Genomic DNA, 174703 nt, shown 5'->3' with positions numbered 1-174703 from the left:
GCTAATCCCTGGAATCCTTAAAAAACAGACCACTCTATTAATCTGTGGACATCCGCGTAACCTGTGAGAAAAATCTATCGCTGGCTGGCAATAAGCAGGTTGAGATCGGTGTAACGAAGATCAAACCGCTGGCTTAAATAAAAATTGGTAAGGTATCCTTTAAAAAGATAAATACCATTACGGAGATACAACTGATGCCATATCAGGCGCTCAATGCCGCCCTCATCGCCTGCTTCTATCAGCAAGGGGGTGAGTACATTGCTGATGGCCTGGGATGCAGTACGGGCAAACCCGGAGGGAATATTGGGCACACAATAGTGAATAACTCCATATTTTAAGAAAATAGGACTTTCATGCGAAGTAACTTCCGAAGTTTCAAAGCAACCTCCCCGGTCAATGGTGGCATCAATGACCACCGATCCCTGCCGCATACCGCTCACCATTTCCTCCGTAACCACCAGGGGTGTCCGGCCCGATTCATTAGCCAGCGCCCCAACAGCCACTTCGCAGGTCTTTAACTGTTTAGCCAGCAATTTCGGCTCCAGCACGGAGGTCCACAGGCGGTGACCAATGGCATTTTCCAGCCGTTTTAAACGGGATATATTGCTGTCGAACAGCTTTACGGAGGCCCCCAGCGCCAGTGCGGCCCGGGCGGCGTACTCCCCTACTATACCAGCCCCGATGATCACTACTTTGGTTGGTGCAATACCGGTGATGCCTCCCAGCAATACTCCCTTGCCATGATTTGCCGAGCCCAGGTACTGTGCGGCAATCAGCATTACAGCGCTTCCCGCAATCTCGCTCATGCTGCGTACAATGGGATAGGAGTCACTGTCGTCTTTCAGGTTTTCAAACGAAAGCGCCGTAACTTTTTTTTGCATCATGGCATGCAGCACTTCCCGGCGCAGTACGGAAAGGTGCAGCGGCGATATAATGATCTGGTTGTATTGCAGCAACGGAAGGTCTTCCTCTACCACCGGAGCACTCTTTACAAGGATCGGGGCCTTAAAAACGTCTTCTCTTGAATAAACGATCCTGGCACCGGCCTCGCTGTATTCCGCATCCCGGAAATGAGCAGCATCACCGGCATTGTGCTCCACCATCACAGAATGCCCATTGTTGATGAGCACGGCTACGGCATCCGGTGTAAGCGATACCCTGTTTTCCTGAAAAGCGATTTCTTTGGGGATCCCAATGGTCATGCCACCGCCTTTTATACGAATATCCAACGTTTCCTCCTGGGTTTCGTAGCTGAAGGAGGTACTCACTATGGTTTTTATTTTACTCATAAAAGAAGGGATCAGGGAAAATAGCTTTCAGCAAGGGTTTAAGATGTATGATATGGTTTAAGCAGCAAATTTACTTATTTTTAAGTATTTCTATTTCCCGCCGCTCTTCGTCAACGACGGAAAGCGATACGTAGAGTGTTTCCCCCGGAAAAAGATCGGGCGCCTTCTCCGGCCATTCCACAAAACAATAATGACCACTGTATAAACAATCCTCCACACCCGCCCGCACCGCCTCTTCCTCATCCTGCAGCCGGTACAGGTCCATATGGTAAACCGACGCGGATTGTCCGTTATCCGGAAAGCGGTATTCATTGATAATCGAAAAAGTGGGGCTGCTGACCACATCTTCCACCTGTAACACCTGGCAAACGGTATAGATCAACGTGGTTTTTCCTGCACCCATCTGCCCGTAAAAAGCAATGATCTTTTGGTCTCCCAGCTGCTGCAGCAACCATCCGGCTACCTGCACAATATCGTTCAATGAAAATACCTTTTTCATCCGGCAAAGATATATCCGGTAACGGGTAATTGAAACAGATCTGCAGTAAAAGTAAAAAAGTTGCCGGCATTACGCCAGCAACTTTTACCTATAACTAACAAAACTAAGATCCCTGTCTATTTCTGGCCCGACTGTCCGGGTGCCCCGCCGGAATCGCCGGCACGGTTCTTTTCCTCATCAAGACCAGTCTTACGCTGACGAGCAGCCTTGATCTGGGCGCTTCCAAAGCGATACGTAAAGTTTAGTTTAAACTGGCGGCTTTCCCAGTTGGCGCCCACTCTTGTATATTGATTGGCATAATCCGTGGTACCGCTGAAATGCATGGTTTTGAAAATGTCACTTACAGAGGCTTTTACTGTTCCTTTGCCCTGGAATACGGTCTTTTGTACACCGGCGTCTACAAAGCCCATGGCCTTTCCTTTAAAGGCGCCCTGCCAGATAAACGGCGTTAAGTACAGGGTACTCAGTTCTGCCGTCCAGGTTTTAGCAAACTTCAATGTGCTCTGGGTAAACAGGTTGGCAGAAAAAGCGTCGGTATTAATAGCCCTGCCTCCTCCGCCAAAGTCGGCCTTAAACTTGGAATAGTTAGAGCTGAGGTTTGTAAACAGGCTATACGATTTATAGCTGAAGGGATAGCTGATATTCAAACTGATCACATCCTGTGAAGCCAGGTTCTTTGTTGTCTGGAAAGATTTTGACCCTTCGGTCACATCAATGATCTGTGCAAACATGTCTTTGATATGACTGTAATTCAAAGTAGTATTCAGTTTATATTTATAGGTATGTGTAATACCAAAGCTATTGGTGTACTGAGGTGTCAACTGCGTATTTCCCTTCATATAGGTATAATCATTCAGCGCAAATTCAAAAGGGTTCAATAAGCTGTAGTTGGGGCGATCGATCCTGCGGCTGTAGGTAAAATTCCACTGGCTCATCGGGTTCTTGTTGATGGTAACGGCAGCGCTGGGAAACAGGTCGGTATAGTTTCTCTTCAGTGTTGAATCATATTGCCTGTAAGCGTCTGTACCCGCATCCCATACCAGCCCGGTAGAACGGCCCTGGGAATTGGTATTCTCCAGCCGCAAACCTGCCTGTATCAGGAAGCCCTTGTACTGACGGTTATAATTGAGGTAGCCGGCATTGATATTTTCTTTATAGTCAAACTTGTTGCTGTTATTCAGATCCTGCTGCTCCGATGGCCCGTTGTTATTGAACCGCTGAAAATCGTTGTTGGTATTGACCCATCCCAGTTTAAACCCGTAGCCCAGGGTTCCTTTCAGGAAACGCTGCTGGTAGTCGGTCTTAAGAGAATAAATATCAATTCCTGTAGGCGTATACATCCGGTACAGGTTTTTGCTAAGCACGGTGGTACCATCATTTTCATAATAAATATTGGAAACCCGCTGGTTATTTTTATTATTAAACCGGGCGTAGTCCAGATCCACGTTCAGCTCATGGCCGGAGGTATCTGCATATTTGTAGTTTGCATTCAAGTTATAGTTATCCCTGTTACCGTTTGTGGCAGTATTGGCCTGTAGTATCCGGTCGGCCACACCTGTAGCCTTGGGTATAATGGGCATGGGACCATTGCTATTGAACCCGTCGTCATTTAATGTGGTATTGGCCATAATTCCCACTGTGCTCTTGCTGTTGATATAATAATCGGCTCCGGCCTTTACATTATGACTTTTGCGGTCCATGATCATATTGGTGCGCTGGTCAAACAGGGTATCAGCTACATCCCTGTAAAGGGTAAGTACGTTATTATACAGCCCCTGGCTATAGTTATAATTCCCGTACACATTAAATTTTTTACCCCGGTGGTTAAGGGAGAGGCCGCCATTGTATTTGCCATAAATCCCAATATTGTACCCGGCGGTAACCGTTCCGTTTGTACCGATCGTTTTATCCTTTTTAAGCCGGATATTGATAATTCCGGCATTACCGGCAGCTTCATACTTGGCGGAGGGGTTGGTGATCAGCTCAATGCTTTCAATGCTGCTTGACGGAATTGAACGCAGGTAATTTCCCAGCTCTGTTCCCTTCAGGGGGCTTGGTTTCCCGTCAATATACACTTCCACCCCGTTTTTACCGGCCATGCTGATATTATCATCCTTATCTACCATTACCCCGGGCGACCTTCTTAACAGGTCAATACCGTCATTTCCGGTAGCATTGATCGTACCCTCTACATTTACGATCATTTTATCTGCCTTTACCTCAACCAGTGGTTTTTTTGTTGTAACCACAACCCCCGCCAGCTGTGTGCCAGCTCTTTCCAGGGTCAGATCATCCAGCTTCACATCAGCTCCGCTGTAGTCAAAAACCGCCGAATAAACGGGGCTATATCCTACATTGGTAGCCATTACCAGGTACTTCCCGTTGGCCGCCTCGTTAAACTGATAGCTTCCCCCCGCGTTTGTGGCATTTAATTTTACGATGGAAGAATCCCCCGCGTTTAATAAGGATACCGTTGCTTTCTCAACAGGTTTGCCGGCTTCATCCTTTACCTTACCGGTAATAGTTTGAGCCTGAGTTGTGGTTTGAGCGGCCAAAAACAGAGCCGCGAAAAGTAGTTTCATAAAAGAGTGTTGTTGTCGTTTTTTGAAGCAGCAAACTTATGCCTTAAAAACAAGCTGCGGAACAGGTTGTCGTTTAATGGCAAAAAATCTCCCGTGAATGGTCGTTTTTATAGGGTAAACAGGTTTGGAACCTCCAGCCGGCTTTCAGATTTAAGAATTGAAAAGCCTGCATTAGCAGAAAGCGTTCAATTCTGATGGCCGACGGCTCATTGCTGATGGCTCAAAGGCAGACGGTTAATTGCCGCCACCGCTTTTTACCCGGTTTTGCTCATCGGAAGACCCGCTCCTCCTGTTTCGGACAGGCGCAATATTGTTTTTGCCAAACTTATAGGTGAAGGATACAGAAAACCTGCGGCTGTCCCTGCTGTTCCTGATATAAATATCCACATCGCTATAGCGTGAAACCGCATCAAATACCTGGGTTTTGAAGATATCCCGCACTCCTGCTTTGATTGTTGCCCTTTTATTGAAAAGCTGTTTTGACAGCATGGCATTCAGGGCGCCCATATTCTTAAAGATCACCAGCCCTCCATCGCCGTCTTTGCCCACATACCAGCCGCTCAGCTCCATGCCCCAGGTTTTAAGGAAGGTAAATGAGTTAGTCATATTTGAATTAAACCCTATATAGTCAATGGCGATTGATTCATTTGCTGTTCCGCTATTGTATATTCCTTTGTAATGGTTGCTGGTTGCATTGGCAAATGCATTTAAAGACCACCACTTGGTAAGCTGCTTGTTAAACATCACGGAAATGCCCCATTGCTGCATTGAACTCAGATTCTCCACCGTCTGGTAGGTCCGTTTTTCTTCTGTATGCTGCTTCAGGATCTGGGTGATGATGTCGCTGGTTTTTGTATAGTTGATGGTAGTGGTCAGCATTCTTTTAAAGGTATGGCTCATCTCTATGTTATTGGTGAATTGCGGCATCAGGTAAGGATTTCCCTGGCCATAAGTGAGCGAATCCAGGAAAAAGATAGCCGGGTTCAGCGATTCAAAATCCGGGCGGGTGATCCTCCTGTTATAGTTTAAACTGAGCTGATTGTTATCATTAAGATTAAAGCTGGCGCCTGCTGAGGGGAAAAAATTGGTATAATTCCGCTTAAAGGACGAATCCGAGCGCAGTTCGTGACCTTTGGCAATGGTACTCTCCATTCTTATGCCCGCACTCAGTTCCCATTTCTTTATTTTCTTCGTAAGCGTGGTATAGGCCGCATTGATATTCTCCTTGTAAATAAAATGATTACTGATGGTGTTATCTGCCACCCACCCTGTACCCGCATTCCGTAAATAGTTTGCAGCATTATCTGTGGACGAAAAGCTGCTTTTAAGGCCGGCTTCCAGCTTCAGCTCCCTCTTAAAAGGATGTACATAGTCTGTTTTGGCGCTATAGATCCGGATATTGGAAGGAGCACTTCCCAATAAGGTAGTTGCATCTCCGTTATTGTGGCCCTCCGCATTTTGCGGCTGTGTGATCAGTTTATTATTTCCCGTGCTTTTGTAGTAAGCCTGATCCAGATCAACCGTCCACTCCCGGCCGGAAGAATCAAAACTGTGCTTGTAATTTACATTTGTTGTAATATTATTTCCATTGCCCCCGTTATCGCTCTGGCTTTTGAGTATAGATTCAACCGCACCTGATGTGTTACGCAGATTCGAGAGCAGATCCTGGTTCTGGTTCCAGTTATAAAAATTTCCGTTTACAACCACACCGGCCACATCCTTTTTGGAAAAGTAATAATCCATACCCAGCTTTGCACTATGGTAGTTTCCGTACCCATGACGGTGCGCCAGCTGATCGGATGATCCCGAAAGGGCCCCGTTCTTGTAAAAGTTACGGTCTATGAACTGTTCGGAGGTGTTTTGCCAGCTCCCCCCGTTATACCCCCCAAAAAGATTCACCTTTTCTCCCCGGTAATTAAAATTAACATCTCCAAAAAAGTTGGGCAGGATCCCCTGGTTATAGCCCAGGTTCACCGTTCCGTTACCCCCTTTAACCACTCCCTTCTTGGTTTTGATATTGATGATGCCTGCGTTCCCCGCAGCGTCATATTTTGCCGGCGGGCTGGTCAGGATCTCTATCTGGTCGATACCATTGCTTTGTATACTCTTCAAAAAATTGGCCAGCGTCTGCCCGCTCATATAGGTCTGCTTACCATCGATCAGGATCAGTACGCCCGGCTTCCCTTTTAAACTTACGTTCCCGTCATTGTCTACCGTAACCCCCGGCGATTTTTCCAGCAGCTCCAGCGCATTGAGCCCGGTATTCGATGGCATGGACTCTACATTGAGGACCATCTTGCCGGGTTTTGCCTCAATCATCGGCCGTTTGGCACTAACCACAACTCCGGCAAGCTGCGTGGTTCCTTTTTCAAGTGTAACTGCAGCAATAGTAAGATCTTTGTCTTCCAGGCGAATGGTGTCCGAATAGGCAGGGGTATATCCCACATTGGTAGCCTTTATTAAATACATTCCCGTACCCGGCCTCTCAAAACGGAAGACGCCGCTTTTATCAGCAGCGGTTATCATTTGTACGGATGAATCCTTTGCCTGCAAAAGAACAACAGAAGCCTTTTCCAGAGGCTTACTGTCCGCTCCTGTTATTTTTCCTGAAATACTTTGTGCCTGGGCCACGGCACTCCAAAAGCAAAATCCAATCAAAAAAATCTTTCTCATATCCAACTATATTGTATGTCACAAAACTAAAGTTCCGTTATCCGCCAGTCCAGCAATTACCGGTAAAAGGGGTAAAACACCCGTTAATTGTGACAAAACGCTCCTTAAGCGGAGCGGTGAGCAGGGACCAGTGTTCTCTTCTGAAGGAATCAATCGTATCACAGATAAAAATGTTACACAGGTTCAGCAGCATTTGCAAAAAATTAGCACTCCTTTAAAAATTATCTTCTTAAAAATGGAATATTGACTTCCTTTACTCATATTTGTACTCAAAAATATTGTTATGAGTTATCCAGAAACCCTGCGTTATACCAAAGATCACGAATGGATCAGCCTCGATGGCGATGTAGCTACTATCGGCATTACAGATTTCGCGCAAAGAGAACTGGGCGATATCGTTTATGTAGAGGTAGAAACCATCGGAACCTCGTTAAAAGCTGGTGATGTTTTTGGTACAGTAGAAGCAGTTAAAACAGTTTCCGACCTGTTCCTTCCTGTTGATGGTGAAGTAACAGAATTAAATGAAGCGCTTGCCAATTCCCCGGAACTGGTGAATACCGATCCGTATGGTGAAGGCTGGATGATCAAGATGAAAGTCGCTAACCCGGCCGACGTGGCAACCTTACTGGAGGCCGCTGCGTACGAAGCCCTGGTTGGTTAATGATCTTGATCTGTCAGAAAATAAATTCATTATATATTACATTTGTCTTATAGCCATTCACTGTTCAGTGAATGGTTTTTGTTTACCCAAAAAATACTCATTCTTGAAAACAGGATTGCTCTTTATTGGTGCTTGTGTTTATTTTATCATAACCTTCGTGCTCCTCACATTACCAGGATCGGCATTTCCCAGTGAAGATATTTTTGATAAGATCTATTTTGATAAATGGGTACATATCGGATTGTTCTCCCTCCTGGTATTTCTTTGGAATCTCTGGGTTATGAGAAAAGGAAGGTTGCACAGAAAGATCCGCATTTTTATAATAGTCTCCATCATTGCCTTTCTATATGGTATCATTATGGAATATGTTCAAAAGTGGTATATCCCCAACCGGTCATTTGACCCGGGCGATATCCTAGCGGATGGAGCGGGAGCCATTATGGGCTTGCTGGCAAGTAGCTACCTGTATAAAAAAAATAGACCCCTGTAGAAACAGGGGTCGCAACCAAAACTAACTGCTTATGAGAAAATTGACTATCTTTTTTAAAATTCTTTTACTATTGTTCTTTTTTAAGAAACGCAATATCCTTGCCAATATTACAACCGGGCTGTTAAAATAATGCAAAACCGATTTTACCAACTATCAAATAAAACAAGAACGCACTCCAGTGTCATAAGGTGCAGAAACTATGCCAAAACCGATAGCAATACAGGAAATTTTGTTCCGGCGGACGGCACGCCCGCTCTTTACTGTGCAAGATTGCGCAATGCCCGGAAACGACAGGCCTAAAGTGTATTGATCTTAAGCGAAATAGCATCGTTTCCGGTGAACCCTACAGTACTCCCATCGAGTAAATGCACCTCTGGTTAGCCATAAAAAATAAAGCAGTAAAAGAGATCTTTTACTGCTTCAAAAAGGTAATTTACCGGACTATTTAAAAAATCCTGAAATTAAATTTGCCAATCCGCCCGACTGCTGCGATTGCTGGTGTTGCTGTGCGCTTTGTGTAACCTGGCTGATAATATCCCCTATGTTCACGCCTCCTCCGGTATCCTGCCCACCGGTAACCTGGCTCAATAAACCCTGGAAATCAAATCCCCCGGCCGCTGCACTATTTCCTCCTCCCGTTAAACTGCCGATCAGGCTATTAAGGTTAAAGCCACTATCCCCGGGATCACTGCTTGCTGTTTTGGAGACCATACTGTTGATCACACTCGGGATAATGTTGTTGGCAATACTGTTAGCAGTAGCAGGGCTCAGGTTCATATTCGAAACCAGCCGGTTTGCCAGATGGCCGATCATCATACTAACGATGGAGTTACTCAATATACCTCCGCCGTTGCTCTGGTTTTGACCGCCTGTAAACAGGGAAAGGATACTCTGGAGCCCACCCCCGCTTGCCATATTCTGAAAACCATTGGTAATCGTACTGGCAGCCTCTGCCATTACCTGGTTATTGTACTCATTGGGTACATCTGGGTTATCCACTACGGATTGTTGTCCGTATTGTTTTACGAGGTTCAGGATCTGATCTAGCATTTTGTTTCTGTTTTAGATATAAAAGTTGACTACAAAATAAGATCAATACCGGAAATTCAGGAATTTTTCTTTTCGTTCCGCCACCAGCGGACTCCCAGGAAGACCATCAGCGCCAGTGGCAGAAAGGCCAGGTAAAGAATGCCTGTATTGAACCCCTCTGCAGGCCCATCGCCCATTTGTTGCGTGGTTTTAGTACAAATAGAACATTGGGCAAATGTTTGCACCGTCTGAATAAGCCCCAGGATAAAAACAACTGCAAACAGCACTCTCTTTTTCATTTTGTAAAATTACTTTATTGTTCCCGTTATTTAACACGCGCGGCGCAGAAATAAACTATTTTCCCTGCCGGATACATGTTATTTAAACACCCGCCGCCCGGAATTGTTGTTGCCTGTCCAATACCAGACTGTCGGGCTGCCTTGCCCCGGAAATTGCTTTCAGAATTCGTCCTCCCCGTTAAAACCTGCCTTCTTTGAAAAATAAATCAGGTTTCGGAAAATAAAAAAATATAACTATATTCATAGTTCAAGAAAATTTATGGAAAGCAGAGGCAGGCGGGTCAGGGAAATGTATGTACAGCTTATTTCATGAGCGATAAAGTATACCCGGCAATTTTATCGAGGTATACGGTCTGTGAGGCGGCAATCGGATCTCTTTACTTTCAGATTTAGAACTCCGTATCGGAGCTTTTAAAATGCTTGCGGGTATATAAACCTAAAACAACATATATGAAATCAAAATTTTTGCTGACGGGCCTGCTGACTTTGAGTACCCTCTTTATTTGGGCACAGCACGAAAATCTCCGGTTCACGCCAGCCCAGCCCAAGCCGGGCGATATCATCCGGTTCGAATATGACCCATCCGGCACGCCGCTGGAAAACGCGGAAGCCGTTACACCTGCCGTTTTTCTTTACGACGGAACCATCCGGGCAGTAGAGGTAACTGCTTCCAGAGCTAATGGTAGATGGACGGGCAGCATCCCTACCAATGACACGGCGAAGGCCCTGCTGATCGCTTTTAAACAGGATAACAATATGGATAATAATAAGGAGCAGGGATACTCTTTATTATTAATGCAGGATAATAAACCCGTGAAGAGTGCCGCCATTGCCCTGGCCTCTTTAAATAATTTTGGAAGTTTTATGGTGGATATGAAAGTAAAACCCGAAACAAACCTGGCCCTTTATAACCGGGAGTTTGAAGCCTATCCGGAACTTAAAGCCCTGCATGCCAGCCAATACGCACGTCTTTTAATGGCTTCAGATAAAGAAAACGGAAAGAAAAAAACGGAAGAACTGATTGAAACAGTACGGCAAAAGACAGATAAAACCGAAACCGATTATCTCACCTTACATTATCTCTATCTTGCCCTGAAAGACAATGATCAGGCCGAAAAAATAAAAAAAGAAATTGAAGCCTTGTATCCCAAAGGAGCCGCTGCTAAAAGTGACCGGTTCAATACCCTGTACGGGGAGCAGGATATGGAAAAACGACTCCGGATGCTGGATACCCTGCAAAAAGATTTTCCGGCAACGAATGCGGCTGATGAAAAAAGCTATGCCAATATCCGCAGCAGTACCTATGGCCAGATGGCCTATAATGCCGGCGTGGCTGGAGAATGGGCCGATTTTAATAAGTACATTGCAAAAACAGAAAGCAATACCGCGCTGGCACTGGCTTACAACGAAGCCGCCTGGGAGCTGTCCGGAAAAGGGCTGGATAAAAAAGGCGATAGTTTAAAGTTTGCAAAGACACTATCGGCCAGGGCTCTGGCCAGCATAAAAAAGGAATTGGCAGCGCCCGTTAACAAACCTGATTACCGTACCAAGGCCGATTACCTCAAAAGCCTGGAATATAACCTGGGAAATTACATGGATACCTATGCACTCATTCTCTGGAAACTTAACGAGCGCTCCGCCGCCTACCGGGTACAGGAAGAGGCTGTACAGAAAACCGGTAAAGCCAACACCGAGATCATTGAACGCTACCTCGTGTTCAAAGCCGGTATAAAGGGAAAGGACGCCATAAGGCAGGAACTTGAAGAACTGATAAAACAAGGAAAGGGGACCACAACATTGAAACAGCTCCTGAAAAGCAGCTACCTTTCAAAAAACAAATCTGAAAAAGGATATGCAGATTACCTGGAAAACCTCCTGATGGCATACCGGGTTAAACTAAAAGAGACATTGCGGAAACAGATGATCAATGAGCCCGCTCCAAGATTTGCCTTACAAGATCTTGAAGGAAAAGAAGTTTCACTGGAAGCACTAAGAGGGAAGATCGTTGTGGCCGATTTCTGGGCTACCTGGTGCGGCCCTTGCCGGGCATCCTTTCCAGGTATGCAGATAGCTCAAAATGAGCTTAAGAACGATCCGGACGTGGCATTTCTGTTCGTAAATACACGGGAAGGAGCAAAACCTGAAGAAATGGTTGCCAAAGTAGGAGATTTTATAAAAAAATACCAATACAGCTTTCATGTGCTGCTGGATGCAGACAGCAAGGTAGCCGAGAGTTTTGCGGTCAGCGGCATTCCTACCAAATTCCTGATCGACGGAAGCGGCAACGTTCGTTTTAAAGTAGTAGGTTTCGACGGTGATACCGATAACCTGGTGGAAGAAATGAAGGCAATGATCGAGGTCATGCGAAACTGACCCATAAAATAACTACCGGGCAATAAAGTCTTCGTAGTTGTTCCTGCTCAGGGTATGAAAGGCCGCATCCGGATAGGCTTTTGAAAAGGCCACAGGCCGCTTTGCGGCTGTAGCATTCCACTTCATTTCATATGCAGTAATGCTGCCGGCCTTTTCTTCTATGAGGTCAATTTCCTGCTGATCATAGGTTCGCCAAAAATAGCTGTTCACATGCTCCTGCCGGTAGGCAGTATATTTTATGCGCTCGCTTAACACGTAATTTTCCCAAAGCATACCAGTGTCCTGCCGTATCGCTAATGGCTGAAAGTTATTGAGCAGGGCGTTACGCACGCCGTTGTCGAAAAAATACCAGCGGCTGCTTTTTACAATTTCCTTCCTCAGGTTTTTACTAAAGCCTTGCCGCTTATACAATACAAACGATTTAGCCAGTAACTCCAGGTAACGCTCCACGGTGTTCTTGCTGATCCCTAAATTCCGGCCCAGTTCTTCCAGCGATACTTCTTTACCGATCTGGTGGGCCAGCAATATCAGCAGGCTTTTTATTTTTAGCGGGTTACGGATGTTTTCAAAAGCGAGAATATCTTTCAGCAGATAGGTATTTACCAGCTCCTGCAGGTATTGCTGCTTTTCGGACTGCACTGGTATACCCAATACTTCCGGATAGCCCCCAAAGACCAGGCGGTCGGGAAGGTTTTGCCGGGTTTGTAATATATTTTCAGTAGGCGACAGTTCCATTTGGGCTATGGGATACAGTTGGTTGGTGATCGTGCGACCTACCAGCGGCTCTCCCTCCTTTTGCTGCAGGTCAAAACTGCTGGAGCCCGTAATAATGATATGAAGTGGTTTTATTGCATCAATCATCAGCTTTACCTTACGACCGATATCCGTAATATACTGCGCTTCATCAATGATCAGCAGTTTTTTTTGTTGCAGCAGACGGTTGTAATTGGCCTCTGTCCGTTCTGCCAGCAGGCTGGCGGTATCTTCATCTTCCCCATTCAGCCAAAGACAGTCGTTTTCAAAATGTGCACGTACCTGAAGTAACAGCTCCGTTTTCCCAACCCGTCTTGCTCCCACCAGCAGCGAAACTTTTTGTTTTGCACAGTCATGGATGATCTTTTTTAAAAGAGCACGTTCTATCATGGCACGAAGATATAGAAACTGACAAAATTTATATAAATACAGAACATAAACTGACGGAATTTATATAAATGAAGTACTTAAACTGACGGAATTTATATTTATATCCATAAAAAAACGCCGGGTCATACCTAACCCGGCGTTTCAATATTATTGCCTGTACCTTCTTATACAGCTTCTGCCGCCATTTTCTTTGCGATCTTGTTCCGCTCAATTTCATCCAGCACTACTTTACGCATCCGGATAAAATTAGGCGTTACCTCAATACACTCGTCTTGCTGTATGTACTCCATGCATTCCTCCAGGGTCATCAGCGTTTTTGGCGCAATGCGGGTAGCATCATCACTTCCGCTGGCACGGTGGTTGGTCAGTTTCTTTTCTTCCGTGGCATTTACTACCAGGTCGCCCGGTTTGATGTTTTCCGCGAGGATCTGTCCCGCATATACTTCCTCACCCGGATCTACAAAGAAAGTACCACGATCCTGTAATTTATCGATCGAGTAACCGGTTGTGCGGCCCTGGTTCTTGGAGATCAGTACCCCGTTGTTTCTGCCGGGGATCATGCCCTTCCAGGGTTGGTAGGAAGAGAACCGGTGTGCCATTACCGCTTCACCCGTAGTGGCAGTGAGCATCTGAGTACGCAGCCCGATCAATCCGCGGGAAGGGATCTCAAATTCCAGGTGCTGCATTTCGCCCTTGGTTTCCATTACCAGCATTTCTCCTTTGCGGCGGGTAACCAGGTCAATTACCTTGCTTGCAAATTCTTCCGGAACATCCACCACCAGGGTTTCAAAAGGCTCGTGTTTTTTACCGTCGATATCCTTGGTAATTACCTGGGGCTGCCCCACGGTTAACTCATATCCTTCACGACGCATGGTTTCGATCAGTACTCCCAGGTGCAAAATACCCCGGCCATATACCAGAAAGGCTTCTCCACCTTCGCTTTCTTCCACGCGCAGGGCCAGGTTCTTTTCCGTTTCTTTTTCCAAACGATCACGCAGGTGACGGCTGGTAACAAATTTACCATCCTTACCATAGAACGGAGAGTTGTTGATACCAAACAACATGTTCATGGTTGGCTCATCTACGCTGATCCGCGGTAATGCTTCCGGATTTTCTGCATCGGCAAGAGTATCCCCGATATTAAAATCTTCAATACCTACTACCGCACAAAGATCGCCGGCCTGCACTTCGGTTACTTTCTTTTTACCCATTCCCTCAAACACATACAGCTCTTTTACCCGGGTCTTTTTTACGCCATCTTCCTGCATCAGGGCTACCTGCTGGCCTTCTTTAATAACCCCACGGCCTACTTTACCTACGGCAATACGGCCCAGGAAAGAAGAGTAATCCAGTGAAGTGATCTGCATTTGCAGCGGCCCTTCTGCTACTTTCGGCAGTGGCACATATTTTAAAATGCCATCCAATAAAGGATTGATATTATCGATCGGTGTTAATGAATCATTGAACCAGCCGTTCTTTCCAGAACCATAGAAGGTAGGAAAATCCAGTTGCTCTTCTGTAGCATCCAGGTTAAAGAACAGATCAAATACCGCGTCATGCACTTCATCCGGGCGGCAGTTGGGTTTATCTACCTTATTGATCACCACGATCGGTTTCAATCCCAGCGCCAGTGCTTTTTGCAATACGAAACGGGTCTGCGGCATCGGCCCCTCAAAGGCATCCACCAGCAAAATAACCCCGTCGGCCATTTTCAAAACACGCTCTACCTCTCCTCCAAAATCGGCGTGACCGGGTGTATCAATTACATTAATTTTTGTATCCTTGTAAGTAACGGCTGCATTTTTACTAAAAATGGTAATACCCCGCTCTCTTTCCAGATCGTTGTTATCCATGATCAGTTCACCGGTGGCCTGGTTTTCACGAAAAACAGAAGTAGCGTGTAAAATTTTATCTACTAATGTGGTTTTTCCGTGGTCTACGTGCGCGATGATTGCGATGTTTCTTAAATTCATTTTTAAAATTTGGAGGCGCAAAGGTACGATAATTCTGCGCTATAGCATAATTTTTTGAATTATGCAACAAAAAAGTTACCAAATGATAACAGGTAACACAAACCGCTCATTTCGCTCCCCGAAAATATTCTATTGAGAACGAAACCATTACAGCACTCCCGGTCTTGTTTCTCATTCCCGGCGGTTTTCCCCGCCGGCACCCCGGTTGTCATAAAATAAAACAGGACGCAGATTTATTAAGGAAATTGTTTAGGGTGGCGTGTTTTGTGAGATAGTGCAGCATCGACGCCGTTCAAAACAAGTGAGATCCATTTACTTATGAAATTAGCAAAAAAAAAAGCCAAAACCCTGCTAAAAATATTAGCTTTGTGGTGCTATGATGACAGACTTCCCCTTCAATAAAGAAAAAGCCATCGCTTCAATGCTGCATATTTGCAACTCATTAGGGGGAGTATGGGATAAATACTCCCTGCTTAAAATTTTATACTTCGCAGAACAAAAACACCTGGCAAGATATGCCCGGCCCATTACCGGCGACAATATTATTGCGATGGAATATGGCCCCGTTCCATCAATCTCTTATGATGAGATCAAGTATTCCAAAGTGAACCCGCAGTATTTCAGCATTGAGGACAATGTTGTTGTTGCCAAATCAAAAGCAAACACGGATGTTTTATCCGACTCTGATTTAGAATGCCTGGATGAATCCATAGCCGAGAACAAACACCTTTCATTTGGAGATTTAAAAAAGAAATCCCATGATGCTGCGTATAACTGGACCGTTCAGAACTTTGGGGAAAATCAAACCATTCCTTACACGGAGATCGCTAAAGCAGCCGGTGCTTCTGAAAACATGATCGCGTTTATTAAATCTACATCAGAAAATTTCAACTTTAGTTTTGATGAGTAAGGCTATTGGTGATGCGCTTCCCTATGAACAACGAAAAACGCTTGCAGACCTAAATTTTAGAGCGGGCTCTGTATTTAAGTTTTACGATCCCATTGCAAAAAAAGAAAAGCGGCTTATTTTAATAGGAATCAGATATGACAGGATAATGGTGGCATTTTTGCGTATCAATACAGAAATAAATGCCCATCTTTTTCCGACAGAAGCCCTAAAGAATGAACACCTGATACTGGAATATGATGAAGCACTCCGGCCATTTTTGACGCATACCTCCTATGTAAACTGTTCCATTTTTCTTGAGCAAAAAGCGGATATCCTATACAATACGTTAATAGAAAAACCAGGCATTCATATTGGAGTTCTTGACAACAACGATTTAACGAATATCAAACATAAGGTTGCTACTTCAAGATTATTATCATCCAGTCAAAAGAAAAACTTTGGTTTATTTTTCAGTCCATCAAAAAAATAAGACCGGCCATTTTCCTGCCTCCCCCCTCCTGTTTTGAGCCTAATTCACCCTTTTTCGGATATCATCATTGGCCGAAGACCGGTCTTTTGCCGTTTTTACGCGCTGATTACCAAAACTATAAACCATCCTTAAAGTCACCACTCTTGGGTAAGCATTTGAATATTGCACATGCTCCTTTATTATACTGTTGGCAAACCACTGATACCGGATATTGGAGGATCCGTTATAGAGGTCCGATACCCTGAGATTGATGGCCAGGTCCTTGATCACTTTTTTAACTTCAAGAGCCAACGTAGACCATCCCCCCTTTTGACCGCTGATATTGATGTTGGGGCTGGCATAATTGAAAATTGCAAAAGCCGTCCATTTTTTCTTTTTTGAAATATAAAGCGTGTTATTAATGTAAAGTCCAACGCTATTATTGGTCTTATAAACAGGGGCCTCGCTTACTTTTCCATAATACAGGGTATAATTATAGGATGATGTCCAATAAAAACTCCAGAGATCTTTAATAGCAGTTTGCTGGAAATTAACCGCTGCTGAAAAATTGCGTGCATTGCCATAGTTCAAATAAGTGCTTTGCAATTTGCGTTGCTGATCTTCAACAACCGGAATAATGAATTTTGTATAGTTATTCCTGGTTGCCTGATAAGCAAGGGAAAAAATATACCGGCTTTTGAACATATAGGTAAAATCGAGCCTGTTTATAATCACCGGCTGTAAGAACGGATTATTCTGGGCAAAATATGTATTGGAGATATAAGTTCGGCCGGGGAACAAAAGTTCAATATCCGGCCGGCTGATCTTTTTTGCAAAATTCAGCCCAAACTGATTTTTATTGCCCGGAGAAAAACTGATGCCTGCATCCGGGAATAAGGTTACGTAATTACTATCTGCACGTATGTTTTTCTCAAGCTCTTCCGTCCTGTATTGCATCGCTTCCGCCCTGAGGCCTACCTTGGTATTCCATTTTTTGCCAAAGTTTTTTGATACGCTGCCAAACGCCGCATAGTATTTTTCATTGTACCGGTAGCGGACGTCCTGATCCTTCGCCGGCCCGTTTAACTCGTAATAGGTCTGGTCATTTTTTGTTTCACTGGAGCTGAGCTGGAACCCGGTAATAAGGCTGGCATCCTTTCCGAGGTTTTGCCGGTACTGCAATTTTGCGGAAAGGTTGAGAAACTTTTGGGGCAGTACACTACTGAACTGTGCCCCCCAGGCGTTTTCGCGCTTTTGATAAAAATGATTGTAATCGATATTGGCATCTATGTATTTTTTATCTGACGAATCAATACTCTTATGATAGTTGATGTTGCCAAAGTTGTAAATAAACCGGTCCTGCCCGGAGGTATTGAGTACTTCCGTTGAATCGATAAAGGGCTGGTCCTGTTGTCCGAACTGTGATGTGGCACTGCCATTGGACCTCCCCTTAACGTACGAAAACCAGCCATTGTAGCTTAAGTAGTTTTTTTTATTGATATCGTAATCAATTTTCAGCCCATTCCCCAAGACATTGTATCTTCTGAAAAACCGTGTATTTATATCTGTCCGATCACCATTTGTATAATCAAGGCGCGATTGAGCACTGTAAAAATTATAGTTGCCGGAGGCAGTGGGCATAAGCTGCAGGGTAATCTTTCCTTTGTGATAATTCAGATAGCTGCTCATCCCCGAAAAATTATAGTACCCCTGCTCCGAATAAAGATTAATGCTCCCCAGCCATCCTTCATTCAGCTGTCGTTTTAAATTGATATTGATCACCCCGCCGGTCATATTGGCGGCATATTCGCTGCCCGGGTTCGTGATCAGATCAATGCTTTTAATATTACTGGCGGGCATAGCGCGTAAGATCTCGGCAAGCATGGCAGCAGGAATATCGGTATTGCGGTTATTAATATACACTTTTGTGCCCGGCTTCCCCAATAGTGAAATGGCATTTGTCCGTTCATCATATATTATGAGCGGAACCTGCCGGAGCAGGTCACCCACTGTACTGCCCTCTGTCATCAATTTATCAGGGGTAAATACAAACCGGTCTGCCAGCCGCTCCATTAAGGGCTTTACCGCGGTTATCTTTACTCCCTCCAAAACATTTTTATCCTTCTCTAAAACGATATGCTTCAGTTTGCTGATATCCGGGTAGGTAAAGTTTATTTCTTTGGGTAAAAAGCCTACTGATGAAAGGGCTATACGATACAATGAATCCACGCTCACAGGAAATGTAAATTCGAACCGGCCCTGCTCATTACAGGCCATAATCAGCAGGTCTTTTTTATCCTTTAAAAGCGCCACAGTAGCAAAAGGCACCGGCTGCCTGTTATCATCCATTACCCGGCCTTCTATTTTTGATTGGGCAAAGGCGAGGTTAGCCCCCTGTTTCCGCAACAGCTCGCTTCCAATCACAATTTTATCGTTACCCCGGAGTATATAAAACAGGTTTTGAGGGGGCAGTATGGTTTGCAGTATTTCTGAAGCGGGTCTGCGCACCGCATCTATACTGGCGTGCATGGTATCCTGCACCACTTCATCGCTATATAATATATTATAGCGCGTTTTACGCTGTATTTCATCCAACACTTTTGGCAGCGGGCTGTTCGTGATTTTAAGGGTCAGTTTACGGTCTTGTGCGGCGCCGGCAGCAGCAATAAAAAACAGCATCCCTGTCAGGCATACAAAAAGCAATTTATTCATAGGTCCTTATTCTATTATAACCAGTTTATCTTTTGTTTTAACCTCAAACGGGTAGGAGATCTGTAACGATTCGAGTGCTTCCTGTAGTGTTTCGGTTGTAAACATACCACTGAATCTTTTTTCCTTTAATGCTTCATTCCGTACTTCAATCCTGGTATTGTATTTTTTCTCAAGGCGGGGCACCAGCGTCTCCAGTTTTTCCTTCTTAAAGCTTAATGTATCTGTGCCGGGCTTAGCCGGTACCTGTAACGTGGTAATATCAAACTGCAACGAGCGCTGCGTCGTTTCCGTTACTGATAATTGCTGATTGGGTTTTAGCAATACTTTATCATTCCTGTTCCGCCGGCTGCTTACTTCCACCAGTCCGCGCAGCAAGGCCACTGACATACTTCGGGGTGTTTCCTGGTCTATATAAAAAGCGGTGCCCTTAACCGTAATATTTACCGGGCCTGCCTGAACCACAAGGGGAACCTCCGCATTTTTTGCCACATCAAAAAAGGCATTCCCGTTCAAAATAATATACCGTTGTTTTTTGCCAAATGCATTGTTGTAGACAATGAATGCATAGGCCCCCAATTGCACCTGCGTGCCGTCTTCCAGTGTGGCAGATAAAGGCTGTGCACCGCTGCGGAGCGTATCCATAAGGGCAACAGGCGCTATTGCTGCTTTATTGTTGCTGTTCAATAACCAGAAAGCCAGTCCCAGCATTACAAGCAGGGCCGCTGCAATTTTTAACAGGAAGCGGTACCCCGTTTGCTGCGGGGCCGGCTCTTTTCCTGACAGCTGTGCAAGCTGCGCCCTGGTGATATCCAGTCTATCCTGTACAGATTCGTCTGTAATGCCCGCCAGAGGCGACTCATAGCCCGCTATTTCCCCGGCAATCTGCGCATACTCGGGGGTTTCGGCAATTGCCGTTCCCAGCAGTGAAGTTTCCTTATCAGAAATCTCCCGGCTTATTTTTTTTGCCAACAAGGTTAAAAATAATTCCCTGTTCATTTTACAAACCATTTTTGTTTTACATCAATAAAAGCACTATGGCCCGTCCACCACCGGCCCTGTTTTTTTGCGGGTTATAACCCAGGTGGGAGCTGATTTCTCCGGCCAGTGTTTTTACCGCCTTGTACAGCTGGCTTTCTACTGTACGTACGGAAAGGTTTAGTATCTCAGCGACCTCCCGGCACTTCAGTCCATCTTCTTTCACCAGCATGAAGATCAATCTGCGCTGCAGGGGCAGTGCCTGAACAGCTCTTTGCAGCAACCTTTGCAGCTCCTTCGACTCGGCCGGCTGATGAGCGGCTGCATCCCCGTCTACCCCCGTTATCATTTTAAGTTTATGTGCTCTTTTATAATTCAGGCAGGTATTTTTAACCGCCGTATAGAAGTATGTTTCCGGATAACGGACAGCAGGCAGGTCTTTTCTTTTCTGCCAAAGACGGATAAAGAAAACAGAAACCGCATCTTCCGCGTCCTGCGGCACACTCAGGAACTGCCGGGCAAACTTTAGCAGCCGCCTGTAAAACAGCCGGAAAAGCCGGTCGAAAGCCTCCTGATCATCATTTTTTAAACCTTCCAGCAAAGCACTTATTTCATCTGTTTGCATGCTTCAAATTTGATGCTACCGGTCGTTTTATTCCGGAATTTGCTTGTTAGACACCGTAATTTTCTAAGTTACTTACTGTACGAATATTTTTTTAAGGGGTGCAGGAACCGGTTATTAAAATATTTATCTTGCTACTTACAAGCATTTGTTTTATGAATCGGACAATTATAGCCGGAATTGGCAGCTATGTGCCTGATAATGTGGTTTCCAATGAAGAGCTGACGCAATTTATGGATACCAGCGATCAGTGGATCCAGGAGCGTACCGGCATCCGGGAGCGGCGCTATGTACGCCGCTTTGAACAAACCACGGCCACCATTGGCGCCGAAGCCGCCAAAATAGCAATAGAAAGGGCTGGCATTACGGCGGGGGATATTGACTTTGTGATCTTTGCCACATTAAGCCCGGATTATTTTTTTCCGGGCTGTGGCGTGCTGGTGCAGCGCATGCTGGGGCTTAAAGACGTGGGAGCACTGGATGTAAGAAACCAATGCAGCGGGTTCCTGTACGGGTTAAGCGTTGCCGACCAGTTTATTAAAACCGGTATGTATAAAAATATCCTGCTGATAGGAGCTGAAGTACACTCTTATGCAATGGATTTTTCCACAAGGGGGCGCAACGTATCGGTTATTTTCGGCGATGGGGCCGGAGCAGTGATCTTACAACCATCACCGGATCCGGAACGCGGCATTCTGAGCACCCACCTGCACAGCGATGGTGCAGATGCCGAAGTGCTGAGTATGCCCAACCCGGGATTTCATGCAGGCGCACATCGCCCGGAATGGCGCCCGCCCGTTCCTCCTCAAAAATATGGGGGCGTGTTTATTACGCAGGACCTTTTAGACAGGGAGGACTTTTATCCTTATATGGATGGCCAGGCTGTTTTTAAGAAGGCCGTGGTAAAGCTGCCGGAAGTGATCGGCGAAGCACTCAAGGCCAACCATTATCAGCCCGGAGACCTGGCGCTCCTGATCCCGCATCAGGCCAACCTGCGCATTTCCCAGTTTGTGCAGCAGACACTCCAATTAAGCGATGACCAGGTTTTTAACAATATTCAAAAATATGGAAACACCACAGCCGCTTCCGTTCCCTTAGCTTTGTGTGAGGCCTGGGAAACAGGACGGGTAAAAGAAAAAGACCTGGTGTGCCTGGCAGCATTTGGCAGCGGGTTTACCTGGGGAAGTGCTTTACTAAAATGGTAGACCATTACATGAAAAGAAAAATATGCTATATTATTAATCCGATATCGGGTACAAAATCCAAAGATGCTGTATCCAATATCGCGGCCAGAGAAACACTGAGGGCGGGGATTCCCTTCTCGTTTTTCCCTTCAGTTGCCAATGGCGATTATTCTTACCTGTATGACACCATTACCGGTGAAAAGTACACAGACATTGTGATCATCGGAGGAGATGGAACGGTGAACCAGGTGGTGGACAGCCTGAAGCACCTGCCGGTGCAGTTTGGGATCATTCCCTCCGGATCCGGCAACGGCCTGGCATTTGGGGCCGGTATTCCCAAAACACCGCAAAAAGCACTGGAAATTATCTTCAGGAATAAGAGTATGCCGGTAGACGGGTTTCGCATTAACGGCAAATTTGCCTGTATGCTTTGCGGCCTGGGCTTTGATGCAAAAGTGGCACATGATTTTGCCAACCAGCCCCAGCGGGGATTAATGACCTATGTAAACCAGGTCTTTAAAAACTTTTTGGGGGCCCGGCCTTATTCTTTCAAAATAAAACTGGGGGAAAAGCGTTTTGAAACGGAAGCCTATTTTATCAGTATTGCCAACAGCAACCAGTTTGGGAATCACTTTACTATTGCTCCCAAAGCCAGCCTGAATGATGGTTTACTGGATGTGGTCATTGTAACGGAACAATCCAAAATGGCCATGCTTTATAACACGCTGATACAGGTAGGCGGAATGAACAGGGTTCGATCGGTGGAAGAGGTCCGCAAAAAACGGGGGATCATTTATTTCCAGACAGCATCCATCCGCATCAGCAACTGGAGTGAAGCTCCCATGCATATTGACGGAGAGCCGGTGGACACTGAGAAAAAACTGAATATCGAAATCGAAAAAAACTGTTTCAGGCTATTGGTACAATGACAAAGAAAACACGATCCAATCCACCCCGCCTGCTGCTTGCCTGTCAGCAGGACTTACTGGAAGCGGGCTGTGATGAAGCAGGCCGCGGATGCTATGCAGGACCTGTATTTGCGGCAGCAGTCATTCTTCCGGAAGGCTTTTACCATCCACTGCTGAACGACAGTAAACAGATAAGTGCGGAGATCCGGACGGAGCTGCGCTACTATATTGAAGCCAATGCCCTTACTTATGCCGTAGCCCAGGTAAGCGTGGAGGAAATCGATGCCACCAATATCCTGAAGGCATCCCAACGGGCCATGCACCTGGCACTGGACGCTTTAACCCCTGCTGCGGATTTTATTGCAGTGGATGGCAATTATTTTGTTCCCTACCGCCAGGTGCCCCATACCTGCATTATTAAGGGCGACGGAAAATACGCACATATTGCCGCGGCAAGCATACTGGCCAAAACCTACCGGGACGCTTACATGCAACGGATTCATGAAGAATTTCCTCATTACAACTGGATCTCGAATAAAGGCTATGGTACCATGAAGCACCGGATGGCCATTGAAGAGAACGGGATCTGCAGGCATCACCGGAAAAGTTTTAACATTTTGCCGGGATCCCTGCAGCCATCGGAGGACTAATGGCATTGATTTTGAGTAGGTCATTAAAAGCATAATCCATATTATTATGAAAAAAGTATTCCTTTTGATGATGGTTGCGGTATTTGCGATCTTTAGTTCTTATGCGCAACCGCGTCCGCCAAGGCCACCGCACCCCCGGCCTCATGCGCCCCATCACTACAAGCCCAAGAAGCAGCATCACAAAAAATATTATAAAAAACGGCATACGCACTACCAGCCCGTAAGGCACCGGCGTCCGCAACACCCACCCCGGCCACCGCTGCCGCCCAGACCACCGCTGCCCCCGCACCCATAAAATATACCCGGAATCAGGTATAGAGGGAACACCGGTTTCTCAATAATTTCGGTGACTCTTTTTGAACATTTACTATTTAAAAGAAACATATATATGAAAAAATCCTTTTTTCTTTTGCTGCTTGGACTGGGCTTACTAAGCGTTTCCTATGCGCAGAGTTCCAAAAAGTCCGAGGATAAAAGCGATAAAAAAACAGAAGCCAAAAAATCCGATTCTAAAAAAGCGGAGCAAGGCGAAACTTCCGAAGAACGTAACGAACGTCGTAAAGAGTTCTGGAAAAAAGTAGGTACCGACCAGCGGGATTTCTGGAAAGGAGAACATGAGCGCCATGTAAAAAACAAAGAAGGTAAGGAAGAAAAGAGCGATAAAAAAGAGGCCGCTTCCAAGGAATCAAAGGATTCAAATGCAGATGCTAAAGAAACCAAAGCAGAAAAGGAAGACCGGCGGCCACCCCACCCTTCCAAGCCTCCGAATCCTTTTAAGAAGAAGAAAAAAGACAAGGAAGAGCAGGATAAAACAGAAGTTTCCGAATCCGGATCTTAAACTGCATGCGCGTAAATATATTCCGGCACCGGCACTCAGGCCGGTGCTTTTTTTATCGGCCCAGTATCCCCGGCGGCCTACGGATTAATTTCTCCTGTCGAGCCCCCAGATCAGTTTTGTTTGCAAGGTATGCAGGAAATTATTTTCGCTGAGGCGTACCAATGCGATCGTGAATATCTCTTTTTTTACAGCCAGCGATACATTTTTAGTAACGATCTCCTTACGGGAATCCAGCGCACAGATGATATCATCTGACCGGCTTTCGATATCAAAGGATATGATGCTGTTGTCGTTTACCACCAGCGAGCGCATGTTAAGGTGATGCGGAGCCACCGGTGTAATAACAAAATTCCCGGAATCCGGGAAAACGATGGGGCCACCGCAACTTAAAGAATAGCCGGTTGAGCCGGTGGGCGTTGCCACTACAAGACCATCTGCCCAATATACATTCAGAAATTCGCCATTAATGTAGGTATGGATCTTCAGCATGGAAGCCGTATCTCTTTTATGTATGGCAAATTCATTTAAGCCAAAAGGTTTGTCTCCGAATAAGGGCATGTCTGCATCCAGGTGCACCAGTGTCCGCTGTTCGGTTACATAGGTCCGCAATGCCAGCGATTTTATGGCCAGCCGCAGGTTATCGCGGCCAATACTGGAAAGAAAGCCTAATCTGCCAAAATTAATGCCCATAATGGCAATGGGCTTATCCATGATCAGCGCCACGGTGTCCAGCAGGGTACCATCGCCGCCCAGGCTTACGATGCATTCCACATCCTTGGAGAGATCGGCCGATTGTTCAAATATCCTGGTACCCGGGTCCAGCCCTATAGTGGTCCTGATCTCCTCAAAAAAAGGCCGGAACACGATATAGCTGAGGCCATAGGCTTTCAATTCCTGGAAGAATGTCTTTACATCCTCCAGCTGTAACTGATCAATACCACGGCTGTAAACGGCAATTGTCATTTTAAAAAACGTCCTCCTTCTTCTGTAAATATATACCGTTTTCGCCTAAGTGGTTGTAGGAGAACTCTACTTTTAAAGTAACGTTGTTAATCGTAAAGATATCAAACCCGATACCGCCGCCGATCAGGAGCCTGTTGGGTAACCGGTTGCCGGGTCCGGGATGCGGATTATACACATAGCCCGCATTACCAAATATTTTGCTGTAAATCTTAAGCGGCACTGCTTCCGGAAACTGCCGACGGAGAAAAGGAAGTGAAAAACTGAAATTGGTAAGCCGGGTAGCCAGCGAGGCATTGACAAGACCACCGGCCACGCCGTCCATTACATAGTACTCGTATCCCCGTAAAAACATGTCGCCATAACCCAGCAGCTGCTGGTTATAATAAGGCTGTTTAAACGGCAGTTTCAGGGTACCGCTGGCACCCAGGCTGTAGTAAGAGAGCCTGCCCAACCGCCAGTAGCCCACGCTTTTTACGGTTAGCTGCCAAAGGTTCATGGCATTATTGAATCCCTGCTTGGAAACGAAGATCTCTGCTGCATGCCCCTGGGTGGGATAGGGTGTAAAATCCACATTCTCGTAACGCATCCGGTAAAACAGCTCGCCGTACTTTATTTGCTCGCCGCTGTGGTTGATCACATTAGGATTGAGCCGGAACACCGTATCACCCAGCCGGAGCGAGTGAAAGCCCAAACCAAAATAATGCGTGGTATAGATCTTTTTCCGGTAGGAAAATTCCAGCTTACTGTCGAAAAAGTTTTTCAAAAAGCCGGTATCCTTTATAAATTGCTGCTTGTCGTTGATGGTGTTATACAACACTTCATGGTTCTTGCCAAGATCCACCTTTATATTGAAGCCCCATTTCAGCTTTTTATCGATATAAGGACGCAGATAGCCAAAACTCAGTTGCCGGGTGTAACCTGTAATAAAATAAAACCGCAGCTTATCGTTACCTCCTGTAACATTGTCCCACAGCAGCTTTACCCCATAATCGACCCTTGCGGTACTGGCTCCTTTTTCAAACAGCCATTGATTGAGATTACGGTCTACCGGTTTAAAATATGGAAAGGGCAACAGGTACAATTTCTCCGTCACCTTTATTTTAATATCCACATAAGGTGGGTCAAACAACAATACGGATACATTTCCTTTCTGAAACAGGTTCAGGTTCAGTATCCTTGTTTTTGCCAGTTCAAACAATTCCGGAATTTTCTCCAGCAGAATGGAGTCGCCCCTTTTAAAGGGCAGTTCCCGCAGCAAAATGGTGTCCTGCGTCTTCCTGTTCCCTTCAAATATAATATTCCGGATAATGAATGCCTGGTCTATTAAATGTGGCAGGCTGTCAATTTTAGGATTGTTTTCTGTAACCGGGGAGGCTTTGTTAACTTCCCTGGAACCGGCAGCTGTGGTATCCACCTGGGCCAATAGCGTTGTGCAACACCCCAATAACAGAAGGATAAGAATAAGGGGTCTATTTTTCAGGGTTAAGATTTTCACATCTAAAGATAATTACGGGTACTATATATTCAGGTAGTTCATCAGGTTTTCGTAATTCTCTTTTAGTTCATTTGTGTATAATTCTTCCCCAAAATAATACTTAACAAGATAATCGTATCGCTGAAAACTACTCACAATATCAGAAACTTCCAGTTTATTGATCCGGATCGTAATTTCAAGCGCATTCCGTTCCCTGACAGGCCGGGTATTCAATTGGGTGATCCGTGCATCATTTGCTTCAACGATCTTTGTGATTTCGCCAAAAGAATATTGATTCGAATCAATTTCAAGAACGATCAGTGCTCCCGGGTCCTGGAGTTGCAGAAATCCGGCCACATATTCAGAAAGTGTGCTGGATTCGATCGCACCAACGAAATTGTTGTCCTTGTCAACAACAGGAACTACGGATAAATGATGCGCGCTGGCTAAAGCAAATGCCTTTAAAAAATGTTCGTCTTCCTTTACAGAGTAGTTGCCTAATGGTTGTGGCATTTCCCCAATAGAAAGTTCATCGTCTACATTCAGCAGTGTATTTTCATTGACCAGGCCCGCAAGTTTCCCATCATTGGTCACCGCAAGATCCATTACATGATGCTCCTGCATCATGCTTAACACCTGATAAACCCGGTCCGACAATTTTAATTGTGGCAATGCTTCAAATGATAGATCCTTAACTAACATGATACTGCCTGTCTTTACCGATAAGACAGCCTTCAGGAGACTTTTGTTGCAACAGCTCCCAGTCTTTGTAAAAAATTAAGCAAAATTTTATTAAACTCACCCGGAACTTCCATCATGGGGGCATGCCCGCACTGATCAATAAAATGAAGTTCACTGTTCGGCAGCAGTTTTTTAAACTCCTCTGCCACAAAAGGCGGTGTAATATTGTCGTTCTTTCCCCATATCAAAAGCGCCGGGATCGTGATCCGGCTTAATTCTTCGCCAAGGTTGTTGCGAATGGCGCTTTTGGCCAGTGCAATAATCTTGATCACTTTTAACCGGTTGTTGGTAATATCAAATACTTCATCTACCAGCTCCTCCGTTGCCATAGCAGGGTCATAGAACGTGTATTCGGTTTTCTTCCGGATGTATTCACGGTCACCTCTTTTGGGATAACTGTCCCCCATCCCGTTTTCAAAAAGGCCCGAGCTTCCGGTAAGGATCAGCGATTTTACCACCTGGGGTTCATTCCTTAAAAGATACACAAGACCTACATGGCCTCCCAGTGAATTGCCCAGCAGGTGCACATTGTCATACCCCCTGGCTTCAATAAATTTATTCACATACTTGGCCAGACCGCTCACACTGGTATTCAGGATATCCATTTCGAGCAGCGGCAGCATGGGCACAACCACTTTAACGTGGTTCTTAAAATAATTGATCAGATCACTAAAATTGCTTAAAGCTCCAAACAAACCATGCAACAGCACCAGCGTTTGTCCCTCGCCTTCCTCAATGTATCTAAACTTATCGTGCTGTTTTATTTCGTATTCCATTCCGTAGTAATAGCAATATAGCTGCTAATATATTGATTTTAATAATGAATCAAAATGTTAATTTATATAAAAGTATTAAATTCTATAAAAAAAATATTGTGAAAACAATAGTTAAATTATTAAATTTTCAATTAAAAAACTGTTCCAGCTGCTCAAACAGGTTCTTAAAAGCCGGAATCAGGACCCCTGTAGCATGTATTACCCGCTTTCCAAACTGCTCTATAAAACCAAAAGTAGCAGAACTGCTAACCGCCGGTTCCGGCAATAAACGGAGCTGATTAAGGTAAAACAGCAAAACGGAATACACTGCAATATAGAGCATCGCAAACAGGAGGATCCCTCCAAACCGGTTTACCCACCCCAACATGATCTTTTCTACAGAGAACTGAATAAGCCGGGCCACCCACTTTACCAACAGGATGACTCCCAACAGGACCACCACAAAAGCTACAACCGGCAGCCATTTGTCGGATAACTTTACGATGGTGCCAATTTTACCAGCTACAACAGAGGATAACTTCATTGCCACAGCCAGGCCAATAACAAGCGCCAGGTATGAAAAAAGACCTACGATCAATCCTTTCCGGTATCCTTTAAAAACGGCCAGGCATAAAAGAACTGCAAAGACAAGATCAATGATCATTTGCTGCTCTTTATTGAGCCAGGAGTTCCTTTACCATGGCTGCAATGGTCTTCCCATCTGCTTTGCCGGCCAGCTCCTTTGAGGCCAGTCCCATCACTTTGCCCATATCAGCAGGACCGGAAGCCCCTGTCTTTGTAATCAGATCCGCTATAATGGGTTTCAATTCCTCCATGGTAAGCTGGGCCGGAAGATACCGTTCCAGTACCTCAATTTCTTCCCTTTCCTTTTGTGCCAGATCCGGGCGGTTCTGCTTTTCGAAAATCTCCAGCGAATCTTTCCGCTGCTTCACCAGCTTCTGTACCAGTTTTATCTCGTCGTCCGCAGACAGGCTGTCTTTGGCACCTTCAGCCGTTTTAGCCAGTAAAATAGCGGCTTTGATTGCCCTTAAGCTACGCAATGCTACTTCTTCTTTTGCCAGCATTGCTTTTTTTATATCTTCATTAATGATTTGTTCCAGTGACATATTATTGAGTTTTCAGTGTTCAGTCTTTATTATCAGCTGTTAGCTCTTAGCTGGCACTCAGTATTTACGTCGCTTTCTGCTGCTCCATTTGCTTCTCCTGGAATTTCTTATAAAATTCCTGGGCGAACTCCTTCATCTCATTGACCTGATCATGATACTGGGTTGCACGCCCGTAAGTATCTGCCATGGTCATAAGCGACTGATAAAAAAAATCGGCCATTTCATCTACCATCATTTCTTTGGTCCAGAGATCGATCCGCAGTGCTGCCCGCTCCGCCCCATCCCATAATGATAGCATAACCGCCTTGGCTCTTTTTTCCTTTTCTGCGGTGCTGGCTGTAGCATTCCAGCTTATTTCGGATGGTACTTTATTATCATCCAGTTCAACATTTATTGTAATCGTTGATTTCATCCCTTTGTTGTTTTAAGTTTCCTGAAGCGGGTCCCGTCTCCCCCCCTCAACAGCCGACCCTTACCCGGTTGAAGCGCCTTTTCCCCGGGCACTATGTTTAACATATACCGCCGGCTTCAGAACCGCAAATGTAAGCATTCACCATCAGGCCTGCAACAACCGTTTTTTCAGAAGGCCCAACCCGGTTTCCGGGGTCAGCTTCAGGGGGTGAGCCCCGTATCGCTGTATAAATTGCTGGCGCAGCGCCTCGTTTTTATAGAGTTCCATCAACTGCTGTGCGAGAGACGCTTCCTCTGCCGCATCAAACAGGAAAATATCCGGGTGCAGCGGTTTACTCCCTGTAGCAGCCGCTATCAGCGGTATCTGGCAGGCCAGCGCTTCACCGGCCACAGCCGGAAATCCTTCATCCTGCTGAAAAGTAATGGCCGCATACGCTGCCCCTACTGCTGCTGCGTAGTCCTGTAGCCCGGAGCCCTCAAAAAGGATCACATCATCCCGGTATTTATAGGTATCCAGCACATCAAAAGCGCCGCTGAACCAGGGTCCGGGATGACGCCCTCTCTGGGTAAGCAACAGCTTCCAGCCCGATTGCTGCATTTTTTTGAACCGGGAAAATGCCCTCAGCAGCGTGAGCAACTGCTCCCGGCTCCAATGGGTATCTGCGCAAATAAAAAACTCCCTTCCTGCCGTTACCCGGTCTTTAAAATCAACCAGGGCTGTAAGCTCCAGGGGCTTTAAACACGGCATCAGCACCCCTTCCACAGCTATGATCTTTTCCGGGTCTATGCCGGTTCGCTGAACCAGGGTTTCTTTAAGAAGACCGGAGCTTACCACGATGCCAGCCAGCTTTTGCAGCACCGGAAGGCTTTTGGAGGTATATACTGCCGTATCCTGCACGAACAGGAATTGCGGCACCGGGGTCCTCAGCACATCGCTAATATCCGGCACCAGCAGTGCCCGGATCTTATTTTTCTTTAACAACCGGGGCAACACCCACCTTTTTTCATGCAAGCGGCTTACAAGTCCATCCCCCTTTTTCAAAAAAGATATCCTACATATACCAGGATCCAATTCCGGGAAAACAGGTGCCGGTCCCTTTGAAAAAACAAAGAACTCCGTGCTCCTCAACTCTGAGCACAAGTTATTTATTACCAATATATTAAACGGATCCAAATAGAGATCTCTTCCTGATTTGCTGCTATAAACTGCGATTGACACGTTCCCCCCGGATTTGATGAAATTGCTGTTGAGCGCCGGTTTAAATTTTATACTTTAGCTTTATTACATGATCATCTTTGAGCGCAACAGGGTATCCCGGGCATTTGTAGTTGCCATCCCGGCAAGCCGCCCCGGCGAAAAATTTAACAAAGTTCCAGCCAAAAGAATCATAAGAAAGCCAATAAATCAACTTTAAACAGGCTTTTAATTAAATCGATTTTATCTATCTTTGTAACCAGCTGCAAAGGTATAACGTATCCGGATATTGAACTTACATACATTTGAGCGATCCCAAACATTTTTATGGAATATAATACAACAAGGAATCATCTGATCATACGGGAGTATGGTCGTAATGTGCAGAAGATGGTGGAATATATCCTAACCATTGAAGACCCCGAAAAAAGAAAGAAAAACGCCCATGCTGTTATTGAGCTAATGGGTATCCTGAACCCTTCCCTGAAAAACGTGGAAGACTACAAACATAAATTGTGGGACCATCTTTTCCAGATCTCTGATTTCAACCTGGATGTAGAGGCCCCTTACCCAAAACCCACAAAGGAGGAGCTCAGTGCAAAACCGGAGCCGATCCCTTACCCAACCCGGAGTTCAAAGCTGGCACACCTGGGCTCCAACCTTGAGGCCCTGATCGAAAAGGCGCTCGAAGAAACCGATCCCGATAAAAAGCAGGGCTTTGCCAACAGCATTGCCTATTACATGAAACTGGCGTACAGCAACTGGCATAAGGAGATTGTGCACGACGATGCCATCCAGAGTGAGCTGAGCGACATCACAAACGGGCAGCTGACGTTTACCAATACACCAAGCGTTAAGGCCTTTCGTCCTGACAATGGGCGTGACCGCGATAAAGGTAACTTTAATAAGCGCAACAAGTTCCAGCAACGCAACGGGAACAACAGCAACGGGAACGGGAACCGCCGCAATGGGAACGGAAATGGCAACTTCAAGAAAAAAAGGTTTATCTAAGACATTTATTCCTGACAGGCAGCCCGGTTTTATCCGGGCTTTTTTTATGAGCAGGCTTTTAACAGAATCTTTTCCCCTCTTGCTTTCAAAACAATTATATTCGTCCGAGTATATCTTTATCTAAAAAACATTCAACATGAAAAAACTATTGCTGCTTATGGCAATGGGTGCCGCCATAACCGCCGGCGCTCAAAATGACCTGGCTACAGCAACCATTCCTTCTTCCAGTTTACTTTTGAAAGAGCTGCCATCAAAAAGCGTATTCCAGTCACAAAGTCCTGCCTATTTCAGACGGGAAAAAACCGCTGAACAATGGCAGAAATTAAGGAGAGCCGGTATTGTTTTAACCAGTGGAGGCATTGCCTGTGTCGCAGGCGGTATCGCTTTAATTGCCACGGGGGAAAATCAAAGTAATAACGGGTACAATTATGATATAGACGACACACCGGGCGAAGCAAAAATTATCGTGGGAACTATGGGCATTGCAGGAGGTATTATGGCTCTGGGAGGAGGTATTACCATGTGGGCCATTGGTAATAACCGGCTGAAAAAATATTCAGACAGGGTTTCTTTTGATATGGGTGGCCGGTCGGCTACGCTTGCATATAAGTTCTGAGAGCAACGGGCATTAAATGAAGGTGTATCAAAAGGTTTTTGAAGGCGCTGAGAATCGCGTATTTGACTTCACGCTCCATCACCTTACCGAATAAAAAGAGGCTGTCTCGGACTTTTGAGACAGCCTCATTGCCACTATTCTTTTATTTATTTCATCGACAGCAAAAAGCCGATCGTAAAGTTGGCATCCCAGTCAAATACGAATGTATCACAGTTGGTGACATCCTTGATCGCTTTATAGATGTTAACGCCACTTTTTGTTTTTATCTTATCCGATTTATAAGTATCAGGATCATTCAGTACCGTATACCGTTCTTCACCGTTCCTGATCTCCTTGGCCAGCTCAAACGGTACGCCACCCAGGATAAAACATACGTCCCGCTTATCGGAAGGGATCTTTGCCGCTGCTGTTTTCACCTGACTGTAAACGGCCTCATCTTTCAGATCTTTTTCATAATATTTGGCGCCCGGGGTTTCCACGGCCTGTACATTACCTGCCGCATCTACCCAGGATATTTTTGTATTTCCCGAACCGATATCTGTTACAAATGAGTTATCACGATACGCTTTGGGCAGCACCGACTTTAATGCCAGTTTTCCTTCCTGGTCCGGTGTTACCAGGTTTACCACGTATCCCATCTTCTTTAATTCGGACGCAATGATGGCCGTTTTGGGTTCTTTCTGCGCCCCGGAGCTGATCACAAAATGTACATTTTTGGAGCGTACACCTTTATCAAACATATTCCCAATATATTTTTTAAGACCCGTGCGGATGTCTTCCGTAGTGGCCATTCCTTCATAGGCAAAGGACTGACCGAAATCCTTGGATACAATCTCCCAGCGTTTTTCCGGGTCCATGTTAATGATGAAAGAATTAAATCCTGAGGCGCCTACTTCCACAACACCTTTCAGTTCACCGTTCACCGGTTTTTCCGGCTCATAGTTAAAGGTCCTGCCGGAAACCGCCGCTTTTGATTTTGCATCCGCCGGTTTGGCGCCTTCGTCATTACCTCCATTGGCCGCCGCTGTAGTTTCGGTCTTTACATCGTCATGGCTGTTAAATACGCCGCTTTTATACCCCCAGTAACCGACCAGGAAAATGGGAACAGCAATAATAAAGGCTTTAATAGGCCAGCGCAAACGCGACCAGGTTGATCTTTGTTCCATAATATGTATCTGTGTTTTGTTGTTTGATTAATCCAGCAGGGAAAAACCCCTGTCTACTTTTTCTTCCGGTTTCAGCTCATAGCCGGCGCTGGCCACTTCCGTTACATTGAGCACTTTCAGGTTACGCTCATCTACTTTTTTGATAAAGGCCTCCAGTTCGCTTTGGGAAGGAGTGCCGCCCACGGTAACATTGTTATTCTGATCCAGAAAATCGAGGTTGGAACGGATGGATGCAATGTTCTGACTAATGGCCCCGGTAGCCGCATTCATGGCTTCCTGGAAGGCCCATCCGTCTTTTATGTTAAATACATCCGCAAGTCCTTCTGTAGCACTCTTCATTTTTTGGGTAGCTTCCAGCTTTTTTGCAATAATGGAAATACTGCTGTTAAGGGTGCTTACATAGATACGTGCTGCACTTTCATTATCCTTTAATACTTCCAGGACCTTGCTGAACTGGTTAGCGTACTGCGCATAACTCCGGGCATTCTGTTCTTCCGCCTCGCCTTCCTTGCCCAGCAGGAAGGCCTTGGTGCGGGTTTCCTTTGCATCGCGGGTAAATTCATTGGCTTTCTCGTTATTGCCGCCCGCTGCAGCCTGTTTTGCCTTTTCCTCCAGATCCGCAGCCCCGGTTGTAAAACGCCTTGCATACTGATATTTCTCCTCCGCCGTTTTTTGCGCATTTTCACCGCTGGTGATCATGTCGATACGGACACCATCTACGTTTGCAATCTTATTCTTCACCCGCTTCAACGTATCCTTTGCATCCCGTTCCAGTAATTGCAGTGTTTCTATAGGATTCTTTCTTATAATTTCCTTTTCACCTTTAAAAAGCAATACAGTTCCCAGGCGATGCAGTAACGAAACGATCCTGGGGGCCAGTAACAGGAGCGTGACCAGCAGGATCCCGAAAATAACCAGCAGCACGCTTTGCTGTGCATAGTGCACCAGGTCCGGCAGGTACTTGAAAAACGCAAATGCGCCACCAATAACGAGCGCCCAGAAAAAAATGGAAGAGATCGTTTTTTTCCCCTCCGGTGTCATTACCTGGGCAGGCAATTTATCACCCAGCACCTGGAAAATAGGCAACTGGCTTTTGATTTCTGCGGGGATGTTTATGATTTGTGATTTTTCTGACATATGCTGATTTTAGTTTATATTCTGTTCAATAATAGCAATCGCTTTTTGTATATCGCTGACTACCTCATTTACGGCAACCCTGCCAACGGAAATTTTTTGATCGATATCCTTTAACTGATCTTCATATTTGCTATCCAGCTCTTTGTAGGATTGCTGTTTTGAAGATAATTGATTTTGCAGGTCCCTGATCTTTGTTTCCAGCTCATTCATCTCTTTTTCAAACTGCTGCTTTTCATTGACCAGGTTGCTCTGAACCGTTTGTTTCAGGCCCTGTTTTTGCGCAACATCCTGGTCAATGACTTCCTGTATTTTTGCCGCATATTTCCTTGCGCTGCTCAGCAGCCGGTCCCTGGTAAGCGATTTGTCAACATACCTCAGCGAGGTGAATGCTGCTTTGATAGAAACAGCATCAATGGTCCCCATATCGGCCGCTGCGTTCCAAACCTCAAAGAAGTCGATCCCTTCTTCGTTTAGTTTTTCAAGCAGCTCCAGGACCCGCCCCTTCATTTCCTTAAGATCGCCACCCGGTACTGCGCCGGTGTCAACCGGTTTAGTATATACCGGAACCGATACCGGCTCCGGCTTTTGTGCGGGTAAAACGGGCGGCACAGGAGCAGGTTCGCGGAATTCCTCATGTGATGTTCCTTCGTCTTCAAAAATCAGTCTTTTAATATTCCGGAGAATACCGGAGCTGCTTTTGCCAGGCTTTGTATCCATATTCAATAAATCTAAGCTAAAATACAAAAACTACACAGAAAAAGCGGTATCACGGCGGCGAATGGGATACCGCCGCCGGTGAACTACTGAAAAAGAGGCGCCGGCTCCCCATCCGGCCGGGCAAAAAAAAGCACCCCTTCCGGGGTGCTTTTTACAAGACCTAACAGGTCTAAATGTATTTATCCTAATGCTACCCTTCTGAATTCGGTAACTTTTACATCACCACTTTCTTTCAGGTAGTCAGCAACAGATTTCCCTGCATCTTTTACAAAAGCCTGGGCTGTTAAGGTTTGCTCTTTAAAGAACGCTCCCAGTTTACCCTCGGCAATTTTGGCCAGCATTTCTTCCGGTTTGCCGGCCATTTTCGGATCTTCCTTCATGATGTCCATAATCACAGCTTTTTCACGTGCTACCACGTCGGCAGGAACGCTTGAAGCGTCTACCGCCACCGGGCTCAGCGCCGCTATCTGCATGGCCACATCCTTACCCACTTCTGCCGCTTCTTTATCCAATCCTACCAGCACACCAATACGGTAAGCGCCGTGAATATAGGAAGCTACATAAGGAGCGTCTACTCTTTCAAACTTGGTGATACCGATTTTTTCACCGATAGATGCCAGTTTATCGTTCACCAGGTCTGCGATCTTCGCTCCACCGATCTCTGCAGCGCTCAGTTCCTCTGCGCTCTTAACATCGTTGGCAATGGCTGCATCTGCGATGCTTTTTACAAAGGCTACAAAATCTTCATTCTTGGAAACAAAGTCTGTTTCGCAGCTTACGCATACAACAATACCAGTTTTATTGTCTGCAGTGGTTTGTGCTACCACCACACCTTCTTTTGCCTCACGGTCGCTTCTTTTTGCAGCCACTTTCTGTCCCTGCTTGCGCAGCCAGTCAATAGCGGCTTCAAAATCCCCGTTTGTTTCGGTTAACGCCTTACGGCAATCCATCATGCCGGCGCCGGTTGCCTGGCGCAGCTTATTAATATCCTGTGCGGTTATTGTTACTGTACTCATTGTTTTTGTTTAAAGTTTGAAGTTCAAGGCTTGAAGTTCGGCACTTCAGATCTTAAACCGGACTTATTTATGAAATCTTATTGTTATCAATCCGGCTATACATTTACAGAGCCGGATTAAAGTGAGTAAGGTTTAAGATCCAGGATCTGAATGCTAAGGCCATGCCTTAAATTCAAACATTGAACCTTAAACCTTAAACGTTTATTATCTTCTGGGAGCTCCGCCTCTTGAACCACCACCTCCGGTAGTTGTTCTGCGACGCTGACCCTGACCAGCTCCGGCGCCTGCACCAGTCCCGGTTCCACGTCCGCGGCCGCCACGTCCGGCTTCCGCTTCCGCTTCTGCCTGCATTTTAGCTGCCTGCTTTTCTTTTTCGTCAGCAAAATTATCTTCTACGTCCTCATCTTTTGCTGCTTGTCTTTCACTCAGCCCTTCTGCAATAGCAGCCGTGATGTAGTTTACAACAATAGCAATGGATTTGGTAGCATCATCATTCGCAGGAATGGCGAAGTCTACTTTATTGGGGTCTCCATTGGTATCAACCACACCAAAAGTACCGATGCCCAGGCGTTTTGCTTCGGCCAGCGCAATATGCTCGTGACCGATATCAACGATGAACAAAGCTGCAGGAACACGACCCAGCTGAGCGATCCCTCCCAGTACTTTTTCCATCTTTTCTTTATCACGGGTTAAGGTCAGACGCTCTTTTTTTGTAATGCTGTCGAAAGAGCCATCGCTGAGCATTTTTTCGATGCTCTGCATTTTCTTAACCGATTTGCGTACCGTATTGAAGTTGGTAAGCATACCACCCAACCAACGTTCCGTTACATACGGCATTCCTACCCTTTGTGCGCACTCAGTCACAATATCTTTCGCTTGTTTCTTGGTACCTACAAAAAGTATTTTCTTACCGCTGCGCGCAATCTGCTTCATGGCAGCTGCAGTTTCCTGCAGGCACTCTACGGTTTTGTTTAAGTCGATGATGTGAATGCCTTTTTTCTCAGCAAAAATGTACGGCAACATTTTAGGATTCCATTTCTTTTTCAAGTGACCGAAATGTACACCTGCTTCCAAAAGCTGCTGTTGTAAGGATGTATTATTATTTTCCATCTAACTAATTTGAAAATTTGATAATTTGATAATTTGAAGATACAAGGTTTAACGCTTGCTGAACTGGTAGCTCTTTCTTGCTTTTTTGTGACCAAATTTCTTGCGCTCAACAGAACGGGGATCCCTTCTTAATAACCCTGCTGCTTTTAATGCAGGCCGGAACTCCGCGTTTACCTCTACCAGTGCACGGGCAATACCCAGCATGGCCGCTTCAGCCTGACCTTTTACACCACCGCCGGTAGCAGTGATCTTTACATCAAATTTATCCGCCGCTTCAATGGCTTTCAGCGGACGCTCTACCTGGTTTTGCAGGTAAACCAGGGAAAAATAATTCTTATAGTCTTTATCATTAACGGTAATGGCGCCGGCACCCTTGGATAAGAAAACACGGGTAATGGCTTCTTTACGGCGTCCTACAGCATTTTTTTGCTTTTCCATTTATTTAATTTGAAAATGTGAAAATGTGGGAATGTGAAAGAACCTTTACATTCTACATTTTAGATTTAAAATTTAGAATTTCAGTTCTTTGGGTTGTTGTGCAATATGCGGATGGGTATCGCCGGCATATACAAATAACTTTTTGTACATCTTACGTCCCAGGCGGTTTTTAGGAAGCATCCCTTTTACTGCTCTTTCAATAATTACTTCCGGACGACGTTTTTGCAGATCAGATGCGGCTTCTTCCTTACGTCCACCAGGATAACCACTATAGGTATCATAAACCTTCTGACCCATTTTGTTACCGGAAAGCTTTACCTTTTCGCAGTTGATCACGATGATGTAATCACCGGTATCTACGTGAGGGGTATAAATTGCTTTGTTCTTACCACGTAAAATAGCCGCAATACGGGAACACATACGTCCTACGGTTTGATTAGTACCATCTACAACGTACCAGTTACGCTGCACGGTAGCCTCGTTCGCATGTTTCGTGGTGAAATGTTGTTTACTCATTTTTAATATTATGTTTTTTTAGTGAATCCGGGCTATCCCCCGGCCCTTTCTCCTGATCGCTATCGGGGCTATCAGATTTTAAGGGAGTGCAAAGGTAGATGAGTATTCTATAAAAAACAATGAAAAACGGCAGTATTTTTCAAAGCACCTCCGTAACAAATTGATTTACAGTAAAAATTTTGACTATTATTTTATATTCCATGAAAAACCGGCTGATTTTCAGGACCGGCCGGCAGCCGGGAGCCCTTTTTTATCATGCCGGGTGATTGAAATAATGAGGGGAGCATACCTGTTGCAGGCCCCAGGGCGCCATCTTAACCTGCGGGCCGTGCAGGGATCAGAAACGGAAGCTCAGCAAAAGCCCCGTTCTGATACCGGCCCATGGCCCGTTAAGATCGATCCTTGCACCGGTTGCATCCACGTAAATGGTCTCTTTTGTTAGCGGAATATCTATTTTCTCCAGCTGTTTCCTTAATTCTTCCTGGTTATCCGGCGTAAGGGTGGGAGTGGATACCCCGGCCATCGTTCCTTTGGCCGCTCCCAGGCCGGGACCTGCAATCCACAGGTCCAGTCCCAGGTTTTTACCCAGGAACCATTGGGCCCCAAGCAGCAATCCCCCGGTATGAGCGGTAACTTTTCCCGAAAGATCGATGGTATAGTGGTCGTCGCCTTCATCAAACGACAGGTTGCTCTTAAGCATTTTATACCGGGCAAACCGGTAGTAAGGCCCTATATAAAATCCCCTGCCGTAGCCCTTACGCCCCAAATAAAAGCGCAGTTCCGGGGTAAGCGCATAATTTGAGAACTTCGTCTTATCCACAATATCATCAACCAGCTCAATATCTTCTTTAACGATCCTGTTCTTTATTTCATTTTTGAAAGGCAGGGTGGATGCAGGCATGATCCGGCCCGAGACAGCCACCGACAGGAATTTGTTGATCACCTGTTCGTACTGAACTGCATAGTTTTTTACAATGGGGGCCGTCAGGTTCAGTTTTATAATGGATCGTTGCCGTTCGGCCCGGTCCGGAGAAGAACCATTCTGCGAAGAAACCACCCGGCACATACAGAAAACAGCCAGCAGCGTTGTCAGCAATTTCATAAACCTTAGTTTTTAGCTAAAATAATCTAAAATTCCGGTTCTTATTGCAACAGAAGGGGCAAACGCTGATTTCAGCATTGATCAGCTCCGGAAGGGCATTGTGCGGGAAACACCTTGCTGTAAACACGGGCACTTAACAATGCCTGAAAATATTACGGGTGGCTCTCGTTTCACCCGATCCAGGTGCATTCGCCCTGTTGCGGCAGATCACGCGCAAAAGCGGCACCAGGAAAAAGCCTTATCTTTATCCTATATGCAGTACCTGTAACGCGGAAGCCCGACAATAATAAAATCAATACCCCAACCCATTTTACCAGGAACAATAGGAGATCCACTCAACTGCCTTTCTGATGTTCATCATAAAGTTTCAGTGCCCTATAATGTAAGCGGCCTGCCAGGATCATTATCGGCAGGGATGGCCGGGCGAAGTTCCGAAGCATTGACTTTGAAGGAGATGAACTATTAAAAAAGGAGCTCCCGATAATGGTGGTAACGGCTTCTTTTGGGCATCCCTGTTATATTTTCTGCGGGTCTCCTTAACCCGTAACGGTAACCAGCAGCTCTTCTATAGCCAATGGTTTCTCCTCCGTTTCCCAAACCCGCTTCTGTGCCAGCCGCACATGGGCATTTCCAGGTTGCAGCCCCTTAATGACCACCTCCACTTTAACCGCGCCCCCGATACCGCTTTTCCGGATTGCATCCGGCGTTGCCAATGTATGGAAACGGATAGCCGCTACGGATTCATTATTTTGCTCCACCACCCAGCTATACCCTGCACCGCCCAGGCTATCAAGCTGAAGCGAATATACTGCTCCCGTTTTCAGGTTTATTGTTCTCATATGACTACAAAGCTAAAAAAATAAGACGGCCCGGCATCATTCAGCGAACCGTCTGAAAGCGTCAACTACCATACGTACAACTCGTACACTTTATTATCGGATTCCGTCCTTACGTTTACCAGGCTGTTTTTATCGCGCCCATGCGCACCAATCATCAGCAGTGCCAGCAATGCCTGGGTGTTGCTCTCTTTTATTTTCTTCCATCCCAGACCGGTAATATTGAGCCATGCATTATTATTTTCGGCCTTACCCCAGGTTTGCACGATCCGGGTATTATTATTCCATGCGGTGAGCCCGGCGTCTTCCTGCATGGGCATCAGGACCGGTTCATTTGCTACCCTTGCTTTCTGCCTGATAGTTGAACCCGTTTCGGTCAGGGGTGCGGTAAACTGTTTCCCCGACTTCTTTGCAGCCGTTTTTTTTGCTGCGGTTTTCTTTGTTGCCATAATCTGTTAAATTAAATTGGATAAATAATAAAAAAGGCTTAATTGTAGATCTCATCGATCAGGCCGTTGGTTAAATGGATGCTTACAGCAGTACCCCTGTTCTTGGCCGAAATACATTGGGTAAGCAGGTTCAGGTGGATGTTATCACTTGCATTCGAAATCTTCCGCCAGCCAAAATTCTGGATAAAGGCCCATGCATTGTTAGGTGCATCATTCGACCAGAGTCCGATCACTTTCTGGGCACCGGTCCAGTAGGTTTCCACGATACTGTTGACGCCCTGCATGGAAGAATCGATACCACACTGGCCGTACCCGATCCGGAAATATCCGCCATCTCCCCAGCCCGGTCCCCAGCTGTTTTTGCAGATCCAGCACTGGAGTACGTCATCATATCCAACCACACATACACAATGACCGCCCTCTACATGGTTGTTTGCCCTCCGGTATACACCCGAGCGATAGCTGAAAAAGTCGGTGTACACCGTAAAGCAGCCTACCAACGGTCCCCGGGTACTTAACCACTCTTTCATGGCTGCGGGGTTCGTAAGATTGGTATATCCCGAAATTTTCAATGCCCTGTTTGCCGCATCGCTGCAGGTATTGCAGGGCTGGTTAACCGGCGTATAGGGGAAACAGGCTTCATCCACCAGCCCTTTGTCTCTAAAGGCCTTGAGCGCGTTTTCCGGCCACCACCCGTTCTGGCAATTCCTGCCTTCACTGCGGGCATAGCAGTAAAAAAGCTGCGCTTCTGAAAAATCCACCGCCAGGGAGGCCGATCCCCGCTGTATCCGGAACGCGGTTTCTGCAGTAGCAATGACACCAAAAGCAACACAGGAACCACAGGGGTTCTGATTTTTGATGGCGGTTACATAATTGGCGCCGTTTGCGTTTCTCCAGTCAAAGGAAGTGGGATATCCATAAGCCTTGGGCTTACGGATGCCTTTTCCTGCTGCGCTCAATTTAAAAGCTCGGAACGATCTTAATGCAGCTTCTTCCCTGGCCGCGAGCGACTTTTCATGGGGCCCGGGAACAAAGCCCAGCAGATACTGCCGGTCCTCTTCCGAAAGCGCCGTATACTCATTGCTGGCGGCTTCCCATCCCAGGTTTTCCCGGGCGATAGACAACTGTATGTCCCTTACGTTAATCTTTGACATGTGTTTGTTTTTTGTTTATTAAAAGATGGATTTGAATCATTACGCATATGCCTCCTCCGCAGGTGCCGGCAGACACAGGGATCCCGTTGCGGGTATGGGCACAGAAACCGCCGCAGCAACTTTTTATCCGTAAACCAGTCAGCTATTCAACATCCCGGACCGTCCAGAAATCCTGACAGAATGCCGGGTTAGCAATATAGGCGTAGGGCATCCAGAAATAACCGCCGATACCCCATTTTTTACTCCACGAGTTCCGTACCAGTACCATTTGCTTTACATCGCTATACCCTACAGCCAGTACCGCATGACCGCCAACAAGCGACTCTTTCGCAATATCAGGCAGGGGCATTATACCGCTGTCCGCAACTTCCCGTGTCATGAAACTTTCATACACGCTAAAGCCAAACGAAAACGGGTATCCCTCGGCCAGACAGCCTTTTACAGAGATAAGATTAACGGGTATCCGCCAATAGGAAAGCACCTGGTTCTTTAAGGCGGTCTTATAGCATGCTGCAGGGGGCTTTTGAGCAAATGCCGCTTCATTATACGGCCAATCTGTTTCAGGACAAATGCCTTGTTTATTCAATGATTTGATGCCGTCACGCAAATAAGCGCCGCTATCAGACTGTATTGTATGCATCAGCACCCGCTCGTTATAATAAAGGAACAACCGGGACGGGCGGAACGTTTTTTTGCGTTGTTTCTTTTTTCCAAACTCAAATGCAGCGCCCAGGGCATTGGCGGTACAACTTCCCAGGCTTCCCTGATCATATACCGGCGGACAGGTCTTTCGCAGATCCATCTTTGCCGGCAGTTTCTGCATTACTTTCAGCGGAGCTGCATAAATAAAATCCCGGGCATCGGGAAGATCGGGGATCCAGCCTAAAATGCGACCGGGCAGTTGTTGCGAAGGCTTTGTCATTGTTTTTATTTTTGGGGTTAGTGCGTTCCTAACGATACAATATTACACCACCACGCAGGGGATGTCAATACCTGAATCGGGCGAAAGGGATACTACTGTATGGCAGACCGTATTTTTACGGAAGGAGCCTATTTTATCTCCTGGCGCGCTTTTAACTCCAACCGGAAGGCGCGCGGTGTTGTTTTTTTCTTTCTGAAGAAAACGCGGTTAAAATACGTGATGCTTTCAAAGCCTGTTGCATATGCGATCTGTGCAACAGGCAGGTCTGTTTCCAACAGCAAGGTGCAGGACCGGGCTACACGTATATCATTGACATAATCAGAAAAGGTTTTCCCGGTTATTTTTTTAAAGAACTTACAGAAGGCGCCGGGCGAAAGATGGACCAACCGGGAAAGCTGCTCGATCCGGAACGGCTTTCTATAGTTGCGGTAAATATGCTGAAATACTTTGTTGATCCGTTCCTCAGTTCTGTCTGTTGAAGTATGCACCATGGCCGATGCGCTCACCGGCACGGCATTCATTTTGCTGAGCAGATGCAATATTTCGATGAGGCTCAGCAACTTCTCCACACCTGTTGCAGCCGATAAGCGTTTTATTTTTTCCATAACAATTCCTGCGCCCCTTTTCCTGAAGAATAATCCCCGTTCCGATTGCTGTAAAAGCGCTGCGATACCCCTGCATTCAGGATATTCCAGGACCGGCGCAATAAACACTGCTGAAAACTGGATCACAACGGCCGCAACCCGCTGCCGTACGGGCTCACTTGACCAGGTATGCGGAAGATGCCCCCCAAGCAAAACCAGGTCGCCCGGTAAAAAGTCGGTATAATTGTCGCCGACCAGCCGTTTGCCTGATCCGGACAGGATAAGGGTCAATTCATACTCGGGATGATAATGCCACCTGAACGGGAAATGTGCGGCTTCATAATCATACACTACAAAACTTTCGCCCACCCGCATCCTGTCTACATGCTCAAAACTGGGTTTCATCCGTATAATTTTTTATTTGCGGCTTCGCTGCGATTATTCCGGCCGAATGGAACTCCACATCCTGATCTCTTTGTGTAAGAAAAATAATCATGCTCCATTTCATTGATACAATATTGCTTATGATACAACATAAATTTACGCAAAAGGAAAATATAGTGTATGTTTTGACAATATAGTGAGCAACCTGCGCGCCGGGAGCGCTTAATTTTACTGCTCAAAATCATACGAGGATGGCAATACCTGAAACAATCTTACACGAGTTAACACAGCCTTATACGCTCACAGGGGAGCAGGTTGATTTTTATAACACCAACCGTTTTATCAAATTAAAACAGGTGCTGTCGCCCGAAGCTGTAGCTTATTTCAGCACCGTTATTTCGGAGCAGGTTGCCCGGATGAATACGGTAAAAACAACGATCGGCGAACGGGATACCTATGGCAAAGCCTTCCTTCAGTTGTTTAACCTGTGGCGCGAAAATGATGCCGTGTGTGCGCTGATCTTCAGCAAACGCCTGGGCAAAATTGCGGCCGACCTGATGCAGGTGGAGGGCGTACGCATGTATCACGACCAGGCCCTGTTCAAGGAAGGCGGCGGTGGTATTACTCCCTGGCATGCCGATCAGTACTACTGGCCGTTGGAAACCGATAAGACCATTACCGCCTGGATCCCGTTACAGGAAACCCCCTTGGAAATGGGGCCGCTCGAATTCAGCGCGGGAAGCCACCAGATCATTGAAGGGCGCGAACTGGCCATTGGTGATGAAAGTGAGCAGCTGATCCAGCAGCGCCTGCGGGTAACGGATTTTAAACACGTAATTGAAGCTTTTGACCTGGGTGAGATCAGCTTTCATTCAGGCTGGGTGTTTCACCGGGCAGGGGCCAATACCACCGGCCATATGCGCCGCGTAATGACGATCATCTACATGGACCGCGATATGCGTTTAAAAGCGCCTGAAAATAAGAACCAGCAAAATGACTGGGATACCTGGTGTCCCGGGGCGCAGATAGGGAAAATCATTAACTCACCGATTAATCCTGTGCTATATGAGCCGGCCTGATCAACATCAAGCCCGTATGTAAAATGATTTTTTTTAAAAGGCTGCCCGCGGAATTGCGCTCAGATCAAAAGGGAACTCCTTTGCTCCGCACGGGTTTGCACAAAGAAGTTTCCGCATCCGGGTTAACCGGGCCGGGGACAACCCCAATCATCCATCTATATGCAGTTACATTATATCTGTCCGCATTGGGGACAGGAGCAAACGCCTCCGGAGGCATTCATCAATAAGGTGATCGCTGCGGGCTACGCCGGTATTGAGATCAATGCCGGCGGGCTGGAAAAAGCGCACTGGCTCCCGCTCTTAAAAAGCACCCGGGAAAAACACCCGGAATTCATCGTGGTGGCACAGTATCCTCAATCATCACCGGAAGCAGACCAGCCGGTTTACCATCTGTACAGAAGCGGGGCCCGTTCCTTATATGCCCGTAAACCCGGCCAGCGGTGAACCCCTGGCGGACCAATGGACCATCAATACAAAAATGCTGCAGCATCTCCAGGCGGTCTTTGCAAACCTTTAGTCCCCCAGCCGGTTACCGGTTAAAAGCAGCCTGGCGCAGAATGGTGTTTCCAATGGGGATCAGTGTAATGGTTTCCAGCGCACCGGTATCTTTCTCACGGACCCTTACCTGCAAGTTACCCCTGGTATAAAAAGCTCCGTTATCATCGATATATTTATATTCTTTTTGGGAGCGGGGTGTATACAGGTAATCCTTAAACTGTGGTGTATATACCCTGCCAATGGCCGGCAGGGCCGGGATGGGATGCGCATACACCAGGGGACCATAGGAAAAATAATGTGCCCCGTTTGCATCCTGACGGTCTGCTACCCGTGCATGCCACTTTAAGCGGACCTGCCCGGTCTTTTGAAACCGTTTCCGGATCACGATATAGCCATCTTCCTCTGTATATGGCTGATCCAGTTCAACAGATACAGCCCAATCCGGTTTCCTGATCTTTAACACAAGCCGGGAAGGTGCCTGCTGTGTGATCTTAAAAACCAACCCAAGATCATGGGGGTATTCTGTAACTGAGTGGATCGTTACGGTTGTCCCGTTGAGCTTCGTTCGCACAAGAGAAGGTCCCAGGAGTGCTGCAACCAGCACCGAATCGCCCTGCTTCATCCACATATTTTGTACATAGTAGGGCGTGATCCTCCCGGCATTGGGCACACAGCAAACCGCGGCATCCTTATGTGCAGGGGAGTATTTATAACGCGTCTGCTTCCGATCTCCGTTTGCCCCCCCGTTCTGCGGCCCTGTCATTGCATAGGAGTTATCCGTTTTCAGATAGGCAATGCAGGAATGATCGGGATCACGGGCACCCTGTGCCGCGTTAAAAAAGAGGGTTTCGATCTTATCAGCAAAACGATGATCCCCTGTTTTCTGCAGCAGCCCTGCATAACTGTCCAGCAACTCATGTATCGAACAGTATTCATACCCCGTGCTGGTGGCATTTGCCTTACGCCCGCCGATCCATTCATCACCGATCGGCCCTCCGGTAACTGTTGTCGCTTGCTGTACCCGTTTCAGATAGATCCCAAGTGCCTCTTTGTATTTTGCATCATGGGTGCTAAACGCCGCAACGGTCAACGGCCGCAGGTGTTCATATGTGTGAACACCATGGCCCGACAGTTTATATGCAGGGTCAAAAATACTGCCCCACTGGATGTCTTTTTCAAAGGAAAAATTAGCCGAAAAATTCTCATACAGGAAAAGCGCATATTCTCTGTACCTGCTATTTTTTGTAAGCCGGTACATTTCATCGCAGATATCGGTGAACGTTAATCCATGTGCCACGCCACCGGAGAACTCCTTACCGGCAAAAAAGGGGTTAGACCTGTAAACCGGGTAATGTTTCATTACATCATCCACGGCGCGCATGATACCGTTCCCCGTCTTTTTATCGCCGGTGGCTTCATAGTAAGCCAGCAATCCCCGAAGCAACGTTGTTTTTGCCCAGAGCTCACCGTTCTCCGAAACAAATTTATACCGCAGATCCCGGTCATAGATCCCCAGGTAGCCATCCGGATCCTGTGTAGCCAGTATCCGGTCTATATAGTCTTTTGCTCTTTTTTTATCTGCTGCATTGTCCAGCAGCAGGGCATTCCGGATAAAACCATCCCGCCAGTTGGATTGGGTTTCTGAGTTCCACCACTTGTACTGGTCATCGCCGCCGATATCGCCTTCCTTTAAATTGCCCAGGTCTTTCGCTTTGCTGTGCCTGTGCAGTCGCCCGGAGTAGATAGGGTCATTTACCAGCTCCGGCACAATCTGATCGAGGTTACCGGCAAAGCCCCGCATATCTTTTTCCATCTGCCTTTTGATCCAGCCGGCTGGTTTTACAGCTCCAAAGGGAAGCTTTTCAAATTGCTCTTCCCGGAGCTGAAAGGGAGCCTTTTGCCCCGCTGAGGCCAGCGGCCATAACAGGACCATTAATTTTATAAGTGTCTTCATCCTGCAAATTTATCCGAACATCCTTATGTTTGGTCGGGTATTAATAAACGGTAATTGCCCGATATGGATCATACCGGGCAACTCAGGCCAGTAGCCGTGGCTACTGAATACTGTACGTATATTTCAGAGGATTACTTAAATCCAATGTGATGGTTTTAAGTCCGGCTGTTATGGGTATATTGCTTTTTCCATAGTCCAGGTAAGTTCCCGCTGCTCCCAGGTCTATATCCCAACTGTTATTTGCCCGGAACTTGAATTCACCCGTCGTCATGAGCACCGTTGCCTTCCATTTACCCGTTGCAACTTCATATACCATCGGCGTGGATTTATCCCAGCCTCCCGGCGTAGCGCTGCCAATAAGTCCCCAATCCGTTTTTGTAATGGTCCATGCTTTTGTATTCATATTCACCTTTAGCCGGTAATAGGCCCCCAGCGCCGGCCATTTTAAACTACCGCCCGCAGGATCCAGAACGCCGCCGGTTGCGGTAGAGGAGCCACCGTAATTGGTACCATTCCAATCTGCCTGGGAAGTCATCTTAAACTCACCATTACCCCCGGCAGGCACCCACGCATATCCTTCATAGTTTACACCATCTGAAGAAGCAATTTTGGGTGCGGCGGCAGGGTCCCACCCCTGAAAATCGCCGGCTATATACATATACAAGGTCATTTCAACCGGGGAGATCTTTAATGTTTGAACGGAAGAATAAGACACCTGGCCGGTACCACCCACCACGGCTTTTACCCGCATTTCAACCGCTCCGGTCGTATTTAGGGCAATACCGGAATTGGCAGCCATTTGGTACACCTCCAAACCGGTCAGCGAACGCCGGACCGAATCTGCCGCAATGACTATTTCTTTCGGGGCTGCAAAATTTGTTCCGGCTAATGCATACTGTATTATATAGGAAGCCTTTGAAGATCCGTAATCCGGGGCGTTCCAGGACAACACCGTAAAAATATGATCCTTTGTTGCCACCGTTGGGGTCAAAGGGCCGGCAGCCGATGCATTTAACGTAAACGGCACTGCATAAGCGCTTACCTTTACGTTCAGAACATTGGATATTTTCAAATCGTTGTTATTGGCATAAGATGATTTTACCCGGATCTCCAGGTCCGTTGCAGCACCATAACCAGCCCCCCAGGCGATCAGCATATTATTCAGGTCGGCACCGGGAACACCTATACCATATTGACCGCCATTTACTGTATAACTGAACGGCTTTGCAAAATGGGTGCCGTTGGGCGCTATCTCTACTACAAATTTATAGTTCGCTGTATCCACCGCCAGCCGGGGATCTGTCCAGCTAAGCACCATTACCTTTTGGTCTGCATTTGCTGCCGACAGTACTACCGACGTTGTGGAGGAGTTTAGCGTAACAGCTTCTCCCGGCTGATAATAAGGCAACGCCTTTTCTTTATTACAGGCCACAAAAGCCATCGCAAGCAGCAGGAATATAAGAATATGTTTCTTCATAATAATCGTTTCTATTGGTTTCAGATCTTGGTGACCGTGAATTTCCCTGTTTTAAAATCAACTGTTATTTTGTAGGTACCGGATACCGAAGGCGCGATCATGTCTCCTCCTTCCGGTTTAAAGTTATCCCCGGCCGGGTTATTGCTTCCAGAGTCTCCATCCGCACCATATTTAGCGCCCCAGCTGCCGTTAACAGGAATGAACAGGTAGGACCCTCCTGCGGTAAGCGGAATGGTAATCTCGAAATTCGTTGCATCTGCCAGGGTGAACTGCTGATCAGCCGGTACCGGGTTATTCCATCCCCCCGGTGTAGCATTGCCTACAATAAAGAGTTTTGCCGGCACAGGGTATTTCACATCGGCATAGGGGGTCGTTTTTACCGGTACAACATTCGAGTACAATGCAGCTGTTCCGGATATCGTCGATTTGATCCGGAACTCTACTACCCGCTCCGTTTCCGGCGCCACTCCGAGATCCAGTACCATCTTATTCAGCTCGGCAACCGTCAGGGTGGTTGCCAGGTCGTTGGTCACAGCTCTTTCAGAAACCCGCCCCTTAAATCCCTGGCCTGCTGTATCCACCTGCAGGGTATAGGTTACGTCCTGGGAGCTGATGCCGGTATTAAATTGATAATCAGGGTTCGTCCAGTTAAAACGAATGGCATCATTGGTTTTATTTTCAGAAAGTAATACGATAGCAGATGTTGAGGATGCGGATAATACCGGAGCGGTTCCACCTTCAAAAACAACCTGATGCTCATCTTTTTTACAGGCCGAAAAAAGTGTTAAAAAGGCAACCAAAACTGTCATTAAAAAATATATCTGTTTCATAGCAAATCGTTTAATAGCCATTATTTTGCGATAAATTACTATTAGAGCTTATATTGGCCGCAGGTACCGGGTAAATATTGTACTTGCTGTTCACCGCTGTTCCGCTGGCGACACCTCCTTTCCAGGGCCATAAATAGGTTCCGGTTGTAAGCAGGTTGTAGCGTACCAGGTCCGTTCTGCGGTGCGATTCCCAGTAAAGCTCCCGGCCTCTTTCATCAAGGACAAATTGCAGTGTAAGGTCAGAAAGATTGATGGAGGTGGCTCCGGCCCTGGACCGGATCAGGTTGACGTAGGACCGGGCTGTGGCCAGGTCGCCCCCGGTACCTCCCCGCAATACCGCTTCTGCATAAATAAGGTAAAGCTCCGGAAGCCGGATGATCGGGAAATCAATATCGGCAAACTCAGAATTCGGATCACTTACTTCTCCCCCATCCAGCCGGATGTTCCGGTACTTGTTAACGTGCAGCCCGTTTGTAAAATTCGTAACATCATCGATCTCCGCCTGGTTCAACGTAGCATCAAACTTACTGGTCTTAAACATGGCCCGTTTATCAGTATTACCGGAAAGATCCGGGAACAGCACGGCCAGCCCTTTTGTTGCCCTGTACCCGAACCAGCCCGAGTTGGCCCCGAACTCTTTATTATCGTCACCTGCCGCCGCATGAATGAAAAAAGTAGTATTTCCATAGGCCTTGCCGGTAAGCCCATCGCAGTTGGCCGTAAAAATGAACTCATCCCTGCCATTGATATTATTATCCGCCATAAACAGGCTCCTGTAATTATCCGCAAGCTTATACCCGGCATTGATCACATTCTTTGCATAAGTGATCGCCTCCGTATATTTCGGCGTGCCGGTATATACAACAGCATTCAGATACAGACGCGCCAGCAGCGCATTGGCTGCGCCCTGGTCAACCCTCCCGTACTCAACCGTTTTTGCCGGCGGCAGCTCCGTCAGGGCTGTTTTCAACTCGGTTTCTATATAAGCAAACAGATCCTTCCGCGAGATCTCCCGGGGCAAAAAATACCCGATCGGATCTGCTTCCGTAATAAAGGTCGATTTGCCAAACAGGTCCAGCATTACCCAGTAGTTAAATGCGCGCATAAAGCGGGCTTCGCCCCGTGTTGCCTTAATACCTGCCGCGTCTGCATCCGAAATACCATTGGCCTTCATTGCAGAATCGCTTGTCTGCCGGATGTATTCATTGATCAGCGTAATATTCCATATCGGCCGGGCATACATCCCTTTGAGGAACGGATCGCCGCTGGTAACTTTCAGGTTATGAAAATCCTGGATCGTCTGGTCATTCCAGGCAACTACTGCTTCATCTGTGGGCAGTTCCTGTGCATTAAAAAAAGCCCTGATGAACGGCACCTGCGAGCCTTCATCCAACCCGCCGCCAATATCCGGGTCTCCAGCAGGTCCCTGGTTTCCGGTGCCCGAGAGCGTTGCATAAATTTTTGCAAGAACTCCTTTATAGCCTTCGGTCGTTTTGTAAACCTCCCCGGGGGTCATTGCATTTGTTGGATAGATATCCAGCTTTTTTCCGCAGGAAAAAAGCGTTACCAGGCTAAATAGTGCGACTATATAATGTTTCATTTTTTGCTGAATTTATCGGGTTAAAAATCCAGGTTTGCCCCAAGAGAAAAAATTCTGGGTCTGGGATAGATATTGTTGTCCACGCCACTCGAATTGGCACTCTCCGGATCCGCTCCGGAATACTTCGTAAATACCGCAACATTCTGAACACTGGCATTAACCGACAACCGGAACCGGCTCTGGCTGATTTTTCCAAAGTTGTATCCCATATTGATATTATCAATCCGGAAGAAACTGGCGTTTTCAATATAGTAGTTGGAAAGGTATTGGTTATTTGCAAAGTTTGTTTCAAGGTAATTAGCACCCGTATTGCCAAGGGAGATAACCGGGTTCAGTACATTTCGTAACACCGCTGAATTAGCATTGTAGTTATTATAAAGATAGTTGCCGGCCATTCCATGCCCGGTGATGCCAACGCTCAGCTTTTTATAGGTAACGCCCGTGGCCATGCCAAATAAAAAGTCCGGTGCCGGTTTTTTATAGTAGCTATTATCCGCGTCGCTGATCTTTCCATCCCGGTTCACATCTTCATATAATCCTTCAATCGGTTTGCCCCCGGAGTCATAAACCTGCTGCCGTACAAAAAAGGTATAGGGCGCATAGCCCACTGCATGTATACCTACCTTATTGCCGGTTCCCCCGGTGATACCGCTAACGGGAAATCCTTTATACTCAGGATCCTTTACATTAGAATATAAAGCCTTGATCTCGGATTTGTTGTAGGTAAAGTTGAAATTCAGGTCCCAGGAAAAATCTTCATTTTTATAGGGTACCGTATTGATTGAAAATTCGAACCCGGTATTCTTTAGCTCACCAATATTCCGAAGTTGTGTAATATCAAAATTGGAGCCGGGTGCAATATCAACATAACTCAAAAGGTTTTTGGTCCGTTTGGAATAAACATCCATGGATCCGTTGATCCGGTTTTGTGCAAACGCGAAGTCGATCCCCGCGTTAAATGTACCGGATGTTTCCCATTTCAGGTCTTTGTTAAACGCTGTCGGACGGTAAAGCCTGTAAAACACATCCCCAAACTGGTATTGCGCCGAAGACTGTGACTGGTAGTACAATGGAAGGTAGCTGTTATAGGCGATACCATCCTGCTGACCGGTAATACCCCAGCCCAGGCGTAATTTCAATTCATTGATTGAAGTACTCTGGAAGAATGCCTCCTTCAGCTTCCATGCAAATGCAAAAGAAGGAAAGTAGCCCACCCTGTTTTCCCTGGAAAATTTGGAACTGGCATCTCTTCGCAAGGTAGCCGTAAGCAAATAGTTGCCGGCCATGGTAAAATTCAGCCGCCCCAGGTAGGAGTCGATCCCATACCCGTTCTTTACCACGGGATAATTGATCTCCTGCCCCGGCACTTCTTTTCCTGTCTGGTACAGGTTATAAAAATTATAGTCGGTCGTAAAGAAATCCTGGTACCCATGGCCCAGCAATGCATCGATCTTATATCCGTCCGAAAGGTCTTTCTGGTAGAAGAGCTGTACATCTGCCAACTGGCTTTTTTTGCTTTGCTTATACCGGGAAATATTACCTAATCCTGAAAAATCAGTCACCGAAATGGCCGATGTTGAATCCAGTATTGCGGTTCCGGAACCTGTGCTCTGATCAACACCCAGGTTCACAAGTACATGAAGATCCGGTAAGAAATGCAGCTTATAATCTAACTGAACATTGCCGATAAAACGATCCACTGAGGAGCGGTTATCCTTTAATTCCAAAAGGGCCACCGGGTTTCTTGATGCATTTTTGTTTACATCCCCGTTTGCCTGCACCCATTCATAAAAACCAGAGAAGCGGTTCCAGTCTTTACGAACGCTTTGCGTAGGATCAAACGCAACCGCAGCCCCGATGGCGCCTTCATCTGCAAAAACATTTTTTGTATTGGCATACTTGGCGTTAATATTTATACTCAGATGATCCTGGAAGAATTTCGGGTTAAGATTCAGCGCTGTTGTAAAACGGTCAAAATTATTTGTTTTAAGATTCCCCTGCTGTGTTAAATAACCTGCAGACAGCCGGTAAGGCAGTTTTACAGAAGTACCCAAATCGGCACGGCCCGATACGCTCAGGTTGTTATCAAAGCCGGCAGCAGAGCGATAGATCTCATTTTGCCAGTCGGTATTGGCCGTACCCAGCAATGGTATATAGGTATTGTTACCACTGGCATTTACGATATCCCTTATCTGGTCGCCGGAAAGCACGTCGATCTTTTTGGCAACCACTCCCAGCGATCCTCTTGTGTTGAAATTGAACCGGGGCTTTCCGGAAGCACCTTTCTTTGTGGTTATGATCATAACCCCGTTGGTGGCACGCGACCCATACAACGCGGTAGCAGAGGCATCCTTTAAGATACTGATGCTTTCAATATCATTGGGGTTAATGGTATTTAACAGGTTGGCCGATCCGGATACCGAATTTCCTTCAACCGGTACTCCATCAATAACGATTAACGGATCATTACTGGCATTTAAGGAAGCTGCGCCCCGGATCCGGATTTTACTGCCGCCACCTGCAGCACCGCCCCCGCTGGTTACCTGAAGGCCGGCAACTTTCCCCTGCAATAACTGCTCGGAAGATGCAATATTCCCTTTCTGGAAATCCTTGGCTGTTATCGCTGTTACAGCACCCGTTAAATCTGTTTTGCGACGGGTACCATAAGCAATGACGACCACATTATCCAGGTTGGTAATTTCCGGCACCAGCCTTACATTTAACTGTGCGCCCGCAATGGGCACCCGCTGCTCCGTATACCCGATCGATGAAAAGGTCAGGCGATCTGCCCTGCTATCCACAGCCACCCGGTAAGCCCCGGTCGTATCTGTCAGCGCGGCTATATTGGTTCCCACCACCGTAATGGTTACACCCGCCAGCGGCTGCCCCGTTTTTGAGTCGGTAACAATACCCGTTACGGTCCTGGTCTGTGCATTTAAAACAGCAGGCAACCATAACAGTACAAGAACCTGCATTACTGCAAACAATCTTCTCATGTACATAGACAAACAATTAGGTTAATTCTAAAACAAAAGTGTACTAAATACACATTAAATAAAACAGGCAACAAAAATAGATAATATTATGTGTACAAAGTACACATTTTACAAAAAAAATTTAGCTCCGCCGCAGAAGTTCCACAAAACATTAATATACAGCACTTTGCAACTCAATAAACCTCCTTGTTATCCGCATCTGAAAAAGTATTGAAAAAATTTTATTCCTCTTTTTTTGTAAAATCCCGCTTACATTTGTGTATAAAGTACACATTATGGAATACCATGAACCTTTGGCATTCCATCTGACCAATAAAAATCGTTCCGCCCGGCGGAACAAATAAAAAAATAAACAGATGAAACGATTCCTTTTGCCGTTGCTGATCGCTGTCATATGCCTGGGCTGTAAAAAGAATACTCCATCCGACACACCCGGTACCCTAACGCCTCCTCCGGTACAGGCAGGCATTACCGGGCTGATCACCACGGATAAAGCCTTTCCTGCCGCAGACGAAAATTTTAAGCTGGTGTTTGATCCCGCAAAAGGCAATAAAGCCCTTAGCAGTTTTACCGGCGACGTTTATGTACACGCCGGCGTGATCACTGATAAAAGTACCGGCAACAGCGACTGGAAATACGTGAAAAGCAGTTCGTTCACCACCCCTGACCCTGCTGCCAAGATGACCCGGCAGGCAAACGGAACTTATTCCATTGATATAAAACCCCGGACGTTCTTTAGCGTGCCGGCAGGTGAAAAAATTTTTAAAATAGCTCTGTTATTCAGAAACGGAGATGGCACCCTGGTAACCCGTAATGCGGATGGCAGTGATATATACCTGCCGGTTTATGATCCCAACAACCTGAATGTACGCTTTTCTGCCCCGGAGCTGCAACCCACTTATATCGAAAAACCAGTTATTGAGATCCTGAATACCGGCCAGGAACTCACTGTTACCGCAACGGCATCAAAACCGGCCAATCTTGTGCTGAGTCTCAACGGAACCTCCATTGCCAATGCCTCCAATACTACTTCCATTACCGGCAAAGCAATGCTTACACAGGCTGGCGTACAAACGATCCGCATCAGCGCCAACAACACGGCCGAAGCATCATTTACGATCCAGGTAAAGGGAACGGTACAGATTGCCGCCCTGCCTGCCGGCGCCAGGCAAGGCGTTACCTTTACCAACAACGGCACATCCGCCACCTTTGCATTGTATGCCCCCGGGAAAACATTTGTAACGGTTGCCGGCGATTTTAATAACTGGGCCCCCGATGCCGCTGCATTTATGAAACGTACGCCCGACGGCAATACCTGGTGGACCACTATTGACGGGCTGGATGCCGGCAAAGAATACGCTTATCAATATTGGGTAGATGGTACACTTAAAATAGCAGACCCTTATACGGAAAAGATCCTGGATCCAGTAAATGATCCGCATATCCCTGCCACCAATTACCCGGGCCCCGGTAATTATCCCGCCGGGAAAGCAACCGGCATTGTAAGCACTTTTAAGGGCAACCCCGCCCGCTATAGCTGGCAGTACAACGGGTTTACCCGCCCCGCCAAAAGCAACCTTGTTATTTATGAACTCCTTTTGAGGGATTTTATGACGGCTAACAATTATCAAACACTTGCAGATACCCTTAACTACCTGGGCAACCTGGGAGTAAATGCCATTGAACTGATGCCCGTAACCGAATTTGAAGGCAATGAAAGCTGGGGCTATAACCCCTCCTTTTATTTTGCCCCGGATAAATATTACGGTTCCAAACAGGACCTGCAGCGGTTTATTGACCTCTGCCATGGCCGGGGGATCGCCGTGATCCTGGATATGGTGCTGAACCATTCCTTTGGCCAGTCGCCCATGGTGCAGCTTTACTTTGACGCTACTGCGCAAAAACCTTCGGCCGACAATCCCTGGTTCAATCCTGACCCGAAACACCCTTTTAATGTGGGATACGACTTTAACCATGAATCAGCGGCCACCCAAAGCTTTGTAAAAGATGTACTTCAATTCTGGATGCAGGAATACAAAATAGACGGCTTCCGCTTCGATCTTTCCAAGGGATTTACACAAAAAAACTCCGGTACTTCCGAAGCAAACGTAGCGGCCTGGAGTGTCTATGATGCCGCGCGCATCGCTATCTGGAAGACCTATAATAATTTTATAAAAAGCATCGACACCCATAATTTTTACGTCATCCTGGAGCACTTTGCGGCAGATGAAGAGGAAAGAGAGCTGGCAGCTGCAGGTATGATGCTCTGGAACAACCTGAACTATAATTTTAATGAAGCCAGTATGGGATGGCTTGCCAATTCAAACTTTTCCAGGGCCGATTATAAAACGCATGGATTTGATAAAGCCGATGCACTTGTAACTTATATGGAAAGCCATGATGAAGAACGTATGATGTTCAAAAATACCAGCTATGGCAACGGTTCCGGGACTTACAATATCAAAGATCTTACTACCGCTTTAAAACGGCAGGAGCTCTGTGCCGCCTTTTTATTTTCCATACCCGGGCCCAAGATGTTATGGCAGTTTGGAGAGCTGGGGTATGATATTTCCATTGATCAGAATGGCAGAACCGGTGCCAAACCGGTTTTATGGCAGTATAATACCCAACCTGCCCGCCTGGCATTAAAAAGCAGGTTTGCCAGCATGATACAGCTGAAGAAAAACAACCCGGTTTTTAATACCACAGATTATACCTACAATTTTGCAGGGCCGGTAAAATATATAAAACTGCAGGATGGCACCAATACGGTAGTGGTGGTGGGTAATTTTGATGTAACCCCGCAAACGGCCACCCTGGATATGGGGAGCAGCGGTACCTGGTACGATGCCGCCAGCGGGGGACAGTCTTTCCCTGTTGCCGGCAGCAATTACAACCTGGTACTGACACCCGGGGAATATCATATTTTTTCAAAAAATCCTTTGCAATAATACCGCGAAAGGCGTTTGCCGGAAAGCAGTTTGGCCGCGCAATGCCTCCTCCGGACCAGGGGCCTTATGCCCCTTACCGGATATATTTTTTATTAAACTTATACAACTTCCCGGGACGGTGCGGTACGTTATCCTCCATTTCATTAAGATCTACCAGCCAGTTCTTGAGGGTGATCTTTTTCCGGAAATTCCTGCGATCAAGTGGTGCGTTCAGGATGGCTTCGTACACTTCCTGCAGCTCTCTCAGGGAAAACTTCTCATTGAGCAGGTTGTGCACTACCGGGTGTTCTTCAATTCGCCCACGCAGGTGCTGCAGGCAGGTAGTTAAGATGTCTTTATGATCAAACGCGAGTTTATAAGCCCCCTTTACTGGATGCCAGCGCAGATCATTATTATTGATCTTCAGTTTGTGATTATTGATATTGACCAGCGAATAATAGGCTGTAGAAACAACCCTGCCGGAGGGGTGCCTGTTTACGGCACCAAACGTATGCACCTGCTGTAAGAACACATCATCGAGGTCAGTTCGCTCTTTCAGCACCCGGTAAGATGCTTCATCCAGGTCTTCATCCGGCCTCACCAGGTCGCCCAGCAGCGAATACATACCGGCAAATTCTTTCAGGTCCGATTTGATCAGGAGCACTTTCAGCTCCTTTTCTTCATATCCGAAAATGACGCAATCTACAGATACAGCGATCCTGAAATATTCCAGGTGGCTGCTTTTCTCCAGCGCGGCCGTTTTAAGACTTGAACTTTTACGCATTGTTTTTGTGATGGCTGCAAAAGTACAATTTGCAACATAAAATTTTGAAGTTTACACTTATTTTCAGCAGATCCGTCTCCTTTATAAAATTAACAACCGATCGTTTGTTGATCACAATAAAAAGTTAAAGCCCCTACGACAATGTCGTAACATAAAAATCCGGGGTATCTTTCGCAAAACTTTTTATGAGACGTTTTTTGATCGCTGCCTGTATCCTGCTGCTTAAACTGCCGGCCCTTGCACAGGACCAATCACTGTATATAGTGCCCGAAAGCGCGCTGGGGATAAAGGCTTCCAACCTTTTTTCGGAAATCCGGCTGATCCCGCTGGAAACCACCGGCGGCAGCTACTTTAATAATATGGCCGATTTCCTGGTAACCCCCGACCGCCTGATCTTTACAGACAACGAATCTAACTCCATTCTCGTATTTAACAAGGAGGGAAAGTTTTTATACAAGTACAAAAAGAAAAAATACAAGCTGGGGGGGCTGCAATACAGCTACGCCAAGAATGCGGTGTTCTTTACAAGCTCCAATAAAAATTATACGATCCCCCTTCCCAAGGCCCAGCAAATGACCGAACACCCCGGCAACAGGGATTTTTCGAAGTATAGAAACATAGAGCTCCTGTACCTGGGCGCCAATGAAAATTACCGTATTGAAAAACTGCCGGTCCCTTATTACGCCCTCAGCTCCCTCTACTATATGAACGGCCGGTACCTGACGCAGAACAATCGTTACAATAAATATACAAAAGATACCGTGGCCTATCATTTAAACATTATGGATGGTAATAAAAAAACGGCTGCCTATTTCCCGTTCCTGAATGTGCCCAAGCTGCCACCGGATTTTGACGACATCCGCATCAATATTGACCGCACACAAAACGACAGCACGCTCTATATCAAAAAAGATTACGACAATACCATCTATAAGCTGGTCAACGATTCGCTTACACCGGCCTACCGGTTTGTATTCCCTGCGGCCAACACCATGCCTGCAACATTCTTTACCACTGCTTTCAAAAACAACATCGATTTTACCAACTACAAATCAAAATACGGCAAAGCGGCCCGGTCCTTTTTTAACATCCTTGATCTGCCTTCCGTTCTGTTCTTTGGCATGAATGATAACTCATGGGGATACAAACGTTATGTATTTAATAAAAAAACGTCCTCCTTATACGACCTTTCCAAAACCACCTCGGACAGCAGCACCTACTTCCTGCCCGCAGGTATTTTTTCAAAAATCAGCAATTATGATAACGAATATGTATACACCTTCGTTTCTCCCGGCGATCTGCTGAAAGAAAAAGCTGCGATCCTCGCAAAGTATAACAATACTCCCCCTCCTGTATTAAAGCAATTATTAGAAAGTACCGGTAAATTCAGTAACCCCATCATCATTCAATTAAAAGTTAATCCCGCTGCAAAATGAGACGCCTTATCCTGTTGACCCTGATCCTTATCCCCTCCCTGCTCTTTGCCCAAAAAAGGACCGGCGCCGTAAAGGGAACCCTGTATGACTCTATTAATGATTATGCTTTGCAGGCGGCTTCTGTTTCGGTATATAAGCAAGCCGACTCGAGCATCGTGGAATTCCAGCTCACTAATACGCAGGGCGAATTTGATATAAAAAATATCCCGGCAAAAACGGCGCTCTATTGCATTGTATCCTACACCGGGTACCGCCCCTTTGTCAAAAACTTCCAGCTGGACACTGTAAGCCTGGTTACCAATCTTGGCAAACTGTTTATGACACGCCAGGATAAGGACGAAATGGAGGAAGTCGTTATCAAAGCAGTACAACCGCTGCGCATGAACGGCGATACACTCGAGATCAACCCGGATGCCTTCAAACTGGATTCCAATGCCGTTGTGGAGGACATGCTGCTGCGGGTACCGGGGCTTACCGTATGGGGCGATGGCACCATTACCATGAATGGCCGGAAGCTGGAAAAAGTATACGTGGATGGAAAACCGTTCTTTGGCGGGGCGGCCCAGACCGCTACGCAGAACCTTCCGAAGAATGCGATCGAAAAGATCCAGCTTTACCAGGAGAAAGACGTTTCCAAGCTGACCAATACGGAAGAGAAAACAGACTCGCTTTATTCCATGAACATCAAACTGAAGGCCGACAAGAAAAAAGGCATGTTTGGTAAAGTAGGCGCCGGCTATGGTACCGATGACCGTTATACCGGCGATGGGGTGATCCAGGTTTACGACAAAAAGAACCAGGCCGGAATTGCCATTGGCATCAACAACATCAATAAGGAAGAGGGAACGGGCGAAAATGCCTTTATGGAAAATACCTTCAAGTCGAACTTCCGGTTCTTTTATGGGGGCAGGGGCAATGCCAACGACGGTATTACCCGAAGGACCTATGGCAACCTTAAATGGCAGCACAGTTTCTCCGAATCGGAGAACTCCCAGTTCTACAACCGTTTTACTACCGACTATGGCTTCCTCAATACCTCGAGGAATTATCTTTCCAACAGCAACAGTCTTCAAACCATCGACAATTATAAACTGACCACCCTCAGTAATAACAAAAGCACTAACGACAACACCAGCAATACGGTGAAGTTCCAGTATGAGAACCGGAAAAAATTCGGAAACTTTGTAAACATTAACGCCAGTTATACCAATCAGTACAACACCGGTACTTCCGATGCATTCACCGATGTGTTCCGGAATGACAGCATAGCGGCAAGCCGTACCAAAAGCAACAGCTATTCCCGCTCCAACAACAATAGCTTTAACATGTTTGGATGGGTGCGCTCCAACGATTTTGAGCTGCGCGATGATCCCCGGAAAAACTTTTCCGTCAACTTCGGCGCCAACTACAATGAAGCCATAAGCGACAGGAGCACCGTAAATACCTATGAGTCGCTGGTCGACAGCATTTATACCAATACCATCGACCGTAAATACCATAACTATAACAAAAACTATAATGCCAATATCGGCCTGAACTATGACGGGTTCCGGCAGTTCCTGTTTGGCATCTATAATTTTTTCAATATCAATATGTCGCTGATCAACAACGTCAATTTCTCAAGGAGCGAACAGGATGCGGTAGTCGTGGACCGGGACACCCTTACCCACCAATACGTGGCAAACAGGAACCTTACCAATACGAATACGCTGGATAACTTTTCCTATAACCCGGCACTTAACTTTAATAAGTCCTTCAATAAGTCTGTTTGGGGCAAATATTATTACTGGCTGAACTTTGGAGTGGACCTGCGTTACCAGTTCTTAAACCAGCGGAATGAGTCCAGCATCCACAACCGCAATATCGAACGGTCCTTCAATTCGTTCGTACCCTCACTGAATGCCAATTTCAACTACCAGAAGGAAAATGCGTTCCGCGTCTACTCTTACCTGTGGGCCAATATGAATCTGCAGCCACCTTCTATCGATCAGCTGTACCCTGTCGTGGACAGCACAGAGCGGTACTATGTAGTATCGGGCAACCCACTTTTAAAGGCATCCAACACCAAATACCTGAATTACAATTTTGACATCAGCCGGGCAAAACCCAATAGTAAAAGCAATTATGGAGCAAGGCTGGGCTTCAACTTCAACAGTACCAACAGGGCGGTAGGCGACAGCCTGGTGTACCTGCAGGACTCTTCCGGAAGAAGCATCCGCTACCTCATTAATGTAGACCATCAAAGAAGCATCGGAACCAATCTCAATCTTAATTTTTCGCACAATATCAATAAGATGAGCACCATCGGGCTTACTTACAGCCCTTCCTTCAATTACTCCATCCGCCCGGGATACATCAATCACCAGCTGTCTACCTCCAGGAACCAGACCCTGTCCAACAATTTCAATGTGCTTTATAACCTGATCGACAAGTTCAATATCAGCATTGGCGAAATCATTTCTACCAACCGCAATAACCAGTCGAACAGTACCCAGCAGGCCTCTGTGATCCGGAACTATACCACCACCAGCAATATCAATTATTTTATTACTAAATCCTTTACGCTTAATACCGCCATTAACTATCAAACCAACAAAGCCGCCAACAGGGACGCTGCAAGGGCCACCATCTGGAATGCCAATGCCATTTACCGTTTTATGCAGCAGAAGGCAGAATTAAAACTCTCTGCATTTGACCTGCTGCGGCAAAATAAAAACATCAGCAACTTTTTGGACCGCAACTCCGCTACGACCACCATCACCAACGGGCTGCAGCAATATTTTATGGTTACCTTTTCCTATTACCCCAGGAAATTTGGCGGCGGCAGGGGAAGGGTTCCGCCACCACCGTCGGGGCCAAGAGTCATCATGGTGCAGTAGGCTAGTTAAACGCTAAGGCAGGAAGAATATGCAGGGATATTTTCTCCTGAGTGCCGCCCCCGAAAATCCCTGCCAGCCCTGCGGTTGAAATCGGACCCTTTGCAGTTAGGTTTTTAAATCCGAAATTGCGCCTATGTATACAAAGGAAGAAATACTGGCGCTGCAGGAACAGACCCGTTCCTTTTTAAAAGAAGGAAAACAGCTGCCGGCAACACCGGAAGAACTGGAAGCCCTGCGGAATGTGTTGCGTTTTCATGAGCATCGCTACTATGTACAGGATGACCCGCTGCTGGCCGATACGGAATATGACCTCCTTTATAAAATGCTGGAGGCGGTTGAAAAGGATCAGCCCGACTGGGTTACAAAAGATTCGCCGACCCAGCGGGTTGGCAAAAGCCTGAACGGCAATTTTGTAACGGTACAGCACTTGGTGCCCATGCTTTCGCTGGACAACTCTTATAACAGCGATGATCTTAAAGATTTTGACCGGAAAGTGCTGCAGTTATCCAAGAGGGATAAAATCACTTACTGTGTAGAGCCCAAATTTGACGGCGGAAGTATTTCATTGATCTACGAAAATGACCTGCTGGTAAGAGGTGCTACCCGGGGCAATGGAGTAGAAGGCGATGAGATCACCACCAATGTCAGGCAGATCCGGAGCGTACCGCTTTCTGCGGCATTCGGCAGGTACGGGATCCAGCAGATCGAAATACGGGGTGAAGTACTGATCAATAAGAACAATTTCAAAAAATACAACGAGGAACTTACAGAAAAAGGACTGGCTCCCCTGGCCAATCCCCGCAATGCGGCATCCGGTACACTCCGGATCAAAGACCCTGCGGAAGTACGGCGGCGCAACCTGGAGGCGTTTGTATATCATATCAGCGATTATACATTATTGCCCGGGCAGGCGCTCCCCGAGGCGCTGCAAACGCATGAAGGATCGCTGAAACTGCTGTGGGAGCTGGGTTTCCGAAGCCCTGTAAAAGAGCTGAAGACCTTTGACCGGATCGAAGAGGTTATTGACCACTGCCTCGAATTTGAAACAGAAAGAGACCAGTTACCCTATGAGATCGATGGAATGGTGATCAAGGTCAATACCATCGATGTACAGGAGCAATTGGGCATGACCTCCCATCACCCCCGCTGGGCCATCGCTTTTAAATTTAAAGCCCGGCAGGCTACCAGCAAACTGCTGGAGGTAAAATTCCAGGTAGGCCGCACCGGTTCCATTACACCGGTAGCCAAAATTGAACCCGTTTTTATCGGGGGCGTTACGGTAAGCTCCATATCCCTGTTCAACGAAGAAGTGATCAGGGAAAAGAACCTGATGATCGGCGATACCGTTCTGGTAGAACGCGCCGGGGACGTGATCCCTTATATTGTGAAATCACTGGAAGCGCTGAGAACAGGTGCAGAAACGCCCATTTTGTTTCCAAAGGATTGCCCCATCTGCAGCAGTCCCCTGTTTAAAGAAGAAGGAGAAGCCGTTTGGCGTTGCATCAATATTGAATGCCCCGCACAGGTGGTGGAGCGCATGATCCACTTTGTGAGTAAGGACGCGCTGGACATCCGCGGCTTCGGGGAGGCCAACGTTCGCAAGTTTTATGAACTCGGCTGGCTGAAAGACATTCCGGGTATTTATAAACTGGATTTTGAAAAACTGGGCACACTGGAAGGGTTTGGGAAAAAATCCATTGACAACCTGCAGCAGGCCATTGAAAAAAGTAAGGAACAACCCCTGCACCGTATCCTCTTTGGGCTGGGTATCCGCTTTGTAGGTGAAACCACCGCCAAAGTGCTGGCCAATAAGGTAGGCCACCTGCTGGAGTTAAAAAACTTTTCGCAGGAGGAGCTGCAGGACCTGGAGGATATCGGTCCAAAAGTGGCCGGCAGTATCGTGCATTTCTTCAGCACCAGCTCCAATATTGAAATGATCAAAGAACTGGAGGCCCTGGGCATACAGTTGACCAATACCCATAAACAACTGGCTGCCGCAGGGGCCCTTGCCGGTCAGACCTTTTTATTCACCGGCACACTACCCACTTTAAAACGCAGTGAAGCTGAAGCAATGGCCGAAGCCCAGGGCGGAAAGATCCTCGGCGGGGTCAGCGCTAAACTGAACTACCTGGTGGTTGGGGAGGATGCAGGCAGCAAACTGGAAAAGGCAAAAAAGATCAATACGGTAAAGATCATTTCAGAAGCAGAGTTTTTGAAGATGGTGGAATAGGTAATAGCCACAGAGATCTGCAAACACTGAAGCCTGCTGAGAGCATTCTATGATCAAACGCAGAGATATGGAAATTTGAAGATGTAGATCCCCGACACTGGCATAGCCGTAAAGTTAAAGATAGCGCCGTTTCCATAAAATGTAGCACGCATAAGTCTTATGATAGCAAACAGGCGCCGCACACCGCAAATCTAGTAACAGGAACTTCCGGGGAGCCACAACGTGGCGGGAATCTTTTTGAGGGAGACTTATATTGCCGGTCCGCGGCAGCCTTGCCTTCGGCCACTGAATGCTTACAATCAACCTGACGCATAGGCGAATGTTCAGAACACAAATCTTTTGTATTCCGTCCTTATAGTTATTGTGGAAGAACTACGGGGAGCCATAAAGATTCGATGCCTCAGTGCCTCAACTACCACCCCAAAAAATAAATTTGGCAGATCCGGCTCTAACGTTTTATATTTGCAGTGTACTATTTAATTAATACACTAAAACAGTAGTATGATTGCTTTAAAAGAAGTTTCGTTTACTTACAATAAGACCCGCGTCCTCGAAGGAGTAACGGAGGTCTTTAACCCGGGGCAGATCTATGGCCTGCTGGGCGATAACGGGGTGGGAAAGACCACTTTGCTCAAACTCATGACCGGCCTCCTGTTTCCGCAGGCAGGAACCATAACAGTACAGGGATCAGTGCCGCAATACCGGCACCCTTCCTTTCTCCGGTCCGTTTTCTTTGTTCCGGATACTGCTTTTTTTCCCGGAATCACCATTGCCCAATACGTTGAGGGATATGCCCCCTTTTATCCTCAGTTCAGTAAAAAACAATTCATCCATTGTCTCACTGCTTTCAATATCGGGTACGACAATGATATAGAAGCCCTCAGTTTCGGTCAAAAGAAAAAGCTGCTGCTCAGTTTTGCCCTGGCGGCCAATACGCCTTACCTCTTCCTGGATGAACCCACCAATGGACTGGATATCCTGTCCCGGGCCGCATTTAAAGAACTGCTCCCGGGTTATATTGACGAAACAAAATGTGTCATCATCAGCACCCACCAGGTAAATGACCTCAGCAACCTGCTGGACCATGTTTCGATCCTCCGGAAGGGACGGCTCATTTTTTCGCAATCCATAGAGGCCATTTCCCGGCAGCTTTTGTTTGGCAACGAAGCAGCTCCCGGGGCAGAGATCCTGTTTGCAGAAGACAATCTCCGGGGGCGGGCAACGCTTACGGGCAATAACAGCGGTTACCCTTCAGGAGTCAATCTTGAAATGCTGTATAAGGCCGTAATGACCAATGGAGAAAAGATCAACCAGCTTTTTGCACACACCCAAAATATCGCTATATGAATGAAACATTCAGCACTCAACGCTTTCTTTTACTATTAAAAAAAGAATGGACCGAGAACCGGAGGCAGTACATCCTCAGTGTCATTGCCCTCTTCCTGCTGCTCAACATCATCCTCCTGCTGCAGGTCTACCTGAGAGGGAACCGGGTCTACAGCCCCGACAACTTCCTGCTCATTGCGCTTACCGTTCTTTGCGTTTTGGGCACCACCTATGCTATAACCACTTTTCAGAAATACCGGGCCCGGGAAAGCGCCGTCTTCGAGCTGGGCATACCCGCATCTGCTGCCGAAAAGCTCTTCCTGGAGCTGGTAAAGAATGTACTCGTATTCAACCTCACCCTTATCCTCCTGTTTAAGGCCACTGATGCACTTTACACCTGGATAGCCACCAATCAGCTCGCATCCATTGGTTATGTAGCGCCCGGTAAGGACTACCAGGAAAGACAGCTCGGTCTCTTTGCACCCTTTTTAGCGGTACAGGGCTGGTTCATCTATTGCTCCTTGCAATTCAGGAAACAAACCTACCTGATCGCCATCATTGTTACCGCTGTGACGATCACACTGCTGATGAAATTTGCGAACACGATCCCCACATTCTGGAAGATTCCCAACTGGTCTTTTTCAAATCCTGATTTTCAAAAGACTTATATTTCGATGGCCAGTAAAACGGATCCGTATATAGAGAACAGTTTCCTGATAAACCTGCTGAGAGCCTTCTATATGTTTGGCTGGGGCCCCCTGTTTTACTGGGCCACTTATTTTAAACTAAAAGAAACACAGGCTAAATAACGATCATGAACTTTAATAATAACCAGCCGATATACCTGCAGATCGTGGACTTTATCTGCGAAAAGATCCTGCTTGCTGTATGGAAGCAGGAGGAAAAGATCCCCAGTGTAAGGGAACTGGCCGTGCAGTTATCCGTAAACCCCAATACGGTGGCCCGCAGCTATGATTTTTTACGAAGCCAGGAGATCATTACAGACAAAAGAGGGATCGGTTATTTTATAAGTGCCAATGGCATACAGCAGGCGAAACAATACCGGCGGAACCTGTTTATTGAGCAGGAGCTGCCGCTGCTGGCACGAACCCTTCACATGCTGGATATAGCCCCGGACGAGCTGGATCAATTATTGACCCGATACAAACAAAAATTACAATATGAAAAATAGTGCTAAAATCTTACTGCTGATCCTGGTCCTTTTATTTACTGTGCCGGTATTATTTTATAAAGTGGTGCTGAATAAAGTAAAAGCAGACCGGCCGGATATCTATAAAGCCCTGACCGAAAACAGGCGGGTCATCGATGAGGCCACTGAGGTGCTGAAACACTGAGCTCCCTTTGCTCAGCGCCCGGGGCTGAGCCTCCCTCTTTTCCCCGGATACTCAGGGCACAGGTAGCTCAAAAATTTCCATGTTCCAAACCACCGGAACGCTAAAATACAGAAGCATCCGGGTTTCTGAATTAAAAATGCCGGGTTGTGCGGGGACTTTGTGTAACGAAAGAACAAAAACCGCACTCCTGGATGCCGGTATATGGGAATAAAAAACCAGTGCTTCAGTGGCTCTGTGGCTATTGAAGAAATCGCTTAACTTTATGGCTATGATCCAGAAAGCTACATTAACATTTTTAGAAGCACTCAAATACCATAATAATAAACCCTGGTTTGATGCGCACCGGAAGGAATATGAAGCCGCCCGCGAAGATTTTGCAGGGTTTGTGGATACCCTGATCGCTGCCTTTGGCAAAACCGAACCTTCGATCTTACATCTGAAGGCAAAAGATTGTCTGTTCCGGATCAACCGGGATGTGCGTTTTTCCAAAAACAAAGAACCCTATAAATCCAATTTTGGCGCCTATATCAATGCCGAAGGGAAAAAATCAGTAAAGGCAGGGTATTACTTCCACCTGGAGCCGGGGGCAAGTTTTACCGGGGGCGGCCTCTGGCAGCCGATGTCTGCAGAACTGGCCAGGGTACGGCAGGAGATCGATTATAACCTGCCGGAATTTGAAAAGATCCTCGGGGCAAAAAAATTTAAGGATACATATGGCTCCCTTGCCGTGGAAGAGGGGCAGGTCCTTTCGAGAGTACCCAAAGGGTACGAACCGGATAACCCCGCAGCCACCTACCTGAAGTATAAAAGCTATACGGCCCTGGCCAACCTCCCGGATACCGAACTGGTTGCCAGATCCTTACTAAGCACCACGGTAAAAGCCTTCCAGGCCCTGCAGCCCATGATCGCGTTCCTTAACCGCGGTATTGACGCATAACAAACGTTTCTTAGGGATCCGCACCCAGCCTGCGGCATGGTAAAATAAAGCAACAGGTTAACCTATATTAAGCAATCTTTAAATTTCAAAATCGTAACTTTGCATTTCTTTTTTGTATTGTTATGAGTGATCCCATAAAACATGAATGCGGCCTTGCTTTTATACGGCTCCGCAAGCCTTTTTCCCATTATTTAAAACAGCATGGAACCGTAATGTGGGGGCTGAATAAGCTCTACCTGCTGATGGAAAAACAACATAACCGCGGACAGGACGGAGCAGGTATTGCCAGCATCAAATTAAATGTAGAACCAGGCTATCCCTTTCTGCACCGGATGCGCAGTGCCGAACCACAGGCCATTTCCGGCCTGTTTAAAAACATTGCCGACGAAGTGGATGAACTGTGCCGCTACAACCCGGACGCGCTGAAGCACCCGGGCCTGATGAAGGGCCATATCAAGTTCCTGGGGGAACTGCTGCTGGGTCACCTGCGCTACGGTACGCAGGGAAAAAACAACGCCGATTTCTGTCACCCGTTTATTAAAAGAAACACGGTACCGGGTCGCAACCTGGCCCTCGCAGGCAACTTCAACCTGGTCAATACCAATGAGCTCTTCGAAAAGTTAAATATTATTCCCGGAACCTTTCAAAAACAAAGCGACCTGGCCGCTATGATGGAGATCGTACATCATTACCTGATCGAAGCTGATAAAAAAAGCCCGGGTAATGTGGATATCAAAAGCGTATTGCAGGAAGTGATCCCGATGTTCGACGGAGGATTTGCCGTAGGCGGATTGACCGGGGAAGGCATCGGCTTTGTATTCAGGGACCGGCACGGCATACGCCCCTGCTATTATTATATCGACGATGAGGTGATCGTTGCAGCCTCCGAGCGCTCGGCCATCCGCACCACCTTCAACGTAGGAGAAAACGAAGTAAAAGAACTGATGCCGGGCAACGCACTGATGGTGCAGGCAAACGGCACATATGAAATAGCAGAAGTGGTCACTCCCGGCGAACGCAGGGCCTGCAGCTTTGAACGCATTTATTTCTCCCGTGGCAGCGACGAAAAAATTTACAAGGAACGGAAAGCACTTGGCCTGAACCTGAGCGAGCAGGTTTTGAATGCGATCGACTTTGATCTAAAAAACACCATCTTTTCCTATATACCCAATACCGCGGAAGTAGCTTTTTTGGGTCTGCACAAAGGGATGAACCTGTACCTGAACAAAATAAAAACAGAACGGATCCTTAGCTGGGGCAAAGATTTTGATGAGGAGAAACTGAGCGAAATGGTCAACCGCCGCATCCGGATCGATAAGATTGCGATCAAAGATGTGAAGATGCGCACGTTTATTACCGAAGATGCCAGCCGTAACGAAATGGTACAGCACGTTTATGACATCACCTACGGCACCGTGCGCCCGGGCATCGATACTATAGTGGTCATCGATGACTCGATCGTAAGAGGTACCACGCTCAAAGAAAGCATTATCAAGATGCTTTCGCGGCTAAAACCCAAAAAGATCATCGTGGTTTCCTCCTGTCCGCAGATCCGCTACCCGGACTGCTACGGGATCGACATGAGTAAAATGGGCGATTTTATTGCCTTTAATGCCGCTGTAAATGTGCTGAAGGACCAGGGAAAAGAATCCCTGCTGAATGAGCTGCTGCAACGCTGTAAGGAGCTGAAGGAACAAAACCTCCTCCATACGGAAAACGTGGTGAAGCAGCTCTACAAGAGTAGTACAGTGGATGAGATCACGGAAAAGATCGCTGAAATGATCACGCCGGCCGGTTTGAACATCCCGGTACAGGTGATCTTCCAAAGCATTGAAGACCTTCACAAAGCCTGCCCCGGCAACCTGGGCGACTGGTATTTTACCGGCGATTACCCTACAGAGGGAGGTAACCGTGTAGTGAACCAGGCCTTTATGAATTATATGGAAGGAAAGAATGAACGGGGATATTAAAGACATGAAAAATGGAGCATAAGAAACAATGGCAGGGCTCCGTTTGAAAATTGTAGCGGTTTTAATTGATGAAAACGTTAATATCAATTCTGGCAGTTTTTTTTGTTACTGTAACACCCTTAACCGTTAAATCACAGTTTAAAATTAATAGCGACTCCGCTATCAGAGGTTTTTCGGGTTGTTATTACGCAGGCAATGATGAATACGGCCTTCTTAAGCTAAACCCCGATAGAACATTTACATGGACAAGAGAAAAGACCGCCAGGGGAACCTGGAAAATGAAAAAGGTATTTGGAATACCATTTCCTGCTGAAATTATTATATTAAAATACCCGACAAAGAAAAAAGAGCGGTATGAAATTTCGGAAAAAACAATTTACATTGGTGAAAAACTGTATATGAGTCGGGTTCCGTGTAAATAAGCTCATGAAATATGTGGCTTATGATGGTCCGTTTTACTACTTCCCCGCTGATTCCGGATATATTGCAATCCGGTGCGTCCTGAGGCGATAGGAAATACCGCTTTGCTCCGCGCTGTTATTAAAATCCAGGCTTTTTGATGCCTGCAGCGGCATGTGGCAACTGATACAATCGTTGTTGGCACTGCGCATTGCAACAGCATGATCTGATTTTAAATGGCAGGACATGCAGCGCTGCACAAATACGGCCTGCATATTGCCTTCGTTTTTATGGGTGTCGTGACAACTGGTGCATGTAAGGTTGCTTTGCAGGAAACACTGGCTCTGCATCAGTGACTGCATCTGCATCCCATGGGCATCCGGGTTGGTTGCAGCTCCCGGGTAATACATATAATAGTTCGACAAAGAATCTCCCGGCACAAAAGCAAAGATCGATCTAAGGGTTACCGGGTCCCCGGAATGGCAGGTACCGCAAAGATCCAGCTGCTGCTGCCGGCTCAGGGATCGAATGGCTGTTATAAACTGAGGCCGCTTTTCCTGCGGGTGCTCCTGGTGAAATGCTACGTGTTGCGCAGCAGGACCATGGCAACGCTCACAATCAATTCCGTAAATGACGGAGCCGGCGTCGATCTTTTCGGTATAGCGCATTCCCTGCTCCAGGCTTTTTTTAACCGCGGCATATGAGCTATGGCACTCCATACAACGGCCTACAATAAGCCGCGAATAGTCCGGATGATCTGCAGGCAAACCCGGGCTGTTTGTCCAGCGTTTTAATTCCGACAGGTACGTAAGCGGCAACTGGTGCAGCTGATCCTCCTTCCAATAGCCGAAGGTCCATGCTTTTTCACCGGATCCGAAAGCAACGTCCATTGATTCGCTGGCGGCCTGTTTCCCGTTCAGCATATAAACCTGTGCTGCCTTTTTATCCACAGCCTCCAGGAGCACCAGCTGACCGTTTGGAAAACGGACGGTATCGTTGAGCGATGTGATTACTTTTTTAACCGCATCAACAGCTGTTTCCGAAGACGTTCTAAAATGATTGGCATGTACAAAATCAGCTGCAATTCCCCGGTGGCATTGTCCACAGGTTCCGGAGCCTGCGTATGCCGTGCCCCTGGGGTCATTACCCGAATGGTACAGGCTGGTACAGGTAAACAGGCATATCGAAAGGCCTGCCAGGAAAAGGAGTGCTGTAATTATTTTCAAACGGAGTATTTTATCGTTTTATGTAAACGAATGTACTCTATTTCCCGTGCATCACCGCGGTTGCGGCAATTTGCCGGTACCGGCTGTTTTACCCGATAAAAAGAGGGTGTTCCCGTTTTTTGAAACACCCTCCTGTATCGATTACCCGGTTATCTGCCGTTACTGGTTCTGTTTCAGGATCCCCTGCGCACGGTCGATCTGCTCCTGGGGAATGCGCATTCCCTTATCCCAATCGGGGTAGGAGAACGCTGCCGGCTGAGACGATGCCACATACTGCCTTTCAAAGGTCCTGTAGGATTCCAGCACATCTTTGGCCGTGCCCCAGCGTACCAGGTCATAATACCGGTGCCCTTCCAGGGCCAGCTCCAGCCTTCGTTCAAACCGCACCGCCTTCCGCGCATAATCCTGGCTTCCAAAGGAGGGATAGGTTCCTATTTTATAAACGGCAGCCGGCTGCCCGGAGCCAGTCAACACAGGTGCTAATGCCTTTGCACGTGTACGCACCTGGTTGACCCAGGTTTTTGCAGCATCCAGGTCATTCGTTTCCACGGCGCATTCGGCCGCCATCAGGTACACATCGGACAAACGGATGATATTGATGTTTTGCGCATTGAGGTAATTGGCCCCGTTGGCCACATTGCCGCTGAAATCGGCCTGGTTGATCGACTGTTTAACCGCTACAAAGGGCCCGGCAAATGCCTGGTCACGTATCCAGCCGGGAACCAGTTCACCCCAGTCGCGGTACCGTACCTGTCTCCTTCCTACCGTATAATCCAGCCGGGGATCAAAGACCAGGGTTACATCCAGCTGATAATTATCAAGCTCCGTACCACTCAATCCCTGGTCTGACTTGTAGGGGTTAGTCCTGTAAGTGCCCTCTAAAAAAGGCAACCCGTTCGCATCTACTTTAAACGCATTCACGAGGTCAATAGAGGGCTGAAAAAAGCCGCAGCAGCCACCCGGCGAATTCCCGTAAAGCCCGGCCAGCATATCGCCCACATTGGCATTATCACCGCTGCCGTCCGCATTAATCTTGCTTTGAGACACCAGGATCCCTTCATCCCCGTTCTTTCCTTTAATGTTAAAGTTTGCATTAAAGTCGAGGCCGGTCAGGGCAGGTTTTTTGGTAATGACATCCTTAAACAGCGGCAAGGCATCCGTATACTTTTTCTGGTAGAGGTATAGCTTGCCCAGGTAGGATTCCGCTGCATATTTATCTACGCGACCTACCTCACCCAACGGCTTGGAGTAATCTGCCGGAAGACCGGCCATGGCAGCTTTAAAATCGGCTTCGATCATCGGGAACACATCCTTGTCATTCGTCACCTGCGTAGCCTCCTGGGTGGTCATGTTCTCATCGATATAGGGAACGTTCTTAAACAACCTGGCCAGGAAAAAATAATAGTGCCCCCGCAGCATTTTTGCTTCTGCAGCTATTTGCGTGGCACGCTCATCGGAGAATTTGTCACTACCACCGTTTTGCACTGCAGCAAGGAGCCTGAGCGTGGTATTGCAACGGGTTACCCCTTCGTAATATACCCGCCACATAACAGGCAGGTTATCATTGGACGGGTTCACGTTATGCAGTTCAATATCACTCATGGGCGACTGGTCCGAACTGTTGCTGCCCTTGTGTGCATTGTCGGCAGCTACCTCCCCAAACAGCCACTGGCTGGGGCCGCTGGAATAGTTACCCCAGGTGCCACTGATGTTCCCGTTCATAATGCCATAAGCGCCAATCAGCGCAGCCTCCACTCCCTGGGTGTTCATTAACTGGTCTTCGGAAAGTGCCCCCTGGGGTTTGGCATCCAGGAACCCTTTTCCACAGGAATAGAATATGGCCAGAACCGAAAGGAGCAATATCGATTTATATAGTTTCTTTGTCATACAATACGATTTTTAAAGTCAATGTTTAGAATGTAACGTTTAAACCAACCAGGTACTGACGGGATATTGGATACATTCCCAGGTCTACCCCCGGAGCCGCATAGGTTCCCGGAGAAGAAGTAACTTCAGGATCCAGGCCGCTGTATTTGGTAATGGTAAACAGGTTGGTACCACTTACATATAACCGCAGGTTCCTGATCTTATCTTTCAGCGCGCCATTTATTTTGAAATTATAGCCGATCTGTGCCAATTTTAATTTCAGGTAGCTGCCATCCTGTACAAAATAGCTGTTGGACAGCATTTCGATAGAAGGCCGGCTCCTGTAAGGAGCAGGGATATCACTGTCGGGGTTCTGCGGGCTCCAGGCACTCAGCATCCGGTCGCTCACCGCACCGTCAAACAGGCTGAGGTCTGTGTACAGGCGTGTAAAATCAAAGATCTTGTTACCCTGCGAACCGTTAAATGCAAACGACACGTCAAAATTGCTATAGCTTGCATTCAGGTTCAGACCATAAATAAACTTCGGATGCGGACTGCCGATCATGGTCAGGTCATTATCATCAATGGTACCGCTTCCGTCAACATCTGCATAACGGAACCCGCCCAGGTGAGCGCCTGTCTGTTTTGCAGCGCCGGCAATTTCCTCAGCCGATTTAAAGAGGCCCTCAACCTTGTACCCGTAGAATGCGCCAAAGGGAAGCCCGGCCATGATCACCGAAGGAATTACTGAACGGTTGCTCAGCATGTTCACCTTTTTAATACCCGGCGCCAGTGACACCAGCTTATTGATGTTTCTCGAAACATTTACACCCGCGTCAAAAGTAAAGGGCTTATTGGCGGAACGGCTGGTATGGTGATAGTTCAGGACCAGTTCAAAACCCTTGTTGTTCATTTCACCAATGTTGACAAAGGGCGAAGATCCGCCGCCGATGGCCTGTGCCGGCAGGGCCAGCGGATAAAGCAGATCTACTGTTTTTTTGTTGTACACATCAAAAGATCCGTCCAACGCATGCTTCAGCAACGTAAAGTCGATCCCTACATTTAAGGACTGTGCCTGTTCCCATTTCACATCCGGGTTGGCATAGCCGGAGATCCATACACCGCTGGAAAGACTGCTTCCGTTAATAGGATAATAGGAATTATTGATAGCTGCCTGAAATAATTGCAGGTACTGAAAGTCGGGAATGCTCTGGTTACCGGTAACACCCCAACCGGCACGGAACTTCAGGTCATCTACCCAGGTCACACTTTTCATGAACCCTTCATTAGATACCCTCCAGGCAAAACTGACAGCCGGAAAATTCCCGTATTTATTACTGGGGTTGAACCTTGAAGAACCATCCCGGCGCAGGATCCCGGAGATCAGGTATTTATCCATGAACCCGTAATCCACCCTTCCAAAAACCGAATACAGCGAGCTGGGCTGGCTGATACTTGTACCATTGTTGGCAACGGGGGTAGAAGTTGCCGTATTCATATAATAATAGTTCATATCCCCCATCAGGAAATAACCGTTTGCAGAACCATTCAGATAACGCGCCCGCGCTCTCACGGCCTCCGTACCTACCATGGCGGTAAGATCATGCTTTTCATTAAACCGCTTTTTATAGGTAAGGGTGTTGGACCAGGTCCAATCGGTACCCCAGCCCATATTTTCACTGAAGGTATGGTTGTTATAGCTCCCCTCGGCACGTTCGGGGTTGGGATAGCCTACAGATACACCATTGTACGTTTCATAGCGCACCCCGTAAGTGGTTCTGAGGTGCAGGGCCTCCAGGATCTTAAGATCTCCATACACGCTTCCGAAGAACTGGTTGGAGGTACCCACATTATCCTTGGCGCGGTAAAGTGCCGCCATCGGGTTCTCTGCATTTCCGAGCAGGTTTCCGCGGCTGCCGCCAAAATTGCCCATGATATCATACACCGGGATGATGGTCTGGATCCGGTAGGCCCAGCCCATTGGAGACCCCTCACCCATATAGCTTCCGGCTGTATTTACATTGGTTGAAAAACCCTGGTTCTCGGTGCGGGAATACTGGATATTTTCTCCCAGCTGGAGCCGGTCGCCCAGCACCGTAAAATTACTATTGGAACGAATGGTGTACCGTTTGAACCCGGTGTATCTCACAACACCTTCCTGGTTCATATACCCGCCGCTGATGGCATAATTTGCATTTTGTCCGCCACCACTTACCGTAAGCTGGTAGTTCTGGATGGAGGCATTCTGCGTAATGGTCCGGTACCAGTCTGTACCCTGCTGGTTGGCCTTGGTGATCTGATAGAATGTTTTCCCATCCATGGAATAATTATACAGGGACGGGTTTACCATGGCTGCAGTAATTTTTTGTCCATATGTGCCACCGGCCAGCAAATATTCCGGCAGCGTAGGTTTGTTGGCATCCGTTCCGTAATAGTCGGTTTTCGTAGGATCCAGCCCTGCATTTTTATACCCTGTAAACAGGAATTCTGCAAACTGCTGCGGGTTCAGGTACTTGGGAAACCGGCTCCGGTTGGGGTTCTGGCTTCCATAATACATATCCAGGTTCACCCGGGGTGCCCCCGATTTTCCTTTCCTGGTGGTAACGATCACCACCCCGTTATTGGCACGGGCACCATAAATAGAAGCCGCAGAAGCATCTTTTAATACCTGCATGCTTTCGATATCACTGGAGTTCAGCCAGCTCAGCTTTCCCTGGTACGGCATCCCGTCAATAATATACAGGGGATCATTATTATTAATAGTACTGAAACCACGGATCCTGACCTGGGGAGTGGCACCCGGCGACCCGTCATTCACGATCTGCACCCCCGCGGCCTTACCCTGTAAGGCTTCCAGGGGACTGGCAGCAGGCTGCTGTTTCAGGTCCTTCATATCTACAACGGCCACAGAACCGGTAAGGTCCTTTTTGCGTGCAGTACCATAACCGATAACCACCACATCGGTTAAATTGGCAACGTCCGAGACCATTTGAACGGACATATCAGCGGACGCTTTTACGCTAAGCGTTTTAAACCCGACGCTCGAAAATTCCAGCTCATCGCCGGCTTTGGCAGCAATCAAAAATTTTCCTTCCGCATCCGTAGCAGCTCCCGAAGAGGAGCCCTTTAATACGACGGAAACATTGGGGATCGGTTTACCCTGATCATCTGTAACAGTGCCTGCAATGGTTTTTGTCTGACTAAAACCATTTAGCATAAAACCTGGACAAAAGAGCATGAGTAACAAGCAAAAAACCTTCATTCTTTTCATACAGCTTTTAAGTTTAGAATTTAAAAAAGAGGAGTGTGACCTACTCAAGGTAACATTTCTTTAACAAAAATTTTTTTTTTATTATGTACTAAAAACACGATATTCATTACTACCTGTACCCCATTTATCTACCCCCATCCACTCAAAAAAGAAGATTGTATCAACCATTTTATTTACTTAAACTTGTAGAGAATTTTTAATCACATTTTTGAAAACAGGTGCATGAAAACATTGATCATCATCCGGCATGCTAAAGCTGAGCAGGGCTTTGGAAAGGATATTGAACGAAAACTGACCGACAGGGGGCAGCGCAATGCCGCAAAGATGGCTGCGCTGCTTAAAGAAAAGGGCTACCGTATCGACAGGATCTTTTCCAGCAACTCGGAAAGGACCATGCAAACAACCCGCATCTTTGCTGAGGTACTCCGTATCCCCGGTAGCCATATCCGCTATTTTGAAAGCCTCTACCTCGCCGATGTGCTGGGCATTACAGAAACCATCGAATGGCTGCGGGAAGGCGAGAACATTCAAACGCTGGCCATTGTGGGCCATAACCCGGGCGTAACAAATTTTGTGAATGACCTCACTCATGCCGGGTTAGAGGGGCTGCCTACCTCCGGCGTGGCGGTCATGGAAGTTGTGATGGACGACTGGAGCAATTTTGATGCCGCAGAAAAGCGACTCGTGGAAACCTTTTCACCAAAAGACTGAACCGGCATTTTTCATTTGCATTAACCAGGCTTGCATTCATTTAAAAAACCTTCCACCGCCTGTTCTAAAACCGATCCCCCGTTGCGGTGCGGTAATATACAGTTCCTGTATTTTGCCTCCCCGAGCAATACCTCCATGTTGAACTGTTCCTGGGAACAGATCACAGCATGGTGCTGGCTGCCGAGCAGCTCTGCCAGGTATTCCTGCTCCGTTTGGCCCGGTGTAGGTACCAGTATGGGCCTGGCGCCTACCGCCTGCAGGTCCATCACCGAGCTGTAACCACTCCTGCATATAATATACGCCGCATCGCACATCAGCTGGTTCAGCTTTTGTGCCGGAAGATGGTCATAAACAACCGTAGAGCCGGGTACTGCAAGCGGTGGCCCTCCTCCGTTCGGCAACCCCCGCACCAGCACCGTTCCTGCTTTACAGGATGGCAGCTGCTCACACACGATCTTTTCAAACAGGGAACGCTGGGGTTCGGGACCGGAGAGCAGGATCAGCACCATTTCTTTTGCAACGGCACCTGGCAACAGTTGCATGCGGGATAGCGGGCCAATATACGCACAGGGGATTGCCGGCATTACCGCCGGATGCGAAAGAGCGCCGGCAAGGCCGGGTGCCTCCGGGTAATCCGGGATCCAGCAGCGGGAGAACCGCCCGATCCACCGGTAATTGATCCGCCGGGAAAGCGTTTCCATCATACGCCCTAACGGATTCCTGATCTTTAACTGGTGCGTGATAAAAACCGTTGGAATGCCGGCATGATACAGTCCAAACCGGTTATCGCTGATGACGCCATCAATGCTGTATTCCCTTACGATATCGCGGAGCCACCGGTTCTCGTTCCGGATAGCTTCTAAAATAGCCGGCGCCTGTTGTGCCAGGTTTATAACAAACCGGCTTCTCTTTGCTGTATAATGCACATTATATCCCTCCAGGTACTGGAAATCAATTTGGGAAAATTCCTTTTCCAGCAAACGAAGCTGCACCCGGTTACCGGCAGCCGTTACGCGGGCGCCTTGTTTTAATAGTTCATAAATCACTGGAATACATCTGGTTGTATGACCCAAACCCCAATCAAGCGGGGCTACTAATATGTGTTTTTTATGATGCTCCGGAGCCATGAATTACCGGTTCTTTATCAATCCCTGCAATACAAAAATATTCTTGCACCGGATCGGAAAAAATCTTATTTTTATAAATGTGAATGTCACATTTTTTTTGAAGATGGCAAAATGAACGATTATAGCCGCGATATTATCTTTCTGCTGAAAGAAAACGAATGCACTCCCGAATATATTGATCAGGAAGTACAGTTCGTGCATAAGGTGATCGCCTGTGTGGATACCGATGAAAACTTTTGTATCGCCCACGAACTCGTCAGCCGCAGCCGTATCACCAGCAAAAAAAGAAAGATCCTCCGGGCTATCAACAGGCCCCAGTTAAAAGCCTTCCATTTTTTGATCAATAAGAATTAGAAAGCCTGCTCCATTTCAAAAGCGTTCCATCCGGAACCCCGATTTTCTTTTACCAGCAACAATGAATATAACAACCGGTACTGTATTGGTAAGCACTCCATTAATGGATGATCCTAATTTTTTTAAGGTAGTACTGCTCATTACTGAGCACAACGAAAACGGAGCCATGGGCTTTGTGCTGAATAAACCGTTTCCAAGAACATTGAACGAGCTGGTGGAGTTCCGGCAATGTGCACCATTTAAATTATATGAAGGCGGGCCGGTTGACCAGGAGCATCTTTTTTTTATACACCGCCGCCCGGACCTTATAGAAGAAGGATTACCGGTAAGCCCGTCCGTTTACTCCGGGGGAAATTTTAAACAGGCAGTTATGCATATCAACGGGGATCCGGGATCAGATAAAGACCTGAAATTATTTATCGGCTACTGTGGCTGGGATACCGGCGAACTTGAAACGGAAATAGAAAAGGGTTTCTGGCGGATCAGTCCCGGTTCTGCAAACCTCCTCTTCAGTCCGGCAGAAGGGCTTTGGGAGGCCCTGATACGGTAACGTAAGATTTTGAATGAAAAAGTAAGGAAACCCGCTGGTTGTTCCGCAAACCTTCTTTCAACCCACTCATCACTGCGGCATCCCCTTATTTGTTATTCAATATGCTCCACTCTACATCTTGATCTCTTCTTCGTCGCTGTTAAAAAACCGGTACTCTACCAGCTGGTAGGTGGTGTTCTGTTCCAGCTTTATCTTCTGCCCGAACTTTTTGTTCCATTTTGCGAGCTTGCTGTTAAACCAGAAACCCTTGGTCAGGTACGCATAAACGATGGGGTTCACCACCAGTTTCAGGTCCTTATGTTTATGGGTGATCAGGTAACTGAGATTTTTTTCGATCTCATCTTCAAGGATCAGCGAGGAAGCTATTTTGCCGGTACCGTTACAGGTAGGGCAAATTTCCTGGGTATTGATGTTGACCTCCGGGCGCATCCGCTGCCGGGTGATCTGCATTAGCCCAAATTTTGAAATAGGAAGCACCGAATGCCGCGCGCGGTCCACCTTCATAAACTCCTCCATTTTTTCGTAGAGGGTCCGCTTATTCTCAGCCTGCTTCATGTCGATAAAATCCACCACGATGATACCGCCAATATCACGCAGCCGCAGCTGCCGCGATATTTCCTCAGCCGCCTCCAGGTTGGTCGCCAGCGCATTTTGCTCCTGGTTATTGCTTACATTCTTGTAGCCGCTGTTCACGTCAATTACATGCAGGGCCTCGGTATGTTCAATGATCAGGTAGGCGCCGCTGTTCAGGTTCACCGTTTTTCCAAAAGAAGCTTTTACCTGCTTGGTAATGCCAAACGAATCGAAGATCCCCCCCGGGCTTTGATAAAACGAAACGATCTCCGCCTTTTCCGGTGCAATCTTCTGGATATATTGCTTGGTTTCGGTGAAGATACTTTTCGAGTTCACTATAATGCGGTTAAAATCTGCATTCAGGAGATCTCTCAAAATACTGTTGGTCTTATTCTGCTCGCTCAGGATCTTGGCAGGGGCTACCGCGCCCTTTAGGTTTTGCTCAATGGTTTTCCAGGAGGTCACCAGGTTGGTCAGATCTTCATACAGCTCGGCGGTATTCTTCCCTTCTGCCGCTGTACGAACGATTACCCCAAAGTTTTTGGGTTTTACCGCCTCTACAATTTTTTGCAGCCGTTTCCTTTCCTCGGAGGAATGGATCTTTTTGGAAACCGCCACAATGTTGTTGAACGGGGTAATAACAATATACCGCCCGGGCAATGAAAGCTCACAGCTCAAACGGGGGCCCTTGGCAGCGATGGGCTCTTTTAAGATCTGGACAAGGATATGCGGCTTCCCGCTCAGTACTTCCGTGATCTTGCCGGTTTTTACAATTTCCGGCTCGATCTCAAATTTTGAAAAATCCATTGCCTGCTCGCCGCCCTGGTTCATCGCCAGCTGTGTAAATTTCAGCAGTGATTTTACGTAGGGACTCAGGTCTGTATAATGAAGGAACGCATCCTTCTCGTACCCCAGGTCAATAAATGCTGCGTTTAATCCGGGCATCAGTTTCTTTACCTTTCCCAGGTAAAGATCGCCCACGGCGAAACGGGAATCCGTTTTTTCACTATGCAGCTCTACCAGTTTGTTATCCTCAAGTAGGGCTATGTCCACACCCGTAGGCGTGGCATTAATAATAAGGTCTTTATTCATGAGAAACCACCATGAGTACTCATCTTGAAGTATATAAAGAAACGGTTAGCCAGAATAATGAGGGGGGCAAAATAATATTTTATGGCAGCAAACAGGATGGGTATGCTCTCATCATTATTTAAAAAACCGACCAATAACAAAGCAATAACAGGTAATTTCTATCTCAACAGAATACTACCTGTTATTCCAAATGTCTTAAAAGAAAAACGTTATCCTATTTTCTCTTTTTATGACGATTCTTTCTCAGTCTTTTTTTACGTTTGTGTGTCGCGATTTTATGACGCTTTCTTTTTTTACCACAAGGCATACTCAATAAATTTTTTAAAATGAACTTTTGTTAAATATTTTTATTTCTTCAATGCTTCAATCCGCTTCTCCAGCTCTGTCCTGATATCCGCTCTTTGTACCAGCTTTACAGCTTTTGAATACCACTGTATCGCCTGGTCTTTATTGCCATCCTTTTCGTACAGGTCTCCAAGCATTAAAATTGCCTGGATATTCTGAGGCTGCAGTTTCAGGACTGTTTCCAGCCGTTCCTGCGCTTTCTGCTGCTGACCACTCATAAGGGAAGCCGTGGCCAGGGTCATTTGCGCATAAACGTTGGTACTGTCCTTTTCAACAACAGCTCTGATCTTTCCAATTCCCTCCATCGGGGTACCAATGCCCCCGTAAAGGTATGTTGCTCCCAAACCCACCTGGGCCGAATCATTAGCCGGGTTTACAGACAAAGTCTTCTCAAACAGGTCTTTTGCCTGCTCAGCCATCCAATGACGGGTCGGCTCATTTTCGACCTGGGACAGCTGGTTTAAAAAGATTTGGGCTGCAAAGTTGAGACTTTTTTCGGAATTTTCCAACCGCGCTGATTCTGCCGTAAACCAGGCATAGGGAATAAAGGCTTTTGCAGTGTCTTTCCAGAAATGGGCCAGCTGGTGATATACATCCAGCCTTTGCTTTTTTACATCACCGCGCGTAATGCTTTTCTCAAGCAGATCAAGCCTCAGTGCCTGACCGGCCGGAAGCTCTTTTTTAGACATTGCAAGTACCGTATCAATGGAAAATCCACCGGCGGCATCCTCATGGCCGGCATGGTCATGATCCTGCGTAGTTTCCCCGGCAACCGGTTTAGGTCCAGCCTTCGGGACAGTACGCCCAAAAGCCAGCAAAAGCACTATTGCCACTGCTGCCACAACGATTGTTATTACCTGGGGTTTCTTCAACTGTCCTTAATTGGACGGCAAAGGTAACTGCAATCCGCTACAAAACGAAGTTTTTTTCAGGAATTCTAATCATCCCCATCTTCCCCCGGACCATTATCCGGTTTGGGTTCAACGAGTTTTTTTACCTCGGCGGTAAATTCTTTTGCGGGCTTGAACGCAGGGATATAATGTTCCGGGATATGCACTGCCACATTCTTTTTTATATTCCGGCCGATCTTAGCAGCTCTCTTTTTTGTAATAAAACTGCCAAACCCCCTGATGTAGATATTCTCGCCGGAGGAAAGGGTATCCTTTACTTCTTTGAACATCGTTTCCAAAGTAACAAGCACATCAACCTTTGGAATACCGGTTTTGTCTGAGATCTTATTTACTAAGTCTGCTTTTCGCATAGTTCCTGATATTAAGATAGTTTAATGATTACTGTTACGTAAAGTTACTGCAATAAATGTGCAAAACTTTAATAAATAGTTTACAATCAATTATTAATCCAAATTTTATAAAATTGAAAAATTTTATGGTAATTTACTAAATTTAATTGACAATATCCACTATTTAATACATAAAAAATTGATCCATAACCTTTTTTCGCGTTATTTAATTGAATGGAACCGAACTGAGAACAAAAGAAAAATGCCCTGGAAAGGGATCAAAGATCCCTACAGGATCTGGTTGAGTGAAGTTATATTACAGCAAACACGTGTAGAACAAGGATTAAAGTATTACGAAAATTTTATTCATAATTTTCCTACGGTCCGGGATCTTGCGGCAGCCGATGAAAAAAAAGTATTCAAACTCTGGGAGGGGCTGGGGTATTACTCCCGCTGTAAAAACCTGATACACACTGCCCGGAAGATCAGTACAGAACTAAACAGCCGCTTTCCGGACAGCTATGCGGCCATCCTGCAATTAAAAGGCATTGGTCCTTATACCGCGGCCGCCATTGCTTCCTTTGCCTTTAACCTGCCGCATGCTGTAATTGATGGCAATGTGTTCCGCGTGCTGGCGAGGGTCTTTGGGATCCGCGAGGCCATTGATACCACCGCGGGCAAAAAGATAATTACGGCGCTGGCGGAGCAGTTGCTCGATAAGAAGGAGCCAGGTACCTATAACCAGGCCATTATGGATTTTGGCGCCACCGTTTGCAGGCCCGCAAACCCCGACTGTGCGGACTGCCCTTTCCAAAACCACTGTGTTGCCTTCAGGGAAGACATCGTTGCGCTGTTGCCGGTAAAAACAAAAAAGATCGCGGTACGTACCCGCTATTTTTACTTCTTTCTCCCCATTTACCGGGCTACTGTTCCGGTAAGGGAACGGCTCAGCAAAGACATCTGGCAGCATCTCTACGAATTCCCGCTTATCGAAAAAGCAGCCGAAACCCCAGCCGCGGAGATCATCCGCGCTGCGGTCCGGAAAGGATGGCTCAGACAGGATACCCTCACCGAAATAAGCCCGGTGTATACGCAGAAGCTCAGCCATCAGCTTATAAGATCCGTTTTTATAGCCTGCCGGCCCGCAGCAAAGCCCGCCGGTTTTGAAAACTACCGCTGGGAAAAAATAACGGCCCTAAAAACACTGCCATTTCCCCGGACCATTACGCAGCATCTTGACAATTTCTGAAATCTCGTGCTTAATTTTGTTTATCCGGTCAAAAAAATTAATTTTAGTTAGATTTTACAGGAACCGGCATATTTTTTCAGATGATACCGGAGTTAAAAAACAGGATGTTAACCTTTATAAACAAAAAATAAGGAAAAATCTATATTATGAGAGGCGTTAATAGAGTTATGCTGATTGGAAATTTAGGAAAAGACCCGGATGTTCAATTACTGGAAGGCAATATTGCCGTGGCAAAATTTCCGCTTGCTACCACGGAAACCTTTAAAGACCGCACCGGTAAATTGATTTCGCAAACCGAATGGCACACCGTTGTATTGTGGCGCGGACTGGCAGAGCTGGCGCAGAAGTTCCTGCGAAAAGCGAGCCTCGTTTATATTGAAGGACGGCTGCGTACCCGCAGCTGGGAAGACAAGGATGGCACCAAAAAGTACGTGACGGAAGTCGTAGGCGAAAACCTGATCATGCTTGACAAAAAAACAGAAGGGGTTCCTTCACCCGATGAACATACCGGTGGTCATACAGGCTCCGAAGGATTTGATCTGCACTCCTTCTAAAACAGTTTACAAACGGACCAGCCTGCCGTTTGAGCAATCAGTTTCACGAAAACCCGAACTTTGGAAACCCTATTTGTTTTTTTAGATGTGATACAGGGACAGCTTCCTGTTGGCATACAGAATGCAACATTGCTGGTGGCCGCATTGGTCGTGCTGGTCATCATTTCCTTTTCTATTGCAGGTTCGCAGGCGGCCATTTTTTCGCTGGATGAAAAAGATATTGATGTATTAAAGACCAAGCAGCAGCCCTCCGCAAAAAGGATCCTTAATTTGCTGGAAGAGCCCAAGGAAGTATTTACGTCCATGCTCATCGCAAAAACGCTGGTAAACATCTGTACGATCGTTCTGGCCAATTATCTTATTAACTACTATGTGCCCGCAGAATACCTGGATACCATCTGGGGCATCTTCCTGAAGTTTGCCATTATTGCCTTTGCCATCCTTTTCCTTGTTGAAATTTTTCCGCGCGTTTGGGCTACCCAGAACAACCTGCGCTTTGCATTTGAATGGCCGGTGCTGATCATGATCGTTGAAGCCATTTATCTTTTGCTGAGAAGGATCAGCCGGTGGACGGTGGCCCTGGCCGACAGTTTTGGCCGCACGGTAGGGGCCAACAAGGTAGAGGAAACCAATATCCAGCAAATTGATGAAACCATCGATATTCAAACAGACGAGGTTACTCCGGAAGAAAAGAATATTATGAAGGGGATCGTTAAATTTGGAAAGATCTCCGTTAAAAAAGTTATGCGGAACCGCCTCTACGTAAGTGGTGTAAAATATGATACGCCTTTTGAAGACCTGATCCGGCAGGTAGGTGAGCTGCATTATTCCAGGCTGCCCGTATACAAAAGCAGCCTGGATGAAATTGCCGGGGTGTTAAATATAAAGGACCTGGTTCCCTATCTTGATGACGGTACTGCTATTAAGGACTGGCATACCAGGATCCGTGCGCCGTACTTTGTACCCGAAACAAAACTGATAGAGGACCTCCTGCTGGATTTCCAGAAAAAGCGGATTCATTTCGCCGTGGTAGTAGACGAGTTTGGCGGTACCAGTGGTATCGTTACCATGGAGGACATCATTGAAGAAGTAGTAGGAGAAGTAAAGGATGAATTTGACGACGAGGACCTCCTGATCAACAGGATCGATGACAACAATTATATCTTTGAAGGACGCACCATGCTCCATGACATGTGCAAGGCCTTAAAACTCCCCATTGAGACCTTTGATGAAGTACGGGGCGACAGTGAATCCCTGGGCGGGCTGATCAATGAACTTTCCGGAGAACTGACCCGTGCCGGTGATGTGGTGCGGACCGGCGATTTTGAGTTTACCGTAATGGAAACGGAAAGGAACCGGGTGAAAACCGCGAAAGTGACCATCAGCCAGGGCCCCGGCAATAAGTAAACAGCATTTTACAAATAAATAGCGGCACCCGGCTCCGGGTGCTTAATTTTGCAAAAAAAATAAAGTGATCGTTATTGACAATAAACTCATCAGCGATGATGTGATTGAAAAACAATTTGTGTGCGACCTGTCCAAATGCAAGGGTGGTTGCTGTGAAGATGGCGATGCCGGTGCTCCGCTTGAAGAAGCCGAATTAAAGCTGGTAAACGAATACTATGAGGTAGTAAAGCCCTACCTGACCCAGCCCGCCATAAAAGAAATTGAAAAGAAAGGCAACTATGAATATGACGAAGAATTTGGCTGGGTAACACCTACCCTTCCCAGCGATAACGAGATCTGTGTATATGCCTACCGCGAGCCGGACGGCCTCATCAAATGTGCCTTTGAGCAGGCTTATAACGAAGGAAAGATCCCCTGGAAAAAGCCCATCAGTTGCCACCTTTACCCCATTATTGCCTATAAAGGCAAACATGGCGATTATGAACGGCTGAATTACGAACCGCGGAAAAAAATGTGCAGCCCCGCCTGCAAACTGGGCAAATCATTACAGGTACCCGTGTATAAATTCCTGAAAGAGCCCCTCACCCGGAAATACGGGCAGGAATTTTATGCTGTGCTGGACCAGATCGCAACAAGGAACGATGATAACCCCGCAGAATAAATCAGCGCAAGTATGTTGAACGAAGATGCCCTGCATATAAAAAACCTGGGGTACTGCTATAAGCGGGCAGCACAACCGGTGATCCGCCAGCTTGATCTTGTGGTAAAGGAAGGCAGCCGGTTTGGCCTGTTTGGACCGAATGGTGCGGGTAAGACCACCCTGATGAGTTTAATGACAGGGCTGCTCCCCTACCCGCAAGGCTCCATACGGCTTTTTGGAAAAGAAATAAAAGAGAACAGCAGCTTTGTTAAGAGCACCATCGGGTTTGTACCCCAGGACTTTTCTTTTTATGAAGAACTCACCCCCGCAGAAAACCTGGAATTCTTTGGGGCCTGGTATGGATTAAACAGCCGGCAGATCAGCGATGCCACCACTACCCTGTTAAAAGTAATGGGACTGCAGCATGTAGCCGGCAAGCCGCTGAAAGAGTTTTCTGGCGGAATGAAACGAAGGGTCAATCTTGCCATCGGGGTCATGAACAATCCCCGGATCCTTTTCCTGGACGAGCCCACTGTAGGTGTGGATGTGCAGTCCCGCAATGCCATTATCGGCTACCTTAAAGAGATCAACAGGAACGGGACCACCCTCGTTTACACATCGCATCAGCTAAAAGAAGCGGAAGACCTCTGCACCGAAGTGGCCCTGATGGATGGTGGCAGCATCATCAGCCAGGGAACCCTGGATGAGCTGAAACAGCAGCACCGCCAGGAGGGCCTGGAGGGGTTGTTTTTGCAATTAACCGGAAGAGACTACCGGGATTGATAAAAAAAGGGGCAGTAAGGAATTACGCCCCGTTAACATTCATTGATACTGATTTATCTGAATGTAGCTATTGCCTTCTGTTTACTCTGCTACTGCCTGCACAATTTTGCTGAAAGTCCGGTTACCATCAATATCAACCTGCACCACCCGAACCTGTATACTTCCTGTATTGTTTAGATCAGCAACATCTCTTTTACAACCTGTAAAAAACAGGGTGCCGCCAGCCATCATCACTACGATCAGGAACACTTTTTGCCGGCGGCTGAAACCGAATGCCAGGGCACCAAAAGCCAGAACCCCAATTCCCAAAGCCGCAGCGGCGCCTTGCGCATCCACTTCAAATTTATAATTGATTACTTCCGTCGCATTTCCATTAGGTGCCTGGCTTTTTACAGAGCCGATACGGGTAAAGTGCGTGCCATCGTTTGAAACCTCTATTTCAAAATGATCATTATTTACTTCGCTCATCGTACTCCAGTTCACTACTAATTGCCGGTTTACAATTTTGGCGGAAACAGCACCGAAGGTTACCGGCAGCGCGGTGGGATCGTTACTGATACCAAAGTTAACAGGGGATGTTGAGCCGTTATTCGCCGTCTGATTCAGGTTCGCCAATGTAAATTTCCCGGTACGGTTATTCCTGTTTGCGCTGGCATCTGTGCCGCTATTCGTTCCTGTATACCCATACCCTCCAGCAGGAGTCTCTGCACCGGTCAGCAGGTCGCCATTGCCTTTTGCAGCATTGGTCAGTATGATCGAATAATTGCCGCTTGTTAGGCTGCCTTTATCCACTACGATCTGGAAAGAGCCGTCATCTGCCACTTTCACCGAAGCCACTACCACACCATCAGGGTCTACTAAGTTAGCCCACAAACCATTGGCAATGCCCGGCTCACCCGATGCGGCGGTTTTTGCATCCCCGTTTTTATCATCCCATACCTTACCGGGAATGGTCACCGTGGGGCTGCAGTCAACCACATTAAAGGTTCTGGTTACCGTAGCGGGATTACAGCCACTTATGTTTACCTTATATGTTACCACAACAGTGCCGGTACCGCTAAAGGAAAGTACATTGGTACTTGCGTTCAGGCTGGCAATACTGCCGCCGCTCGTAATGGAAAGTGTTGCTCCTGCAATGTTAGCCGGATAAGGATAGAGGGTAACAGGCTGCTGGCGGCAATAATCGGTAGTATTTACTGAAGTATTAATGCCCGCATCTACCGTTGGGGCGCCACAGATCTGTACGGCAGCGGTGTTGAAAGAAAATGTTTTTTGAGAGCCGCCGGTGGTGCTCCCATCACCCATGCTACCATTGGTTTTGTGCCCCACATAGCCAAAATTATCCTGGCATTGCTGCGCGATCAGGGTGGTATGTCCGCCGGTTTCTACCACGATGATATTGTCGTTAGAAAAACCGGAGGGAAACTGATTCGCCAGACCCGGATCAACAGCGGTGGATCCCCCCGTACTCGACTGTACCCCTCTGCCCAGGTCGTATCCGCTCTCCAGGCCCCAGTTATATAATTTTTTCCCGGTGGTAACCACGTTTATGGAGGGATAATAATTATCATGTTCATTAGGCGATATCCAGGCAATATCGTTCATCTTCTGGCCGCTGGTTGAAGTGTATCGGGGTTGCAGCCAGGCGTTGGAGCTGGTAGTACTCCAGTTTCCCAATTGCCTGCTGGTATTATTGCCTATTGCATAAAGGTTATTGTTTTCATACAATACATAATACGCCGCATTGGCAGTAGTACGGTCCGTGCCGGTAGCGCCGATCATTTTGATATTGCCGCTGCCGCCGGGAAGTATCATAGCCGTTGCTTTACTACGTGCTGAAGGATTTCCTGCATTATCACCATTATACGTGATATCGCCCCAGGTCCACAAACCTCCATTCTGATCCAGGGCAATCAACCCGGTTGGGCAGCCCCGGGTCGCCACAATACCAGTAAGGTCACCTCCTGTTGATTTTTGCACCGTGGCCCACGTAGCAGCACCGGTACCGCCGTCGCCACGCATATTATCGTTTTGAGAAAGAACATATACCCTTCCGCCCTTACTACCGCAGGTAGTAAGCACCAGGGTTTGATAAGTACCGAATATCATTTTTACATCAGCGGCAGTTACACCGGCAGGCAGGCTGAACGACCCCAGGGCCGGCACGCTTCTTACACCGGTACTTACCACTGTACCAGCAGTACCCCATGCCCACAGTTTATTATCACTGGTAAGCAGGATATGTTGAATGCTGGTTTGGCTGCTTCCTACTGCGGCTTTAAGCGGGGTGCCGGTAAGGCCGGGAAAATTGCCAACATTAATAATAGTAGGCTTTGTCCAGTCAGAAGTCCCCGTGCTTTTGGTATACTGACCCCAGATTTTAAAGTTGCCGTCGATATCCCTTACAATGGTAGAGTGAAAGGAGGAAACGAAGTTGTCGTACTCCAGTGTGGCGGCTGTTGAAGAATTAAAGCCAAAATTACTGTAGTCCTGGCAACCCTGGTTGGTGTAGCAGTTTTGAGCACCCGCATTCAATTGCATCAAAAGCGCCAGTAAACAGGCATACAAAGAGGGCGGCAGTATTCGTCTATAAAAGAACGTTGTTTTACCCCGGCTTTTTCCAGGTTTCTTAATTACATAGATGTCTGTCATTTTGGAATATTAAATAGTTAAAAAGGCTGTTTAGGAACTCTAATACACAGATAAATGAATTGTTATAAAGGCTTGGTTGCTGCAGAAATCTACATTTCCACTCCGGTACAAAGAACCCGAAAACGTGTAAAAAGCCCTTTCTGTTACGTGCCTTTTTCTTGCTTATTTGTTTCAACGCCGGTGTGCAGCATCAAAAACAAAGCGTCCATTAATATCCCCGGGAATAGGCCAGCGGTGTTTTGCCAAACCTGCGTTTGAAGTTTTTAGAAAACTGCGAGGGCGAGGAATAGCCGGTCATCATTGCTATTTCACTCATCTGGTACTGGCCTTCCCTTATTAATGCGGCGGCCTTGTTTAACCTGGCCAGGTCAATGATCTCCGCAGGTGTAAGGTCTGATAGTTCATTTATTTTCCGGTAGAGGGTTGTACGGCTCATGTGCAGCCTTGCAGCCAGGTACTCAATATCCAGGAAAGGATCTGCAATATGCTCTTCAATAAGCTCCTGTAAGGCGGTCAGAAAGCGTTCGTCCGTTTTTGTAAATGCCAGGCTGGTAATACCCACAAACGGTTGCCGGGCAAAATGTTCCCTGAGCCGGAACCGGTTTTGCAGGAGGCTAAGCACCTGAGCTTCGAGGTATGCGGGAGAGAACGGCTTTTCTATATAAACATCCGCCCCGTTCTGCAATCCTGCGATCTTATCCTCAAGATCACTCTTTGCCGTTAAGAGGACTACCGGGATATGGCTCAGTTCCACCGTTGTTTTAATCATAGCACAAAGTTCCAACCCATCGATGCCGGGCATCAGGACATCGCTGATAATCAATCCAATGTTCTCCTCTCTTAATATTTTCAGTGCAGTATCCCCATCAAACGATACAAAGACCTTAAATTTAGTCGCAAAAATATCTGTCAGCAACTCAACAAGCGCCCTTTCGTCATCAACTATCAATATTTTTGTTTCTTCCATCAAAATCAATTGCCCTATTCATGTACTTCAGGAAGACAAACAGGTAGTTTTAAAATAAATATATTCAATGTTTCCGCAGATTCCAGGTGAAGGCTGCCGTTATGCGCATTTGCCAGAGCGCGGGCCAATGCAAGCCCGATGCCGGTGCCTGCTACCTGCCGGGTTTCCTTTAACCGGTAAAAAGGTTTGAAGATCTTTTCCCTGTATTCGGGATGGATCTTTAGCCCATCGCTGGCAATGCTTATTTCCAGTACCGGGTCTTTATCCTTGCTGTAATCTGCTTTTACAATCACCTGGTGGTCGCAATATTTAACAGCGTTATCCAACAGGTTGGTGATGATCGTTGTTAAAGCCTCCTTATCTGCCTGAAAAGGTGTAATGGCTTCACTTATTGCCGAATGAAACTTTATGCGGCGCTGTTTGATAACAGGGTTAAAAACAAAATAGATCTCAGCCAGCAGGCTCTCCAATTTTACAGAAGAGCGTTGCAGCCGGAATTGCGCAGACTCCGTTCCCTTTAATTTCAACAGCTGGTTGATGAGCACCGACAGGCGCTGCATATTTTCCTCCATAATAGCAAGGTACCGCTGGGTCCGGGGCAGCTCCCTGCTGTCGGCCATGGCCATTTCCAGGGGGGCTTTCAGCAATGTTACCGGTGTGCGTATTTCATGGATCACTTCCGTAAAAAATGCGGTCTTGGCAGCGTATAACTCTTTTTCCTTTTTGATCTCATACAATTGTGTGTTCCGCTTCTGCTTATCCGATAAGTGCCTTTTGTAGCTGCGCAACCACCAGTAAACAAGTCCCGCCAGTAACAGCAGATAGATCCCATACGCTATATCCGTTTTGTAAAATGGGTTCAGGATCGTGATATTTAACAGCTTTTCATTTTTTTGCCAGAGGCCCCGGCCACTGCCTGAACGGACTCTAAAAACATAGTTGCCCGGCGGCAACCCTGTAAAATTAACCAGCGGATCGCTGTTATCTACCAGGTGCCAGTCCTTATCGATCCCCTCAAGCTTATATTCGTAGCGCAAGCCTCCGGGCGTGGCATAGCTTAACGCGGCAAAACTTATAGAAAACGGGGTTTGCCTGTGTGTTAGTGTAATGGCATCCGTAAGCAAGACAGACTGTTTTAAGGGTCCCTCTTTTTTATTAATAGCAAGAGGAGTGTTAAAAACAGAAATACCAGTGATATAAACGGGCGGAACAAATTTATCCTGCTGCAATAAGTCAGGGTTGATACAGATCACCCCGCCCTGCACACCAATATAAATACGCCCGTTTTTTGATTTGTAGGAAGATACATAGGAGAACTGCCCCCCGGTGAGTCCCTTTGTTTGCGGATAACTGGTTATTATATTCGTTTGAGGGTTCAGCAGGACCACTCCCCCTGTTGTGGTAAGCCACAAACCTCCTGTATTGTCTTCCACCACACCGCTTACAATGTTCGCAGGCAGACCATCGGCATCGGTGTAGATCCTTGCTTTTTTTGTTTGAAGGTCAATATGTATCAGCCCGTTCCCTGTACCCAGCCAAAGGGTACCATCCCGGGCAACGATTACCGAAGAGTTAATACTGGTGGGCAGGATGTCTGTGCCATTCACCATTACCTGAAGCCCTCCGTGTATGTTCTTCTTTGGATTGTAGTAGTATAAACGGTCTGATAAGCCCCATAGCGTTCCATCCGGCGTTTCAAAAATACAGTTGTAGGGTGTTTTCTGTGGAAAATAGCCCGGCATTGTAAACCGGTCGGTGCGTTTGTCATACCGGAAAAGCCCGTCCGCGGTGCCCACCCATATCACATCCTTGCCCGCCACCTGGTAAATACACATGATCCGGTTGCTTTTGAGATCGAACATACCTGCACCGGCAGCAAACCGCTGTACCACCTTCTCTTTTTGAATATCCAGTACGTCAATTCCATGCCGGAATACACCCAGCCACAGACGGGCGCTGTCGCTCATCAGTCCAAGCAGGTCCAGGCCCGTTATCATACGTTTTTTTTCAAAAGGAGAAAAACCGGTGAACCTCCGGGATATGGGATCAAACTTATTAAGCCCGTTATCTCCCGCCATCCAGATATTACCTGCCGGATCTTCTGTAATGGTTGTAATATTACTCCCCCTTATTGCGCCCTCGGCCAGCCCGGGAAAATAAACCTGGAAAGCAGCATTGGCAGAAGCATAATAGCTAACGCCTCCATAATATGTAGCGCACCAGATGCCTCCCTCCCGGTCTTTAAAGATACTTTGAACATCGTCGCCGGAGAGGGAGTTAAGGCTGGCATTATCTTTTTTTATATGGCCCGTTATATGACCTGTCGTATCCAGTACATAAATACCTTTTTTTGTGGCAACCCAAAACTCGTTATTGTTTATTTTAATAAAATCCCTTACCTGCAGATCTGTTTGCAGAACTTCACCGGCAAGCAGCGGTGTAACGGCATGCGTGACCCGGTTAAATGCCCTTGCCCCCTGTCGGGATCCCACCCACAATACACCCGGCTCTTTTTCAAAAATCCGGATGACAGGCCGCACACTCTCCGGCTGTACATCTCCAAACACCGGGTAAAAGGTGAAGCCCTCCCGTTCCGGCTCCCATTTGCCCAGTTCGCCCGTTTCTGTACCCACCCATATTTCTTTATTTTCTGTAGTAATGATGTCTACAAAACGCCTTCCGGAAAAGCCGGTCAGCTTTATTGCGTTCCCGCCTGCCGGGTCACAGATATAGAGTTCCTGGTAAAGAGATACCCAAACCTTCCCAGAAGAGTCTTCCGTCATCCCTGCGACCACGCCCCATGGAATATCTTTTATATGGCGGAAGGTCTCTGTTGACTCATCAAATATAAAGATCCCCTGATTGGTGCCTACCCAAAGGGTTCCGTTGCTGTGCTCCAGTATTTTCCAAACATAACAGGGACCGGTAATGGTGCCGCTTCCGGAGATATACCTGTATGATTTAAACCGGTTGCCGTCAAAACGGTTCAGTCCGTCTGCCGTGCCGATCCATATAAACCCTCTTTTATCCTGTAAAGCACAAAAAGTAGTATTGTTATTCAGGCCTGCTGTAATATCATACCGTACAAAAACATGCTGCTGACTGTTGGCAGGGCTCGGGGTCCACAAAAATGCAACCATACAACAGATCGTTAACAATACATACTCACGGACTCTGCAGACGATATGCTCCAAAAAAGCAGCCATGTATAAAAAGTGCGGAAATGAATAAATACCAAAAATATCATTTTGCCCGTAAACCCGGACATACACCTCAAAAATGAAACAAAAAAGCAATAAAATGATACGGAAAAGCAATTATAGCCAACGTGCCGGTTTAAAAAGAAATAGCAGATTCTTCCCGGACTTTTCTGCACCTGTCTCCGGCGGGGCTTACCGGGGCGAATAAAAGTTTTATGCACCCGTTCTGTTTTTGGCATAGTTATTTGTGTACCTTTATATTAGAACCCGAATTTCAAACCTAAAAGTTAAAATATTATGAATAAGCTCGTTACAGGCTTCGCCCTTGGCCTCATCGTTGGTATTTTATATGCCCCGGATAAAGGAACCGCTACCCGCAGGCGTATTGCAGATAAGGGAAACGATCTTAAAGATCAGTTTGCGGATTTTATTGACAGCGTCGCCAGCCGGTTTGAAGACCGGGCAGATGACCTTGAAGAGTATGTTCATGAGGAAACTGAGAATCTGAAGGCCGAAAGCATTTAATTTCAATAGATTTTTACGGGGCTGCCTTGAAAAGGGCAGCCTCTTTTTTGTTTAGGCCACAGAGGGACTGAGACACTGAGTTTTCTTATTCTCCTGTATCATCACCAACCTATGCGAACCGGGGATGTAACCAAGAGCATCTTTTGTTGAATGCCACAGGCGCAGAAATACCAAGTATTCTTACTTTAATTCACCGCTATCAGGCCTGCTGATATAAAGCGATATATGCGGAATAAAAATCAGTGTTTCTGTGCTTCAGTGGCATCTTCTCTTAAATAAAATCCATCATATTATACCGGGCCTTCAGAATACGGGAGGAATCTGCGGACAACCACTTCTCAAGTATTGTGGCATAAACGCTTTTAAAATCGACATTATATTTCAGATCTCCCTGGTTCAGGTCTTCCAGGTTGGGCATCGCGTTTAAAATCCCCTTCTGTTTCAGGCCGCCGCTGATCAGGAACATATTATTTGCCGTTCCGTGATCGGTTCCGTTGCTGGCGTTCTGAGCCACCCTTCTTCCAAACTCTGAAAAGGTAAACATCAGTACGTCTTCCATCCGGCTGTTCTTTTTCAGGTCATCAGTAAAGGCCTTTATGGCTTCACTCATCTGGGTAAACAGCCTCCCCTGCTGGGCATCCTGCCCTACATGGGTGTCAAAGCTGCCCAGGGAAATATAATACACTTTTGTGTTGATATCTGAAAAAATAAGAGAAGCGATCGTTTTCAGCCCACTCCCTAACTCAGTGTTGGGATAGTTTCCTAATGACGGATGCAGCCGGCTTTGCTTAAAGATATAATCAGCAGAAGACATGGTTTCAGCCAGGGTCTTATACAGGTAATCGACCGGCTTTTCATCATGGTGGTCCTTCCCGTAATTTTTGTTGATATCCCTGAAATATTTTTCGTTGGAAGTGCCAAACAGGCGGCTTGGATCTTTTACTGCCAGCGCATTATTTTGCTCCCCCTTGAGGGCCAGGCTTAGTACATCATCCACTTCAAGCGCCTGCGTGGGTTTATCGCAGCCATGACATTGCGCATCCAGGTAACGGCCGATCCAGCCATTGCTCCAGTATTCGCTGCTCTGGCTGGCAGAATGCCAGATATCCATACTCCGGAAATGCGAACGATCCGGGTTGGGATACCCCACATTATTCAGAATGGCCATATTTCCCTCATCATACAATCCTTTTAATGCAGCAAGAGAAGGGTGCAGTGCTACTTCATCTGTCAGCGACAGGGTTTTATTCTTTTGTATGCCCAAACCCGGACGCAGCTTATAGTAAACATCATTACGCACCGGTATTACGGTATTTAAGCCATCGTTGCCTCCGCTTAACTGCAATACCACCACCACCTTGTTGCCGGCAGGTACAGCCGCATGATTTTCTAATGCTTTTAAAAATTTGGGCATCATCAATGATGCTGTAGCCAGGGATCCCAGCTGTATAAACTCTTTCCGTTTAATGAACACACCCGGACTCATGGATCTTCTATTGAAAAAGGACGCACTTTTTTTGTTCATGACATTCAATTTAACACAATTGATATTCAGGGGTACTCATTAACTGGATGGTCACTGACCGGATGTACGCATCCCTGTTATCACTGTCTATATATTTTGCAGCAACCCTATCCACACGGGAAGCGTTTACCTGGAAAAGGTAATTTGAGATCGTAGGAAAAATAGCATCCCGCTTTACCTTTTCAAATTTGCCTACATACTGGGGCCAGTCGATCTTTGCATTGATCAAGCCTGCTCCGGCTATCGGTTTTACCGGCTTTGCGGTTCGTTTTGCCGGAACATTTGCCATACCATCGGCCTTTTGCCCCATCATGATATCATCATCCTGCTTCGGCTTTACATTCATCAGGTCCTTATCATTAAATAATTGCGGAACCCTCAGCCGCATCATCAGCGTGCTGCTGTCGATCCAGGATTTCCCGCCCGGCCACCCGGCTACATTGGGCGGGTATAATAATTGCTGCCCCAGGATGCGCTGCAGATTCATCAGCGCGTTGTCATTATCCAGCTGCATGGGTACCATCCGCTGGATACCGGCCAGCAGCTCAATGGGCGATTTAATACGCGCGCCGATATTTTGATCTTCATAAAACCAGTCGGCCGTAAAGATGCGTTCCATCAGCCTGCCGATATCATAATCTTTATAAAAAGCATCCGAAAGCGCCTGCACCCGGTCTTTATCGATGGCATCATTTACAAAAAAACGGTAGATCTTTTCGGTAATAAAGGTGGCCGTTTGCCGCTTCTCCAAAATAACATCAAGAACATCGTTACCATCAAAATGGCCCTTTTTCCCTAAAAAGTCTTTTGACCCATCATCATGCTGTTTCTTATTAAATACAAACTTACCCCTGGGATTTGCCGTCCAGCCGGTAAAGGCCCGGGCGCCTTCCCTGATGTCATTTTCGGTATAATGTCCACGGCCCAAAGTAAACAGTTCCATTACTTCCCGTGCAAAATTTTCATTAGGGTGCCCTTTTTTGTTCTGCTGGTTGTTCAGAAAATAAAGCATCGCTGCCGATTGCGATACCTCTTTCAGCAGGGTTCTGAAATTACCCAACGCATTTTTCCGGAGGGTATGTAAAAAAAGCTGGTTGTAAAACAGGTTGCGGTTGCGGCAGGCAAAGTGTCCATGCCAGAAATAGGCCATTTTTTCCCGCAGCTGCCCTGAGCTGGCGATCATTTCCTTCAGCCAATAGAGATTCAGGTTCTTTACTGCCGCCTGTTGCTTCCGGTTCAGCAGCTTGCGGTCATCCGCTGTCAGTCTTCCTCTTTTTCCGGGAGCCAGGTAGGATTCGTAAAGTTGCAGCAGGTCTTCGCTGGCGATATCGATATACGTTGGTTCCCCGGCAGATGCTTTTACCAGGGCCTTATAATATTCCTGTGGTGTATACTTTTCCAGCTCCTGTAATTGTTCTACTGCCGGACCAAACCCCGCGCGCCACAAAAGATGCTGATTTTTTATCTGATTGGAAGCCATCACAACCTGTTTTATTTATTGACCCCTCTCATTTTAAAAGGTTTAAATCCTGTACCAAAAAGATGCCAGAGGAGAATTTGAAAATGTGGAAAATGCGATTTCAGGTAGGAACCCGGTTTGATGCCCGGTATTGAATTTCCCCAATCTGCCCTGTAATAGGGTGCATAAGTTATGCATGAACATTTCACGTCCCACAATAAGCAAGACGAAGGAGCCCGAAGCCATATCAGGCGTTAAACCTGGAACATTATATCTTAGCTTTGTAAAAAGGACCTTTATGAGCTATCAGACGATTTTAACAGCTGTTGAAGATACGATCTTAACCATCACCATCAACCGGCCGGATAAGCTGAACGCATTAAACCAGACCGTGCTGGAAGAACTGGCGATGATCATTGATGAGTTGATTAACAACGCAGAACTAAAGGCCGCGATCATAACGGGCAGCGGTGAAAAGGCCTTTATTGCCGGCGCTGATATTGCTGAATTTTCCGGACTGGATGCCGCGGCCGGTACAGCGCTTGCACAAAAAGGCCAGCAGCTTTTTGCCCGGATCGAAAATGCGCCAAAACCCATCATTGCCGCGGTGAATGGGTTTGCGCTGGGTGGCGGATGCGAGCTGGCCATGGCCTGTCATTTCCGTATAGCCAGTGAAAACGCAAAATTCGGACAGCCGGAAGTGAACCTGGGCTTGCTGCCGGGATATGGCGGAACACAGCGGCTGACACGACTGATCGGTAAGGGAAGGGCCCTGGAACTATTACTGGCAGGCACCATGATCGATGCCGTTACGGCTTTTAATTACGGGCTTGTGAACCGTGTGGTACCCCAGGGTGGCCTGCTGGCCGAAGCAAGGTCCCTACTCGCTGTTATTAATACGAAAGCACCCCTGGCCATTGCTGCCTGTATTGAAGCGGCAAACCTGGCAGCGTTGCCCGGAAATTCCGGTTATGAAAAAGAAGCAGAAAGCTTTGGCCGTTTGATCACTACCAATGATGCCCGGGAAGGGATTGCAGCATTTATGGAAAAACGGAAGGCGGAGTTCAAAGGCAGTTAAGCGGTCAGCAGGCAGGTGTCCGTTCTCAGTATTATCTGACAAAAACCAGGACCCAAGGGTATTACATCGGACAGGAGACAGCATTAACCCGAAACATTAAACATTAGACCAGGAACCAGCCGTTAACGGCTAAAGCTTATCCAAATACCTGCCCACATCAAATTTATTCGGCGCATCCGGGTGGTCTTTAAAATACTGCGCACAGGATTCCAGTTGCTCTTTCAGCCATTGCGTAAAGGGTGTTTTGTCCTTACCATCCCAACCTACCTGAAAATAGTCCCCGGTTAATGTCCGGTAAAAGAGGAAGGGATCCTCTTTATCAAAACGCCCATACCGGTAACCCTGGATCTTGTAATAAGGCGATAAGGCAGAAGGCCGGCCCACGATCTCAAATTGCAGCCGGGCTTCCTTACCGGCAGCTTTCGTAGCCTGATTGGCATTCCAGATCTTTGATACCACTTCCATCGCCCCAATCTCCTCCAGGATCTTTCGCTCTTCCATGGTATATTTAAAAGCATAGGGAAGGAATCCGCCATCCACCGGCAGGTCTTTCTCCGTTTTCCGCTGCTTCATCAACTGAACGCTTTTCCCCTCGCGGTTGATATAAAAAGTTTTAGCGTTTTCCTTATAGGCCAGCGGCGGATGTTCGGCATCCTTACTCCGGTCCCAGTAACAGCCATTGCAGGCAAAGGCATATCCATAGTTGAAGGGCGAAACCCAATCCCACTGCGGGCGGATGGCCACTTTTCCCTGCTCATTTACAAACCCCACTTTCCCTTTTTGCATACAACGGGCCAGGCCCTCCTCAAAATAATCCGGTCCGGCATCATAGGCCAGCGGCCGGTATAAAAAGATCCCGTTGCGATCATACATACTTCCGAAAGAACCAGCGGCCCCCGTATAGTCATTAATAAAATCACCAATAAAGATCAGGGAGTCTGTAATGGGCTCGTTAAGATCCTGCGGCTCATAAATGGGATTGCCCAGGGGAGGGATGATCACCTTTCCTTTATTATCCTTTACCCCGATCAGCGAGTCTTTCGGATCCATAAAATAATAAAGCTGACCCTGTGCCCGGAGCAGCACCGGAAGCAGGAAAATGGTCATAAGGATAAAGGAGCTGAACAGGCGGTTTTTCATGCTTTTCTTTTTTACACGGTTTTCACATTTAAAACGAAGGTGAAGGTAAATAAAGTTTATTTACCAATACCTTTGCGGCAGGCCGGGGTACAACCTGTTAGGTTTAATAAATCTAACAGGTTGTACCCCGGCAACTCAAACTTAAAAAACGAATATGGAGTACAGAATTGAAAAAGACACGATGGGTGAGGTAAAAGTACCGGCAGACGCGCTCTACGGTGCACAAACACAACGCTCGATTGACAATTTTAAGATTGCCGCCGACATTAACCGGATGCCCAAAGAGATCATTAAGGCCTTTGCTTACCTGAAGAAAGCGGCTGCAATCACCAACGCAAAAGCCAAGGTGTTGCCCAAGAAAAAGTCGGATCTGATCGGAAAAGTTTGCAATGAAATACTGGAAGGAAAATTAGACGACAGCTTTCCGCTGGTAGTATGGCAAACCGGAAGTGGTACGCAAAGCAATATGAATGTAAACGAAGTGATCGCCTACCGGGGCCATGTGCTCAATGGCGGCCAGCTTACCGATAAGGAAAAAGCGCTGCACCCCAATGATGATGTAAACAAATCGCAAAGCAGCAATGATACCTTCCCTACGGCCATGCATATTGCCGCCTATAAGATCCTGGTTGAAGTAACCATCCCGGGTATCGAAAAATTAAGGGATACGCTGCAGAAGAAGAGCAAGCAATTTATGAAGGTTGTAAAGATTGGCCGTACCCATTTTATGGATGCCACTCCTTTAACGCTGGGACAGGAACTGAGCGGCTATGTATCGCAATTGAATCATGGTTTGAAAGCCATAAAAAATACGCTTCCGCATTTATCGGAACTGGCATTGGGTGGTACGGCGGTAGGAACCGGTATCAATACGCCTCCCGATTATGCAAAGAATGTAGCTGCAGAAATTGCCAAACTGACCAAACTGCCATTCAAAACAGCAGAGAACAAGTTTGAAGCACTGGCCGCACATGATGCCATTGTGGAATCGCACGGTGCGCTGAAAACAGTAGCCGTAAGCCTGATGAAGATTGCCAATGATATTCGTATGCTATCCTCCGGTCCGCGTAGTGGCATTGGCGAACTGTTCATCCCGGATAATGAGCCGGGCTCTTCTATTATGCCCGGTAAGGTAAACCCTACCCAGTGTGAGGCACTTACCATGATTGCCGCGCAGGTATTGGGCAATGATGTGGCCATTAATATTGGTGGTGCTACCGGTCATTTTGAGCTGAATGTGTTCAAGCCCGTAATGATCTATAATTTCCTGCACAGTGCGCGCCTGATTGGGGACGGATGTGTTTCCTTTAATGATAAATGTGCCGTGGGTCTGAAGCCGATCGAGGAAAATATTAAGAAACACCTGGATAATTCCCTGATGCTGGTAACCGCATTGAATACGAAAATCGGGTACTACAAAGCCGCGGAAATTGCTCAGAAAGCACATAAAGAAAATACCACGCTGAAGGCAATGGCCGTAAAGCTGGGTTATCTTACCGAAAAGGAATTTGACGAGTGGGTGGTACCGGCTAAAATGGTGGGAAAAATATAAAAGTATCTACTGCAGCGAAGTTTCTCACAGGAGGTCGTGACGAAAAGCAGGTTTATTGATTTTTAAAGAGAAAACCGCCCGTGCTTAAAGGCGGTTTTCTCTTGTATATTATCTATCCGTAGGGATTTTTATGACTCTCGAACAATTGAAGATACCCTTCAAAAGCATACAGTTTACCTCTTTGTCCGCCGGTAATTTCTTTTACAATTTTTAATTCCTCCAGCAACTCAATCATTTTATAAGCAGCCTTGGGCTGTTTGCCAATTACAATACCTACTGTTTGTGCATTTACGATCGGCTGCGCGTACATATAATTGACCACCTTATGCGCATCCCCGCTGCGCACGCCTACATCCTTCAATTTTTGATCGATGGCCTTTTGCAATTGCAGAATACCATCAAATGTAGCTACCCCATTTTTTGCCGTTTCGATGATACCGGTAAGAAAGAATTTAAACCATTGATTAATGTCGCTGTGTGTACGTGCCCGCATCAGGTTATCATAATAAAGCATCCGGTTGCGCTCAAAAAAATCAGATAGATATAAGATCGGCTGCTTTAAAATGCCTTTGCTTACCAGGTAAAGCGTAATCAACAGGCGGCCAACTCTTCCGTTTCCATCCAGAAACGGGTGAATGGTTTCAAACTGGTAATGGATCAGGGCAATCTTCAACAGATCGGGCAAAGGATTCAATTCATCATTTGCAAATTTCTCCAGGTCACCCATCAATTCATCGATGGTGTGTTGTGCAGGTGGTACAAAAACCGCATCATTAATGGTAGCGCCACCAATCCAGTTTTGAGACCTTCTGTAATCGCCCGGTTGTTTATGTTTGCCCCTTACTCCTTGTAATAACACCCTATGCGTTTGCCGGATGAGTCGGGAAGAAAATGGCAGGGCATGCAGCAATTTTACCGCTTCGTTCATTGCCGCAATATAATTTTGCACTTCTTCCCAGTCATTCCTCTTTTCATTATCGACCTCCTCTTTGGGCAAAAATGCCTCCTCTATATTTGTTTGAGTTCCTTCTATTTTAGAAGATTGAGTAGCCTCCTTAGCTATATGCATGCGGATGAACAACTCAATATTCACATATTCGGAATACATATCCAGCCGGCCTAATTGCCGGTCCGCCTGAGACAAAAGCTGTAACACCTGCATATCCGCTATTGCCCAATTGCGGTTAATGAAACCCGGCTGAAAGCTTTTGTAGTACCCCTGCTGTACATAATTTCCTGCCTGAAACTGGTGCATAAGTAAAACAAGAAAGGTTCTTATTGTGCAAATATACAATAAAAGGAAAATAACTCATTTCATTATTTTCCTTTTTAACAAAAAAGGAAAATAACCGGATCCCTTATTTTCCTTCTACTGTTAAATGCCTGTCAATAAAAAAACGCCTTACCCAGGCGTTCATACTATAAAATTTTCCGGCCAAACACCGTTTATTTTTTGCGTACTTTCTTCTTTTTGTCCTCCAGCAATTTAAAATAACTGGCCCGGAACCGGCCGTTTACGATCTCGCCCTGTACCTCCGCCTTTCGCACGGCATTGCAAAAGCCATCCTTGGCGTGGGCATCTCCGTGATCGTCGATAGACGTACCATCCACAAAATAGGATTTGCCATCGATCTTTACTGCCAGGTCGCAGCTTTTCCCCTTCATTTCAAACTGGCATTCTCCGCAGGCCGTCTCAACCACCTGTATCCTTTTTGACGAATCCGGCACCTTAGATGTTTTTTGTCCCTGCGCTCCCAGGAATGCCAGGGCAAGGAAAAAAGTAAAAACTACGGTTTTCATGTGTATTGTATTAATCGGCAGACGAAGCTTCAGAAGCCGCATCATTTGTAACAGCATCACCGGATGAGCCGGTTTGCGCTGCTGCATCGTTTACCTTTTTATAGAATCGCTTTTGAAAAACCAGCAGCGCGATCACACCCGTAGAAATGGCCATATCGGCAATATTAAAGATGGGTGCAAAAAACTCAAAGGGCTGTCCGCCTACCCAGGGAAACCAGGAGGGATAGTGGGTTTTTACCATCGGAAAGTATAACATATCCACCACACTCCCGTGCAGGAAAGACGCATAGCCTTTTCCGCCCATTTTGGCAATGCCGTCATATCCTATATAGTCACCAAAAGCCGGGTCAAAATGCAGGCCCTTATCGAAGATCATTCCATAGAACATACTGTCGATCAGGTTACCCAGCGCACCGGCATAAATAAGGGCTACGCAAACCATAAAGCCCCGGGTGTATTTTTCGCGGGCAAACCGCACCAGCAGGAAGGAGCCAAAGATCACCGCAGCCAGCCGGAACAGCGTTAAGGTCACTTTTCCGGCCTCGTTGCCAAATTTCCATCCCCAGGCCATGCCCGAATTTTCAATAAAATGCAGCCGCGCCCAGTTCATTCCAAACATGCGGGTTACCTCTCCAATGGGATAATGCGTTTTTATATAGATCTTTATTACCTGGTCCACCAGTAAGACCAACAGAATGATCCCTATTGCTGTGCTTAATTTTCCTGCTTTCATGCGGAAGCAAATATACGAGACTTTAGGTTTCCTGCTGTTGATTGACGGGCCGCTGCTTTGCGGATTGGTACCAATCTGAAGATCAACGGGTTTCCCTGCTAAAAATAGGCCGTCAGCCGGAGGCCCAGCACCACATAATCCATATGATTGCGCATCCGTACACGGTTACTGAAATCCGGCTCTATGGCAACAATTTTTTCATTAAATGTATATTTGAAGACGGGGTTGGTATAATGATAATCTGCATAGCCTGTAACGCCCAGGCGGCTGTTGAGTTTATAGGTAAGCGCCCCCCCTGTGCCAACACGGAATGTATTAGCGGGCTTATAGGCCGCAATTTCCTCCGTTCCGCCACTGGAACCGGCCGTTTTTACAGATATGGTTCCCCTGGACCCGATGGAATATCCTCCATGCGCCTTCAGCATTAGCTGCCAGCGGTCAGCAAGATGCAGGGCATAATACGGACCGGCGGCTATATTGGCCGTACCGATCGACTGGGTTTCAAACTTCACATTATGGTCCTCCGCATTGGGAGTATAGATCTCCGAAGCGGTGATGGGGAAGCTGGTGAACGACAGATCGCCGCCAATGCCCCAGTTACGGTTAAAAAAATAAGCTCCTTCCAGTCCGGCCTCAAAGCCCAGCTTGGAAGATGCATTGATCTCCAGGTTCTTGGCCAGGTTATGCATGGCGTTGGCATAGCCCCATTTAATGGCCAGGAAGGAAGGATTGGGACTGGTATGTTTATACGCCAGGCTGTTCAGGTTATCACCCTTATTTTTATAGATCCGGTCTATAAAAAAATACCCCAGTTGGGTAGATAAAATACCAATACCCGCCCCCGCAAGAATATCCGGGAACCAGTGGCGGTTGTTCATACCCCGGGCAATACCCGTAAAAGTAGCCGTACCATAACCCGCAATGCTGTAAGAAGGGTTTACCAGACCGTATTCCTTATGCATAAACGTAGCATTGGTAAAGGCCATAGCCGTATGGCCGGACGGAAAGGAGTTTTTAGAGGTTCCATCCGGGCGCTCCACTTTAGCGGTATATTTGATACCATTGACCAGTATGCCCATAATGGCCACGCTGGCCCCATAAGAAAAGGCGCTGCGCAGCAGCTTATTTCTTCCTTTTACCCCGGCAAACTTTAAACCAAAAGTAGTGGCCGCCGGCAGGTATTGGGCATAGTTATCGAAGGTATGTTTAAACCCCGGCAGGTAACGGTTGCGCACTTCGCGTATGCTTTTCTTTTCGCCCCAGGTAACGGCAGATGCCGCTAAAAATAATGCCGGTGCAAAGCCGATCTCCACACCCTGCTTTTCAAAAAACGGTTTCCGTTCGCCAACCCGGAAAGAACTGTCTGTACGAAAAACAGTTTTCTTAATTGCCGGTTGATCCGGCAACAGCATTTCCTGCTGCGCCCTGGCAGCAACAGCACAGCAAAAACAGTATATGAAAACAACAGTCTGTTTCCCAAACAAGTTCATTCACACGGTTTTAAAGCAGGAGCAGGGGTGTTTTACCATTCAATCTTCGTTCCGGCAACACGCATCCTCCGGGCAATTGACGTTTAAGTTCCGGCCTTTGTTTTAAGACCATTACGAAAATAGGGAAAATGATCAAGAGATGATGCGGGGTTTTGGCAGCGGCGTAGGCTATCGCCTTAATCTTATTGTGCCGGCGGTGGTGCTTATGGCGGCGGTCTGGAGCCTGTCCCGCAAAAAGCGGGATCACTCACTTCAGCGCCTCAATACAGGGCGGCTGGTTGCTGTTTGGGGACGGGGCGACCGAGGCGATAAGCGTCAACTGCCGGCATTCTAAAAATCGCTATAAAGGCCCTGTCCCACAAGCCCCACCCGTCCCCTTAACGATGAAAAGTGCACTGCTGCACAAGAGTGCGATCCCGCTTTTAGCGGGGACCGCTGCCACCCGTACCGCAGCCGGGTCAAAAAAACTTAACCATCATTATCCCTCCCCGTAATAAACCCGCTTTACGCGTTGCGAAATGCCGGTCATGATCTCATAGGGAATGGTGCCGATCCATTCGGCCAGTTGCTGCACCGGAACGGGCGCTCCAAAAATGATGACATCATCGCCTTCCTTCACGCCCGGGATATGCGTAATGTCGATCATGGTCATATCCATGCAAACGGTGCCGATCACCGGGGCCAATTGCCCGTTTACCCAAACCTTGCCCACACCATTGCCCAGCCGCCGCGAGTAGCCATCGGCATAGCCGATCCGCAGGGTAGCGATCACCGAATCTTCTTTGGCAACGCCCCTGCGGTTATAACTGACCGTTTCACCTTTTTTGATCTTCTTTATCTGGGAGATGGTGGTTTTTAATGTGGCCACGGTTTGCAGCGGCACCCGCTCCTTGCCGGAGATGCCATAAAGGCCAATGCCCAGCCGCACCATATCCAGCTGCAATTGGGGAAAGCGTAAGATAGCAGAAGTGTTGGCAATATGTTTCAAAAACGGGTAGCCGGTCATGCTTTCCAGCACGCCTACCGCTTCCATCAGGAGTTCGTATTGATGCAAGGTGAACGAATCTTCCACCTGATCCTCACTGGCGGCCAGGTGCGAAAAAACGGATTGCACCCGTATCCATTCATTGTCTTTCAAATGCCCCGCCAGGGCGGCCATATCGCTTACCGCAAAGCCGGTGCGGTTCATACCGGTTTCCACTTCTATATGCACGGGATAATGCTTTAACCCGGCATTTTTTACATGCTGTTCAAAAGCCTGTAATAATTCAAAACTGAAAAGATCCGGCTCCAGGTTATAATCTGTAAGCGCATCAAAGGCATTGGCCTCCGTATTGAGCACCATAACCGGGATGGAGATCCCCGCTTTCCGGAGTTCCACTCCCTCGTCGGCATAGGCCACGCCCAGGTAATCGGCTTTGTGAAACTGCACTACATTGGCGATTTCCGCAGCGCCGCTTCCATAGCCAAAGGCTTTTACCATGGCCATCACCTTTACGCCCGGTTTCAGTTGCTGCTGGATCGTTTTCAGGTTCTGCGCCACGGCATCCAGGTTGATCTCCAGCACCGTTTCATGCACTTTTTGTTCCAGCTGGTTTACAATACGCTCAAAGCCAAATTTACGGGCGCCTTTTACCAGGATGTATTCATCCAGGTACTGCGTGCTGTGAAACTGCTCTAAAAATGCATCCGTAGATACATAAAAGGAGCATTCCGGAACAGCGGTAAACAAATCCGCCTGCGCCTGCATTTTTTCCCCGATGCCGATCAGGCGGTTCACCCCATAGCGTTGCAACAACTCCCGGATGGTATGATACAACTGCAGTGCGTCTCCTTTATTTTCGGGGATATCGGATAGGATCACCGTTTTCCGTTTGCCACGGGCCTGTTGCTGCAGGAACTCCAGGGCCACTGTCAGCGAGTTCAGATCAGCGCTGTAACTATCGTTGATAACAATGCAATTGTTGATCCCCTGTTTAAATTCCATGCGCATATTCACCGGCTGCAACCCTTTCATACCGCTGATGATGGATGCCGGGGCAATGCCCAGCCAAAGCAGTACCGTGGTACAGGTAAGCGCATTTTCGATGGATGCCTGATCGGTGAACGGTATGATTAATTCAATGGGATCACCCTCCCTTTGCTTTACCCGGATCACCGTTTCCTCTTCTTTTACCAGGATATCCAGCACCTGCACTGCGTTGTGCGCCTGTTTGCCCCAGGAGAAAAAAACCGCAGGATAGGGTTTAATACCTTCACCGATCAGCGGATGATCGCCATTGGCAATAATGACCTTCGCTTGTTTGAACAGCTTTAGTTTTTCTGCCAGCTTTTCTGCATCATCGGTAAAGCCCTCGCTATGTGCCGGGCCAATATTGGTCAATATCCCAATGGTGGGGGCAATGATCGCTTCCAGTTTTTCCATCTCACCCGGCCGGCTGATACCGGCTTCAAAAATAGCCAGGTTATTTTCGGCACTCATTTGCCACACGCTCAGCGGCACGCCCAGTTGGGAGTTAAAACTTTTGGGACTTCTTACAATATTCTTATAGGGCTGCAGCAACTGGTACAGCCATTCTTTTACCACGGTCTTCCCATTGCTACCGGTAATACCGATCACATCCATGGCATAATGGTTGCGATGAGCAGCAGCTACCTGTTGCAGGGCCTTTAACGGATCATTTACGTGCAGGAATACTGCCTCCGGATAGGCTGCTTCATCCACCGGCTGCGCCACCACAAAATGACGGACGCCTTTTTTGTACAGCTCCGCAATAAAAAGATGCCCGTTCCGCTGCGGGCCCTCCAGCGCAAAGAATAGAGAGGTGGCAGGAGATACCAGTTTCCGGCTGTCGGTAAGCAGGGTATCTATTATACCGGCAGCAGCCCCGGCCGGAGTTTGCAGCCCCAGTAATCCGGCCATTTCATTTATCGCATATTGTTGGCCAGCCACCATTATAAATTTATACTGCCATCTTCTACCTCATCCGGAACTCCTTTTTTCTTTTTGTAGATCGAAAAAAGGATGCTGCCTACAATGCACAGAACAATAACGCCCAGCGAGATCCCTACCTGCTGCTGCTTGGTAAACCATTGGCTGATCCAATGCTCACAAAGCATTTTTACCCCAATAAATACCAGTACAATGGCGATCCCCTGCTGCAGGTAATCAAATTTATTGACGGCGCCTCTTAACAGGAAGAACAGGGAACGCAATCCCAGCACTGCAAAAATATTGGAGGTATAAATGATCATCGGATGCCGGGAAATACCCATCACCGCCGGGATAGAATCCAGGGCAAATACCAGGTCGATGGCTGCCAGCATCAGCACCACTACGAAAAGCATGGTGTATTTCTTTTTTCCGTTCTCCATTATAGAAAACTTGCCACCCCCATCATGCGGCACCAGGGGGAGCACTTTTTTGATCCATTTGTAAATGGCATAATCATGGGGATCTTTTTCCTCACCCTCACCGGATGAGAACATTTTGATACCCGTATAAAGCAGGAATGCACCAAAAATATAGAGCACGAAGTGAAACCGTTCTACCAACGCCACGCCCACCGTAATAAATATGATACGGAATACAATGGCCATCAGGATCCCGAGTAATAATACCCGGCCAAAATGTTTCTCCTTAACGGCAAAGGATGAAAAAATAAGGATGAACACAAAGATATTATCCACACTCAGGCTCCATTCCATCAGGTAGGCACTGATGTATTCCAGGGCAAGGGTTTTGCCATCTTCAAACCAGACAAATCCAAAAAAACACATAGACAGGCCTACCCAGAAGATGGTCTGGAACAGTGCCTGTTTGATCGTAACTACCTTATTTTTTTTACTCAGCAGCCCCAGGTCAAAGGTCAGAGCCAATACGATGACTATCCCGAAAACCAGGTACGTGATCTGTTCTTGTGTCATTTATTTAATATGTATTTTAAAATGGTAGTTGATCTAAACGGCAAAACTTTCCCCACAGGCGCAGGTCCGGGACGCATTGGGATTATTGAAATAAAACCCTTTTCCGTTCAGTCCGTCAGAAAATTCGAGCGTGGTATCCAGCAGGTAAAGCAAACTTTTCATATCTGTAACCACCTTTACGTCATTGTCTTCAAACACCTGGTCCATTGGCTTTTGCTGATTGTCAAAATCCAGCTTATAGCTCAGGCCGGAGCAACCGCCGCTCACTACACTTACCCGCAAAAAATACGCAGCATCGTTTTCCGCCTGCTTTTCAGCCAGAATCTCGCGGATGCGCATTTTGGCGCTTTCGCTCACGTAAATGTTACCGGGTATTGTATTTTTAGTGTGCTCCGTCATTTTACCTGTTATTTAGAAGTAACAATAACAATTATCCGGTCTGAATGTTTAAACGCCGGCATTACTTCTGCTATTTCTTTGCAAAGATACTTTAGAAAGGGGCTTTTACCAAACAGGGTCTCTGGCCACTTTCTTCCGGAGCCAGCAAAAACAAATTATTTTTACTACTTTTGATAGTATCAAATGATAGTATCAAAAAATTGAAACCGCCCTACGAAATAACCGCCGGAATTTTAAAATCCATCGGAGCCGTTTCCCTGAAAATAGGAGAAGTAAACGCAAAACTTTTGGTGCGACAAAACCCGGAGCTAAGGAAACAAAACCGGATCAAAACCATCCATTCTTCATTGAGTATTGAAGGAAATACGCTTTCGGAAAAACAAATAACCTCCATTATTGAAAATAAAAGAGTTACCGGACCTGAAAAAGACATTAAAGAAGTCGTAAATGCCTTAGAGGTTTACAAGGAACTAAAAAGCTTCAATTGCCATCTGGAGAAAGACTTTTTAAGGGCACATAAGCTTTTAATGAACGGGCTTATTCAAAAACCGGGCAAATACAGGACACAAAGTGTTGGGATCATTAAAGGTTCAAAAGTTGCACATATTGCTCCACCTCATGAACATGTGCGGTTTTTAATGAATGAGCTATTTGAGTACCTGAAAGATAAAACGGAGCTAACCCTGATAAAAAGCTGCGTATTTCACTACGAAATGGAATTTATTCATCCCTTTATGGATGGAAATGGAAGAATGGGAAGATTGTGGCAAACGGCAATCCTGATGCATGAATATCCATTATTTGAGTTCCTGCCATTTGAAACACTCATCTCAAAAAACCAAAGTGACTATTATCACATACTTTCCCTTTCAGATAAAGAAGGAAAATCAACAAGATTTATAGAATTCATGTTAAATATCATTGATCAATCATTGGCCGAGCTTCTTGAAAACACTACAAAAAAGCCCAATGAAACAGAACGGTTAAGCCTGTTCCTGGAACGCTTCACCCAAATGTTTACCCGCAAAGATTATATGAAACAATATCCTGAACTATCAACAGCTACCGCAAGCAGGGACCTGAAAAACGGCGTACATAAAGGGATAATCGAAAAATCCGGCGATAAAAGAACGACACATTACAAAAGAAAAAAATATTAATACCCCACAAACAGTTTACGGCAAAGATCCGAAGCAAACTTCACCAATACCATAAATTAGCGGGTAGTATCGTATTTTTGTACTTTATTTCAACAGTCTATGCAATTACAGGATCTCTATAAGAAAGCAGCAGCGTTTGAGTTTTTAAGTGTGGAGGAAGGTGTTTTTCTTTATCATCATGCTCCCCTTTCCGACCTGATGCTGATCGCAGATGAGCTGCGCAAACAACAGGTACCCCATGGAAAGGTGACCTGGCAGATCGACCGCAATGTAAATACCACCAATGTATGTATCGCCAATTGTAAGTTCTGCAATTTTTTCCGCATTCCCGGGCATCCGGATGCCTATATCACCGATATGTCCACTTACCGGAAAAAAATTGAGGAAACGATCAAATATGGTGGCGATCAATTGCTGTTGCAGGGCGGGCATCACCCGGAACTGGGACTCCAATTTTATGTAGATACGTTCCGGCAGATCAAGGCCGAATTCCCTGATATCCGCCTACATGCCCTTGGTCCTCCCGAGGTAGCCCATATCACCAAGCTGGAGAAAAGCACCCATAAGGAAGTACTGCAGGCATTAAAAGAAGCAGGTTTGGATTCCCTGCCCGGGGCCGGGGCCGAAATACTCATCGACCGGGTCCGGCGCCTGATCAGCAAGGGCAAATGCGGTGCACAGGAATGGCTGGATATCATGCATGAGGCGCACAAGTTAGACATTACCACTTCCGCCACCATGATGTTTGGGCATGTGGAAACCATTGAAGAGCGTTTTGAGCACCTGGTAAAAATACGGGAGGTACAAAGCCGCAAGCCGGAAGGCACCAATGGGTTCCTGGCCTTTATTGCCTGGACCTTCCAGGATGTGGATACCCTGCTCACACGCATACGGGGCGTACACAATCTAACCACTGCAGATGAATACATCAAAATGGTAGCACTGAGCCGCATCATGCTGCCCAATATTAAGAACATACAGGCATCCTGGCTTACTGTAGGAAAGCCTACAGCCCAGGTGTGTCTGCATGCCGGAGCCAATGATTTTGGAAGTATCATGATCGAAGAAAACGTGGTAAGCGCCGCCGGGGCGCCCCACCGGTTCACCTATAAATCCATACAGGAGGCCATCCAAGAAGCCGGGTTTGAGCCGCAGTTGCGCACGCAGAAATACGAATGGCGCAGGATTCCCGAGGCTATCGTGGAGCAGGTGGTGGATTATTAACCGACTTGCAGACCAGTGAGGTTCCCGGTCCGCTGATTAAATACCTCGCCGGTCTTCATTAAAACAAATTCCTATGGATCAATCTAAAAAAGTAGTGATCGTTGGTGGTGGTTTTGCAGGCGTAACCCTGGCCAAGAAACTCAATAATCAGCCGGGTTTTGAGGTCACCCTGGTAGACAGCAACAATTATAACTTCTTTCCCCCGCTCCTGTACCAGGTGGCCACCGGCTTCCTGGAACCCTCCAGTATCAGTTACCCGTTCCGCAAATTTTTAAGAGGCAAGAAGAATATCCGCTTCCGGATGGGTGCTTTAAAAGAAGTACTTCCCGGTGAAAAAAAAATCATCCTGTCAAACGGATCCCTGAACTATGATATCCTGGTGCTGGCAACCGGTGCTACCACTAATTATTTCGGGATGGAGCAGGTGCAGCAGAATGCCATCCCGATGAAAACACTGAGCGATGCACTCGCTATGCGGAATACACTTTTGAACCGGCTGGAAGAAGCATCCCGCGCCACGGACCTCGACTATAAAAGAAAACTGGTGACCTTTGTTGTAGCGGGTGCAGGCCCTACAGGCGTGGAAATCTCCGGCATGTTTGCAGAAATGCGGGCTACGATCATCCGGAAAGACTATCCCGATCTTGTTGGGAGGAACCTGGGGGAAATTTTCCTGGTAGACGGCGGAGATGCTGTATTAAAACCCATGTCGAAAAATGCCCAGCAGTATTCCAAGAAATCGCTGGAGGCCCTGGGCGTACACATAAAACTCAATACCACCGTAAAGGATTTTGTAAATGATACGGTTCTTTTATCAGATGGCAGCATCATTGCAACGAAGAACCTGATCTGGGCAGCGGGTGTGGCAGCAAAAACCTTTGAAGGTATCCCGGCAGCCTGTTACGGGCGTGGTAAGCGCCTGATCGTTGATGCCTATAATAAGGTAGCCGGCGTTGAAGCTATTTATGCCATCGGCGATACCTGTTTACAGACCACTGACGCGGCTTTCCCCAACGGCCATCCCCAGGTGGCACAGGTAGCCCTTCAGCAGGGCGCCAACCTTGCCAAGAATCTGTTGCATCCGCAACGATTGAAGCCTTTTGCCTATGTAGACAAAGGCTCCATGGCCATTATCGGCCGCAATAAGGCCGTGGCGGATCTTACCAAACCCAAAATGCGTTTTGGCGGTTTTTTTGCCTGGCTGATCTGGCTGTTCATCCACGTAATGTCGTTGCTTACGTTGAAGAACCGGCTGCGGACGTTGACGAACTGGATCATTGCCTATTTCAGCAGGGACCAATCCTTCCGGATGATCATCCGGCCGGAAGACCGGGAGGAACAGGTTTAAGGTTTCAGGTTCAATGTTTCACATCAGATCCGTTTTAATGATTAATGGACAGCTGTTCAAGGTACAGGTTCTCATTTCTGGCTCCTCATTTCTAATCCAGGTATTTCATCAGCATACAGGCCACCGAACCGGAACTGTATCTTATATTTCCACATTCCCGAATTTTCAAATTCAAAAAAAGAAATTCCGTATATTAAGGCATGATCGAAAGCCGGCTTTTACTGATCCTGACCATGCTCTTCCTCATTACCCTGCTTACTATGCTGGGTAATAAACTAAAAATTTCTTACCCGATCTTTTTGGTGATGGCCGGGCTCGTCATCAGCATGCTTCCGGGCACACCCGAGATAAAGATCAACCCGGATATCGTTTTTCTGATCTTCCTGCCGCCGGTACTTTTCTCCGCCGCAATGCAGATGCCCTGGGCAGACTTCTGGAAATTAAAACGGCGTATCGCCCTCTTGGGATTTGGTCTGGTATTTTTCACTTCCACTATTATTGCGTTCCTCTCTACCGCATTGATACCGGGTTTTACGCTGGCACTGGGATTCGTATTAGGCGGTATTATTTCTCCACCGGATGCCGTTGCTGCCACTTCTGTATTAAAAGGGCTGAAGGTTCCCCGCAATGTGGTAAACCTGCTGGAAGGCGAAAGCCTGGTAAATGATGCTTCCAGTTTGATCGTTTACCGCTTTGCATTGCTCGCCGTAATCTCCGGTCAGTTCAGTGTATGGACGGCTACAAAAAGTTTTTTTGTGGTTGCAGGAATGGGCATTTGTATCGGTTTGGCTATCGCAGGTATCATTTACCTGATCCTTCGTTTCTTTCCTACCACTTCAGCGATCGATACGGCCTTCACCCTGCTGTCGCCCTACGTGATGTACCTGGTAGCGGAGTATTTTCATTGCTCCGGAGTATTATCGGTGGTTGCGGGCGGATTGTTCCTGAGCTATCATACCCACCGGATGCTGGGATACCAGTCGCGGATCCATATGGCAGGCGTATGGGACACGCTTACGTTTTTACTGAACGGATTTATATTTATTCTTATCGGGTTACAGCTGCCCTTTATTGTTTCCAACTTCACTAAAAACACGGTCAAGGAAGCGCTTGGTTATGGGCTTATTATTAGCGGAGCTGTGATCCTGATCCGTATTGTGTGGGTGTATACTTCCAATTATATCCGCGTACGTATCAAACGCAGATGGGCGCCGGATACCGCGGTTCCTACAAACAAAGAGACCTTCTTGGTAGCCTGGTGCGGCATGCGGGGTGTGGTATCCTTAGCCGCGGCACTGGCCATTCCGTTTTACATAAAAAACAATGTAGAGTTCCCCTACCGGTACCTGATCCTCTTCATTACGTTTGTGGTGATCATTGTAACATTGGTACTACAGGGACTTACAATATCACCGCTGATCCGGTTGCTGAAGATCCGGGATGTTGCCGAAGACAAACGGAAAACAGAGAACCAGCAATTGAAATTGCGGCTGGCAGAGCTGGCGCTGAAATATATTGATGTGCATTACAGGGACGACCTCGAACAAAGCGAGCCTTTTTTACTCACGCGTAACCGGTACAGTCATATGATTGACGCCGCCAAACAAAAGCTGGGACTGAAATCCGGTGATGCCCCTGCGGTGGATGAGTCTATGCCGCGGTTCCGGCAATTACTGCTGGAATTGATCAATGTAAAACGCAATGAACTGATGAAGTTCCGGGTAAACGGAACCTTTAGCGAGGAGCTGATCAAGGAAAAGGAATGGGAACTGGACCTGGAAGAAGCCCGGCTGAGAAGCCGGAAACGACAATAAGTTCCAGGTTTAATGCTCAATGTTTCGGGTTGGGATTCGTTTGTTGCTTGATGCCGGATCTTCGATTCGGGGGTTATTGACGCTGCCGATAGAAATTGATTACTGAAAACTGTCGGCTCATTTCAGAATATCAATTTATTTACCCGATGCGTTTTACTTTTTGCAAGATTGCCTGGGATCACTGTTGAAACCACTAATAAAATCCCATACCCATCATTCAAATTAAAAAAGCACGATCAGGTGTTCGTATACCAAACCCGCTCCGCGCCTACATTCTGGCCGGAATGCGATACTTTTGCAGGTATGGCAATACGCATCTTTATAACCGGTGGCACTTTTGATAAAGAGTACAATATGCTGAATGGGGAGCTTTATTTTAAAGACACGCATTTACATGAATTGCTGGAAAAAGGACGCAACACCGTTCCTGTTGAAATCCGCACCCTGATGATGGTAGACAGCCTGGAAATGACCGATGAAGACCGGGAACTGATCGCTTATCAATGTGAACAAAGCGAAGAAGAACAGATCGTGATCACCCATGGAACGGATACAATGTCTGTAACCGCACAGTTATTAGCCGAACGGGTCAAAAACAAAACGATCGTGCTGACCGGGGCCATGATTCCCATTAAATTTGGAAGCTCCGATGGATTGTTTAACCTGGGCAGCGCCATTGCCTTTGCCCAATCCCTGCCTCATGGCGTTTACGTGGCTATGAACGGACGGTACTTTAAGGCAGATAATGTGCGCAAGAACCGGCAGACAGGTGTGTTTGAAGAGGTAGCGTAAACTGTACGCTGTTTTATTTTCCGGAACCGGGATATACAGCCTTCAAAGCAGAAACCGGCCAGTGCCTGCACATTCCTGGCTGTTACCTTTACCTTGCAAAGGCTAGTACTCTTATTTTGTATCGTTGGCAATCGATAGCTCATTAATTTTGGGCGACTGAACGACATAGGCGACTATTTAGCATCTCCATTTCAAGTTGTTAAGGAACATACTCACAGTAGTATTGGAATAGATTCCATTATTTTACCGTCAACATCGTCCGCAACCGGATATCTGCAGAAGAAGCACCGATCAGCTAGGTTTCCCCGGAGACCGAAAACAAGAGGAAAAAGTGTAAATTTGTAGTATTATGGAATTGATTATTGATTTTGATAAAATCAACGACTCTGCCAAGAAGAAATTTCTTTTGGAAACATTGAGGTTCCTTGGTGTGCCATTCAAAACTGATGGTAATCCACAGACTTTGGAGGAATATAATAACGAGCTGGAGGAAGGAGATACCGAAATTGAAAAAGGCAAATACACTACCATGGAAGGCCTACTAAAGGAAATGGAGCGATGGTGATTGTATGGAACGAGATTGCAAAAAACGAATTAAAGAGCGCCTACGAATACATTCTAAAAGATTCCCATCAAAATGCAATAAAGGTTCGACAGGAGATTATTGATGCGATCCTGAGCTTGACAGACCAACCAGACAAACATCGCGCAGATAAGTACAAAACAAACAATGATGGAACATGGCGTGCTTTTGAAATACACCGCTATCGTGTTTCTTACAGGGTAAAAAACAATCAGATCCGTATTATCCGTCTCAGGCATACACGCAGATCACCCCAGCTTTATTAAATTACACCATTTTGCTTATTCGACAGTTAAAGTCGTCCGCAACCGGATATCCGCAGAAGAAGCACCGATCATAATACTAAAACTTCCAGGCTCTACTATCCATTTCATTTCCTGATTCAGCATCTCCAATAATTCTGGTGTAATCAGAAAATCAAGCTCCTTTGTTTCGCCGGGCTTCAGCCGCACCCGCTGAAATCCTTTTAAGGCCAGTACCGGCTGTGCCAGCGAAGCCAGATCATCGCGGATATAGAGCTGCGGTACTTCTTCTCCGCTTACAGCACCGGTATTCTTAAGGGTGAACCGTACCCGCACCGAATCAGCAATTCCCATACGCTGTTGATCCAACCGGATATTGCTGTATTCAAATGTTGTGTAGCTAAGCCCAAAGCCAAAGGGAAATAATGGCCGGCCCGACAGGTTTTCATAATCATCCCCACGGCCCGTGGGCTTATGGTTGTATACAAGCGGTAGCTGGGCTTCATGCAATGGAAACGTAATGGGCAGGCGGCCGGCTGGATTATAATCGCCCATTAACACCTCCGCTACCGCATTCCCTCCTTCCTCACCGGGATACCAGGCTTGCAGGATCCCTTTTACGCCGGAGATCCAGTTATTCATAGTTATGGCGCTTCCGCCAACAAGTACCACCACAACCGGTTTCCCCGTTTTTGATACCCGCCGGATCAGTTCCTCCTGCATCCCGGGAAGCGCTAACATGGCGCGGTCTCTGAATTCGCCTTCCTCGATGCCTGCGGCAATGACCACCGCATCTGCCTTTTCTGCAACAGCCACCGCTTCCCGGATCTTTGCCTCCCGGTCGTCTGCTCCCTGGATAACCAGCTGCAGTTTTCCGTTCCCCACCGGCTCATAATATTCCACCTTCAGCTTATATACTTTTCCTTTTGTAAAAGAAACCGGGGCAAGCACGGTCCTGAAAGATTCCTTTTTCCAGTTATCAATGACCAGGCGGTCATCAAGATACAAACGGAAACCATCATTGCCGCTCAGTCCTACCTGATAGCGGCCCGAAACATCCGGGCGGATTATACCTTCCCAACGGACCGCATAGAAGTCCTGATTTAACTTTGGTGAAGGACGCGAAAGGGTCCAGAGTTTATTGATCGCTGCATCTACGCCGCTATCCAGCGGTTGCCCCGCGAAATCGATCCGGTCGAAGACACTGAATTGCAACCCTTTTTTTAAAACAGTCCCTTCGTAATGCCACAGGAGGTTCGCCGGCAGGGGAGTCCAGGCTGCATCACCCCGGCCCGGGCCCGGGGCATAGGTGATCGCCGTAGCAGCCCCCATCTTTTCTTTTAATCCCTCCAGCATAGATATCTTATGAATACCGGGGCCGCTGTACCCGCCCAGCCGGGCTTCGGTAGCATCAGTGCCAATTACCGCCAGCCTCCGGATATTTTTTGAAAAGGGAAGGATCCTCTTTTCGTTTTTCAGCAATACAAAAGATTCAAGTGCTGCCTGTTTTGCCACCGGCCGGTGGTTGAATTGCTCCGCCGCTTTTTTTTCATCCACATAGGGATGGTCAAACAATCCCAGTTCGAACTTTGCGCGCAGCACCCGTGCCACCGCATCATCGATCCGCTGCCGGCTGATCCTTCCATCATAAAAATGCGGGTCAAATAATTTATAGTGCTGGTAGTCGGTTTGGAAGATCACATCCAATCCGCCATTGACCGCCTGCGCGCCAGATTCCGGGTAATCTTTTGCAGTATGATGCAAGACCAGCGTTCCTCCTGTTGCCCCCGCATCTGAAATAACAAAGCCGTTAAAACCCCATTCCTTTTTCAGTTTGGTATTCAGCAGCCAGGAATTAGCCGTACAGGCCGTTCCATCCAGTGAATTATAAGCCGTCATAACCGACCGGCTGCCACCTTTCTGAAAACAAGCCTTAAAGGGCAGGAAATGCGTTTCCTCCAGGTAGCGTTCATTCCAGTAAATGGGATAGCTGTCCCGGCCTCCATCACCCACATTCGCCACAAAATGTTTGGGCGTGGTAATGATATTCTTTTTTTCAAAGGAGCTAACAAAAACAACGCCCATTGCGGATGTCAGAAAGGGGTCCTCCCCATAGGTTTCCTCCGTTCTGCCCCAGCGCACATCCGAGGCCAGGTTCACCACGGGTGTAAGGATCTGCCGGATGCCCCGCTGTTTTGTTTCATCCGCAATAGCATTGGCCACCCGGCGCATCATTGCCGTATCAAAGGTAGCTGCCAGACCTATGGATTGGGGAAAGGACGTTGCATCACTGCGCACCAGTCCGTGCAATGCTTCATCAAAAAACAATAACGGAATTCCCAGTCGCGTATTTTCAACAAAATAGCGCTGGATGCTATTGATCTTTTTTGCCAGCGCCAGCGCATTTTCCCCGCTCCGGTTGTAGCTCAGCATTTGCTGTGCCGCCTCTCCCGCACCGGTTGTGGCGGCGCTTACCTGAAAGCCGAACAACCCGTTTTTGTACTGGCCGGGAGCAGCCTTATCCAGGTCGCCCGGAATCATAAACAACTGCCAGAACTTTTCCTCCGGCGTCATGCGCGAAAGAAGATCCTGTACACGGGTTTCGATGGGAAGGGTGGGATCTTTGTAGGCAGGGCCCTGCCCGGAAACCGAACAACATATAACACCGGATAAGAATGTTACAGTCAAATATCTTAATACGAAGGACATTTTCATCACTATTAATAGCGGGTAAGTTACTGATTCCGGTTTAATAAGGAGAACGCGTTGAATAAACCCTTTATTTCGGACGTTCAAAGCAAATAAAAAGAGGCTGTGCTCAATTATGATTACAGCCTCTGATAAAATCAATTGTGTGTATCTAATAATTCTTAATGCCCTCTTCCATTTTCCGACAGGTCATTAAGGGAATTGCCTACCTATAATAACTAACACCTTTCTTAGCAGCCGGTACCCAGAATATAGGGGTTGTATAATTATTATCAGCACCCACTTTTAAGAACTCCTCCTGGTTGGTCTGCAGCTCTGTTGAAGGATATTTAATCCTTTCGGGGCATGGTTTCATAACAACACCATTAAACACAAACGGATCCAACAATGGGTGTCTCGTTCTGCGAAGTTCAGCGAACAATTCATATTGGTTGGATATATTGAGATGAATATACTTTTGCTGCATCAGTACTTCCATTTGGTTTTCGACGCCCGTTTGCGCGACGAATTTTGTTCGCACTTTATTCGAATACGTCTCAATATCACTCGTCGATTTCACCGGATGCAGTGCAGGTTTGTCTGGGCGGAAGGTTCTGTTAAGATCATTGATATTATACCAAAAATTACAGGAATGCACCACCGCGTCTTTTATATAATCTGCTGCCGTTTTATCCGTTGTTGCATACCCTTTAATGGCAACTTCGGCCTTTAGAAGGTCGACCTCGGCAAGCGTGATCATCACCGCCGGGAAATTAGGCGCATTCATAGCAAATGTAACAATGCTATACTCTGATTTTCCATTCATGGAAAGTGCTGCATCAATATTGTCAGCGGCGGTATAATAGGTATCTCCCGCATTATAGTACTTTGCATTAGAGTCTGCGTTCATACTTACAGACCGGTAGTCACCATATTTTGTAGGCATTATCAATACCGGTAAGCGAGGATCATCAACGCCTCCTTCATTATAGGAACTATCTGCAAAGTTCATATTCCTCATCAGCAAGTCCGGCATAAAGTGTACAAAGCTTCTTTCATAAACCCCCCTTAGCCAGGTTCCACCGCCACCGCCATTGTCTGTAGTATAAGTAGGAAACGCTAAATCGGAGGTAGGCAGGTTGCCCAGAGCTTCTGCAATATGAGGTTTTGCGGTAGCCTCGTCCACGCCCGCCAGTTTAATGGCGTACTGTAATCTTAGCGCATTCACATATTGTACCCATTGATCAACATTTCCTTTTAATGCAATATCCTGTTTAACAAAAAGGCTTTTACCATCTGCAGACATTTTGTTATAATTATCCTTCAATGTTGCAGCGATATCCTTAAAATCATTCAGCACCGATATGTATATCTCTTTGGGATCATCATACTTAGGATATAAAACGCCCTGGTTCCCCTTCATCGCATCGAAATAAGGAATCTTATTAAACAGATCCACACATCTGAGCGCCCACACGTCTTTCATTACGGTTGCAAGCTGGAAAAACACCTGCACCTCATCTTTGGCACTTCCAGTCAATTGCTCAATACCATCCCGCATTATAGCCCACTCTTTCATGCGCGTGTAGTGTGCATTAAAATGGCTCATGGCACCGTTGTCCGTAGAGTAAAATCCATTTTCATTTACTAAGTCACCATAATCGCTATACCATGCATATCTTGAAGTAATATACCGATGATTTATCTGAGCATAATTGGAGAGCGTGTTCCCATCATTCTCCCACCAATATTCACCGTAATCTTTTACATAGAGTTTCCACTCGTAAACCATCCCTGTAAACATTCCTGCAAACAAATTCCCGGTTGGAGGATCAACTTTTGAAGGATCTTTAAACTGCTCTGCGAGATCCCGTTCACAAGAAGTGAAACAGACTGCGGCTCCTAATAGTATTATTAATAATCTTTTCATTTTTATCAGAATTTATTTTATTAGAAACTCATATCCAGTTTTAGGCCCACTGAACGCATTTGGGGGAATGGGGAGTATTCAACAAATGAGTTGCTACCCAACGCCGACTCCGGATCGATCTGTTTGATCGTCTTGTATAAGTAAAACAGATTTCTGGCAATTAAAGAAACCGCAATTTTTTGAAACCCTATCCTATTAACAAATGTCTTGGGCAGTGTGTACATCAAAGAAGCTTCCCTGAATTTAATATAATCATTCTTTGTTAACATATCCGGTTGAAACCACTCACTCATATCATGTATAAACTGTCCATAATAATCAGCAGCACTTATCATGACGTCATTGGGTACATAGCTCGTATTTCCACTACCGTCAGTTACTTCTTTTACACCTGGCTGTATAACCCCATCATGATATACCCTTCCTTTGACAGCACCGGCAGGAGCGGGCTGGTTATGTTGCCAGGGAATTTTCTTTCCGCTGGCGTCTATGTAGTAAGCACGGCCTCCGTTAGCCTCGTCCCTGAATTTAAGTGACTCCTCCACAGAACCGTTCCCCAGCAAATAGTAATTAGAATAGGAAAGATAGGTACCGCCAAATTTATAATCAAATCCCAGGTGAAGATTAAAGCTTTTATAATAAAAATCAGTACCAAATCCACCTATGAAATCAGGATTAACATTTGCTACCGTTATCAGCTTTGTTTTATCCGGGCTATAAAGACCTGTGCTGCCAACAATCTTATTTCCGCTGGGATCTCTTAAATAATCAAACGCCTGAACATCACCGATCGGTTTTCCTTCAATTGCCATAATAGAATAGGCCCCGCTTCCTGTAATGGCATACTGTGTCATACCCGGATAGAGTTTTACTACTTTAGACCGCTGGTTGGCGGCATTAAAGGTTACATCCCATCTTAGCTTCTCATTCGATATCGGGCTGTATTTTACAAACAACTCATATCCCCATTTTTTTACATTACCAGCATTCAGCTTAATATTTGAGAATGCAGTGGAGTTAGTGAGGTTTAATGCCATGATCTGATCATATACATTACCAGTGTAGAATGAGAAGTCTACTTCTAACGGCTTTTTCTTAAACCACCTTGTGTTGAAGCCCACTTCATATTCATTGTTCCGCTCGGGCTTGATATCCCCGGCAAACAGCGACGTGGGGCCATAAACCGTAGGAACCTGTGAAGTTCCGGCAACACCTAAACCATAAGATTGATAAGCAAAATAAGGATAAGGAGCACCCCGTCCTACATTAGCCCAGGAAAATCTGAACTTACCATAATTAAGATCCGGCAGTTTCAGGTTATTGCTAAAATTCCATGTAGCGGAAGCACCTGGATAAAAGTAAGAATTGTACTTCGGAGGTAACAGGGAAGACCAGTCATTTCGTGCAGACAACTCCAAATAGTACGTGCTCTTATAGCCCAGGGAAGCAGATCCTAAAACACTATATAAAACCTGGGAAGTACGCTTTGTGCCTCCTGTCTGGCCAAAATCGCCCGATTTCGAAATACCGGCAGTAATATCATACCAGTTAGGGTACAACAACCCTCCAACCGTTTGCTGCGAAACGTCATTATAAGTTGTTTTACTGTACTCCGGCCCAGCAAAAGCAAACAGGTCTAACCCATTGGAAAAGGTTTTATTAAAGTTTAAGAACGAGTTATAATTTAATACATTGTAGTTCTTTCTCTGAAAGGCGTATTTCCCTCCGCTAACAGTTGGAACTGTTTTTGATACGGCATCTTTTGTAATAAAATCCCAATCAGTATAATCGATACCGGCACTGCTGGTTAAGGAAAGCCAGGGGGTAAACTTCAATGTGAATTTAAACGAACTTACCAGGTGGGTCTTATTGTCAATGTTCTTATTTTCATTTTGGTCCCAAAGCATCCCGAAATAGCCGGTATTATCGCCACCTACTGACGCCGGTACTCCCAGTGGATTCATGCTATACTGGTATTGCTGCCCCAGCCTATCTTTGTAGTTATTTGCCAGCGACTGGTAGTCTATATCCCTGTTAAAACCATAAGAAACCAACCGGGCTATATTGGGATAACGGTTCTGGGTTGAAATATTGTACAGGTTGGTGTTTACCTCAAAATTTGCGAACTCTGATACATTCATCTGGCCATGAAAACTTATCGTATTGTCCTTTTGGAAAAAATTATTCATCTGGCCCTTATAATCTTTCCTCGTATAGGAAAGGCGCATACTTCCTTTATCATTGGCTCCGGATATGGCCGCGTTATAAATATTGGTAAACGTGTTTTTGAAAAGGTCATTCCAGTTATTGGGATATGCCTGGTAGGTCCTCATCGTACTGTCATAAAACATAATGGAAGAGCCATCGAACCTGGGACCAAATTGCTGGCGGGCATTGTTCATAATCCTTACCGCATTACCACTCCTGTCTTTACCGTAAACGGTATCAAAAACCGTTGTACCGGATCCGTATTCGTTTTGCCAGTTAATGAAACTAACCGGTGTTTCCATCATTGATTGAAAGGAAAGGTTTACCCCAAACCCTCTTGTTTTTGCCCCCTTCTTTGTAGTGATCATGATCACACCGTTTCCGGCCCTGCTACCATATAATACTGATGCTTTCGCACCTTTCAATATTTCAATGGACTCAATGTCCTCCCCATTAATATCGTTAATGCCCGATCCATAGTCGAAAGAATTCAACGGATCGTATCCTCTGGATTCCATATTGGAGTTCTCATCATAAATAGGCACGCCATCCACAACAATCAACGGTCTTGTTTTAGTGTCGGTTTGTAAACCTGCCGCACCCCGTATTTTAATGTTTACACTCCCCGTAGGGCCTGCAGAACCCACAGAAATGCCTACACCTGCAGCCTGTCCGTAAAGCGCTGTTAACGGGTTGACGGTATTACCAGCCTTCATTAAGTCATCCCCTTTAAGCGAGGTAATGGCATAACCTACAGACTTTTTATCCCGTTTTATCCCCAGCGCCGTTACCACAACTTCTTCCTCCGCTTTTTCTCCCGCACTGGCAAGGGAAATATCAACGGCCCCTTCCCGGGTAACCTTTACTTCCTGGTTTGCAAACCCGATCGAGGAAACTTGCAGAACGGGGTTGCTTGTGCTTACCTCAATAGAATACTTTCCTTCTGTGTCCGTTGACGTTCCGTTAGTAGTGCCTTTTACCGCTACCGTAGCACCCGGAACCGGCTTGCCTTCGCTATCGGTTACAACACCGGTTATCGTACGTTTTGTCTGGGCCAACAGGCTGCCACAACTCAAAAGAAGGGCAAAGAATATCAACAATACGTGTTTCTTCTGCATTTTTCGCTCATTTAATCATTAAAAATTTGTTTGGTTTATAGGCCAATCGTAAACACAACAGTTTGCTAAAAAAATCTTAAAGCAATGTTAATACAAAATTAACGAACTTTTTAAAATAATTAATAAGTAGTTAATCATTTTTTTTGAAAAAATCTTCCGGGTCCTAAAAACCGGGGCTAATGGAGGGGAAAAAGGGGGTTCCCAGACCGGGCGACTGCAGAATATGGGTAAAAAATGCCGCAGGCGATCCGGTAAAACATCGTACCTATTTCCAATGTACGCCGTTCCCGGATCGCCTGCAACATAGTAAAAATGATCAGCGGCGGGTGGTCCGCCCGGGTTTCGGGGCGATTGGCCCTTTTACCAGTCCGGCCCCATAAAACAGGAAAGACTGTCGTTCTCCTGTCCCGCAGTTCCTAAAAAAAGAGTTCCCGGGCCACACCCGGCCCCAATACCAAAGGACCGTTGCTAATTTCCCCCGCCAAAATCCGGTGCTGTTTTATCATACCAGATCCGCTGTGTATTCAGCGTGGGTACATCCTGCGCGTTGGGTGTAAAGCCCTGCGCCGTCATTGCCGCATCCCAGTTTTTCCGGTTCACCTCGCCGGGATCGCTCGTCCACCAGCGACGTGGAATGGTTTGTGTAAACGGCTCACGGGCATAGTAGGCCGATGCCGTTTTGGGGTACCCCGTACGGCGTACGAACACAAAGGCTTCACAGGCATTTCTGTAAAAATTCAGATATGCCTGGGTATAAATACGCTCCAGGTCATTTACCCCGTTAAACTTCACGTTGCTGCCTGCCAGGTAATTATTAATAACCGTGGTGCCATCACCCGTAAATCCGGTTGCAGACTGTGCCGTCACTGCAATACTGTTCATGGTCTTGATGGAGGAGGCCACCCCTTTCTTATACCAGTCTTCGGCGCTTCCCTTTGTATTAACCCCGCTGCCATAACCTTTTTGTATAAACTCAGCCACCTGCAGGCAGGATTCTGCATTGGTTACCATCACATCCGTATAATTCCCTGTGAGGCCATTCATTTTTGGAGAAAAAAATCTCCGGTTAATAGGCGAAATCATAAAATATTTGTTGCTGCCTATTGTTACTGCATTGCTGATGTAGGCCGCCACTGTAGGATTGGTGGTCCAGTCCGCCGGGGCTCCCTGGTACTGGATCAGGGGGTCGTTGATATCCATAAATGCCGGCGGTGTTACACCATTGCCGGTAAACAGGGATTTGCTTACCCCATTGCTTTCAAAATAAACGGGCAGGCGCGGATCATTTGCCTTTTTCAGAAAATTGATGATGGAAGTACTGCCATAGCGTACGCTCCTGTAATTGATATCATTGCCAAAAGGTGAGAAGTTGGGATTGGCATAGGTCAGCTGCGCATTATCATTATCAATGGGCCCAATGGCATCCTGCATCACCTGTTTGAAAATATCCTTCGTTTTTGCCTGGTTCTGGTTTTCGAGCCGGGCAGCGATCCGCAGCTTGAGCGTATTGGCCAGCTTTACCCAATTGGTCCAGCTGCCCTTATAAAAGATATCGGCAGTACCCGGATCTACCTGGTTCGCCAGGCTGGTGTTGGACAAAATACCGATGGACCTGTCCAGCTCGGACAACCAGGTATTAAACAGTGCCTCCTGGCTGTCATACGCGGGGCTGTAATTGCCTTCATACCGGCCCTGCACCGCTTCACTGTAGGGAATGGAGCCGTTCATATCCGTTACTTTAATACCATGCAGTACCTGGATGATATAGGTAATGGCGGCTATTTTCTGGTAATTGTCTTTATCCGCCTTTGTGCTGATCTGCCTCCGGATCTCAAACAGGTTGGGCAATATCTGGCTGTAATAAACACCATAGCGTGCATTTACGTTGTTTGTAATTTCGTAAGGACTGGCGCTCACGTGCTGGGTATAGCGGAACAGCTGCTCCATCCCCTCCCAGATCCATTCACCTCCGTTATAAGTGGCCAATTTATCCTGGGAGTAGGAGAGCAGGTATTTTACATCCGGGGTAGTAACAATGGTTGGGTCTGTATTTAGTTCACCAAAGTTTTTTGTGCAGGAAAAGCCTGTTAAAAGCAATGCGCCTGCAATTATATATCTTGATTTGAGTTGCATCTGAATTGAATTAAAATTGGTGATAAAATTAAAATGCTGCCCTTATAGTAAATACAAAGTTTCTTACCATCGGCAAAAAGCCTTCCTCGCCGGAATACGCCGTATTGTTGGAATTATTCGACTCGGGGTTAAAGTTGTACGGCAATGTATTGTACAGGTACATCAGGTTGCGCCCTACGGCAGAGACAGACAACCCGCGTAATTTCAGCCTCTCATAGATCCGGGGCGATACATTATAAGAAAGGGCTACCTGGCGCATAGAGATCCATGAATTTTTCAGGATCCAGTAATCAGATACACCGGTAGAAGAAGAACCATAACGATAATAAAACTGCGGCAAATGGGAGGGTTCTACCAACCCCTTATCATAAGCTTCCTGGTAGGTCATACCACCTACATCAGCGGTGCCTCCACCGGGCTTATCCACTTTTTGTCCCGGGGCAAACACCCCCTGCGGAATAATTCCGTCGTCATAAGTGCCCCCATCGTTCGCATACTTTGAGGTCCACACAATGCCGCCGTTCTGGGCGTCGCGGCCAGGCAGGGTATTGGGGAAGACGCCCGTATGGGTTCCATACCGGTAGCTGAGGGCTACAAAGTCACCGCCGATCTTTGCATCCAGCAGTACATTCAGACTAAAGTTTTTGTAGGTAAACGTATTATCCCAGCCGCTCCGGAACTTAGCGTTGATATCGCCCACGTCCTGCCAGGTATTGCTGCGGGCCGGGAAAGCCGTCCTGGAATCGCTTCTCCAGGCCAGTATGGGTAATCCATTCCTGGGGTCAGCAACCGGTTTGCCGTTCCCGTCCACGGCCTGGAAAGCAGTTGAGTGAATCTGCGTTCTCAATACGCCATAAGACTTGCCCACAACAGCCCAGGTGCTTATTTCCCCGATATTGGCCTGGAGGTTATATTCCGTTCTCCCGGGATAGAGGTCCACGATCTTATTGCGGTTAACGGCATAGGTTAAGGCCGTATTCCAGGAGAAGTTTTTGCCTTTGACCGGCGTACCGTCTATTGAAACTTCGATACCCTTGTTTTGAATATTACCTGCATTAATAAATATGGTGTTCACACCCGATTCAACCGGTGTGGTGATATCCAGCAACTGGTTCCTGGTATTATCCTGGTACAGGCTTACATCGAATCCCACACGGCTTTTAAGAAAGCGCATTTCCATACCCAGCTCTTTAGCAATTTTCCGCTGGGGTTGAAGATTAGGCTGTAATACAGAACTGCTGCTATAAGTAGATAGTGGCACCGAGTTTCCTCCCGCCGTACTATACCCGCTAAATGCAAACCCGGTATTTATTTTAAAAGGATCTGTATCTCCGCCTAATGCGGCTATATTCGCCCGGAACTTTCCATAGCTGATCCATTCGGGCTTGCTTTCTTTAAGCATTTCTGTAAATATCCACGCCAAGCTAACCGCGGGGTAATTATAAAAATTGTTCCCGGTTCCATCAGTATAAGTAAGCGCGCTGCTCCAGTCGCCGCGCCAGGTTGCCTGCAGGAAAAGCATATTCTTATACGCGATATCGGCACTTGCATACAATGAATTCAACGTTTTACGGTCTCTGATGCCCCCGGATGTTGTAGGCTGAAGCACAGAGTTTGCAAGGAAGTAGTTGCCGGGATAGCTCAACCCGCCATTGGTGGCACTGTTTTCAAAAGTAGTCTTATAACGTTGCGCCTCACCCCCGATATAACCATTAATAGAAAGATCCGGGTTAATATCTTTATTCATCATCAGCATCCATTTCTGCATATTGCTTTCCTTGGTTTTAAAACCCAGCGCGTAGGAACCACCGGTGAAACCGACGCCCTGTCCCAGTTCCTTGGTTTCATTGCGGGTATAGATATTATTGATATTCCCATCCAGCACCAGGCTGGCCCAATCTGTCAGTTTTATCGTAAATGCCACCCGGCCTCTCAGCATTTGCTCTTTCTGGATGTAATTATTTTCAAAGAGGGAGAACCAGAACCGGGTTTCGGGCGCCAGGTTCGTTTCCCCGGGTGTAGCCGGGTTGGGCACCCCGCCAAACTGGCTGGTATAATGTTCTTTTTGCATCCAGTATTTTGTGTCATAGTTACGCGGCAGCATCCAGGAGTACAGCTTACCAAAATTATAGGAGGCAAAGGCATCTGTGCCGCCCAGGCTGGGTGGGTTATAACCCATAAAATCCGAATAGGCAACGCTTACATCCATATCCAGGAAGCTGGTAAATTTATGGGTAGCCCTCAAATCAAAGGCATTTTTGGAAAGACGATTGTTACTTACCACCCCCTCCGTCTGGTTGTGGTTATAAGAAAACCTGAATGTGGACCTGTCTGTACCCCCATCAATGGCTACATTAGTATTATTGCCGATCCCTTTCTGGAACACATCCAGGAAGTTATTGGGCTGCGGCAAATATTTCGTCATAGTGCCATCGTAATTGATAACGTCCTGCCCCAGCATGCGGGGGCCCCAGTTTTCCAGCTCACGGCCAATACCCCTGTCAATATAAGGTTTACCGGTTACGGGGTCGGTTGGAAATACTTTTGTCGTCCACCGCTCTGTTGATTTATAATTCGGGTCTCTTGCGTCTGTGAAAAAGTCGCCAACAGTACCGCCGCCAAATTCATTCTGGAACTTTGGCCCGGCATAAGGATCGGATATGCTTAAGGAATGATTGACGGAAATACCAACGCCTTTGCGTTGCTTTCCCTTTTTGGTGGTGATCAGGATCACCCCGTTCACGGCTCTTGAACCATACAATGCCGCCGCAGATGAGCCTTTCAGTACCGAAACACTTTCAAAATCCTCCATATTCAGATTCTTCAGATCATTGCCAAAATCCCGGCCTTTACCGCCGAACTGGTCATTGTCCATGATCACCCCATCGATCACAAATATGGGCTGGTTATTGTTACCCAGCGTAGAGTTGCCCCGGATAATAATTTTGGAGTTGGCCATTAACCCACCGGCGCCCCCCATATCGATCTGCACCCCGGCCACGCGCCCCTGCAGCGCGTTGATGGGATTTACCTCGTTGGTTTTGGCCAGGTCATCGCCTTTTACTTCGGTTACAGCAAAACCCAGCTGGCGTTTTTGCTTTGAAATACCCAGGGCCGTTACCACCACCTCCCCTTCCGACTTCACAGCCGATTTGAGTGTAACCGCTACTTCACCGGTGCTGCCCGGCTTTAATTCCGTGGTCTCAAACCCCGCCGCACTTACACCCAGTGTGGCAGCGGCGGCTACTGTAATGGTAAAGCGGCCCTGTTCATCGGCAGCCACCCCGTTGGCGGTCCCTTTTTCAATAACAGAAGCGCCGGGAATTGCGGCTCCGGTATCGTCGGTGACCATTCCCGTAATCGTACGTTTTACCTGGGCCAATAAACTGCCACAACTCAAAAGAAGGGCAAAGAACACCAACAATACATGTTTCTTCTGCATGTTTTACTTATTTTAATCGTTAAAAATCGTTTGGCTTACCGGGCTTCTATGGCAGAACCATTTGGTAAAAAAATGTTAATACGAATTTAATAAAGTTTTTAAAATAATTAATAAGTTGGTGACTATTTTTTATGATGCACCCGTGGCCTATTTCCCCGCCATACCCGGCAGCCAGCCGCTAAAAACAAAAAAGCTGTTCAGGGATCTTTACTCCCCAAACAGCTTTAAAATCCTTTTATTTCTTAAAACCGATAGCTATTTCATCATCGTCATTACCTTCTTATGGCATAAACCAGGGTTTCTTTGATTTATCATCGGCGCCATTTGTAGCTGCCCGCCAGTTAACAGCGTTGCTGGATGCTTCGGCCTGGGGATATATCAGTTTGTTCAGGTCGAGCACTTCACTGGTTGGAGCAAGCTGTGTAAATGGCGTACCATAATTGGTACGACGTTGCAGTACCCAGGCATCATACGGTTGATGAAACATAGCCAGCCAGGATTGTCTGTAAATTTGAGTAAGAGCGGTAGCAACGGTATTACTATAAGCGACATTGCTATTGGCAAGCATGGTGGATAATTCGCCATCAGTAGGTGCGGCAGCCGGCTTGTTTACCACCCAAATAGTAGAGCTATTGGCCACTTTGTACCAGAATTTTACTGATTCCGTTATTCCCGCATTGTAAAATTGCTTGGCCGTTGCCGGGTTGGCGGCCACCCCTCCAATCCCACGATTGTAAATTTCGGCTTTTAAGAAACTTACTTCGCTGCCGGTAATAATCAGGTCGGGGATCGTTCTGTCTGCTACATAGTAGTAATTGAGGGGAGAATACAGGTAGTTTCCCGGCGCCAGCCATGTCGTAGTTCTGGCCTCTGCATACGGGTCATTGTTCTTTCCATCAACAACACCGTTGGCCGTTTCCGCCTCTGTGCCCGCAGGTGGGTTTTGCGGGTAAGGCTTCCATTGCCCGGCCTTATTAGGTTCAAAGAATATTTTTGTGCGCAGGTCATAGATCCCTGAACCATCCGTTGCAGCGCTGGAGGACATGGCATTCCAGATTGTGGAACCCATTCTTATATAAGAGTTGCCCCGGAAGGTTCCTGACCGGTCTATTTGCAAACCCGTTATTTTCGCCGGATTTATACTAATATATTCAGCGGGCTCTAAAAGAGGCTTTGAAAGGGCATCAGCAATAATCGCATCGGCGCCGGCGGCATCTTTGTTACGTAAAATAAGCGCGTAGCGCAGTCTTACAGAATTAGCAAATTTTACCCAAAGCGACAGGTCATTCTGAAGCAAAACGTCCGCCGAACCAAGCGACATCTGGCTTGTCGAAGTAGAAAAATTATCAATTGCCCACTTTAGCTCTTTAAGAGCATTCGAAAAAATATCCTGCTGCTTGTCATATACCGGTCGATAATATTGTGCTCCCAAATAGGATTTTCCGGCTTCTGAATAAGGCATATCACCGTAATAAGTAGTATTAGCGAGCGTTTTAAGAGATATTAATGTTTTTAACATGGCCTTGATATTGGTCATCCTGGCAACAGCCGAGTCCTTTTCTATCAGCTCCATTGTTTTATTATAGTCAATTAATGCCCCGTAATAATTATACCAGGAGGCGCTTGATTTATCATCCAACCGATAGCCGGATGCCGAATAAGACGCTGCTAACTGGCTTGCCTGGTACAGGTGTGAAGTGAACAGCGGTCTTCCATTTTCCGCCATGCTTGAAGCAATACTGGTGTACAGACCTGGTATTGTAGGCGTATATACTTTATTATCCCAGGGTTTATTTATATCTCCAAAGTCCTTATTGCAAGAAGTAGTGGAAAGTATTATACTACCCAGTAGTATGGAGTATAATATTGTTTTTGATTTTATAATTCGTTTCATTGCTAATAGAAATTAAAGAGTTAAAACTGTGCTTTTAAACTGAATCCAAGTGTACGTATACTTGGAAAGGCAGACCATTGTAAACCCTGTGCATTGCCGGTCCCCATAATGGCTTCCGGATTCAAATGATCTGGCAATGTGGTGTGAAAATAGAATAAGTTCCTGCCTATCAATGATAAGGAGAGGCTTTGAAACACTTTAGTTTTTGATGCAATGGCCGCGGGCAGCGTATAAGAAAGCGCCAATTCTCTCATTTTAACCCAGGTATTTTCAAAAACAGATAGGCTCCTCGGCCTGTTTAAATGTGTCCAGCCGGTGTACGACCCCGCATATTTGTAAATAGGGTTTACCACTCTATCATTCATCTTGCCATCATCGACGTTATAGCCATCCATTATTACGCCCACATTGGCGGTGGTTCCATCGGGGAACGTATAGGGCAAACCTCCGCCATCTCTCTCTTTCAGTGTGGCTGGTGAAATACCGCTACCCATGGCTGTTGAATGGTCAAAGGAATAGATATCACCGCCCACTTTAAAATCAACCAAACCATATAAACTGAAATTTTTATACCGGAATGTATTACCAACACCACCGGTAAGCTTGGGAGACGCATTACCAATAATGACGGGTTTGGTCGTTGCTTTATAAAGCGTACCCACTACATTTCCGGAGGCATCCTTTACATTTGTGATGATTTTATTCCCATTATCATCCCTCAAAAAGTCGGTACCATAAATAGCTCCGTATTTTTCTCCGGGCGATACTTTCATAAACACACCCAGGTCTCCAAAAATATCACCGATCCGCAGCTCCTTAATTCCGTCTGCCAGCGATACTACAAAGTTGTTATTCTTTGCGCCATTAAGGATGAGGTTCCAGCCAAAATCCGCTGATTTAATAATGCCTGCATTAATTGTAAAATCGAAGCCACGGTTTCTCAATTCACCGGAATTAAAGGTGATGCTATTTACGCCTGAAGAGGGGGCAATATCAGCTGCCAGGATCTGGTTTTTTGACAGAATATTATAAAAACTAAAATCAAGATTGATACGGTCGTTTAAAAAACCAAGACTGGTGCCTATTTCCGTTGAGGTCGATGTTTGGAAGCCCAGCTTATCCGGCCTTAAAACATTGGGAAAGGAATAGGTGGGTTGTCCTCCGTATGAACTTACATCATAATTAGCACCTAACAGGTAAGGATCAGATGCATTGGCGCTTTTACCATAGCTCAATCTCAGTTTTCCATAGGAAAACACGCTCGACCTCATTTTGAAAGCATCAGAAAAAACAAAGCTTAAATCGCCTGAAGGATAAAATGTTGAATTCTGATCAGGCGACAGCGTGGAGTTCCAGTCGTTTCGCGCTGTAAGGTTCAAATATAAATAGTTGTTGTAGCTAAGATTTAAGATCCCCAACACCCCCTCCGATTTCACCTCATATCTTCTTTCAGAAGTATTATATTTATTTTTATCGGCTCTGTCGGCGTCAATTATATTACCCAAACTATAAATGCCCGGCACAATAAAGGTTCCTCCGTTTGAGCCCGCTACACCCGTCGATTTATTAGAATAGGAATTGTACATCGCCGATGCGCTGGCGTTAAAGTCCTGAAAGAATAAATTATCCTTATGAGCCGTAACCATAACATCGGTATTCAGAAACTTATTCTTATTCAGTTCTTTTGAATATCCACCGCCAGTTACCCCATTATAGCCGGAGGTTGTATTATTGATGGTTTCGAATTTTTCGGCAACCAGATTTGCTGATGTTCTTACAAATGCATTCAACCATGGGGTAATGTCGGCATTCAGTTTTACAGTACTTATCAGTTCATCCCTGTTCAGCCTCGAATTCCTTTCATTGAAATACCAGAATAAGTCGCGGCTGTATTCCTGCTGCGGATAGGCCGCTCCAAAGTCAATTTTTGAACCATCCGCATTTTTATAGTGGTCAAATTCCAACGGCTTATACTCTCTTGACATCCCATAGACCGAAAATTTTGACCAGGAATTATTGCTGCCTATTTCGGGGGTATTAAGCCGGTAGTTTTGATTGTACGCAACGTTTACATCTGCATTTAATATTCTGGAAATAATTACGTGTGAGCCCAGCGAAAAGTTGGTATTATTATAATTTGTATTGGGAACAACCGCGGTAGCATCTGTTCGTGTGGCAGCCAGCCGGAGCGTGCCCAGTTCGGATCCTGATGAAAATGACACGTTGTGTGTGGTTTCGTTTGCCTGCCGGTAGTAAGCCTCCCGGTTATCGGGCTGCGGGGAATAGGGTCTTAACTGGCCATCCCACCAGCGCACCATTTGCCCGTTTAGCTTCGGCCCCCAGGAAGAACTGGCGCCAAACCAGCTGAAAATATCTGCGGTATAAAAGCCTCCGGGGATTGAGCCATGATAACCGCCAATACCAGTACCGCCGGTCGCATAACTTGAGCCTCCATATAAGGTGGGCAGGTAATATTCACCGTTCTTTGTTTTGGGTAGTTCCGGATTGGCCGACCATAAGCCGGCAGCGAATCCACCGCCATATTCGTTCTGTACATCCTGAAACCGGTAAACATTTGAAAAGTTGGTTGTAAAATTGTAGTCGATGCCAAGCCCCTTCTTTTTCAAACCCTTTTTACTGGTAATCAGCAATACCCCGTTTGCGCCCCGGGCGCCATACAAGGCTGCGGCATTGGGTCCTTTAAGCACCGATACACTTTCTATATTATCCATGTTAAGGTAGCTTAAATAATTTCCCCAATCGCGCGTCGTAGAAATATCAGTACCCGTGGTAGCCGATTGTGCAATAGGCGTATTATCCACGATAGCGCCATCTATTACTATCAACGGCTGGTTGTTGCCGTTAAGCGAGTTATTCCCCCTTATAACTATGCGGGAAGATGCATTGCCCAGGCCGTTTGAAGTGGAAATATTCAGGCCTGCTACTTTTCCTGCCAATCCCTGGGCTACATCTACGGGAGCCGCTATGGTAATATCGCTCCCCTTTACCTGTTGTACTGCGTATCCAACGGACCTTTTATCCCTTTTTATTCCTAACGCGGTTACCACCACCTCATCCTCGGCTTTTTCAACCGATTTCAGGATAATGGTCACTTCATTGGAGTTGCCGGTTTTTTGTTCGATGGGTTCAAACCCGGCAGCGCTTACATCAAGGGTAGCATTGCCTGTTACGTTAATGGTAAAGCGGCCCTGTTCATCTGCAGCCACTCCATTGGAAGTGCTTTTCTCAATAATAGAAGCACCGGGTATGGGTCTTCCATCTGGATCTGTAACGGAGCCCGTAATTGTACGCTTTACCTGGGCAAGCAGGTTTCCACAACATAGCAGCGTAGTAAAGAAAACGAGCAGTAAGTGTCTCTTCTTCATTTTTCTCATTTTTAATCGTTAAAATTGTTGGTGTTCCGGTCGATTCTATAATCAAATAAGCATTTTTTTTGGCTCCCTGCTTTTGCCACGCACCAGGTTTTCCAGTACCAGCGCGGCAGCACCGATCAGTTCGGCGCGGCTTCCCATCTGCGAAACCTTTACAGCTGTATTTTCAGCGAGACGCAGGATACAATGTTCATTTACCGCCTGCAGCACCGGGGCCTGCCATATGCGCCCGGCCTGTGCCCCGCGGCCACTCAGCAGTACCAGCTCGGGGTTAAACAAATGGATCAGCACGGCTACACCCCGTCCAATATCGTACCCCGCTGCCGTAAGCAACCGGATCACATATTCATCCCCCGATTGCGCTGCCTTCACGATGGCCTGCCAGTCCTTTTCGATGGCGCCTGTACGGAAGTTCTTTTTCAGTAATGAAGTACTCCCCTTCCGTTTCAATCCCTGCTCCGCCTTTTCGATAATGACCTTTAACGAGGTTTCCGTTTCCAGGCAGCCCCTTTTCCCGCAGGAGCAGATCTTATTATTATTAAAAAAGGGGATATGGCTAAATTCCCCTGCAAACCCGCTCTCACCCCGGTACAGCTGGTTGTTGAGAATCAGGCCCAATCCCACACCCCAGCCCAGGTTCACCACCATAGCATTGCGGGCGCCGGCTGCCGCTCCGAAACGATGCTCCGCCAGCGCAATGATGCTGGAATCATTATCGATGTAAACCGGTATTTCCAAAGCGCTGCCCAGGAAAGCCGTAATACTGCTGCTTTCATTGGGAAAGAATGAATAATTGATCCCCTGCGCCGCATCAATGAACCCGGGCATGCCAATACCTACGCCCAGCACTTTTTTCTTCGGGATCTTCGATTTCTTAATGGCCTGCTCAATAGCGTTCTTTAACTGCGTCAATGCACCGGGGTTATTGGCCAGCAACAGCTCATGCTGAACAATAGCGCCTACCGGTTTATTATGAAAATCAACAATGGCAATCCGGGTGATCATCTGGTCCATTGCCACAGCAACCACATACATGGCATCCGGTTTTACCGAATACAGGGCAGGACGCCGGCCGCCGTTCGAAGGCGCCAGCCCGTTTTCCTCCACGACCCCTTCTTTGATCAGGTTATTGATCATCTGAGTGGTTAAGGGAATGCTTTTCCCGATACGGGAACTGAGCTCCGCACAGGACAGGGATCCGGCGTAATAAAATTCCCTAAAGATCAGGTGTTTATATTGCAATCGTTTTTGCATTACAAAAATGTTATTTCAAATTTAACAAAGTTTTTAAAATAATTAATAAGTATAGTAATTTTTTTTTGAGGAAAGTATCACCACCGGTTTATATAAGCCATAAAATTTACGCATCTTTGCTGCCCTTTTTTAAACCCGTGGCCCGAAAAGGCCCCGGGGGGACCATAAACAACCCTTTCGAATGAAACAGTCGCGCAATGCCGCCATCGGCTTTATCTTTATTACCATGACCATTGATGTCATCGGCTTCGGACTGATCATTCCGGTGATGCCAAAACTGATCGCAGAGCTGAAACATATCAGTATCAGTGAGGCAAGTATCTATGGAGGCGACCTCCTGGCACTGTATGCCGTAATGCAGCTTTTGTTCTCCCCTTTTATGGGAAACCTGAGCGACCGGTTTGGAAGAAGACCGGTGCTCCTGCTATCCCTGCTGGGGTTCTGCTTTGATTATCTTATCCTGGCCTTTGCCCACACTTATTCATTGCTGGTAGTAGGACGGATCTTATCCGGTATTACCGGCGCCAGCTTTACAACAGCCACCGCCTACATTGCAGATATCAGTACCAACGAGAACCGGGCCAAGAATTTTGGCCTGATCGGCGCTGCCTTTGGATTGGGATTTGTTATCGGACCGGCATTGGGCGGGCTCCTGTCTGTATGGGGACTGCGGGCTCCTTTTTTTGCAGCAGCAGGATTATGTTTGCTGAACTTCCTTTACGGGTATTTTGTATTGCCGGAATCTTTAAAACCCGAAAACCGGCGGCCCTTTAACTGGCTAAAGGCAAACCCTGTCGGGTCCCTGCTCCTGTTTTTAAAGTATCCCGGCATCCTGGGACTGGTGCTCTGTTTTTTCTTTATTTTTCTTGGAGGACATGCCGTTCAAAGCAACTGGAGCTATTTTACCATGGACCAGTTTAAGTGGTCAGAAAAAGAAGTGGGCATTTCCCTGGCCATTGTTGGCGTGCTGGTGGGCGTTGTTCAGGGTGTCCTGATCCGGTATACCAGCCCCCGGCTGGGAAATGAAAAAAGCGCGTATACCGGCCTGTTCTTTTATGCATTTGGCATGATCCTGTTTGCTTTTGCCACCAGGAGCTGGATGATGTATGCGTTCCTGGTGCCCTATTGTATGGGAGGCATTGCCGGCCCCGCCCTGCAGGCGCTGATCACTAACCAGGTTCCTGCTAATGAGCAGGGCGCTTTACAGGGAGGCCTCAATTGTATTATGAGCCTTACCTCTATCATTGGCCCGTTGATGATGACCCGGACCTTCTATTTTTTCAGCCACGAGCAGGCGCCGGTTTATTTTCCCGGTGCGCCCTTTGTGCTGGGAGCAGCCCTGATGCTGATCAGTGCGGTTATGGCCTACTATATGTTGCACGTAAAAAAGAAAAGAGCGCCGGTATCATAATCAACGGCTCATTTCTTTGTTGCATTTGATGGCCCTGCTTGTTGCATTTGTTGTGCAGCGTTGGCCCAATGGTTGTCATCCGCAGTTGGCCCTTTTTGCAGTTTATGGATGACGGCCTGACCCATGGGGGCTATGGAACACCGCGATGGTATTACTTGCTCCGTTACGCCGCTCTTTTATTGCTTTACAAAGACGGTCAGGGCTTCTACATTTTTCTTATCACTACCGATAAAAATGCGGTCCCCAATGATCACTACCGGGCGTTTTAAAAAAGTGTCATGTTCCAGGATATAATCACGATAGTCGTTTTCTTCCAGCCTTTTATCTTTCAGCGCCAGCTCTTTATACAATAGCGCCCGGCGGCTGAATAAAGCTTCATAGCTTCCGGCAAGCTGTTTCATTTCATCCAGTTGCCCGGGGGTTATTTTTTCCGTGCGGATATCCTGCAGCTGAAACCCGCTTTGCTCGTTGATTCCGGCGGCTTCCATTATTTTCTTACAGGTATCGCAGGTAGCGAGGTAGTATATTTTTTTCATGTTGAGATTTCAGATTCGAGATTTGAGAATTGAGATTCAAGATCTGAGCAATCAGCATTTAGCATGCAGCTTTTAGATGCTCATTGAGTGCCGAAGCCGGAGCCGACGTTAAACCTTGAACTTGAAACATTTTTTACTGTTTATACCCCCCGGATTTAAAGATTTTTTCCGCCAGCTGGTAATAGCTCAGGGCCTGACGGTATAAACTGTCATTGATCGCCATCTTTGCCGCCGTGCCGGTACTAAAATCCGGGCGCTGCTGCTCCACTTTATGAGGTGGGGTTTGTACGATGAGCTGACTGTCTCTTAAATATCCCAGCCCGCTATAGGTGCTGATAAATGCCCGGTCCTTACCCGGTGGCATCCGCAGCAGATCCTGCCCGAAAAATTTTGAACGGTAGCTTTTATTCAGCAGGCCCAGGATCGTAGGCACCACGTCTACCTGGGATACCATATGATCCACCACCTGCGGCTGCAGGTTGGCCGGGCTGTAAATAAACAGCGGGATATGATAGCCGGTTACCGGCAGATCTGTTTTACCGGCGGCCGAAGCGCAATGATCGGCTACGATCACAAATACAGTGTTTGAGAACCAGGGCTTTGCAGCAGCCTGCCTGAGAAAACTACCGATACAATAGTCGGTATATTTAACGGCGCCCTCTCTTTTCTGCAATTTGGGCGCAATATCGATCCGGCCTTCGGGATAGGTATAGGGCCGGTGGTTGGAGACAGTCATGATCTGTGCAAAAAAGGGGTTCCCCGTGGCCGCATTTTTATCAAACTGTTTTAATGCCAGGGTAAACATATCCTCATCCGCCACACCCCAGATATTGGCATAGTGGATCTCCTCCGGTTTTAATGCGGAACGGTCGATCACCTCATAGCCATTGGCCGAAAAATAGGGGCCCATATTGTCGAAGCTGCTGTAGCCTCCATACAAAAACTGGGTGGTATAGCCCCGCTCCCGCAATACAGCCCCAATCGTAAACAGGCTGTCGTTATTGGGGCGGCGCACAATACTTTGCCCAGGGATGGGCGGTATTGAAAGCGAAAGCACTTCCAGCCCGCGCACAGTACGGGTTCCGGTGGCATAGCACTTCCTAAAAAAAACTGATTGCCGGCTTAAGCTGTCTAAATAGGGCGTAATATTCTGAGGGTTTCCAAACGTGCCCATAAACCCTGCGCTGAAACTTTCGATGCTGATCAGTACTACATTCATCCGCTTTTCCGGGCCGGGGTAGTTCACCATCCGCTCAATCGAAAACCCGTCATTGCTCAAAAAACTATCGGTGGGGGAACGTTCCAGCAGTTGCTTCCGCACTTCGGCAAGCGCTTCCCTGTCTGGTACGGTCTTGTAAAAGCGGTAAAAGTCCAGGTCGTTATTCCAGAAGGCAGCACCAAATTCATACACCCCGTTACCGGCCAGCTGATTTACATAATCATTATCGCTGAAATTTTTGATCCGGTTGTTCACCAAAAAATAAACCAGCACCGGAACCGCCAGCAGCCCGAGTGCCAGCAACGACCGTTTTGCAATACCCGGGCGGGCAAAAGCCCAGCCATCCAGGCGTTTCCTGATGAGCAGAAAAATGAGTAGGGTCACCAGCAACACACCGGCAATGATCCAGCCGATGGGGTACGATTCCCTGATATTGCCTACCACCTCATTCGTATAGATCAGGTAATCCACGGCAATGAAATTGTAACGGGAGCCAAACTCATCCCAAAAGAAATACTCGCTGATGATATTAAAAACAAACAGGAACAGGACGATAAAAAAGAATACTTTCATACCGCGGGTCCGCCAGCGATGACGGTAGGCATCTGTTTTTGACGCAAGCAGCAGGTAGATACCAAACAGCAATACTACCAGCCCGGTAAACACCCAGGGAAGCTTTTTATCAAACTCCTTTGGGATGGGATTCCGGATCACAGAAAGAACGATCCCGATCATAAAGAGCACGATGACTCCTTTTTTCCAGGGATTTTTGAAAAGGAGGTCATTGGTAAGCCAGGCTATCAGGATAAAGGGAATGGATACAAAGGACAGGAAGCAGATATCATAAAACAAGCCGATGAAAAAGACCCCCGCGATATTTTTCAGCCCCAGCGAAAGATCGTTGAAAGAGACAAAGAGCAGCAGGAGGCGGGTAATAAAATTTATTACGATGCCTGTGAGGTACAAAAGCGCTACAGGTTTAAACCGCTTACTCAAAACACCTTTACTATCAACCATTTAAATAATTTTTCACAAAACAGATCCTGGATTTATCCGCTGCCCGCCGGCGCAACAGCAAGTTGCCTGCGGATATTCAGGACAAGATACAGATTATTCGCCGGCAGATCACATTTTTCTGACCTGTAAAAAACCGGTATCGGCTCCATGGAAAATCCATATACCGCCTGAACAACAAAATGTTATACGCTGTCGCCCACTCTTTTAAACCAATACGGCCAAATATTGTTAATTTTGTAAATTAATAGCAGCATATCATGATAAAAACAGGTAATCCAGTGATCAGTATTTATACAGAGATGACACCCAACCCGGAAACAATGAAGTTTGTAGCCAACAAGCTGTTGTACCCTGGTAAAAGTATCGATTTCCCGGATGTGGAAGCGGCCAGGCCTTCCCCGCTTGCCACTGAATTGTTTGGTTTTCCTTTTATAAAGGCCGTTTTTATTGCCAGTAATTTTGTAACCCTCACCAAAACTGCCGACGCAGAATGGCAGGATGTAACCCCTTCTATCCGCCAGTTTTTAAAGGACTACCTCGAAGAAGGAAAAGTAGTGATCAATGAAGATGAAGTGATCACCGTGAAAAAGGAAAGCAGCAACGAGGTTACCGCTGACGACGACGACGTGGTAAAACGGATCAAAGAGCTACTGGAGAATTATGTAAAGCCGGCAGTTGAAATGGACGGAGGCGCCATCCAGTTCCGGAGCTATAACGACGGGGTCGTAAACCTGATGATGCAGGGAAGCTGCAGCGGCTGTCCTTCTTCAATGATCACTCTCAAAGCCGGTATCGAAGGAATGATGAAGCGCATGATCCCGGAAGTAAAGGAAGTAGTGGCCGAAGCCGAATAATCCATCAGAATCAATACATTTGTTAGCGTCACCAGTGCCGGTGGCGCTTTTTTAATGCGTTTGATCGTCCTCATATCCCTGGCCACAGCCGTTTTATCGGGCAGCTGTGCGTACATGAACAACCCTTTGCGCCGGGAAACACACCGGCTTCAAAGAGGAAGCATCATTGATACCAGTTCCTTTATTTACGACCTGCCCTATCCCAAAGGCGTCAGTCATACCCTGGTACAGGGCTATTTTACACAGTTTACGCATAAACGAAGGGCTGCACTGGATTTTAAAATGCCGGCCGGATCTGTTGTATGCGCAGCAAGAGATGGTATTGTGGTGCGGCTGAAAAAAGACGGCAGCCAGGGCGGCATTAAAAAATCGAACCGGGTGCATGCCAACTATGTTGTTATTCAGCATGCGGACAGTTCCCGGGCAGGGTACTGGCATCTGCAGAAAGACGGAGTATTGGTGCAGGTGGGTGATGCTGTCAAAAAAGGCCAACCCATCGCGCGCAGCGGCAATACGGGTTACACCTATTTTCCCCACCTTCATTTTATTGTATGGACCTTTGACCGTAACAGCAGGTTTAAACAAATGCCCACCCGTTTCCGTACCAAAAAGGGCGCCCGGTACCTGCGTGCCATCCGTAATTACCGGAACCCGCCGTAATGAGCACTGCGGCAACCGGAGCTCACCGCTCATTATTGATAACCCATTAAAAAATCATATTGAAAAAAATTGTGATCATAGGCCCCGAAAGTACCGGGAAAAGCCATTTGTGCGCGGCCCTGGCAGCACATTACCACACCGGCTGGTGCCCTGAATATGCCCGCGACTACCTGTTGGCAAACGGGAAAACGTATACTTACGGACAGCTGCTGACCATTGCCCGGGGCCAGCTGGCACTGGAAGATCAATATAGCCGGCAATTGCAAGCCAATGGAAAAAACCTGCTCTTTATTGATACTGATATGTACGTGATGAAGGTTTGGTGCGAATTCGTTTTTAACAAGTGCCATTCTTTTATCCTGGATACTATTGCCTCCCGCAGGTATGACTTATACCTGTTATGCAACACCGATCTCCCCTGGGTAAAAGACGAATTGAGGGAATACCCCGATCCTGAAACAAGGGAGGAATTGTTCCGGATCTACAGGACCTTGCTTATTGATCAGCAAACACCCTGGGCCGAAATCAGGGGGCAGGGAACGGACCGCCTGGAAGCCGCCGTTAAAGCAGTAGACCAGCTCCTGAATTCCTGATCCTGTAACATTATTTTAATACAAACTCCTTAGCTTTGGCGCAAAATTTAAATCAAACTGAAAAACATGAAGAAAGTATTCTTATCCGTTGCTATCCTGGCAACCTTTGCCACCAGTTCCCAAGCTCAATTTAAGCTCAACTCAAAAACGATCGGCGCTGCGGAAAAAGGTGTTAAAGCAGCAACATTCAGCGATGCCGATGCAGCAAAACTGGCCAAACAGGCGGTAGACTGGATGGACAAAAACAACCCCGTTGCTAAAGATGACGACCCCTATGCTGTCCGGCTGAACAAGATCTTTGCAAAACACAAAAGCGAAGACGGCCTGGCCCTTAACTACAAAGTTTACCTGGTAAAGGATATCAATGCCTTTGCCTGTGCTGATGGCAGCATCCGGGTATTTGCAGCCCTGATGGACCTGATGACCGACGAAGAGATCCTTTCCGTGATCGGGCACGAAATCGGTCATGTGAAGAACAAGGATACCCGGGATGCGGTCAGGGCCGCTTATAAAAGAGCCGCCATTACAGATGCTGCTGCTTCCCAATCCGGGGCCGTAGCGCAGCTGAGCGAAAGCCAGCTGGGCCAGTTTGCCAATGCCGTTCTTGAATCTAAATACAGCCGCAAACAGGAATCTGATGCTGATACATACGGCTATGACTTTTTAAAAAGGAATGGCTACGATGTAATGGCAATGGCCAGCGCTTTTAACAAGCTGGCAGAACTAAGCGGCGGTGCCAGTGCGAGTAATACCGAAAAAATGCTGAGCAGCCACCCCGACAGCAAAGACCGTGCTGCCAAAGTAACCGAAAGAGCTAAAAAAGACGGGCTTTATAAAAAATAACCCCTCCTTTTAATTGATAATTAAGCGATCTCCCCCGGGGATCGCTTTTTTGCCTGCATCCAGTTTCATTGCTGTATGACAGCTGAAACGGGCCCTGGCATTTTGCTTTATCTTTTTTTTTGCCGGATCGGGCTTAAAAATGAGGGCATTCATCGAATAAATTAAAAACACTGTTTTAAGCGCCCTACTTTTATGTCGGTTTAGAGGGCTTAAGAGTGGGCTACAGGATCTTTCCAGATCATCGTACCCCCTCTTATTTTTTTTGCCAGTTCCCTGCTGTATGCCACTGAAGCACTGGATATTTATGCATCCGTGCCGCTACAAATTATTACCGCCAGCAACAATCAGGATAATTTTGCCCAGTTCCAGGGCACCACGCGCGGCCAGGGCAATATGAAAACATTTAAGACCCCATAGGTTTACCAAGAAACACTGGATACTTAAAATTAAAGCAACTGAAGCCTCGGTAAAGGGTGTTGTGGTAGCCGAAAAAGACGCTGTGTCTCTGTGTATCTGCGCCTCAGTGGCCAAAAAAAATCCCGCCATTACCGGCAGGATCTCCAATAATTTATACTGTTGATACTTTTACTCCTCAATCTTTTCGTCTTCCAGCCTGGAAACCACATCCGGCGAAACCTTCCGCAGCGGGTTGGCACGTTGTTCCCCGTACTCCGCACGCTGGCTGATGATGTCGGCACAGGTATAAACGGCCTGCTGGAATGATCCGGCATCTGCCAGGCCTTTGCCAGCAATGTCAAACGCCACCCCATGATCCGGCGAGGTACGGACAATGTCAAGCCCTGCTGTATAGTTAATACCCTCTCCCTGGGCCAGGGATTTAAAGGGGATCAGGCCCTGGTCATGATACATAGCCAGTACGGCATCAAACTTTTCATATTGCCCCCTGGCAAAAAAAGCATCGGCACTGTACGGTCCAAAGGCAAGAATATTCCGGTTACGTGCCTGCTTAACAGCAGGAGCGATGATCGTTTGTTCCTCGTTTCCCACCAATCCTTCATCTCCTGCATGCGGGTTGAGCCCCAGCACAGCGATCCGGGGTTTGCTGATGCCAAAATCCCGCTGCAGGCTGCTATTGATGATCACCAGCTTGCTCAGGATGGCTTCAGCTGTAATATGCCGGGCCACCTCGCTGATTGGAATGTGTTCGGTTAACAGTGCCACCCGCATATTTTCGGCGCACATCATCATTACCACGTCTTTGGCATTAAAGCTGGCTTTGAGATAAGGGGTATGGCCGGTATAGGAAAACTGTTCGGACTGCACATTGGATTTATGAATGGGCGCTGTTACAAGCCCCTCGATCTTTTTTTCCTTCAACGCCTCAATAGCCGTTTGCAGGGCAGCTACAGCATAGCGCCCGCCGGTCTCATTCAGGATCCCGGGCGTAATATTGACTTCTTCCTCCCAGCAGTTAAAAATGGTTACCTGTTTGGGATTGATCTTTTCAAATTCACGTGTATGATAAAAACTAAAATTACTTTCGGGAAGGGTCTTCCTGTAAAAATTGACCACTTTATTATTTGCGAAAATAACAGGTGTGCAGATATCCAGCAGGCGGGCATCGGAGAACGTTTTCACAATCAGCTCGATCCCAATACCATTCAGATCTCCGGAAGTGATCCCAATTACCGGTTTTTGTTTATACGTCATAAGATCAATCTCAATAATTAAGCAGTGAAAATACGATAAAATATGCTATGCGGGGCTTCCGTCAGGACAAACGCATCCAAATTAGGGGAAAAGAGAAGCCCCACCAACACTACGGAACCCCGTGTGTACCGCAAGGTATTTCCCGGCTCCGCGCAACATTGTGAAGACCGAACAAACAGGAGGCTTTGCTGGAACCCGGTTGATCCAAACAACATATTCGCTATTAACGCAACGCTTCTCCGGAGCTGATCCATGCTGAAATCAGATGCGTTTATACCGGAACTTCTATTCCTGCTTAACATATTAAAAAAAGCCGGTACAAAAATAAATTTGCCCGGCTTTTAGAGCCTGTTTAAAATTCATTCAATGGCTTTATTATGGCTGTTTTGGGCTGCAACTGCGTTAAATTTTTCGCCATAGTGGCCTACTATGCCTGCAAAATTTTCCTTGTTTCGCTCCAAAATAGCTTCATAATAAATTCCATCAATAAAATTTAAACAGGCTCTAAATATAAAGTATTAAATAGACTTACTTGCTCAGGAACATGCTCCGGTCCTTATATAACTGGCGGAAATAAGGATCTTTCAGGTCCTTGATAAAGCGGATGGCCTCACCGGTGCTCTTCATTTCGGGCCCCAACTCTTTGTTCACACCCGGAAATTTATTAAAGCTGAACACCGGTTCTTTGATCGCATACCCTTTCAGCTTTTTCTCAAATTTGAAATCCGTGAGCTTACTGGCACCGATCATCACCTTGGTGGCAATGTTCAGGTAGGGGATCTGGTAGGCTTTGGCAATGAACGGTGTGGTACGGGAGGCACGGGGGTTGGCCTCGATCACATACACGGTACCATCTTTAATAGCAAACTGGATATTGATCAATCCCCGGATGTCCAGCGCCCTGGCTATTTTTTCCGCATAATGCTCCATGGTGGTCACTTCCATCGGGGAAAGATTAAAGGCCGGCAATACCGCATTACTATCACCACTGTGGATACCCGCCGGTTCAATATGCTCCATTACCCCCATTACGTGAAAGTTCTCGCCATCATAGATCGCATCTACCTCTGCCTCCTGGCAACGGTCCAGGAAATGATCGATCAGGATCTTATTGCCGGGGATATGCTTCAACAGGCTGATCACCGCCCTTTCTACTTCATCATCGTTCAGCACGATCCGCATCCTTTGGCCACCCAACACGTATGAAGGACGCACCAGTACCGGGTAACCCACCCGGTTGGCGATCTGTACGGCTTCATCAACCGTCCAGGCCGAACCATATTCAGGATAAGGGATCTTTAATTCCTTCAGCATATCGCTGAACCGGCCACGGTCTTCTGCGATATCCATATTATCAAAGCTGGTACCCATGATCTCCACGCCCATGTCCTTGATCTTTTCCGCCAGCTTCAGGGCTGTTTGTCCGCCCAGCTGTACGATCACTCCTGCAGGTTTTTCGTATTCGATCAGTTCGCGCACATGCTCCCAGTATACCGGCTCAAAGTACAGCTTGTCCGCCATATCAAAATCGGTACTTACCGTTTCCGGGTTACAGTTCATCATGATGGCCTCATAACCGGCTTCTTTAATGGCCAGCAGTCCGTGTACGCAGCAATAATCGAACTCGATACCCTGACCGATCCGGTTAGGGCCACTGCCCAGTACGATGATCTTTTTCCTATCGGAAACTTTCGATTCATTATGCACCAGGTCGCCGGCGCTCAGGTCCAACTTGGCGGGTGCATCAAAAGTAGAATAGAAGTAGGGGGTTTTTGCCTCAAATTCGGCGCTGCAGGTATCCACCATTTTATATACCCGGTTAATACCCAGCTCTTTTCTACGGGCATATACGGCTTCTTCGGTATTTCCATGCCCCATGATCTCCGCAATCTGGGCATCGCTGAACCCGTTTACCTTGGCATCCCGCAGCAGGTCTGCCGGCAGGGTATCCAGGTTATACTCGGCAATTTTCTTTTCCAGCACGCAAAGCTTCTGAATTTCAGAAAGGAACCAACGGTCGATGCCATTGGTTGCTTTTGAAATGGTTCCTACAGAAACACCAGCCATCAGGGCATCTTTTATACGGAAGATACGATCCCATTTCGGCGTCTTAATATATTCGAGCAATTCCTCCGCACGCATCAGGCTTTTGCCGTAGTAACCGAGACCGATAGCATTGTTCTCCAGGCTCTGGCAGGCTTTCTGCACCGCTTCGTTAAAGCTTCGGCCGATGGCCATCACCTCACCCACGCTCTTCATCTGCAGCCCCAGGGTATCATTGGCTCCCTTAAATTTATCAAAGTTCCAGCGGGGTATTTTTACAATTACGTAGTCCAGCGCCGGCTCAAAATAGGCTGAAGTAGTTTGAGTGATCTGGTTTTCCAGCTCATCCAGGTTATAACCGATGGCCAGTTTGGCTGCTATTTTTGCGATCGGATAACCGGTAGCCTTTGAAGCAAGCGCCGATGAACGGCTCACCCGCGGGTTAATCTCGATGGCAATGATCTCTTCCGTTGCGGGGTTCATGGCAAACTGTACGTTACAACCGCCTGCAAAATTGCCCAGGTCGCGCATCATCCGGATGGCCGTATTCCGCATCAGCTGCATCCCGGTATCGCTCAGCGTCATGGAAGGCGCTACAGTGATAGAATCGCCGGTGTGCACACCCATGGGGTCAAAGTTTTCTACCGTACAGATGATACATACATTATTGGCGGAATCCCTCAGCAACTCCAGTTCAAATTCCTTCCAGCCCAGCACCGCTTTTTCCACCAGCACCTCATGAATGGGCGAAGCCTGCAGGCCCCGGTTCAGGGCTTCATCCAGCTCGTCTTTATCATGTACAAAACCGCCACCGGTACCCCCCAGGGTAAAAGATGGGCGGATCACCAGGGGAAATCCGATCTCCTGTGCAAATTCTTTTCCCTCCAGGAAGGAATTGGCCGTTTTTGCAGTAGCTACCTGTATCCCCAGTTCGATCATCCACTGGCGGAACAGTTCGCGATCTTCAGCTTTATCTATCGCCTTGATATCCACACCAATAAGGCGTACATTGTATTGTTTCCAGATTCCCAGTTCTTCTGCTTCCTTGCAAAGGTTCAATGCTGTTTGGCCGCCCATGGTAGGTAATACAGCGTCAATTTCATTTTCCTGCAGGATCTGTTCGATGCTCTCTGTGGTCAGCGGTAAAAGGTACACACGGTCCGCCATCATCGGGTCGGTCATGATGGTAGCCGGGTTGCTGTTGACCAGGGTTACCCTGATCCCCTCTTCCCGCAAACTGCGGGCGGCCTGGGTTCCGGAGTAGTCAAATTCACAAGCCTGGCCGATCACAATGGGACCGGAACCGATAATAAGTACGGATTTGATAGAAGTATCTTTGGGCATCTTTTTGTTTTCTTTAAAAAAAATAAATTGCGCAAAAGTATGCCTAAAACAGGAAAAAGAAGGCTTAAAGGGTGAAGAATTTCCGGGGAATTTTCAAAAACGAACGATAGTACATTTTTACGCCGCCCCTGAATCTGAATACCGGCAGGCTATTTCTTTTCTACAAACCGGTAACTGCCGTGCGAATCATAATCAATATGATGCTTTTCCTTTAGTTCCTTTATGTACCGAAGCGTTGTTTTGGTATGCGGACTGGCTACACCGTCTCCATACGGTTCAAAGCTATGCAACAGCATTTCCTCGAGGCAGCTGTTTACCGGCACCCCTTTGTGCAAAGCCAGGTCAGCAAGCAATGCAGCCAACCGTTTTTCCAGCCGCACCGGCACATCCACCCGCTCTATTTCGATCGGAGGTTCCATATTATAAATATAGTTTCCAAATACAAGATCATTTCCATAAGGGTCCCGAACGGCATAATCACGGATACCGTATTCCCGATCGGCGATAGGCTCAGTCACAGATACTCCATTAGATCTGTGAAAGGCATACAGCTCATCGGCATTTTCAATCGTAAAGACAACAGAGCTTCCTGTATGCGGTTCTGCTGCCCGCGACAAGAATATTTGTTTATCGCCAAGCAGCACACCAGCAAAATCGGGCGTGGCACCCCAGGTGAACCCAAAAGTAAAGCCCAAACGCCGGGTATAAAAGTCAATGGCTTCCGGGATATTACCCACCTTTAATGTGGGATGCACCTGTATTGTTTCAATAATTGGAGGTTGCATACGAACTTTTTTTTAAAATTACAATTCATAAGGTTCCTGATTGAAATTCAACCAGCGAAAAAACATTCCCTGTAATACGCTCTTTTAATTGCCGGTCATCTTTAATGCCATCTTTACGGCCCCTGCAGCATTGGCGATCCTCCCGGAATTGCATAATTCAGACAGCGCTACTTTTTCATTGGTCCCCGGTTTGGTCACAGGCTCCGGAACAGTGGCACCAGATCTTTTGATAATATCCACCACTTCAGCTGCCTTCAGTTTCGGAAAATAGGAACGCAGCAGTGCCGCAATGCCGGCTACCACGGGACTGGATAAACTGGTACCGCTGGACAACTGTGTGCCATTTCCGGCAATGGCGCTGTTAATTTCAAGTCCGGGGGCAAACAGATCGACTCTTTTCTTCCCATAGTTGCTAAACGAGGCAACCAGCGTACCCAGGCTGGCATCCCCGCTGGCGCCCACCTGGAGCATGTTGGGCAACAGCCGGTTATCGATGGTGTAGGAACTGGGATAATGATCGTTCAGATCTACGTTGGTGGCATCGTTGCCAGCACCATGCACCAGTACCACGTCTTTCGACAACGCATATGCAATGGCCTCGTCCACCCAGCGTTTGTCAGGCGAAATATATTTTCCAAAACTCATGTTGATCACTTTGGCTCCATGATCAACGGCATATCTTATGGACAGGGCCACGTCTTTATCAAATTCATCCTTACCAAGGATGCCCCGGATCATCATGATCCTTACATTATCGGCAATGCCATCAATTCCTGTTCCATTGTTACGGACAGCGCCGATCACACTGCTGACACCCGTTCCGTGATAACCGCTGAACCCCGTAAGGTTATGATTTCCGTAACGGGTTTTTGAAATATCATAATCATCATCTCCCAATAGTTTTCCCCGGTAATCTTCCGGCGGGGTCGTAAGCTTTATAAGGTTGTCTTCCTCTTCTTTTTTATAGTCACCAAATCCTTTTAAAAAACCGGTATTGCTGGTTTCCCCGCCATCCAGTATTCTTTTCCATATCCCAATCAGGTCGCGGTTTTCATTGGTAACCGTAATGCTGTCCAGGTCCCTGCTGGTAAACACCTCTTTACCCAGCATTTTTTTCAGAAGTTCGTTGGTGCGGCTGGCAATATCCCAGTTCGTGCGCAGGTTGTCAATGACCTTTAGCGCGTTATCCCGGGAACTGACCAGTTTCTGACGGGCCCGTTTCCACTCGCGGTACTGCCATTGCTGTGCGACAGGGACCTGCGCACTATCCATGCCTTCAAATGCGGTTTTGAACCGGTGATAGGTCCTCCAGTCATCACTGATGCTTACAGAAAGGTTTTCCCCATCCGGAGCGCCCAGGTAATTCCATCCATAATAGTCATCTACCAGGCCGTTTCCATCATCGTCCCTGTTGTTATTGGGAATTTCCCCCGGGTTCTTCCATAATACCGGTTCCAGGTCCGGTTGCAGGGTATCAATACCACTATCGATCACCGCTACAATTACCGGCTTGCCTTTTCGCCCCTTTAAAAGGGCGTATGCCTCATCCAGGCTGATACCGAGATACCCGTCTTTTTTATAATCGAGGTAATGCCAGTTCTTTACTTTGGGCTTCACCGGTTGCGCCTGCACCTGGCCCAGCAAAAGAAGCACCATCACTACGGGAATGATTTTTTTCATGATCCGTTTAAATACTCCATGAAAATAGTACAGAAAGCCGAGTTATTGCTGATTTAAAAATTTCATAAAATCATTCTGCTCCCCCAGGAAGGTAAAACAATCCTTTAACTGATGGTAATTTTGTTTATCCGTAACCTGTGGAAAGACCAGCTTTGCCATATTGAGCTTGTTGCTTCCAAAATTAAAGCTGATGATCAGGTCCCGGACCTGCGCCGTGGTAAAGGAATTGTATTTGGTGCCCGCCCGGAAAATCGCTTCTTTTTCATTATCAAAGGGCTTTCCATTGATGGCAGCTGCCAGCGCCTTTGCATCCGCCTCCTTCATTCTTGGCAACCGCTGAACAGGAGGTTGCGGACGTACGGCTACCGGAGGTTTTGCAACGGTTCCGGTTTTTGTTTTCAATGTCTCCGTAGTCATATCCAGCTGCATCTGTGCCTGTACTGTAATGATTATTTTCTGTCCCGTTTTAATAGCAATGGTCATTTCACGCGCAGAGGCTTCGGCAAAAAAAGGATCCCATATCTTCAGGTAATACGTTCCGGGCTCCAGGTTGGCAATGGAGATATTGGATCCGCTTTCTTCAAAATAGTGTGTTGCATTTTCCAGGATAATATCAAAGCTATGATTCCGGGTATTTTTTACCTGGATGGTGGACTGGGCATTTACAAAACCGGCAAGGCGCAACAGCAGCAGCAGGCAGCACAATTTCTTCATAATATCTGTCTTTATGGTCAGAAGAGCCATTCGACAAAAAGGTTCGCTTCCGGTTGTTAAGAATCCTGCAAATAATTGACGCCGGGGACCGGATATTTACAGCCCGCCCACAGTCCTGCCCGTTACCGGCCCGGGGTTTTTCCAAAAAATGGCCGGTTTACCTTTATTTATTTTTTGCTTCCTTAAATATAACCACGCGGTTATCTGCCGGCTTAACGGTTTTCAGGTAGGCAAAAATGGCTTTCAGATCACCCTCAGTCATACCCGCGTACATGCTCCAGGGCATTATTGTATTGAATTCATTTTTGCCAACGGGGTGCAGGCTTTCCGGGCGGCTATAGGATTTAAACCGGCTGACGAACATACTGTCTGACCATGCGCCAATACCGGTTTTAACATCAGGTGTTATATTGGGTGTGTGCAACACACCCGCAGGCATGGCAAATTCCCTTCCCCCGCTAAATGCCTTTTCGGGAATGATCTGCCCCTTTTCAACCGGTGTGTGGCACTCAACGCAGGCTGCTATGGTTACCAGGTATTCGCCCCGTTTCACCATGTCAGCCGTATCCGGCCGCTGCCCCGGGGTCGCTTTTTGCGGAATGGTGTTGATGATAAAATTCATCGGGAAATTAACCTCACGCGCGGGCGGGTCATTTTTTTGAGGAGCCAGTGTGCGCAGATATGCAATAATACTCAGTACATCTTCCTGGTCCATTTTCCCATAATTCAGGTAAGGCATTACAGGGAATAAGGCCTCCCCGTCCCGGTTGACGCCCGTAGTGATTGTCCTGTAAATCTCCCCATCGGTCCATTTGGAAAGGTGGTACGGTGTAATATTTTTAGAGTAAAATTTTCCCGGGAAACCCATTTCAGGACCAAAGTATTCGCCTCCCTTCCCTATGGTGTTTTCCAGGGGTGGCGCCGAAAACCGGGTCCAGTCTCTTGTGGAATGACAATCCATACAAACAGCCACATGATTGGCGAGGTACCGGCCCCGTTCGATCCGGTCCGGTAAAAGCGTAGCCTGTACATCCGGAGCCTTTCCTACTGCCGGTAACAAAAACTTCAGGTAACCCAATACAACTATGACCAATACAATAACAGCAACGATCAGGAATTTTAGGAAACGTTTCATAAAGCAGTCGGTTTATATAAGATATAAATGTAACCTATTTTTAAAGAAGTTGGTCGTTATCGCTAAAAATTGGGATGCAGGGCACACCAATTCTGCCTGTTTCCCTATTTTTGAACGGATGGCAAAGCGCTTCTTACTCCCCGTACTCCTGTTAACCGGTCTTTTTTCGTATGCGCAGTTATACAAAAAGCCCGTTTATCCGCAAAATTATTTCCGGTGGCCCACCCTGCTGACCCCGGATATTGTTGCCAATATGGGTGAACTCCGCCCCAATCACTGGCATATGGGGCTGGATGTACGAACCAACCAGAAAGTAAACCAGCAGGTAGTGGCTGCCGCAGACGGATACATTGCTTTTGTAGGCATAGAGCCCTTAAGCTGGGGCAGATGGATCATTATTAACCATCCCAATGGACTCTCTACCCTTTACGGACACCTGAATGATTTCAAGCCCGACCTGGAAGCTTATGTAAAGAACTATCAGTACCAGGAAGAATCCTGGGAAACGCATCTGACCATTCCCCCCGGGAAGTTCCCGGTAAAAAAAGGAGATTTTATTTCATACAGCGGCACTACGGGCGGGTCACAGGGCCCCCATGTGCACTGGGAAGTGATCGATACAAAATCCGGCAGGCGGCTAAACCCCGACCTGTTTGGCACCCCCTTTAATGATGCATACCCGCCCACACTGGTAAAACTGGTCATGTATGACCGCAACAACAGTACTTATAGCCAGTACCCCGTCAGCTTTCCCGTTCACAAATCAGGATCGTCCTATACGGTGCAGGGAGGCACCCTCCGTACTTCGTTCAACAACCTGGGCTTTGCCATACAGGCTTATGATACCTGGAACAGGGCCGGCAACCGTGATGGTATTTACAGTGCCCGTTTATTTGTTGATGATGAAGAGATCTCCGGCTTCTATATCGACAGCATCGGCTACAACAGCACCCGTTATATGAACTGCCAGGTAGACTATAAAATGAAAGCCAATGGCGGAGCATGGGTGCAGCATCTCTCCAAGCTGCCCGGCGACCGGGGTGGCGTCTATTACGATCTTGGATGGAATAACAATACCATCCGGTTAACCGACACCAGCACCCACCAGGTACAGATCCTGGTAAGCGATACCCGGGGCAATACCTCCACGCTTGCGTTTATGCTGAAAAACAATGGATCGGCTGCACCAGCGGTTCAATCCTATGAATGGCTTCCCAACCGGCTCAACCGCATCTTCAAATATGATTTTGAGGCTTATCTGCCCATGTTTGTTTTATACGACAAAATGAACCCGGGTTATGCCCGGCTGGCTTCCAGCGGGGGAAGCAGCATTTCTGCAAGACACAAACTTGGGGAAAACGATATTCCGGCGCACAGCGATTTTGAAGTACGCATCAAGCCCGAAAAGCCTATTGCCGCAGAGCAGCGCGACCGCATCGTAATCAAGAGAACAGCCGCCGGCAGCTCCGTAAAAAAAGCTGCCTGGAACGGGGAATGGGTTACCGGGCTTTTTCGCGACTTCGGAACCTTTGAGGCTTTTGTAGACAACACCCCCCCTGCTGTAAATTCATTGGGCAGCGGCGAAATAGTAGATCTTAGCCGGGCATCCCGGATCGCTTTTACCCCCACTGATAATTTTGGTGTTGCCAGCTTCCGCGCTGAGATAGATGGCCAATGGATCCGCTTTACCAACGATAAGGGCAAAACCTACCTGTATTATTTTGATGAAAAAGTGCCGCCCGGTGAACATACGCTTACCGTAACTGTTACTGATATTGCGGGGAACAAAACCGAAAGAAGCTGGAAGTTCAGAAGAGGGGGCGGGCCGGTTGCGGACGAACCGGTAAAACCCAGAACCGCGGTAAAGAAGACAGGATCCGCCAGGCATACGGTTACAAAAAAGACCGGAACTTCGCGGACAAAAACGACGGGCAAAGCATCATCCGGGAAAACCACTAAAAAGACCACATCCGGCAACAAAAAGAAAAAATAACGATCAAAACTGTTTAGAAGCATATGGCAACGCATTTGAAAGAAGGAGACAAAGCCCCGGTATTCACCGGTACCGACCAGGATGGAAAAAAGATCTCACTAAAGGATTTTAAAGGACAGAAAGTGGTCCTGTATTTTTATCCGCAGGATGACACGCCCACCTGTACCATACAGGCCTGCAACCTGCGCGACAACTATACCCTGTTGAAAAAAGAAGGCCTGCAGATCATCGGCATCAGTCCGGATGATAGGGCAAAACATAAAAAATTTGAAAAGAAGTTCTCACTTCCCTTTCCCCTGCTTGCAGACCCTAAACATACCATTATTGAAAAATATGGCGTGTGGGGAGAGAAGCAAATGTTTGGCAATAAATATATGGGATTGCACCGTACCACTTTTGTGATCGATGAAAAAGGGATCATCCAGAAAATTTTCCTCAAGCCCAAAAGTGCCAGTCATGCAGAAGAGATCATCAGCAAGCTGAACCAATAAGGCCGGGGAGATCCTGTATGCACCTATAACGGCAATTGGGTTCCTTCATAAATTTCGTGGATCGCAATACCGGTGTCAACAGCATTGATGCGCATGGTTTCTCCGGGCATTTTATACTCCTCCAACTCCCAATGGCCCGAAGCGTTCAACCAAAAGACCTCTATGTTGATGCTTTCCGAGTCAATCAGGATGTACTCTTTTAAGGCGGGGATATCGCGATATAATTTAAATTTGCCACCCCGGTCATAGTTCCGGGTAGCCCTTGACAGGATTTCAATTAATACCGTTGGTTGAATAATAGTATCCTTATCCTCCGGAGAAGAAATGAGATCATTGCAAATAATGGAAATATCGGGATACGTAAACAACGTATTTTCCGGGATATGAATGCGCATATCGCTACCATAAGGTTGGCAGGGTTGTCCGCGCAGACGCATATAAAGCTGTCCCATCATATTTTTGAATATTATATTATGCCGTTTTCCAGCACCGGCCATCGCAAAGATTTCGCCACGATAGTACCCGTGCTTCTCCGGAGAAGCCTTTTCCATTTCCAGGTATTCTGCTATGGAATAAAATGCTTTCTGGTAGGCGGGTGCCGGTTCGTTTACAATATTATCCATATTTGCAATTTACAACTTTTCCGAAAGCGGGGTTTCCGCTGTATTTTTGAGGTATCACAGATCCCACTGTATGAATTACTTCCGTATCAAAGAAAATTCCTTTATCGCCCGGCTGGCCGCCGGGAAATTGCGTGCAAAAAATGTGGCGATGGTCATTGGCCGCACTATTTATCTGTATGGTGTTACCAGCCCTGCATTCCTGGCCGATGAACATTGGGTACGGCACGAGTTAAAACATATTGAGCAATACCAGCGGTATGGAGTACTGAAATTTTTGTTCAAATACCTGGTGCAATCCATCAAGCACGGGTATTACAACAACCCGCTTGAAAAAGAGGCAAGAGCGGCAGAAAACGATGCGGCCATACTGGCCCGGTTTGTATTAAAGCCGAAGGATCAGGGGCAGGTATGACCGACAACCGGCAACCGCTTCTCCGGCTACGATACCAGCCAGGCAAGCTCACCAAAATCATACACCGGTTTCGGAGCTCCTTCCAGTAACAGCTTCCCTTCCCCATTCACGGCTCTTACCACCGCAGAAAAAACAGTGCCCTCTTCGTGCCGGAATGTTACCTCCTGGTCCTGTTTAAACAGGAACCGGTTGTATTGTTCAAGCACAGCCGGAAAAGAATGTTCAAACCCGGCTTCCAGTGCTCTAAAGCGGTAAAAAATCCGTTCTGCCAAACCGGTTGCCAGTTCCAGGCAGTCATAATGCTTCCCGGTAACCTGTTTAAGTGAAACCGCTTGCTTCAGTTCATCCGGGAAGCGATCCTGGTTCATATTGATCCCGATCCCGGCCACAGCCCATTTCCATTTTTGTCCGCTCAGGATATTTTCGATCAGCATACCAACTGCCTTTCTGTCCTGAAAATAAATATCATTCGGCCATTTTATAAACCAATCCCCGGGCGCCAGGTCCGCTAAAAAGGCCCTGGTTTCTACTGCAACCAGCGTACTCAGTGCAAATAAATGATCCAGTTTCAGGCTTTTAGGTGTTAGCGCAAGACTCAGGTGTATGCTTTGCCCGGGGGCGGTAACCCACTTTTTACCTCTTTGTCCCTTTCCTGCCAGCTGCTCATGTGCAAAAATGCTCATGCCATGATATGCCAAACCTTCACGTATCCGGCTAAGGGCATAGTTATTGGTACTGTCTACCTGCGGCAATTCAATGACAGCAGGAAATTGGGGAGGATCTGCCTTTTTTTGCGTCAATATTTGCTATTTTTGAACAAAGTAAAATAAGTTTAGGAATTCTGTCCTTTTAAAGACGTCGTTCCGTTTAAAAAAAATATAAATTCTTCTTTTTGGAACCATTAGCATCGCTAACAAAACGTAAAATTTCAAGTACAGCCAGGCTTACAAGAAATTCAAAAATTTTCAAGACGATTATTTCCGCCATCCAGGAAAAAAAAGGTGAACAAATTGTTTCATTGGATCTAAGGCAGATAACGGAAGCCGTATCCGATTTTTTTGTTATATGCGAGGCTACCAGCGGCCCTCAGATCAAATCGATCGCTGATAATATAGAGTACCGGGTTAAAGAGGCCACTGGTGAAAATGTGTACCAGCGGGAAGGAATGCAAACACTGCAATGGGTTTTGATGGACTATGTAAACATTGTAGTTCATATAATGCTGCCAGAACAACGCAAATTCTATAATCTGGAGGAAATGTGGAGCGACAGCAGCGCAAAAGAGCACAAAGAGCCTTAGTTAAGGAAAAATAGTAATACCTCTTAAACATTTCAATAAAATTTGCCTTATAGTATCATAATTACAGAACATGTCTCAAAACAATTATAACAGACAAGAAAAGCAGCGGAATAATCCGTTTTCTCCCAAGCCTTCGGGCAACGGAGGGGGCAATGAACCCAAAAAAGTGAAGTTTGGCAGCTATTGGGCATTTATTATCATCCTGGCCATTATGCTGGCCCTGCAATTCCTGGATCCGTTCGGATCTTCAAGCAAAGAGATCAATATTGATGTTTTCCAGTCCATGGTTCAAAAAGGAGATGTGGAGAAATATGCGATCGTAAATAACCGGAGCGTTGTAAGAGTCTGGATAAAAAAAGACAGTCTTTCCAAATACCAGGAGACCGGTAAAGGCAAAGGTGGCAATACCCTGCTGCCGGCCAATAACGATCCCAATATGTTTTTTGAAATTACCAGCGGGGATAAGTTTGTTGACCAGATGAAAGACTTTTACAAAGAGCATCCCCAGCTGGCTCAGCCTCCGAAAACAGTTACGAATGACAGTGATTTTATCGGCCGCTCCATCAGTTTTATTCTTCCATTCCTTTTGCTGATCGGCGTCTGGATCCTCATGATGCGTAAAATGGGCGGTGGTGCCGGTGGCGGTGCCGGGCCCGGCGGTATCTTTAATATCGGTAAGTCCAAAGCCACGCTCTTTGACAAAGGCACCCGTGTCAATATTACGTTTGCCGATGTAGCAGGGCTCGATGAAGCAAAAGTAGAGGTGATGGAGATCGTTGACTTTTTACGGAACCCCAAAAAATACACCAGTCTGGGTGGTAAAATACCCAAGGGCGCGCTGCTGGTAGGCCCTCCCGGAACCGGTAAAACCCTTTTAGCCAAAGCCATGGCCGGGGAAGCCCAGGTTCCGTTTTTTAGCCTGAGCGGATCCGACTTTGTAGAAATGTTTGTGGGTGTGGGCGCCAGCCGCGTACGCGACCTGTTTAAGCAGGCCCGCGAAAAAGCCCCCTGTATCATTTTCATTGATGAGATCGACGCCATTGGCCGGGCCCGTGGCAAGAACGCCATGATGAGCAATGACGAACGGGAAAGCACACTGAACCAGATGCTGGTGGAAATGGATGGCTTTGGTACAGATACCGGTATCATCGTACTGGCAGCCACCAACCGCCCGGATGTACTGGATTCTGCATTGCTGCGCCCGGGTCGTTTCGATCGTCAGATCACGATCGACCAGCCGGACCTTGCCGGCCGCGAAGCCATTTTTAAAGTACACTTAAAAGAAATAAAGACCTCTGAATCCCTGGACATTCATAAACTGGCAGAACAAACACCTGGTTTTGCCGGAGCAGATATTGCCAATGTTTGTAATGAAGCGGCATTGATAGCCGCCCGTAAAAATAAGACCGGGGTAGATATGGCCGACTTCCAGGATGCTATTGACCGGGTGATTGGCGGGCTGGAAAAGAAAAACAAGATCATTGCCCCTCATGAAAAAGAAGTGATCGCCTACCATGAGGCAGGCCATGCTGTAGCAGGATGGTTCCTGGAGCACGCTTACCCCTTACTGAAAGTAACCATTGTTCCCAGAGGGACAGCAGCCCTGGGATATGCACAGTATACCCCCAAGGAGCAATACCTGTACCGGACGGAAGACCTGATCCATCGTATGTGTATGGCACTGGGTGGCCGCGTAAGCGAGCAGATCTTCTTTGGCAAAATATCCACCGGCGCCGGAAGCGACCTGGAAAATGTTACCCAGATCGCCTACTCGATGGTAACGGTATATGGCATGAGCAAAAAGGTAGGAAATGTAAGCTTCTACAATCCGCACCAGGATACTTCCTTTACCAAGCCGTACAGTGAAGAAACTTCCAAACTGATCGACGAAGAAGTGCGGGCCATCATCGCCGAATGCTATGATAAAACCGTAGCGCTTTTAACAGAAAAGAAAGAGCAGGTGGAGATCATTGCAAAAGCGCTCCTGGAAAAAGAAGTATTGTTCCAGGCTGACGTGGAAAACCTGATCGGCAAACGCCCCTTCGAGGAAAAAAAGCTGCTGGCAGATGAACCGCCGGTGGTACCTATTGAGCCGGTACCCGGAGGCGTACCTCCTACAAATCCAAATCCTACGGCCAACTAAACGCCCGGCAGATACATTATATGCGCTGTTCCTCACAAAGGAGCAGCGTTTTTTTTTGGCAGGACCAGAACCATCATACGGGGTAGCCGCTGCAGCACAGGCATTGTCAAATTATGTTGTGCTCCTTCATCAACCTGCCACATAGCACTAAAATATAAGGGACCGGAATGCCCGCGGGTACTTAAAACTTAACCACAGGTCAGGATCCTGCTCACCTCAACACGATCCTTTGCGTTAAAAACAAGAGGCCCCTTAAAGCAAAAAAAAGGCGTTTCATACTGTTTTATTTGTTGCTTAAGTACTACACTACAGCAGAAACCGTGCTAAGTCTCCTTCTCAAAATATTGTAAGCGGAATCCTGCATCTACGTTTCCTAAATGATTAAATTCGCACAGTGATCAGATCCTCAAAAGATAGTATTTTAAAAAAGATCCGGGAAGCGCTGAGTCAGCCTACCCCTATTCCTTTTCCAAAAAGTGAGGGTCAGTCACTGGTTTTTCAGCCACTGCACCAGGAGCTGGAAATTGAATTTGCGGAACGTTTTACCGCCCTCCAGGGGCAATTTGCTTTTTGTTTGAGCAGGAAAGAGCTGGTAAGTCAGTTCAATGACCTGCTCTTTAAAGCGGGCTGGCAAAAGATCTACTGCCAGGAGCCGGAGCTGGCCGTGCTCATAGGCCAGCAACTTGATATCAGCAGCAACCCGGCCGACCTTGCCAACTGCGACGTGGCCATTACCGGTTGTGAATACCTTGTAGCCCGCACCGGAAGTATTGTAATGAGCGCCGCACAATTAAGTGGCCGCAAAACCAGTGTTTACGCACCGGTGCACGTTTGTATCGCATATACCAGTCAGCTGGTCTTTGATATAAAAGACGCACTGGAGGGGATCAGGGAACGCTATGGTACTGCACTTCCCTCTCTCATTACTTTTGCCACCGGGCCCAGCCGTACGGCAGATATTGAGAAAACCCTTGTGGTAGGTGTGCACGGCCCCAAAGAAGTATTTGTTTTTTTAATTGACGACACCTCTGAATAGCGCCTTTATATGCAAAGCAATTATCTTTTTGTGTACGGTTCCTTATTAAGCGGGTTCAAAAGCCCCGCTTATGAATACATTGCCCGGTATTTTGAATTGCAGGGACCTGCCACAGCCCAGGGCACCCTGTATGACCTTGGTGACTATCCCGCTGCCCTGCCCGACCATAGTGGCCGTATGATCATCGGTGAACTATACAAAATACGCAATAACCATCAGCTGTCTTATGCCATTGCTCAACTGGATGGGTACGAGGGATTGAATCCTGAAGCCGGCGAAACAGCCGACTATAAAAGAGCGCTGGCAATGGTCCGCTATAACGAAGAACAAATCCAGGCATGGGTATACTGGTTTAATCAGGAAATTGAAGACAAACCGGTCATAGAGTCCGGCGATGTATTGCAGTACCTGAAAGACAGAAAGTAACCACAGCCCGTTCTTCCCTCATTTTGCGTTCGTTATTTTACATTCTGTATTCTTTATAGTTACCTTTGCTCAAATTCGAGTCCTATTTTGCAAGCGGGTAAAAATATCTATTTTCTTTCTGATTTTCACCTGGGTGTTCCCACCTATGAATCCAGCCTGGAGCGGGAAAAATTGCTCGTCCGTTTCCTGGAGGAAATAAAAGAAAAAGCAGCTGAAATTTTTATTGTGGGTGATATGTTCGACTTTTGGTATGAGTACCGCCATGTGGTACCCAGGGGTTATGTGCGTATTTTAGGAAAACTGGCCGAACTGGCCGACCGGGGTATCCGGCTCCATTTTTTTGTTGGTAATCACGACATGTGGATGAAGGATTATTTTCAGCAGGAGCTGAAAATGCCCGTTTATTTTGAGCCGAGGGCCTTTGAATGGAACGACAAAAATTTCCTGGTTGGTCATGGAGACGGCCTGGGTCCGGGAGATCATGGCTATAAAAGGTTAAAAAAAGTGTTCCGCAACCCCGTTTGCCAATGGCTGTTCGGAATTTTACCACCAATGATCGGCATTGGCGTGGCCAACTACATGAGCCGTAAAAGCCGGGCAAAGACCGGCAGCAGCGAAGAAGTATTCCTGGGAGAAGACCGCGAGTGGCTCATTACCTATTGCAGGGAACAGCTGCAAAAAAAACATTACGATTTTTTTATTTTCGGGCACCGGCACCTGCCCATCGATTTTCGTCTTACAGCTACCAGCCGCTACATCAACCTGGGGGACTGGATCAGCTTTTTCACCTATGCGGTCTTTGACGGCAACGATGTGCAGCTGGTTTCCTATTTAAACAAAGAAGAAAAAATAATCCGCAGATGAGGCTCCGCACCTCTATATTGCTGTTCCTGACCTTCCTGGTAAAAGCCGGGAGCGGCCAGCTGGTAACTGAAAAAATCAGGACCCTGCCCGGAAGTTACACCATGGTAGCCATTGATAACCTTGAAAGCATTTACCTGTTGAGTACCAACAACCAACTGAAAAAACTGAATGAAAACGGGGACTCAGTAGCAGTATACAACAACGTTAAAAAACTGGGACAGCCTTCCTTGCTGGATGTATCAAACCCCCTGAGGGTGCTTTTGTATTACCGGAACTTTGCCACCCTTGTAATGCTGGACAGGCTGCTTACGCCGGTCAATAGTATTGATCTGCGCCGGCAGCAGATCTTTAATGCAGAAGCGGTGGGACTCTCTTACGATGGCAAAATCTGGTTGTACGATAATATGGAGAACGTGTTAAAAAAGATCGACGACAAGGGCAGTATCCTGTCCAGAACGCCGGACTTCCGGCAGCTCTTCAATGAAACACCGGCACCACAGCAGATCATAGACCGGAACAAACAGGTCTATATTTATGACTCTGCCCGTGGTATTTACACTTTTGACTACTACGGCGCTTATAAGGGAAAGATCGCTATTACCCACTGGCGCAATCTTCGCATTACAGATAAATATATTTATGGTAATGATAACGACCGGTTTTACCGCTACACCCTTTATTCACTGAAGTTTGAAGAGTGGCCCATCCCCGGCCCGCTCAAAAACAAGCAGCAGTACATTTTTGAAGAAGGCTTTTTGTATACGCTGGATGCAGCGGGTATTTCCATTTATTCCTGCCGGTTTTAACAGTAAGCCCGGTTTTAATTTTTTACTTTTGCCCCATGAATGCGTTCTTAGACCAGGTCTACTTTAATAATTCGGTAAGGGCCTACATCGTAGTAGGAACCACGATCCTTGTTGTTGTACTATTTAAAAAATACATTGCCCATTACCTGGCGCTGGCCTTTTTTAAAATACTAAAGATCCGGTGGAAGAATATTGACTTCCCTGCCTTCCGGTCACTGGCAGCCAAACCCCTGGGGCTTTTCTTTGCAGTACTGATCACTGTAACCGCCCTGGATAAGCTGAACCTTCCTTCAGAACTGGAGTTCAGCCTTTATAAGATCACCCTCCGGGAACTGTTGCGGATGACAGGAACCTTCCTCATCATTTTTAGCTTTTTCCAGTTCATCATAAAAATGATCGACTTTGTAATGCTGATGGTGCAGGGCATTTATATGAAGGAGCAGGCAGGGCAGGGAACCCATCAGCTGGTCTTCTTTTTTAAAGACCTGATCAAAGTTTTGGTAGCCCTTGTTGGTCTGCTCTTTATACTCAAATACACATTCAACTATGATATAAAAGGCCTGCTCACAGGTCTGAGCATTGTTGGCGCAGCCGTGGCGCTTGCATTAAAAGAAAGCCTGGAAAACCTGATCGCCTCCTTTATCATTTTCTTCGATAAACCTTTTGCCACGGGCGACGCTGTAAAGATCAATGCCGTTTCCGGAGTAGTTGAAAAAATAGGTTTACGGAGCACCCGTATCCGTTCAGACGATAAATCCTTTATTACAGTACCTAATAAGCAAATGGTAGACAGCGTTCTTGATAACCAGTCGAACCGGGTACAACGCAGAGCCGAACTCAGGCTGGAGCTTTCATCCTCCACCAGCGCCGGGGCTATCGAAAATCTGTTGAGTGGCATCCGCCAGATCCTGAGCGGCGAAGACATTCTTTCGTCCTCTGCTTTTGTGACCGGTATTACAGCCAATGCGATCCTGATCAATTGTGAATATTTTACGGGCGCAAATGCACGGGAATACAGCATCATAAGGGAGCGTAATACCCTCAAGGTGCTGGCCCTGATGGAGCAGCTCAATATTGCTACCGCCCAGAGCGTAAGCGATATCAAGATCGTAAGGGACGACGATACCCCTGAAACACAGAAACACTAAGTGTTATCCCATTTTGCTCTTCGATCAGTTTCAATCCAAAAGCCCGGAGCCTTCTGTATGCTGAATGTTCGGAGCAGTGCATCCGTGGCAAACACAGTAGATGCTGCAATGCAGCCGAACATGAAAAACGGCGGCTTTTATTTCGCCTTTTTTATGATATCGGCCAGTTCCGTATCAAACCTGCCGGTTTCTCCATATTCTACCACGCGCCCCAGTTCTGTATCATAGTGGTACACAATGATGGTAGGCACACGGGTCACATTCAGGTTTTCGGCAAGTTTTGTTTTGTCTTTCTTACTGCGGTCCACCGCCAGCAGGGATACCCGGCCCTTATCAAAGCCGGCTTCCTCCAGTATCTTGTAAAAACGGGGGATCACATAATGCGAATCGGGGCACCAGGTACCCATAAATACTTTAAACCAGATCTGCGTTCTGTTTTTCTTTACCGTCTTTACGACCTCGGGACGGGGTTCATAAATCTTTTCCCCCTCTTCAAACCATTTAAAAGCCGTATCTGCCTTTAACAGGCTATCCGTAATATGGCCCCGGTACATTTTCTCCTGTTTTCCATTATGATCATCTACGGTTACCTCATACTGTTGCGCATGGCCAGCCACTAAAAAGCAACAGAACCCTACAGCTAAAATTATTTTCTTCATGCATGCTTCAATTTCATAATACAGGGACGTACGTTCCCCGCATCAACGTTGTACTACAACAAAAAAATCACCGCTTCTGTTGTAAAAATAAAAAGGTCCGTTTTTACGAACCCTTTACTATCATTAAATACCGGCTTTAAGTTCGAGGAGGAAATTTCTGATCCGCTGCAGCGATTGCACAGCCGCAAACTTTTCATCCGCCTTTTTATGATTTTTCAAATATTCCTTAGCCCCCTCAATGGTAAATTTCCTCCGGCGCAACAGATCATAGATCAGGAAAAGATTCTTTACATCCTGCGGCCGGAAAAAGCGATCGCCTTTGCCATTCTTCTTGGGCTTTAAAATATCAAATTCAGATTCCCAGTACCGGATCAGTGAATGACTTTCCTTGAACATCGCCGTCACTTCACCCATACTGTAATAATGTTTTTTAAACAACAACTCTTCATCCGGCATTTCCACGGCGTCTGCCGCAATACTGTTCTCCCGTACAGATCTCCGGCCCCTGGTACCCGGAGGGCGGCGTTCCGGTAGGTCGTTATTTTTTTCGCCTGTATCCGTTTCTTCCAGGTCTTCCTCCACGTCCGGATCTTCATCCGCCGTTATCACCGCATCTTCCGGCAATTCCCGTTCTTCGGCCACCATTGCGGTTTCGTCCGGTACCGGTGATGCATGCTCCTCATCCGGCTCCTCCAGCTCAATCGTTGCAGGAGGCCGCAATATGTTCTTTTTGGGCTTGGGTGTGGGTTCTACTTTTTCCACTTCATCCAGAAATGAAAAAGCGCCCTGAGGTTGTGCTGGTTTTGTCATGAGTGGTACAAATCTGGTGATAAACAAAAAATAAAAGTAAACAATGAAATGTTAAGGCATCTCAAAAAATACCGGCTCTTGCAATTTAACCTTTAATACAGGCTTCTCCAAAGTATTTTATCGCCTTCCATCACCATCAAAAAAAGGGCCATCCTTTATTTGCAGGATGACCCGTTGGAGTTTTTAGCGTTTAGCTGTTGACTGAATTTCCGATAAGTCAGGACATGTATGTTGATTGATTGTGTTTTTCAGTGGCCAGTTCTATGATTGCTTGCTTATGATGTTTGATTTTTTTAATCTGATATTGCAAATCGCTTACTGTTCCTGTATTGCATTACAAAGATGCAACAGCATCCGGCCCCTGCCTATGTAATAAATACCCAATTTCAGGGGGACTTCCCCTCTTTTGATTACCGTATTTTTACGGATGACTTTTCTGCCGGTTTTATCAAAAGGCGATCCTATTTTGTTGATCTAAAGCCCCTTGCAAATCGATCACCTGTTTATGGATAAACTAATTTTTTATCATCAGCATTTGAATATAGATTTATACCGCCATACACAAACAATAAAAACTAAAACCCTTTTTTATGAAACGATTTCCCTCCTTTTTGCTTTTCCTGGTCATGCTTGCCGGTCTGATTTACCTGTTTTTAGAAAACCGGAAACTGCGGGAAGCCGGCATTAATGATACCCGCTTCTTTGTATCCGAGGGCAGCGTAAACCCGGCCGATATCCAGCTGAACTATGTGCACCTCGACAAAGCGCTGGAAATGACGAAAACCTTCCGGCAGTTCCAGTACCAATATATCACAGAAGGACTCAACCGGTACCTGGGTAATAACCCGGACAGCATGAAAACAACATTCTGGGATTCGCGCCTGACCACCTTTTCATTAGATAGTATTAAAAAACTGGTATATACGATGGATGAGCTGGTCCGGAACGGGAAGCTGGTAAAACCGGATGGCACAAAAGTAGCCAGCTCCGAACTGGGGATCAAGATCTATGATGCCGCTTATCCCGGGCTCGAACGCCAGAAGGCAGATTATAACAGCCTTAAAGGCCGGCATACCCTCATCCTGGTGCCCGCTTACAAGGACCGGCAAACGGCTGCATACCATGACTTTTTACCTTCCGGCGAAATTCCCGGTCAGGGAAAACAGCTTCACACTTTGCTGGCACCGGCGCAAACCCGAAGAACAGTAACTACCATGGGTTTTCTTCCGGCGCCTCCTTCGGGTAGTGTGGCCGTCGGCTTAAACCAGGGCGGTGCATGTCCTCCTCCCGGCCTGGACGAGGGTTCTTTCTAACGCTTGTAAAATGACGTTTTTCTATATCCTGATCGTTTTAGAGTGGGCCGGTTTTTTAACGGGATTATTTTTCCTGCGGAAGGGAGGCCGGAGTGGAACTTTGATCGTTGGGTTCCTCACTTCCGTGGTGATCGCGGAAACCGCGGTATACTTCGCGCGTATCTTCCTGCATCCGGATGTATTGATCAACTTTACGAATTTATGGTACAATTGCATGCTGCCGGTGCAATGCACGTTCCTCCTCCTGTTCTTTTACAGGAAAACGGGCCTGGCGTACTGGAAACATGCCATACAGGGGTTTATCAGCATGGTGCTGTTCATTACCCTGCTGCAGTTTTTTGTAAGCGACGTAAACCGGTTCAATATCTTCAACTATACGCTGGAAGCCATTTTTATTTCGGCCTGTAGTCTTCATTATTTGTTTGAGCTGATGAACAGCGAGGAAATAGAAGAAGTAACGCGGGACCCGTTTATGTATGTATCGATCGGGCTCCTGTTATTTTACCTGGGTACCCTTCCCTATAATATTACAAAGTTTTACCTGTTTGATACCTATCCCCGGCTGTTTTATATTTACTACTACCTGTTCTTTGCCTTTAATTATTTTCTATATGGCATTATAATCTTTGGATTCCTATGGGCGAAAAAGAAATAAACGTTTTTTTCCTGTCGGTGATTTTAACCGTATTGCTGCTCGTAATGGCGGTTTATTTTATCATTATCAGCATCCGCAGGCGCAATATCCTTTACAAAAGAGAGCGGGAAGCCAATGCCATCCTGCATAAACAGGAACTGCTGGAAACACGGCAGGAGGTACAGCAGAAGCTGATGCAGAACATTGGCAGTGAACTGCACGATACGATCGGTCAAAAGCTCACCCTGACCTATCTGCAGATGGAAAATACCCTCATGTCCGATGATATCGGCGACATAAAAAAAAGGATCGCGGCGCAGAACGTATTGATCCAGGAATCATTGAATGAGCTGCGCAGCATCAGCAAAATGCTCACTACGCAAAATTTCACCGACTTCAGCTTTGTGCATTACCTGAAAAAGGAAATGGCCCGGATCAACGAAACGGGGCTTTGCCAGACATTTTTTACAAGCCCGCGGGACACATTTGATTTCCTGAATGAGCATATCAACCTGTCTATTGTACGCATTTGCCAGGAATTCATCCAGAACAGCTTAAAGCACAGTGGTGGAACGGCTATCGAGATCCACGTTACGCTGACCGCAGCGGCGCTGAAAATCACCTGTGCGGATAATGGCAAGGGGATCAACTGGGACCAGGTAGCCCGTTATCGCATAAGCGGCGGCAGCGGGCTCAAATCCATTGAACGCCGGATCCAGAGTATCGGTGCCAGCTTTCAATGGGAGTGCAGGAATGGCACCCGCCTGTACATTTCATTACCTTTAAACAAAATATCCGACCATGAGGCATAGTATTGTCATTGTTGATGATCATATCCTGATCGCCCAGGCCCTGTCAACCATGATCAGCTCCATCCCCAATTTTGATGTATTGTATGTTTGCAGCAGCGGTCCTGAAATGATCGAACGCTTTAATCAGGCCAAAAATATACCGGACCTGGTGATCCTGGATGTGCAGATGCCTGTAATGGATGGATACACTGTGGCAAAATGGCTGACGGAACAGCACCCCGAAGTGATTGTACTGGCCCTGAGCATGCAGGACGATGATGAAAAGATCATCAAAATGATCCGCTCCGGAGCAAAAGGCTACCTGCTGAAGAGCATCCAGCAGAAGGAACTGGCCCACGCACTCAATACGATTGTAAAAGATGGTATTTTTTATGATGCCAAAGTGAGTAAGGCCCTGGCCAATGATTATATCAGGAAGGAAGTAACGCAGCAGGAGCTAAGTGCCAAGGAACGCGAGCTGATCCCCTGGCTTTGTTCAGATTCCACTTATAAGGAAATTGCCGCGTCGGTCTTCCTGAGTGCCCGCACCGTGGAGAGCTATGCCACCAGCATTATGGAAAAACTGGATGTAAGAAACAGGGTGGGACTGGTGCTCACCGCTGTAAAAAAGGGGTGGATCTGATCCGCCCCCATTACAAAACCTTTATCCGCCTGCATAGCTTAATAGCGGCTTTTTTTCCGGGTTCCAACCATTCCTTTAAAATGCATATCCGGTATGGAGTTCCGGAACATCAGTTTACTGCTGCCCGGCCCTGCAATAGCCATGCGGCTCCTGAGGAGCGCCGGCTGCGGTATGCCCAGCACATTTAATGCCCGGCGCAGGTATACCTCATCGGTACTGCCCCATTCTTTGGAAAGATCCTCAAACCGTTCATCCTTTCCGGCCACAGCAGCTGCATCATCCGGGATCATCCCATCAAAATAATCACCGTAATTATCCTTGTTCTTGGCCCAGATGGAGATAGCGTACATATCAAATTTTCCAATATGCATACCCGTTACAAATCCCACGGGTTTGCCATAGGTAGTGTCGCCTACCAGTTTTACTCCCATGTAAGGACGCAGCACATTGATCAGCAACTCACTGGCAGATGCTGTTTGACCGGTGCCAATAAAGGCAATATTGGCCAGGTTCAACGTTTTTTTCTTCGAAAAATAGGTAGAAGCATAGGCCACCCAAAGGTCAAACAGATCGCTCCATGAATTCGTGTATCCCGGTATCAGCCTTGTCCTGAGATAGTTGCTGTACTGGTGATTGGTCATTTGAGCATTGAAATGCTCTTTATACATCAGGTTTTGACCATTGGTACCCACAGAAACCGGTGCAATAAGATTCGCCAGGTATTCGGTTGTTTCGGCAGAACCGCCTCCGTTATACCGCAGGTCCACAATAAGATCGGTAATACCCTTGGCGATAAAATTATCAAATACCGGGTCAATATAGGGCTGTGCCTTGGTCAGATCAATAAACTGGTTAAACACAAAATATCCCACTTTTCTTCCGGACAGGTTCAGGATATTGCTGTATAAAACAGGGTTGATCTCAAATTTAGCGGCATTAACAGTCACGGTGGTGTCCGAGCTGCCATCCGGCTTTTGCAGGGTCAGGCTGGTTTGTTCGCTTTGATAAATCGCTTTAACGATCCGCGCAATTGTGGTTCCCGGTCCTTTTACCTGATCACCGTCATAGGTCAGGTTTGCATCACCATTGATGGCGATGATCCGCCAGGCACGGCGGATGCCCTGCTGGTAAGCGGGAGAACCGGGATAAACCGATACCACACGCAGGTCATTCAGCTCATTGTAGCTCACATTCATTCCAAAGCCTCCGGAAATGCCTCCGATCTCCTCGGCAACAGTCCCGTCATCCAGGAAGCTGTATTTATCCATGTTTTTACCGTTCTGTTTTTTAAACCTGGTCAGCGCATCAAACATATCCTCGGTTTTCGCGTAGCTGTTGGGTTTAAAAGTCGCGGAATCAGGGATCACATCATTCCACAGATACTGATCCTTAAAAAGAAAATACATTGAATCATTGACGCTGGGTATTGCCACAGGGGCCGGAGGCTCGGGCTTGGGGGGCTCTGGCGGGGCGGGTTTATCATTTTTCCGGCAGGCAACCAGTGCGATAGAAAATAGAATTGCAATCAGTGTAGCTCTGTTCAACAGGGTGGTCATAAGACGTAGTTTAAACCTTAAAAATAGTCTATTTTGTCAATAATCAGGGATGGGGCATTTAAACACACTGGTTGTTCTCCAGCCGGTTAATCAGCCAACCGGTCTTCATCCGGGTCAATGCGCCTCCAGCCAGTTGCTCCCTTCCCCGCACTCTGCGATCACCGGAACTTCAAAAGGCAGGGGCAGCGCTGCCTGCATATTTTCAATGACCAGGGGCTTAAGCTCCTGTACTTCTTCTTTTAGTGCATCAAAGATCAGCTCATCATGCACCTGCAGGATCATCCGGCTTTTGAACCCTGCCTTTTTCATAGCCGCAGCTACCTTTTGCATGGCCAGCTTGATCATATCGGCCGCGGTTCCCTGGATGGGTGAGTTAATGGCGTTGCGTTCTGCAAAACCCCGGACTGTGAAATTGGAGGAATTGATATCCTTCAGCCAGCGTTTACGCCCCATCAGGGTTTGTACGTAACCGTGTTCCCGGGCAAAATTGATCGTATCATCCATATACCGCTGAATACCGGAGAATTCCTTTTTATAGCTGTCGATGATGCCCTTGGCTTCGGTCCTGGAAATGCCCAGGTTATCCGCCAGGCCAAAGGCACCCTGGCCATAAATGATCCCGAAATTCACGCTCTTTGATTTATAGCGCATCTCTTTGGTAACCGCATCCATTTCTACATTAAATACTTTAGACGCGGTTGCTGTATGAATATCAGTACCCTGTTTAAAGGCATTGACCATATTTGCATCCCCGCTCATAGCCGCCACGATCCGGAGTTCGATCTGTGAATAGTCGGCCGACAACAATATATGCCGTTCATCACGCGGAATAAAGGCTTTGCGGATCTCTTTGCCCCGTTCGGTTCGTACCGGTATGTTCTGAAGATTGGGGTTATTACTGGCCAGCCGGCCCGTAACCGCAACCGCCTGCCCATACGTAGTATGCACCCGCCCTGTTTTGGGATTGATCAGCTGCGGAAGGGCATCCACATAGGTAGAACGCAGTTTGGTCAGCTCCCGGAAAGCAATGATCTGATCGGCGATCGCATGTCCCTTTGCCGCCAGCTTCAATAAAACATCTTCACCGGTCTGGTACTGACCGGTTTTTGTTTTCCTTGCTGAGCTGTCCAGCTTCAGCCGTTCAAACAATATTTCGCCCAGTTGTTTTGGAGAGGCCAGGTTAAATCTGACACCCGCACTTTCAAATACGTTCTTTTCTGCTTCAGCGGCGTCCTTTTCCAGCTCTTTTGAATAGTTTTTCAAAAACTCTTCATCAATACGGACTCCTTCAAATTCCATATCGGTCAGCACCCGCACCAGCGGGTTTTCGACTTCTTCAAAAACCTTTTGCACCTGCCGTTTTTCCAGCATCGGCTGAAATACTTCTTTTAGCTGGAAGGTGATATCTGCATCCTCCGTTGCATAATCTTTTATCTTGTCGATCTCCACATCACGCATCGTACCCTGGGTCTTCCCTTTCTTCCCGATCAGTTCTTCGATATGGATCGGTTCATATCCCAGGTATCTGGCGCTCAGCTGGTCCATACTCCGTTTGCCATCGGGCTCAATAACATAATGTGCCAGCATCGTATCGAAGATATTCCCTTTGGGTTCTACCCCATACCATTTTAATACCAGCAGATCGTATTTTAAGTTCTGGCCGATCCATAATTTCTGTTCATCCTCAAATAGAGGGGCCAGCAAATCCAGTATTTTTTTTGTTTCGCCCCGGTCAGCCGGGCAGGGAATATAATATCCGGTTCCGGCTTTAACGGAAAAGCTCATACCCACCAGTTCGGCAAGATTTGCGTCGATATTGGTGGTTTCTGTATCAAAACACACTTCCGTTACCGGCAGCAGCGCATCAACCAGTTCCCTGATAGCAGCTTCACCCACAACGGCCTTATAATCCGGCTGCGTGTCCCTGATGGTCTTTAATGTTGAAACCTCCGGTGACGGTTCTTCGCCCTCCGCTTCCGTAATGTCGCCCCCCCCGATCACATTGCCAAACAGGTCGATCTGTACCCCTTTTCCAGCCTGTGTTTTGGCTGCAGAGGCCGGCGCTGCTTCTCCCGATTCCTCTCCCAGCAGGCGTTTGGCCAGTGTCCGGAATTCAAGCTCCCCGAAGATCTCTTTCAGCGCTTCGTTGTTCCAATCCTTCACCAGGAAATCTTCTTCATGAAAAGCAACCGGCACTGTTGTAATGATGGTAGCCAGCTTTTTCGAAAGGATCGCCATCTCCTTTCCCTCCTGCACCTTCCGGCCAAGAGCGCCCTTTATATTTTCGGCGTTAGCCACCACATTCTCCAGGGTCTCATATTCTGCCAGCAGCTTGGCGGCCGTTTTCTCTCCCACACCGGCAATCCCGGGTATATTGTCTACCGCATCTCCCATCAGTCCCAGCACATCAATCACCTGTGATACATCTTTTATATTCCATTTGGCGCAGACCTCCTCCGGTCCCATGATCTCCACATCGCCTCCCTGGTAACCGGGCTTATAGATCTTTATTTTATCGCTTACCAGCTGACCATAATCTTTGTCGGGGGTCACCATAAATACATCGTAGCCCTGCGCTGCCGCCTGCCTGCTTAAAGTACCAATGATGTCATCCGCCTCATACCCGTCCGATTCGATCACCGGTATGTTAAATCCTTTTATGATCCGCTTGATATCCGGTACTGCAATCAAAATATCCTCGGGCGTCTCCTGGCGGTTGGCTTTATAATCGGCAAAATCTGTATGACGTTCCGTAAGGGCATGTGTATCAAAGCAAACAGCCATATGGGAAGGCTTTTGTTTGTTGATCAGTTCCACCAGGGTATTGGTAAACCCAAACTGGGCATTGGTGTTTTTATTCTTACTGGTAATCCGGGGACTGCGAATGAGTGCATAATAGGCACGGAAAACAAGCGCATACGCGTCTAACAGAAATAACTTTTTCTCCATTCTGCTAAGGTAATGTATAGATTCTAAAACGCGGTATTGGAGCGATAATAAGCAACGATAAACGGCCTCTCATCTGGCAAGCCTGTTTTCCATCGCTCACAGATAGCGCAGATTTTCACAGATACTATTGACATTTTAAATCTGTGCCGATCTGTGGAATCTGCGAGAACTTTCCTTCGCAG

Annotated in this window: 142 protein-coding genes; 61 read left to right on the top strand and 81 right to left on the bottom strand. The window is 47.0% G+C overall.

Going from position 1 to position 174703, the window contains the following annotated elements:
- Positions 1-74 precede the first annotated feature (74 nt).
- The 4 genes from BLS44_RS09720 to BLS44_RS09700 form a co-directional block, all read right to left on the bottom strand.
- The gene (locus tag BLS44_RS09720) at positions 75-1289 is read right to left on the bottom strand and encodes an alanine dehydrogenase (RefSeq protein WP_090389876.1); all 1215 of its coding nucleotides are present in this window, start codon (positions 1287-1289) and stop codon (positions 75-77) included.
- Positions 1290-1359: 70 nt separating this feature from the next.
- On the bottom strand, positions 1360-1788 hold the full coding sequence (tsaE, locus tag BLS44_RS09715; protein ID WP_090389875.1) for a tRNA (adenosine(37)-N6)-threonylcarbamoyltransferase complex ATPase subunit type 1 TsaE: 429 nt from the start codon (positions 1786-1788) through the stop codon (positions 1360-1362).
- 116 nt (positions 1789-1904) lie between these two features.
- Positions 1905-4370, bottom strand: a complete 2466-nt coding sequence (locus BLS44_RS09710) for an outer membrane beta-barrel family protein (RefSeq protein ID WP_090389874.1) — start codon at positions 4368-4370, stop codon at positions 1905-1907.
- Positions 4371-4604: 234 nt separating this feature from the next.
- Positions 4605-7043 carry a TonB-dependent receptor domain-containing protein gene (locus tag BLS44_RS09700; protein ID WP_090389872.1) on the bottom strand — a complete coding sequence of 813 codons (2439 nt, stop codon included), beginning with the start codon at positions 7041-7043 and terminating at the stop codon, positions 4605-4607.
- Between the two features lie 283 nt (positions 7044-7326).
- Between BLS44_RS09700 and gcvH the strand changes: the two genes are divergently transcribed.
- Positions 7327-7704: a glycine cleavage system protein GcvH gene (gene gcvH / locus BLS44_RS09695; protein WP_090389871.1), complete on the top strand. Its 378-nt coding sequence runs from the start codon at positions 7327-7329 to the stop codon at positions 7702-7704.
- 103 nt (positions 7705-7807) lie between these two features.
- On the top strand, positions 7808-8194 hold the full coding sequence (locus BLS44_RS09690) for a VanZ family protein (protein ID WP_090389870.1): 387 nt from the start codon (positions 7808-7810) through the stop codon (positions 8192-8194).
- A 441-nt stretch (positions 8195-8635) separates the two neighbouring features.
- Here the strand turns inward: BLS44_RS09690 and BLS44_RS09685 are convergent, their stop codons facing one another.
- A complete protein-coding gene (locus BLS44_RS09685) occupies positions 8636-9244 on the bottom strand; it encodes a hypothetical protein (RefSeq protein WP_090389869.1) in 609 nt (202 codons plus the stop codon).
- Between the two features lie 56 nt (positions 9245-9300).
- Complete coding sequence (locus tag BLS44_RS09680; RefSeq protein WP_090389868.1) at positions 9301-9522, bottom strand: hypothetical protein; 222 nt, start codon at positions 9520-9522, stop codon at positions 9301-9303.
- 450 nt (positions 9523-9972) lie between these two features.
- On the opposite strand from BLS44_RS09680, the gene BLS44_RS09675 reads away from it, so the two are divergent.
- Positions 9973-11895: a TlpA family protein disulfide reductase gene (locus BLS44_RS09675; RefSeq protein WP_143019712.1), complete on the top strand. Its 1923-nt coding sequence runs from the start codon at positions 9973-9975 to the stop codon at positions 11893-11895.
- Positions 11896-11907: 12 nt separating this feature from the next.
- Here the strand turns inward: BLS44_RS09675 and BLS44_RS09670 are convergent, their stop codons facing one another.
- Positions 11908-13038, bottom strand: a complete 1131-nt coding sequence (locus BLS44_RS09670; RefSeq protein WP_090389866.1) for an ATP-binding protein — start codon at positions 13036-13038, stop codon at positions 11908-11910.
- Between the two features lie 164 nt (positions 13039-13202).
- A complete protein-coding gene (gene typA, locus BLS44_RS09665) occupies positions 13203-15011 on the bottom strand; it encodes a translational GTPase TypA (protein WP_090389865.1) in 1809 nt (602 codons plus the stop codon).
- 376 nt (positions 15012-15387) lie between these two features.
- Between typA and BLS44_RS09660 the strand changes: the two genes are divergently transcribed.
- On the top strand, positions 15388-15921 hold the full coding sequence (locus BLS44_RS09660) for a Panacea domain-containing protein (protein WP_090389864.1): 534 nt from the start codon (positions 15388-15390) through the stop codon (positions 15919-15921).
- Positions 15914-16390, top strand: a complete 477-nt coding sequence (locus BLS44_RS09655) for a hypothetical protein (RefSeq protein ID WP_090389863.1) — start codon at positions 15914-15916, stop codon at positions 16388-16390. Before BLS44_RS09660 ends, BLS44_RS09655 begins: the two co-directional genes overlap by 8 nt.
- Positions 16391-16429: 39 nt before the next feature.
- Here BLS44_RS09655 and BLS44_RS09650 read toward each other — a convergent pair whose 3' ends face one another.
- Genes BLS44_RS09650 through BLS44_RS09640 form a run of 3 tightly spaced genes read right to left on the bottom strand, consistent with a single transcriptional unit; the run spans position 16430 to position 20681 of the window.
- Positions 16430-19081, bottom strand: coding sequence for a TonB-dependent receptor (locus BLS44_RS09650; protein WP_090389862.1), 2652 nt, complete (start codon positions 19079-19081; stop codon positions 16430-16432).
- A gap of 6 nt (positions 19082-19087) precedes the next feature.
- Entirely contained in the window at positions 19088-20077 is a 990-nt protein-coding gene (locus BLS44_RS09645) for a FecR family protein (protein WP_176954368.1), read from the bottom strand.
- Positions 20078-20096: 19 nt separating this feature from the next.
- On the bottom strand, positions 20097-20681 hold the full coding sequence (locus BLS44_RS09640) for an RNA polymerase sigma factor (protein WP_090389860.1): 585 nt from the start codon (positions 20679-20681) through the stop codon (positions 20097-20099).
- Positions 20682-20833: 152 nt separating this feature from the next.
- Here BLS44_RS09640 and BLS44_RS09635 point away from each other — a divergent pair, with 152 nt between their 5' ends.
- The 4 genes from BLS44_RS09635 to BLS44_RS09615 all read left to right on the top strand — a co-directional run bounded on the left by BLS44_RS09635 (position 20834) and on the right by BLS44_RS09615 (position 24258).
- Positions 20834-21883, top strand: coding sequence for a 3-oxoacyl-ACP synthase III family protein (locus tag BLS44_RS09635; protein WP_090389859.1), 1050 nt, complete (start codon positions 20834-20836; stop codon positions 21881-21883).
- An 8-nt stretch (positions 21884-21891) separates the two neighbouring features.
- A complete protein-coding gene (locus BLS44_RS09630; protein ID WP_090390002.1) occupies positions 21892-22791 on the top strand; it encodes a diacylglycerol/lipid kinase family protein in 900 nt (299 codons plus the stop codon).
- On the top strand, positions 22788-23420 hold the full coding sequence (locus BLS44_RS09625; RefSeq protein ID WP_090389858.1) for a ribonuclease HII: 633 nt from the start codon (positions 22788-22790) through the stop codon (positions 23418-23420). Before BLS44_RS09630 ends, BLS44_RS09625 begins: the two co-directional genes overlap by 4 nt.
- A 388-nt stretch (positions 23421-23808) precedes the next feature.
- Entirely contained in the window at positions 23809-24258 is a 450-nt protein-coding gene (locus tag BLS44_RS09615) for a hypothetical protein (protein ID WP_090389856.1), read from the top strand.
- Positions 24259-24342: 84 nt separating this feature from the next.
- On the opposite strand, the gene BLS44_RS09610 is transcribed toward BLS44_RS09615, so the two are convergent.
- The 8 genes from BLS44_RS09610 to BLS44_RS09575 form a co-directional block, all read right to left on the bottom strand.
- A complete protein-coding gene (locus BLS44_RS09610) occupies positions 24343-25221 on the bottom strand; it encodes an NAD kinase (protein WP_090389855.1) in 879 nt (292 codons plus the stop codon).
- A gap of 1 nt (position 25222) precedes the next feature.
- A complete protein-coding gene (locus BLS44_RS09605) occupies positions 25223-26716 on the bottom strand; it encodes a POTRA domain-containing protein (protein WP_245729166.1) in 1494 nt (497 codons plus the stop codon).
- A gap of 21 nt (positions 26717-26737) precedes the next feature.
- Entirely contained in the window at positions 26738-27397 is a 660-nt protein-coding gene (locus BLS44_RS09600; RefSeq protein ID WP_090389854.1) for a CBS domain-containing protein, read from the bottom strand.
- 32 nt (positions 27398-27429) lie between these two features.
- Complete coding sequence (locus BLS44_RS09595) at positions 27430-28212, bottom strand: alpha/beta fold hydrolase (RefSeq protein ID WP_090389853.1); 783 nt, start codon at positions 28210-28212, stop codon at positions 27430-27432.
- A 127-nt stretch (positions 28213-28339) separates the two neighbouring features.
- A complete protein-coding gene (locus BLS44_RS09590) occupies positions 28340-28855 on the bottom strand; it encodes a CvpA family protein (protein WP_090389852.1) in 516 nt (171 codons plus the stop codon).
- A gap of 10 nt (positions 28856-28865) precedes the next feature.
- Positions 28866-29318, bottom strand: coding sequence for a GatB/YqeY domain-containing protein (locus tag BLS44_RS09585; RefSeq protein ID WP_090389851.1), 453 nt, complete (start codon positions 29316-29318; stop codon positions 28866-28868).
- A gap of 64 nt (positions 29319-29382) precedes the next feature.
- Positions 29383-29730: a gliding motility protein GldC gene (gene gldC / locus BLS44_RS09580; protein WP_090389850.1), complete on the bottom strand. Its 348-nt coding sequence runs from the start codon at positions 29728-29730 to the stop codon at positions 29383-29385.
- Positions 29731-29874: 144 nt separating this feature from the next.
- On the bottom strand, positions 29875-30720 hold the full coding sequence (locus BLS44_RS09575) for a glycosyltransferase (RefSeq protein ID WP_143019711.1): 846 nt from the start codon (positions 30718-30720) through the stop codon (positions 29875-29877).
- Positions 30721-31251: 531 nt separating this feature from the next.
- Here BLS44_RS09575 and BLS44_RS09570 point away from each other — a divergent pair.
- Positions 31252-31935 carry a DUF4290 domain-containing protein gene (locus BLS44_RS09570; protein WP_090389848.1) on the top strand — a complete coding sequence of 228 codons (684 nt, stop codon included), beginning with the start codon at positions 31252-31254 and terminating at the stop codon, positions 31933-31935.
- A 136-nt stretch (positions 31936-32071) separates the two neighbouring features.
- The gene (locus BLS44_RS09565) at positions 32072-32551 is read left to right on the top strand and encodes a hypothetical protein (RefSeq protein WP_090389847.1); all 480 of its coding nucleotides are present in this window, start codon (positions 32072-32074) and stop codon (positions 32549-32551) included.
- A gap of 146 nt (positions 32552-32697) precedes the next feature.
- Here BLS44_RS09565 and BLS44_RS09560 read toward each other — a convergent pair whose 3' ends face one another.
- The 13 genes from BLS44_RS09560 to BLS44_RS09500 form a co-directional block, all read right to left on the bottom strand.
- Positions 32698-33717 carry a hypothetical protein gene (locus BLS44_RS09560; protein ID WP_090389846.1) on the bottom strand — a complete coding sequence of 340 codons (1020 nt, stop codon included), beginning with the start codon at positions 33715-33717 and terminating at the stop codon, positions 32698-32700.
- A 27-nt stretch (positions 33718-33744) separates the two neighbouring features.
- Complete coding sequence (locus BLS44_RS09555; protein ID WP_090389845.1) at positions 33745-34854, bottom strand: hypothetical protein; 1110 nt, start codon at positions 34852-34854, stop codon at positions 33745-33747.
- Positions 34855-34863: 9 nt separating this feature from the next.
- Positions 34864-35571 (bottom strand): hypothetical protein, encoded by a 708-nt coding sequence (locus BLS44_RS09550; RefSeq protein WP_090389844.1) that lies wholly within the window; start codon positions 35569-35571, stop codon positions 34864-34866.
- A gap of 179 nt (positions 35572-35750) precedes the next feature.
- Positions 35751-36587, bottom strand: a complete 837-nt coding sequence (tsf, locus tag BLS44_RS09545) for a translation elongation factor Ts (RefSeq protein WP_090389843.1) — start codon at positions 36585-36587, stop codon at positions 35751-35753.
- A gap of 204 nt (positions 36588-36791) precedes the next feature.
- Positions 36792-37697 (bottom strand): 30S ribosomal protein S2, encoded by a 906-nt coding sequence (gene rpsB / locus BLS44_RS09540; RefSeq protein WP_090389842.1) that lies wholly within the window; start codon positions 37695-37697, stop codon positions 36792-36794.
- Between the two features lie 48 nt (positions 37698-37745).
- Positions 37746-38135, bottom strand: a complete 390-nt coding sequence (gene rpsI, locus BLS44_RS09535; RefSeq protein WP_090389841.1) for a 30S ribosomal protein S9 — start codon at positions 38133-38135, stop codon at positions 37746-37748.
- A 72-nt stretch (positions 38136-38207) separates the two neighbouring features.
- Positions 38208-38651 carry a 50S ribosomal protein L13 gene (rplM, locus tag BLS44_RS09530; RefSeq protein WP_090389840.1) on the bottom strand — a complete coding sequence of 148 codons (444 nt, stop codon included), beginning with the start codon at positions 38649-38651 and terminating at the stop codon, positions 38208-38210.
- 337 nt (positions 38652-38988) lie between these two features.
- Complete coding sequence (locus BLS44_RS09525) at positions 38989-39753, bottom strand: DUF3575 domain-containing protein (protein WP_090389839.1); 765 nt, start codon at positions 39751-39753, stop codon at positions 38989-38991.
- Between the two features lie 536 nt (positions 39754-40289).
- Positions 40290-40592 carry a protease inhibitor I42 family protein gene (locus BLS44_RS09520; protein WP_090389838.1) on the bottom strand — a complete coding sequence of 101 codons (303 nt, stop codon included), beginning with the start codon at positions 40590-40592 and terminating at the stop codon, positions 40290-40292.
- Between the two features lie 65 nt (positions 40593-40657).
- Positions 40658-41038, bottom strand: a complete 381-nt coding sequence (locus BLS44_RS09515; RefSeq protein ID WP_090389837.1) for a hypothetical protein — start codon at positions 41036-41038, stop codon at positions 40658-40660.
- A gap of 38 nt (positions 41039-41076) precedes the next feature.
- Positions 41077-42192 carry a C1 family peptidase gene (locus BLS44_RS09510; RefSeq protein ID WP_090389836.1) on the bottom strand — a complete coding sequence of 372 codons (1116 nt, stop codon included), beginning with the start codon at positions 42190-42192 and terminating at the stop codon, positions 41077-41079.
- Positions 42193-42334: 142 nt separating this feature from the next.
- Positions 42335-43114: a C1 family peptidase gene (locus tag BLS44_RS09505; protein WP_090389835.1), complete on the bottom strand. Its 780-nt coding sequence runs from the start codon at positions 43112-43114 to the stop codon at positions 42335-42337.
- Between the two features lie 128 nt (positions 43115-43242).
- Entirely contained in the window at positions 43243-44103 is an 861-nt protein-coding gene (locus BLS44_RS09500) for an AraC family transcriptional regulator (RefSeq protein WP_090389834.1), read from the bottom strand.
- 230 nt (positions 44104-44333) lie between these two features.
- Between BLS44_RS09500 and BLS44_RS09495 the strand changes: the two genes are divergently transcribed.
- Positions 44334-45161 (top strand): phytanoyl-CoA dioxygenase family protein, encoded by an 828-nt coding sequence (locus BLS44_RS09495; protein WP_090389833.1) that lies wholly within the window; start codon positions 44334-44336, stop codon positions 45159-45161.
- A 159-nt stretch (positions 45162-45320) separates the two neighbouring features.
- Positions 45321-45605: a hypothetical protein gene (locus tag BLS44_RS09490; RefSeq protein WP_090389832.1), complete on the top strand. Its 285-nt coding sequence runs from the start codon at positions 45321-45323 to the stop codon at positions 45603-45605.
- A gap of 85 nt (positions 45606-45690) precedes the next feature.
- On the opposite strand, the gene BLS44_RS09485 is transcribed toward BLS44_RS09490, so the two are convergent.
- From BLS44_RS09485 to BLS44_RS09465, 5 genes are all read right to left on the bottom strand, one after another.
- Positions 45691-47613, bottom strand: a complete 1923-nt coding sequence (locus BLS44_RS09485; RefSeq protein WP_090389831.1) for a beta-L-arabinofuranosidase domain-containing protein — start codon at positions 47611-47613, stop codon at positions 45691-45693.
- A 100-nt stretch (positions 47614-47713) separates the two neighbouring features.
- On the bottom strand, positions 47714-49090 hold the full coding sequence (locus BLS44_RS09480; RefSeq protein ID WP_090389830.1) for a SusE domain-containing protein: 1377 nt from the start codon (positions 49088-49090) through the stop codon (positions 47714-47716).
- Positions 49091-49110: 20 nt separating this feature from the next.
- A complete protein-coding gene (locus tag BLS44_RS09475; protein ID WP_176954367.1) occupies positions 49111-49920 on the bottom strand; it encodes a SusE domain-containing protein in 810 nt (269 codons plus the stop codon).
- Between the two features lie 10 nt (positions 49921-49930).
- Positions 49931-51520: a RagB/SusD family nutrient uptake outer membrane protein gene (locus BLS44_RS09470; RefSeq protein WP_090389828.1), complete on the bottom strand. Its 1590-nt coding sequence runs from the start codon at positions 51518-51520 to the stop codon at positions 49931-49933.
- A 20-nt stretch (positions 51521-51540) separates the two neighbouring features.
- The gene (locus BLS44_RS09465) at positions 51541-54516 is read right to left on the bottom strand and encodes a SusC/RagA family TonB-linked outer membrane protein (RefSeq protein WP_245729165.1); all 2976 of its coding nucleotides are present in this window, start codon (positions 54514-54516) and stop codon (positions 51541-51543) included.
- 356 nt (positions 54517-54872) lie between these two features.
- Here BLS44_RS09465 and BLS44_RS09460 point away from each other — a divergent pair, with 356 nt between their 5' ends.
- Positions 54873-57467: a DUF4961 domain-containing protein gene (locus tag BLS44_RS09460; protein WP_090389827.1), complete on the top strand. Its 2595-nt coding sequence runs from the start codon at positions 54873-54875 to the stop codon at positions 57465-57467.
- A 73-nt stretch (positions 57468-57540) separates the two neighbouring features.
- Here BLS44_RS09460 and BLS44_RS09455 read toward each other — a convergent pair whose 3' ends face one another.
- Positions 57541-58230: an NUDIX hydrolase gene (locus tag BLS44_RS09455; protein WP_090389826.1), complete on the bottom strand. Its 690-nt coding sequence runs from the start codon at positions 58228-58230 to the stop codon at positions 57541-57543.
- Positions 58231-58415: 185 nt separating this feature from the next.
- On the opposite strand from BLS44_RS09455, the gene BLS44_RS09450 reads away from it, so the two are divergent.
- The 10 genes from BLS44_RS09450 (at position 58416) to BLS44_RS09410 (ending at position 70785) form a co-directional block, all read left to right on the top strand.
- Positions 58416-59666, top strand: a complete 1251-nt coding sequence (locus BLS44_RS09450; RefSeq protein WP_090389825.1) for a 6-bladed beta-propeller — start codon at positions 58416-58418, stop codon at positions 59664-59666.
- A complete protein-coding gene (locus BLS44_RS09445; protein WP_090389824.1) occupies positions 59663-62545 on the top strand; it encodes an outer membrane beta-barrel protein in 2883 nt (960 codons plus the stop codon). Before BLS44_RS09450 ends, BLS44_RS09445 begins: the two co-directional genes overlap by 4 nt.
- Positions 62546-62678: 133 nt before the next feature.
- Positions 62679-64775, top strand: a complete 2097-nt coding sequence (ligA, locus tag BLS44_RS09440) for an NAD-dependent DNA ligase LigA (RefSeq protein WP_090389823.1) — start codon at positions 62679-62681, stop codon at positions 64773-64775.
- Between the two features lie 501 nt (positions 64776-65276).
- On the top strand, positions 65277-66122 hold the full coding sequence (locus BLS44_RS09435; protein ID WP_090389822.1) for an ABC transporter ATP-binding protein: 846 nt from the start codon (positions 65277-65279) through the stop codon (positions 66120-66122).
- Positions 66119-66910, top strand: coding sequence for a hypothetical protein (locus BLS44_RS09430; protein ID WP_090389821.1), 792 nt, complete (start codon positions 66119-66121; stop codon positions 66908-66910). Before BLS44_RS09435 ends, BLS44_RS09430 begins: the two co-directional genes overlap by 4 nt.
- Before the next feature lie 5 nt (positions 66911-66915).
- On the top strand, positions 66916-67293 hold the full coding sequence (locus BLS44_RS09425) for a GntR family transcriptional regulator (protein ID WP_090389820.1): 378 nt from the start codon (positions 66916-66918) through the stop codon (positions 67291-67293).
- Positions 67283-67456: a hypothetical protein gene (locus BLS44_RS26500; protein ID WP_176954366.1), complete on the top strand. Its 174-nt coding sequence runs from the start codon at positions 67283-67285 to the stop codon at positions 67454-67456. Before BLS44_RS09425 ends, BLS44_RS26500 begins: the two co-directional genes overlap by 11 nt.
- 268 nt (positions 67457-67724) lie before the next feature.
- A complete protein-coding gene (locus tag BLS44_RS09420; protein WP_090389999.1) occupies positions 67725-68393 on the top strand; it encodes a DUF2461 domain-containing protein in 669 nt (222 codons plus the stop codon).
- 122 nt (positions 68394-68515) lie between these two features.
- A complete protein-coding gene (locus BLS44_RS09415; RefSeq protein WP_090389819.1) occupies positions 68516-70363 on the top strand; it encodes an amidophosphoribosyltransferase in 1848 nt (615 codons plus the stop codon).
- A 68-nt stretch (positions 70364-70431) separates the two neighbouring features.
- A complete protein-coding gene (locus BLS44_RS09410) occupies positions 70432-70785 on the top strand; it encodes a hypothetical protein (protein WP_090389818.1) in 354 nt (117 codons plus the stop codon).
- A 36-nt stretch (positions 70786-70821) separates the two neighbouring features.
- On the opposite strand, the gene BLS44_RS09405 is transcribed toward BLS44_RS09410, so the two are convergent.
- The 3 genes from BLS44_RS09405 to BLS44_RS09395 all read right to left on the bottom strand — a co-directional run bounded on the left by BLS44_RS09405 (position 70822) and on the right by BLS44_RS09395 (position 77071).
- A complete protein-coding gene (locus tag BLS44_RS09405; protein WP_090389817.1) occupies positions 70822-71988 on the bottom strand; it encodes a multiheme c-type cytochrome in 1167 nt (388 codons plus the stop codon).
- Positions 71989-72147: 159 nt separating this feature from the next.
- Entirely contained in the window at positions 72148-73875 is a 1728-nt protein-coding gene (locus BLS44_RS09400) for a RagB/SusD family nutrient uptake outer membrane protein (protein WP_090389816.1), read from the bottom strand.
- Positions 73876-73900: 25 nt separating this feature from the next.
- On the bottom strand, positions 73901-77071 hold the full coding sequence (locus tag BLS44_RS09395) for a SusC/RagA family TonB-linked outer membrane protein (RefSeq protein ID WP_245729164.1): 3171 nt from the start codon (positions 77069-77071) through the stop codon (positions 73901-73903).
- A 276-nt stretch (positions 77072-77347) separates the two neighbouring features.
- Between BLS44_RS09395 and BLS44_RS09390 the strand changes: the two genes are divergently transcribed.
- Complete coding sequence (locus tag BLS44_RS09390; RefSeq protein WP_090389814.1) at positions 77348-77836, top strand: SixA phosphatase family protein; 489 nt, start codon at positions 77348-77350, stop codon at positions 77834-77836.
- Positions 77837-77856: 20 nt separating this feature from the next.
- Here BLS44_RS09390 and BLS44_RS09385 read toward each other — a convergent pair whose 3' ends face one another.
- Entirely contained in the window at positions 77857-78882 is a 1026-nt protein-coding gene (locus tag BLS44_RS09385; protein WP_245729163.1) for a glycosyltransferase, read from the bottom strand.
- Between the two features lie 63 nt (positions 78883-78945).
- Between BLS44_RS09385 and BLS44_RS09380 the strand changes: the two genes are divergently transcribed.
- The gene (locus BLS44_RS09380) at positions 78946-79317 is read left to right on the top strand and encodes a hypothetical protein (protein ID WP_245729162.1); all 372 of its coding nucleotides are present in this window, start codon (positions 78946-78948) and stop codon (positions 79315-79317) included.
- Between the two features lie 61 nt (positions 79318-79378).
- A complete protein-coding gene (locus tag BLS44_RS09375; RefSeq protein ID WP_090389811.1) occupies positions 79379-79867 on the top strand; it encodes a YqgE/AlgH family protein in 489 nt (162 codons plus the stop codon).
- Between the two features lie 111 nt (positions 79868-79978).
- On the opposite strand, the gene BLS44_RS09370 is transcribed toward BLS44_RS09375, so the two are convergent.
- From BLS44_RS09370 to BLS44_RS09360, 3 genes are all read right to left on the bottom strand, one after another.
- On the bottom strand, positions 79979-81532 hold the full coding sequence (locus tag BLS44_RS09370) for an Rne/Rng family ribonuclease (RefSeq protein ID WP_090389810.1): 1554 nt from the start codon (positions 81530-81532) through the stop codon (positions 79979-79981).
- Between the two features lie 347 nt (positions 81533-81879).
- A complete protein-coding gene (locus tag BLS44_RS09365) occupies positions 81880-82749 on the bottom strand; it encodes a tetratricopeptide repeat protein (protein WP_245729161.1) in 870 nt (289 codons plus the stop codon).
- 65 nt (positions 82750-82814) lie between these two features.
- Complete coding sequence (locus BLS44_RS09360; RefSeq protein WP_090389809.1) at positions 82815-83138, bottom strand: HU family DNA-binding protein; 324 nt, start codon at positions 83136-83138, stop codon at positions 82815-82817.
- 178 nt (positions 83139-83316) lie between these two features.
- Between BLS44_RS09360 and mutY the strand changes: the two genes are divergently transcribed.
- From mutY to BLS44_RS09335, 5 genes are all read left to right on the top strand, one after another.
- Positions 83317-84366, top strand: a complete 1050-nt coding sequence (gene mutY, locus BLS44_RS09355; protein ID WP_090389808.1) for an A/G-specific adenine glycosylase — start codon at positions 83317-83319, stop codon at positions 84364-84366.
- Between the two features lie 167 nt (positions 84367-84533).
- A complete protein-coding gene (locus tag BLS44_RS09350) occupies positions 84534-84920 on the top strand; it encodes a single-stranded DNA-binding protein (protein ID WP_245729159.1) in 387 nt (128 codons plus the stop codon).
- 60 nt (positions 84921-84980) lie between these two features.
- Complete coding sequence (gene gldE, locus BLS44_RS09345) at positions 84981-86327, top strand: gliding motility-associated protein GldE (protein WP_090389806.1); 1347 nt, start codon at positions 84981-84983, stop codon at positions 86325-86327.
- 64 nt (positions 86328-86391) lie between these two features.
- The gene (locus BLS44_RS09340; protein ID WP_090389805.1) at positions 86392-86988 is read left to right on the top strand and encodes a DUF3109 family protein; all 597 of its coding nucleotides are present in this window, start codon (positions 86392-86394) and stop codon (positions 86986-86988) included.
- Between the two features lie 12 nt (positions 86989-87000).
- The gene (locus tag BLS44_RS09335) at positions 87001-87750 is read left to right on the top strand and encodes an ABC transporter ATP-binding protein (RefSeq protein ID WP_090389804.1); all 750 of its coding nucleotides are present in this window, start codon (positions 87001-87003) and stop codon (positions 87748-87750) included.
- A gap of 81 nt (positions 87751-87831) precedes the next feature.
- Here the strand turns inward: BLS44_RS09335 and BLS44_RS09330 are convergent, their stop codons facing one another.
- The 3 genes from BLS44_RS09330 to BLS44_RS09320 form a co-directional block, all read right to left on the bottom strand.
- Positions 87832-90402, bottom strand: coding sequence for a hypothetical protein (locus BLS44_RS09330; RefSeq protein ID WP_090389803.1), 2571 nt, complete (start codon positions 90400-90402; stop codon positions 87832-87834).
- Positions 90403-90610: 208 nt separating this feature from the next.
- On the bottom strand, positions 90611-91369 hold the full coding sequence (locus BLS44_RS09325; protein WP_090389802.1) for a response regulator transcription factor: 759 nt from the start codon (positions 91367-91369) through the stop codon (positions 90611-90613).
- A gap of 14 nt (positions 91370-91383) precedes the next feature.
- Complete coding sequence (locus BLS44_RS09320; protein WP_176954365.1) at positions 91384-94509, bottom strand: ligand-binding sensor domain-containing protein; 3126 nt, start codon at positions 94507-94509, stop codon at positions 91384-91386.
- Positions 94510-94866: 357 nt separating this feature from the next.
- On the opposite strand from BLS44_RS09320, the gene BLS44_RS09315 reads away from it, so the two are divergent.
- Entirely contained in the window at positions 94867-95094 is a 228-nt protein-coding gene (locus BLS44_RS09315) for a YtxH domain-containing protein (RefSeq protein WP_090389800.1), read from the top strand.
- Between the two features lie 271 nt (positions 95095-95365).
- Here the strand turns inward: BLS44_RS09315 and BLS44_RS09310 are convergent, their stop codons facing one another.
- Positions 95366-96619, bottom strand: a complete 1254-nt coding sequence (locus tag BLS44_RS09310; protein WP_090389799.1) for a DUF1501 domain-containing protein — start codon at positions 96617-96619, stop codon at positions 95366-95368.
- Between the two features lie 10 nt (positions 96620-96629).
- The gene (locus tag BLS44_RS09305; protein ID WP_090389798.1) at positions 96630-98099 is read right to left on the bottom strand and encodes a DUF1800 domain-containing protein; all 1470 of its coding nucleotides are present in this window, start codon (positions 98097-98099) and stop codon (positions 96630-96632) included.
- A 277-nt stretch (positions 98100-98376) separates the two neighbouring features.
- On the opposite strand from BLS44_RS09305, the gene BLS44_RS09300 reads away from it, so the two are divergent.
- A complete protein-coding gene (locus BLS44_RS09300) occupies positions 98377-99156 on the top strand; it encodes an enoyl-CoA hydratase/isomerase family protein (RefSeq protein ID WP_090389797.1) in 780 nt (259 codons plus the stop codon).
- 129 nt (positions 99157-99285) lie between these two features.
- Here the strand turns inward: BLS44_RS09300 and BLS44_RS09295 are convergent, their stop codons facing one another.
- A complete protein-coding gene (locus BLS44_RS09295; RefSeq protein WP_090389796.1) occupies positions 99286-100296 on the bottom strand; it encodes a WG repeat-containing protein in 1011 nt (336 codons plus the stop codon).
- A 154-nt stretch (positions 100297-100450) separates the two neighbouring features.
- Here BLS44_RS09295 and fumC point away from each other — a divergent pair, with 154 nt between their 5' ends.
- Complete coding sequence (fumC, locus tag BLS44_RS09290; protein WP_090389795.1) at positions 100451-101848, top strand: class II fumarate hydratase; 1398 nt, start codon at positions 100451-100453, stop codon at positions 101846-101848.
- 112 nt (positions 101849-101960) lie between these two features.
- Here the strand turns inward: fumC and BLS44_RS09285 are convergent, their stop codons facing one another.
- The 7 genes from BLS44_RS09285 to BLS44_RS09250 all read right to left on the bottom strand — a co-directional run bounded on the left by BLS44_RS09285 (position 101961) and on the right by BLS44_RS09250 (position 110197).
- Positions 101961-103103 (bottom strand): Fic family protein, encoded by a 1143-nt coding sequence (locus BLS44_RS09285; RefSeq protein WP_090389794.1) that lies wholly within the window; start codon positions 103101-103103, stop codon positions 101961-101963.
- Between the two features lie 191 nt (positions 103104-103294).
- Positions 103295-103648 (bottom strand): DUF6370 family protein, encoded by a 354-nt coding sequence (locus BLS44_RS09280; protein WP_090389793.1) that lies wholly within the window; start codon positions 103646-103648, stop codon positions 103295-103297.
- Positions 103649-103658: 10 nt separating this feature from the next.
- Positions 103659-104381, bottom strand: a complete 723-nt coding sequence (locus BLS44_RS09275; protein WP_245729158.1) for a lipoprotein signal peptidase — start codon at positions 104379-104381, stop codon at positions 103659-103661.
- Between the two features lie 98 nt (positions 104382-104479).
- The gene (locus tag BLS44_RS09270) at positions 104480-105871 is read right to left on the bottom strand and encodes a phosphatase PAP2 family protein (RefSeq protein WP_090389792.1); all 1392 of its coding nucleotides are present in this window, start codon (positions 105869-105871) and stop codon (positions 104480-104482) included.
- A gap of 478 nt (positions 105872-106349) precedes the next feature.
- Positions 106350-108827, bottom strand: a complete 2478-nt coding sequence (locus BLS44_RS09260) for a bifunctional UDP-N-acetylmuramoyl-tripeptide:D-alanyl-D-alanine ligase/alanine racemase (RefSeq protein WP_262492844.1) — start codon at positions 108825-108827, stop codon at positions 106350-106352.
- Positions 108827-109798 carry a TerC/Alx family metal homeostasis membrane protein gene (locus BLS44_RS09255; protein ID WP_090389790.1) on the bottom strand — a complete coding sequence of 324 codons (972 nt, stop codon included), beginning with the start codon at positions 109796-109798 and terminating at the stop codon, positions 108827-108829. The genes BLS44_RS09260 and BLS44_RS09255 overlap by 1 nt, the downstream gene beginning before the upstream one ends.
- A 33-nt stretch (positions 109799-109831) precedes the next feature.
- Positions 109832-110197, bottom strand: coding sequence for a HesB/IscA family protein (locus BLS44_RS09250; protein ID WP_090389789.1), 366 nt, complete (start codon positions 110195-110197; stop codon positions 109832-109834).
- Positions 110198-110397: 200 nt separating this feature from the next.
- On the opposite strand from BLS44_RS09250, the gene BLS44_RS09245 reads away from it, so the two are divergent.
- The 7 genes from BLS44_RS09245 (at position 110398) to BLS44_RS09215 (ending at position 117384) form a co-directional block, all read left to right on the top strand.
- Positions 110398-111357 (top strand): Fic family protein, encoded by a 960-nt coding sequence (locus BLS44_RS09245; RefSeq protein ID WP_090389996.1) that lies wholly within the window; start codon positions 110398-110400, stop codon positions 111355-111357.
- Positions 111358-111456: 99 nt separating this feature from the next.
- Positions 111457-112581: a cyclic dehypoxanthinyl futalosine synthase gene (gene mqnC / locus BLS44_RS09240; RefSeq protein ID WP_090389788.1), complete on the top strand. Its 1125-nt coding sequence runs from the start codon at positions 111457-111459 to the stop codon at positions 112579-112581.
- Positions 112582-112654: 73 nt separating this feature from the next.
- Positions 112655-113929 carry an NAD(P)/FAD-dependent oxidoreductase gene (locus tag BLS44_RS09235; RefSeq protein ID WP_090389787.1) on the top strand — a complete coding sequence of 425 codons (1275 nt, stop codon included), beginning with the start codon at positions 112655-112657 and terminating at the stop codon, positions 113927-113929.
- A 200-nt stretch (positions 113930-114129) separates the two neighbouring features.
- Entirely contained in the window at positions 114130-115743 is a 1614-nt protein-coding gene (locus tag BLS44_RS09230; RefSeq protein ID WP_090389786.1) for a Na+/H+ antiporter, read from the top strand.
- A 240-nt stretch (positions 115744-115983) separates the two neighbouring features.
- Entirely contained in the window at positions 115984-116535 is a 552-nt protein-coding gene (locus BLS44_RS09225; protein ID WP_245729156.1) for an asparaginase domain-containing protein, read from the top strand.
- A gap of 349 nt (positions 116536-116884) precedes the next feature.
- Positions 116885-117100 (top strand): hypothetical protein, encoded by a 216-nt coding sequence (locus tag BLS44_RS09220; protein WP_090389785.1) that lies wholly within the window; start codon positions 116885-116887, stop codon positions 117098-117100.
- Positions 117094-117384 carry a type II toxin-antitoxin system RelE/ParE family toxin gene (locus BLS44_RS09215; RefSeq protein WP_090389784.1) on the top strand — a complete coding sequence of 97 codons (291 nt, stop codon included), beginning with the start codon at positions 117094-117096 and terminating at the stop codon, positions 117382-117384. Before BLS44_RS09220 ends, BLS44_RS09215 begins: the two co-directional genes overlap by 7 nt.
- A 15-nt stretch (positions 117385-117399) precedes the next feature.
- Here BLS44_RS09215 and BLS44_RS09210 read toward each other — a convergent pair whose 3' ends face one another.
- From BLS44_RS09210 to BLS44_RS09165, 8 genes are all read right to left on the bottom strand, one after another.
- Positions 117400-120069: a glycoside hydrolase family 3 C-terminal domain-containing protein gene (locus tag BLS44_RS09210; RefSeq protein ID WP_218127719.1), complete on the bottom strand. Its 2670-nt coding sequence runs from the start codon at positions 120067-120069 to the stop codon at positions 117400-117402.
- Between the two features lie 205 nt (positions 120070-120274).
- Positions 120275-121978 (bottom strand): SusD/RagB family nutrient-binding outer membrane lipoprotein, encoded by a 1704-nt coding sequence (locus BLS44_RS09205; protein WP_090389782.1) that lies wholly within the window; start codon positions 121976-121978, stop codon positions 120275-120277.
- Between the two features lie 20 nt (positions 121979-121998).
- The gene (locus BLS44_RS09200) at positions 121999-125304 is read right to left on the bottom strand and encodes a SusC/RagA family TonB-linked outer membrane protein (protein WP_090389781.1); all 3306 of its coding nucleotides are present in this window, start codon (positions 125302-125304) and stop codon (positions 121999-122001) included.
- 468 nt (positions 125305-125772) lie between these two features.
- Positions 125773-127437 (bottom strand): SusD/RagB family nutrient-binding outer membrane lipoprotein, encoded by a 1665-nt coding sequence (locus tag BLS44_RS09190; protein WP_090389779.1) that lies wholly within the window; start codon positions 127435-127437, stop codon positions 125773-125775.
- Positions 127438-127465: 28 nt separating this feature from the next.
- Positions 127466-130879: a SusC/RagA family TonB-linked outer membrane protein gene (locus tag BLS44_RS09185; protein WP_090389778.1), complete on the bottom strand. Its 3414-nt coding sequence runs from the start codon at positions 130877-130879 to the stop codon at positions 127466-127468.
- Between the two features lie 280 nt (positions 130880-131159).
- The gene (locus tag BLS44_RS09175; protein ID WP_090389776.1) at positions 131160-132773 is read right to left on the bottom strand and encodes a SusD/RagB family nutrient-binding outer membrane lipoprotein; all 1614 of its coding nucleotides are present in this window, start codon (positions 132771-132773) and stop codon (positions 131160-131162) included.
- A gap of 20 nt (positions 132774-132793) precedes the next feature.
- Complete coding sequence (locus tag BLS44_RS09170; protein WP_176954364.1) at positions 132794-136159, bottom strand: SusC/RagA family TonB-linked outer membrane protein; 3366 nt, start codon at positions 136157-136159, stop codon at positions 132794-132796.
- Between the two features lie 51 nt (positions 136160-136210).
- Entirely contained in the window at positions 136211-137419 is a 1209-nt protein-coding gene (locus tag BLS44_RS09165; protein ID WP_090389774.1) for an ROK family protein, read from the bottom strand.
- 181 nt (positions 137420-137600) lie between these two features.
- Here BLS44_RS09165 and BLS44_RS09160 point away from each other — a divergent pair, with 181 nt between their 5' ends.
- A complete protein-coding gene (locus tag BLS44_RS09160) occupies positions 137601-138830 on the top strand; it encodes a TCR/Tet family MFS transporter (RefSeq protein ID WP_090389773.1) in 1230 nt (409 codons plus the stop codon).
- 176 nt (positions 138831-139006) lie between these two features.
- Here BLS44_RS09160 and BLS44_RS09155 read toward each other — a convergent pair whose 3' ends face one another.
- Both BLS44_RS09155 and BLS44_RS09150 read right to left on the bottom strand, forming a co-directional pair.
- Positions 139007-139366 (bottom strand): arsenate reductase family protein, encoded by a 360-nt coding sequence (locus BLS44_RS09155; RefSeq protein WP_090389772.1) that lies wholly within the window; start codon positions 139364-139366, stop codon positions 139007-139009.
- A 133-nt stretch (positions 139367-139499) separates the two neighbouring features.
- Positions 139500-141602, bottom strand: a complete 2103-nt coding sequence (locus BLS44_RS09150) for an LTA synthase family protein (protein WP_090389771.1) — start codon at positions 141600-141602, stop codon at positions 139500-139502.
- Between the two features lie 257 nt (positions 141603-141859).
- Here BLS44_RS09150 and BLS44_RS09145 point away from each other — a divergent pair, with 257 nt between their 5' ends.
- From BLS44_RS09145 to BLS44_RS09130, 4 genes are all read left to right on the top strand, one after another.
- Positions 141860-142456: a NifU family protein gene (locus BLS44_RS09145; RefSeq protein ID WP_090389770.1), complete on the top strand. Its 597-nt coding sequence runs from the start codon at positions 141860-141862 to the stop codon at positions 142454-142456.
- A gap of 54 nt (positions 142457-142510) precedes the next feature.
- Entirely contained in the window at positions 142511-143116 is a 606-nt protein-coding gene (locus tag BLS44_RS09140; RefSeq protein ID WP_090389769.1) for a M23 family metallopeptidase, read from the top strand.
- A gap of 59 nt (positions 143117-143175) precedes the next feature.
- Entirely contained in the window at positions 143176-143709 is a 534-nt protein-coding gene (locus BLS44_RS09135) for an AAA family ATPase (RefSeq protein ID WP_245729155.1), read from the top strand.
- Positions 143710-143775: 66 nt separating this feature from the next.
- On the top strand, positions 143776-144552 hold the full coding sequence (locus BLS44_RS09130; RefSeq protein ID WP_090389767.1) for a M48 family metallopeptidase: 777 nt from the start codon (positions 143776-143778) through the stop codon (positions 144550-144552).
- Between the two features lie 9 nt (positions 144553-144561).
- On the opposite strand, the gene BLS44_RS26495 is transcribed toward BLS44_RS09130, so the two are convergent.
- From BLS44_RS26495 to BLS44_RS09095, 7 genes are all read right to left on the bottom strand, one after another.
- Positions 144562-144705 carry a hypothetical protein gene (locus BLS44_RS26495; protein ID WP_176954363.1) on the bottom strand — a complete coding sequence of 48 codons (144 nt, stop codon included), beginning with the start codon at positions 144703-144705 and terminating at the stop codon, positions 144562-144564.
- A gap of 432 nt (positions 144706-145137) precedes the next feature.
- Positions 145138-146223 carry a 4-hydroxythreonine-4-phosphate dehydrogenase PdxA gene (gene pdxA / locus BLS44_RS09120; RefSeq protein ID WP_090389765.1) on the bottom strand — a complete coding sequence of 362 codons (1086 nt, stop codon included), beginning with the start codon at positions 146221-146223 and terminating at the stop codon, positions 145138-145140.
- 528 nt (positions 146224-146751) lie between these two features.
- Complete coding sequence (gene carB, locus BLS44_RS09115) at positions 146752-149610, bottom strand: carbamoyl-phosphate synthase large subunit (RefSeq protein WP_090389764.1); 2859 nt, start codon at positions 149608-149610, stop codon at positions 146752-146754.
- A gap of 149 nt (positions 149611-149759) precedes the next feature.
- Entirely contained in the window at positions 149760-150395 is a 636-nt protein-coding gene (locus BLS44_RS09110) for a VOC family protein (protein ID WP_090389763.1), read from the bottom strand.
- An 84-nt stretch (positions 150396-150479) separates the two neighbouring features.
- A complete protein-coding gene (locus BLS44_RS09105; protein ID WP_090389762.1) occupies positions 150480-152075 on the bottom strand; it encodes a S8 family serine peptidase in 1596 nt (531 codons plus the stop codon).
- A 42-nt stretch (positions 152076-152117) separates the two neighbouring features.
- On the bottom strand, positions 152118-152789 hold the full coding sequence (locus BLS44_RS09100) for a proline and serine-rich protein 1 family protein (protein ID WP_176954362.1): 672 nt from the start codon (positions 152787-152789) through the stop codon (positions 152118-152120).
- A 163-nt stretch (positions 152790-152952) separates the two neighbouring features.
- Positions 152953-153924, bottom strand: coding sequence for a c-type cytochrome (locus BLS44_RS09095; RefSeq protein WP_090389760.1), 972 nt, complete (start codon positions 153922-153924; stop codon positions 152953-152955).
- Positions 153925-154042: 118 nt separating this feature from the next.
- Here BLS44_RS09095 and BLS44_RS09090 point away from each other — a divergent pair, with 118 nt between their 5' ends.
- Positions 154043-155917, top strand: coding sequence for a peptidoglycan DD-metalloendopeptidase family protein (locus tag BLS44_RS09090; RefSeq protein WP_090389994.1), 1875 nt, complete (start codon positions 154043-154045; stop codon positions 155915-155917).
- 23 nt (positions 155918-155940) lie between these two features.
- A complete protein-coding gene (bcp, locus tag BLS44_RS09085; protein WP_090389759.1) occupies positions 155941-156408 on the top strand; it encodes a thioredoxin-dependent thiol peroxidase in 468 nt (155 codons plus the stop codon).
- Positions 156409-156431: 23 nt separating this feature from the next.
- Here bcp and BLS44_RS09080 read toward each other — a convergent pair whose 3' ends face one another.
- Positions 156432-157031 carry a Uma2 family endonuclease gene (locus tag BLS44_RS09080; protein WP_090389758.1) on the bottom strand — a complete coding sequence of 200 codons (600 nt, stop codon included), beginning with the start codon at positions 157029-157031 and terminating at the stop codon, positions 156432-156434.
- Between the two features lie 70 nt (positions 157032-157101).
- Here BLS44_RS09080 and BLS44_RS09075 point away from each other — a divergent pair, with 70 nt between their 5' ends.
- A complete protein-coding gene (locus BLS44_RS09075) occupies positions 157102-157443 on the top strand; it encodes an eCIS core domain-containing protein (RefSeq protein ID WP_090389757.1) in 342 nt (113 codons plus the stop codon).
- Between the two features lie 26 nt (positions 157444-157469).
- Here BLS44_RS09075 and BLS44_RS09070 read toward each other — a convergent pair whose 3' ends face one another.
- Positions 157470-158243, bottom strand: coding sequence for a biotin--[acetyl-CoA-carboxylase] ligase (locus BLS44_RS09070; RefSeq protein ID WP_090389756.1), 774 nt, complete (start codon positions 158241-158243; stop codon positions 157470-157472).
- A gap of 92 nt (positions 158244-158335) precedes the next feature.
- Between BLS44_RS09070 and rsfS the strand changes: the two genes are divergently transcribed.
- From rsfS to BLS44_RS09035, 7 genes are all read left to right on the top strand, one after another.
- Complete coding sequence (gene rsfS, locus BLS44_RS09065; protein ID WP_090389755.1) at positions 158336-158743, top strand: ribosome silencing factor; 408 nt, start codon at positions 158336-158338, stop codon at positions 158741-158743.
- Between the two features lie 70 nt (positions 158744-158813).
- On the top strand, positions 158814-160886 hold the full coding sequence (gene ftsH / locus BLS44_RS09060) for an ATP-dependent zinc metalloprotease FtsH (RefSeq protein WP_090389754.1): 2073 nt from the start codon (positions 158814-158816) through the stop codon (positions 160884-160886).
- A 394-nt stretch (positions 160887-161280) separates the two neighbouring features.
- Positions 161281-161922 (top strand): LutC/YkgG family protein, encoded by a 642-nt coding sequence (locus BLS44_RS09055; RefSeq protein WP_090389753.1) that lies wholly within the window; start codon positions 161281-161283, stop codon positions 161920-161922.
- 9 nt (positions 161923-161931) lie between these two features.
- Entirely contained in the window at positions 161932-162348 is a 417-nt protein-coding gene (locus BLS44_RS09050) for a gamma-glutamylcyclotransferase family protein (protein ID WP_090389752.1), read from the top strand.
- Positions 162349-162435: 87 nt separating this feature from the next.
- Entirely contained in the window at positions 162436-163212 is a 777-nt protein-coding gene (locus tag BLS44_RS09045; RefSeq protein ID WP_143019709.1) for a UDP-2,3-diacylglucosamine diphosphatase, read from the top strand.
- Positions 163209-164018: a hypothetical protein gene (locus BLS44_RS09040; RefSeq protein ID WP_090389750.1), complete on the top strand. Its 810-nt coding sequence runs from the start codon at positions 163209-163211 to the stop codon at positions 164016-164018. The genes BLS44_RS09045 and BLS44_RS09040 overlap by 4 nt, the downstream gene beginning before the upstream one ends.
- 35 nt (positions 164019-164053) lie before the next feature.
- Positions 164054-165166 (top strand): mechanosensitive ion channel family protein, encoded by a 1113-nt coding sequence (locus BLS44_RS09035; RefSeq protein WP_090389749.1) that lies wholly within the window; start codon positions 164054-164056, stop codon positions 165164-165166.
- A gap of 137 nt (positions 165167-165303) precedes the next feature.
- Here BLS44_RS09035 and BLS44_RS09030 read toward each other — a convergent pair whose 3' ends face one another.
- Positions 165304-165825 carry a thioredoxin family protein gene (locus BLS44_RS09030; RefSeq protein WP_090389748.1) on the bottom strand — a complete coding sequence of 174 codons (522 nt, stop codon included), beginning with the start codon at positions 165823-165825 and terminating at the stop codon, positions 165304-165306.
- A 123-nt stretch (positions 165826-165948) separates the two neighbouring features.
- Positions 165949-166635, bottom strand: a complete 687-nt coding sequence (locus tag BLS44_RS26490; RefSeq protein WP_176954361.1) for a MerR family transcriptional regulator — start codon at positions 166633-166635, stop codon at positions 165949-165951.
- Between the two features lie 590 nt (positions 166636-167225).
- Between BLS44_RS26490 and BLS44_RS09020 the strand changes: the two genes are divergently transcribed.
- Genes BLS44_RS09020 through BLS44_RS09005 form a run of 4 tightly spaced genes read left to right on the top strand, consistent with a single transcriptional unit; the run spans position 167226 to position 170016 of the window.
- The gene (locus BLS44_RS09020) at positions 167226-167948 is read left to right on the top strand and encodes a hypothetical protein (RefSeq protein WP_090389747.1); all 723 of its coding nucleotides are present in this window, start codon (positions 167226-167228) and stop codon (positions 167946-167948) included.
- 10 nt (positions 167949-167958) lie between these two features.
- The gene (locus BLS44_RS09015; protein WP_090389746.1) at positions 167959-168603 is read left to right on the top strand and encodes a hypothetical protein; all 645 of its coding nucleotides are present in this window, start codon (positions 167959-167961) and stop codon (positions 168601-168603) included.
- Positions 168585-169394, top strand: coding sequence for a sensor histidine kinase (locus BLS44_RS09010; protein WP_090389745.1), 810 nt, complete (start codon positions 168585-168587; stop codon positions 169392-169394). Before BLS44_RS09015 ends, BLS44_RS09010 begins: the two co-directional genes overlap by 19 nt.
- Positions 169384-170016 (top strand): response regulator transcription factor, encoded by a 633-nt coding sequence (locus BLS44_RS09005; protein ID WP_090389744.1) that lies wholly within the window; start codon positions 169384-169386, stop codon positions 170014-170016. Before BLS44_RS09010 ends, BLS44_RS09005 begins: the two co-directional genes overlap by 11 nt.
- Before the next feature lie 38 nt (positions 170017-170054).
- Here BLS44_RS09005 and BLS44_RS09000 read toward each other — a convergent pair whose 3' ends face one another.
- Positions 170055-171572 (bottom strand): S41 family peptidase, encoded by a 1518-nt coding sequence (locus BLS44_RS09000; protein ID WP_090389743.1) that lies wholly within the window; start codon positions 171570-171572, stop codon positions 170055-170057.
- Between the two features lie 114 nt (positions 171573-171686).
- Positions 171687-174521 carry a DNA polymerase I gene (gene polA / locus BLS44_RS08995; RefSeq protein WP_090389742.1) on the bottom strand — a complete coding sequence of 945 codons (2835 nt, stop codon included), beginning with the start codon at positions 174519-174521 and terminating at the stop codon, positions 171687-171689.
- Positions 174522-174703 lie beyond the last annotated feature (182 nt).

This window comes from Niabella drilacis, from assembly GCF_900101395.1.
Lineage (GTDB): Bacteria > Bacteroidota > Bacteroidia > Chitinophagales > Chitinophagaceae > Niabella > Niabella drilacis.
Note: the sequence above shows the minus strand (reverse complement) of the source record. Positions and strands in the feature narration are given on the sequence as shown.

Excerpts from the sequence above, each read along its gene's own strand:
- BLS44_RS09720 (WP_090389876.1), bottom strand. The coding sequence starts at position 1,289 with ATGAGTAAAATAAAAACCATAGTGAGTACCTCCTTCAGCTACGAAACC.
- tsaE (WP_090389875.1), bottom strand. The coding sequence starts at position 1,788 with ATGAAAAAGGTATTTTCATTGAACGATATTGTGCAGGTAGCCGGATGG.
- BLS44_RS09710 (WP_090389874.1), bottom strand. The coding sequence starts at position 4,370 with ATGAAACTACTTTTCGCGGCTCTGTTTTTGGCCGCTCAAACCACAACT.
- BLS44_RS09700 (WP_090389872.1), bottom strand. The coding sequence starts at position 7,043 with ATGAGAAAGATTTTTTTGATTGGATTTTGCTTTTGGAGTGCCGTGGCC.
- gcvH (WP_090389871.1), top strand. The coding sequence starts at position 7,327 with ATGAGTTATCCAGAAACCCTGCGTTATACCAAAGATCACGAATGGATC.
- BLS44_RS09685 (WP_090389869.1), bottom strand. The coding sequence starts at position 9,244 with ATGCTAGATCAGATCCTGAACCTCGTAAAACAATACGGACAACAATCC.
- BLS44_RS09680 (WP_090389868.1), bottom strand. The coding sequence starts at position 9,522 with ATGAAAAAGAGAGTGCTGTTTGCAGTTGTTTTTATCCTGGGGCTTATT.
- BLS44_RS09675 (WP_143019712.1), top strand. The coding sequence starts at position 9,973 with ATGAAATCAAAATTTTTGCTGACGGGCCTGCTGACTTTGAGTACCCTC.
- BLS44_RS09670 (WP_090389866.1), bottom strand. The coding sequence starts at position 13,038 with ATGATAGAACGTGCTCTTTTAAAAAAGATCATCCATGACTGTGCAAAA.
- typA (WP_090389865.1), bottom strand. The coding sequence starts at position 15,011 with ATGAATTTAAGAAACATCGCAATCATCGCGCACGTAGACCACGGAAAA.
- BLS44_RS09660 (WP_090389864.1), top strand. The coding sequence starts at position 15,388 with ATGATGACAGACTTCCCCTTCAATAAAGAAAAAGCCATCGCTTCAATG.
- BLS44_RS09655 (WP_090389863.1), top strand. The coding sequence starts at position 15,914 with ATGAGTAAGGCTATTGGTGATGCGCTTCCCTATGAACAACGAAAAACG.
- BLS44_RS09650 (WP_090389862.1), bottom strand. The coding sequence starts at position 19,081 with ATGAATAAATTGCTTTTTGTATGCCTGACAGGGATGCTGTTTTTTATT.
- BLS44_RS09645 (WP_176954368.1), bottom strand. The coding sequence starts at position 20,077 with ATGAACAGGGAATTATTTTTAACCTTGTTGGCAAAAAAAATAAGCCGG.
- BLS44_RS09640 (WP_090389860.1), bottom strand. The coding sequence starts at position 20,681 with ATGCAAACAGATGAAATAAGTGCTTTGCTGGAAGGTTTAAAAAATGAT.
- BLS44_RS09635 (WP_090389859.1), top strand. The coding sequence starts at position 20,834 with ATGAATCGGACAATTATAGCCGGAATTGGCAGCTATGTGCCTGATAAT.
- BLS44_RS09630 (WP_090390002.1), top strand. The coding sequence starts at position 21,892 with ATGAAAAGAAAAATATGCTATATTATTAATCCGATATCGGGTACAAAA.
- BLS44_RS09625 (WP_090389858.1), top strand. The coding sequence starts at position 22,788 with ATGACAAAGAAAACACGATCCAATCCACCCCGCCTGCTGCTTGCCTGT.
- BLS44_RS09615 (WP_090389856.1), top strand. The coding sequence starts at position 23,809 with ATGAAAAAATCCTTTTTTCTTTTGCTGCTTGGACTGGGCTTACTAAGC.
- BLS44_RS09610 (WP_090389855.1), bottom strand. The coding sequence starts at position 25,221 with ATGACAATTGCCGTTTACAGCCGTGGTATTGATCAGTTACAGCTGGAG.
- BLS44_RS09600 (WP_090389854.1), bottom strand. The coding sequence starts at position 27,397 with ATGTTAGTTAAGGATCTATCATTTGAAGCATTGCCACAATTAAAATTG.
- BLS44_RS09595 (WP_090389853.1), bottom strand. The coding sequence starts at position 28,212 with ATGGAATACGAAATAAAACAGCACGATAAGTTTAGATACATTGAGGAA.
- BLS44_RS09590 (WP_090389852.1), bottom strand. The coding sequence starts at position 28,855 with ATGATCATTGATCTTGTCTTTGCAGTTCTTTTATGCCTGGCCGTTTTT.
- BLS44_RS09585 (WP_090389851.1), bottom strand. The coding sequence starts at position 29,318 with ATGTCACTGGAACAAATCATTAATGAAGATATAAAAAAAGCAATGCTG.
- gldC (WP_090389850.1), bottom strand. The coding sequence starts at position 29,730 with ATGAAATCAACGATTACAATAAATGTTGAACTGGATGATAATAAAGTA.
- BLS44_RS09570 (WP_090389848.1), top strand. The coding sequence starts at position 31,252 with ATGGAATATAATACAACAAGGAATCATCTGATCATACGGGAGTATGGT.
- BLS44_RS09565 (WP_090389847.1), top strand. The coding sequence starts at position 32,072 with ATGAAAAAACTATTGCTGCTTATGGCAATGGGTGCCGCCATAACCGCC.
- BLS44_RS09560 (WP_090389846.1), bottom strand. The coding sequence starts at position 33,717 with ATGGAACAAAGATCAACCTGGTCGCGTTTGCGCTGGCCTATTAAAGCC.
- BLS44_RS09555 (WP_090389845.1), bottom strand. The coding sequence starts at position 34,854 with ATGTCAGAAAAATCACAAATCATAAACATCCCCGCAGAAATCAAAAGC.
- BLS44_RS09550 (WP_090389844.1), bottom strand. The coding sequence starts at position 35,571 with ATGGATACAAAGCCTGGCAAAAGCAGCTCCGGTATTCTCCGGAATATT.
- tsf (WP_090389843.1), bottom strand. The coding sequence starts at position 36,587 with ATGAGTACAGTAACAATAACCGCACAGGATATTAATAAGCTGCGCCAG.
- rpsB (WP_090389842.1), bottom strand. The coding sequence starts at position 37,697 with ATGGAAAATAATAATACATCCTTACAACAGCAGCTTTTGGAAGCAGGT.
- rpsI (WP_090389841.1), bottom strand. The coding sequence starts at position 38,135 with ATGGAAAAGCAAAAAAATGCTGTAGGACGCCGTAAAGAAGCCATTACC.
- rplM (WP_090389840.1), bottom strand. The coding sequence starts at position 38,651 with ATGAGTAAACAACATTTCACCACGAAACATGCGAACGAGGCTACCGTG.
- BLS44_RS09525 (WP_090389839.1), bottom strand. The coding sequence starts at position 39,753 with ATGAAATTGCTGACAACGCTGCTGGCTGTTTTCTGTATGTGCCGGGTG.
- BLS44_RS09520 (WP_090389838.1), bottom strand. The coding sequence starts at position 40,592 with ATGAGAACAATAAACCTGAAAACGGGAGCAGTATATTCGCTTCAGCTT.
- BLS44_RS09515 (WP_090389837.1), bottom strand. The coding sequence starts at position 41,038 with ATGGCAACAAAGAAAACCGCAGCAAAAAAAACGGCTGCAAAGAAGTCG.
- BLS44_RS09510 (WP_090389836.1), bottom strand. The coding sequence starts at position 42,192 with ATGTCAAAGATTAACGTAAGGGACATACAGTTGTCTATCGCCCGGGAA.
- BLS44_RS09505 (WP_090389835.1), bottom strand. The coding sequence starts at position 43,114 with ATGACAAAGCCTTCGCAACAACTGCCCGGTCGCATTTTAGGCTGGATC.
- BLS44_RS09500 (WP_090389834.1), bottom strand. The coding sequence starts at position 44,103 with ATGAAACCCAGTTTTGAGCATGTAGACAGGATGCGGGTGGGCGAAAGT.
- BLS44_RS09495 (WP_090389833.1), top strand. The coding sequence starts at position 44,334 with ATGGCAATACCTGAAACAATCTTACACGAGTTAACACAGCCTTATACG.
- BLS44_RS09490 (WP_090389832.1), top strand. The coding sequence starts at position 45,321 with ATGCAGTTACATTATATCTGTCCGCATTGGGGACAGGAGCAAACGCCT.
- BLS44_RS09485 (WP_090389831.1), bottom strand. The coding sequence starts at position 47,613 with ATGAAGACACTTATAAAATTAATGGTCCTGTTATGGCCGCTGGCCTCA.
- BLS44_RS09480 (WP_090389830.1), bottom strand. The coding sequence starts at position 49,090 with ATGAAGAAACATATTCTTATATTCCTGCTGCTTGCGATGGCTTTTGTG.
- BLS44_RS09475 (WP_176954367.1), bottom strand. The coding sequence starts at position 49,920 with ATGAAACAGATATATTTTTTAATGACAGTTTTGGTTGCCTTTTTAACA.
- BLS44_RS09470 (WP_090389828.1), bottom strand. The coding sequence starts at position 51,520 with ATGAAACATTATATAGTCGCACTATTTAGCCTGGTAACGCTTTTTTCC.
- BLS44_RS09465 (WP_245729165.1), bottom strand. The coding sequence starts at position 54,516 with ATGAGAAGATTGTTTGCAGTAATGCAGGTTCTTGTACTGTTATGGTTG.
- BLS44_RS09460 (WP_090389827.1), top strand. The coding sequence starts at position 54,873 with ATGAAACGATTCCTTTTGCCGTTGCTGATCGCTGTCATATGCCTGGGC.
- BLS44_RS09455 (WP_090389826.1), bottom strand. The coding sequence starts at position 58,230 with ATGCGTAAAAGTTCAAGTCTTAAAACGGCCGCGCTGGAGAAAAGCAGC.
- BLS44_RS09450 (WP_090389825.1), top strand. The coding sequence starts at position 58,416 with ATGAGACGTTTTTTGATCGCTGCCTGTATCCTGCTGCTTAAACTGCCG.
- BLS44_RS09445 (WP_090389824.1), top strand. The coding sequence starts at position 59,663 with ATGAGACGCCTTATCCTGTTGACCCTGATCCTTATCCCCTCCCTGCTC.
- ligA (WP_090389823.1), top strand. The coding sequence starts at position 62,679 with ATGTATACAAAGGAAGAAATACTGGCGCTGCAGGAACAGACCCGTTCC.
- BLS44_RS09435 (WP_090389822.1), top strand. The coding sequence starts at position 65,277 with ATGATTGCTTTAAAAGAAGTTTCGTTTACTTACAATAAGACCCGCGTC.
- BLS44_RS09430 (WP_090389821.1), top strand. The coding sequence starts at position 66,119 with ATGAATGAAACATTCAGCACTCAACGCTTTCTTTTACTATTAAAAAAA.
- BLS44_RS09425 (WP_090389820.1), top strand. The coding sequence starts at position 66,916 with ATGAACTTTAATAATAACCAGCCGATATACCTGCAGATCGTGGACTTT.
- BLS44_RS26500 (WP_176954366.1), top strand. The coding sequence starts at position 67,283 with ATGAAAAATAGTGCTAAAATCTTACTGCTGATCCTGGTCCTTTTATTT.
- BLS44_RS09420 (WP_090389999.1), top strand. The coding sequence starts at position 67,725 with ATGATCCAGAAAGCTACATTAACATTTTTAGAAGCACTCAAATACCAT.
- BLS44_RS09415 (WP_090389819.1), top strand. The coding sequence starts at position 68,516 with ATGAGTGATCCCATAAAACATGAATGCGGCCTTGCTTTTATACGGCTC.
- BLS44_RS09410 (WP_090389818.1), top strand. The coding sequence starts at position 70,432 with ATGAAAACGTTAATATCAATTCTGGCAGTTTTTTTTGTTACTGTAACA.
- BLS44_RS09400 (WP_090389816.1), bottom strand. The coding sequence starts at position 73,875 with ATGACAAAGAAACTATATAAATCGATATTGCTCCTTTCGGTTCTGGCC.
- BLS44_RS09395 (WP_245729164.1), bottom strand. The coding sequence starts at position 77,071 with ATGCTAAATGGTTTTAGTCAGACAAAAACCATTGCAGGCACTGTTACA.
- BLS44_RS09390 (WP_090389814.1), top strand. The coding sequence starts at position 77,348 with ATGAAAACATTGATCATCATCCGGCATGCTAAAGCTGAGCAGGGCTTT.
- BLS44_RS09380 (WP_245729162.1), top strand. The coding sequence starts at position 78,946 with ATGATGCTCCGGAGCCATGAATTACCGGTTCTTTATCAATCCCTGCAA.
- BLS44_RS09375 (WP_090389811.1), top strand. The coding sequence starts at position 79,379 with ATGAATATAACAACCGGTACTGTATTGGTAAGCACTCCATTAATGGAT.
- BLS44_RS09370 (WP_090389810.1), bottom strand. The coding sequence starts at position 81,532 with ATGAATAAAGACCTTATTATTAATGCCACGCCTACGGGTGTGGACATA.
- BLS44_RS09360 (WP_090389809.1), bottom strand. The coding sequence starts at position 83,138 with ATGCGAAAAGCAGACTTAGTAAATAAGATCTCAGACAAAACCGGTATT.
- BLS44_RS09350 (WP_245729159.1), top strand. The coding sequence starts at position 84,534 with ATGCTGATTGGAAATTTAGGAAAAGACCCGGATGTTCAATTACTGGAA.
- BLS44_RS09335 (WP_090389804.1), top strand. The coding sequence starts at position 87,001 with ATGTTGAACGAAGATGCCCTGCATATAAAAAACCTGGGGTACTGCTAT.
- BLS44_RS09330 (WP_090389803.1), bottom strand. The coding sequence starts at position 90,402 with ATGACAGACATCTATGTAATTAAGAAACCTGGAAAAAGCCGGGGTAAA.
- BLS44_RS09325 (WP_090389802.1), bottom strand. The coding sequence starts at position 91,369 with ATGGAAGAAACAAAAATATTGATAGTTGATGACGAAAGGGCGCTTGTT.
- BLS44_RS09320 (WP_176954365.1), bottom strand. The coding sequence starts at position 94,509 with ATGGTTGCATTTTTGTGGACCCCGAGCCCTGCCAACAGTCAGCAGCAT.
- BLS44_RS09315 (WP_090389800.1), top strand. The coding sequence starts at position 94,867 with ATGAATAAGCTCGTTACAGGCTTCGCCCTTGGCCTCATCGTTGGTATT.
- BLS44_RS09310 (WP_090389799.1), bottom strand. The coding sequence starts at position 96,619 with ATGAACAAAAAAAGTGCGTCCTTTTTCAATAGAAGATCCATGAGTCCG.
- BLS44_RS09305 (WP_090389798.1), bottom strand. The coding sequence starts at position 98,099 with ATGGCTTCCAATCAGATAAAAAATCAGCATCTTTTGTGGCGCGCGGGG.
- BLS44_RS09300 (WP_090389797.1), top strand. The coding sequence starts at position 98,377 with ATGAGCTATCAGACGATTTTAACAGCTGTTGAAGATACGATCTTAACC.
- BLS44_RS09295 (WP_090389796.1), bottom strand. The coding sequence starts at position 100,296 with ATGAAAAACCGCCTGTTCAGCTCCTTTATCCTTATGACCATTTTCCTG.
- fumC (WP_090389795.1), top strand. The coding sequence starts at position 100,451 with ATGGAGTACAGAATTGAAAAAGACACGATGGGTGAGGTAAAAGTACCG.
- BLS44_RS09285 (WP_090389794.1), bottom strand. The coding sequence starts at position 103,103 with ATGCACCAGTTTCAGGCAGGAAATTATGTACAGCAGGGGTACTACAAA.
- BLS44_RS09280 (WP_090389793.1), bottom strand. The coding sequence starts at position 103,648 with ATGAAAACCGTAGTTTTTACTTTTTTCCTTGCCCTGGCATTCCTGGGA.
- BLS44_RS09275 (WP_245729158.1), bottom strand. The coding sequence starts at position 104,381 with ATGAAAGCAGGAAAATTAAGCACAGCAATAGGGATCATTCTGTTGGTC.
- BLS44_RS09270 (WP_090389792.1), bottom strand. The coding sequence starts at position 105,871 with ATGAACTTGTTTGGGAAACAGACTGTTGTTTTCATATACTGTTTTTGC.
- BLS44_RS09260 (WP_262492844.1), bottom strand. The coding sequence starts at position 108,827 with ATGGTGGCTGGCCAACAATATGCGATAAATGAAATGGCCGGATTACTG.
- BLS44_RS09255 (WP_090389790.1), bottom strand. The coding sequence starts at position 109,798 with ATGACACAAGAACAGATCACGTACCTGGTTTTCGGGATAGTCATCGTA.
- BLS44_RS09250 (WP_090389789.1), bottom strand. The coding sequence starts at position 110,197 with ATGACGGAGCACACTAAAAATACAATACCCGGTAACATTTACGTGAGC.
- mqnC (WP_090389788.1), top strand. The coding sequence starts at position 111,457 with ATGCAATTACAGGATCTCTATAAGAAAGCAGCAGCGTTTGAGTTTTTA.
- BLS44_RS09235 (WP_090389787.1), top strand. The coding sequence starts at position 112,655 with ATGGATCAATCTAAAAAAGTAGTGATCGTTGGTGGTGGTTTTGCAGGC.
- BLS44_RS09230 (WP_090389786.1), top strand. The coding sequence starts at position 114,130 with ATGATCGAAAGCCGGCTTTTACTGATCCTGACCATGCTCTTCCTCATT.
- BLS44_RS09220 (WP_090389785.1), top strand. The coding sequence starts at position 116,885 with ATGGAATTGATTATTGATTTTGATAAAATCAACGACTCTGCCAAGAAG.
- BLS44_RS09215 (WP_090389784.1), top strand. The coding sequence starts at position 117,094 with ATGGTGATTGTATGGAACGAGATTGCAAAAAACGAATTAAAGAGCGCC.
- BLS44_RS09210 (WP_218127719.1), bottom strand. The coding sequence starts at position 120,069 with ATGTCCTTCGTATTAAGATATTTGACTGTAACATTCTTATCCGGTGTT.
- BLS44_RS09205 (WP_090389782.1), bottom strand. The coding sequence starts at position 121,978 with ATGAAAAGATTATTAATAATACTATTAGGAGCCGCAGTCTGTTTCACT.
- BLS44_RS09200 (WP_090389781.1), bottom strand. The coding sequence starts at position 125,304 with ATGCAGAAGAAACACGTATTGTTGATATTCTTTGCCCTTCTTTTGAGT.
- BLS44_RS09190 (WP_090389779.1), bottom strand. The coding sequence starts at position 127,437 with ATGCAACTCAAATCAAGATATATAATTGCAGGCGCATTGCTTTTAACA.
- BLS44_RS09185 (WP_090389778.1), bottom strand. The coding sequence starts at position 130,879 with ATGCAGAAGAAACATGTATTGTTGGTGTTCTTTGCCCTTCTTTTGAGT.
- BLS44_RS09175 (WP_090389776.1), bottom strand. The coding sequence starts at position 132,773 with ATGAAACGAATTATAAAATCAAAAACAATATTATACTCCATACTACTG.
- BLS44_RS09170 (WP_176954364.1), bottom strand. The coding sequence starts at position 136,159 with ATGAAGAAGAGACACTTACTGCTCGTTTTCTTTACTACGCTGCTATGT.
- BLS44_RS09165 (WP_090389774.1), bottom strand. The coding sequence starts at position 137,419 with ATGCAAAAACGATTGCAATATAAACACCTGATCTTTAGGGAATTTTAT.
- BLS44_RS09160 (WP_090389773.1), top strand. The coding sequence starts at position 137,601 with ATGAAACAGTCGCGCAATGCCGCCATCGGCTTTATCTTTATTACCATG.
- BLS44_RS09155 (WP_090389772.1), bottom strand. The coding sequence starts at position 139,366 with ATGAAAAAAATATACTACCTCGCTACCTGCGATACCTGTAAGAAAATA.
- BLS44_RS09150 (WP_090389771.1), bottom strand. The coding sequence starts at position 141,602 with ATGGTTGATAGTAAAGGTGTTTTGAGTAAGCGGTTTAAACCTGTAGCG.
- BLS44_RS09145 (WP_090389770.1), top strand. The coding sequence starts at position 141,860 with ATGATAAAAACAGGTAATCCAGTGATCAGTATTTATACAGAGATGACA.
- BLS44_RS09140 (WP_090389769.1), top strand. The coding sequence starts at position 142,511 with ATGCGTTTGATCGTCCTCATATCCCTGGCCACAGCCGTTTTATCGGGC.
- BLS44_RS09130 (WP_090389767.1), top strand. The coding sequence starts at position 143,776 with ATGAAGAAAGTATTCTTATCCGTTGCTATCCTGGCAACCTTTGCCACC.
- BLS44_RS26495 (WP_176954363.1), bottom strand. The coding sequence starts at position 144,705 with ATGAATGCCCTCATTTTTAAGCCCGATCCGGCAAAAAAAAAGATAAAG.
- pdxA (WP_090389765.1), bottom strand. The coding sequence starts at position 146,223 with ATGACGTATAAACAAAAACCGGTAATTGGGATCACTTCCGGAGATCTG.
- carB (WP_090389764.1), bottom strand. The coding sequence starts at position 149,610 with ATGCCCAAAGATACTTCTATCAAATCCGTACTTATTATCGGTTCCGGT.
- BLS44_RS09110 (WP_090389763.1), bottom strand. The coding sequence starts at position 150,395 with ATGCAACCTCCAATTATTGAAACAATACAGGTGCATCCCACATTAAAG.
- BLS44_RS09105 (WP_090389762.1), bottom strand. The coding sequence starts at position 152,075 with ATGAAAAAAATCATTCCCGTAGTGATGGTGCTTCTTTTGCTGGGCCAG.
- BLS44_RS09100 (WP_176954362.1), bottom strand. The coding sequence starts at position 152,789 with ATGAAGAAATTGTGCTGCCTGCTGCTGCTGTTGCGCCTTGCCGGTTTT.
- BLS44_RS09095 (WP_090389760.1), bottom strand. The coding sequence starts at position 153,924 with ATGAAACGTTTCCTAAAATTCCTGATCGTTGCTGTTATTGTATTGGTC.
- BLS44_RS09090 (WP_090389994.1), top strand. The coding sequence starts at position 154,043 with ATGGCAAAGCGCTTCTTACTCCCCGTACTCCTGTTAACCGGTCTTTTT.
- bcp (WP_090389759.1), top strand. The coding sequence starts at position 155,941 with ATGGCAACGCATTTGAAAGAAGGAGACAAAGCCCCGGTATTCACCGGT.
- BLS44_RS09080 (WP_090389758.1), bottom strand. The coding sequence starts at position 157,031 with ATGGATAATATTGTAAACGAACCGGCACCCGCCTACCAGAAAGCATTT.
- BLS44_RS09075 (WP_090389757.1), top strand. The coding sequence starts at position 157,102 with ATGAATTACTTCCGTATCAAAGAAAATTCCTTTATCGCCCGGCTGGCC.
- ftsH (WP_090389754.1), top strand. The coding sequence starts at position 158,814 with ATGTCTCAAAACAATTATAACAGACAAGAAAAGCAGCGGAATAATCCG.
- BLS44_RS09050 (WP_090389752.1), top strand. The coding sequence starts at position 161,932 with ATGCAAAGCAATTATCTTTTTGTGTACGGTTCCTTATTAAGCGGGTTC.
- BLS44_RS09040 (WP_090389750.1), top strand. The coding sequence starts at position 163,209 with ATGAGGCTCCGCACCTCTATATTGCTGTTCCTGACCTTCCTGGTAAAA.
- BLS44_RS09035 (WP_090389749.1), top strand. The coding sequence starts at position 164,054 with ATGAATGCGTTCTTAGACCAGGTCTACTTTAATAATTCGGTAAGGGCC.
- BLS44_RS09030 (WP_090389748.1), bottom strand. The coding sequence starts at position 165,825 with ATGAAGAAAATAATTTTAGCTGTAGGGTTCTGTTGCTTTTTAGTGGCT.
- BLS44_RS26490 (WP_176954361.1), bottom strand. The coding sequence starts at position 166,635 with ATGACAAAACCAGCACAACCTCAGGGCGCTTTTTCATTTCTGGATGAA.
- BLS44_RS09020 (WP_090389747.1), top strand. The coding sequence starts at position 167,226 with ATGAAACGATTTCCCTCCTTTTTGCTTTTCCTGGTCATGCTTGCCGGT.
- BLS44_RS09015 (WP_090389746.1), top strand. The coding sequence starts at position 167,959 with ATGACGTTTTTCTATATCCTGATCGTTTTAGAGTGGGCCGGTTTTTTA.
- BLS44_RS09010 (WP_090389745.1), top strand. The coding sequence starts at position 168,585 with ATGGGCGAAAAAGAAATAAACGTTTTTTTCCTGTCGGTGATTTTAACC.
- BLS44_RS09005 (WP_090389744.1), top strand. The coding sequence starts at position 169,384 with ATGAGGCATAGTATTGTCATTGTTGATGATCATATCCTGATCGCCCAG.
- BLS44_RS09000 (WP_090389743.1), bottom strand. The coding sequence starts at position 171,572 with ATGACCACCCTGTTGAACAGAGCTACACTGATTGCAATTCTATTTTCT.
- polA (WP_090389742.1), bottom strand. The coding sequence starts at position 174,521 with ATGGAGAAAAAGTTATTTCTGTTAGACGCGTATGCGCTTGTTTTCCGT.